Consider the following 221,488-nt stretch of genomic DNA (forward strand, 5'->3'; position numbering starts at 1 on the left):
AGGAGACATGGTCTTATGAAGGTATTGGTGCCTGTGAAGCGCGTTATTGATTATAACGTGAAGGTCCGTGTTAAGGCGGATGGGAGCGGTGTTGATCTTGCGAATGTGAAGATGTCGATGAACCCGTTTGACGAGATTGCCGTGGAAGAGGCGATCCGTCTGAAGGAGGCGGGGACGGCCACGGAAGTTGTGGCGGTGTCGATCGGCGTCAAGCAGTCCCAGGAGACCCTGCGCACGGCGCTGGCCATGGGTGCGGATCGGGCGATCCTGATCAATGCGGCCGAGGATGTGCACACCGATATCGAGCCTCTGGCCGTGGCCAAGCTGCTCGCGGCGGTGGTCAAGGACGAAGAGCCGGGGCTCGTGCTCTGCGGCAAGCAGGCGATCGACAATGACATGAACGCCACGGGCCAGATGCTCAGCGCGCTTCTGGGCTGGTCCCAGGCGACCTTTGCCTCCGAGCTCAGCGTCGAGGGCGACAGCGCCAGCGTGACCCGCGAGGTCGATGGCGGCTTGCAGACGATCAAGGTCTCGCTGCCGGCGATTGTCAGCGTGGATCTGCGCCTCAACGAGCCGCGCTACGCCTCGCTGCCCAATATCATGAAGGCCAAGAAGAAGCCTCTGGATGAGAAGACGCCGGCCGATTACGGCGTCGATGTGGCCCCGCGCCTGAGCGTGGTCAAGACCTCCGAGCCGGCCGAGCGCGCCGCCGGGATCAAGGTCGGCTCGGTGGATGAGCTGGTGTCGAAACTCAAGGAAGCAGGAGCTGTCTGATGGCTGTTTTGTGTCTGGCAGAAGTAACCGATGGGGCGCTGGCGATGGATGCCACCGCCAAGGCCGTCAGCGCGAGCGCGGCTCTGGGTGAGGTGACGCTGCTCTGCGTGGGCGCGTCGGCCAAGGCGGCGGCGGCCGAGGCGGCGACGATCTCGGGCGTGGCCAAGGTGCTGGTGGCCGAGGATGCGCTTTACGGGCATCGCCTGGCCGAGCCGGTGGCGGCGCTGATCGCGTCCCTGGCCGAGGGCTATTCCCATGTGGTGGCGCCGGCGACGACCGATGCCAAGAACATCATGCCCCGGGTGGCCGCCCTTCTGGATGTGATGGTGCTGTCGGATGTGGTGGCCGTGGTGGATGCGGACACGTTCGACCGGCCGATCTATGCGGGCAACGCGATCCAGACCGTGAGATCGGCGGATGCGACCAAGGTGATCACCTTCCGGACCTCGACCTTCGATGCGGCCGAGACCGGCGGCAGCGCGCCGGTCGAAGAGATCGCGGCGGGCGACAATCCAGGCCTGAGCGCCTGGGTCGAGGACAAGGTCGCCGAGAGCGACCGGCCCGAGCTGACCTCCGCGGGCGTGGTGGTCTCTGGCGGGCGCGGCGTGGGCTCCGAAGAGGACTTCGCCATGATCGAGAAGCTCGCCGACACGCTGGGGGCCGCCGTGGGCGCCTCGCGCGCCGCGGTCGATAGCGGCTACGCGCCGAATGACTGGCAGGTCGGGCAGACCGGCAAGGTGGTGGCGCCGGATCTCTACGTGGCCGTGGGCATCTCGGGCGCGATCCAGCACCTGGCCGGGATGAAGGACAGCAAGGTGATCGTGGCGATCAACAAGGACGAGGAGGCCCCGATCTTTCAGGTCGCCGATTACGGCCTGGTCGCCGACCTCTTCGCCGCCGTCCCCGAACTCACCGAAAAACTCGGCTGAGGACGACGACGACCCGGAACAGCGGCCCAAACCCCGCCCCAAGACAGACCCGGACACAACCCGGACAAACCCGGGCCCAAACCAAACACAAAGGCCGGAGATAATCCTCCGGCCTTGAACGTTGGAGGGAATACTGCAGGCAGTGGGCTCAGGCCCGCAACCCATCCCCCGCCTCGACAAAGGCGCGACCGGGGCCAAATCCAAGCTCCTGTAACGGATCCAGCAAGGCCATCGCCGCCTCGCGCAACAAGGTCCCGCGGGGCACATGGGACGCGATGGGACCCTCGGTTTCGGGGATCTGCATCCCGAGCAAGCCTTGCGCGGTGATCGATGGGGTTTCCCGCACCTCCACCACCCGGTCCACCAGCCCGGAAATGGCCTGCACCGAGGCCCGGTCCACGAGGAGCGGGTCCTGATCCAGCCCGGGCTCGCCGCCGGGCAGCGGCGCGGGCACCACCCAAAGCAGCACCGACGGCCCCTTCAGCGCCTCCAGCAGCCGTGCCATATGCTCCACCCAGGCAGAGCGCAGCTCTTCGACCACCGTGTCATAGCGACTGGGAGCCTCGCGTTTCATCAGCGCCAGAAGATGGCGCGTGAAATGCACCTCGCACAGGTCAAGCTCTGGAAAGACCTGCCGGAAGAGCCGCGTCGGCGTCACCATCCGGTCATTGCGCCGTGGATGGACCCGGTAGAACTGATTGCTCAGGTTCTGAGCCCCGACGACTTCAATCACCGTGGCCGTACCGCCATTGGCCAGAGACACCATCCCCTCGGCCCCCATGGCGTCCACGCCGGCATTCATCAGACCAAGGTTTACACACCCAAGCCCAATCGCCGCCTCGACCCGGTCCGGGATCGCATGCGTGACATATCTGCCGTAGAACGCCGTTCCACCCAGGAACGTGATATACGGTTCGCAAAGGGACCGTTTCGGTCCACGGAATGCCATTTCCAACCCCGGATAATGACATGCCGAATAATTCAGCGCTGGCGCGCCGTGACGCACATACGTCATTTCGCCACCTCAATTTCGACTCACCCAGAGCCACATTGCGCCCAAAGCTTTAGCGAAGCCCTAACCCTCTAATTCGACGACATTTTTATCTTTCCCTTTCCCTTGAGAGGAGGGGATGCGCCGCGTATGCTGCGGCGGCACAAGTCAGTGAGGGCAGAGATGGACATCAAATCCGTGGGCGTGATCGGCGCCGGGCAAATGGGCAACGGGATCGCCCATGTTTTCGCGGTCGCGGGGTTTGACGTTCTGGTGACCGACATCTCGCAGGAGGCGCTGGACAAGGGCACCGGCCTGATCCGGCGCAATCTCGAGCGTCAGGTGAGCCGGGACAAGATCACCGCCGAGACACTGGACGCGGCCATGGCGCGGATCAAGACGACCCTCAAACTGCCTGAGCTGGGCCAAACCGATCTGGTGATCGAGGCCGCGACCGAGCGCGAGACCGTGAAATCCGCGATCTTCGAGGATCTTCAGCCGCATCTGAAGCCCGAGACGATCCTGACCTCGAACACGTCCTCGATCTCGATCACGCGGCTGGCAAGCCGGACGGACCGGCCCGAGCGCTTCATGGGGTTTCACTTCATGAACCCGGTGCCCGTGATGCAGCTGGTCGAGCTCATCCGTGGGATTGCCACGGATGAGGCGACCTACAAGACCCTGCTCGGCGTGGTCGAGCAGCTTGGCAAAACCGCCGCCAGTGCCGAGGATTTCCCCGCCTTCATCGTGAACCGGATCCTGATGCCGATGATCAACGAGGCGGTCTACACGCTCTATGAAGGGGTCGGCTCGGTGAAGTCGATCGACGAGTCCATGAAGCTCGGGGCGAACCACCCGATGGGTCCGCTGGAGCTGGCGGATTTCATCGGTCTCGATACCTGTCTCGCGATCATGAACGTGCTCCATGATGGGCTGGCGGATACCAAATATCGCCCCTGCCCCCTTCTGACGAAATATGTCGAGGCCGGCTGGCTGGGGCGCAAGACCCAGCGCGGGTTTTATGACTATCGCGGCGAGACGCCAGTGCCCACACGCTAGTCCGGACACCCTTAGATACAAACTTAGAGACAAAAAACCCCGGCCCAATGGACCGGGGTTTTTCTTTGTCTGCGAGGCGGGCTCAGCCGATGGCGACGGCTTTCACGTCCTCGTCGATATAGGGCACGTATTGCTCGAAATTCTCCGCAAACATGTCCACCAGCTTCTGGGCCTGCGCGTCATAGGCCGCGCTGTCTTCCCAGGTGCTGCGCGGATCGAGCAGGGCGGCATCCACATCATGGACCGTTACCGGCACGTCGAAGCCGAAATTTGCGTCCTTGCGGAAGGTCGCATCCGCCAGCGAGCCGTCCAGCGCCGCGGTCAGCAGGGCGCGGGTCGCCTTGATCGGCATCCGCGAGCCGGTGCCATAGGCGCCACCGGTCCAGCCGGTATTGACCAGCCAGCAGGTCGCGCCGTGCTTGGCGATCTTCTCCTGCAGGAGCTTGCCATAGACCTCGGGACGACGCGGCATGAAGGGCGCGCCAAAGCAGGTGGAGAAGGTCGGCTGCGGCTCGGTCACGCCCCGCTCGGTGCCCGCCACCTTGGAGGTGAAGCCCGACAGGAAGTGATACATCGCCTGGGCCGGTGTCAGCCGCGAGATCGGCGGCAGGACACCGAAGGCGTCGCAGGTCAGCATGATGATGTTCTTGGGATGCCCGCCCAGCGCCGAGTCCGACGCATTGGAGATGTAGTTCAGCGGATAGGCGCAACGCATGTTCGGCGTCAGGCTGTCATCCTCGAAGTCGAGATCGAGGGTTTCCTCGTCAAAGACCATGTTCTCGATCACGGTGCCGAACATCTCGGTCGTGGCAAAGATCTCGGGCTCGGCCTCTGCGCTCAGATTGATGGTCTTGGCATAGCAGCCGCCTTCGAAGTTGAAGGTACCGCGCTCGGACCAGCCATGCTCGTCATCGCCGATCAGCACACGCTCGGGATCCGCCGACAAGGTCGTCTTGCCGGTGCCGGACAGGCCGAAGAAGACCGCCGTGTCCACCGGGTTGCCCACCGCGTGGTTTGCCGAGCAGTGCATCGGCATGATGTTCTTCTCGGGCAGCAGGTAGTTCAGCAGGGTGAAGACCGATTTCTTGTTCTCACCGGCATATTCGGTGCCGCCGATCAGGATCATCTTCTTGTCGAAGTTCAGCGCGATCACCGTATCCGAGCGGCAGTCATGCTTGGCCGGATCGGCCTTGAAGCTCGGGCAGTTGATGATCGTGAAATCAGCGGTGAACGTATCCAGCTCGGACCGCTCGGGACGGCGCAGCATGTGACGGATGAACAGACCATGCCAAGCCAGCTCGGTCACCACGCGCACATCCAGACGGTGGGCCGGATCGGCCCCGCCGAACAGATCCTGGACGAAGTATTCCTTGCCCTTCATGTGCTCGAGCATGTCCGCGAGAAGCGCGTCAAAGCCCTCCGGCGACATCTCGGCGTTGTTCTCCCACCAGATGGTGTCGACGACTGACGCGGTCTTGACCACGTGCTTGTCCTGGGGTGACCGGCCCGTGTACTTGCCGGTGGTCACAAGGAAGGTGCCACCCTTTCCGAGTGTCCCCTCCTCACGTTTGAGCGCTTCCTGGATCAGCGCAGGCTCGATCAGGTTGTAATGGGCTGCTCCGAGCCCCGTGATACCCTGATCCTCCAACGTGAATGTTGGATTCACCCGTCCATTTGCCATGTGTGAGCTCCTGCTTCGTTACGCACCGCCAGTCGCGGCCGGGACCCGAAAAAAGATGTGAACCACTTGTTCGCATAGCGCCGTCTTGGCGCATGAAGGTCTGTATATCATGGGCCTAGGAGGGGAGAACAGGACCGTTCCGCACAGTTAGCGCCACCAAGTGTAAGTTAGCGCAACCAAATTTCGGAAAAGCTGCAATATTAGCTCTTTATTATCCGAACTGGTGTGTTTTGGCGGCGTCGAAACCCTGCCAAGGCGAGAAAACCGTTGATTCTCGGGAGTCGAGGACTCATCCTCGTCGCAAAAAAGAGGCAGGACGCAGGAAAAGGACCTCGCTTATGTCGCGGATCGCTTTGGTCGATGATGACCGCAATATCCTGACCTCGGTGGCCATCACGCTTGAGGCCGAGGGGTTCCAGGTCGAGACCTATAATGACGGACAGTCGGCGCTGGATGCCTTCAGCCGTCGCATGCCCGAACTGGGTGTGTTTGATATCAAGATGCCCAGGATGGACGGGATGGACCTGCTCCAGCGTGTCCGCATGAAGAGCAAGATGCCCGTGATCTTCCTCACCTCGAAGGATGACGAGATCGACGAGGTGCTCGGACTGCGCATGGGGGCGGATGACTACGTCAAGAAGCCCTTCTCCCAGCGGTTGCTGGTTGAACGGATCCGCGCGCTCCTGCGCCGTCAGGATGCCGTGGCCAGCCATGAAGCCGGTGATCTGGATGAGAGCAAGACAATCGTGCGGGGCAACCTGACCATGGACCCGCTGCGCCATGCGGTCCTGTGGAAGGGCAAGGATGTCGCCCTGACCGTGACCGAATTCCTGCTGCTGCAGGCCCTGGCCCAACGCCCCGGCTTCGTCAAAAGCCGTGATCAGCTGATGGATGTGGCCTATGATGACCAGGTCTATGTGGATGACCGGACCATCGACAGCCATATCAAGCGTCTGCGCAAGAAGATGCGTTCGGTCGACGAAAGCTTCACCGCCATCGAGACGCTCTATGGCATTGGGTACAAGTATAACGAAGAATGACATTCGTATCGGCTCCAGACGGATCTCCTGCGCGCCGACCCGACGGGTCGGAAACCGGAGATTTGGGAGCCGAGACGCAGACCTCCCCTGAACCGGAGCCCGGCAAGCCCCCAAGGGGGCAGGCCCGCTCCCGTCGGGTGCTGGCCATCAACAGCTCGCCACTGGCGCGCAAGATCATCAGCTTCAACCTGCTGGCCCTGCTGATCCTTGTGGCGGGGGTGCTCTATCTCAATCCGTTCCGCGACAGCCTCGTGTTCCAGCGCGAGCAGGGCCTTGTTTTCGAGGCCCATCTGATCGCCGATGTGTTCGAGGCCGTGGCCACCACGGATGAAACCGCCGCGGATCTCGGGGCCATGAATGTGCCGCGGCTGGTGGCATCGCTCGATCTTGCCCCATCGCTTGAGTTGTTCGTGTTCGCTCCGGATGGCGATGTTCTGGCGCGGGGCGAAGGGGCGAAACGGTCGGAATGGGTGGCCCTGACCGAAACGGATGCGCCGCCCCCCACCTTTATCACGGATATGTTCATCACCCTCTGGGAGGGAATCGCCCGCCTTCTGGGGCGCGAGACACTGCCTGTCCTGCTGGCCAGCGAGGATCAGGCGCGCAGTCTTCTGCCCGGTGCTCTGACCGGACGCACCACCATCGAGAACAGCATCGACCCCGCCGGGAACCAGATCTTTGCCGTGGGCACTCCGATCCTGATCGGGGGGGAGGTGGCCGGGGTCGTCGCCCTCACAACCGCCTCGGGCGAGATCGACACGCTGGTGCAGAACGAGCGCGAGCAGTTCCTGCAGATGTTCATGGTTGCGCTGCTGGTGTCGATCGGGCTGAGCCTTGTGCTGGCGGGAACCATCGCCAACCCGCTCTCGGATCTGGCCGCGGCGGCCGAGCTGGGGCGCGACCGAAACGCCCGCAAGATGAGCCCCGGCCGGGTGCGGATCCCCGACCTGACCACGCGCCCGGATGAGATCGGCCGTCTGAGCGGGGCGCTGCGGGGCATGGTCTCGGCGCTCTATGACCGGATCGATGCGAACGAACAATTCGCCGCCGATGTCGCGCATGAAATCAAGAACCCCCTCGCTTCCCTGCGCTCTGCCACGGGCACGCTGCGGGTCGCCAAACGTGAGGACCAGAGACAGAAGTTGCTCAATGTCATTGAACATGATGTGCGACGGCTCGACCGTCTTGTATCGGATATCTCGAACGCGTCGCGCCTCGACAGCGAGCTGGTCAAGGAAGAGGAAGAGACCTTCGACCTGATCAAGATGCTCCGCACCCTGACGGATTTCCATGCCGAGGAGGTCGCGAAACGCGGGATCGATTTCATCACCGACCTGCCGCCGCGCCCCCTGCCGATCCAGGGGCTGGAGCCGCGCCTCGCGCAGGTCTTCGTGAACCTGCTGGGCAATGCTATCTCGTTCTGCGAACAGGGCGATGCGGTCCGGCTCTGGGTTCGACAGCGCGACAACCGGGTGTTGGTTGTGGTTGAGGACACCGGACCCGGCATCCCCGAGGAAGCGCTGAACAAGATTTTCACCCGCTTCTATTCCGAGCGCCCGGAGCGGCAGTTCGGCAATCATTCCGGGCTTGGGCTCGCGATCTCCAAGCAGATCGTCGAAGCCCATGGCGGCGTCATCTGGGCCGAGAATATCCGCCCCACCGATCTCGACATCACTTCCGAGCCTCTTGGCGCGCGGTTCATCGTCGGCCTGCCTCTCTGATCCATGGATGAGGAGGAGATCCTCCATGCCACCAGTGTCGCCCTTGAGGGGCGCGCGCTGGTGATCACCGGGCCCAGCGGGGCGGGGAAGTCCGATCTCGCGCTGCAGATGATCGCACTCGGGGCCGGGCTCGTCTGCGATGACCGCACGCGGATCCGGCGCGAGGGTGACCGGCTCTGGGCCCATCCGGCTCCCAATGCCACGGGCCTGATCGAGGCGCGCGGGCTCGGGCTTTTGCCCGCGCCAGACGCAGCACCTGCGCCGATATCCGCGCTGCTCGATCTGACCATCTCGGAAACGGACCGCCTCCCGCCCGAACGGACACGCCGTCTGCTCGGTCTGCCGGTGGTGCTGCTTCACAAGGTGACGAGCCCCTCTTTCCCCGCCGCGCTGATCCTCTATCTTCGGCAGGGACGGGCCGCCCCCTGAGCTCCCCTGCCCGCCCCTTGAGAGACAGCCATGCAAGATGCCCCTCCCAGTCCCAGCGACCCGCCCCAGAAGATTGTTCTGGTCACCGGCCCTTCCGGCGCGGGGCGGACCACGGCCATTCAGGGGCTGGAGGATCTGGGGTTTGAGGCGATCGACAACCTGCCGCTCTCGCTGGTGCCGCGGCTGCTGGATGGGCCGCCCCTGCGTCGCCCTCTGGCGCTCGGGCTCGATGTGCGGACGCGTGACTTCAGCCTTCCGGGGCTCGCCGACCTGCTGAGCACGCTCGAGGCCGATCCGCGCGCGGATGCGCAGATGCTCTATCTCGACGCCTCGGCCTCGATGCTCGCGCGGCGCTTTTCCGAGACCCGCCGCCGGCATCCCATGGCGCCCGCCGAGAGCCCGTCGGAAGGGATCGAGCGCGAGGCCGACCTGCTGGCGCCAATCCGGGCGCGGGCAGACATCCTGATCGATACCTCCGACATGTCGCCCCATGACCTGCGGGCGGATATGCTCCGCTGGTTCGGCAACCGCGACAGCCTGCGCCTCGCGGTCTCGGTCCGCTCGTTTTCCTACAAACGCGGCACACCGCAGAGCACCGACATGGTCTTTGACGTGCGATTTCTCCAGAATCCCTATTGGCAGGAGGACTTGCGCAAGCTCGACGGTCGCTCTCAGGCGGTGGCCGACTACGTGGCCAGTGACCCGCGCTTCGACGCATTCTTCGACAATGTCCTGTCCCTGACGCGATTGTTGCTGCCTGCCTACCGCGCCGAGGGCAAATCCCATCTCGCTATTGGCTTCGGCTGCACGGGCGGGCAGCATCGCAGCGTCACAGTCACAGAAAAGCTGGCGGCGGCCCTTGTCGAAGACGGTTGGCAGGTATCTATAAGACATCTGGGCTTGGAGCAGCGCCATGCATCACGACGCCATTGACGCGCTTCACCCCGCAGGTCAGCCCCGAGGAGGCCGCTTGATTGGAATCGTGATCGTCGCCCATGGGGGCCTTGCCGCAGAGTATCTGCATGCGGTCGAACACGTGGTCGGCGCGCAGACCGGAATGCGCGCGATCTCCATCGCTGCCGATTGCGACCGCACGGCCAAACAGGCCGAGATCTGCGCCGCCGCGAACGAGGTCGACACGGGCAATGGTGTGGTGGTGGTGACCGACATGTTTGGTGGCTCGCCCTCCAATCTCGCGCTCAGTGCCTGCTCGCCGGGGAACCGCCGGATCATCTATGGCGCGAACCTGCCGATGCTCATCAAATTGGCAAAATCGCGGCGCGCTTCGGTGGACGATGCAGTAAAGCTTTCGCTCGACGCCGGTCGGAAGTATATAAATAGCTTTGACGGAACTGTCTGAAGGGAGGTCAGATGATCCGCCAGGAACTGAAGATCGTGAACGAAAAGGGCCTTCACGCCCGGGCATCTGCCAAATTCGTGGAATGTGTCGAGGCGCATGACGCCAGCGCAGAGGTGGAGAAGGACGGCCTGTCGGCTGCGGGGGATTCGATCATGGGATTGCTGATGCTGGCCGCATCCAAGGGCACGTCCATTCAGGTCGAGACCAAGGGTCCCGCCGCGCAGGAGCTTGCCGCGGCGCTCGAAGCTCTGGTGGCCAACCGGTTCGGCGAGAAGTTTTAGGATCCCGCGGCGCGCCTGCGCGCAACGGTCGGAGATTTCCATGTGTGATGTAACGTGCAGAGGACCGAGATTGTGACCGAAGGCTCTGCGCAACCGGCATCGACGGATCTGCCCGACCGGGATGATCAGCCCTATGACGTCAAGAATCTGTCTTACGCCAAGACCTTCACGAATCCCTGGGCTTCTGCGGTCATCCGCAGCCTGGAATGGTCCACCGGCAAGATCCGCCTGCTTCGCCTGATCCGCAAATTCGAAGCCCAGGGCGTGCCCGAGGGGCAGGGATTCTGGCGGCCGGCGCTGGACATCATGGGCATCGATCTGACCACCCCCGAAGAGCAGATCGCCCGCATCCCCACCGAGGGGCCCGTGATCATCGTGGCCAACCACCCCCACGGGCTGGTGGACGGCATGGTCCTCGCGGATCTGATCGGCCGCGTGCGCACAGATTACAAGATCCTGACCCGGTCTCTGCTGACGGATGTGGAAGAGATCCAGCAATTCATGATCCCGGTGCCCTTTCCCCATGACGAGGACGCGCTGCAGAAGAACCTCGACATGCGCAAGCAGGCCATGGCGCATCTGGCGGGCGGCGGGGTGATCGTGCTCTTCCCGTCGGGTGTCGTGGCCAGTTCGGACACCGCCTTCGGCCCGGCCATCGAGCGGGAATGGAACCCGTTCACCGCCAAGATGATCCTGCGCAGCGGGGCGACCGTGGTCCCGATCCGGTTTCCGGGGCAGAACTCGCGCTGGTACCAGATCGCCAACCAGATCCACCCGGCCCTGCGGCAGGGGTTGTTGCTGCATGAAGTGGTGCACGCCCTGAACAAGCCTCAGGCGCCCATCGTCGGCGAGCCGCTGGATCAGGCCGAGATCGACGCGCAGAAGGGCAATGCCCGCGGCTTCATGGAGTGGCTGCGCAGCCGGACGCTCGCGCTCAAATAAGCGCTACAGGAGCCCGCGCCGGATCAGGTTCAGCCCAGCGATCAGCAAGAGTACCATGGTGGCCTGCCGGAACCGGCTCTGGTCCATACGGTCCTGCAACCAGAAACCGACAAGCATCCCGACCGCCGCCGGCGCGAGCAGGATCGCTGAGAATTGCAGGCTCGGCCCCGTGACCACCCCGGTCTTCAGATGAGTCGCCAGAAACATCACGCTGCCCAGCCCATAGAGCATGCCCTGCGCGCGGACCTGTTCGGCCTTGGGCGTATCGAGCGCCGTCAGATAGGCCACGATGGGCGGCCCCCAGATCCCGCTGAACCCGCCGAAGAACCCGGCCACCACACCGGTGGCCAGCTCGGCCCGGCGGTGATGCCGAGGGGCCACGCGCAAGCGCCACCCGGCCAGTTGGCTCGCCGCATAAAGCGCGACCGGCACCCCGATCATCAGCGACAGCACCCGATCCGACAGGGCCAGAACCAGTTGCCCCGACAGGACAATGAACACCAGAACCAGCGCCAGCAGCCGCCAATGGCGCTGCGCCGCGACCCAAAGGCCGGGCAAGCCACCGCGCAGGGCCTGCCACAGGTTCATCACCAACGTCGGCAGGATCAGCCCCGCCAAGGCCACCGGCACCGGCAGCACGGCCGAAAGCCCCGACATCATGATCAGCGGCATGGCAAAGCCGACCGCCCCCTTGACCACCCCGGCGAACAGGGCAACCCCCACGAGGAAGATCATCACAGCGCCGGGCAGCGACAGAAACAGATCCATGTCAGGCTCCTTCCCCTGCGCCATAGCCCCCCTGCCGCTTCGCCGCAAGGGAGCGCGATTCGCCAGCCCCTGTTGCAGCGCAGCACGCGACGTCGCTCCGATACGCCACATGGAAACCTTACATTTTTCGTGCATTCTCGCCTTGCCCGGGCCCCAATCGGCCCTAGTGAGGGTCATAATGCTTCGCAAATTGCCGCGTTTGCGAATTTTTCTTGCGCTGCGGTTGCGAAGTCCTTATCTCGGACCAAACCGGAATTTGCTGGAGAATGACGATGCCCCATGATGGACAGGATCTTGCCCTGAGCGACGCCCAACACGTGATCCTCCCGGATCTGCTGAGCCTGACAGCCGCAGCCGTGCCCCCAGTCGAGGCGCTGGTCGAGAAGGCCGTTGCGACGCTGAAGGCCGCCCTGTCGGTGGATGGCCGGATCTCGGGCGCATTGGTCGAGGAAAACCAGACCGCCTCCCACGGGCTGGCCTGGCTCGCGACCTACGCCCAATCCCTGCGCCAGATGCAGAAATGGGCCGAAGCCCTGAACACCGAGGGCAAGTTCGGCGAGGTCGAGCAGCTGATCCACCAGATCGCCTTTGGGGAATACCTCTGGCAGCTCTATGGCGGAATCCCGATGTCCCAGGGCGAGATCCTGCGTCTGCAGGACATCGGCCTGAGCCAGGAAGACCAGCGCGGCATGATGATCCCCGCGATCATGACCCTGACCCAGTCGGGCAACACCCAGGCCGCGCGCACGCGTCTGGTTGAGTTGATGCAGGAACGCGCTGCCGAGATCACCGTCGGCGCCTCCGGCCTCGATGACGAGCTCGAGATGATCCGCGAGCAATTCCGCCGCTTCGCCGTGGACCGGGTGGAGCCCAACGCCCATGAATGGCACCTCAAGGACGAGCTGATCCCGATGGAAATCATCGAGGAACTCGCCGAGATGGGTGTCTTCGGCCTGACCATCCCCGAGGAGTATGGCGGGTTCGGCCTGTCCAAGGCCTCCATGTGCGTGGTCTCCGAGGAACTGTCGCGCGGCTATATCGGTGTCGGCTCGCTGGGCACCCGCTCCGAGATCGCAGCTGAGCTGATCCTTTGCGGCGGGACCGAAGAGCAGAAGCAGAAATGGCTGCCGCAGCTGGCCTCTGCCGAGACCCTGCCCACGGCCGTCTTCACCGAGCCGAATACCGGGTCGGATCTGGGCTCGCTCCGGACCCGCGCGGTCAAGGACGAGAACGGCGATTACAAGATCACCGGCAACAAGACCTGGATCACCCACGCGGCACGCACGCAGATCATGACGCTGCTGGCCCGGACCGATCCGAGCAACGACAACCACAAGGGTCTGTCGATGTTCCTCGCCGAGAAAACCCCCGGCACGGATGAAGCCCCTTTCCCCACCGAGGGCATGACCGGCGGCGAGATCGAGGTGCTGGGCTATCGCGGCATGAAGGAATACGAGCTGGCCTTCGACAACTTCCACGTGAAGGGCGAGAACCTGCTCGGCGGCGAAGAGGGCAAGGGCTTCAAACAGCTCATGGAAACCTTCGAGAGCGCCCGCATCCAGACCGCCGCCCGCGCCATCGGTGTGGCGCAATCGGCACTCGACGTGTCCATGCAATACGCGATCGACCGCAAGCAGTTCGGCAAATCGCTGATCAACTTCCCCCGCGTCTCCGGCAAGCTGGCGATGATGGCGGTCGAGTTGATGGTGGCGCGCCAGCTCACCTATTTCTCGGCCTTCGAGAAGGATGAGGGCCGGCGCTGCGATGTCGAGGCGGGCATGGCCAAGCTGCTTGGCGCACGCGTGGCCTGGGCCGCGGCGGATAACGGGCTGCAGATCCACGGTGGCAACGGTTTCGCGCTGGAATACTCGATCAGCCGCATCCTCTGCGACGCGCGGATCCTGAACATCTTCGAAGGCGCGGCCGAGATTCAGGCCCAGGTGATTGCGCGCCGCCTGCTGGGCTAAGCCCCTCGTATAAAGACGGCAAAACACCCCGTGCCCTGCGCGGGGTGTTTTTTTGTCCCTCAGGTCCGGGACAGCGCCGCGCTTGCGCCTCTCGCGTCGGCGCCCCATCTCAGGAGTATGACAAAGCTTCCCCTCGCCGCCGCGGCGCTCATCCCGTTTCTGGCGGCATGCACCGCCTCCGACGAAACCCTGTCGAGCTTCACAAGTCCCGACACGGTCTGGACCCTGTCCGAACTGGACGGCACGCCCTTTGCCGCGCGCATGATCCTGCAATTCCCCGAACCGGGACAGATTGCGGGGCAGGCCCCGTGCAACCGGTTCACCGGCGCGCTGACGGTCCCCTATCCATGGTTCGGCACAGGTCCCCTGGCGGCCACCCGCATGGCTTGCCCGGATCTCGCCGCCGAGGACATGGTGTTCAAGGCGCTGTCCGACATGACCGAAGCCGAGGTCAGCGGCCCGGTCCTGATCCTGCGCAACTCCGAGCTCGGGCGAGAAATGGTGTTTCGCGCCGAGCCCTGAACGGCCTCACCCGGATTTCGCCAAGAGATCCACAAACCGCGCCCGCGCCGGAGGCAAAGGGCGGTTGCCCAATGCCGGGGCGAGCTTCTCCGTCAGGAAATGCCCGGTGGTCCGCAACCCCTCCTGCACGCCGGACAGTCCCGCAGGCCCGCCGAGCATGACATCCGGCAGCGGCAGCAACCGATCCACCCAGGCCCCGGCGGCCTGACGTGACACGGCGCGGCCTGTGCGGGGCGAGACATAGGCCAGATCCTCATTCACCCCGCGCACCGCGCAGGCCGACAGGTCCAGCCCGAAGCCCATCTGCTCCAGGAGCGCCATCTCCCAGTCGAGATAGGCCGGCAGCCAGCCGGTCCCCGCCGCCATCGCGTCCAAAAGGGCGATCGTCTGGGCATAGAAGGCGGGATAGGCCGCCCGCTCCGGCAGCGAGAACCCCGCAAGCGCCAAGGCCGCGCTCATCGCCGACAGGGCCAGCCGGTCGCCCAGCACCGCCGCCGCCCGGCCCTTGACCGGCTCGACCGAGAAGCTGCCCAGATGATCCTCGAGCCGCGCCTTCCAATGCAGATCCAGCTGCGCACCGGGTTGCAACACCGGCGCAAGCTTGCGCGAGATGCCCCCGCGCACCACGCCCAGATGCCGCCCATGCCCCTCGGTGAAGGCCTCGACAATGACCGAGGTCTCCCCATGGGGCCGGACGGACAAGAGCACGCCCGCTTCGCGCCACTCGATCACCCGGGCGCTCCCTCCTTCATTGTTCCTGAAATACTCTCGCCGAAGGCTCCGACGGGCACAAGCCGCACCTAGCCGTCGAGCCCCGGCGCATCCAGCAGGTGTCGTCCCGCGCGGTCTTCCACCGCCACGATCCAGAGATCCGGATCCCGGCTCCGCGCCCGGGCCAGGGCCGCGTCCACCTCGGGCTCGGGCCCCTCGACCAGCACCTCCCAGGAGCGTGTGTCGCGCATCAGGTCATAGCGCCGTTCATAGGCGCAGGCCTGCCCGTCCAGCGTGCAGAGCTTGATGATCACGGCCCCCGCGGTGCCATCGCCGCGCGCCTCTACATAGACCGGGATCCCCTCGATCTGACAACGCATCATATAGGCCTGCACCCAGAGACCCGCCGCCAGACGCGCCATGGCTCAGGCGTTCCCGTCCTTGAAGTCGAGCCCCATCTCGTCGAAGCGCTCTTTCTCTTCGAGCCAGCCGGGCCGGACCTTGACCTGCAAAAAGAGATGCGCAGGCCGTCCGAGAAACTCGATCAGCTCCTCGCGGGCAGCCTTGGAGACGGCCTTGACGGTCTCCCCCTTGTTGCCCAGCACGATCCCCTTATGGCCGTCGCGCGCCACGTAGATCACCTGATCGATCCGCACCGAGCCGTCCTTGCGCTCCTGCCAGCTCTCGGTTTCCACCGTCAGCTGATAGGGCAGCTCCTGATGCAGGCGCAGGGTCAGCTTCTCGCGGGTGATCTCGGCGGCGATCATGCGCATGGGCACATCGGCGATCTGGTCCTCGGGATAGAGCCATGGCCCCTCGGGCAGGGTTTCGGCCAGCCAGCTGCGCAGATCGCCCACGCCATAGCCCTTCTCGGCCGAGATCATGAAGGTGCGGGCAAAGGGATAGGCCGCGTTCATGTCCTCGGTGAGCTTCAGCAGGACCTCGGCCTTCACCCGGTCGATCTTGTTGATCGCCAGTGCCACGGCCTGTCGCGGATTGGTCCGCTCGGCCAGCGCCTCCAGGATCGCCTTGACCCCGTCGGTCATCCCGCGATGGGCCTCGACCAGCAGGACAACCACATCCGCATCCGCCGCCCCGCCCCAGGCCGCCGCGACCATGGCCCGGTCCAATCGCCGGCGCGGACGGAACAACCCCGGCGTATCCACGAAAACCAGTTGCGCGTCGCCCTCGATGGCCACGCCCCGGATCCGCGCGCGCGTGGTCTGCACCTTGTGCGTCACGATCGAGACCTTGGCCCCCACCATCGCGTTGGTCAGGGTCGATTTCCCAGCATTCGGTTCGCCGATCAGCGCCACGAATCCGGCGCGGGTGGTCGTGGATGCGTCAGTCATTCTTGCTCTCTACCTGGCTCAGCAGGGCCTTGGCCGCGGCCTGCTCCGCCTGTCTCTTGTTGCCCGCGCTGGCCTTGGCCTCGGCGCCGGTCTGCAGCCGGGCCACGATCGTGAAGACCGGCGCGTGGTCCGGGCCGCTGCGGCCCAGTTCATCATAGTTCGGCGGCGGCAGCTTGCGGGCCTGGGCCCATTCCTGCAACGCGGTCTTGGGGTCGCGGGCATCGGCCTCGACCGTGCGGATCCGCTTGCCCCACAGCCGCAGCACCAGCGCCCTGGCCGCCTCGAACCCGCCATCGCGATAGACCGCGGCGATCACCGCCTCCATCCCGTCGCCCAGCAGGGCCTCCTTGCGGCGCCCCCCGGTCAGCATCTCGGACCGCCCCAGCCGGAGCACTTCGCCAAGCCCGATTTCACGGGCCACCTCGGCGCAGGTCTCCTTGCGCACCAGCGCATTGAACCGCGGGGCCAGTTGCCCCTCGCGCGCATCCGGATCAGCCTCCAGCAGCGCCTCGGCCATCACAAGCCCCAGCACGCGGTCGCCGAGAAACTCGAGCCTCTGGTTGTCAGACCGCACCGCCGCGCTGCGCGAGGCATGGGTCACCGCCCGGACAAGGATCTCGGGGCGGGCGAACGTGTGTCCGATCCGGTCGCTGAAGGCGACAAGCTCCTTGGACAGCTTCAATCGAGCGCCTTGAAGAAGCGATCCCCGCGCCAGGTCCAGAAATAGAGCATCCGGGAGCCTGCGGAACTGAAGATCACGCGATCCGCGCGGCCGATCAGGTTCTCGAAGGGCACGAAGCCGACGCCGCCAACGGACTGGGCGTAGCGGCTGTCCTGGCTGTTGTCACGGTTGTCACCGACGAAGAAGAAATGACCTTCGGGCACCGTGAACTCGGGCGTGTTGTCGCCAAAGCTGCGGTCGATGTTCAGGATCGAGTGGCTGACACCACCGGGCAGGGTCTCGACGAATTTCTCTTTCTCGCAGATGCCGCCCTCGCCAACGGGCTGGTTCGAGCAACGCGGGTAAGAGCCGATCGGACCCTGGCGATCAAACACCTCCTCGAAGGTGCCATCGCGTTCGGTCGGCACAGCCTCCCCATTCAGGAACAGCGCACCCTCGCGGAACTGGATGCGGTCGCCGGGCAGGCCGATCAGGCGCTTGATGAAGTCCGAACCGTTGACCGGATGGCGGAAGACGACGATATCGCCACGCTCGGGATCAGAGGCCAGGATGCGCCCCGGGATCGGGCAGATCGAGAACGGGCAGGAGACCTGACTGTAGCCATAGGCCATCTTGTTCACGAAAAGGAAATCCCCGACCAGCAGCGTGTCCTTCATCGACCCCGACGGGATCCAGAACGGCTGGAAAAACAGGGTGCGGAAGATCCCCGCAATGAGCAGCGCATAGACCACGGTCTTGACCGTTTCCACAATGCCGCCTTCGGCCTTTTCAGTGCTTGCCATATCACGCCTCTACCCGGGTTTGGCCCGCTTCATGGGCGTGCAAAGGCGGGGAGTCAAGCGGAGGGCGCGCCCGGATCAATCGCAACCGCCGAGATCACCACATAGGCCTGCGCCCAAGGATGATCATCGGTGAGCGAGACATGGATCACGGCCTCATGGCCTTCGGGGGTCAGATCCTTGAGCCGCTCGGCGGCCCAGCCGGTCACATACATGGTCGGCTGCCCGGTGGACAGGTTCTGAACCGCCATGTCGCGCCAGGAGATCCCCATCCGCAGCCCCGTTCCCAGCGCCTTGGAGCAAGCCTCTTTCGCGGCCCAGCGCTTGGCATAAGTGGCAGCGGTCTGCGCCCGGCTATCGGCCTTGCGCTGCTCCTGTTCGGTGAAGACACGGTTGCGGAACCGGTCGCCAAACCGCTCCAGCGTGCGTTCGATCCGTTCGATATTCGCAAGATCCGTCCCGATCCCGATAATCATAGGCCGCCCTTAGTAATTCCGAGTCTGAGAAACATGAATTCTCTGCGGGATAACCGCGCCGATTGCAAGACATCCCGGTGACACGGGGGCGGTCGACCGCCCGCGCGCCTAGCCCCCGCGGGCGGCGGTCATCCTCCGGCGCATCTCGGCCATGGCCTCGGGCAGCCCGCGAAAGATCGCCTCGCCGATGAGGAAGTGCCCGATATTCAGCTCCCGCACCTGGGGCAGCGCGGCGATTGGGCCGACGCAATCATAGGTCAGCCCGTGGCCCGCATGCACTTCGAGCCCGAGATCAGCGGCGAAGGCCGCCATTTCCGTCAGGCGCGCAAGCTCGGCATCGCGGGTCGCGACATCGCCCTCCGCATGGGCGTCGCAATAGGCCCCGGTATGAAGCTCGATCACCGGCGCGCCGATCCGGTGCGCCGCCTCGATCTGCGCCTTCTCTGCCGCGATGAAGATCGACACCCGGCAGCCCGCCTCGGCCAGGGGCGCGATGAAATGGGCCAGCCGGTTTTCCTCGCGCGCCACTTCGAGACCGCCCTCAGTCGTCCGCTCTTCGCGCTTTTCCGGCACGATGCAGACCGCATGGGGCGTGTGGCGCAGGGCGATCTGCTGCATCTCGGCAGTGGCGGCCATCTCGAAGTTGAGCGGCACGGTCAGCGCCTCCATCAACGCCTCGATATCGCGGTCCGCGATATGGCGGCGATCCTCGCGCAGATGGGCGGTAATGCCATCGGCCCCAGCCTCCTGGGCGAGCACGGCCGCGCGCACCGGGTCCGGGGTGGTGCCGCCCCGGGCATTCCGCACGGTGGCCACATGGTCGATATTCACCCCAAGGCGCAGCAGATCCGGGGTCGCGTCAGAAACAGTCATGGTCAGGGCCTCCTGACCGCGAACCTAGGGCGCTCAATGGGCTTCGTCAGCCCTCGACTTCGCTTTGACGCGCAAAGCCTGGATCTTTTTCTTCAGCTGGCCCTTGCGGCGTTTCTGATAGGCCCGCAGGACCGGCAGGCTGAGATAGTACATGACCGAGGCCGCGATGATGCCCGGGATGATCCCGCCCACGAGATAGGGGAAGAACACCTCATCGAAGAAGCGCTGCAGATGCGCCCATTCCGCATCGCGGTCGGTAAAGAGCGCGACGATGTTGTTGCCAAGATCCGCGCCCGCCTCGGTGAACTTGCCCACGAAGGAGGTCTCATCCTCCGGATCGAACTCGGTGCCGAGGATGAAATGCCCGGTCTTGAGCGAGATCACCCCGATGGGGATATAGGTCAACGGATTGCCAAAGAAGGTCGCCAGCAGCGAGGCGAGGATATTGCCGCGCATCGTCTTGGCCAGCAGGGCCGCGATGACGAAATGCACCGTGTAGAAGGGTGTGAAGGTCGTGAACACCCCCGCCGCGATCCCGCGTGCGATCCGTTCGGGTGGATCGGGCAGTCGCTGCAACCGGCGCGCGATGTAGTGGAAGGACCGAGTCCACCCGCCACGAGGCCAAAGGGCCTCTGCCACGGTCTTCCAGACCGGACGTTTATCGCGGCGCTTGAATACCAAGCGGGTCCTCTTTCCATCTGGCCCGCCCGCCCCTGGGGATCAGGGCTTGCGGCTTAAATCTCTGTGCCGGTCGAGCCCGGCGACGTCGCTATCGGCCTGAACAGCCGTCATGACGCGGTGCAAATGCTCCAGGTCACGTACCTCTACCTCTAGAAGTAGGCGGTAAAAGTCAGGTTTCCGGTCAACAAAGTGTAGGTCTGAAATATTTGCCCTCTGTTCGCCAATCAATGTGCAGATTCGTCCCAGAACGCCCTGATCGTTGCCGATCGTAACATCCAGACGGACCGCATGGGCCGCCGCGTGGCGACCGGAATGCCACTGGAGGTCAATCCAGCGCCGCATTTCGTCTTCGAACTCTTCGAGTGCCGGGCAGTCGATGGCATGGATGCGCACCCCGCGCCCGCGATAGGCGATCCCGACGATTCGCTCGCCGGGCACAGGCTGGCAGCAGCGCGACCGCTCAAAGCTCTGGTCCGGGTTCAGGCCGACCACGGCCCGTTCCGCATCGACCTCGTCGCCCGTGGCCCCCTGCAGATCCGGGTAGAGCACCTCGACCACTTCGCGGGCCGTGATATCTGTACTGCCCAGCGCCGAGAGCAGGTCCTGTTGCCCGCCATAGCCGAGCTGATGGGCCGCGGTCTTGAGCGCCTTGTCGGTGACACGCTTGCCCACATGCTCGAACGCCACGCGGGCGAGTTCCTGGCCCAGCTTCACAAAGCGTGCGCGGTCTTCCTCGCGCAGCGAGCGGCGGATCGCTTGCTTGGCGCGCCCAGTGACGACGATGTCGATCCAGGTCGCCTGCGGACGCTGGCCATCGGCGGTGATGATCTCGACCGACTGGCCGTTCTTCAACCGCGTCCAGAGCGGCACGCGGATGCCGTCCACCTTGGCCCCCACGCAACTGTCGCCGATCCGGGTATGGATGCCATAGGCATAGTCCAGCGGGGTGGCGCCCTTGGGCAGCTTGACCACCTCGCCCTTCGGCGTGAAGCAGAAGACCTGGTCGGAATACATCTCGAGCTTCACATGCTCGAGAAACTCACCGTGATCCTCGGATTGCTCGAACCTCTCGCTCAGGGTCGAGATCCATTCGGCCGGATCCACCGCAAAGGGGTTCTCGACCTGGATCCCGTCGCGATAGGACCAGTGGGCCGCGACGCCGGCCTCGGCCACCTCGTGCATCTGGCGGGTGCGGATCTGCACCTCGACACGCTTGCCGTCCCGGCCCGAGACCGTGGTGTGGATCGAGCGGTAGCCGTTGGATTTCGGCTGGCTGATATAATCCTTGAACCGTCCGGGCACCGCGCGCCAACGCTGGTGGATCGCCCCCAGCACGCCATAGCAGTCATCCTCGCTCTGGGTGATGACGCGGAACCCGTAGATATCCGACAAGCGCGAGAAGCCGAGCTTCTTGGTCTCCATCTTGCGCCAGATCGAATAGGGCTTCTTGGCCCGGCCATAGACCTCGGCCTGGATCCCGTGGCGGTCGAGCTCGGTGCGGATATCGCTTGTGATCTTCTGCACCATGTCGCCGGTCTCGTTCTGCAGCTTGATGAAGCGGCGCATGATGGACTGGCGGCCATCGGGGTTGAGCACGCGAAAGGACAGATCCTCAAGCTCGTCGCGCATCCACTGCATGCCCATGCGCCCGGCGAGCGGGGCATAGATGTCCATGGTCTCCTGCGCCTTCTTGACCTGCTTGGCCTGGGGCATGTGCTTGATCGTGCGCATGTTGTGCAGCCGATCGCCCAGCTTCACGAGGATCACGCGCAGATCCTTGGACATCGCCATGAAGAGCTTGCGGAAGTTCTCGGCCTGCTTGTTCTCACGGCTGGTGAGCTGCAGGTTGGTGAGGTTCGTCACCCCGTTGACCAGTTCGGCGATCTCGCGGCCAAAACGGCGCTCGAGCTCAGCGAACGTGGAGCGGGTGTCCTCGATCGTGTCATGCAGCAAGGCGGTGATGATCGTACTGTCATCGAGCCGCTGCTCGGCGAGGATCGCGGCCACGGCGACGGGGTGGGTAAAATACTCCTCCCCCGAATGGCGCATCTGGCCCCGGTGCATCTCGCGCCCATAGGCATACGCGGCCTCAATCAGGGCCGCGTTGGTTTTCGGGTTGTAGGTCTGGATCAGGGCGACGAGGTCGCGCGCTTCGAGCATGGACTCCGGCTGATCCCGAGGCATGGGATCAGGGCTGACCTTGCGCTTCCATCAGCGCGCGCAGGAGCTTCTCCTCGGACATGTCGTCCTCGGCGGGCTTGTCCGGCTGGCCACCCATGAGCATCGCCATGGTGTCCTCTTCGGGCTCGTCCACTTCGATCTGGGTCTGGTTGGACTCGATCAGACGCTCGCGCAGGGCATCGGCCGACTGGGTCTCTTCGGCGATCTCGCGCAGGGACACGACCGGGTTCTTGTCGTTGTCGCGGTCAATGGTCAGCTCTGCTCCGGCGGAAATCTCGCGGGCGCGATGGGCCGCCAGCATCACCAGCTCGAACCGGTTGGGAACCTTGTCAACGCAATCTTCAACCGTCACGCGGGCCATGGATGTCTCCGTTTCACGAAAAGGGGCAGTGGCCAGCATGTAAGGCCTCGGAAAACCCTTGACAAGTAAAATGCACTCAGTCGAGGGGCCGGATCGCGGCAATATCCTCTTTTGGCAGGGCTTCGAGCATCTGATCGGCGGTTTTCCCGGTCACCGGGTGCTGCCAGAGCGGCGCGACATCGCGCAGCGGCACCAGAACGAAGGGCCGATCGGCGATCCGCGGGTGCGGGAGAATCAGGTGATCCGGCGTCCGGGCGATCTGCTCCGAGACCGGCAGCGCCGCCCAGCGCTGATATGTTTCAAGATCCGGGAGGATCGTGATCCCGTAGGTCAGCAGGTCGAGATCCAGCGTCCGCGCGCCCCAGCGCTGCACCCGGGCCCGGCCCAAACGGCGCTCGATCCCGTGCAAGACCTCTAAAAGCGCTTTGGGAGACAGCGCGGTTTCCACGGTCACACAGCTGTTAACATACTCTGGTTCAGACGGATCTGGAAATGCGGGCGTCGCGTAGAACTGGCTGCGCGCCACAATCTGCAGCGATGCCTCCTCCAGAGCGTCGTAAGCTTGACGTAAAGTAAGCTCTGGCGCAAAATCACCGAGTGGTTGATTTGCGCCCAGCGCTATTATGCCTATGGACGAAATTTTGAGCGCCTTTCCAGTTGCGATGGCCGTGAAATGGCTTACTTTCCATGACGCGTTTCATCAATTTAAAATAATTCGCACTCACGGAATTCGATGAAACGCATTACTTGGAAGGACCAGTAATGTTTTATAAAGACGACAGGTTGGCGCTGTTTATTGATGGCTCCAACCTCTACGCCGCAGCCAAAGCGCTGGGGTTTGACATCGATTACAAGTTGCTCAGGCAAGAATTCATGCGGCGCGGAAAACTGCTGCGTGCGTTCTATTACACTGCGCTCTTGGAGAACGATGAGTATTCACCGATCCGCCCGCTTGTGGACTGGCTCCACTATAACGGGTTCAGCATGGTGACCAAGCCGGCCAAGGAATACACCGACAGCCAGGGTCGCCGGAAGGTGAAGGGAAACATGGACATCGAGCTGGCCGTGGACGCAATGGAACTCGCGCCCCATATGGACCATGCCGTTCTGTTCTCAGGCGACGGAGATTTCCGCCCCCTGATCGAAGCCCTGCAGCGCCGTGGCGTGCGGGTCTCGGTGGTTTCGACCATCCGGTCGCATCCGCCGATGATCTCGGACGAGCTGCGCCGTCAGGCCGACAACTTCATTGAGCTCGACGAGCTCAAGGAGATCATCGGGCGCCCGCCGCGTGAGCCGCGCGAGCCCCGCGAGACGGTCACCGAGACCGCAGACTGAGCGCGCCATCACCGCGCAGGATTGGACCCGCTCCGGCGGGTCTTTTTCATTCAAGGGGAGAGGTTTTTGGGGATCTGGGACACCATGACAGGCGTGCTGGCGACGATGTTTGCCGTGGCCTTCGGGGCGGCGACGCCGCTGCCCCTGCAATCCGAGATCGTGTTCACCGCGTTCCAGATCCAGGCCGCCGTGCCGCTCTGGGCGCTGTTGCTCGTGGCCTCGGTCGGCAACACGCTCGGATCGGTTCTGAACTATGCGCTCGGCTGGCAGATCCCGCGCTTTCGCGACAAGCGCTGGTTCCCCGTAACCGCAGAGCAGTTGGACAAGGCACAGAGCTGGTTCACGAAATACGGCAAGTGGAGCCTTCTGCTCAGCTGGGCGCCGCTGGGAGACGCGATCACCGTCGCCGCGGGCGTGATGCGCACGCCGCTCATTGTCTTTGTCCTGCTGGTCGGCTTCGCCAAGACGGCCCGCTATGTCGTGCTCGCCGCAGCCGTCGTGGGCGGAGGCGAGCTGCTGTCCTGACGCGGCCTATTGCGCGGCGGCGTTCACCCGATCATGGGCGGCGCGGATGCGGTCGGGCCAAGTGCTCTTGATATAGCCGAGCACCGCGAGGATCTCGGCATCGCTCAGAACCCCGTCAAACCCGGCCATATTGCTGCGATAGGATCCCCCGACCAGCGCCTCGGTCCCGTATTTCGTGATCCGGAAGAGCAACAGATCCGCATGATGCCAAGTGTGCCCCGTGGCGTCATGGGGCGGCGCAGGCAGCAGGCCATCCTCCCCCGGCGACCGCCAATCCGGCACCTGACCTTCGAGGTTTTCGCCATGGCAGGCGGCGCAATACCCCGCATAGATCTTGGCCCCGCGCGCGACGGCCGCCGGGTCCTGCCAGGGCAATAGCCCGTCCGCCTGCGCGCCATGGGCCAGCGTCACGGCACAGATCAAAGTGAGAGCACGCATTCCGATCCTCCTTGGGGTCAGCCAAACCGCTTCCCCCGCTGGAAGGTCAAGCCCCGCGAGAAACCGCGCCGGGACGCGACGCTCGGGACTGGTCAAACGCGCTCTGGACACCTATTCGTAAAGAAACTCTGACAGATCGAGGACCACGCCATGTCCCAGCCCCCGCTGACCCTCTACCTCGCCGCCCCGCGTGGATTCTGCGCGGGCGTGGATCGGGCGATCAAGATCGTGGAGATGGCGCTCGAGAAATGGGGTGCGCCGGTCTATGTCCGCCACGAGATCGTGCACAACAAATACGTGGTCGACGGGCTGCGCGCCAAGGGCGCGGTCTTTGTCAAGGAGCTGGAAGACTGCCCCGATGACCGCCCGGTGATCTTCTCGGCCCATGGCGTGCCGAAGGCCGTCCCCGCCGAGGCGGCCCGACGCGAGATGGTCTATGTGGACGCGACCTGTCCGCTGGTGAGCAAGGTCCATATCGAGGCCGAACGCCACCATGGCAACGGCCTGCAGATGGTGATGATCGGCCATGAGGGCCATCCCGAGACTGTGGGCACCATGGGTCAGCTCCCGGAGGGCGAGGTCCTGCTGGTCGAGACGGTGGCGGATGTGGCGACGCTCACCCCGCGCGACCCGGATCAGCTGGCCTTCATCACCCAGACAACACTCTCGGTCGACGATACCGCCGATATCGTGGCCGCCCTGCAGGCGCGCTTTCCGGCGATTGTCGGGCCCCACAAGGAAGACATCTGCTACGCCACCACGAACCGGCAGGGCGCGGTCAAGGCCATGGCCCCCAAGGCGGATGCCATGCTGGTGATCGGCGCGCCGAACTCGTCCAACTCCAAGCGGCTGGTCGAAGTGGGTCGGGCGGCGGGATGCGCGTATGCACAACTTGTCCAGCGCGCCGACGACATCGACTGGCGCGCGCTTGAGGGGATCGGCTCCATCGGGATCACGGCGGGGGCCTCGGCCCCGGAAGTGCTGGTCAATGAGGTGATCGACGCCTTCCGCGCACGGTTCGACGTCACCGTCGAGCAGGTCGAGACCGCGCAGGAGAATGTCGAATTCAAGGTCCCGCGCGTCCTGCGCGAAACGGCCTGATCGCGCGCGGGGCGACGCCCGAGCCGGTCCAGCGTGCGCGCGGGCATCGCCCGGCTGCACACCCGTTCCGCCGAGACAATCTCACGCCACAAGCTGCACGGGCTAAGGGGGCGCGGCCCGCCAGGTGGACAGCGCCCATAAACCCGCGAAATAGCCTGTAAATACCAGCGCCTCCGTCGGGAAAGCACGCCCGGGATGTGGGATCCGCGCCGCGCGCGCCCGAACCGCAGGCTCTGTGGACCGGAAGGCGCCAAGACGCTGGCCAAGCGCGTTGGTTTCGCCTTACGCTGGGGCGCTTTCAGGTTTCTGCGAAAGGTCCGCCCGATGATCACCACGTCCTTCCTGCTCACTGCCCTTGTGGTCGTCCTGTCGCCGGGCACCGGGGTGGTCTATACGCTTGCCCTGGGGCTGGGTCGCGGGCGCAGGGCGGCGGCTTGGGCCGCGCTGGGATGTACGTTCGGGATCGTGCCGCACCTCTTGGCGGCGACGCTGGGTCTGGCGGCGGTGCTGCATACCTCGGCCTTGCTGTTCAATGTGGTGAAGTTCGCGGGGGTGGCCTATCTGCTCTGGCTCGCATGGGGCGCGCTGCGCGACGGCGGCGCGTTGCAGGTCCGGGCGGAAACCACCGCCGAGCCCGGCTGGCGCATCGCCCGGCGCGGGGCACTGATCAACATCCTGAACCCCAAGCTGTCGATTTTCTTCCTCGCACTGCTGCCGCCCTTCCTGAGCGGGAACGCAGCGACCGCCACGGCGGAAATGGCCCTGCTCGGGTCGGTTTTCATGGCGATGACCTTCGTGGTCTTTCTCGGCTATGGCGCCTTCGCGGCCAAGGCGCGGGACTGGGTGCTCGGCTCGGCCCGGGTGATGACGTGGCTGAACCGTTCGTTCGCGGCGGTCTTCGCACTGCTGGCCGGGCGGCTTGCGATGGAGCGCGCGTGACGCGCCGCGCCTGTCCCGGCCCGTGAAGCGGCTGGTCACCTCCTTTGCGGCCTGGCTGCTGGGCTCGGGCCTGATCCTGCTGGCGCGGCTGCTGACCGCTCCGCGGGCGATCTGGCAAGGGATCGAGCCTGTCCCGCGCCAACGGGTCTATTTCGCCAACCACACCAGCAACGCAGATCTGATCCTGATCTGGACCGTCCTGCCCCCGCGCCTGCGCAAGCAGACCCGCGCGGTCGCGGGCAGCGATTACTGGCTGAAGTCGAGGCTGCGCGCCTTTGTCGGCCATGAGGTCGTCCGCGCCGTGATGATCGAACGCCGGCCCGAGCATCGGGGGGATGAGGATCCGGTGGCCAAGATCCTCGAGGCGGTGGATCAGGGGGATTCCCTGATCATCTTCCCCGAAGGCAAGCGCAACATGACCGATCAGCCGGTCCTGCCCTTCAAATCAGGCATCTACAACGTTTCCAAGGCGCGGCCCGACCTCGACCTCGTTCCCGTCTGGATCGAGAACCTGAACAGCGTCATGCCCAAGGGCCATGTGATCCCGGTGCCGCTGCTCTGCACGGTCAGCTTCGGCGCGCCGGTCCGGGTGGCGCCGGGTGAAAGCATCGACGCCTTTCTCACCCGCGCCTCGGACGCGATGGTCGCCCTGCGCCCGCAGAATGGAGGGCCGCGCGCATGACAGAGATCCCGCTCGAGCCCCATCCCTTCGCCTGGGAGATCATCGGGGTCGGAACGCTCCTGATCCTCGCGACATTGCTGGGCGAGGCCCTGCGCTGGCGCTACGCGCCCAACGAGGACAACACCACGATCGAGAACCTGAACGCGCGCATCATGGCCTGGTGGGCGATGACCGCGCTGGTCGCGCTGTTCTCGCTGGGCGGGGATGCGGGGATCGTGGTGCTTTTCGCGATCTGCTCCTTCTCGGCCCTGCGGGAGTTCATGACGCTCACCCGGAAACGGGTGGCCGATCACTGGGCGATTGCCGCGTCCTTCTTCGTGATGCTGCCGGTGCAATATGTGCTGGTCGGGATGGGCTGGTACGGGATGTCCTCGATGTTCATCCCGGTCTATGCCTTTCTGCTGCTGCCGATCCTCTCGGCGCTGGAGGGGGACCGGACGAACTTCCTCGAACGCGTGGCGGAAACCCAATGGGCGCTGATGATCTGCGTCTATTGCATGAGCCATGTGCCCGCGCTGCTGACGCTCGAGATCCCCGGCTATGATGGGCGACCGATCCTGCTGATCGCCTGGCTTGTGATCGTGGTGCAGATCGCGGATGTGCTGCAATATGCCGGGACCAAGCTGATTGGACGGCGCAAGATCGCGCCCGCCCTGTCCCGCTCGCGCACATGGGAGGGGACGATGGCCGGTGTCCTGCTGGCGAGCCTGATCGGCGGTGCGCTCTGGTGGATTACGCCCTTCGCCCCGTGGCAGGCCCTTTTGCTCGCGCTCATGGTGGCAGCTGTGGGGATGTTCGGGGCGCTGGTGATGAATGCGATCAAGCGGGATCGCGGGGTCAAGGATTGGGGCCCGATGTTCGCGGGCCATGGCGGGTTCATCGACCGGCTCGATTCCGTGCTCTTTGCGGCGCCTATCTTCTTTCACGTGGTGCGGTTCTTCTTCGACGCAAGCCCCTGAGGCGCAAACTGCCCGGCACGGACAGCGCCCCCTTGCAGCCTCCCGACGGGGGCGGCACAAAGGCCCCATGACACAGATCCCCCGTTCCGCCCTGATCCTCGGTCTCGCCGGTCTGCTCCCGTTCCTGTTCGGCGCGGGCACGCTTCTGTCCGAGGGGCTGGCGCGTTTCGGGATGGACAGCTTCGGCCCCCGCTTCATCGGGCCCTATGTGCAGATCTTCTATGGCACGATCATTCTGGCCTTCATGTCCGGCGTGCTCTGGGGCTTTGCAACCAAGGCCACGGGGACAGTGGCGACGACCGGCTACGGGCTGAGCGTCGTGCCCGCGCTCTGGGCGTTTTTCATGGTCGGTGGGGGGCCGGTCTCGGCCCAGATGAATCTGATCACGGGCTTTGTCGGGCTCTTGGCGCTCGACTATCTGTTCTGGAAACAAGGGCTCGCCCCGGCCTGGTGGTTGCATCTGCGCGTGCTGTTGACCAGCATCGTGGTGGCCTGTCTGGCGGTCGGGGTCCTGCTGTGAGCGATCCGCAAACCCTCGCGGTCTATGGGCGCGAAGCCGAGCGGTATCGCGCCCGATTTGCGGATAAGGGGGCCGATGGCCATCTGCGCGCCTTTCTCGACGGGCTGCCGGACAAGGCGGATGTGCTCGATCTGGGCTGCGGACCCGGGCGGGCCGCCTCCCTGATGCAGAAGGCCGGTCACCGGGTCATCGCCTATGATGCAACGCCGGAATTCGTGGTCCAAGCCAGAGAGCTGGGCGTGGATGCCCGCCTGGCCCGGTTCGACGATCTGACCGCCCAGGCGGCCTTCGATGGGATCTGGGCCAATTTCAGCCTGCTCCACGCCCCGCGCGCCGAAATGCCGGGCCACCTTGCTGCGATCGCCCGGGCGCTGCGCCCCGGCGGCCTGCTCCATCTCGGCCTCAAGCTCGGAGAGGGCGAGGAACGCGACGCGCTCGGCAGGTTCTACACCTATTACACCGAAGAGGCCCTGCGCGCCCTGCTCGCCGAGATGGGCCTGACGGTCACCGATGCCGATTATGGCCGGGGCGAAGGCCTCTCGGGCAGCACCGATCCCTATATCATCCTCACCTCCCGGAGACCCGATCATGGCTGAGCTCTTTGCCTATACCGATGGCGCCTGTTCGGGAAATCCCGGCCCGGGGGGGTGGGGCGCGCTGCTGATTGCGCGCGACGGCGACGCGGTCGTGAAAGAGCGGACCCTGAAGGGCGGCGAGGCCCACACCACCAACAACCGCATGGAACTGCTGGCCGCGATCAACGCGCTCGAGGCTCTGGAACGACCCGCTCAGCTCACGGTCGTGACCGACAGCGCCTATGTGAAAGGCGGGGTGACCGGGTGGATCCACGGCTGGAAACGCAATGGCTGGAAAACCTCCACCAAGAAGCCCGTGAAGAACGAGGATCTCTGGCGTCGCCTCGACGAAGCGCAGGCCCGGCATGACGTGCAATGGGAGTGGGTGAAGGGCCATGCAGGCCACCCGGAAAACGAACGCGCCGACGAGCTGGCCCGGGCCGGCATGGCCCCGTTCAAACCCGGCAAGAGCAAGAGCTAGGCGCGCACCAGAAGAGATTTTGTGCCTCCGGCGGGGATATTTCCGGACTTAAGACATCAGCGCGCGCCCAAGTTTGACCGGCTTCAGACAGGCGGATCGCTCGGCTTCTCGCAGCAGGTTTCTTAAGTCTCCAAATATCCCCGCCGGAGGCTCCTATCCGCGCCACCAGCGCAAACAGATGATCAGGAAAGCTGCTCAGGCAGGCTGAGACCGCGGAGGATATCCGCAGCTTCGGACGCTTTCTTTCCGGCCCGCTGCGCCCGGGTGATCTCGACCGCTCCGCTGCCGCACGCCACGGTGAACCCCTCCAGCACTTGACCGGGTGTGCCTGTGCCACTGACGAGACGGGAGGCCAGAAGCTTCACCCGCTCGCCCGCGATCTCGCACCAGGCCCCGGGAAATGGCGACAATCCGCGGATCTGCCGGTCGATGTCTGTCGCTGGCCGGGTCCAATCGATCCGGGCCTCGGATTTGTCGATCTTGGCGGCATAGGTCACGCCGGTCTCGGGCTGGGTCTCGGCCACAAGGTCCGGGCGCTGTGCCAAGGCCTCCACGATCAGGCGCGCGCCCAGATCCGAGAGCCGATCGTGGAGCGCGCCGGTGGTATCCTCAGGCCCGATCGGTATGGCCTCGCGCAGCAGCACCGGGCCGGTATCGAGCCCCGCCTCCATCTGCATGATGCAGACCCCGGTCTCAGCATCCCCGGCCAGGATCGCCCGGTGGATCGGTGCCGCCCCGCGCCAACGCGGCAGAAGCGAGGCATGGATGTTCCAGCAGCCATGCTCTGGCGCGTCCAGCACCGCCTGCGGCAGGATCAGCCCATAGGCCACGACAACCGCGATCTCGGCGCCAAGGGCGGCGAACTCCGCCTGCGCCTCGGCCCCTTTCAACGAGACCGGGTGACGGACCATCAGGCCCAACGCCTCGGCGCGGGCCTGGACCGGGCTCGGGCGGGGCTTCTTGCCCCGACCTGCGGGGCGGGGCGGCTGGCAATAGACCGCGGCGATCTCATGCCCGGCTGAAACCAGCGCGTCCAGCACCGGGACCGAAAAGGCCGGTGTGCCCATGAAAACCAGTCTCATTTGTCCTGCTTTCGTGCCTTGCGCAGCAGCATGTCGCGCTTGGTCTTGCTCAGCCGGTCGAAATACATCCGCCCGGCCAGATGATCGATCTGGTGCTGCACGCTCGTAGCCCAGAGACCGACGAAATCCTGCTCTTTCACCGCGCCGGTCGCATCGAGGAACCGCACGGTCACGGCCCGCGGACGTTCGATCTTGGCAAAGACCCCGGGCAGGTTCGGCGAGGCCTCTTCATGGCTGCGCAGCTTGGCACTGGCATGGAGGACTTCCGGATTGGCCATTCGCACCGCGCGCCCGCGATCCTCGGACGCGTCGACCACTGCGAGGGCCTGCATCACTCCGATCTGCGGGGCCGCGAGACCGACACCGGGCATCGCCTCCATCGTGTCGATCATATCGTCCCAGATGGCGCGGATCTCGTCGGTGATCTCGGTGACGGGTTCTGCGGCACTGCGCAGACGCTTGTCAGGCCAGGGGATGAAGGGTTGGATCATCGCCGCCTCTCAGAGCGCGCGCAGGCGCGCGTCAGCTGCCCGCACGGGCCCGCTCACGCTTGAGCTTGACCATCTTGCGGGTGATGAGCTGCCGCTTCAGCGGCTTGAGATAGTCGATGAAGAGCTTGCCATCGAGATGGTCAATCTCGTGCTGCACGCAGGTGGCGTAAAGCCCGTCCATCTTGGCGCTGGCCTCGCCCCCGTCCAGCGTGGTCCAGCGGACCTCGACCTCGGCCGGGCGCTCGACATCCGCGTACATCTCGGGGATCGAGAGGCAGCCCTCTTCATAGGTGTTCATCTCTTCGGAGGACCACATGATCTCGGGGTTGATCAGAACCATCGGATCCGGGTCCCCGTCCTTGGGCGCGCAATCCATGGTGATGATCCGGGTCATCGCCGCCACTTGCGGCCCGGCCAGCCCGATCCCCGGGGCGTCATACATGGTCACCAGCATATCCTCGGCGAGCGCGCGGATCTCGTCGGTGACTTCGGCCACCGGATCGACGGTTTTCTTCAGGCGCGGGTCGGGGTGGATCAGGATCGGTCGAATGGTCATGAAGCTGATGTAATCGACCCGTATGGTCAGCGCAACATCGTGTCCCCCGGCCCGGGGACTTGCACCTGCCCCGGATCCCGTTAGCTTCGGCCGGTACTCACGGAGACCTTCATGACCTTTGACACCCAGATCGACCGGCGCGGCACGGATTGCTCCAAATGGGACCTGATGGAGCGCGCCTTTGGCGTGCCTGCCGAAGACGGGCTTGCCATGTGGATCGCGGATATGGATTTCGCCCCGGCCCCCGTTTTGCAGGACGCCATGCGGGGCCTGCTGGAACGCGCCGATTACGGGTATTTCTGCGGGCTCGAAAGCTATGAGGATGCGATCATCGGCTGGATGCGGGACCGCCATGGCTGGACCATGGACCGGGACTGGATGTTCACCACATACGGGCTCGGCAACGGGATCGCGATCACCCTCAACGCGCTGACCGAGCCCGGCGACGAGATCGCGATCTTCTCGCCGGTCTATCACGAGTTTGCCAACAAGATCCGCAAGACCGGGCGCGTGGTCCGCGAGCTGCCGCTGGTGATCGAGGACGGGATCTATCGCATGGATTTCGACGCCTATGACGGGATGCTCTCGGGGCGCGAGAAGATGATCATCGCCTGCTCACCCCACAACCCGGCGGGACGGGTCTGGACCCAGGCCGAGCTGAGCGGCCTCGCGGCCTTCTGTCAGCGGCACGACCTGATGCTGATCTCGGACGAGATCCACGCGGATCTGACCTTTGCGGGACACACGCATATTCCGATGCATGTGGCCGCGCCTGAGATCACGGACCGGCTGGTCATGACGACATCGGCCTCCAAGACCTTCAACATCGCGGGGGGGCGCACGGGCTGCGTGACCATCCCGGACCCGGATCTGCGCGCGCGGTTTTTCAAGTTCTTCAATGCGCTCGACATGCAGCCCAACCTGATGGGCGTGGCCCTGACCCGCGCGGCCTATTCGACCGAGGGGGCGGCCTGGGCCGATGCGCTCTGCGCCTATCTGGAGGAGAACGCGACGCGTTTCATCGACGGTGTCAACGCGATCCCCGGCCTGCGCGCGATGCCGATGCAGGGCACCTATCTCGCATGGGTTGATTTCGCCGATACCGGCATGGCCCGCGCAGAGTTCTCCGACCGGGTCTATGGCAGTGCCAGGATCGCCACCACCCCCGGGCATACGCTGGGCCAGGGCGGCGAGAGCTTCCTGCGGTTCAATATCGGCACCAACCGCGCGCGGATCGACGAGGCGGTGACCCGCCTCGCGGATGCGTTCAAGGACCTGCAATAAGGCCTATTGCTTGGTGATCAGCGCCGCAGGCGCGGTGCGGTCCCGCGCGTAATCCAGCGGGACCTGATTGCGGGTCCGGGTCATGCGCTTGAACTCATAGCGCATCTCCGGCCCGTCCTGCGCCGCCGTCACGATGAGCGCCTGATACAGGTGCTCGGAGCCGCGAAAGATATCCACGAGCCCACGAAGATGCGGCGCGCCATCGGCCTTCAGCGTAAAGGCCTCGGCCCCGAATTTCCGGATCGTGTAGGCTTCGGGGCCCACATGCACCCGCAGTCGCGTCCTGGACTTGCGGGCCGCGCGCTCGCGGGCTTGCTCGAGACCCTCGCGGACCTCCTTGGGCAGGTAACTGGACATGGCGGCAGCCTTTCGTATCCCTCGGGAACCAAGATGCGCCGCCACGCGCGAAGATCAAGATGAGTCCCCCCGGCCCCCTTTGCGCTCAGCCAGCTGTTGCCGATTTGCGCGCATGGGGGCGCAGGACATGGGGCATCTCGGGATCATAAAGCGCGCTGTCCTTGAAATCCCCCACCTCGCCCAAGGCGGGGCCAACGAGAATCAGCGCCGTGCGCGTGATCTTCTCGGCCCGAACCTTGGCGTGGATATCCGAGAGCGTGCCGCGCAGGAACATCTGGTCCGGCCAGCCCACGCGATAGGCCACGACCACCGGGCAATCGGCCCCGTAATAGGGGGTGAGCACCCGCTCAATCTCGCGCAGGTTCCGCACGCCCAGATGGATGGCCAGAGTGGCCCGGGTGCGGGCGAAATTCTCCAGCGTCTCGTGCTCGGGCATGGAGGTCGACTTCATCGACACCCGGGTCAACACGATGGATTGCGCGATTTCCGGGATGGTCAGCTCCTGACCGAGGGCCGCAGCGGCGGCCGCATAGGCCGGTACACCCGGGATGATCTCATAGGGAATGCCATCGGCGCGCAGGCGTCGGATCTGCTCGGCAATTGCACCGTAAAGCGACGGATCCCCGGAATGCACCCGCGCCACATCCTCGCCTCGGCCATGGGCCGCAACGATCTCCGCATGGGTGTCCTCAAGCGTCATGGGGGCTGTGTCCAGCACCCGCGCGCCCTCGGGCGCGCAACCCACCACCTCCGCCGGCACCAGCGACCCGGCATAGAGACAGACCGGGCACGCCCCGATCACGCGCTGCGCCTTGAGGGTCAAAAGCTCCGGATCCCCGGGACCCGCACCAATGAAATACACGGTCATATCAGCCTCTCCTTGAGGTCGGGCGCGGGTCACAGCCCGCGCAGCGCCGGGAATCGCCCGCTTGGCCTTGAGGCGCGGACGCCCGGATACAGACTGGGACTGGCCTGTTTGCGGCAGACCTGCCTACAAACGGCTGCGCAGCAGAGATTCCGCCGCCCGAAGCCGCCGCACCACCCAGTATCACGCGCTTGTCGTCGCCAAGGGCGGACAAAAAATCGAATGCAGGCGCAGCCTGCGCAATTGGATCACCCAACATTCGAGAGATCCCCATCGATCTTGCGCGCATAGCCGCGCGGCGTGTACATGCGCGGCCCGGCGCCCAGCTGAGCCAGCTGCGAGTTCGAGGACCCGACCAGCACAACCGTGAGCATATCGACCTCATCCACTTCCAGCGCATCGAGACGGCGATAGCGGATCTCTTCCTCGGGGCGACCCAGCGAACTGGCCAGCAGAACCGGCGTGTCCGCTGGACGGTGCCGCAGCAGGATCTCGCGCGCCTCTGCCAAGAGCGTCCGCCGCGTTTTCGACACCGGGTTGTAGAACGCGATGACGAAATCACCCTCCGCCGCCGCCTGCAACCGGCGCAGGATATCCGCCCGGGGCGTCAACAAATCTGACAGCGAAATCGCGCAGAAATCATGCCCCAACGGGGCCCCGGCCCGGGCCGCCGCCGCCTGCAGGGCGCTCACGCCCGGCGAGCAGACCACCTCGACCCGCCGCGCCGCATCTGACACGCCCTGCGCCTCAGGTCCCCGGTCCAAAAGCTCGAAGACCAGCGCGCCCATGGCATAGATCCCCGCATCCCCCGAGCAAACCAGCGCCACATTGCGCCCCTCGCCCGCGCGCTCCAGCGCGTAGCGGCACCGATCCTCTTCCCCGCCGAGCGGGAAGTCCGATCGCGTTTTCCCCGCCGCCAAAGGCCCGAGCAGATCGATATAGAGACCATAGCCCACCAGCTCTTCGGCTTCGGCCACAAGCCGGCTCACCTCCGGTGTGCGCCAGGCCGATTGCCCGGGTCCGATCCCCACGACCGAGACCCTCCCCCGCGCCCGGCCGCGCAACTCGGTGATCGGCTCCGGCGCGCGCGCCAGTGCGCAGGTCGTCGTCGCGGTCTTGCGCTTGGCCTCCACCAGCGCGGCATCACCGCCCGCAGCCGCCAACGCGGCCCCTTCGGCCACACCGTGGCACCCGACCTCGGCAAAGACCACCTCCGACGGGTTGGCCAGACGCGACGCCTCGGCCTCAAGCTCCGCTGCCGTGAACACCCGCAAGGGCACGTCCAGCTCAACGGCCAGCGCGTGCATCGCAGGCTCATCCGCCTTGAGGTCCAGCGTGTTCACCGAAGCCACCGCGCCAGGGGCGATCCCGGCTTCGGCGAGCATCTCGAAGACCTGGGCGCGCAACACCTCGGGCGCGGCATTCCGGGCGCATCCCACGCCCAGCGCAAAACGCTGCGGGTGATAGACAAGGCGGGTCGCCCCCCCCTCCAGCGGCGCTTCGGCCACGGCGATCTCCGCGCCATCACCCTCAGGCAGGTCGAACAGCGGCTCGCCGACAAGGCGCGCGCCCCCCCCGGACAAAAGCCCGGCCATCACCGCTTTCGCATCGCCCGGATTGGCCAGACGATAGCCCGCAGGCGGCGCATCCAGCGCCACGCCCAGCGCCACGTCGCCCGCAGTGGTCACGGCAGAAACCCCACCAAGCAGCTCAGACAGATCCGCCGCAATCCGGTTGGCGCCGCGATGCCCGCCCAGAAGCGGCACCACGACCGAGCCATCCTCGGCCACGGCCACCACCGGCGGCTCGGTGGTCTTGTCGGCCAGCAAGGGCGCCACCGCACGGATCAAGATCCCCGCCGCACAGACCCCGACCACCGGCACACCCGCGGCAAAGAGGTCGCGCACATGGGTCAGTGCATTGTCGAAATGCGCATCCGCCTTCACGACGCGCCCGGCACGGCCATGGACCGCCCAGCCGCGCGCCGCCGCGATCCGCTGCGCCATCTCTTCACCCGCGGCTGAAATCGCCACAACAATCGGCGTCACAGCCATGGATCGGCTCCTTTCGTCACCAGAATCATCGAAAAATAGGGGGCGGGGTCCGGTGCTTCGGCCAGTGGCAGCGCTTTCTCGGCGGGCAGGGTCGCGCGCTCCAGATAGACCGCGTTCCGCGCCAGCCCGACCGTCTCGAGCACCTGCCGGATCTTCGCCAGATGTCGCCCGACCTTCATGATCACCGCCGTCTCACACTCCGCCAGACGGGCCGTCAGCTCTGCCTCGGGCAAGGGCCCGGGCAGGACCGTCAAACGCTCGTTTCGCGCCACCAAGGGGCGCGCCGCCAGCGCCGCGCAGGCGGTCATGGAGGTGACCCCCGGCACGACCTCCACCGGGAAGCGATCCGCCAGCCGGGCGTGGAGATACATGAAAGAGCCATAGAAGAACGGATCCCCCTCGCACAGGCACACCACGTCCTGCCCCGCCGAGAGCGCTTCGGCGATCTCGGTCGAGGCGCGATCATAGGCCGCCTGCGCCGGGGCGCGCTCGGGGGTCATGGGGACCTCGATCCGGATTTCTCGCGCGTCCTCCGGGATCGCGCTTGCCGCGATCCCGCGCGCGAAACTTTCGCCCGCGACCAGCGCCGGATAGGCCACGACGCGCGCCCCACGGATCAACCGGTCCGCCTTGAGCGTCATCAGCTCCGGATCCCCGGGGCCGAGGCCAATTCCATAAAGCGTCCCGCTCATCGCTTGACGAGGCTCCACTGGGTCACCGGCATGAAGGGCCGCCAGCCGGTGCGCGGCCCTACGGGCTCGGCCCGATGGACCGACAGCTTGGTCAGCTCACCGCCATGGGCCGCATGCAGCCCGATCAACTCCTGCTCGCTCTCCAGCGTCACGGCGTTTGCCACCAGCCGCCCCAAGGGGCGCAACGCGCCCCAAGCCGCCTCGAACACATCCGGGCTGAGCCCGCCGCCGACGAAAATCGCATCCGGTGCCTCGAGCCCCGCCAGCGCGGCGGGCGCCGTGCCCTCGATCACCTCGAGCTTGGGCACCCCCAGCGCCAGCGCATTCGCCGCCGCCATGGCCCGCCGGTCCGCGCGCGGCTCGATCCCGATGGCGCGGGCGTAGCGTGCGCCGCGCATCCACTCGACCGCGACCGATCCGCAGCCCGTTCCAATGTCCCACAAGAGCGCCCCGCGCATGGGCATGAGCTTGGCCAGCGTCACCGCCCGCACCTCGCGCTTGGTCATCGTCCCGTCATGGACAAAGAGATCATCCGCCAGCCCCGGCACCCGGGGCAGCAGCGCGCAATCCGGTGCCGCGATGCACTCGACCGCCAGCGTGTTGAAGGGCGGCACCTCGTGGTCCCAGCTCTCGGCGACGCCGTCGAACCGCGCCTCCTCCGGCCCGCCCATGGCCGCCAGCACCGTCAGTTTCGACTGCCCGAAGCCCCGTTCGGACAGAAAGCGCGCGATCTGGCCCGGGGTCTCGGCCCCGGTGGTCAGGATCAGAAGCCGCTGATCGGGCTGGATGAAGGCGATCATCTGCTCGACCGGACGGCCATGCACGGTGAGCGTCTCGACATCCGCGAGGCTCCAGCCCATCCGGGCCGAGGCCAGCTGAAAGGCGGATAGCTGCGGGTGATAGGTGATCTCGGCAGCCGGAATGGCCCGTCCGATCCGCGCGCCAACCGAGAACCACAGGGGGTCGCCCGTGGCCAGCACCACGACCCGCCGCCCGGCCAGGGATTTCAGCGTGTCGACCAGCGCGTCGAACGGATGGGGCCAGGCCAGACGTTCCGCTGTGACCGAGGCCGAAAGCTGATGGTGCCGCTCGCCGCCAACGATCACCTCGGCGGCCTCGACCACCGCGCGCGTGGCGGGCAGAAGCCCGGCGAGCCCATCCTCGCCAATGCCCACGATATGAAGCCAGGGGGTCGTGCTCATGAGGCGATCTCCGGAAGTCCTGCGGCCAGTGCATTCACCGCCGCCGAGGCCATGGCCGAGCCGCCGCGACGCCCGCGCAGGGCGACGAAATCGCAACCGCGCGGATCCCGCGCCAACTCGGCCTTTGATTCCGCGGCCCCGACAAAGCCCACGGGGAAGCCCAGAATGACCGCGGGGCGCGGCGCGCCCGCGTCTATCAGCTCCAGCAGGTGGAACAGGGCCGTGGGCGCGTTGCCGATGGCCACCACCGCGCCGTCGAGATGCGGCGCCCAAAGCTCCACCGCCGCGGCAGAGCGCGTGTTGCCGATGTCTTGCGCGCGCGCGGGGACGGTCGGGTCGTTCAGGGTCACGATCACCGGGTTCTCGGCGGGCAGATAGCGCCGGATGATCCCGGCCCCCACCATCTCGCAATCGCAGAGCACGGGCTTTCCAGCCCGGAGCGCGTCATGTCCGGCCGTGAACGCCTCGGGCGAGAAGACCAGCCGGTCCGCCACCTCGACCATGCCGCAGGCGTGGATCAGCCGCGTGGCCAAACGGTCGAGCCCCTGGGGAAAGCGGCCAAGATTGGCTTCGGCCTGCACGGTGGCAAAGCTTTGAGCATAGATCGCGGACGGGTCCTTTTCATAGGGTCGCATGGGCGGGCGCGATGCCTTGGGCGGCGTGGCGATCTCGGCTGCGGCCTCGGTCACCGCGCGGCCCAGCAGCGCCTCGTAGCCGAGCCCTAGGATCGTCGCCTCGTGCCGCATCACATCGTCGGGCTGGGCCTTGGGCGCATCGAGCATCCCCGCAAGCCGCCCGGCCCCGTCCAGCGCCGAGAGGGCACGCGCCAGGCTTTCGACCTGCACCGCGTCGCGCACCTTGCCGGGCAGATGGGGTACCTCCACCAGCGAAGGAAAGACCTCGGCCAGGACCGGCGCGGTCCCGTCCGACCATGCCTCGAACGGCCAGACCCGGGCTCCAAGCCTATGGCGGAGCCCCTCGAGCGCGGCGATCCCGGTCAGGGCCTGACCCCCGACCGAGCCCGCGCCCGACAGTTTCCAGACCTCCTGCGCGGCACTCGCCTGCCCCTCGGCATGGCGCAGCCGCACCGGCAATGTCTCGCCAAACCCGTCGGGCAGCTTGCGCGGCAGGTCGGGAATGTCCCGTTTCAATCCGTTGCCCCAGAACGGCCCCATGCCGGGGAACAGCCCGTTCAGCGCGGCGGCGGCATCGAAGCGGTTGTTGGCGTTGTTCTCACCCTCTACAAGCTCGGCGGCGATGCGCGCCCAGACGGCTCGCCAATCGGCCCCCTCGCCCAGCTTCTCCGCAAAGCCGGCCGGATAACCGAAGGGGAAATCGAACCCCGCCAGCACCCGTCGCCCGGCGGCCTGCTCGGTCCCGATCAGCTCTGCAAGTCGCGCCACCGCCTCGGCCCGTGTCGCCGGGTTCTCGACCAGCGGGTCACGGCCCGGACGCGCCAGCGCGAGCCAGATGCTGTCCTTGCCGGTTTTCGGCGTGCCATTGGCCGACCAATCGGCAACGAGATAAGAACCGAAGATCCGCGTCATCAGCCGGCAGGCTTCGCCGACTTGCGCGCGCTTTCAGGCCCGTGCGGGTGTTTCGCATGGGGGTAGGGCGCGTGGTGGTGATGGTGCCCGTGGTCGTGGGAATGCCCGTGATCGTGTCCATGCGTGTGGCCGTGGCCGTGATCATGGCTGTGGTCATGCCCATGGTGGTGATGGTGATCGTGCTGCGCCTCCAACCGGCAGAGCCCGGTGCAGAACGTGTCGCAGAGCTTGCAATCGGACACGTTCGAGCCGGGCGCCGAGGCCCCCTGCCCCTCCACATGGTGGTGGTGGCTCTCCTGAACCGCGCCGACCTCGGCCTCGAAACCCAGAACCTGCGTCCGGTACTTACAGAGCACGCAGGTGGCGGGCGGCACGGCACCAAAGGCGGGATGGCTCCGCTCCTCGGCGGTGATCACATGGGACGCGCCATCCTCGAGCGACAGGACCTGCGCGCGATACCCGCATTGCCCGCAATTGGGCGGCGGAGTGTCGGACATCTGCTCCTGAACGCGCTCGGCGAAGGTCTGCAGCACGGCCTCGTGGTCGCGCAGATAGAGCGCCTTGACGAACTGGATGTCCGGATGCTCGGCCGCCACCTGATCGGTGAAGCCGTAGATCCGATCGATCAGGATGCCGGTGAAGAGGAAATAGGGCAGGACGAGAATACGCTTGTAGCCGAGCTTGGCCGCGTGTTGCAGGCAGGGCTCCACCAGCGGGAAGGTCACGCCGGAATAGCCGACCTCGCACCAGCCGAAGCCGAGCCCCTCCTGCAGCATCCGGGCGATCTTGGCCACGTTGCCATTGGCATCGGGGTCCGACGCGCCGCGCCCGATCACCACGAGGCAGGTGTCATGCAGCGCGACCTCGCCATGGGTGGCATTCGCCTCGGCCACGGCCTCCATCGCGCGGGCCCCGGCGGCGGCGATCATCTTGGGGTCCACGCCCAGCTCGCGCCCATAAGACACCGAAAGCCCATGCTTGGCCGCATAGGTGTTCAGCACCGTGGGGATGTCGTTTTTGGAATGCATCGCGGCAAAGAGCATGCCCGGCACCGCAAGGATCCGGTCGCATCCCTTGGCACGCAGCTTGTCGAGCCCGTCGCGGATCACCGGGTTGGCAAACTCGAGATAGCCGTATTCCATTTCCCACCCGGCGGGCAGGTAAACCGGCAGCTTTTCGGCCAGCAGGGCGAACTCATCCACGGCTGCCTGACTGCGCGAGCCATGACCGCAGATCATGACGCCGATCTTGCCCTCGGGCGCGTCCGGCGCGCTCATGCGGGGGCCTCGGCCTTGTCATCCTCGGCGGCCTCGTCGCTCTCGGCCTCCTGGGTCTGACCGTCGGATTTCCGCCCCTTCAGCGCGCCATAGATGCCCAGCGCGATCGCCAGACCGATGGCCGCGCCCGCGACCCAATGATCATGCCCGGCCAGCCCCGACAAATGCCCGGGATGCGCCCAGAGCGGGCCGGTGCCCAGCGCCAGGCAGGCAGTGAGAAAACGGAGGCAGAGGCGAGTCATCGGCACGGTCCTTGTCATTCAACATGCCCGTCCAGACCTGGCCCATGCGCAGCGCCGCTGTTGCGAGCAGCGCCCTGACGATCCTTGCCGCGCGCTCCCGGGTTGGGTCAGCGGCCTGCAAGGCAACCATTCTGGCCCATGACGGGCGTCGTCTCTTCGGGTCATAGCTGCCGCCCCGCAGGCGCGCAATTGCTTTCGGCGCCGCAGCACAGGCCAAAGCGCCGCGGAACCTTTGGCCGATCTGTGCGTCCATGTGGGAGAGGCTCTGCGGCCCTGCGTATTTCCGCAGACCGCTCGGCCCGCTAGGTCTTGGAGCACGCAAGGAGAGGAGATCCACGATGGGACAGCTTGTCGACGGCACATGGCACGACGTCTGGTACGACACCAAAAGCACGGGCGGGAAGTTCGTCCGGTCGACTGCCGGGTTCCGCAACTGGATCACCGCCGATGGCAGCGCGGGCCCCTCGGGCAAGGCGGGCTTTCCCGCCGAGAGCGGGCGCTATCACCTCTATGTTTCGCTGGCCTGTCCCTGGGCACACCGCACGCTGATCTTTCGCGCGCTCAAGGGGCTGACCCCGCATATCGACGTCTCGGTCGTGCATCCGGACATGCTGTCCGATGGCTGGACCTTCGAGACCGATCAGGAGGGGGCGACGGGCGACCGGCTCTATGGCCTGCCCTTTGCCCGAGACCTCTATACCAAGGCCGATCCCAAGATTTCGGGCCGGGTGACCGTGCCGATCCTGTGGGACAAGGCGAGCAAGACGATCGTGTCCAACGAAAGCTCCGAGATCATCCGGATGTTCAACACAGCCTTTGACGGGCTGACCGGCGACACTCAGGATTTCTACCCCGAGGCCCTGCGCGCCGAGATCGACGCCGTCAATGACCGGGTCTATTCCGACATCAATAACGGCGTCTACAAATCCGGCTTTGCCACGAGCCAGCCCGCCTATGACGAGGCGGTCACCACGCTGTTCGGCGCGCTGGACTGGGTCGAGGACCGGCTGAGCACCCGCCGCTATCTGACCGGGGATCGGATCACCGAGGCCGATTGGCGGCTCTTCACCACGCTGGTGCGCTTTGATCCGGTCTATCACCTGCATTTCAAATGCAACCGGCGCCGGATTGTCGATTACCCCAACCTCTGGGCCTATACCCGGGAACTCTTCCAATGGCCGGGTGTCGCCGAGACGGTGAATTTCGACCATATCGTGCGCCACTACCACTACAGCCACGAGAGCATCAATCCGCACCGAATCATTCCGATCAATCCCGAGATCGATTGGATGGCACCCCATGGCCGCGAGCGTCTGCTCGCCGCCTAACCCGCGCCTGCGGGCGGACATCAGTAAGGTTCAGTGGGTGGCGTAATGCTCCACCATCGCCGTCAGGTCTTCGGGCGGGGTGTCTTCGGGCATCATCGCCCGAGCATTCGAGACATGGTTGAAGATCGATCCGTCGCTGAAGAACTGCGAGTTGTTCACGAAGATCACCTGCGTCTCGGGACGGCGGTAGCTGGCATAATCGGCAATCGCCAAGGCACTGCCCTCGGTCAGGGTCAGTGACAGAAGCACCACATCCACAGGATGTTCGCTCAGGTGGCGCACGGCATCTTCCTGTGCCGACACACAGTCGACACGTGCTCCGCCGCGCTTGAGATGTGAAGCCCAAATACCGGCGAGACCCGCCTGGCCATGGACGATCAAAACGCGCATTTTACCCCCTTGGCGATTCTGGACGGCCAAGCCGCCGGACTCGCTCTGCCGGCAAGCTAGCCCATAAGCCCGGCAGATCGGTAATACTTTTTGACCCGTTCTTCAAATTTTGACGGGATCGGCAATTTTTCACTCATCATGTCCGCTCAGGATAGAGCGCTGCTCAAGTCTGCACCGGTCCAGGACGCCCGACGGGCAAACGCGCATCGCCGATTGAACCTTGCCGCGAAATGCGGGACATGACGGGAAACGCGCAATCGCCACCGATCGAGGACGTGCCATGACAAGCTGGATCACCATCTGCGACACCTGCAAACGCGCCGATTGGGAGGATCGCGGTGCCGAGACCACCGATGGCGAGGTGCTCGCCGCGCTGATCGAGGCCGCAGCCGCCGGGGCGTCGGATGTGCGCACGCGGCGGCACTCCTGCCTGATGGGCTGCAAATCCGGCTGCAACGTGACGATCCAGGGGGCTGGTAAGCTCGCCTATACGCTGGGGGATTTCGAGGCCGGGGCCGAGGCGGCGGAGGCCATCGTGGCCTATGCCGCCCTCCATGCGGTGTCCGAAACCGGGCAGGTGCCCTACCGGACCTGGCCGCAGGGGGTGAAGGGGCATTTCGTGACCCGCCACCTGCCCCTGCCGACGCAAGAGGCTGAGGACCAGACCCCATGAGCCAGAGCCCGCCCCGCGACCATGGCGGCGGGATCGAGGCCGCGCGGGTCCTCTGGGGCGGCGCGCGGGAGGCCTGGATCGACCTCTCGACCGGGATCAACCCCGTGCCCTATCCGGTGGGCACATTCACGGCGTCAGACTGGACCGCCCTGCCCGATCAGCCTGCCTTTGATGCGCTCTGCGCGGCGGCCCGGGCGTTCTGGCGGGTGCCTGAGGGTGTCGACATCCTGCCCGCGCCCGGGGCCTCGGCTCTGATCGCGAGCCTGCCGGGGCTCAGACCACGGGGCCGCGTCGCGATCCCTGCGCCGACCTATAACGAACACGGGGCCGCCTTTGCCGCCCATGGTTGGGATCTGGTGGCGGGCAGTCTGGATCAACCGGGCCTTGGCGCGCGGGTTCTTGTCCATCCCAACAACCCCGACGGGCGGCAGTGGCGCGGGGATGAGATCCCCGCGGATGACGCGCTGACGGTGATCGATGAAAGCTTCTGCGACGTCGCCCCCGAGGCGAGCCTGATCGCCCGGGCCGTGCGGCCCGGGACCCTGGTGCTCAAGAGCTTTGGCAAGTTCTGGGGGCTGGCCGGTCTGCGGCTGGGCTTCGCCATCGGGCACCCCGAGACCCTGGCCCCGCTGCGCGAGCGGATCGGGCCCTGGGCGGTGTCCGGCCCGGCCCTGCGGATAGGCACAACGGCCCTGCGGGATCTGGACTGGGCCGAGGAAACCCGCGCGCGGCTTGCGCGGGATGCCACGCGGCTGGACGCCATGGCGACCGGTGCGGGCTGGCGCTGTCTCGGGGGCACGCCGCTGTTTCGGCTCTATGACACCGGCTCGGCAGAAGACGCTCAGGGACATTTGGCCAGCCATCACATCCTGACCCGCCGCTTCCCCTATTCCGCCACATGGCTGCGCCTTGGCCTGCCCGGGCGCGCGGAAGACTGGGCCCGGCTGGAGCGCGCCCTGTCATGACCGAGCATGCCGCGATCCTGCTGGTGGCGCTGCTACTCGACGCGGCCTTTGGTGAGCCCGATTGGCTCTGGTCGCGCCTGCCCCATCCGGCGGTTTTGATGGGGCGGCTCATTGGCGGGGCGGATGCACGGCTCAATACCGGCAAGGACGGGCGGTTCCGCGGGGTGCTGGTGATGGTCACGCTGGGCCTGTGCGCTGTGGCGCTCGGGGCGGCGCTGGCCAGTCTCGGCTGGGTGGTCGAGGCCCTGCTCGCCGCGATCCTGCTCGCCCATCGCAGCCTTGTGGAGCATGTGCGCGCCGTGGCCACGGGATTGCAGGCAGGCCTGCCCCAGGGCCGCGCCGCCGTGGCGATGATCGTGGGGCGGGACACCGCGGCGCTCGACGCCCCCGGCGTGGCGCGGGCGGCCATCGAATCCGGGGCCGAGAACTTCTCGGACGGGGTGCTGGCCCCGGCCTTCTGGTTCCTGACCGGCGGGCTGCCGGGGTTGATGCTCTACAAGATCACCAACACCGCCGACAGCATGATCGGCTACCGCACCCCGCGCCATGAGGCCTTTGGCTGGGCCGCGGCGCGGTTTGACGACCTGCTGAACTGGGTGCCCGCGCGGCTCAGCGCGCTGGTCATCCTCGTGGCCGCCGGGCGCCCGCAGGACTGGCCGCTGATCGCCCGGGACGCGCCCCTGCACCGCTCGCCCAATGCGGGCTGGCCCGAGGCGGCGATGGCCGTGGCGCTTGGCACGGCGCTGGCCGGCCCCCGCAGCTATGACGGCGCGATGCGGGAGTTCCCCTTCGTCCATCCCGAGGGCAGCCGCACCCCCGGCCCCGACACCATCGAAGGCGCCTGCCGCGCGCTCTGGCGAGCCTGGGGCCTGACGCTGGCGCTGGTCGCGATCCTCGCCGTCGTCTGACCCACGGTGACCCCATGCCCCCCCCTTTAACCCCTGGGCGCTTGCGGTCGGGGACCAGCCTGCTACCGTCGCCGCGACCAGCCTGAGGGGAGCCCCATGCGCAAAGCCATCCTGCCGATCCTGATCTCGCTCGCACTGACCGGGACCGCCGCCGCCCAATGCGGGGGCAGCTTTTCGAGCTTCGTCGCCGGGCTCAAGGCAGAGGCGCAGGCCAAGGGTCACAGCAAGTCCACCGTCGACGCCTTCTTTCGCACCGCCGCCCAGGACAACCGCACCCTGCGCGCGGACCGGGCCCAGGGCGTGTTCAAGATGCCCTTCACCGAATTTGCCCGCCGGGTGATCAGCCAGAACCGCATGGATAATGGCCGCCGCAATGCCCAGCGCCATGACGCGGTGTTCGATCAGGCCGAGGCGCGGTTCGGCGTGCCCCGCGGGGTGCTTCTGGCCCTCTGGGCGCTGGAGACCGATTACGGCGCGGTGCAGGGCGATTTCAACACGCTGAACTCGCTGGTGACACTGGCCCATGACTGCCGCCGTCCCGAGCTGTTTCGCCCGCAGGTCTTCGCCGCGCTGGAGCTTTACGAGGCGGGCGATTTCGACCCGGCGCGCACCACCGGCGCATGGGCGGGCGAGATCGGCATGGTTCAGATGCTGCCCGAGGACATCCTCACCAAGGGGATCGACGGCGATGGCGACGGGCATGTCTATCTCAAGACTTCGGCACCCGATGCATTGCTGAGCGGGGCGAACATGCTGAGCGGCCTCGGCTGGCGCAAGGGCGAGCCCTGGCTGCAGGAGGTCTCGGTGCCCAGCGATCTCAACTGGGCGGAAACGGGCCTGACGCACCGCAAGTCCGGGCGCGACTGGGCCCGTATGGGCGTCACCCCGCGCTGGGGCGAGATCCAGAGCGGGCTCAAGGCTGCGTTGATCCTGCCCCAGGGGCGCAAGGGCCCGGCCTTCCTCGCCTATCCGAATTTCGATGTGTTCTTCGAATGGAACCAGAGCTTCGTCTATGTGACCACGGCGGCCTATTTTGCCACGCGCCTCTCCGGCGCGCCGGTCTTTGACGCCGGAAGCCCCGAGCCCGGCCTCAATGATGCGCAGATGAAGCAGCTCCAGACCCGGCTGCAGGCCAAAGGCTATGACGTGGGCAAGATCGACGGCATTCTCGGGGCCCGCACCCGCGCCGCCGTGCAGGCCGAGCAGGCGCGTCTGGACCTGCCGGCAGATGCCTGGCCCACACAGGCGCTTCTGTCCAAGCTCTAGGGCCGGATCGGAAAGCGCAGCCCGTCCGTGGTCAGCAGAATGAACCGCTCGCCATTCTCGACATAGCGGTCGCAACGCGAGAAGCCGTTGACGAAGTCGATACAGACCAGCCCGTCCTCGGCGATCTCGAACTGGCCATAGGCCGTTCCGCCCTGATCATAGGTGTAGGAATACCGCCCGTCGGTCTCGAACCGCGAAATCCCGTTATCGTAGAACTGGATCTGCTGCCCCACGAGCCGCTCGGTCAGGGCGGCCTGCGCGAGGGACTTGTCGCCGTCGCGCATGGCCCAGTCCTGCGCCGCGGCGGGCAGGGCGAGAAGTATCAATCCGAGGGTCAGGTATCGCATGGGATCTCCGGGTTGTGTGCCGCAATGGTAGCCCGGTCTCCGCGATTTCCCCCGTCACATTTCAGTCAGGCGTCGACATGGTCGCAGCAGCAGGCAGCCTCCCGCAAACGGTCCGGTCCATCCCGGTCGCGTGTTGTCCCCTGCCCGACGCGCCGGTAGCGTTCCGCCATGGACATTTTTGGCAAAGCCCTTCTGGTGTATCACCACGGGCAAACCGACATCCCGCTCAAGGTGCTGCGGGATGACGGATGGACGGATGAGCACAGCCCCGGCCTCTATTTTCAGGACGAGCCCTTCGAATTCGAGGTCCCCGCCCTGCGGCGCATCTCCGGGCCGACCCTGGATGTGGGCTGCGGCGCGGGGCGCCACCTGAAATGGCTGGCCGCAGAGGGGCATGAGGCCGTCGGGCTGGACAGCTCGGAGGGGGCTGTGGCGGTGTGCCGGGCGCAGGGGCTGACCGGGGTCAACGCGGTCGATGTGCTGTCCGACCCCCTGCCAGAGCTTCCATTCAGACCCGCGCAGATCACGCTTTTTGGCAATAATGTCGGAATCGGAGGGACCTTCGATGGCAGCGTCACCCTGCTGCGCATCCTGCACGGCATCTGCGGCGCGGGCGGACAGCTCCTGCTGACAGGGCTTAACGTGAAAGGGACCGAAAACCCTACGCACATCGCTTATCAAGAGCGCAACCTCGCCGCAGGCCGACGGCGCGGTGAGCTGAAACTCCGCCTCTCCCATGAGGGCGAGACCGGGCCCGAGTTTGGCTGGTTCCACCCCGAACCCCACGAGATCGAGGAACTCGGCGCTCTGTCAGGATGGGGGGTCGAACATCTCGAGCATCAGGGCGGGTTTTTCTGGGCCAGCCTGCGGGCGCGTTAAGGACCTCCTCCAGCCACACCCCGGCTGACAGATCCCGACTTGGACACAAGCGCTTACGTCACATCGATTGCAACCGCACGGGCGTGATACCCAAAGACCATCTTTGGGTGCCTATTTGTTTTGATTGGAGTGCAGGATGCGATGGCGCGCAGCGCGATCCTTCATCGCCTTTCTCACCGTGATCGGATGCACGGTCCCCCCAGTCGACCCCACATTCATCAGCTCCGTCCCCGCGGACCCGCAAAGCTTTGCGGTCGCACAAAAGGCGGTCAGGGCGTGTTCTGATCCCCTCAACAAAGAGCGCGTCCTCAAAAACTTTCAACGCGCCGGGTTCACCGTCTCCCAATACCCGGTTGCCTCGAGATTCGGAGGAACAGCAACGCGCATTGATGTTTCAGCACCGGATCCCGCCGTGTCCGTGCTCTACCAATCGGGGAGGTGTTATGTCGGCCTCGAGGGGATGACCCCCAGCCAGTCTGCGCAATTGGCAGAGATCTGGGTGAACGCCCATAACGCCCGCCCGAATTCCGAATTTGGAGACGGCCTGTCCGACCATGTCTCAGGAGCGTGGCGGCATTTCTTTACGGAACCGGCGCGCGTGCCCAGCAAGGCCGCCTATTATCACCGGATCTACATCGCGGCCTACAAGACATGGCCGCATGGAGCCTATGACCCGCAAAGCAGCTTTGCCTACGACATCTCCGGTGTGTTCCCGGACAAACCCGGCGCGGCTGTGGAACTGAACCATGCGTTCGAGTGCAAACCCTATCACGTGACAGGTCCAAACAGCGGTGCCTATCTTCCGTGCTCCGAACCGGACTACCGGCCAAACTGACCGGCAGAGTTCAAGCCCGGGCTGACGCCGACGCGCATCTGCTATGCGACCAGTGTCTCCGCCTTGCGCAGATCCACCGAGACCAGCTGGCTGACCCCTTGTTCCCCCATAGTCACCCCGAACAGCCGGTCCATCCGCGCCATGGTCACCGCGTGGTGGGTGATGATCAGGAACCGGGTCTCCGTGCGACGGGTCATCTCGTCGAGCAGGTCGCAGAAACGGGTCACGTTCGCATCGTCAAGCGGCGCATCCACCTCGTCGAGCACGCAGATCGGGGCCGGGTTCGCGAGGAACACCGCAAAGATCAGCGCCAGCGCGGTGAGCGTCTGCTCGCCCCCTGACAGCAGGCTCAGGGTGCTCAGGCGCTTGCCTGGAGGCTGGCACATGATCTCGAGCCCGGCTTCGAGCGGGTCATCGGATTCAACCAGCACCAGCTTGGCCTCGCCGCCGCCAAAGAGATGGGTGAAGAGCATCGAGAAGTTCTCGTTCACCTGTTCGAACGCCGTCAGCAGCCGCTCGCGGCCCTCCTTGTTCAGGCTTGAGATACCGGTGCGCAGCTTGCCGATTGCGCCCTCCAGATCGCCTTTCTCGGTGGTCAGGGTCTGGTATTCCTCGTCCACGGCCTTGGCGTCTTCCTCGGCACGCAGGTTCACGGCCCCCATGGCATCACGCTGGCGCTTGAGGCGGTTGACCTCGGCCTCGATGGCCTCGGCGGCAGGCATACCGTCCGCATCGACCTTCAGCGTGTCGAGCAGCTGCTGGGGCGTAACCTCCAGCGCTTCCTGGATCCGCTCGGCGGCAAGCGCCACGGTCTCGGCAGCCGCCTCGGCGCGCGCCTCGGAGGCCGCCCGGGCCTCCCGTGCCTCGGACGCGGCGCGCTCGGCATCCCGCTCGGCCTGCTCGGCCTTGCGCGCGGCCCCCTCGGCGGTGCTGAGAGCGTCGGCGGCGGCGGCCTTGCGGGCCTCGGCGCGCGAGATCTCATGGGCCAGCGCATCACGCTTGGACGCAATCTCGCCGGGTGCGGCGGTCGCGGTCTTGAGCTCGGCGCGGTTCTGCGCAAGCCGCCCTTCGAGCTCGGTCTTATGGGCCTCCGCCGTCTCGAGCCGGTGCCGCCAGCCGCTGATCTGCTGGGTGATTTCCTGACTGCGCCGGGTGCGGGCCTCGCCCTCGCGGCGCAGCTCGTCATGGGCGGAGCGTTTGGCGAGCATGGTCATGCGCGCCGCATCCACCGTGACACGGATCGCCTCAACCTGGGCGCGCGCGGCCTCCAGGTCGCCGAGCCCGGCCTGGGCGGTCTGGGCCTCGGCCAGGGCCTTCCGCGCCTCCAGCACCTCGTCGCGGTAGCGCGCGACCGAGCCCGAGAGCGTTTCGAGCTTGCCCGCCATGATGTTCTTGTCCGCCTCGGCCCGGCTCAGGGCGCGGCTCGCATCCCCCAATGCCCGCTCGGCGCTTTTGCGCGCGTCCCGGGCGAGCCGGTCAGCTTCGGCAGCGGCGCGCAACTCGGCCTGCAACGCCTCGTGACTGGCCCGCGCGGTGGATGCCTGCGCCTCGGCCTTCTCGAGATCCGCCTTGAGCGCCGATAGCCGGTTGATCTGCTGCAGCCGGGCGGCGGCGGCCGAGGGCGCATCCTCGGCCCGGGCGGCCAACCCGTCCCAGCGCCAGAGATCGCCTTCGCGCGACACAAGCCGCTGGCCGGGCCGCAAGGCGGCCTGCAACCGCGCACCATCGGCCCGGTCCACCAGCCCGACCTGCGCCATCCGACGCGCCAGAACACCCGGCACGGTCACATGGGACCCAAGCGGAGTGGCCCCTTCGGGCAGGGATGCGGCGCTGTCATAGCCCGGCAGCAAATGCCAGCCCGAGCGGTCCCCATCGACCTGAGGCGCTTTCAGATCATCGGCCAGCGCGGCCCCGAGTGCGGCTTCGAAGCCCGGCGCGGCGGTCACCGCATCCAGCACCTGCCCACCCTCGGCCCGGTCGCGCGCCACAAGCTTTTCCAGCGCGCCGACCTCGGCCCGGAGGGCCGTCGCCTCGCCCTCGGCCTCGGAGCGGGCCGCGCGGGCATCCGCCTCCTGCCCCTGAACGTCGCTGCGCTTGGCCTCGGCCTCGGTGAGGGCGGCCTCGGCGGCCTCTGTCTCGGCCTGTGCGGCGGTCTGGGCCGTTCCGGCCTCGGCAAATCGCGCCTCGGCCTGGGTCAGACCGCTCTGCGCCTCGGACAGGGCGGTATCGGCCTTGGCCGCCTGTTCCTGCGCACGGGCCTCGGTCCGCGTTGCCTCCTGCAAGAGGCGCTGGGTCGATTGGTGCCGGGCCGCGAGCCGCGCCACATCCTCGGTCATCTCCGATTGGGTCGTCTCGCGGTCGGTCAGAACCTCGCCCGCCGCGCGCGCGGCCTCTGCCGCCTCGGCAAGCTTCTCGTCATGGCCCTCAGCGGCCTTGGCGATCTGGCCCTGCTCCCATTCGAGCTTGGCGATGGTCTCGCCCGCATCCTTGTTCAGCCCCTCTTCACGGGCGATGTCGGCCTCAAGAGTGGTGATCCGCCCGGTCAGGGTCTCGATCGCGTCGCGCGCCCGGGTTTCCTGATCGGCCAGCGTGTCGCGCTGCACATGGAGCCGCTGGACCACAGCGCCCGCGATCGCCTCTTCCTCGCGCAGGGGGGGCAAGGCCTCGTCCGCCTTCACCCGGGCCTGCGCCGCCTGCCGGGCGGCGGTTTCGGCCGCCCCCGCCTCTGTGGTGCGGGTGGTCAGTGCCTGCACCGCGACCAACCGGGCCTCATCAGCCTCACGCCAGCGCCGATAGAGCAGAAGCCCCTCGGCCTGCCGCAGCTGCGTGCCGATTTCACGGTAGCGGGCCGCCTGCTTGGCCTGCCGCGCGAGGGTCGAGAGCTGCGCGGCCAGCGCCTCCAACACGTCATCGACCCGGTCGAGATTGGCCTCGGCCCCCTTGAGTTTGAGCTCGGCCTCGTGACGCCGCTGGTAGAGCCCCGAGATCCCGGCAGCCTCTTCGAGGATCCGCCGCCGCGCCTTGGGCTTGGCATTGATCAGCTCCGAGATCTGGCCCTGCCGCACCAGCGCAGGGGAGTGCGCCCCGGTGGAGGCATCGGCAAAGAGCATCTGCACATCGCGCGCCCGCACATCCTTGCCGTTGGTCTTGTAGGCCGAGCCCACATCCCGGGTGATCCGGCGGATGATCTCCAGCTGGTCCGTGTCGTTGAACCCCGCCGGGGCGCGGCGGTCGGAATTGTCCATGATCAACGCCACTTCGGCGAAGTTGCGGGCCGGGCGGCTGGCCGCCCCGGCAAAGATCACATCCTCCATGCCGCCACCCCGCATGGCGGTCGGCCTGTTCTCCCCCATCACCCAGCGCAACGCCTCGAGCAGGTTCGACTTGCCACATCCGTTCGGTCCGACCACGCCGGTCAGCCCGTCGCCGATGATCAGATCGGTCGGGTCCACGAAGCTCTTGAAGCCATTCAGGCGCAGTCGGTTGAACCGCATCGGGGGTCTCCGGGCATGATTCTTCAACCTCCGAGGGTCACGGCCTGCGGCCCATGAGTCAATCCCGCCACCAAATATCGTCGTGGATAAGTCGAAATCCGCGATATATTGCGGTGACTTCAAGATAACCCGTGTCGCCTGCGGCACCTGCGCCCCAACTCGGATCTTGACGGCCCGCGGGTCCCGCGCGCACAAACGCCGGGCATGGTTCCCCGTGCCCGCGCCAAGCGCCCGGGGGATCAAATGGGAATGTGGAACGGCCCGATCCAACCCGGAGGGCCCAAGCCTCAGCCGCCCCCGCGACTGTATGCGGAGAGGGATGCCGACACGCCACTGGAGCGCCATGCTCTGGGAAGGCCGGCATACCCATCGACCCGTGAGCCAGGAGACCAGCCATGCAGACCGCAACCCCCTCCTGTCGGGTGTGACAGGGTATGGAGATACAACATGCATATCGAACCCGGCGTCGTGAACGGCGCCAAACTTGTCCTGAGCTATGCCACCGCAGCCGGGGCCGTGGCCTATTCCGGCAAACTGATCTGGGACAGCCTCGTGGCGCGCGGCGCGCCTTCGCTGGTGGCCCGCAGCCTGCTGGCGACGCTGGCGGTTTTCGTCTTCTTCGAGCTTCTGCCCCATTTCGCCGTGGGCGTCTCGGAGGTGCATTTCATCCTCGGCACGACGCTTCTGCTGATCCTCGGGACGGCGCCTGCGGCCATCGGACTGGCGCTCGGTCTGCTGCTGCAAGGGGTGCTCTTTGCGCCCATCGACCTGCCACAATACGGGATGAACCTGACGACGCTGCTGGTGCCGCTCTTTGGCATTCACCTGATGGCAAAGCGGATCATCGCGCCGGATACGGCCTATGTGGACCTCAGCTACGCCCAGGCGCTGAAGCTGTCGGCGGCCTATCAGGGCGGCGTGGTCGCCTGGGTGGCGTTCTGGGCGATCTATGGCTCGGGGGTCGGGGCCGAGAACCTGGCCGCCGTGGTCAGCTTTGGCGCGGCCTATATGCTGGTTCTGATCATCGAGCCGGTGGCCGATCTGGCGATCCTCTGGGCCGCCAAGACCCTGAACCGCTCTGGTCGCCAGAGCGCGCTGGTTACACCGCGGCTCTTCCACCCGCAGACGGCCTGACAAACGCCGCTCTGGCCCACGCCGCATGACCCGGGCCATGCCACGCCCGGGTCGCGGCAAAGGGCCAGAGCCCCGCGACCTTATCCCGGCCGGGCGATGCCCCGGTCGCGCATCCCCTGATCGGAGCCACCCATGCCCGCCAAAATTCCTGCCACTGTCGTCACCGGCTTTCTCGGCGCCGGGAAAACCACGCTGATCCGCCATATGCTCGCCAATGCCGAGGGCAAGCGGATCGCCCTGATCATCAACGAGTTCGGCGATCTCGGCGTCGATGGGGATATCCTCAAGGGGTGCGGGGACGAGACCTGCACCGAGGATGACATCATGGAGCTCAGCAATGGCTGCATCTGCTGCACCGTGGCCGATGACTTCATCCCGACCATGGAAGCCCTGCTGGCCCGCGACACGCCGCCCGATCACATCGTGATCGAAACCTCGGGGCTCGCCCTGCCGCAACCGTTGGTCCGGGCGTTCAACTGGCCGGGGATCTCGACCAAGGTGACCGTGGATGGCGTGGTGACGGTGGTCGATGGCAAGGCGGTGACCGAGGGCCGTTTCGCCCATTCCGTCGACGCGGTGGATGCCCAGCGCAAGCTGGACGAGAATCTCGACCATGAGACCCCGCTCTCGGAGCTGTTCGAGGATCAGGTTGCCTGCGCCGACATGCTGGTGGTGAACAAGTCCGACCTGCTGAGCCCGGCAGAGGCCGAGGCCCTGACCGGCCGGCTGAAATCCGAGGCCCGCGCCGGCGTGCAGGTGGTCAGCGCGACGCAAGGCGCGCTGCCGGTGGACGTCCTGCTGGGGCAGGGCATCGGGGCCGAGGCGGATCTGGACGCGCGCGGCGAGGTCCATCACCACCATCATCACGAGGACGATCATCACCACCATGATGACGACCATCCTCACGACCATGACCATCACCACCATCATGATCACGACCATGATGCCTTCACCTCTTTCGTGGTGACCCTACCCGAGATCACCGACCCGGAGGGGTTCGCGGCCCATGTCACCCGGGTGATCGAGGATCACGATATCCTGCGCCTCAAGGGGTTCGCCGCCGTGGCCGGCAAGCCCATGCGCCTGACCCTGCAGGCCGTTGGCCCCCGGATCGACACCTATTTCGACCGCCCGCTCGGCGCGTCGGAGCCGCGCGAGACCCGGCTGGTGGTGATCGGCCAGGCGGGGCTCGACCAGGCCGCCATCGACGCGGCCCTGCGTGCATGACCGTCACTGTCCGACGCGCTGACCCGCTCGGCCCCGAGGCGCACGCGCTTCTCGGGGCCAGCGCGGCAATGATGGCGGACCGGTACCCGGCGGAGGTGAATTACAGCATGACCCCCGAGGATCTGGACGATCCGGCGATCCGCTTCGTGCTGGCCTTCGCGGACGACAAGGCGATCGGCTGCGCGGCGCTGGCCACCCGGGCAGGGTATGGCGAGATCAAGTCGATGTTCGTCGCCCCCGAGGCGCGCGGCCTCGGCGCGGGCGCGGCCCTGCTCCGCACGCTGGAGGGGTTTGCCCGCGAGGATGGGCTGCCCGCTTTGCGGCTCGAGACGGGACCGGACCTGACCTCGGCCTGCGCGCTCTACGAGCGTGAGGGATTCGCGACGCGCGGTCCCTTCGGCGATTATCTCGACGATCCCCTCAGCCGCTTCTACGAAAAACCGCTCGGGGCTTGATCCCGCGCAACTTTCTGCGCGGTTTTTAGTCAGTTTCCCCCGGGTTTGCCCGCCGTCGCGGCGCAAAGCTGGATTTCATCCTCGCCTTTCCCTCCGCAACCGGTCATACTTTGGTCGAGGGGTATGGGTCCGTCTGCGGGCCCGGAGTTATGAACATATGCCACGCGAGATCCGGATTTACCGGTCCACCCCATTTGACCCTCTGGCGCAAACGCTGCTGATCCCGCCGAAATCGCGAACCCGCCCGGACATGTCCGATGTGACGGGGCCGAACGGCTATTTCTACCTCGCCGCACGGGACGAGGTCGGACTGGGCTGTATCGCCCTGCGCAACATGGGCAGTTTCGGTCTGGTCAGCGCCTTTCGCTTCGTCGCCGCCGAGGCCCGCGGCAGCCTGCCGGATATCCTGATCGAGCAGGTCGAGACGCTCGCGCGCAGCCTGCGCCTGCGCGTGATCCGCGCCTGGGTGGATCGGATGCACCCGATCCAGGCCGAAGCCCTGCGCCGCAACCAGTATATCGCCAGTTCCGAAGAGCTGGGGAGCGATGAGTTGGTGCTCTATGAGCGGGAATTGCAGCGCGCGCCCCACCGGATGAGCGACCCGGTCCTGAAGGGTCCGCCGATTTTTCCCAAGCGCTAGCGCCCGCCATTGCCGGGCTGCGGCAGGCTTGATAGACCCGCCGCTGCACTTGGAGAAACGGGGCGCAACATGCATCTTCTGGCCGCGACACCCGGCAGCATCGATGACGGGCAGGAGCCTGTGGATCTGAGCCAGACGCCCGGCGATCTGGTCTTCATCTCCGCCGCCGATACGGAACTGGCCGCCCTGAGCGCGGCCCGCGCCGAGATGGCCGCGCCGCCCAGCCTGCGGTTGGCGAGCATGATGCATCTGCGCCACCCAATGTCCGTGGATCTCCATATCGATGACTGCGCGTCCCGGGCCCGACTGGTGATCGCGCGCGTTCTGGGCGGGCTGGGCTATTGGCGCTACGGGGCCGAGCAATACGCCGCCCGGGTCGCGGCGGCGGGCGGCCACGTGATCCTGCTGCCCGGGGATGACAAGCCCGACGACGCCCTGCGAGAGCTGTCGACCCTGCGCGGGGCCGAGTATGACACGCTCTGGTCCTATCTGGTCGAGGGCGGGCCCGAGAATGCCGCGAATTTCCTTGCCTATGCGCAGCATCTGCTGGATCCCGAACGGCCCGAGCCGCCGGCGGCCGCCCCGCTCCTGCGGGCCGGGGTCTATTGGCCCGGTGCCGGGCTCAGCGATCTGGCGACCGTGCAGGCGCAGTGGCGCGCAGACGCGCCGGTTGTACCGCTTATCTTCTACCGCGCACTGGTGCAGGGGGCCGGGCTGCACCCGATCAACCGGCTGGTCCGGGCACTGGCGCGCAAGGGGCTGAACCCGCTCCCGATCTTCGTGGCCTCCCTCAAGGATCCAGTCTCGGTCGCGACCCTTCAGGGGCTTTTTCGGCAAGCGCCGCCGGATGTGATCCTGAACTGTACGAGTTTTGCCGTGGGCACCCCGGACGGGGCAGGCAAGGCCGGCGCCAACCCGCTGACCATGGCAGAGACGCGCGAGGCGCCGGTGTTTCAGGTGGTCCTCGCGGGCAGCAGCGAAGCCGCCTGGGACGAGGGCACCACCGGCCTCTCGGCACGGGACATCGCCATGAACGTGGCCCTGCCCGAGGTGGATGGCCGCGTCCTGACCCGTGCGGTCAGCTTCAAGGGGGAGGCGTTTTACGATGACGCAACAGAATGCGCCATCGCCACCTATCAGGCCCAGGGCGACCGGATCGCATTCGTGGCGGATCTTGCGGCGAATTGGGCCACACTCCGGCGCATGCCGGTGGGCGACCGGCGCACCGCACTGATCCTCGCGAACTACCCCAACAAGGACGGACGGCTCGCCAATGGCGTGGGGCTGGACACGCCCGAGGCCACCGCGCGGATGCTGACCGCGCTGGCCGCCGAAGGCTATGACGTGCGCGACGCGCCCCGGGACAGTGCCGCCCTGATGGCGGCAATCCGCAAAGGCCCGACCAACTGGCTGACCGACCGGGCCGAGCGAGAGGGCGGCGTGCATCTGCCGCTGGAGACCTATCTCGCCCATTACCGCGCCCTGCCCTTCGTCGTGCGGGACCAGATCGAGAGCCGCTGGGGCGCCCCGGAAGACGATCCCTTCTTCATTGTTCCGCAAATACTCAATTCCGACGCGGCCCCAAGCGGTGCCTTCGCCCTGTCGATCCTGAGCTATGGACATGTGGTGGTGGGGATCCAGCCCGCGCGGGGCTATAACATCGACCCGACCGAGACCTATCACGCGCCGGACCTCGTGCCGCCGCATAACTATCTCGCCTTCTATTTCTGGCTACGGCATGTCCACGGAGCACATGCGCTGGTGCATATGGGCAAGCATGGCAATCTCGAATGGTTGCCCGGGAAATCCATCGCCCTGTCCGAAACCTGCTTTCCCGAGGTAGTGTTCGGCCCCCTGCCCCATATTTATCCCTTCATCGTCAACGATCCCGGGGAAGGGACCCAGGCCAAGCGTCGCGCGCAGGCGGTGATCATCGATCATCTCACCCCGCCCCTGACCCGGGCCGAAACCTATGGGCCGCTGCGCGATCTCGAAGCGCTGGTGGATGAGTTCTACGAGGCCGCCGGCGTGGATCCGCGGCGGATCACCGAGTTGCGGCACGAGATCCTGTCCCTGACCTCGGTCACCGGGCTCGACAAGGACGCGGGGTTCACCGGCGACGAGGAAGGCGATCTGGCCAAGCTCGACGCCTATCTTTGCGAGTTGAAAGAGGCGCAGATCCGCGACGGGTTGCATGTCTTCGGCACCGCGCCCGAGGGCGATCTTGCGCGCGATCTTGCGATCGCGCTGACCCGCCTGCCCCGGGGCGACGGCCAGGAGGGCGACGCCTCGCTCCTGCGGGCGTTTGCTGCGGATCTGGCGCTTGGCTTCGACCCGCTTGATTGCGAGATGGCGGCCCCCTGGGCGGGGCCGCGTCCCGATCTTCTGGCAGGTCTTCTTTCTGATCCATGGCGCAGTCATGGCGACACGGTAGAACGGCTGGAGGCGCTGGCCGTGGCGTGTGTCGAGGGCGGCATGGCTGCACCCGGTCCGGCGAGCCGCGCGGTTCTCGAGGCGATTGCAGACCATGTCCTGCCGACCATTGCGGAATGCGGGCCGGCGGAGAAATCGGGCCTCCTCACAGCCCTGTCAGGGCGGTTCGTCGCCCCGGCGCCCTCCGGCGCGCCCACACGGGGGCGTATGGATGTCCTGCCCACGGGACGGAATTTCTTCAGTGTCGACAGTCGCGCGATCCCCACGCCCACTGCGTGGAAGCTGGGCTGGGCTTCGGCCAACCTGCTGATCGAGAAGCATTTGCAGGATCACGGGGATTGGCCCCGGTCCCTGCTGCTGACGGCTTGGGGCACGGCGAATATGCGCACGGGCGGGGATGACATCGCCCAGTGCCTCGCCCTGATGGGGGTGAAGCCGCAATGGGACAGTGCCAATCGCCGGGTCACCGGGTTCGAGGTGCTGCCCCTGTCCGTGCTGGGGCGTCCGCGTGTGGATGTGACCCTGCGCGTCTCGGGGTTTTTCCGCGATGCCTTTCCGCAGCAGATCGCACTGGTGGATTCTGCAGCCCGGGCGGTCATGGCCATGGACGAGCCCGAGACCGAGAACCCCGCCGCCGCCCGCGCCCGGGCCGAGGGCCATCAGGCGCGTGTGTTCGGCTCGAAACCCGGAGCCTATGGCGCGGGCCTGCAGGCGATGATCGATGAGCGGCTCTGGGCCGACAAGGCGGATCTGGCGGAGGCCTATATCGCCTGGTCGAGCTATGCCTATGGCGCCTCCGACGAAGGCACCCCGGATCGCGCGGGCTTCACCGCGCGGCTGAGCCAGGCCGAGGCGATCGTTCAGAACCAGGACAACCGCGAGCATGATCTGCTGGACAGCGACGATTACTACCAGTTCGAGGGGGGCGCTGCGGCGGCGGTCGCCACCTTGCAGGGCACGGAACGGCCGATCTATCACAACGACCATTCCCGTCCCGAACGCCCGGTGATCCGCACCCTGGAGGAAGAGATCGGGCGCGTGGTCCGCTCCCGCGTGGTGAACCCGAAATGGATCGCCGGGGTCAAGCGCCATGGCTACAAGGGCGCCTTCGAGATCGCAGCGACGGTGGATTACCTCTTTGCCTTTGCGGCCACGACGGGGGCGGTGGCGAGCCACCATTTCGATCTGGTCCATGCGGCGATGCTGGAGGATGAGGACACCCGCGCCTTCATCGCCGAGGCCAACCCGGATGCATTGCGCGAGATTGCCGAGCGGTTGAACGAGGCCATCGACCGGGGGCTCTGGCAGCCGCGCTCGAACCGCGCCAAGGCGCTGCTAAAGGACCTCGCCGCTCCGACCGCATAGTCGCAGCAGGCCAGCCTTAGATGAGTATTTGAAGAACAATGAGGGGGCTGGACGCTGCCCTCAGGGAGTGGCGCGTGTCGGCGTCAGAACTCCACGCCGATCTGCGCCTTGATGCCGGAGCGGAAGGGGTGTTTGACAAGCTCCATCTCGGTGACGAGATCCGCGGCCTCGATCAGCTCGTCCTTGGCATTGCGACCGGTCAGGACCACATGAGTCATCTCGGGTTTCTCGCTCTGCAGGAAGCCGACGACCTCGTTGATATCGAGATAGTCGTAGCGCAGGGCGATGTTGATCTCGTCCAGCAGCACCATCCGGTTGTCCGGATCGCGGATCAGCTCTTTGGCCTTGGCCCAGGCGGCCTGGGCCATCTCGATATCGCGATCCTTGTCCTGGGTTTCCCAGGTGAAGCCCTCGCCCATGGTGTGAAAGGCGCAGCGGTCGGAGAAATGTGACAGGATCAGGTCGCGCTCGCCCGTGCTCATGCCGCCCTTGATGAACTGCACCACGGCGCAGGGCATTTCATGGGCGATGCAGCGAAAGATCATCCCGAAGGCGGCGGAGGATTTGCCCTTTCCCTTGCCCGTATGGACGATGATCAGGCCCTTCTCGTCGGTCTTGGTCGCCATGATCTTGTCTCGCGCGGCCTTCTTCTTGGCCATCTTGGCGTTGTGGCGCGCCGTGTCATTTGCCTCAGTCATCGCATCCTCCGTCAGAAAAAGAGCCCCACCAGCAGCGGGGCGAGAACCGCCGTCAACACTGCGTTTACGCCCATGCCGATCCCGGCGAAAGCCCCGGCGGTCTCATTGACCTGAAACGCCCGCGCGGTGCCGATACCATGGGCGGCCACGCCGGTGGCAAAGCCGCGCGCGCGCCAGTCCCGGATCCGCAGAAGGTTCAGCAGCGGCGTGGCAAAGACCGCGCCGATGATCCCGGTCAGGATCACCAGCACCGCCGTCAGCGTGGGCAGACCCCCGATCGCCTCGGAGATGCCCAGCGCCACGGGGGCCGTGGCCGATTTCGGCGCCAGCGACATCAGAACCTCGCCCCGGATGCCCAGCGCGTAGCCAAGCCCGACCGCCGTCGCCATGGCCGTGAGCGAGCCCGCCAAGAGGGCCGCGATCATTGGCAGGGCCGCCGCCCGCACTTTGGCGAGGTTGGAATAGAGCGGCACGGCGAGGGCCACCGTGGCCGGGCCGAGCATGAAATGCACGAATTGCGCGCCTTCGAAATAGGTCCTGTAGGGCGTGTCCGACAGCCACAGCACCGCCGCCAGCAGCGCCACCGCCACCAGCACCGGGTTCACCAGCGGCGCGCGACCCGAGGCGCGGAACAGGGCGTCGCCGATCACATAGGCCGCCAGCGTGGCCGTCAGCCACAAGAGCGGCTCGGACGAGAGATAGACCCAAATCGCGCCGAGATCAGTCATCGCCCGCCCCTCCGACCAGACGGGCAACCCCGGTGAACACCAGCGCCCCCACCGCGATGGAGACCAGCGTCGACACCATCAGCACGATCAACAGCGGCCCGCCATCATGGCCCAGCACATCCAGATGGGCGACAACCCCGACCCCCGCTGGCACGAAGAGCAGCGACAGATGCGACAGGAGCCCGCTCGCCGTGGGGCGCACCGCCTCGGCCACCTTCGGCACCATCAGGAAGAAGGCCAGCAGCAGCACAAGGCCCAGAACCGGCCCCGGCACCAAGAGGCCGAGGGTCCGGGCCAGGACCTCGCCGATCAGCTGGAACACCAGCAGCACCAGAAGATGCAGGATCATGGGTCGGGTCCTTCGGTCAGGGCAGGTGGGCTCAGACTAAGGCCCCGCCCCCCGGACGCAATCGCGAAACGCGCCCCGGGGCTCAGCAGCGCGAATAGACATGGCCCCAGAAATTCCGGTTCGGCAACGGGTCCGGCGCGTTCCTCTGGCGCAGATAGAGCCCGCCCGCGGCATAGGCCTCGGCCTCCCCTTGCGCCGGGCAAAGATAGGTCTCGGTGGTGCCGGTCTGGAACTGCACATGGTGGATCAGCTCATGCAGGACCATCTCGCGGAAGGCCGGGTTGGAATAGGGATCGTCATCCTGATCCGCGCCCTCGACCAGATGCGCGGCCAGCACATAGACCCGGCCATGGGGCCCGTCCTGTTGAGAATAGAGGGCCTGCACCCGCGTATCGATCCCCTGGGACGGGATCAGGTGCGGCACGTCCGTATAGTATTCTGCGGTCAGCTCGGCCGGGGTCATCTCGACCAGCTCAGGCAGGGGAAGACCGGCGGTCTCATAGGCGGTATTGGCGGAAATCCACAGCATCAGCGCAGTCATAAGCTCAGTCATCGGGGCCTCGCAGGGGGCGGCGCACAGGGCCGCAGCAAACTGGATGGGGCGTCACCGGGTCGTGACGCGGTTCGATCCTCCCGCGACACAAAAATACGACCAAAGTCGTAGGGGACGAGGCGCCGCCCAGCGATTGGCCGCGAAACCCCGGCCCGGTTCGGCAAAAATGTCGCAATGAATCCGCAAGCCGCCCAAAGCCGGGGCACCTGACTTCCGGATTGGCCCGGCAACAGGGCAATTCCCGCATGGCACCCGGCCCGGTTGTGACGGTTTTCTGCGGGTAACCTCAGGCTGAAATCTCGCCTCGAGCCGCACATAACCATCTGTAAATATGAAACAAATCAGATCGAGGCACTTGCGAAGGCGCCGCGCACATCGCCCGTGCGCTCCCGAGCAGTTTCCCCTCTTTGCCTCGGCGCGCCGGGCCGCTACCTGTGGCTCAAAGGGAAAGGACAGCCGATGACAACGCCGAAACTTCTGGGGATCTCCGGATCGCTCCGTGCCGACAGCTTCAACAGCAAACTGGTGCGCGAGGCCGCCCAACGCTTCGGGCCTGCGGAGTTCTCCGAAGGGAACCTGCGTCTGCCGCTCTATGATGGCGATCTCGAGGCCAAGGGCATTCCGGCAGAGGTCCAGACCCTCGCCGATCAGATCGCGGCGGCGGATGCGGTGATCATCTCGTCACCGGAATACAACCAGAGCCTGACCGGGGTGTTGAAAAACGCGCTCGACTGGGTGAGCCGCGTCGAGGGCAAGCCGTGGCAGGACAAACCCGTGGCCATCGTGGCCGCTGCCGCCGGGCGCTCCGGTGGCGCGCGCGGGGTCTATGCCCTGCGGCTGGCGATGATGCCGTTTCAGGCGCATGTGCTGCCCGGGCCCGAGGTTCTGGTCGCCGGGGCCTTCCGTGAGTTCGACGAGGAAGGCCGACTGAAAGGTGAAAGCTATCAGGAGATCCTCGACACCCTGATGGCCAAGCTGCGCGCCGCGGCTACAGCAGCCTGATCAGCAGGGTCGTCGCGGCCAGCCCCGCGAGACCCAGCGCCCAGGGGCGGATGGCGTGACGCGCCACCCGCGCCGAGAGCGGGCGCGCCAGCCAGAGCGCGAGCGGCACCGCCGGCAGCAGCAGCGCGGCAAAGCCCAGCGCGCGCAGGCTGAGCAACCCCTGCCAGCCCAGCGCCGCGACGCTGACCACCATGCCGAAGGCGAAGAACGCGTTCTGCATCGCAGCCGAGCGCGCCTGGGTTTCATGCTGATAGAGCAGCGCCATGGGCGGCGCCCCCACCGCCGTCAGCGTCCCCATGATCCCCGCCAGAGTACCCGCGCCGAACAGCGTCGGCGCGATGATCGGCACGCGGACGCCGATCAGGGACAGCGCGATCCCCAGATACACCACCAGAGCGACCAGCGCGGCCAGTGCCTCGGGATCCGCGAGGCGCGCCGCGATCAGCGCCGCCAGCACCGCGCCCAGCGTGCGCCCGGCAAAGCCGGGCAGCAACTCTGACCGGCGCAGCTGCGTGCGATCGACGGACACGGCGCCCGCGCCCACGGCGATCCCAAGAAACAGGAGCGCGGCGGGAAGGACCTCGGGCGCGACCATGGCGATGAGCGGGGCCGCAAGCATCCCGAACCCCTGCCCCGCGAGCCGCTGCAAAAGCGTGCCGCAGAACACCGCGGCAAAGGTAAAGCCCAGCACCTCAGGCCCATAGCCCAGCAGGGTCATGGCGCGGGCGCGCGGGGCAGGCTCGCCTCGGGGCGAAACGCGTCGGGGATGCGGTCGCGGCCTTCCAGCACCAGATCCGCGACCATCTCGGCCAGTTCCGGGGCCATGCCGAAGCCGATCTTGAACCCGCCATTGAGGATCACGTGGTCGGGACGCAGGGGATGCGCGCCAAGCATGGGCGCGCGCGACTTGGCCCGGGGGCGCAGCCCGGCCCAGCGCGCCAACACCGGCGCCTCGGCCAGTGCCGGGACGGCGGCCCGGGCCCGGGCAATCACATCCTCCAGCAGGGCATCGGTGCGCGCAGGCGCGTCGAACTCCCGCTCCGAGGTGGACCCTACGGCTGTGGTCCCGTCCGTATGGGGCACGACATGGAGCCCCTCGACAAAGAGCTGCGGCAGATCCCGCGCGTCATGGCCGAGCACGGCCGCCTGCCCCTTGACCGCATTGCCGACCACCGCGCCCAGCGCCGTACTCAGCTCGGCCAGCCCTGCGGCGCCGGTCGCCTCGATGATCTTGCCGCGCGGGGCGTGATCGCCGATCAGGATCTCCGCCCCCATCTGGCGCAGAGCCTCGGCCATGGCCGCGCAAGCCTTGGCCGGGTGGAGCCGCGCCGTAAGCGTGTCGTGGATGATCTGACCCGTGGGGCTGTCTGGCGCCCAGCCCGGGAAGTCCGAAACCGGCCGGATCCGCCACGCAGCGCGCCCCTGCCAGAGGGTTTCGGCCTGCACCGCGCGCGCCTCGGCCAGCGCAAGGGCCCGGTCATCGGCCAGCGGCTGCACCCGGCCCAGCCGCGCATAGCCCGGATCCATCCCCGTGGCGGCGGCAATCTCGGTCCACCAAGCCTCGGCCCGCATCAGGCTGTCGAATTGCACCTGCTTCTTGGCATTCCAGTTTTCGGGCGTGTGCGGGGCCAGCGCGCCCACGACCCCGCCCGAGGATCCCGCGCCGATCCGCGCGGCCTCGATCACGCGCACCCGCGCCCCGCGCCGGGCACAGGCATAGGCCGCCGAAAGCCCAAAGATCCCGGCCCCGAGAACGGTCACATCCGCAATTGCCAAACTCGCCCTCCTTGCCCATTGTCGCGCCGGGCCGCGATCCGGCCCCGAGATGTAAGGCAGGACGGGATGCAAAGCCAGCAGGCAGACGTGGCGTGGACGGATGGCGTGCCGGTCTCGGTGCGTTTCGACGACCCCTATTATTCCAAGGCGGACGGGCTGGCCGAGACCCGCCATGTCTTCGTGGCGGGCAATGCGTTGCCCGCGCGGTTCTACCCGGGCTTTGCCGTGGCCGAATTGGGCTTCGGCACCGGGCTGACGCTGGCGGTGATGCGCATGGCGTGGGGCGCGCTCGAAGAGCCCGGGCCCCTGCGGTTCACCAGCTTCGAGGCCTTTCCCATGCCGGTGCCCGAGATGCGCGCGGCGCTGAGCGCCTTTCCCGGGGTGACCGAGGTGCTGGAGGATGTCCTCGCCACGCTGGAGGGCGGGGCGACCACCTTCGAAGCTGCGGACCTGAGGTTCGAACTGGTCCTCGGGGATGCCCGCGAGACCCTGCCCGAATGGGAAGGACGGGCCGATGCCTGGTGTCTCGACGGGTTCTCGCCCGCCAAGAACCCCGAGCTTTGGGATCCGGACCTGATGGCTCAGGTCGCGCGCCACACCGCACCGGGCGGCAGCTTTGCCACCTATACGGCGGCGGGCCATGTCCGCCGCGCGCTGGCCGCGGCAGGGTTCGAGGTCGCCCGCATCCCAGGCTTTGGCCGCAAGCGGCATATGAGCGTGGGACGCCTGCCATGACCGGCACAAATACGCGGCTGGGCATCTGGCTGATGGTCGCCACGACGATTGTCTTTGCCCTGCAGGACGGGATCTCGCGCCACTTGGCGGGCGAGTACAACGTGCTGATGGTGGTGATGATCCGTTACTGGTTCTTTGCCGCCTTCGTCATCACCATCGCCGCGCGTCAGGCGGGCGGGGTCCGCGCGGCGGCGGCCACCGAACAACCCGTGCTGCAGGGGTTCCGCGCGGTGCTGCTGGTGACCGAGATCTGCATCATGGTGGCGGGATTTGTCCTGCTCGGGCTGGTCGAAAGCCACGCGGTCTTCACCTGCTACCCGCTGCTCATCGCGGCCCTCTCGGGTCCGGTGCTGGGCGAGCGGGTAGGCTGGCGGCGCTGGGTCGCAATCGGCGTGGGCTTTGTCGGCGTACTGATCATCCTGCAGCCAGGCTTCGGGGTGTTTCAGGTCGAGGCCCTCGTCCCCCTGCTGGCGGCGTTTCTTTTCGCGCTCTATGGCTTGCTGACGCGTTATGCCGCGCGCAAGGACAGTGCCGAGACGAGCTTTTTCTGGACCGGCACCGTCGGCGCGCTGGCGATCACGGGCGTGGGCATCTGGGGCTGGGAGCCGATGATCCCCAGCGATTGGGCCTGGATGATCGCGCTCTGCATCACCGGGGCGGGCGGGCATTTCCTGCTGATCAAGTGCTACGAAGTGGCCGAGGCGAGCTCGGTCCAGCCCTTCGCCTATCTGCAGCTGGTCTGGGGCGCGATGTTGGGCGTGAGCGTCTTCGGCGAAGAGATCCGGCTGAACGTGGCCCTCGGCGCGGCCCTCGTGGTCGGGGCCGGGATCTTCACCCTCTGGCGGGCGCAGGTCGCGGCCGCGCGCGAAGCCCGCGCCCGGCAGACCGGCGACTAGCGCGCGGTCAACCGGTCGATGACGCGGAAGGGCTGTGCCTCGCCGGCCAGCCGCATGCCGTAGATGATCCGGCTTTCCGTGACGCGCATGATGTAATTGCGGGTCTCCCGGAAGGGCACATGCTCGATCCAGTCGACCATGGCGTCCTCACCCAGCCCCTTGGGCGTGCCGAACCGGTCCGTCCAGCTGCGCGAGCGCCCCGGCCCGGCATTGTAGCCGATGGAGATCAGCGTGAGGTTCGGTCCGAACTCGTCGATCAGCTGCAAGAGATAGCTCGAGCCAAAGCGCACATTCTGCGCCGGGTCGCTCAGCAGGCGTGAGACCGAAAAGGGCTCGCCCAGCTTCTGCGCCATAGACTGTCCGGTGCTCGGCATGAGCTGCATGAGCCCGCGCGCGCCCACGGGGCTGACCACGACCGGGTCGAACTCGCTCTCGCGGCGGGCAATGGCCAGGGCCAGCGCCCGGTTCACCGGCAGCGCGCCCGGCACCAGCGATGTCACCGGGTGATAGGCCCGGTGCAGCACGCCTCCGCTACGGGCCGCGTATTTCGCGATCATCAGCGCGATATGCGGCTCGTCCCAGCCCAGGGCCACATCCGCCAGCGCGCCCTGCTCTTCCAGTGTCAGGCGTTCGCTCAGATGCACGAGGAACCGCTCGGCCAGCCCGCGCTCGCCCGCGCGCTGCAGCGCCCGCGCGGCCAGATAGACCGAGGTGCGGGCATAGGGCGTCGCGGACCAGTCCGGGTAGTTCTCGCGCCCGGCCAACGCCGGATCAGGGGCGATCCCCGCCCGCTCGGCAGCCAGTTGGCCGTAAAAGGCGGTCTGGTGCTGCGCCCCGAACCCATAGGCCGAACGCGCGGCCTCGCGCTGGCCCATGGCCTCCAGCGCGCGACCTTCCCAATACCCCGCCCGGCCGAGCGAAATCGGCGAAGCCACCGAGGCGCGGAAGGCCCGAAAATGGCGCAGGGCGGTTTCGGGATCGTTCAGCTTGCGCAGGGCGATAAAGCCCGACAGCCATTCCAGATCCGAGTAGTGCCGCCCCTCGCTCAGATGGTGGTTCGCCGCAAGCCGGTACGCCTCGCGATCGCGATCATCGCGCATCAGGTCCCGGGCCAGCGAGCGGCGGCGATTGCCCCACTCCTCGGGCCGACCCAGCGCGTCTGCCGAGCTCGACCGCTCCATCATCAGGGTCCGGGCGGACTCGGTGCGCCCCTTGCGCACCCGCCACAGGAACCGCTCATAGGCGAGCCCCGGATCCCCGCTGAGCGCGGCGGGCACCGCCGCGATCAACCCGTCGACGCCGTTCTGATCCAGCCGCAGGGCGATCCGCGCCTCGGCCAGCCTGCGCCAATCGGCAGGTACGAGATCGAGCATGGCGCTGGCATCCCGGGTCCGTCCGGCCCAGAGGAGCCGGTCGAGCCGTGCCACATGGGCCGAGGCAATGTCAGCGCGATGCGAGCGCCGAAAGATCGCCTGCTCCTCGGCATCGAGGTTGAGATCGCGCCAAGCGGTGGCAAGGGTCTCGGCGGCGGCGGTGCTCTGTCCGGCGGCGCGCTGCGCAGCGGCCAGACGGCGCGCGCCCGTGCCCGTGCGCGGGGCCTGGGCGGCGAAATAGGCGCGGACATCCGCTGGGTTCGCGTTTTCGGGGATCTTCGGCTCCCCCCGCGCCCGCAAGAGCGGCAGGCCCGGCCAATCCGCGTTCCGGTCGAGGAAATCGCGATACTGAGACCAGCTGCCCTGCCGCGCGCGCAACAGGGTCCAGACCACCACGTCCCGGGCCGCCGGATCGGTGATCCGCCCCGCCTCGCGTGCGACCCGGTCCCAATCGCTGCCCCGGGCGGCCTGCAACGCGCCCGCAAGATCCGCCTTCGCCGCCGCGGGCATCATTGCGGGCGCCATCACCAGCGCCGCTGCCAGCGCCATCTGCCCCAAAGCTCTGCCGATCCTGTTCATCTCGCGCCTCGCCTGCTCTTGTTTATTGGTGTTAGGGGTCATCTAGGGTGTTGTGACCGCCCATCATAGGGGAAAGCGCCGGGTATTTCGCCCGAGCCCCTTGCCTTGCCCCCGGCCGGAGCGGTATGCGCCCGTGACACTATCGGATCGATCATCGTTAAGGAGGGTATCCATGTTCAAAGGGTCTATGCCAGCGCTGGTCACGCCGATGAAAGACGGGGCCGTGGATTTCGCGACACTGGAGGCGTTTGTCGAGTGGCAGATCTCCGAGGGCAGCCACGGTCTGGTGCCCGTGGGCACGACCGGCGAAAGCCCGACGCTCAGCCATGACGAACACGAGGCCGTGGTCGCCAAGGTGATCGAGGTTGCTGCCGGGCGCGTGCCGGTGATCGCGGGTGCTGGGTCGAACAACACGGTCGAGGCGGTACGCTTTGTCCGCCACGCCGCCGAGGCCGGGGCGCAAGGCGCGCTCGTGGTGACGCCCTATTACAACAAGCCGACCCAGGCCGGGATGATCGCCCATTACACGGCACTGGCCGAGGCGGCGGACATTCCGATTGTGATCTACAACATCCCGGGCCGGTCCATCGTAGACATGACGCCCGCCACCATGGCGGTACTGGCGGAGTTGCCGACGATCGTGGGTGTGAAGGACGCGACCGGCGATCTCGCCCGGGTCAGCCAGACCCGCATGGCCTGTGGCCCGGACTTCATCCAGCTTTCGGGCGAGGATGCCACAGCTCTGGGGTTCAATGCCCATGGCGGCGTCGGCTGCATCTCGGTCACGGCCAATGTGGCGCCCAAGCTCTGCGCCCGGTTCCAGGAGGCGACGCTTGCGGGCGATTTCGCCACCGCCCTGACGCTGCAGGACAAGCTCATGCCGCTCCATGAGGCGATCTTCATGGAACCGGGGCTCGTGGGCGCGAAATACGCCCTGTCCCTGCTCGGCAAATGCTCCGAGGAGGTGCGTCTGCCGCTCCTCGGGCTGACCGAGGACACCCAGAAAGCGGTCAAGGCCGCGATGGCCCATGCCGGGCTCTTCGACTGATCTGATCCTGCGTCCGCGGCTGGCGGCGGATCTGGACGCGCTCTGCGACGTCTGGGAGGCCGCCACCCGCAGCACCCATCCCTTTCTCGGCGACGACCTGATCGCGGCGGAACGCGCGCGTCTGGAAGGAGACTACTTCCCCGCCACCCAGACGCTCGTGGCGCTCCGCGATGGCGCGGTCGTGGGCTTTGCCTCCCTGACCCGCGGTCGCGAGCTGGCCGGGCTCTTTGTCGCGCCGCAGGCCCAGCGCAGCGGGATCGGTCGCGCCCTTCTGACCGAGCTCTGCGCCGGGCAGGACGTGACGCTCGAGGTCTACACGCTCAACATGCATGGCCGCGCCGCCTATCATCGGCTGGGCTTTGTCGAAACCGGGCGGCGCATGGATCCCGAAACCGGGCTGGAGCGGGTGCAGATGCGGCTGGTTGAATCCCCCGCCGCGCCTGTTATGTGAGCAGTATGGCCAAACCGAAGACCCCCGAAGAGAAGAACTACAAAGTCGTCGCCGAGAACCGGCGCGCACGGCGGGAATACGCGATCGAGGACGACCTCGAAGTCGGTATTGTGCTCGAAGGGTCCGAGGTGAAATCCCTCCGCGAGGGCGGCTCGAACATCGCCGAGAGCTATGCGGCCGTGGACGAGGCCGAGCTCTGGCTGGTGAACAGCTATATCGCCCCCTATGCCCAGGCCAAGACCTGGAAGCACGAGGAGCGGCGGCGGCGCAAACTGCTGGTCTCGAAGCGCGAGCTGTCGCGGCTCTGGAACGCCACCCAGCGGCAGGGCATGACCCTCGTGCCCATGGTGATGTATTTCAACCATCGCGGGCTGGTGAAGCTGAAGATCGGCATCGCCAAGGGCAAGAAGCTCGCCGACAAGCGCGCCACGGATGCCAAGCGCGACTGGAACCGGCAGAAGCAGCGGTTGCTGAAGCAAGGCCACTAGGCGGGCGGCGCGCCGGCGGACAGGCCGCGCCGTGAGTATTTGCAGAACAATGAACCTGCAGAACGCCCTGCGGATCGAGGCGCGCGCCTCCCCTCATTGTTCCAAAAATACTCAAACTCCCACGGGAGGTCGCAGACCCCGCCCGTTGGCCTCTCTTGCCAGCGCGGGCTCCGCTCGTTACCCAAGGATGAGACCACAGCAGGACAAGGCCGCATCCCGTGTCACAAGACGATCCCAAGACCCTGGTATCCACCGAATGGCTGGAGGCGCATCTGACCAATCCGGATCTGCGCATCCTGGATGCGTCCTGGTATCTCCCCGATGCGCAGCGCGATCCCAAGGCCGAGTATGACGCCGGACATATCCCCGGCGCGCGGTTCCTGGCGATGGATGATGTGAGCGATGCGCGGTCGGACCTGCCCCATACCGCCCCGCCGGTCGAGAAATTCATGTCCCGCATGCGCGCCCTGGGCGTGGGCGATGGCCACCAGGTCGTGGTCTATGACGGCGCGGGGCTGTTTTCCGCCGCGCGGATCTGGTGGTTGTTCCGGCTGATGGGCAAGACCGACATCGCCGTGCTCGATGGCGGGTTCCGCAAATGGCAGGCCGAAGGCCGCGAGATCGAGGACCTGCCCCCGGTGATCCGGGACCGGCACATGACCGTGCAGCGTCAGGCCCATCTGATCAAGGACGTCACCCAGGTGGCCGCCGCCGCGAAGCTCGGCGTGCCGCAGGTGGTGGATGCCCGCTCCCCCAGCCGGTTCCGCGGCGAGGACCCGGAGCCTCGCCCCGGGCTGCGTGCCGGGCATATCCCGGGCTCCAGCAACCTGCACTATGCCAGCCTGCTGGCCGAGGACGGCACCATGAAACCGATCCCCGAACTGCGCGCAGCCTTCGAGGCGGCCGAGGTCGATCTGTCGAAGCCGGTGATCACGACCTGCGGCTCCGGCGTGACGGCGGCGATCCTCAGTCTCGCGCTGGAACGGATCGGTCACCGGGATCACAGCCTCTATGACGGCTCCTGGAGCGAGTGGGGCATGTATGACGGGCTCAAGGTCGCCACGGGCTGACCCCGCCGATGTTCGAGCGCCTGACGCCCACGGACCCGGACGCGATCCTCGCGCTGATGCAGGCGTTTCAAGCAGACCCGCGCCCGGGCAAGGTTGATCTCGGGATCGGCGTGTGGCGCGATGCCGATGGCCGTACCCCGGTCTTCAGCGCCGTCAAACGGGCCGAAAAGCGGATCTGGAAGCGTCAGGAGACAAAGACCTATGTGTCGTTTCGCGGCGATGCGGCCTTTCACGAGGCGGTGTCCAACCTGCTACTGGGGCCCGCGACCGATGGGCAATGGCGGGCGGCCAGCGCGACGACGGGTGGCACCTCGGCGGTGCAGACGGCCCTGACCCTGGCCCGCGCCGCCCATCCGGATCTGCGGGTCTGGATCCCGGCGGAGACATGGCCCAACCACTGGGTTCTGGCCCGGAGCCTCGGGCTGGAGACTCGCAGCTTTGCCTATATCGACCCCGACACGCAGGAGATCGACCGCGCGGGCCTTCTTCGCGATCTGGACCGCGCGCAGGCGGGGGATGTGGTCCTGCTCCATGCCTGTTGTCACAACCCGACAGGCGCCGATCCCGATGCGGAGCTGCAGGCGGCGATCGTCGCCAGCCTCGCCCGGACCGGGGCCGTGCCGGTCATCGACTGCGCCTATCTGGGCTTCGGGGCCACCCCGGAAGAGGACAGCGCGTTTCTGCGCCGCCTCAGCACCTTGCCCGAGGTCCTGATCGCGTTTTCCGGCTCCAAGAGCTTTGGGCTCTACCGCGAGCGTGTCGGGCTCTGCCTCGCATTGGCGGATGGGCCGCAGGCCCGGGATGTGGTCGAGAACCATCTCACCCGGATCAACCGCGTAACCTATTCCTTCCCGCCGGATCACGGCGCGCGCACGGTGACTGAGATCCTCGGGGATCAGACCCTGCGTACGGAGTGGCAGGATGAGCTCGGGTCGATCCGCGACGCGATCACCACGCACCGGGCTCGGCTGTCCGAGGCCCTGCGGATGCGCCTGAACACGGATCGGTTCGACCGGTTGACCCGGCAGAAGGGCATGTTCGCGATGCTGCCTTTGGGCGAAGCGCGCGTGGCAGAGCTGCGCAACGCGCATGGGATCTACATCGTGGGCGCGGGCCGGATCAACATGGCCGGTGTGACCGAAGAGACCTGCGCCACCGTGGCGGACGCGCTGGCAACTGTCCTGCGCTGAGCCGCGCCCCGCCCGCACCACCATCATCCCCAAAAGAAAACCGGGCCCTTCGGTTTCCCGAACGACCCGGCTCTGCACTGTATACAAAGAGACACACTAAACGACCCGAGGGCCAAACGCACATCACCAAATACGCGGTGATACTCTGATAAAAAGCCCGGGCGAAAAGACGCCCGGGGAGTGTTCAGGCTGAGTGGAAGGAGTCTCAGCCCTTGGAGAACTCCGGATAGGCTTCCATGCCCATTTCGGACATATCCAAGCCGTTGATCTCGTCTTCTTCGCTGACGCGGATGCCCATCACTGCCTTGAGGATGAACCACACCACGAGGCTGGCGACGAAGGTAAAGATACCGTAGGCCGCGATACCGATCAGCTGGGTCATCAGGCTTGCGCCCTCCTGATAGAAGACCACCGCGATGGTGCCCCAGATACCGGCAAAGAGGTGCACCGGGATGGCGCCGACCACGTCGTCGATCTTGAACTTGTCCAGAAGCGGCACGGTGAAGACCACGATCACGCCACCGACGGCACCAATCCAGAGCGCGCCGAACAGCGACGGGTCAAGCGGGCTTGCCGTGATGGACACGAGGCCAGCCAGAGCGCCGTTCAGCACCATGGTGAGGTCCGGCTTCTTGTAGAGAACCTGGGTCAGGATCAGCGCGGTCACCGCACCGGCCGCAGCGGCCATGTTGGTGTTGGCAAAGATGCGCGACACGTCAGAGACATCGCCCACGGTGCCCATGGCCAGCTGCGAGCCGCCGTTGAAACCGAACCAGCCGAGCCACAGGATGAACGTCCCCAGCGTGGCGAGGGCGAGGTTGGAACCGGGCATCGGGTTGACCTTGCCGTCCTTGTACTTGCCAAGGCGCGGGCCGAGGACAATCGCACCGGCCAGAGCGGCCCAGCCACCCACGGAGTGCACAACGGTCGAACCGGCGAAGTCAGAGAAGCCCATCTCGGACAACCAGCCGCCGCCCCACTGCCAGGAGCCGGAGATCGGGTACATGACACCGGTCAGAACCACGACGAAGATCAGGAAGGGCCAGAGCTTGATGCGTTCGGCCAGAGCACCGGACACGATGGACGCGGTCGCAGCGACAAACACCAGCTGGAAGAAGAAGTCCGAACCGATGGACGCATAGTCAAGCGCGGCATCCGCAGCGGCAACACCCACGGGATCCAGCACGGTCGGGACAAAGAAGCTGCCCACATAGCCGTTGAAATCGCCCGGATACATCAGGTTGAAGCCGATCAGCCAGTACATGATGGCCGCAATGGAATAGAGCGCGATGTTCTTGGTCATCTGCATGGTGACGTTCTTGGAACGCACCAGGCCGCCTTCGAGCATCGCAAAGCCCGCGGCCATGAAGAACACCAGGAAACCCGCCATGCAGAACAGCAGCGTGGTCATGATGTACGGGCCGATTTCGTCAAATGTCGGCGCGGCGGCTTCCTGAGCAAGTCCCAGGCTCGGCAGCGCGATCGCAGCGGCCGCCAGGGGAAGGAGCTTGGTTATTTTCATTATACGGTTACCCTCTGAAAAGAGACGCAGGCTTTACAGCGCGTCGTCGTTGGTTTCGCCCGTGCGGACGCGGACCGCCTGCTGCACGTCGAGAACAAAGATCTTGCCGTCGCCGATCTTGTCGGTCTTGGCGGTGGACTGGATGGCTTCGACCACCTGGTCGGCCATGGCATCGCCCACGACGATTTCAAGTTTGACCTTCGGCACGAAGTTCACGGCATATTCGGCGCCGCGGTAAATTTCGGTGTGACCGGACTGAGAGCCGAAGCCCTTGATCTCGGTGACCATCATGCCGCGCACGCCGATGGATGTGAGCGCTTCGCGCACCTCCTCCAGCTTGAACGGTTTGATTGCTGCGATGATGAGTTTCACGTCTTACCCTTCCTTAAGGCAGGTTCCCTGCGAGAGTTCACGGGCGCACAACAGAACGTCACGTGGGGCGGCTTCAATCCGACAGCGGCAATTCTCGACAACCTGAGGTTGTTGTCGCACATTTTTTGCACGATTCTGCGCGATAGCACATTTTTTGGGCAGTTGAAGAACGGAGAATTCGATTCCGACCCGTGCAAAATCGAGTCACGAAGGGTTACATTGCAACAGGGCGGAGACCCGGGCCCTTGCAGGGCGATGCAGAGCAGTACAGGCACCGCGTATGAGTTCAGATAACCGAAAACGGCCGGTGCTGCGCGCCGACCCGCGGCCTGCCGGACGCCCGGCCAAGGCCGCCAAAGCCAAGCCCAAACCAAAGCCCAAGGCGCCTCCGCGCAAGGCACCGGCCAAGAAGGCCGCGCCGCGCAAATCCGTGGCCCGCAAACCGGCCCCGTCGCGGAAACGGCGGCGCAGCGGTGGCGGCCCGCCGCCACGCGGCTTCTTTGCCCGCATCGGCTGGAGCATCAAACGGCTGATCGGCTGGATCTTCGGCGTGATCTTCGCGATCACCTGGCGCGGGATCGCGGTCCTGCTGCTGATCCTCGCAGGGGCCACGGCCTATCACTACTCGACGCTGCCTCCCGCGCTCGACCTGACGGATGCGCGGGTGCGGGGCTCGGTGACGCTTCTGGACCGGGAAGGCGACGTCTATGCCTGGCGCGGGGATCAGTTCGGCGGGATCATCACCGCCGATACGGTCTCGCCCCATCTCAAGAACGCGATCATCGCCACCGAGGACCGCCGGTTTTACCGCCATTTCGGGATCAGCCCGCGCGGCATCGCCAGCGCCGTGCGCATCAACCTGCGCGAGGGGCGCGGCCCGCTCTCGGGACATGGTGGCTCGACCATCACGCAGCAGGTGGCGAAACTTCTCTGCCTCGGGACCGACTTCTCCCCCGAAAGCGGGCAGACCGAAGCGGAATATGAGGCCGAGTGCCGCTCCGGCGGGATCTGGCGCAAGGTCAAGGAGATCCCGTACTCCATGGCCTTGGAGACGGCCTATACCAAGGACGAGATCCTGACCATCTACCTCAACCGCGCCTATCTGGGCGCGGGGGCCCGTGGGTTCGAGGCTGCGAGTCAGCGGTATTTCGGCAAGTCCGCCGCCGAGGTGACCCCGCCCGAGGCCGCGATGCTCGCCGGGCTGCTGGTCGCGCCCACACGATTTGCCCCGACCAATGATCTGGCCCGCAGCCAACGCCGTGCGGCCACCATCATCGGGTTGATGCAGGAGCAGGGCTATCTCAGCGATACCGAGGCCGCCGTGGCCCAGGCCAACCCGGCCACCCTGTCGGCCGCGGCCGAGCGTCTGGCAGGCGGGTATTTCGCCGATTGGGTGATGGATTCGGGGCCGAGCTTCCTGACATCGGAGACGACCGAGGACGTGATCATCCGCACGACCTTCGATCAGCGGATCCAGAACGCCGCCGAAGAGGCGCTGCAGTATGTCTTCGACACCAAGGTCTCGAAGGGCTCCAAGGCGCAGGCTGCCATCGTGGTGATGTCCGCCGATGGCGCAGTGCGGGCCATGGTGGGCGGGCGCAAGCTGCAGGTCTCGGGCGCGTTCAACCGCGCGACGCAAGCCCTGCGCCAGACCGGTTCGGCCTTCAAACCCTTCGTCTATGCCGCCGCGCTCGATCTGGGCTACCGGCCCAATGACCTGATCCTCGATGCGCCGCTGACGATCAACATCCCCGGCTCCGGCCCCTGGAGCCCGCGGAACTACACGGGCAATTTCTATGGCGAGGTGACCCTGACCGAGGCCCTGATGAACTCGCTCAACACGCCCGCGGTCCGGCTGTCCGAAGAGGTCGGGCGCGAGAATGTACGCAAGGTCGCCACGGATTTCGGCATCGCCCGGAAGATGGCAGATGGTCCAGCGCTGGCGCTTGGGGCTTCCGAGAGCACGCTCTTGGAGATGACGGCGGCCTATGCCGGGATCCTCAATGGCGGCAGCAGCGTGGCCCCCTACGGGCTGACCGAGTTGCGGCTTCTGGGGGATACGACCCCGCTGATGGGGCAGGCTGGCGGGATCGGCGAGCGCGTGGTGAGCCAACGCGCGGCGCAGGAGCTCACCTATATGATGTACCGCGTCATTGCCGACGGAACAGGCGGGCGCGCCAAGCTTCCGGAGAACCGGCAGGCGGCGGGCAAGACCGGCACGACGCAGGCCGCGCGGGATGCCTGGTTCGTGGGCTTCACCGCCGATTACGTGGCCGGGATCTGGATGGGCTATGACGACAACACGCCCCTGACTGGTGTGACCGGGGGCGGTCTGCCGGCGGAGATCTGGCGCGAGACCATGACCCGGGTCCATGAGGGGCGTCCGCAAAAGCCGCTGCCCATGACCCTGCCGCCGGCGCGCGCGCCGGAAGCACCGCAGGTGGTGCAATCCCGGCCCGATACGCGCGAGGATCCTATCCGCAACGCGGCGGAGCGGGTCATTCGCGATGTTCTGGGACAGATCCTCGGGCGGAACTAGGCCCTCGGCAGGAACGACGGGGATCGGTGGCGCCGCCCTGTGCCAGGGCGGCGCGGACGCGCCCCGTTACTGGGTGTTGCGCAGGTCGCGGATCATCGCGTCCAGATCGCCGCCATTGCGATCCAGAAGCGCGCCGATCTCGGCGCGTTCGGTGATCGCGAGGTTCACGCCTTCGATGATGATGTTGAAGAACCGGTCCCGCCCGGAGCGGTCCGACACAAGGAAGATCACCTCGAAGGGCGATTCGCCGCGCAGATAGGCCGTGCCCTTCACCTCGAAGAAACTGCGCACCGGGCGTGCGCTCTCGACATCGATCCGACCGCCCACGAATTCCTGAAACCGGCGCCCGTATTTGCGCGCGATATAGGGCGCGAATGCCTCGGTATAGGCGCGCCGCTGCGCATTGCTCGCGCTGCGCCATTCCACCCCGAGCACGGATTGCGCGATGATGTTCACATCCGCGTAGCGCTGAAAGATCTTCTCGAACTCGCGGTAGAGCGCCGGACCGGTCTTGCCGGAATTGATCGCCTTGTCGATCTCCTCCACGACCCGGCCCACGAGATCGGAGGCCTGCTGCGTATTCAGCGCCTGGGCCGGGCGGGCCCCGGCCAGGCCAAGCAGTGGCACCGCCGCCAGGGCGGAGACCGCGAATTGGCGCAAGAAGGTACGGCGAAGCAGGTTACTGGGCATAGGGGTCCTCGTAGGGGTCGAAGTACAAATCATCCGCGGCACCCGCCGCGCCGGCATCGCCGTCAGCAGACAGCTCGTAGGGATCGAGATAGTCCGGGCCCTCGGCGCTCCCAAGCATGAAGCGGCGGTTCTGCAGGTAAAAAATGCGTGTGGCGCTGTAGCTGTCGATGCTGTTGTAGAGCACATCGTCCACCACATTGGAGAATTCGGCCCGGTCCTTGAGCTGCTCGGTGGTGTAGAGCCCGGCGCGCACGGCCAGCGGGCGCGTGAACGACACGGCCTCGCCGATCGGGTCGGTCACGATGTCCACGGCCCGCCCGACAAGCCGGCGCGACGTATGCGGGCCCAGCAGCGGCACCTCCAGATAGGCCCCCTCGCCCACGCCCCAGACATAGAGTGTCTCGCCGAAATCGGTGTCGATTTCTTCAAGCCCCATGGCGTCGGCCACATCCAGCACGCCCAGCAGCCCGAAGGTCGTGTTCACGAGGAACCGGAAGGAGTTATGGGCCGCATTCTCGACCCGGCCCTGCAGCAGGTTGTTCATGATGCGCGAGGGCTGCTCGAGATTGTGGGTCGCGTTGCTGATCGCGTCGACCACCGGCTCGGGCACCACGGTGACATAGGCCCGGGACACATCGCGCAGGACGGCCTTGTCCAGCGTCTTGTTGAAGGTATGAACCCCGCGATTGGCGGGCTCCAGCGGGTCGATGATGTCACTGGCGTTCTGCGGCTTGGCGCAGGCCCCCAGGGCGGCAATCAGAACAAGACAGGACACAGGCCGCAAAATGCGGCGAAGAGATTGGGACATAGAACTCGGCTTCCGGGATCAGCAGCGACAATTGGCTTGCAGTATATACGCCTATACGCCCTTAGATAGGAAAGGCTTCGTGATTAGAGAAGCCACGTTAAACAAGTAAGCGTAAGAATCGGCAGAGCTCCGCCTTTCCGGGCGGTGGATCCGAAGAAGAACAGGGACACGTCATGGCAGCACGCAGACCGCCAAATGCCGGCAAGGGCAAGGAAGAACTGGGCGCAATCCGGCGCGCGAACATGCCGCTCTTCGGGTCGGTGTTCGTGTTCTCGATCTTTGTGAACCTGCTGATGCTGACCGGGCCGCTTTATATGCTGCAGGTCTATGACCGCGTGCTGGGCAGCCAGTCCGAAGAGACATTGCTGGCGCTTTCGGCGCTGGTCGCCTTCCTCTTCCTGATGATGGGCGTGCTCGACTGGGCGCGGGGCCGGGTGCTGGCCCGGGCCGGGGCGCGGATGCAGGACACGCTGGACCAGCGGGTCTTCTCAGCCTCCCTCCGCAAGTCCCTGCGCGAGGGGCAGACCACCGCCGCGACCGGCCTGCGCGACCTCGAAGCGATGCAGCGACTTTTGTCCTCGCCTGCCCTGCTGGCCGTGTTCGACATTCCCTGGACGCCGCTCTTCGTGGCGGCGATCTTCATCTTCCACCCGTGGCTTGGCTATCTCGCCATGGTGGGCGGGACCTTCCTGATCATTGTGACCGTGCTGAACCAATGGCTCACCAGCCGCCCGGTCAGCAAGGCGAACGAAGCCTCGGCCCGGGCCGAGATGATGTCACAACAACTCGCTGGGGGGGCCGAAACGGTCGAGGCGCTGGGGATGCGTGGCTCGGCCTTTGCCCGCTGGAATCAGGTGCGCAGCGCCTCGCTGACCGAGACGCTGACCTCTTCGGACCGGACGGGCGGCTTCTCGACCCTGACCAAGACCTTCCGACTGTTCCTGCAATCGGCGATGCTGGGCCTCGGCGCCTATCTCGTTCTGCAGGGGGAGCTGACGGCCGGCGCCATGATCGCAGGCTCGATCCTGATGGGCCGTGCCCTCGCCCCGATCGAGATGGCCATCGGCCAATGGCCGCTGGTGCAGCGCGCCATGAAAGGGCGGCGCGACCTGATCGAGCTGCTGGATACGATCCCCCCGGATCCCGAACGGACCCCCCTGCCCAAGCCCAAGGCGCGCCTCGCCGTCGAGCAGTTGATCGTCGTCCCCCCGGGGGAGGCACAGGCCGCCCTGCGCAGCATCTCGTTCACCGTGGCCCCGGGCGAGGCCTGCGGCGTGATCGGGCAGAGCGGCGCGGGCAAGTCGACGCTGGCGCGGGCCCTGACGGGGATCTGGCCAGCGGCGGGCGGCAAGATCCGGCTCGACGGCGCGTCCCTCGACCAGTTCGGACCGGATGTGCTGGGCACCCATATCGGCTATCTGCCGCAGCAGGTGGTGCTGTTTGACGGCACGATTGCCGAGAACATTGCCCGCCTCGCGACGCAACCCGATGCCCAGGCCGTGGTGGATGCCGCGAAGCGGGCCGACGCCCATGAGATGATCCTGAAGCTGCCCAAGGGCTATGACACCCAGATCCTCGGCAGCCAGACCAAGCTGTCCGGCGGCCAGATGCAGCGGATCGGGCTGGCGCGCGCGCTCTATGGCGACCCGGTGCTTCTGGTGCTGGATGAGCCGAACTCGAACCTCGACAATAGCGGGTCGCAGGCCCTGAATGCCGCCGTCGCGCGGATGAAGAAGGACGGCAAGGCCGTGCTGATCATGGCGCACCGCCCCGCCGCGATCGAGCAGTGCGATACGCTGCTCGTGCTCGAAGGCGGCTCGCGCAAGGCCTTCGGGCCCCGCGACGAAGTCCTGAAATCCATGGTTTCGAACCACAAGGAAATCCTCAAGAAAGCTGCCGGAGGCGTGTCATGAGCCCCTCATCCCGCAAATTCCCCGCCCGTCGCCAATTGCTGATCGGCGGTTTGACCCTCGCGATTCTGGTCGGAGGGTTCGGCACCTGGTCCGTCATGGCCAATATCGCCGGGGCCATCATCGCGCCCGGCCAGATCGAGGTCGATCAGAACCGGCAGGTCGTGCAGCATCCCGATGGCGGCGTGGTCCAGAACATCGCCGTGGACGAGGGGGATACGGTGGAAAGCGGTGCGCTGCTGATTCAGCTCGACCCGACGCTTCTTCTGACGGATCTCGCGATTGTCGAGGGGCAGCTTTTTGAGCTGATGGCCCGTCGCGCGCTCCTCGTGGCGGAACGGGACGGGGTGGATGAGGTGGTCTTCGACGATGCGCTGCTGCTTGCGGCGGCGACGAGCGCCGAGATTGCCGATGTCATGGCCGGGCAGCGCCGCCTTTTCGAGGCGCGCAACACCTCGATCCAGACCGAAACCGAACAGCTCGCCCGCCGCCGCTCCCAGATCGACAACCAGATCGAGGGCATCACCGCGCAGCAGGTGGCCCTCGGCAAGCAGCTCGACCTGATCGAACAGGAACTCGCGGATCAGCAGAGCCTGCTGGATCGCGGTCTGGCGCAGGCGTCGCGCGTCTTGTCCCTGCAACGGGAACAGGCCCGCCTGCTCGGCTCGGTCGGGGAACTGACCGCATCCAAGGCGGAATTCGGCGGTCGGCAGACCGAGATCGACATCGAGATCCTCAAACTGACCACCTCGCGCCGGGAAGAGGCGATCGCCCGCCTGCGCGACACCCAGGCCCAGGAGCTGGAATTGCAGCAGCAGCGCCACGCCCTGCGCGAGCGGCTGAGCCGGCTTGATATCCGCGCGCCTGTAGGCGGCATCGTCTATGACCTGACGATCTTTGCCGAACGCTCGGTGATCCGGGCGGCGGAGCCGGTGCTGTATCTCGTGCCGCAGGACCGGCCCCTGATCATCACCAGCCGGGTGAACCCGATCAATGTGGACGAAGTCTTTGTCGGGCAGGAGGTCAACCTGCGCTTCTCGGCCTTCGACCAGCGCCGCACGCCCGAGCTCAAGGGGGAGGTCGTGAGCGTCTCGCCCGACGCCTTTATCGACGAAACCACCGGCGCGTCCTTCTACCGGGTCGAGACCGCTCCGCAGGAGGGTGAGATCGAGAAACTCTCCGGGCTCGACCTGATCCCGGGCATGCCGGTCGAGGCCTTCATCCGGACCGCCGATCGCACCCCGATCGAGTATTTCGTGAAACCGCTCAGCGACTATTTCAATCGCGCCTTCCGTGAGGGATAAACGACCCGAAATCACGGGAGACTGAGCATGGCCACCACTTTCGAAGACCGCCTCGCCGCCTTGGGCGTCACCTTGCCCGAGGCCGCCGCGCCCGCGGCCAATTACGTGCCCTTCGTCCAGGTCGGCGATCTGGTCCATGTGTCCGGGCAACTGCCCATGGCCGATGGAGAGATGATCAAGGGCAAGCTCGGCGCGGATCTGGAGGCCGAGGCAGGCGCCGAGGCGGCCAAGCGGTGCGCGATCAACCTGCTGGCGCAGGTGCGCGCGGCCTGTGATGGCGATCTTGAGCGGTTCGTGCGTGTGGTCAAGCTCGTGGGCTTCGTGAACTCGACCCTCGACTTCGAGGACCAGCCCAAGGTGATCAACGGCGCGTCGGACTTCATGGTCGAGGCCCTCGGCGATGCCGGGCGCCATGCGCGCTCCGCCGTCAGCGCGGCCGCCCTGCCCTTCGGCGTCGCGGTCGAGATCGAAGGGATTTTTCAGATCCGCCCATGACCGCCCTGCCCCAAGCTTTCCTGGATCGGCCCCTCGCGCATCGTGGTCTCCATGACGAGCGCGCGGGGATCATCGAGAACAGTCCGAGCGCCATGGCCGCCGCCGTCGCCCATGGTTATGGCATCGAGTTGGACGTTCAGGTCACCCGGGACGGCGAGGCCCTGGTGTTTCATGACGCGCGGCTGGAGCGGTTGACCGGGCAGGACGGCCTCGTCCGCGACCACACGCTGGCCGAGATGACCCGGTTTCCCCTGCTGGGCGGGGACGAACCCTCTGCCTCGCTACGCGATGTGCTGGCAATGGTGGACGGGCGCGTTCCGGTCCTGATCGAACTCAAGAGCCAGCCGAGCGAGGACGCGCCCGAGGACGGCACCCTCGCCCGCGCCGTCGCCCGCGCCCTGTCGGGGTATGACGGGTTGGCGGCCACGATGTGCTTCAACCCGCAGGCCGTCGCCCCCCTGCGGCAGGCCGCCCCGGATCGCGCCCTTGGACTGGTGACCGAGGATTTCTCGACCCTGCCCTATCTGAGCGCGGCGCAGCAGGATCACCTGAACAACATGACGGATTTCGACGCGGTCGGAGCCAGTTTCATCAGCCATGATTGCAAATCCCTCCACATGGCCCCGGTTCAGAGCATGAAGGCGCGCGGTGTTCCCGTTCTGACATGGACCATCAAGAGCCCCGAAGATGCCCAAGCCGCCCTGAAGACCGCCGACAACATCACCTTCGAGGGATACCTGCCCTGAGCGCACCGCATCGGACCTGCGCAGGGTTGACCCCCCTCGCCCCGGGGCCATCTTTGACAGCAGAGCCCGATGGTGAAAGCTTCGATGATCCCAGATCCCGCCCCCGAGACGCCCGCGCCCCCCGATCCTGACGAGACCCGCGTCGAGATCAGCGTGATCCACACGCTGGCCGAGATCGCGCCGGAGGTCTGGGATGCCTGCGCCTGCCCCGAGGCCGCCGATGGCGGCCGCCCGGCGGATCCGTTCACGACGCACAGGTTCCTGTTCGCGCTGGAACGGTCCGGCTCGGTCGGCGCCGGCAGTGGCTGGGGCCCGCGCTACCTCGTGGCGCGCGCGGCCGAGACGGTGATCGCGGTCGCGCCGCTCTATGCGAAGTCCCACAGCCAGGGCGAATACATCTTCGACCACAATTGGGCCCATGCCTATGAACGCGCGGGCGGGCGATACTACCCGAAACTGCAGGTCGCGGTCCCCTTCACCCCGGCCACCGGGCGGCGGCTGCTCGTGCGCCCGGGCTACGAGACCATCGGGCAATCCGCCCTCGTTCAGGGCGCGGTGCAGGTCGCGGTGGAGGCAGAGGTCAGCTCGCTCCACATCACCTTCTGCACCGAGCAGGAGGCCCGCGCGGGCGAGGCGATGGGTCTGATGGCACGCACGAGCCAGCAGTTCCACTGGGAGAACCGCGATTACGGGCAATTCGACGACTTCCTCGCCTCGCTCTCGTCACGCAAACGCAAGAATATCCGCAAGGAACGCCAAACTGCCCAGGCCTTTGGCGGCGAGATCGTGCAGCTTACCGGCGACGACATTCAGCCCGCCCATTGGGATGCGTTCTGGGTGTTCTATCAGGATACGGGCGCGCGCAAATGGGGCACGCCCTATCTCACACGGCGCTTCTTCGACATCGCGCAAGAGACCCTGCGCGACGACATGATGATGGTCCTCGCCCTGCGCGACGGTGTGCCCATCGCGGGTGCGCTGAACTTCATCGGTCGCGACGTGCTCTATGGGCGCTATTGGGGCTGTATCGAGGATTACCCCTGCCTGCATTTCGAGGCCTGCTATTATCAGGCCATCGATTTCGCCATTGCCCAGGGGCTCGCGACGGTCGAGGCCGGGGCCCAGGGGGCGCATAAGCTTGCGCGCGGCTACCTGCCGACCCAGACCCATTCCCTGCACTGGGTGCGCGATCCGGGCTTTGCCGATGCGATCCGCACCTATCTGGTCGCCGAGAAGGACGCGGTGGACGAAGAGATCGAAGTGATGACGGGCTATGGCCCGTTCAAGAAAACCCTGTCGGAGGACTGATGGCTGAGAAACTGACCCCTGAGACCCGCGATGCGGAGCTGGCCCCTCTTCTGGCGACGGGATGGGCGCTGGTCGATGGGCGCGACGCCATCGAGAAGTCCTTCGAATTTGCGGATTTCACCGCCGCATTCGCCTTCATGAGCCATGTGGCGCTCTGGGCCGAGAAATGGGATCACCATCCGGAATGGTTCAACGTCTATCGCAAGGTGGACGTGACGCTGAGCACCCATGATGTGGGCGGTCTGTCCGATCTCGATATCAAGCTCGCGACCAAGATCGACGCGCTGGCCTAGGCCGCGAGCGGCGCGGCCTGCGCCGCGCGATCCGCGCCGATGACCAGACGCCCGGCCACCACCGCCTCATGGGCGCGCAGAACCCGGCGCGCGCAGGGACCGTAGCCCGCGATGAAGGCGGCAAGATCCGGAAAGGTTTCGAACGCGCTCTCGGTGCGGGCGGGACCGAAGGCGCGCATCCCCTCCTCGCCGGGATGAAAACTTTCGCTCGGAACACCCTCGGCAAAGACGATCTCGTGTCGGGCAAAGAGAAGGTGGACATAGGTCACCTGCATCCGCGGCGCGGGCGCGACGCTCACTCCGTTGACCAGATGGCAGGCCGCGGCCAGCACCTCCTCCTCTGCGAGCAGCAGATCCAGCCGCCCATCCTGCAGCAGCATCCGGTGCTGCGGCGACACGAAAAGCGGGCGCGTGCCGCCAAGGGCTTCGGGCGCGAAGCGGATCGGCGCGGCCGCGCCGTCGCCGGGCAGGGTGAGCTGCCCGACCCAGAGCAAGCGCTGCGCCCCATGGTCCCGTGTCAGCACCAGATCGCCCGCGCGCAGCTCCTCGACCGGGACCTCACCCTCGGGCGTGGCGATCAGGGTCCCCGCGACGAAACAAGGCGCCGTGATCGAACTGACCGGGACATCGGTGCTGCTGTTGACCCATTTGCTGCCCGTGGCCTCGCCATCCTCGAGCTGCGTGCCATCGGTGGCCATGAAGATCTGGCTGCCATCGGAGAGGTAGAAGGTCACGCCTTCGACCACTTGCTCCCCATCGCCGAAATCCACGCCCACTGCATCGCCAAGGTAGGATGCAGTGACCTTGGACCCGTTGATCGTGTCACCGGGGCCGATATCGCCATCGCCGTCCTGATCCACCAGCTTGAGATCCATGACCTTCAGGTCCGTTCCCTCGGGCAGGTAATAGGCGTCATTCGGATAGCCCACACTGGAATAGCTGTGGTCCGAGGCGTCATCCTGCGTCGCGAGAGATTTGGATTTCTTGGGCAAACCGGCATCCCGATGGTGCCTGCCGCGCAGGCGTGTTCAGGATCTGTTCTAGACCTGTGCCCGTGTGATTCTGGTTAACAGAGCCCTGTGGGCCGCCGCGGTCAGCCCGCCTCGCGCAGGACAGCCCCGGCAAGATAGAGGGACCCGCAGATCACGACGCGGGCCTGCGGGGTCTGCGCCGAGATCTCGGCCAGCGCCTCGGCAACGCCCGCAGCTTCGGTCGCCACGAGCCCGACACCGCGCGCGGCCTCAGCAGTTTCCGCCGCCGTCAGGGTCGCCTGCTCGCCCGGGATCGACAGCGCATGCAGGCCCTGGGCCTGGGCCGCCAGCGGGCGGAGGAACCCGCTCACATCCTTGGTGCGCAGCATCCCGCAGACCAGATAGGTCGGGCGCGCCGGCAGGCTGAACAGGGTGTCGGCCAGGGCCGTTCCCGCCGCCGGGTTGTGCCCGCCATCGAGCCACAGATCGAGCGTGGGATACGCCTCGGCCAGCGGCCCGCTGCGCAGACGCTGCATCCGGGCGGGCCATTCGGCCTGGGTCATCGCGGCCTCGGCCTGCCCCGCGCCCAGCGCGCGCAGACCCGCCAGGGCCGCCCCCGCATTCTCGATCTGGTGCGGGCCGGGCAGTGCCGGACGCGGCAGGTCCAGAAGGCCGGTCTCGTCCTGATAGACCAGCCGGTCATGCTCGATCCCCACATGCCAGTGCTGGCCATGGATCAGGAGCGGCGCGCCCGCCCTGGCCGCCTTGGCCTCGATCACCTCCAGCGCCTCATCCGATTGCGGCCCGACCACGCAGGGCACGCCACGCTTCAGGATCCCGGCCTTTTCGCCCGCGATCTCGGCCACGGTCTCGCCCAGAAACTGCTGATGATCGAGGGAGATCGGCGTGATCACGCAGAGCGCGGGCCGGTCCGCCACATTCGTCGCATCAAGCCGTCCGCCCAGCCCGACCTCCAGCAGGGTGTAATCCGCCGGAGTCCGGGCGAAGGCCAACAGGGCCGCCACCGTGGTGATCTCGAAATAGGTGATCGACGCGCCGCCATTGGCGCGCTCGCATTCCTCGAGCAGCTCCGCGAGATAGGGCTCGGAGATCAGCGTTCCGGCCACCCGGATCCGCTCATGAAACCGCGCCAGATGGGGCGAGGTATAGGCGTGACAGGTGAGCCCGGCCCCTTCGAGCCCGGCGCGGATCATCGCGAGGGTCGAGCCCTTGCCATTTGTTCCGGCGATATGGATCACCGGCGGCAGGGCGCGCTCGGGGTGATCGAGCGTCGCCAGCAGGCGCCAGACCCGGTCGAGGGTCAGATCGATGATCTTGGGATGCAGCGACATCAGCCTTTCGAGGATGATGTCCGAATTTGCCCCGCTCACGCGCCGGAGGGGCGTCCTTCCCCGGGCTGTGCAAGCGGCGGAGAGGATTCGGTCGGGGCGGGCTCTGCCGCGCCCTCTTCGGCGGCGGGGCTGGGCGCCGGGGCGGGCAGGTCGCCCGCGATGGCCGGATCCAGCCCGAGCAGCATCCGGGTGATCCGGATCAGCTCTTCGCGCATCTTCATGCGGTGGGTCACCCGGTCGAGCATCCCGTGATCGAGCAGGTACTCGGCCCGCTGGAACCCTTCGGGCAGCTTCTCGCGGATGGTCTGTTCGATCACGCGCGGCCCGGCAAAGCAGATCAGCGCATTGGGCTCGGCAATCTGCACATCGCCCAGCATCGCGTAAGAGGCCGTCACCCCGCCCGTGGTCGGGTGGGTCAGCACGACGATATAGGGCAGCCCGGCTTCCTTGAGCATCTCGACCGCGACGGTCGTGCGCGGCATCTGCATCAGGCTGAGAATGCCCTCCTGCATGCGCGCGCCCCCGGCGGCAGAGAACAGGATCAGCGGGCGCTTCAGCTCGACCGCGCGCTCGGCGGCGGCCACGATCGCATTGCCCACATACATCCCCATGGACCCGCCCATGAAGCTGAAATCCTGTGCCGCGGCGATGATCGGCGTGCGCCCGATCTCGCCCTCGGCGACCAGCATCGCTTCTTTCTCGCCGGTGGTTTTCACCGCGGCCTTCATGCGGTCTGGGTATTTCTTCTGGTCGCGGAACTGCAGGGGATCGGCGATCGGGGCGGGGACCTCCACCTCCGAGAAGACACCGCCATCAAACAGGCCCTCGAAGCGGGCCCGGGGCGTGATGCCCATATGATGGTCGCAGCTCACGCAGACGAATTGGTTATCCGACAGCTCCCGGTGGAACAGCATGGTTCCGCATTCGGGGCATTTCGTCCACAGGTTCTCGGGCACTTCGCGGCGCGAGAACAGGGAGTTGATGGTCGGGCGGACGTAGTTGGAGATCCAGTTCATCGGTCGCTCTGGTCAGAGGAGGGGCGTGGCCATATGCGCCTGAGATAGTCGGCGCCGCCGGGAAATGCAATCAGCGCGCGACAGCCCAGCGCACCGCAAGGTAGAGCAGAACCGTCATCGCCATATCCTGCCACAGGAGCGGCGCGATCTCGGCGGCATCCGAAATCGCCAGCTCGGTCGTATAGAGGGACAGGCCCGGGATCGTGCCCTGCACCGAGATCCCGAGGATCGCAAAGCAGTTATTGGCAAAGTGCATCCCCCAGGCCGCGCCGATATGACCCGTCCGCCGGGTCAGGTCCGCCGCCAGGAGGCCAAAGAGCCCGGCAGCCAGCGCCACCATCCAGGCGACCTCTCCGGTGGCGGTCGGGTCGTAATGGGCCAGCCCGAACAGAATGCTGGGCAGGAGCATCCAGACCAGAGGGTTGGCAAAGCGCGTGGCGAGCTCCTGTTGCAGGTAGCCGCGAAAGAGCATCTCTTCGGCCCCGGTCTGCACCGCGATCAGGCAGAGCGCGAGGGGCAGGAAAGACGCCCAGATCGCGAAAGGCAGGTTGGGCAGGATCTCGATCCGCGGCAGAAACAGCACCATGGACAGGACCAGCCCGGCAGCGGTGATCAGCGCCGCGCGTTGAAAGCCGCGCCGCCCCAGCCCCGGTGGGCCAAGCGTCGTGGCCAGCCCGCGCCCATGGACCAGCCGAAGCGCCGCCCAGAGCCCGAGGATCACCCCGCCAAACGTCGCCAGCAGCAAGAGCGTCGCGGTCGGCCCGGCGGCCTGTTCGACCCGCTGCATCCAATGCACCAGCGCCGCCTCGCCCCCGATCAGCGCGATCAGGCCAAACAGCCCCGCGAGACACCCGATATAGACCACGACCAGAAGGGCCAGACCGGCAAAGAACCGCCACAGCGCGGGACGTGCCCGCGCGGGGGCGGCAAATCGGTCGAATTCAGGGGTCCAGAAGGACATGGGGCATGGCTCCGGCTGTGCGCGCGGACCCTATGGCCCGCGCGGACGCCGAGGACAACCGTCCTCAGTTGCAATTCGCGCCGCAGGCGGGCGGCATCAGTGGCGGCGCGAAGGGCGCGTTCGGCCCCAGATGGCAGGCGCTGCCACAGCCCGGACCGGTGTTGTTCACCCAACCCGGGCGCGCCGGAGCCCCCGAAAGCGGCGTATAGCGGGAATGGAGCACCGGCGGATTGGTCCCCGGCACGCTCAGGGGTAGAACGCCCGGATCCACCTCGGTCGTGAAGTTCGCCGCGTTCGGGCCCGACAGGGTGCTGCACTTCGCCCCGGGCTTCCCACCGCGCAGCAGACGGCACCAGGTGGGGTCATCGGGCGAGATGTTGAACACGTTATTGCCCCGATGGCAGCTGGTGCAGTTCTGCGACAGCTCGGTCGCGTCCTGCATCTCGCGGATCTTGATGACCGCGTTGTTGCCAAAGGGAATGATGTCACCGGTGCCCTTTTCGAGGTTGTCCCAGAAACAGGCCTTGCCGGTCTCGGCACTCTGACAGATCACGCCCGCCACGTTCGATGGGCCCCCGGATCCGCGCGGCAGGGCGATACAGCTGCCGCGCACCGAGGGCGAGGCATAGGTATAGACCGCCGCGGTTTGACCCTGCACGATCAGAGTGCTCGCAAGATTGCCCTGGAACGTCCATTTCGACGAATTGGTCGAGAAATCCGGCGGTACGGGCACATCGTCGGCCCCGCAACTGCGCATGTAATCGGTCTGGCTCAGAGAGGCGATCACCCACTCGGCGAGCTGGAATTTCACCTCCAGGATCTCGGGGCGCAGCACCGCTTCGATCTGTTGCTCGGGAAAGAGCAGCCGCGACAGGAACTCCGCCCGCCAGATCAGCGCCGAGCGGCGCTCATCCTCCAGCATCTGCGCCTCGGCCCGGATGGTGAGGTACTGGGCATAGAGCCGGTTCGTGTCGTCGAGATCGCGGATCCCGCGCAACTCATCGAGCATCTTGGTCATTCTGAGCAACCGATCCATGTCCGGCAGCTCACGGGGCTTACCCGCGCGCCGCTCCAGCAAGGCGACCTCCTGGATCTCGGACAGAAGCTTGGCCGCCTCCCCGCGCGAGATCTCGACCGGGCGACCTTCGATATCGAAGGCCTGTCCGTGGCCGGCGATGGCCATGCGTTTCTCAAAACCATAGCGCGCGCCCTCGGTCAGTTCGGGCGGCAGGACGATGCGCCCATCGGGCAAAGGCTTGGCCTCCTTGTCCAACTCGGGATGGGCGCGCAGGAATTGCTCAATCTGGGTGGCGCTCAGGCGTAGATCCCGCAGGATCTCGGGCCGGACGATCAGCTCGGCCTGGGGTCGAACGATCAGCGTGGACTCCGGCAGGATACTGAGGCCGGGGTTCGTGTCCTGCGCCTCTGCCGGAAGTGGCAGCGCAAGGGTCAGCAGGGCAGTCATCAATTGGGAAATACGGGTCATGAAAATCTCCGAGGCTGAAATAGCCCCCGGAGGCTGCCAAGCCCTCCGTCAGCGGCCCGTTAGGTGCCCGCCATCTTGTACCCGCGCCCGCGAGCGCGTATCAGGCGGGGCAATTGCCAGGAGAGACACGTCATGCTCAAGCGTCCGTTCGACAAGTCCAAATTGCCCAGCCGTCATGTCACCGAAGGCCCGGCCCGCGCGCCGCACCGGTCCTATTACTATGCGATGGGCATGACCGAGGAAGAGATCCACCAGCCTCTGGTCGGGGTCGCCACCTGCTGGAACGAGGCCGCGCCCTGCAACATCGCGCTCAGCCGTCAGGCCCAGGCGGTCAAGATGGGCGTCAAGCAGGCCTCTGGCACACCGCGCGAATTCACGACGATCACCGTGACCGACGGCATCGCCATGGGCCATGAAGGCATGCGTTCGTCGCTGGCATCGCGCGAGGCGATCGCCGACACGGTCGAGCTGACCATGCGCGGTCATTGCTATGACGCGGTTGTCGGTCTGGCGGGCTGCGACAAGTCCCTGCCGGGGATGATGATGGCCATGGTGCGCCTGAATGTGCCCTCGGTCTTCATCTATGGCGGCTCGATCCTGCCGGGCCGGTTGAACGGCGAGGATGTCACGGTTCAGGACGTGTTCGAGGCCGTGGGCAAGCACCAGGCCGGGAACTACTCGGATGCCGAGCTCGAAGTGCTGGAGCGTGTGGCCTGCCCGTCCGCCGGGGCGTGCGGCGGTCAGTTCACCGCCAACACCATGGCCTGTGTCTCCGAGGCGATTGGCCTTGCGCTGCCGAACTCCGCCGGGGCCCCTGCCCCCTATGAGAGCCGTGATGCCTATGGCGAAGCCTCGGGCCGCGCGGTCATGGACCTGATCGAGAAGAACATCCGCGCACGGGACATCGTGACCCGCAAGTCGCTGGAAAACGCGGCACGGATCGTGGCCTGCACCGGCGGGTCGACCAATGCCGGTTTGCACCTGCCCGCGATTGCCCATGAGGCCGGGATCTCCTTCACGCTGCAGGATGTCTGCGACATCTTCCGTGACACGCCCTATTTCGTCGACCTGAAGCCGGGCGGCAAATACGTGGCCAAGGACATGTACGAGGCGGGCGGCGTGCCGGTCGTGATGCGCGAACTGCGCCGCGCCGGTCTGATCCACGAAGATTGCATGACCGCGACGGGCTATTCCATGGGCGAAGAGCTCGACAAGGTCGCGCTCGAGGCCGATGGCCGGGTGATCTACCCGGTGGACAAGCCGCTTTCGACCACGGGCGGTGTTGTCGGACTGGAGGGTAACCTCGCCCCGGAAGGTGCCATCGTGAAGATCGCGGGCATGACCGAGGACCAGCTGAGCTTCACCGGCCCGGCCCGCGTGTTCGAATGCGAGGAAGATGCCTTCGAAGCGGTGCAGAACCGCGCCTATGAAGAAGGCGATGTCTTCGTCATCCGCAACGAGGGCCCCGCAGGCGGCCCGGGCATGCGCGAGATGCTGGCAACCACCGCCGCGCTGTCGGGTCAGGGCATGGGCAAGAAGGTGGCGCTGATCACCGATGGCCGCTTCTCGGGGGCGACACGCGGCTTCTGCGTCGGGCATGTGGGTCCGGAATCGGCCCATGGTGGCCCGATTGCGATGCTCCAGGATGGCGACATGATCACCATCGACGCGCTCAAGGGTGAGCTGTCCGTCGCGCTCAGCGAGGACGAGCTGGCCGAGCGCAAGGCGAATTGGGCCGGGCCGCGCGAAACGATCTATGCCACCGGTGCCCTGTGGAAATACGCCCAGCTCGTGGGCGGCGCGCGTCTCGGGGCGGTGACCCATCCCGGCGGCGGCGAAGAAAAGCACGTTTACGCCGATCTCTGAGCGGTTCGCTCTGCGCCGGGTCCGCAATGCGGGCCTGGCCGGGCTCGCCAGCCTGATGCTGGCGGGCTGCGCCGAATTGGGCGCGATCGGCCTGTCGATCGGTGCCATCGGCCAACCCACTGTCGCCGTGTCCCGCGGGGAGGTCACGATTGCCGGACCCGACGGGTTCTGCGTCTATCCCTTCGCCACGCGGGATCGCGGCCCGCAGGCCTTTGTCCTGCTGGGAAACTGCGCGGCGATCACCCGCTCGGAAGAGGCCCCGCAACCCCCGATCCACGCGGTCCTGACCGCCACCGTCCGCGAGACCGACGCGATCGAGGTCGCAAGCCAGGCCGCAGTTCTGGCGGAATTCCTGCGCTCGGAGACAGGGCGCGCGATGCTCAGCCGCGCGAAGGAGGCCGAGACGGTCACGATCCTCGACAGTTTCGAGCGCGGCGATGTCCTCTATGTCCATACCCGCGACACCAGCCCGAGCTATGCGCCCGGCATGAGTGCCGAGCACTGGCGGGCCTTTCTCGATGTGGACGGGCGGGTGGTTGCCCTGGCCGTGCTGGGGTTCGAGGCGGATCCGCTCTCGGCGCGTGAGGGTCTGGCGGCGGCGCGCGACTTCGTCACCGCGATCCAGCGCAGCAATCCCGCCACGGTGGCCGAGGCGCAATAGGGCGCACCCGCTTCGCGCTTGCCGCGCGGGCGTTCAGCGGTAGGGTAATGGCGTGCGCCCCGGAGGGGGACGCGCCAGTCCATGGGCCGATGGAAAGGGACCACGCCGCATGCTGCGCCGATTGAGCGATCTGATCACCGGACAGAAGGACCCGCTCGCCGGGGACGCGCCCTCGGGCGAGACCGCCGAAGAGCTGCGCGCGCGCCGGGACGCCGCGCGCCTGTCGCGCGGGATGGCGGATCGCGACGCCCGAGACGCAGACGCCGCGCTGCGCGCCCTTGCGGGCACGCCCGCAACCGGCCCGGCCGGCGCGCTCGACGCGTACAGGCCCCTCTGCTGGACCCGTGCGACCCTGCCCGCCGCCCATGTCGGGCCGGAGACCGGGACCGAGGTCAGCCCGGACCTTACGCTGTTTCACGACTGCCCGCTGGCCGAGATCACCCTGCGTCAGACCCTCGCGCCCGTCGCTGCCCCGGCCCGCTTTGCCCTGTCGCTGGACACGTTGCGGTTCCAGGGGTCCTTTTTGTCGCTGGTCCTGACCCTGCCCGAGGCGCAGACGAGCGCGATCGGCCTGCGCGATGTGCTTAGGCTGACGCTTGCTGTCGAGATGAGCGCGCAGACGCGGCTCTATGGCCGCCTGAACCTGCAGCAAGGCCCGAACACCGCGCAGATGCTGGCAGAAGTCCCGCCCGGCGAAGACGGGGCCACCGAGATCGCCTTCGATCTGGCCTATGGCGATCTGCGCGACCTGCCGGTGGAGCGGGTCTGGATCGACCTGATGGTCGAAGACCCGGCCATGCGACGCGTCACACTCCACGACCTGATCCTGTCGCGCCATCCCCGAGCGGAGCTGTGATGCCCATGTCCCCTGCCGACACCACACCTTTTCAGCTGGACATGACCGCCTTCGCGGAGGGCATCTGGCAAGGCCGTCTCAGCGCCCCCACACCCGCAGCCGCCCCGGAGCTTGCGGTGTTTCGCGACGGCACCCGGGTTGCCGAGCCCGAGATCACCGCCCTGCCCGGCCAGCCGGGTCTGTGGGAGGTCCGCTGGACCCTGCCCGTTGCGGCCTTGCGCGACGGGACCTCGGTCTTTCTGATCACCGACACCGCCACCGACACGGTGCTGGCCCGTCTGCCGATCCTCGCGGGGGGCGATCTGGCCGATGACCTGCGCGGCGAGGTTGCACTGCTGCGGGCCGAGCTCGACCAGCTGCGCGCCGCCTTTCAGGCCGAGGCGCGGGCGCGGACCACCCGGCCGCCCAAGGACTGACGCAGCGTTGCGGATGACATCCCGTCCGCCCCCCGGCAGTCTGCGCGCCAACCGTCACACCACCGGAGAGCCATCATGACAGCCTATCCGCACCTCCTGCGCCCGCTGGAGCTCGGGCATACGACCCTGCGCAACCGGGTGCTCATGGGGTCGATGCATACCGGGCTCGAAGAGACGCGCGACTGGAACCGGGTGGCCGAGTTCTATGCGGCGCGCGCCCGGGGCGGCGTGGGCCTGATGGTGACCGGGGGCATGGCACCCAACAAGGAGGGCGGCGTGTTTCCCGGCGCGGCAGGGCTGTTCACGCCCGAGGACATCGCCAACCACCGGATCGTGACGGACCGGGTCCACGCGGCCGAGGGCAAGATCGCGATGCAGATCCTCCATGCCGGGCGCTATGCCTATTCGCCCGATTGCGTCGGCCCCTCGGCGGTGAAATCCCCGATCTCCCCCTTTCCGCCCAAGGAACTGGATGAAGAGGGCATCGAAAAGCAGATCGCCGATATCGCCACCGCCGCCGCCCGAGCCCGCGAAGCCGGGTATGACGGGGTCGAGGTCATGGGCTCGGAAGGCTACTTCCTGAACCAGTTCCTCGTGACCCATACCAACCGGCGCGAGGATCGCTGGGGCGGCAGCTACGAGAACCGGATGCGCCTGCCGGTCGAGGTTGTGCGCCGGGTGCGCGAAGCCGTCGGCCCGGATTTCATCGTGATCTACCGGCTGAGCATGATCGATCTGATCCCCAATGGCTCCAGCTGGGAAGAGGTCGTGCAGCTCGCCCATGCCATCGAGGACGCGGGCGCATCGATCCTGAACACCGGGATCGGATGGCACGAGGCACGGATCCCGACCATCGCCACCTCGGTGCCGCGCAAAGCCTTTGCCTGGGTCACCCAGAAGCTGATGGGCGAGGTCACGATCCCCGTGATCACGTCGAACCGGATCAACACGCCCGAGGTCGCCGAAGAGGTGCTGGCCGAAGGCTGCGCGGACATGGTCTCGATGGCGCGGCCCTTCCTCGCGGATGCGGACTTCGTCGCCAAGGCCGCCGCCGGGCGGTCCGAGACCATCGCGCCCTGCATCGCCTGCAACCAGGCCTGCCTCGACCATACCTTCTCGGGCAAGCTGAGCTCTTGCCTTGTGAACCCGCGCGCCTGCCATGAGACCGAGCTGACCTATGCGCCCGCCGAGACGCCGCGCAAGATCGCGATTGTCGGCGCCGGGCCTGCGGGCCTGTCCACGGCGCTCGTCGCCGCCGAGCGGGGCCATGCGGTCACGCTCTTTGACCGGGCGGACCGGATCGGCGGACAGCTCAACATGGCGCGCATGGTCCCCGGCAAGGAGGAGTTCCACGGCCTCGTGGACTGGTACGAGACCATGGTCGCCGAGCGGCAGGTCGAGCTGCGCCTTGGGACAGAGGTCACCCCCGACACCGTCGCGGGCTATGACGCGGTGGTGGTGGCCACGGGCGTGCTGCCGCGCGACCCGGCAATCCCAGGTCAGGACGCCGAGAATGTGCTGTCCTATATAGATGTGCTGCGCGGCGGGGCCGAGGTTGGTCCGCGCGTAGCGATTGTCGGCGCGGGCGGGATCGGTTTCGATGTGGCCGAATACCTTGCCCATCAGGGCGAGAGCCCGACCGAAGACCCCGAGCTGTGGCAGCGCGAATGGGGTGTGGCGGACCCGGCCGAGATCCGGGGCGGTCTCGCGCCCGAGGGTCCGCAACCCGAAGCCAGCGCCCGCCAGATCACCCTGTTGCAGCGCAAGTCCGAGAAGCTCGGCAAGCGGCTGGGCAAGACCACGGGCTGGATCCACCGCGCCAGTCTTCAGATGAAGGGCGTCCAGATGATCGGCGGCGTGAATTACGAAGCGGTGACCGAGGACGGATTGCAGATCTCCAGGGGCGAGGCGCGCAACGACCCGGAGACGCTGGCGGTCGATACGGTGGTGCTCTGCGCCGGGCAGGTGCCCGACCGGAGCCTCGCCGATGCGCTGAGCGATGCCAGTATGCCCGTCCATGTGATCGGTGGGGCGGATGTGGCCACCGAGCTCGACGCGAAACGCGCCATCGATCAGGGCGCGCGGCTGGCCGCCACGCTCTGACCGCGCGGCCCGGGGCGACCCGCCGCCGGGCCTGCATCCGACCCGGGCTGCAAATTCGTCGTGCTCCGGTCACTTTTTCGGGATCCAAAGGGTGGCACTGGCCACAGGGCTCTAACGGTCGGGGCGCCGCTAAATCCTTCGGAAAACAAGGCAAAATAGCGGCATCGCCACGTTCTGGCCGGGTTGCAGCGGATTCCGCCAACAATAGCTGGGCAAAATCCCTATAATGACGGGATGACGGCCCAATAACGCCTGAATTGTCTCCGATACCTGATCAGTGAATGTAGCTGCCAGGATCAATCCGATGGACCGACTGACCGAAATGGAAGCATTTGCCACAGTGGTGGACCAAGGCGGATTCACCGATGCGGCCAAAAAGATGGGGATCTCGAAATCTGCGGTCTCCAAACACGTCTCGTCGCTCGAGGCGCGTCTCGGCGCACGCCTGCTCAACAGGACAACGCGCCGGGTGAGCCCGACCGAAATCGGGCTGGCCTATTACGACCGGGCGCGGCGGGTGCTCAATGATGCGGGCGAGGCCGATGCCCTCGTCAATGCCATGCAGTCCCAGCCTAGCGGATTGCTGCGGATCTCGGTGGCCACGGATTTCGGGGTCAATCACCTCTCTCCGGTGCTGGCCAAGTTCCTGCATGAATTTCCGGACATCCAGATCAACATGGTGCTGAACAACCGCTATGTGGAGCTGATCTCCGAGGGTTTCGATCTGGCCGTGCGGGTCGGCGAGCTGGAGGACAGCACGCTCCGGGCGCGCAAGCTGACCGAGACGTCGAAACGTCTGGTGGCAGCACCCGGCTATCTCGAAAGCTTCGGGACCCCGGAGAAGATCGACGATCTGAGCGACCACAAACTGCTGCACTATTCGAACCAGGCCTCGGGGAATTTGTGGAAGATCACGGCCCCGTCCGGCGAGAGACGGCAGATCCGAACAGCGGGCTGGCTGACGGTCAATGACGGGCAATCGCTGCTCAATGCAGCTGCGTCCGGGCTTGGCATCGCCTATCTGCCCACCTTCCTCTATCGCAAGGCGTTGGAGGCCGGTGAGGTGGTCGAAGTCCTGCCGGATCTGCCGTACGAGGATCTGGGCATCTATGCGGTCTATCCGCCGGGCCGGTTCACCCAGCCCAAGGTGCGCGCCTTCATCGACTTCCTCGTGGCGGAATACGCGCCGGACGGGCAGCCCAGCACGCTCTGACCGCTCAGGGCTGCACCAGAACGGCCTCGACCCGCCGGTTCGCCTCGCGCCCGGTTTCGGTGTCATTGCTGGCGCGGGGGGCGAGATAGCCCACCCCATCCGCCTGCACCCGATCTCCCGGCAGGTCGTATTCCGATAGCAGGCGCGCGCGCACCGCCTCGGCCCGGCGCTTGGACAGCGCCATGTTGCCCGCGGTCGAGCCCTGAGCATCGGAATGCCCGACCAGCACAACGCGGCGATCCGGATTGTCCCGCAAGAACCCGGCCAGCGCGCTGAGCGAGGCGAAGGGACCGGCAGAGAGGGTCGCACTGCCGACCTCGAAGCGCAGATCCTCGAGCACGATCCCGCCCTCACGCAGAAACGCCGCGCTGAACCCGGACGGGTCGGGGGTCGGCGCGAGCAGGGCATCGGGCGGCGTCTCGGCGGGGCCCGCGGCCACGGGGACGGCGATGCCAGCGGGCGTCACGGTGGTAAGCTGCACATAGCTCGCATCCCGGGTCGTGCTGAGAATGAGCCCGAGGACCGTGCCGGTCCCGGGATCCTCGGCGCCGATATAGCCGAACCGCCCGAGATCCACGATCATGGTCGGCGGATCCACATCTGGCATGGCGAGGCGGAAATTGTAGCCGCCGCAATCCCATGTCTCGCAGGTCAGAAAGGCCGTGTAGCCTGCCTCTCTCAGCTGCGGAGCAAGGCTCGCGATCAGGCTCGCAACGGAATGGGCCGGCTCCAGCCGCCAGACCCGGTGGCGGGCATCGCCTTCGACGATCCGGGTTGGCACCTCGCCTGCCGCCGCCCGGTCCGCAGGCAGGCGTGCGCGGATGGCCCGGTCGGTTGCATCATGGATCAGGCGCGCGCCCTCGGGCAGCGAGATGTCTTGCGCGCAAAGAGCGCTGGCCAGACAGGCCGGGACGATCCCGGCCAGCCATTTCACCGATGCGCCCCGTGATACTCGGCATTCGGGCGCATATCGACACCGGAGGCGAGCCGGTTCGTCATGTTGAAAAAGCCCGTGACGCTGGCGATGTCCCAAATATCGCGATCGCTGAACCCGTGGCCCCGCAGGATGTCGCGATCCGCTTCGGTGACCTTCGCGCTCGCCTCGGTCAGGGCGACCGCGTAGTCGAGCATGGCCATGGTTCGCGCATCAATATCCGCCACCCGGTAGTTCATCACCATCTGCTCACCCAGCTCCGGGTTGCCAGACAGCTCGCGCACGGTCGCGCCATGGGCCACCTGGCAGTAGTAGCACCGGTTCACCGAGGACACGACCACGGCAATCATCTCGCGCTCGAGCTTGGTCAGACCGCTCTCGGCGAGCATCAGGTCGTTATAGAGCGCCGCAAAGGTGTTCAGCTTGTCGATGTCAAAGGCGTAGGCCTTCAGCACATTGGGCACGAGCCCGAGCTTTTCCTCGCAGATCGCGAAATACTTGGCCGTTTCCGGCGGGAGCGGGTCCACCGCGGGCAGATCAAGCGCGGTTACAAGCTCTGGTGTATCGGTCACGGCGCGGGCTCCATCCAGTTGGGGTCTTGGCGATAATGGTACTGTTCCACAGGGACCATGCCGAGGGAAGCGTAGACCCCTTGGGCTGCGGCGTTCTCGCGCGTGGTCAGGATGGCAAAGGTATGGGCCCCGTGGCGACGCGCCCAGTCGGCAGCCCCGAGGGTCATGTTGCGCGCCGTGCCTAGACGGCGCAGAGGCGCGCTGACCTCGACCGCATGCATCATGGCGATGCCCTGATGCAGCGCGACAAAGGCGCAGCCCGCCGCGCGGTCGCGGACCCGGCCCAGAATGGCGGTCTTGGGGTCGCTGGACCCGGCCATGATCGCCCGGCGCGCGGGACCGATCCCGCCCGCGTCCCAGATCTCGCACATGATCTGCAGCGGTGGCCAGATCGCGAAGGCGCTGACCGGAGGCGGGCCATCCTGCGCCACGGTGTCGATCGGGGCGGTCATCACCACGACCGGGTCGTTGATCGTGTAGCCCATCGCGGCAAGCCGTGCGTCAAAGCCGGTCTGCGCCCCCCGCACCATGAAGAGCGGACGCTGGCCTAGCGCGGTCATGGCGGATGCGGCGGCGTCGATCTCATCCGTGCTCGGGTCCGGCCCTTCGGCCTCGCTCAGGGTGGCCGCCGAGACCCGTTGCCCCCCGCCCTGCCCCTCGCGCAGCAGGAAGGGCCCGCTGCGATGGGTCTGCGGCGCGGCCCAGGTCGCATCAATGGCCGCCCAGAGCGCGCTCATGCGGCCTCGGGGAAGGCCTGCCGCAGGGCGGTGACAGCTTCGCTCAGCAGACCGGGCTCGGTCCCGCGCACCACCACATTGGCGCCGAACACACCGTCGCGGATGAACGGGTAGGAGCCAAAGGACAGGTCCGGATAGCGCGCCGCCAGATCCCCCAGAGGGCCCGCGATCTCGCTTTCGGGGCGGATCACCTGCAGGCTTTCGGACAGGATCGGCGCACCACCATTGATCGTGGCCAGCACCGAGGCGACCATGGCCCGGAACACTGAAGGCACCCCTGCCATCACATGGACATTCTCGATGGTGAAGCCCGGCGCGGTGCTGACCGGGTTCTCGATCAGGCTGGCCCCGTCCGGAATACGCGCCATGCGCAGGCGCGCATCGTTGAGCTCTTTGCCCGTGGCCGCGTAATGGGCCGCCAGCAGCGCGCGCGCATCCTCGCGCACATCGATCGGACGCTCGAAGGCCGCCGCCACCGCGTCGGCGGTGATGTCGTCATGGGTCGGCCCGATCCCACCGGAGGTGAAGACATGGGTGTAACGCCCGCTCAGCTCGCGCACGGTGGCGATGATTGTCTCGGCGTCATCCGAGATCACCCGCGCCTCGACCAGCGGCACGCCCTTGGCCGTCAGCTCCCCGGCGAGGTGGTGCATGTTCTTGTCCTGGGTGCGGCCGGACAGGATTTCGTCCCCGATCACGATCATGGCGGCTGTGGGTGTGCTCATCGCGTGGTTCTTTCCTTGTGCTGCGCCTCGGTATAGGTCGAGCATCATGCGCTTTCAAACCCCTCTCGTCCCCGCGCGCCTGATCCGGCGCTATAACCGCTTTCTCAGCGATGCCACGCTCGAGGAAACCGGCGAAGAGGTCCGCGCCCATTGCCCCAATCCCGGCGCGATGCTGGGATTGAAGGAGCCGGGCCGGCGGATCTGGCTCGAGCCCAACGACGACCCCAAGACGAAGCTCAACTACGGCTGGCGTCTGGTCGAGCTGGAGGATGGGCACATGGCCGGGATCGACACCTCGGTGCCCAACAAGGTGGTGGGCGAGGCTTTGGTCGCGGGCGCGATTGCCGAGCTTGCCGCCTACAAGACGATCCGGCCCGAGGTGAAATACGGGACCAACTCCCGCGTGGATTTCCTGGCCACCCAGGACGGGCTGCCCGACGCCTATGTGGAAGTGAAGAATGTCCACCTGCGCCGCGATGGCGATTGGGCCGAGTTTCCCGACAGCGTGACCACCCGGGGTGCGAAGCATTTGGTCGAGCTCAGCCGCATGGTCGAGGCCGGGCACCGGGCCGTCATGCTCTATCTCGTGCAGCGCACGGATTGCACCCGGTTGCGCATGGCGCCGGATCTCGATCCGGGCTATGCGGCCGCCTTCGACGCAGCCCGGGAGGCGGGGGTTGAGATGCTCTGCTACGGCACCGAGATCGAGATCGGCGGAGTGACGCTCGGTCACGCGCTTCCCGTTGATCCTGCGCGGCAAACCGCCTAAGCGGGGCTAGCAGCACGGCGGAAAAACCCTTATCTGTCATGCATGATGGAGACCAGCGTGAACGAACAACCTCGGGCAACCCTGACCAAGGATGGTATTCGCCTCTATGAACGCGGCGACTTCGCCGGCATGCGCAAGGCCGGGGAGCTGGCGGCGACGATCCTCGACGAGATCGCGCCCCATGTGGTTCCGGGCGTCACCACGGGCGAGTTGGACCGGATCATCACCGACAAGGTCGATGCGGCGGGGGCGACCTCGGCGACCATCGGCTACAAGGGCTACAAGCACGGCTCCTGCATTTCGATCAACCATGTGGTCTGCCACGGCATCCCCAGCGAGAAGAAGCTCAAGGATGGCGACATCCTCAATATCGACGTGACGGTCATCGTGGATGGCTGGTTCGGCGACACTTCGCGGATGTATGTGGCGGGCAAGCTGGCCCGCCGGGCCGAGCGCCTGATCCAGGTGACCCATGATGCCCTCTTCAAGGGGATCGAGGCGGTCCGCCCGGGCAACACCTTTGGCGATATCGGCAACGCGATCCAGACTTACGTGGAAAGCCACCGCATGTCCGTGGTGCGCGATTTCTGCGGGCATGGGCTGGGCCGCGTGTTCCACGCGCCGCCGAATGTGCTGCATTACGGGCGCAAGGGGACCGGGCCGGTCCTCGAAGAGGGTATGTTCTTCACCATCGAGCCCATGGTCAATCTGGGCCGCCCGGAGACCAAGGTCCTGGCCGATGACTGGACCGCCGTAACCCGCGACAAGAGCCTGAGCGCGCAATACGAGCACTCGATCGGCGTGACCGCCGATGGCTGCGAGATCTTCACCCTCTCGCCCGGCGGCCTGTTCCACCCGACCTACACGCTCTGATCCCCCTGCGCAGACAAGAGAGGCCTTTTCTGGTAGCCTGAGGCACCCTAGGAGACCCCAATGTCATTTCAAAGCGCTGAATTTCCAAGACTAAATAATCAGATTTACCTCGCCGAAGGCGGCACCGAGACGGAATTGATGTACCGGCACGGTCATGAGTTGCGCGAGTTCGCGGTGTTTGAGCTGATGAACAAGCCCGCCGCCGTGGCCGATATGCATGACATGTACCGCCGCTATCTCGACGTGGTGGCTCGGCATCAATGCGGGGCGCTGCTGGCCGGGTTTGACTATCGCGCGAGCCCGGATTGGGCCGAGAAGCTCGGCTATTCCGCCGAAGGCCTGCGCGAGATGCAGCAGAAATGCATCGATTTCCTGCGCGAGGTCTCGGCGCCCTATGCGGGACAGATCCCCCATATCGCCATCGCCGGCTGCCTCGGGCCACGCGGCGATGCCTATGCCCTGAACCGCGATATCACCGCAGAGGAGGCTGAGGAGTATCACGCGACGCAGATCGAAAACCTCAAGGAGTGTGGCGTCGATCTCGTCTGGGCGGCGACCATCAACAACATCCCCGAGGCAGTCGGGATCAGCCGCGCGGCGGCCCGGATCGGCGTGCCGCTCAACCTCTCCTTCACGTTGGACAGCCACCATAAGCTGAAATCGGGTCCGTCGCTGAAAGAGGCGATCGAGGCAACGGATGCCGCGACCGGTGCGGCGCGGCCCGACAGCTATGGCATCAACTGCTCCCACCCGCTGGAGTTTGAGCCCGCTCTGGAGCCCGGGGATTGGACGGATCGTATCCGCTCCCTGCGCCCGAACGCGGTGAGCATGGACAAGGTCTCCCTCTGCAAGCTCGGCCATATCGAGGAGGGCGACCCCGAGGATCTGGGCCGCCGCATGGGCGATCTCGCAGGGCGTTATCCCAAGGTCGACATCTGGGGCGGGTGCTGCGGAACCTGGGACCGGCATTTCGATCGGATTGCCCAATATGTGAGCGCTGCCCGCAGCGGATTGGTCCCCGCCTGAGTGCGGGTGTGTTCGCCCGCCGGACGCGCAGAAAATAATTCCTGTGTTTTAATCCAATGCAGAAAATCGACTTGTTTCAGATATTTGACCATTTGGTTGCGATCATTTGCCCTGCATTGTTTTTGCGAATGATTTGCAACTAGGGCGTTTTAACCCTAGATACTGTCGGCGGCGCGCCGTATCACGCGCCTTCGACACCTGCTCGCAGGACCGTATTCAGATTGTAAAGGAGGCCCCAGCGATGACCTTCCTCTCCAAGACCGCCGCTCTGGCCATGCTTGCCCTCTCCGCCACCGCTCTGCCGAGCATCGCGCAGGAGGTCACGCTCCGGTTTCAGCATTTCGTCTCGCCGCTCAGCGCGAACCCGACCCATTTCATGGAGCCCTGGGCCCGCAAGATCGAGGCCGACAGCAATGGCCGCATCAAGGTCGAGCTCTACCCGTTCATGCAGCTCGGCGGCAAAGCCCCGAACCAGTATGACCTGATCCGCGACGGCGCCGTGGATGGCGGCTGGGTGATCCCCGGCTACCAGCCCGGCCGCTTCCCCGAGGCCGAGGCCATGGAGCTGCCCTTCATGACCACGAAATCCGGCGAAGACGCCTCCAAGGCGGCCTGGGTCTATACCCAGAAGCACCTGATGGATGATTTCGCCGATGTGAAGGTGATCGCGGCCCACATGCACGGGCGTGGGCTGGTCCACAAGAAAGGCCCCGCAATCGCCGAACTGGGCGATTTCAAGGGTCTCAAGCTGCGCGGGCCGTCGCGCCCGGCGACACTGCTGCTCAAGGAAGTTGGCGCCACTCCTGTGGGCATGGCCGTGCCCGCCTTCCCCGAAGCCCTGTCGCGCGGCGTCGTTGATGGCGGTGTGATCACATGGGAGATGTCGCCGTCGCTCAAGCTCGACGAGCTGACCGACAGCCACACGGATGTGGCGGGCGACAAGAGCCTCTATAACCTTTTCTTCATCTGGGCGATGAACAAGGCCAAGTATGACAGCCTGCCCGATGATCTGAAGGCCGTGATCGACGCGAATTCCGGCTTTGCCGCTTCGGCCTGGGCCGGGCGCGCCCATGATACCGGGGATACCACCGGCAAGCAGGCCATGACCGATGCGGGCAACGAGATCGCGACCATGTCGCCCGAGCTGACCGGCGAGATTGCCCTGCTTGGGGATGAGGTCACGCAGGCGTGGATTGCCGAGATGACCGAGAAGGGTCTCGACGGGGCGGGTCTGGTGGCCGATGCGCGGGCTGCCGTGCAGGTCACGCGGAGCGACAGCGCACCGCTGAACTGAGCCACGCCTCAGGAAACATGCAGGGCCGGCCCATTGGGTCGGCCCTTTTGCGTTCGGCCCTTTTGCGTTCGGCAGGCCTAGCCGGCCTCTGCCTCCAGCAGGGTCACATGGGTGTCGCCATAGCGGCGATGGTCCAGCAAGGTGAAGCCTTCGGGCGGGGTCTGGGGCGCGTTTTCCTCCCAGACGATCAAGGCGCCCGGCGCGATCCAGCCCGGCACCGAGAGCGCCCGCGCCCCCAGCCCCTTGCCATAGGGCGGATCGAGAAAGACCAGATCGAAGGGCGCGCCGGGATGAGACGGGCGCTTGACCGCATCGCGCCCGATCAGCGTGGTCTGATCCGCCACGCGCAGGGTTGCGATATTCTCGCGCAGAAGGCTCTGGGCCACGCGACCATTCTCGACAAAGGTCACCTCCGCCGCCCCGCGCGACAGGGCCTCGAGCCCCAGCGCCCCGGTCCCGGCAAAAAGGTCGAGCACGCGGGCCCCGGTGATCGGGTCGCCATAGGCTCCGGAGGTCAGGGATGAGAAGAGCGCCTCGCGCACCCGGTCCGGGGTCGGGCGCAGATGCGCCGCCAGATCGCCCTTGCCAAGCTTGGCCAACCGCCGTCCGCCAAACGCCCCCGCGATGATGCGCATCGGCGCGTCAGCCTCGCAGCAACGCTTTGAGGTCGGTCTCGGGATCCGCGATGACGTCGAGCGCGGGGCTCCGGCCGCCCTCGATCAGGCGCTTGCCGACCATATAGGCCCGCGGCGCGTTCATCGCGTCCACGGCCAGCAGACGCTCGCCTGCGAAATACCAGTGAGACCGCGCGCCCTCATCCTCGCGGGCCACAACGCGGTCATAGCCCGTGTTCAGCCCGGCGATTTGCAGTTTCACGTCATACTGGTCCGACCAGAACCACGGTTTCGGATGATAGGGTGTCTCGGCACCGAGCATGTTCGCCGCCACGGCCTCGGCCTGATCAATGGCATTTTGCACCGACTCGAGCCGGATCTGTGCCCCGCCATAGGGCAAAGAGGCGCAATCCCCGGCGGCCCAGACCGACGGGTCCGAGGTTCGGCCCATCTCATCGGTCCAGATGCCGTTCTCGACGGTCAGCCCCGCCGCCTCGGCCAGCGCGGCGCCGGGCGAGATACCGACACCGACCACCACGAAATCCACATCGATCTCGGTTCCGTCGGTCAGGCGCGCGCCCTTGACCTTGCCCTCGCCCAGTAGCCGGTCGAGGCCGACCCCCTCGCGCAGATCGACCCCGTGCCCCTTGTGCAGGTCCCGGAAGAAATCCGAGGTTTCCGGGGCCGCGACCCGCTGCAGAATCCGGTCCGCCATCTCGACCAGCGTGACGCTGAGTCCCTTCTTGGCGGTGACCGCCGCCGCCTCGAGGCCGATATACCCGCCACCGACGATCAGCACCTTCTTGCCCTCAACCAGCAGCGGCGCCATGGCATCCGCATCCAGCAGGTCGCGCACGGTGAAGACGCCCTCCAGATCCCCGCCGATTGCCGCGGGCAGGCGCCGGGGCGTCGAACCGGTGGTCAGCGCGAGCTGGTCATAGGCCAACACCTCATCCCCGATCTGCACCTGTTTGGCGGCCAGATCGATCCCCGTCACCTCGGTCCCCGTTCGGAGGGTGATGCCGTTTTCGGCGTAATACGCTTCGGGCCGCAGGTAGAGCCGCTCCTGCGCCATGTCGCCCAGCAGGTACGCCTTGGACAAAGGCGGGCGCTGATAGGGCGGCACAGCCTCGGCCCCGAGCAGGGTCACATCGCCCTCAAAGCCGGAGCTACGCAGTTTCGCGGCCAGCGCGCTGCCCGCCTGGCCAGCGCCGATAATGACTATGTGGGACATGGGCGGGGCTCCGTATTCGCTCTGGTGTCTGGCTGTGCAAAAGCTATATGCGGTCTAGTGCGAAACGCAACGCGAAGGGAATACGCAATGCAAACAGGGGACAAACTGCCCGAGGCCACGCTGGTGAAACTGGGCGCCGAAGGACCCGAAGAGGTCACGGTCTCGAGCCTGACCGCCGGGCGCAAAGTGGTGATCTTCGCGGTGCCCGGGGCCTATACGCCCACCTGCCACTCGGCCCATGTGCCGAGCTTCATGCGCACCAAGGACGACTTCGCCGCCAAGGGCGTGGACGAGATCATCTGTGTGTCGGTGAACGACCCGTTCGTGATGCAGGCCTGGGGTGAGGCCACCGGGGCCGCGGGCGCAGGCATCACCATGCTGGGCGATCCGGCCAGCGCCTTTACCAAGGCCGTTGGCATGGATTTCGACGCGCCGCCCGCCGGGCTGCACGCGCGGTCCAAGCGCTATGCCATGGTGGTCGAGGATGGCACGGTGACCGTGCTCCATGCCGAGGAAAATCCCGGCGTCTGCGAGACCTCCGGCGGCGAGGCCCTGCTCGAGGCTCTCTGATCCGGTTGGCGCTTTCGGGCGCCGCCCAGGGGCGCGGGGCTAGTCCTCCGTGCCCCAAGTCGCATCCTGCATCTCCCGCAGACGGGAGGCGGTGCGTTCAAACTCAAAGGTGCCCTCGCCCTCGATATAGAGGGTTTCGGGCTGCGACTCGGCCGAACAGATCAGCTGCACCTTGGCCTCGTAGAGCGCGTCGATCAGGGTGACGAAGCGCTTGGCCTCGTTGAAATTCGTACGCCCCAACGCCGGGATGTCATCGAGAAGCAGCACGCGCACCGCCTCGGCCAGCGCGAGGTAGTCGGCGGCCCCCAAGGGTTGACCGCAAAGCTCCCAAAACCGCATCCGCGCCACCGCGTTGTGATAGCGCGGGATCTCCAGCGCGCGCCCCTTCACCGTCAGGGTCAGCGGGTGGTTCTCGCCCCCGGTCAGGTCCGCCCAGATCGCGTCGAGCTTGGCGCGCGCCTCCGCCCCCTTGGGCGTGAAATAGCGCTGCGCCCCGGTCAGGCGGTTCTGGCGATAGTCGGTCTCGGAGACGAGCTCATGCACAACGAGCCGTTCCTTGATCAGCGCGATGAACGGCAGAAAGAGATCGCGGTTCAGCCCGTTCTTGTAGAGATCATCCGGCACCCGGTTCGACGTCGCCACGATCACCACGTTGCGCGCAAACAGAAGGTCAAAAAGCCGCCCCACCAACATCGCGTCAGTGATGTCGGTGATCTGCATCTCGTCAAAACACAGCAGGCGCAGATCCTTGGCCACATCGGCGGCCACGGGCGCGAGCGCATCCTCGACCCCGGTCTTGCGCGCCTCGTGCAGGGCGGCATGGATCTCTTGCATGAAGGCGTGGAAATGCACCCGCCGCTTGTCGGCAATCGGCGCGGTCTCGTAGAACAGGTCCATCAGCATGGACTTGCCACGCCCCACCCCGCCCCAGAGATAGGCGCCCCGCTTGCCCTCGGGCGCTTGCGGCTTGGCAAAGCGCTTGAGCAGGCCCCGTTTGGGCGCAGGCGCATACAGCGTGTCCATCAGCCCGTCGAGCACGTGAAGGACACTCACCTGCGCGGCATCCGCCGTGATCTCGCCCGCAGCAACAAGCGCATGATAACGCTCGGTTAATTCCGACATATCCGGGTCCTTTCGCCCGCTACGGTTAAGCGATTTTGATGGTGAGGGCCAGAAATATTCGTTTGACCGTCCCGACCCATCGCCGCAGGCTCGCGCCCATGACACAGCGCCCCTCTCTGATCACACCGGTCCTGCTGGCCGGCTGTGCGATCATCCTGATCAGCTTCGCCATCCGCTCGGCCTTTGGCGTGTTCCAGATCCCGATCCAGGAGGAGTTCGGCTGGCTCCGGTCGGATTTCTCGCTGGCCATCGCGATCCAGAACCTCGCCTGGGGGCTGGGCGCGCCGATCTTTGGCGCGATTGCAGAGCGGTTCAGCGACCGCAAGGCGATCCTTCTGGGCGTAGCCTTTTACGCGATCGGGCTGTTGCTAAGTGCCGGGGCGACGACCCCGATGCAACACAACCTGCTCGAGGTGCTGGTGGGCTTCGGGATCGCGGGCACGGGGATGGGGGTGATCCTTGCCATTGTCGGGCGCGCCGCCTCGGACGAGAACCGCTCCATGGCGCTGGCCATCGCCACCGCCGCGGGCTCAGGGGGGCAGATCTTTGGCCCGCCCCTGACCGAGATGCTCTTGCAGATGCTGGGCCTGCAGACGGTCTTCGTGATCCTGGCCTTGGCCATCCTGTCGACCTTGCTGGTTCTGCCAGCCCTCAAAAGCCCGCCCCCTTCGGCCCTGTCTCAGCGCGCGGAGCCCATGGGGGTCGTGCTGAGCCGCACCCTGAAAGACCCGAGCTTTGTCCTGATCTTTCTGGGCTTTTTCTCCTGCGGGTATCAGCTGGGCTTCATCACCGCGCATTTCCCGGCCTTCGTGACCGAGCTCTGCGGCCCCATCGCGCCCGGCGGCATGCTGAGCGGGCTTGGGATCACGACGACCTCGGCGCTGGGGGCAGTGGCGATCTCCTTGATCGGGATCGCGAATATCGCCGGGGTGCTGGCCGCGGGCTGGGCCGGAAAGCGCTATGTGAAAAAGAACCTGCTGGCGGGGATCTACCTTGGCCGGACGCTGGTGGCGGTAGCGTTCATCATGGTGCCGATCACGCCCGAGACGGTGATCCTGTTCTCGCTGGCCATGGGGTCCCTGTGGTTGGCGACAATCCCGCTGACCTCGGGACTGATTGGGCATCTCTACGGGCTGAAATACATGGGCACGCTTTATGGCGTGGTCTTCCTCAGCCACCAGATCGGCAGCTTCATGGGCGTCTGGCTCGGCGGGCGGCTCTACGACGTCTATGGCGACTACACCCTCGTCTGGTGGATCGGGGTCGGCGTGGGTCTCTTCTCGGCCCTCGTTCACCTGCCCATCCGGGAGCGCGCAGCGCCCGTCCCAGCCTGAGGCGAGAGAGGGCTGGTCCAGGACCAGCCCCCATATCGTGTCAGGATTTGCGGCGTCTGGCCAAGCCCAGCCCAGCCAGCCCGGAAAGCAGCAGGACCGCCCCCGCCGGCAGCGGGATCGGCGCGACAGGCGCTTTCAGTTCGAAATTATCGATGCCAGCAGTTTCCACCAGACCGTTGATGAACTCTGTCTCCAGAGTCATGCTCGTAACATCGGCCAGGATAGCCTCCCAGGTGGCCTGACTGACCCCAAAGGTGGTGGCCGTGAAGGCCGCGCTCACGCTGGTCCAGGTGTCCGCAATCGGGCCCACATAGAGATCGGCAGAGGCGGTGCCGCCAGCGCCAGAAATCGAGAGAATGCCAAAGCCGTCGAGCTCAGGGCCGTTTCCGCCCAGATCGATGGCGTCAAACCCGACCATCCCACCGTCGAACGCGGACAGGTCGCCATTATAGGCCGCAGGTAGCGTTACAAACATCAAGGTGCCCGTGACATCTGTCTGAGACAGGTAGCCATCGGGGTTGCCACCCGTCGCCACATAGCTCACCGAGCCACCATCCCCGGTCCATCCTTCGAGGTCCGCGTCAAAGGTCGACGAAATCGTCATGGCCTGCGCTGCGCCTGCGGCGACAATCGCGGCAGCTGAAAGCGTCAGCAGTCTCGGAATCATAGTTAATATCTCCACTAATTATTCGTTAAACGCGCCAAAAGCTTGACGCATGCGCCACAATCTTTGTTGCGCCGCTCCATGTCAAGGATTCACCAATACCAGTTTTCGTTGCGGAAACAGTGTTTTCGGTTGCAGGTTCTGCTTGGGTTATCGTTTGCTCTTGGCCGCCCGCAGGGCGCGTTCGAGCGCGTCGAGAAATCGCGACCGATCCGCCTTGGAGAAAGCGCGCCCGCCCCCTTGCCGGAACGGATCCGCCGCGCGCAGATCGGCCATCAGGTCCCGCGTGGCCAGCACATTGCCGATATTGGCCTGGGTCAACCGCTCGCCATTATGCTTGAGGACCTCGGCCCCGGCCTCCACACATTTCGCGGCCAAAGGAATATCGCCGGTCACGACCACATCGCCCGGCCCCGCGCGCTCAGCGATCCACATATCCGCTGCATCCGGTCCGTCGGGGACGAACACCATCTCGACCAGCGGGTTCTGGGACGGGCGCAGCCCGCCATTTGAAACCACATACATCTGCACCCCGTGCCGGGTCGCCACCCGCTCGGCCTCGGCCTTCACCGGGCAGGCATCCGCATCGATATAGAGGCTCATATCCAGCCCTGCCCGAGCGCGGCGATGATCGCCGACAGGGTCAGAATGCTCAGCGCGGTCGAGATCAGGATCGTGGCCGACACCCGGGCCGGGGCGACACCGTAATGCTGGGCGAGGATATAGACATTGCCCGCCGTCGGCAGGGCCGCCGCAGCGATCATGACACCGGCGGCGTAGCTGTCTTCCACCGGGAAGATCACCAGTGCGGCGAGGGCGACCGCCGCGGGATGGATCACAAGCTTGCAGAAGGACAGCCATCCGGCCACCTGGATCCGTTCCGCGGATTTCGTGGCGAGCGACGCGCCAATGGCAAAAAGCGCCCCGGGCGTGGCCGCCGAGCCGATGATGTCGAGAAACGCGTTCATCGGCCCCGGGATCGGGATCGCCAGCCCGGACCAAAGCAGCCCCAGCGAGATCGACACGATCATTGGGTTCTTGACCAGACCCAGCCCCACGGATTGCAGCACCCCGAAGGAGACCCGCCCATCCCGGGACCCGGTGATCAGAATCACGATCAGGCTACCAAAGACGATCAGATCCACGGTCAGAACCAGCAGGACGGGGCCCACCGCCGCCTCACCCAGCAAGAGCACAAGCATGGGGATCCCGAGAAAGCCCACATTGCCGATCACCGCACATTGCGCTTCGACCGCAGCCTCCTCGATCCCGAGCTTGCGGACCAGCGCCACCGCCGTGGCCAGCAGGTAGATCACCCCGGTCGCCCAGAGATATGCCCCCACGATCTGCCAATCGAGGATCTCGGACAGGCTGAGATTGGCCGCAAATCGGAACAGCATGGCCGACAGCGCGAAGTAGAAGACGAATTTCGTCAGATAGGCCGTGGCCTCGGGCGAGAAGAAATTCGTGCGCCCGGCCCCATACCCCAAGGCGATAATCGCAAAGAACGGGAGGGTTTGCAGAAAAATCGCCAGCATGGCGGCACCTTACATCAGCCCCGGGCAGCGCCAAGCCCGAAGCGCCCCCAAAAGAAAGAATGACGCGGCCTAGCCCGAGCCGATCAGAACCCCTGCGGCCAGAACCAGCCCCCCGCCCAGCACCACCTGCAGGGCCGCGCGCAGGAAGGGCGTCTCCATGTATTTCTGCTGAATCCAGGCAATGGCCCAGAGCTCGATGAAGACGACGATGATCGCGATGGTCGTCGCGGTCCAGAAATCCGGGATCAGATAGGGCAATGCATGGCCCAACCCGCCCAGGGTGGTCATCACCCCCGAGGCCAGCCCCCGTTTCCACGGCGCGCCCCGGCCCGACAGCTCTCCGTCATCGGAGGCGGCCTCGGTGAAGCCCATGGAGATCCCGGCGCCGACACTGGCCGCCAGCCCCACGAGAAAGGTCTGCCATGTATCGCCCGTGGCAAAGGCGGCGGCAAAGATCGGCGCGAGGGTCGAAACCGATCCATCCATCAACCCGGCCAGCCCTGGCTGCACCCATGTCAGGATGAATTTGCGCTTGGCGACGGCCTCTTCCTCGCCGCGCGCGTCCTCGGAGACCTGATCGGTCAGGGTTTCGGCGAGACGTTCATGCCCGGCCTCGGCCGCCGCAAGCCACCCCAGAAGCTTGCGGGTCTGCGCATCGGACGAGTGCTGCGCCGCCTTGTGGTAAAAGCTGCTGGCATCCCGCTCCATCATCGCGGCCTCGGCCCGGATCCGCTCGATGCTCAGATTCTCCATCAACCAGATCGGCCGCCGCGCATAGAACCCCGCCACATGCTCGCGCCGGATCAGCGGGATGGTCTCGCCAAACCGCGCCTGAAAGAGCTCGATCAGACGGGTGCGATGGGTCTCCTCCTCCTTCGCCATCTCTTCAAAGATCCGGGCGCTTTCGGGGAAGTCACTGTGCAGATGCATCGCATAGGTACGATAAATGCGCCCGTCATCCTCTTCCGAGGCAATGGCGAGCGCGAGCACTTCCATTTCGCTGAGATCGGAAAAACGCCGACGGGACAGGGTAACCATGGGGGATGGCCTCACTTTAGAATGATTCTAAATTAGAGCCCTGCGACACGGATTTCAACCATGGACTTGAGACCGGTGCGCCCGGCGCTCTATGCTCGGGTCAGGATCGGAGATTGCATGAACGTCCCCTCGCAGGTCAGACGTGGCCGGAAATATGAAGATGTGCTGCAAGGCGCGCGCCGCGTGTTTCTGCGTGACGGGTTCGAGGGCGCAAGCGTGGATGACATCGCCCGCGAGGCCGGGGTCTCCAAGGCGACGCTCTATAGCTATTTCGATGACAAGCGGCTGCTCTTTCTCGAAGTGACCCGGGTCGAGATCGGCGCGATCACCGACCGGGCGATGACCGATATCGATCGCTCCGCCCAGCCGGCGCAAGTCCTCACCCAGGCAGGCGAGACCATCATCGGCTTCAGCCTGTCGGTGATGGGGCTGGGGATTTTCCGGCTCTGCATTGCCGAAGGCGAGCGCTTTCCCGAGCTGGCCCAGGCGTTCTACGACACCGGCCCCATGGCGACCCAGGCCGCGCTGTGCGACTACTTTGCCGAAGCCTGCGCGCGCGGCGAGCTGGAGATCGACGATCTCACACTGGCCGCGGACCAGTTTGTCGAACTGTGCCGGGCGGATCTGCAGATGCGTCTTTTGATGCGGGTGCCCCCCGCACCGACCCCGGCAGAGGTCAAACGGGTCCTGTCCGGCGCGGTCGAGATGTTCCTCGCCCGTTATGGCACCGCGCTGTCCTAGTCGAGCCGCCGCACCACCAGTTGATTGCCGACCTTCTTGGTCTCGAACCGCTTGAGCTCTGCGATCAGGCTGCTCAGCTTGCGGTGGCCATAGCTCCGCGTGTCGAAATCCGGGTTCACCGCCGAGATATACTGGCCCAACTGGCCGAGCGGATACCAATCGTCATCCTGAGTGATCTCGTCCATCGCGTTCAGGATCAGCGGCACCGCATCCGCCGCTTTCTCGCGATTGGCCGAGCGCGCGGTCGAGGTTTCTTCACCCCGGTCCTGCACAATGTTCTCGATGAAGATGAAGCGGTTGCAAACATTGCGCAGGCTCTCGGGCGCTTTCTTCTCGCCGATCCCGATCACCTCCTTGCCGTCCTCGCGCAACCGGTTGGCAAGACTGGTGAAATCGCTGTCCGAGCTGACCAGCACAAAACCATCGAACCGCCCGCCATGGAGGATATCCATTGCATCGATCACCAGACCGATATCCGAAGCGTTCTTGCCGGTTGTGTTGGCCGTGTCCTGATGCGCCACCAGCCCAAGGCTCAGCACCTTGTCCGACCAGTTGCGCAAGCGCCCGCTGGACCAGTCGCCATAGACCCGGCGCAAGGCGGGCTCGCCGATGGACGCGATCTCTTTCAGGATGGCCTCGGCGAACTTCGCCGGGACATTGTCGGCATCGATCAGAACGGCCAATAGCGGGCGTTCACGGTGGATTGAGGTCACAGGGGCTCTCCGGCGTTACAGGCGTTTCATCATGACATAGGCGTCCACGAGCCCCTCGGCAGGGTGGCGGAACGCCTCGGGCAGGGTGCCGACGATCTCGAACCCATGGGCCTGCCAAAGACCCACCGCCCGCGTATTGGTCGCAACGACGCAATTGTACTGCATCGCCCGGAACCCCGCATGTCGCGCGGCCTCCAGGGAATGGGCGAGCATGGCCCGCGCCACCCCGCGCCCCTGGGCCGCGGGCGCGGTCACATAGCCGCAATTGCAGATATGGTCCGCGGGCCCGCCAAAATTCGCCACGAGGTAATAGGTGCCCAAGAGCTCCCCCGCCCGCTCGGCCACAAAGGTCTGCCGCTCCGGCGCCATCCAATAGGCGCGCGCATCCGCCTCGGAGATCTCCGGGTCAATCGCATAGGTCGCCCCCGCCCGAAAGACCGGACGCAACATCTCCCAGATCGCGGGCCAATCGGCGGTCTCCGCCGGGCGGAGCGTGACCTCAGAGGTCATGGCACACAGGATGACCCATCCCCCGGCACACCGCGCCCAGGCTGCGAGCCGAAGCGCAGGCCCCGGTCAGGTCGGCACCGAGTGCAGATGATGCGCCGCAGGCAAGGATAGCCTTCGCCAGATCTCCCATGACGTGATCCCTCCCATCCGTTGGGGGCAGGATGGTCGAAATCCACGGCGGCGGCAATGACCCCGCGCCCGTATGGACCCCGGCGCGATGTGATCAGCGTGGAACGGTTCGCCGAAGCCCCGCTCTGCGCGTCGATCAGCGTCCGCGAGAGCAGCGCCAGCGCCCCGATCCGCGCCTGCAACCTCGCCAGCCCGATGTTTTCGCCTCGAGCTCCGGGCTGGCACGCCGCGTCTTCGGCCGCGTGCAGAGCGCGATGAACCCCGTGGGTCGGACCGGCGTCTTCGCCAACACCCCCCTGTCTCTCGCGACGATTACAACCCTCACCGCGCTGAACGCGATCGTGCTGTTCGGCGGCGACGTGATCCTGCTGCAAACACGGCGCGAGGGCGCGGACCTCCTCTGACACCCCCGGGCCACATCTTACGCATGCAACTGCTCAAGGCTTGGCTTCACTCCCGCGGGCAACGCAAGCAAGGGCCCTCTGCCGCAACCGACCAAAACCGTCAGCGGCTTCAATGGCGCTGCCGCAGACCTGTCGCGCTCTTTGCCATCGCGCGGCGCTGTCCCAAACTTGGCCTGCCTGATCGCCAAAAGGTCGTCTGCACCTCCGCGATCACATCGCCGGTCGTCTCGCGCAAGCCAAGGCCGCGTTGACACACGCCTTTCTCGCCAAAACAAAACCGCTGCAAGTCCTGCGCCATTCCTGCGCCACAGGCCGTCGGCCTGTCCTTGCTTTACGGCTTCGCGCATAAGACACCGCCCGGATCACCGCCCTGAGCCTGATCTCTCGCGCCCCGCTGACCTGATCTTAAGTCGTCAAATATCCCGGGGAGCGCGAGGGGCTGGCCCCTCGCTCCGCGCTCAGGGCCTGCGCGGATCCGGTGCTGCGGCGCGCCCCGGATCCCCCATCCCCGGGGTCAGCAGATGCCGCAGCAGGGCCACGGGATGGGCCCGCAGGCTGAGCCGAGTGGCGACGAAGTCCTCCACCACCTCCTCACCGAGGCTCATCTGCGGCAGCTGCACCGCCGGTTCCGCCCCGGCCTCGCCCTCCAGATCCCCGGCAAAGAGCGGCAGGGGCTTCGGCCCCTGCACCGCCCTTGCCTGCCAGAGCGCCTCGCGCCGGCTCAACCCCAGATCCGCAAAGGCATCCGCCTCCGCGAGGCGCGTCAGCGCGGGGCTGCCAAGGCCCGCGCGCCGCCACAGATCCGCCACCGCGCCATAGCCATTGCCCCGCGCCCCCACGAGCCAATCCGCATCCTCCTGCTTGAGCCCCTTCACCTGCCGGAACCCCAGCCGCAGGGCCAGACCGCCCTGCCCGTCCGGTTCCATCACGCAATCCCAGTAACTTGCATTGACGCAGACCGGGCGCACCGCGACCCCATGCTCCCGGGCATCGCGCACGATCTGCGCGGGGGCATAGAAGCCCATGGGCTGCGAATTCAGCAACGCGCAGGCAAAGATCCCCGGATGGTGGCACTTGATCCAGGAGGAGGCATAGACCAGCAGGGCGAAGCTCGCCGCGTGGCTCTCGGGAAAGCCATAGCTGCCAAACCCTTCGATCTGCGAGAAACACCGCTCCGCGAAGTCGCGCTCATAGCCATTGGCGGCCATGCCCCTGAGGAACCGATCCCGGAACTCCGAGACATTGCCATGTTTCTTGAAGGTGGCCAGCGACCGGCGCAGCCGATCCGCCTCGGACGGGTCAAACCCGGCACCGATAATGGCGATCTGCATGGCCTGTTCCTGAAAGAGCGGCACGCCGAGGGTCTTGGATAGAACCTCGCCCAGGGCATCCGAGGGGAACTGCACCTGCTCTTCGCCATTGCGGCGGCGGATGAAGGGGTGGACCATATCGCCCTGGATCGGACCGGGGCGCACGATGGCCACCTGGATCACCAGATCGTAGAAGCTGCGCGGCTTCATCCGGGGCAGGAAGTTCATCTGCGCCCGGCTCTCGACCTGGAACACGCCAATGCTGTCGGCGCGGCAGAGCATGTCATAGACCTTTGGGTCTTCGGGCGGCAGGGTGGCGAGGTCGTAATCCAGCCCGTGATGCTGCTGCATGAGCTCGAACCCCTTGCGCACGCAGGAGAGCATGCCGAGGGCCAGGATATCGATCTTGAGGATCCCGAGACTGTCGAGATCATCCTTGTCCCAGCACAGGACCGTGCGGTCCTCCATGGTGGCGTTTTCCACCGGGACAAGCTCGTCGAGCCGACCTTCGGTGATCACGAAGCCCCCCACATGCTGGCTCAGATGGCGGGGAAAGCCCTGGATCTGATAGATCAGGTCGATGGTTTGACGCAGGCGGCGATCCGCGGGGTCGAGGCCGATCTCGCGCAGGCGCGCCTCCTCGATGCCGCGCACCGAGCCGAAGCCCCAGATCTGGCTCGACAGGGCCGAAAGCGTATCGCCGCTCAGCCCCATGGCGCGGCCCACCTCGCGCACGGCCCGTTTGCCGCGGTAGTGGATTACCGTCGCGCACAGGCCCGCCCGGTGGCGGCCATAGCGGGCATAGATGTGCTGGATCACCTCCTCGCGGCGCTCATGCTCGAAATCCACGTCGATATCCGGAGGCTCGTCCCGGGCCTCGGAGACGAAGCGCTCGAAGACCATGGTGCCGATCTCGGGGCTGACCGAGGTGATGCCGAGACAGTAGCAGACCACGGAATTGGCCGCCGAGCCGCGCCCCTGACAGAGGATGTCACGGGTGCGGGCAAAGGCCACGATATCGTTGACGGTCAGGAAGTAGGGCGCATAGCCGAGCTTGCCGATCAGGCGCAGCTCATGGGCCAGCATGTTCTGCACCTTGGTCGGGGCACCGGCGGGGTAGCGCCAGTGCAGCCCCTCATGGGCGAGGCGCGACAGGCGCTCTTGGGCGGTCTCGCCGCCCTGCACCTCGGAGGGATAGACATAGCGCAACTGGCTCAGGCAGAAGCCGCAGCGCGCGGCGATCTCGGCGCTGCGATGGACCGCTGCCTCATGGCCGCGAAACAGGCGCAGCATCTCGGCCTCGGAGCGCAGGCGTTGTTCCGCATGGGCCTGGGCGGCGCGGCCCAGCGCCTCGACCCGGCGCCCGGTGCGGATCGCGGTCATCACATCCGCGAGGCGGCGGCGGGTCGCGCTGTGAAAAAGCGGCGCGCCACTGGCCACAGTGGGGATGCCGAGATCCGCGGCGATCCCGGCCCAGGCGGCGAAGCGCGCCGGGTCCTGCCCGTCATAGGACGGCCCCATGAGCAGGCTGACTGCCCCGGGGAAGCGGCGCGTCAACTGGCCCGCCTGTGTCATCCATCCGCCCGCGCCGCGCTGCGCCGTCTGGACCTGTGGCGGCCCGTGGAGGAGCAGTTGCACCCCCGCGAGCCCGTCCAGCACATCCGCGAGGCCGAGATCGCACTCCCCCTTGGCGGCACGCAACTGGCCGGTGGTCAGCAGCCGCGTCAGCCGTCCCCAGGCCTGCCGGTCCTCGGGCAGGACCGTGATCTCAAGCCCCTCGCGCAGGTGCAGCCGCACCGCTGGCAAGAAGCGCGGCACGTTGCGGATCGCGGCCGAGCGCGGAGGCGGGCACTGCCGGGCGGGGTCGGGATGAACCGGACCGATCGGGCCGTCCTCGGCCTCGGTCGCCATGCGCAACCGGACCTGACGCGCGATCTCCTTGATTTCGGTATGGGCGCGCACGATCCCCGCCACGGAGTTCACATCCGCGATCGCCAAGGCGGGCAGACCCAGAAGGCTCGCCTTCTGGGCATATTCCTCAGGATGCGAGGCGCCTGTCAGAAAGGTGAAATTCGACAAAGCGCTCAGTTCAACGAACATGGGCGACTCAGTTTCCCGCTATTTGTTCACTTTATGTTCTGCGCCAAAACATGGAACGCCACGGCCCGTCCGTCAAGCCGCCGGGATCTGTCGGAATCTATTCGAGGATCTCGCAGTCCCGGTCCAGCATGCAGCGCTCGAGCCGCGCGAGTGAGGCCATGTCCGGATCCGGGAAGGCTGCCGTGCCGCAGGGATCGACCGACACCACGAGCCCGGCTGCGGTTTGGGTACCAAAGGCCAGATGGATGCCCGGCACCATGTTCCCGCACCACGACGCCATGCAGTGGCTGACAACCGTGATCGGCCCTTCGATCCGGGCACCGGTCAGAAGATCTTCGCCCCGGAACTGGCCAACGACCTGTTTGTCCTCGGGGATCCGGGTCATCATGCCATCCGGGCGGTCCAGCGCCCCCGGCGTGAAATCGAACGTGCCCAGCAGCACGACCTGATCCGGGCGCTCCGCCCGGTCGAGATAGCTGCGTACCGCATCCGCCCGCAGACAGCTCAGGGCATGGGCCGGCTGCGTCACCAGCAGCCCCAAGAGAAGCGCGCGGATCAGAGCCATGTGTCGAAGGCCTTGAACACCTTTTCATAGACATCGCGCTTGAACGGCACGATTGAGGCCAGAACCTTGGGCGGTTCCAGCCAGCGCCACTCGGAAAACTCCGGATGGGCCGTCTCGATATTGATATCCGCATCCGTGCCCTGAAACCGCATCAGAACCCAGCGCTGGGTCTGCCCCTTGTAGCGGCCTTTCCAGATGCGTGGCACGATCTCGACCGGCAGGTCATAGGAGATCCAGTCCGGCGCCTCGGCCACGACCTCGACCAGATCGGGCATGACCCCGGTCTCTTCGCCCAACTCGCGCAGGGCGGCGGTCCGGGCATCCTCGCCAGCCTCGATCCCGCCCTGGGGCATCTGCCAGGCGGGCAGCTCGCTGTCGAAGCGTTGACCGGTAAAGACCCGGCCCGCCCCGTCCCACAGCACCACCCCGACGCATTCTCGATAGGGCAGTGCTGAGATCTCTTCCGGTGTCATGGCGCGCCTTTGGTCAGTCCGTCGGCCCGAGAGCGTTCAGGCCCTTGAGGATGTCGATGGCATAGGCGAGCTGGTAATCCTCGTCCCGCAGTTTCGCGGCATCCTCGGCCTTCTGCTGCTCCTTGAGCAGAAGCTGACGCTCGTCCTCGGAGATCGAGTCGTTGTCCAGCGAGCCGCGCAGATCCGCCTCGGAGCGGCTGGGCCGGTTGTCGACCTCCTCCTCGGCATCGGGACGACGGGAGGGCTGGGCGACCACGATGTCCGGCGACACGCCAAGCGACTGGATCGAGCGGCCCGACGGCGTGTAGTAGCGCGCCGTGGTCAGGCGCATGGCGCCGTCGCCGCGCAGGGGCACGACGGACTGGACCGAGCCCTTGCCGAAGCTCTTGGTGCCCACGACGATGGCGCGGCGGTGATCCTGCAGCGCGCCCGCAACGATCTCGGACGCCGAGGCAGACCCGCCATTGATCAGCACGACAATCGGCTTGCCCTCGGTCAGATCGCCCTCGGTGGCGTTGAACCGCTCGCCATCCTGCGGATCGCGCCCCCGGGTCGAGACAATCTCGCCCTTGTCGAGGAAGGCGTCCGAAACCTTGATCGCCTGGGTCAGGAGCCCGCCGGGGTTGTTCCGCAGGTCGATGACAAAGCCATTCACGGCCTCCATCCCGCCCAGCTCGGCGACTTCCTCGGCAAGCTTCTCTTCGAGATTGGGATAGGTCTGGTCGTTGAAGGTCGTCAGACGCATCACCACCGTGTCGCCCACGGTGCGGCTGCGCACAGCCGTCAGCTTGATCGTGTCGCGGGTGATCGTCACGTCGAAAGGCTCGTCAAAGCCCTCGCGCACCACGGTGATCACGATCTCGGACCCAACGGGCCCGCGCATCATGCCCACCGCATCGTCAAGGGTCAGGCCCAGCACGCTCTCGCCATCCACATGGGTGATGAAATCCCCCGCCTCGATCCCGGCCTCGGCTGCCGGAGTGTCATCGATGGGCGAGACAACCTTCACGAAGCCGTCTTCCTGGGTCACTTCGATCCCGAGCCCGCCGAACTCGCCGCGGGTCTGGACCTGCATATCGCCGAAATCCTTGGGTGGCAGATAGCTGGAATGGGGGTCCAGCGAGGTCAGCATGCCGTTGATCGCCGCCTCGATCAGTTCGCCCTCTTCGACCTGCTCCACATACTGCGCGCGGATCCGCTCGAAAATGTCGCCGAACAGGTCGAGCTGCTCATAGACAGAGGTCTTGCGCGCATTCTCCTGCGCCAGCAGCGGTCCGGCGATCTGGGTTGTCAGCAGTGCGCCGGCCACGGTGCCGCCAAGCGCGGCCATAACGAAGTTCTTCATCTGCGTTTCAATCCTTGTCTGTCACGAACCACGTTCCCGGGTCGACCGGTTCGCCGCCGTTTCTGAGTTCCAAGTAAAGCGTCTCTTGCCGGGTTTGACCACTGGCAAAACCGATCTCGGTCTGCGGTCTGCCGCCCATGAGGCCAAGCGGAGCACCCGAGGACAAGACCTCTCCTGCATCAACATAAAGATCATCGACCCCCGCCAAAACAAGCAAATAGCCGGTTTGGGGTTCAAGGACGATCACGTTTCCGTAGTCGAGCAGGGTTCCCACATAGCGCACGGTGGCCGCGGCGGGGGTCGTCACAAGGGCGCGCGCCGGAGCGGCGAGCACCAGACCGGGCCGTTCGATGCCCGCAAGATCCGGCTCGCCCGCGGCCCGCAGGACCCGTCCCGCCACGGGCAGGGGCAGCGCCCCCTGCCGGGCTTCGAAATCCGCGCGTGGGGCCGCGGGCCCGTCCAGGGCACCGAGTTGCGCGGCAAATTCCTGCAAGGTCGCGCTGGAGGCCGACAACACGCCCAGCAACACCGGGTCCGGTGCGTTCTCCTGCGGCAGGCGGACCCGCTGGGCCACCACATCGGCCAGCGCCACCCGGGCCGCCTGAATATCCAGCAGCGCCTGTTCGAGCTGGGCCGCGGCCACGGTGCGGGTGCGGCGGATCCGGTTGAGCTCCTCAAGCGTGGCGCGCAGCTCGGCCGCCTCGGCGGCCACGGCGGGCGTGACCTCGGAGACGAGCATACCCGCACGGGCAAGGCTGAGCGGACCATCGGGATGGAGCAGCATCGCCTGTTCCGGTGTCTGACCAATGGTCTGCAACACGCTCAGCAGGGCCCCGAGCCGGGCCTGTTCCGCCGCGAGTCGATCGGTGATCGCCTGCTCGCGGATCACCGCCTGCCGCGTGCTTTCGCGCACGGCCTCCAGCCCGGCCTCGAAGCCGCGCACCGCCTCGGTCAGGACCGCGATCCGGTCCGAGGCCCCGGCCTCGGCCGTCAGCGCCGCGCGCGCCTCGGCCAGCAGGGCGGCGGCTTCATTGGCCTGCGCCACGGGGTCCGGGTTGGTCTGGGCCCCGGCAGACCCGCTCGCCAAGAGCGCCAGCGCGATCAGACAGGTGCGAACCGCCTTCACCGCAGCAGGCTCTTGCCGGTCATCTCGGGCGGTTGCGGCACCTGCATCAGCTCCAGCAGCGTGGGGGCGAGATCCGCAAGTCGCCCCTCGGCAAGCTGCGCGCCCTCCGGCCCGCCCACGAGGATCACCGGCACCGGGTTCAGGGTATGCGCCGTGTGCGGCCCGCCCGTCACGGGATCGATCATCGTCTCGCAATTGCCGTGATCCGCCGTGACGATCATCGCGCCCCCCGCGGCCTTCAGAGCGGCCAAAGCCCGGCCCAGCCCGGTATCCACCGCCGCACAAGCCGCCTTCGCGGCCTCCAGATCGCCCGTATGCCCGACCATATCCGGATTGGCATAATTCACCACGATCAGATCATAGCCCGCCTCAATCGCGGCCACGAAGCGGTCTGAGACCTCCTCCGAGCTCATTTCCGGCTGCAGGTCATAGGTCGCCACCTTGGGCGAGGCCGGCATGTAGCGATCTTCGCCCTCCTCCGGCACCTCCTGCCCGCCATTCAGAAAGAAGGTCACATGGGGGTATTTCTCGGTCTCGGCCAGACGGAACTGACGCAGCCCCTGCTTGGCGACCCAGGCGCCGAGCGTGTTCACGATCTCGCGCTTGGGAAACACGATGCCGAGCCAGCGGTCATGATCGTCGGAATAGGACACCATACCGAGGGCCGCCGCGAAATCCGGCCGCCCTGAGATGTCGAAATCGGTGAAATCCGGCTGCACGAAGCCGCGCAGGATCTCACGGGCGCGGTCGGCGCGGAAGTTCAGGCAAAAGAGGCCATCGCCCTCCGCCATCCCGCCATACCCGGCCAGAACCGTGGGGGCGATGAACTCATCCGTCTCGCCGCGCCCATAGGCGGCGCTGACCGCCTCGGTCGCGCTGTCGGCAGCCTCCCCCTCCGCCCGGGCCATGGCTCCATAGGCGCGCGAGACCCGCTCCCACCGATTATCCCGATCCATGGCATAGTAGCGCCCGATCACCGTGCCGACCTGCGCCCCCTCGGGCAGTTCGGCCTCCAGCGCGGGCACGAAGGTATCGGCGGATTTCGGGGCCACGTCGCGACCATCGGTAATCGCGTGGAGCACCACGGGCACGCCCGCCGCCGCCACCGCCCGCGCCGCGGCGACGATATGGGCGCTATGGCCATGGACACCGCCATCAGAGGCCACGCCCATAAGATGCGCGGTACCGCCCGAGGCCTGCATCTTGGCAATGAAGTCCTGCAGGGCCGGCGTCTCGGCGAAACTGCCATCCTCGATCGCCAAGTCGATCTGGCCCAGATCCATGGCCACCACGCGCCCGGCGCCGATATTCGTGTGCCCGACCTCGGAATTGCCCATCTGGCCCGTGGGCAGGCCCACATCCGGGCCAAAGGTGGTCAGCGTCGCGTTGGGACACTCCGCCATCAACCGATCCATCACCGGCGTGTCGGCCAGCAGAGGCGCATTGGCAGGCCCGTCCGGGTCGAGCCCCCACCCGTCGAGAATACACAACACAACTGGTTTCGGCGCGCTCATGGGACCATCCTTTGCTTCGTCACCCGCCTTCTACCGAAGCCACAGCCGGATCGGAACCTCGACAGAGCGCCTGCCTGCCTCATTGTTCCAAAAATACTCAAAATCCGACGGTCGCCGCGCGCGCTACGCCCGATGATAGGGCGTTCCGGCCAGAATGGCCGCCGCACGATAAAGCTGCTCGGCCAGCATCACGCGGACCAACATATGGGGCCAGACCATCTTGCCGAAGGACAAACGGGCATCTGCCTCGGCGCGCAGGGCCTTGGTCAGCCCGTCCGCCCCACCGATCACCAACGCCAGATGGCCCCGCCCCGCATCGCGCCACTCTGCGATCTGCCCGGCAAATTCCGGCGAGGACATCACCTTGCCCCGCTCGTCCAGCACGCAAAGCACCGCGCCCGCAGGCACCGCCTTGCGCAAGAGCACCGCCTCGGCCTCGGACCCGCCACCCTTGCGGTCCTCGACCTCGACAACGGAAACCGGGCCGAGGCCCAAGCCCCGCCCGGTGCGGTCAAAACGTTGCAGGTAATCGTCGATCAGGTCGCGTTCCGGTCCCGCCCGCAGGCGGCCGACCACGCAAAGCGTGACTTTCATGGGCGCATAGCACCCCGGCTCAGGCTTGCGCCGCCGGGGTCATCCACATTTTTTCGAGCTGATAGAAGTCGCGGACTTCCGGACGGAAGACATGGACCACCACATCGCCCGTATCGATCAGCACCCAGTCGCCCTGGCCCTTGCCCTCGACCTTGCAGCTCTGTCCGAGCTCGGCCTTGATGCGCTCGACCAGCTTGTCCGAGATCGCCGCAACCTGCCGCGAGGACCGGCCCGAGCAGATCACCATATGATCGGCCATGCTCGACTTGCCCTGCAGGTCGATGGACACGATGTCTTCGGCTTTGTCTTGATCAAGAGAGGAAAGGACAAGCGAGAGAATATCGTCGCTCATGTCCGTGGACGGCATCGCAGCCAGTCCAGGCGTCGAGGTTTCAGTCACAGCGGAGACCCCAACCGCATTGGGAATGTGAGACAGATTTCTGTCCTCCTACATCAACACGCCGATCCCACCCCGGCGCAGGGTTGCCCAAAGCATAGCATTGAAGCGGTGTTTGCTCAACTCTGCGGGCGTTATGACGCGCGCCGCAGGGGAAAGCGGATCAGTTCAGGACCAGCGCGACTTCGTTCCGGCGGGTCCAGGGCAGGGTAAACGGCCCGTCATAGAAGTAAAAGCGCGGCGCGCCAGAGGCTTCGAGCCCGTGGGCGGCGGCAAAGGCCCGCAGCTCCAGCTCCTTCTGGGTCAGGAGCGTATCGCTCCAGCGGCCCGAGAATTGCACGACCAGCTGGTCCTCGGCCGGGGTCTCCACCAGACGGATCGCAGCCGATTCCGGCGTGGGCAGGTTGTCCAGCGTATAGCCCTGAGGCATGCCGAAGCGCACCACCCAGAGGTTGGGGCCGTCATCATCATCGCTGGCCTGCTGGCTGACCGGGGTGGTCATGGCCACCTTGGCCTCATCCACATTGCCGCCAAAGATGTAATCGGCCAGCACGCGGAACCCGCGCGAGACCGCCTGTTCGCGGTCACCGCGCACCATCACCTCGGCAACGACCTGAGGGGCGTAATCCCGACGCTCGAAATCGCCCTTCTTGACCGTGACTTCATAGGCTGGGGTCTCGTAACCACGATACAATTGCGCCTCCGCACCAACGGACACGGCGGCAACGGTCAGACCGAGCATCAGTGCGATATGGGTCAAGCGGATCATGGCGCCGCGTCCTTTGTTTAGCCAACTTTGTGGGAGTTACGGAGGAAGATTGGGTCTGGATCAGTTTTTTCCAGATCTTCCGGGTGCGACACATGTGCAGCCCCGGCCCGGACAGGCCAGCCTGCTGTCTTGCGGGTCCGGGCCTTGGGTTGTATCTGCTGCCCATGGATAGGGTTTTCAACATATCGGACCGGACGCGGATGCCGTGGCGATTCCACGCCGCCCTGCGGGCCGAGCCTGCCGACAGCTGACTGCCGCGCGCCGCGCATCGCCCCCTGACATGATCCAACCCGCACCTCGGGAGAGACAAAAATGACTGCCCGCACACTCTATGACAAAATCTGGGACGCCCATCTGGCCCATGAGGCCGAGGATGGCACCAGCCTTCTCTATATCGACCGTCACCTCGTGCACGAAGTGACCAGCCCCCAGGCCTTTGAGGGTCTGCGCATGGCCGGGCGCGGTGTTCGTGCGCCGGACAAGACCATCGCTGTGCCGGATCACAACGTGCCAACCACCGCCGGTCGCGAGAATCCCGATCAGATGACCGAGGACAGCCGCATCCAGGTCGAGGCGCTCGACAAGAACGCCAAGGAGTTCGGCATCCACTACTACCCGGTCTCCGACATCCGTCAGGGAATCGTGCATATCGTCGGCCCGGAACAGGGCTGGACCCTGCCCGGCATGACCGTGGTCTGCGGCGACAGCCACACCGCGACCCATGGCGCGTTCGGCGCGCTGGCCCACGGGATCGGCACGTCCGAGGTCGAGCATGTGCTCGCCACCCAGACCCTGATCCAGAAGAAGTCCAAGAACATGAAGGTGGAGATCACGGGCAAGCTGCGCCCCGGTGTCACCGCCAAGGACATCACCCTCTCGGTGATCGGCGCGACCGGCACCGCCGGCGGGACCGGCTACGTGATCGAGTATTGTGGCGAGGCGATCCGCGATCTCAGCATGGAAGGCCGGATGACGGTCTGCAACATGGCCATCGAGGGCGGCGCCCGCGCAGGCCTGATCGCGCCCGACCAGAAGACATATGACTACGTCCAAGGCCGCCCCCACGCCCCCAAGGGCGCGCAGTGGGAAGCCGCTCTGGACTGGTGGAAGACCCTATTCTCGGATGAGGACGCCCATTGGGACAAGGTCATCACGATCAAGGGCGAGGATATCGCGCCCGTCGTGACCTGGGGCACCTCCCCCGAGGATGTGCTGCCGATCAGCGCGCTGGTCCCCGCGCCCGAGGATTTCTCCGGCGGCAAGGTCGACGCGGCCAAGCGCTCGCTCGACTATATGGGCCTGACCCCGGGCACGCCGCTCAGCGAGATCGAGATCGACACGGTCTTCATCGGCTCCTGCACCAATGGCCGGATCGAGGATCTGCGCGCCGCGGCCGAGATCCTCAAGGGCAAGAAGATCGCCGTGAAACGCGCCATGGTCGTGCCGGGCTCCGGCCTTGTGCGCGCGCAGGCCGAGGAAGAAGGTCTGGCGGATATCTTCAAGGAGGCCGGGTTCGAATGGCGTCTGGCGGGCTGTTCCATGTGCCTGGCCATGAACCCCGATCAGCTCACCCCGGGGGAGCGTTGCGCCGCGACCTCGAACCGGAACTTCGAGGGCCGGCAGGGCCGCGGAGGCCGCACCCATCTGCTGAGCCCGGCCATGGCCGCCGCGGCCGCCGTGACAGGGCGGCTTACGGATGTGCGCGAACTGATGTAGCCTGCCCATAACGCGGACAGCCCTGAGGAGAGACGACGCATGAAAGACTGGATGAAATGGGTTCTCTTGGGCCTGCTCTCCCTGATTTGCGGCATTATCGTTCTGGGCAATACCGTTCTGGCCTCGGTGGCGGTCACAGCCGTCACCGGCGCCCTGTTCCTCTTTGCCGGTGCCGCGCAGATCGCGGGCGGTCTGCAGGCCGAGAGCATGGGCAGCAAACTGTTTTCCATCGGGATGGGGGCGCTGGCCGCGTTTCTCGGCATCTCCTTCCTGTTCCACCCCCTCGAAGGCGCGATCTCGCTGGCACTGCTGATCACGATCCTGCTGGCCGTCAGCGGCGGCGCGCGGATCGTGTTTGCCTGGACCATGAAGCAGACCCAGTTCTTCTGGCCCATGCTGATCTCCGGCGCGCTCTCGATCCTTCTGGCTGGCTATATCCTCGCGAATTTCGCGACCGCCTCGGCGCAGCTTCTTGGGGTCCTACTCGGGGTCGAGCTGCTCTTTAACGGGTTGGGCTTCACCGTGCTCGGCTTCTTCCTGCGGGCCCATCCGGAGCTCGCCAAGACGCCCAAGGAATAACGGCGGATCGGGCGCAAACCGCGCCCTCTCTGACCAGTTTCTCCCCAAACATCGCAGATTCTGGCCTTCGATCGTGGGCAAGAGCGCAGGTCGTCGCCGCCCATCAAACGCTCGCTGCGGCCCATCTGGATCAATGGCTCAATACGGAGCCTTCCCTCCTTACCTCCGGCGTCGCGGTTTGAGGGCAGTCTACGGATCAAGGTCCGTGTGGGCGCATTCGTCAGCGCCACTGGCTGCGGATCACTGCACCCGGTGATACCGGCCCGTTCATACGGACGCGGATCAGCGCACCCGCACACGGCATCGCTCTTTTTTGTCGCGAAGCCTTTGGATTGCACCGGCCTGCAAAATAAGGCATCACACCGGCGATCCGTCCCCAGCGCCTGGCGCGGCTGCGCGGACATCGACCGATGACATCAGACCGCCCGCGTCAGGGCGCGAGGAGAGACCAGATGGACAAGTTCGACACGCTCACGGGAATCGCGGCCCCCCTGCCCCTGATCAATGTCGATACGGACATGATCATCCCCAAGCAGTTCCTGAAGACGATCAAGCGCTCGGGTCTGGGTGTGAACCTGTTCGACGAGATGCGCTACGATGATGACGGCGCGGAGATCCCCGATTTCGTGCTGAACAAGGCGCAGTATCGCGATGCGCAGATCCTCGTCTCCGGGGACAATTTCGGCTGCGGCTCTTCGCGCGAGCATGCGCCTTGGGCCCTGCTGGATTTCGGCATCCGCTGTGTGATCGCACCGAGTTTTGCGGATATCTTCTACAACAACTGCTTCAAGAACGGCATCCTGCCCATCGCCCTGCCTCAGGAAGAGGTCGACAAGCTGATGGACGATGCCGAGCGGGGCGCCAATGCGGTCCTCACCGTGGATCTGCAGAACCAGACCATCACCGGCCCCGATGGCGGTTCGATCTCCTTCGAGGTGGATGCGTTCAAAAAGCACTGCCTGCTGAACGGGCTCGACGACATCGGACTGAGCCTTGAGAAAGCCGCTTCGATCGACGCGTTCGAGGCACAGGCCTCCGCGGCCCGCCCCTGGGTCTGAGCGATCCACAGGCCCTTGCCGGCGCGCGGATCAGCGCGCCGGGGATATTGGTTAATCCGGTCTTAACCCCTTCCCTGTTTCCTGCCCGCTGAACAGGGTCGCATTGGGCGACCCGCCATTTGGTGGGCCGATGGGGTTTCTGACATCTCGCGATGGTCGCGGCGGCGACCGGGCAGCAAGGCTCTGCGCCCTTGTATTTGGGGCGCTGCTGGCCTTTGCGCCCACCGCACAGGCCGAGACCATCCGCATCGCCTATTTCCACACGGAGCTTTCCGCCAAGGGGCCGGGGCTGCTCCTGCGCGACCTTTTGAAGGAAAAGCGCCCCAAGAAACTCGACGCGGTGCTGAGCATCCTCAGCCGGAGCGCGGCGGATATCGTGGTGCTCGGGGGGATCGACTATGACGCGGGGGGCCAAACCCTGCGCGCGCTGCAGGCGGCGCTGACGAAATCCGGACTGCCGCTGCCCCATGCCTTCGCGGGCGCACCGAACACGGGCGTGCCCACGGGCTATGACCTGGATGGCGACGGACGGCGGGAAGAGCCCGAGGATGCGCAGGCTTTCGGAGAGTTCCGTGGCGCGGGCGGGCTCGCGGTTCTGTCGCGCTATCCGATTCTGCGGGACGAGGTTCTGGAATTCAGCGGCCTTCTCTGGTCCGCCTTTCCCGCCGCCGATCTGCCGGTCCTGCCGGAGCCTGCGGCGCTGGAAGTTCTGCGCCTGTCCTCAACGGGGCATTGGGATGTGCCGATCCTGCTGCCCAATGGGTCACATCTGCATCTCCTGCCCCTGCACGCCACGCCGCCGGTCTTTGATGGGCCCGAGGATCGCAATGGCCGCCGCAACGCAGATCAGCAGCGATTTTGGGCCGATTACCTGAATGGCTGGACCCCCGCACCCCAACGCGCACTGGGACCGCAGGCCGTGGTGATCGGGACCCTGAACGCGGACCCGCAGGACGGGGAGGCGCGCCCGGGGGCCGTGGCGCGCCTGCGCAGCCATCCCAAACTGCAGGACCCGGCCCCGACCGCAACCGGCGCGGCAGAGGCCAGCGCCCGGCAGGGCGGCGTGAACATGTCCCAGCGCGGGGACCCGGCGCTGGACACGGTCGACTGGCCCGATGACCGGCCGAATGATCCGGGCAACCTGCGGGTGGATTACATCCTGCCGAGCCGGACGCTCTCGGTCGCGGGCAGCGGGTTGCACTGGCCGGAGGCTGCGGAGGCAGAGCTGCTTGAGGAGGCCGAGACCGCCTCGCGCCACCGCCTGATCTGGGTGGATCTGGCCTTCTGAGCCCGGCGCGCCGGGGTGACGAGACCGGCCATCCCATCCCGTCACCTTGACCCTCCGCCCCGGACGGGCTACCGCAGCCGGCGAAACGCAGCCGGAGACACCTAGAGATGAGCACACCTTCCCTTCTGATCCTCGCCGGAGACGGCATTGGCCCCGAGGTCATGGCCGAAGTGCGCAAGATCATCGACTGGTTCGGTGCCAAGCGCGACATGGCTTTCGACGTATCCGAGGATCTCGTGGGCGGCGCGGCTTATGACGTCCATGGCGTCCCGCTCGCCGATGAGACAATGGCGAAGGCGCAGGAGGTGGACGCGGTTCTGCTCGGCGCTGTGGGTGGTCCGAAATACGACGTTCTGGATTTCTCGGTAAAGCCCGAGCGCGGGCTGTTGCGCCTGCGCAAGGAGATGGATCTCTTTGCCAACCTGCGCCCGGCCCAGTGCTTTGACGCGCTGGCGGATTTCTCGTCCCTGAAAAAGGACATCGTGGCCGGGCTCGACATCATGATCGTGCGCGAGCTGACTTCCGGGGTCTATTTCGGCGAGCCGCGCGGGGTCTTCAAGGAAGGCAATGAGCGCGTGGGCGTGAACACCCAGCGCTATACCGAGAGCGAGATCGCCCGGGTGGCGCGCTCTGCCTTCGAGCTGGCCAAACGGCGCAACAACAAGGTCTGCTCCATGGAGAAGGCCAATGTGATGGAAAGCGGGATCCTGTGGCGCGATGTGGTCACCGAGGTCCATGCCGCCGAGTACCCCGAGGTGGAGCTGAGCCACATGTATGCCGATGCCGGTGCCATGCAGCTGGTGCGGGCGCCCAAGCAGTTCGACGTGATCGTGACCGACAACCTGTTCGGGGATCTTCTGTCCGATGCGGCGGCGATGCTGACCGGATCGCTGGGCATGCTGCCCTCGGCCTCGCTGGGCCTGCCGATGGACAACGGGCGTCCCAAGGCGCTCTACGAGCCGGTTCATGGCTCTGCGCCGGACATCGCGGGGGAGGGCAAGGCCAATCCCTGTGCCTGCATCCTGAGCTTTGCCATGGCGCTGCGCTATTCCTTCGATCAGGGCGATGAGGCCACCCGGCTCGAGCAGGCGGTCGAAAAAGTGCTTGCCGATGGGATCCGCTCGGCGGACCTGATGCAGGCGGGTGATGCCACCCCGGCCAGCACCAGCGAGATGGGCGACGCGGTGATCGCCGCCCTCGACGCGAGCCTCTGAGGACCGAGACGGCGCGTGGCGCGGATCTGAGATCCGCGACGCCGCCTGCGGCGACGGTGGGACAGGGCGGCACAGCTGTGCCTGACCCCGTCAGCCTGTGCCTCGCGGATCCGCTCCGCACCCCGATCCGGCCTGGCAAGGCGCGTGCACCGCACGCGCCACCGTCCCGCCAAGCCCCGCATGGGGCGCATAGCCGGGCTGCAGCCACGGGAACTGCGGCCATTTGGACCTTGGCGACTCACCGGGTTCAGACGCAAAGCGAAGGTGGTTGATGGCGCTAACGCGCCTCTCACATCCTTCGAGTCGTCCCATGACACTATCCCCAAATCTCCGAGGCGCCCTGCTCGGCCTGTGCGCCTTTGCCTTCTTCGCCGTCCATGACGTGGTCGTCAAAAGCCTCGGCAGCAGTTACGCGCCCTTCCAGATCATGTTCTTCGGCGTGCTGTTCAGCTTTCCGCTGACCACGGTCATGATGATGCGCGACACCAATGTCGGCACGCTGAAACCACGCCATCCCTGGTGGATCGCCACCCGGACTGTCGCCGCCGTGATCACGGGGATCACGGCCTTTTACGCCTTCAGCGTCCTGCCTCTGGCGCAGACCTATGCGATCCTCTTTGCCTCACCGCTTCTGATTACGGTGCTGTCGATCCCGATCCTCGGCGAGACCGTGCGCCTGCGCCGCTGGCTGGCGGTCATTGCGGGCCTGATCGGCGTGGTGATCGTCCTGCGCCCCGGTGGCACGGAGATCACCCTCGGCCATATGGCGGCGCTCACAGCGGCGGTAGGGGGGGCCACGGCCTCGGTCATCGTGCGCAAGATCGGGCGCGAGGAGCGCTCGGTTGTCCTGCTGCTCTACCCGATGGTGGCAAATTTCGTGCTGATGGCAGCCTTCATGCCCTTCACCTATCGGCCCATGCCGCTGGGCGACATGGCGGCGGTCGGGGTCATGGCGCTTTTGGGCTTTGTCGCGAATCTCTGCCTGATCAGCGCTTACCGCGCGGGCGAGGCGGCAATCATCGCGCCCATGCAGTATTCCCAGATCCTCTGGGCTTCGGCCTTTGGCTATGTCCTGTTCGGGGAAAGCATCGATGCGGCCACGGCCATCGGGGCCGGGATCATCATCGCGTCGGGGATTTATATCGTGGCGCGGGAAAGCCGGCAGAGCGTCTCGGACAACAAGCCCGTGCTGCGGACCCGCACCCCGCCCGAAACCGCGACCCTGCCGCGGGTCAGCCCGCTGCTGCCGGAGAGCGCGAAACCCGAGATTGGCGCGCCAGAGGACAGCGCGCGCGGCTAGCCGCGCTTCTCAAGGCCCTTCCATCGACGGTGGGGCCAGAGCCACTGATCCGGATCGGCCTCGATCCGGGCCGTGGCCCGGTTGTTGAACTCGGTCATCATCTCCTCGGGAGAGGCGACAGGGATCGGCGCCTCGAAAACAACATCGATCGCCTCCTCCTCATCGCGCCGGATCCCGAAACAGGGCACAAGCGGCGCCTTGTAGCGGATCGCGAGTTCGGCCGGGGTCAGCGCGGTTTTGGCGTCCGCCCCGAGAAAGGGCAGCACCTCGCCTCCGGAATGGTACTGGTCCGCCATGATCGCAAAGGCACCGCCCCCCTTGAGATGGCGCAGCAGCATCCGGAACCCGTCATTGCCCTTGGGCACCAACGGCGTGCCCGAGGCCGCCGCTCCCGCCGCAAGATAGGGCTCATAATAAGGGTTGTTGTTCGGACGATAGAGCGCCCCTACCTCGACCCCGAGCGCATCGCGCAGATGGATCCGCGCCGCATCCCACTGTCCGAAATGCGCACTGACCAGCAGGATCGGCTTGCCCTCCGCATGGGCCGCCTCGATCGCCTCGAGCCCCGGACCGGAGACGCGTAAGGCCAGATGACGGGACTGGTGCTCTTCGCCAAAGAGGATCTCGGTCAGGGTCCGGCCAAGCTGTCGCCCGATCTCGGAACACAAGGTGAGCGCCTCGGTCTCGGACAGGTCGGGCCGGATCCGCGCGAGGTTCGACATGACCCGCGCCCGGGCCGGCGGGAACCGACGCAGCGCGATGCTCGCCAGTGCGCCGCCCAGCGCCACCCTGCGCCGGAACGGCACCAGCCGGGCGAGCTTGAGGAACAGGTAGATCGGCGCAAAGCTGATCAGGTAGGACAGGCGGCTGGCAAAGGTCATCTTGCGACCGTGTGTAACGAGGTCCTCGGCCCTGGGCCAGCCTCTCGCGCCGGTCTCGCGCGACAGACGTTTTTTCGCGCGACGCGGCGGATGGCCGCTTGCATCCATGGGATGAAAGGGGTACGTCCCCGCCATTCGGTCGGGCTGTAGCGCAGCCTGGTAGCGCACCTGCTTCGGGAGCAGGGGGTCGGAGGTTCGAATCCTCTCAGCCCGACCAAATAACCTCAAGCCAGATCAGCCTAGCCGCGTTCGATCGCGATGGCCGTGCCTTCGCCGCCGCCGATGCAGATCGCGGCAACACCGCGCTTGAGGTCGTGCTGCTCCATCGCGTTGAGGAGCGTGACGAGGATCCGCGCGCCGGACGCCCCGATCGGGTGTCCGAGGGCACAGGCGCCGCCGCGGATGTTCATCTTGTCCCGCGGCACGCCCATCTCATGCATGAAGGCCATGGGGACCACGGCGAAGGCCTCGTTCACCTCCCACAGATCCACGTCGCCTACCTGCCAGCCCAGCCGGTCGAGCAGTTTGCGCGCCGCGGGCACCGGGGCCGTGGGAAAGAGCGCGGGCTGCTGGGCGTGGCTTGCATGCCCGAGGATCCGCGCGCGCGTCTTGAGGCCCTGCGCCGCGACGACATCGCCGCGCGCCAGAACCAGCGCCGCCGCGCCGTCCGAGATCGACGAGGAATTTGCCGCCGTGACCGTCCCGCCCTTGCGGAAGGCTGGTTTGAGCTGGGGGATCTTGTCCGGGCGTGCCGAACCGGGCTGCTCATCGGCCTCGATCACGGTCTCGCCCTTGCGCGTGGTCACGGTGACTGGAACGATCTCGGACGCAAAGGATCCCGCCGCCTCCGCCTTCAGCGCATTCTCGAGCGAGCTCAAGGCGTAGTTGTCCTGTGCCTCGCGGGTGAACTGAAAGGCCTCGGCGCAATCCTCGGCAAAGGTGCCCATGAGGCGCCCCTTGTCATAGGCGTCCTCGAGACCGTCGAGGAACATGTGATCCAGCACAGCGCCATGGCCGATCCGCGCACCGCCACGCATCTTTTCCAGCAGGTAGGGCGCGTTGGTCATGCTCTCCATGCCGCCGGCAACGACCACATCCGCCGCACCGAGCGCGAGCTGATCCGTGGCCAGCATGGCCGCCTTCATGCCAGAGCCGCACATCTTGTTCAGCGTTGTGGCCGGGACCGCGTCGCCGAGACCCGCCTGATAACCCGCCTGCCGCGCCGGGGCCTGCCCCTGACCCGCCGGCAGTACGCAGCCCATCAGAAGCTCGCTGACATGCTCCGCGCCGCATCCCGCATCCCGCAGCGCGCCGGCAATGGCCGCGCCACCCAACTCCGCCGCCGAGACCGGTGCGAACGCGCCCTGGAAGCCGCCCATGGCCGTCCGGGCCGCGCCGCAAATAAAGACATCTTGCATTAAAAAACCTCCCAGGAGCTCGGAAACCCGCCCATTTGCTTACACTCTGGTAACCCATCGGCCCTACGCTCGACCGAAGCAAGACCAGAATGAGGGCCCCCTTATGCAAATTACAACACATGCGCATGACGATGTTGTCGTCGCGGAAGTGCATGAAGAGCGCATCGACGCCTCCTCTGCGGTACAGTTCAAGGACGTGATGCAGGAGATCGGTCGCGGCGATGGCAGCCGCGTCATTCTCGACCTGACGCAGGTCCAGTTCCTTGACAGTTCCGGCCTCGGCGCCGTGGTCGCCGTAATGAAAGCCTTCGCGCCGAACAAGACGCTCGAACTCGCAGGCCTCAGCCCGGTGGTTGAAAAGGTGTTCCGCCTGACCCGCATGGACAAGGTGTTCAAGATATACAACAGCCCCGAACAGGCGTTGGAAGCGGCGTAATCGATCGATGGCGTCTCGAAGTGTTTCCAATGCGCTTCGCTCCGGCGAAGACGTTTCGTCTACATCAATCATGAGGCAACGCGTGATCAAGTGTGACGCGGAATACACGATCCCGAGCAGGTATGATGCGGTGCGGGAGGCCCTCGCATCCCTTCTGACCAAACTCCGGGAGGCAGGCGTCGGAGCCGAAGACACCGGCACGATCGAACTGGTCCTCGCCGAGGCGCTGAACAATGTGGTCGAGCATGCCTATAAGGAAAACCCGGATTGCAGCTTCGTTCTGACAAGTTCGCTCGTCGAGACCGGGTTGTCCGTGCGCATGACCGACAGTGGCGTGGCCATGCCGGGGCTGGCTTTGCCCAGTGGCGACCTGCCCGAGATTGACACCGGGCTGCAGGACCTGCCCGAGGGTGGCTTCGGTTGGGCCTTGATCCATACGCTGACCGAGGATCTGACCTATCAGCGGATCAACGATCAGAATGTCACGAGCTTCGTGATCCCCATGACCTGGGAAGACTGACAGGGCCTGACGGCCCTTGCCGTCAGCCCGCGCCGCATTACAGTGCCCCTCCTGAGCGAGGAGGCCGACCAATGCGAGACTTTCACCAGCCGGGCCGTTCGGCTGTTTTTACCCAATCCGGGATGTGCGCGACCTCCCACCCGCTGGCCGCGAAAGTGGCCCTGGACATGCTCCAGCAAGGCGGCAATGCCATGGATGCGGCCATTGCCGGGGCGATCCTCCTTGGGATTTGCGAACCCCAGATGACCGGGATCGGCGGCGATTGCTTCGCTCTGGTCAAACCGGCTGGGACGGAAGACATCTTCGGGATCAACGGATCCGGCCGCGCCCCCGCAGCACTGAATGCTGAGACGTTGCGCGCCGAGGGTCACAGCGCCATGCCCCGGGCCGAGGCGGCGTCCATCTCCATCCCCGGGGCCATCGATGCCTTCTGCACGATGAATGCGCGCTGGGGGCAGCTCGATCTCGCAACCCTCCTCGCCCCGACCATCCATTACGCCGAAGCCGGCATCCCCGTCGCCCCCCGCGTGGCGTTTGACTGGCTGCGCGATGGGCCGCGTCTACAGGGTGCGGCCAGGACCCACTACCTCCACAACGACGCCGCCCCGGCGGTAGGCACTCTCTTCAGGGCGCCCGGGCAGGCCGAGGTTCTGCGCCATGTCGCCCGCGAAGGGCGCGACGGGTTCTATGCCGGGCCAGTGGCCGAGGACATGGTCAACAGCCTGCGCGCTGCGGGCGGCGTGCATACGCTCGAGGATTTCTCGGCCACCGCCTGCTCGGAGCTCACCCCGATCCGCGGAACCTACAAGGGCACCGAACTGGTCGAGCTGCCGCCCAACAGTCACGGCGCGACGGCAATCCTGATGGCGAATATGCTGTCCTGTTTCGACCTGCAGGCACTCGATCCCTTCGGGACCGCGCGGGCCCATATCGAGGCCGAGGTCGCCAAGCTCGCCTATGACACGCGCAACCGGATCATCGCCGACGCAGATCACACCACGCGGCTCGCGCATATGACATCTATGGACACGGCCACGGCCCTCGCCGGGCTGATCGACCCCAAGCGCGCGATGGCCGATCCAGCGCCGCTGTCCGACCATGTCCATCGCGAGACGATCTACATCACCGTGGTGGACGCCAACCGCATGGCCGTCTCGCTGATCTATTCGATCTTCGATGGCTTCGGGTCGGGCATCGCCTCGGACCGTTACGGCATCCTTTTTCAGAACCGGGCGGCGGGCTTCACCCTCGAGGCCGGGCATCCGAACGAGGCTGGCGGCGGCAAACGCCCGATGCACACGATCATCCCCGGAATGCTGCGCCAGAACGACAAGCTCGTCATGCCCTTCGGCGTCATGGGTGGCCCCTACCAGCCCAACGGCCATGCGCGCGTGCTCACCAACATGGTCGATTACGGCCTCGACCCGCAGGCAGCCCTCGACGCGCCGCGCAGCTTCTATGACCCGCGCTACGGGCTGCAGGTTGAGCGCGGCTATGCCGACAACGTCCATGCGGAGCTGGCCGAGATGGGCCACACGGTCGTCATCCCCGACGCACCGATCGGCGGGGCCCAGGCGATCTGGATCGATCCGGAAACCGGGATCCTGCAAGGCGCGTCAGACCCGCGCAAGGATGGCTGCGCATTGGGCTACTGAGCCCGGCGCGCGGCCGACCGCGGCGCGGTCAGTTCATCTGGAAATGGAGGGGATATTGACGCCCGTCGAAATCCCCGAAGAGATCCGGCACATCCGGGTGGTCCACCGGGCCGCTGGCCCCGTCGACGACAAGGTTCTGCTCGGACACATAGGCCACGTAATAGCTCTGCTCGTTTTCGGCGAGCAAATGATAGAACGGCTGGTCCTTGCGCGGACGGCTTTCCTCCGGGATCGCGTCATACCATTCCTCGGTATTCGCGAATTCCGGATCGATATCGAAGACAACCCCGCGAAACGGGTGTTTGCGGTGGCGGACGACCTGTCCCAGATTGTATTTGGCGTGCGCTTTCAACATAACTCTGCACCTTGTCTTCGGCGACAAAATAAGGCGCAGGGGGGCAGATGTCCATTGAACAAACAGTCGCTGGGATGAGCACATCGTGACTTTGGTCCTTACAGTCCTCAATGTTGTCGCTCCGGTGTTTTTGTTGGCGAGTCTGGGCTTTGCCTGGGTCAAACTGGGCTGGGAGTATCCGCTGGCCTTCGTCACGCGCCTGTCCATGACGCTGGCGGTGCCCTGCCTGATCTTCACGGCCCTGATGCAGACCGAGATCGACCCGACCGCGCTCAGCACCCTGTCGCTGGCCACGCTCGCGGTCTATGTCGCCATCGCCGGTCTGCTCGCCCTCATCCTGTGGGGGCTGGGCCTGCGCATGCGCGATTACCTCTCGCCGCTCACCTTCGGCAACACGGGCAATCTCGGGCTTCCGCTGGCACTCTTCGCCTTCGGCGAAATCGGGCTCAGCTACGGCGTCGTGGTCTTCGCGGCCATGGCCGTCCTGTCCTTCACCTTCGGCACCTGGGTCGTGGCGGGCGGAGGCTCGCCACTGACCGTGATCCGCGAGCCGATGGTGGCGGCCACGCTTCTCGGCGCACTGTTTCTCTGGCAGGGATGGGAGACGCCGCTCTTTCTGACCAATGCGCTGGAGCTGATCGGCCAGATGGCGATCCCGATCATGCTGATCACGCTCGGTGTCGCGGTGGCAGGGCTGCGCCCGGGCAAGATCGGACGCGCCGCCCTGCTCTCGCTGCTCAAGCTCGCAGTCTGTGTCGGGCTGGCCTGGGGCATCGGCCAGGCCTTTGCCCTCGATCCCATCGCCTTTGGCGTTCTGGTGCTGCAGGTCTGCACCCCAGTGGCGGTCACCAGCTACCTCATGGCGCAGAAATACGGCGCCGATGCCGAGGCGGTCGCGGGCCTCGTGGTGGTCTCGACCCTCCTATCTGTTGTCGCTTTGCCGCTCATCCTCTCCTTTGTGATCTAAGAGCGCGCTTTAATCATTTTCCACGCCACGATTTTTCGCTACCCTGCCCGCAAAACAAAAAACACTGAGAGAGCAGGATGAGCAGTAAACTTCGCCTCTCGATTGTGGTCCTGGCCCTCGCAGCTTGCGGGTCCGGCTCCAATCCGCCGTCACGGCTGGATGATGCCTGTGCGATTGTCGCGCAGCGTCCTGCCTATTTGCGCGCCATGAAGAAGACAGAGCGCAAATGGGACGTCCCCGTGCCCGTGCAGATGGCCACGATCTATCAAGAGAGCAAATTCGACAGCGATGCCCGGACCCCGCACCGCTATGCCCTGGGGATCATTCCCATGGGGCGGGTGAGTTCGGCCTATGGCTATTCCCAGGCGCTGGACGGCACCTGGGATGACTACCGCAAGGAAGAAGGCGGTCGCTGGGCCAAGCGGGACAATATCCGCGACGCGACGGATTTCATGGGCTGGTACATGGACAAGACCGAGAAGCGGAACGGCATCCCCAAGACCGATGCGCGCCGCCAGTATCTTGCCTATCACGAAGGCCATACGGGATACGCACGGGGCAGCTACAATTCCAAGGACTGGCTTGTCCGAGTGGCCCGCAGCGTCGAAGCCCGCGCCGCCATGTATGACGCGCAGCTCCGATCCTGCCGCAAGCGCTAGGCCAAGCCTAGCGCGCCGGTCCCTTCGCCGCCGAGAGGCCTGACGCCGCCAGAACCGCCCGCGCCTGTTGCGGGTGCGGGTTGAGTTGCGTTGCGGGGGTCGGGCTCGGACCCGGCATGTCGCGCCGGGGGCCTTCCCCATGGCAGAGCGCCTTGATCTGCGCCAGCAGGGCCGGCGTGGCCGTCATCGCATCCGCCGTATGGGCCTGCACCGTCTCCATCAGGGCGTCGGGCTCGGCAATCGCGTCGAACAGCCCCCAGGACAGCGCCGTCTCGGCCGGCACCTTGGCCCCGCCCAGCAGGATCATCTTGGCCCGGCTCAATCCGCATAGCGCCGCAAGGCGCCGCGGATCCGACGGCTGCGGCAGGAACCCGTTTTTCAGCACCGGGTAGAACACCTTGGCATGGGGCACGGCGATCCGCAGGTCGCAGGCCAGCATCATGCCCAGCGCCCCGCCCGCGCAGGTCCCGTTCAGCGCCGCGATGGTCAGGCCCGGATAGCGCGCGATGCGGGTCGAGACGCGCTCCCACACGGCATCGGTGGTCAGGCTGCCATTGCGCGCGGCGTCCAGATCGGCACCGGCGCTGAACACCTTGCCCGCCCCGGTCAGGATCAGCACCGTCGCCCCGGCGGCTTCGGCTTCACTCAGGGCGCGCTCGAGCATCTCGAGCATCTCCGCCGTCAGCGCATTGGCCTTGTCCGGGCGGTCCAGCATGATGGTGCACTGGGCCCCATCCATCGTCGTGGTAATCATGGGGCAATCAATCCTATCTTCTGTCGTAGCTCTTCGTCGCGCAGGGAGAGTTCCTGTCCGAGATATGCATCCGCCTCCGCGCTGCACATCCACAGCAGGGCCCGGGCGGGCCATTCGGCGGGGATATGAACCGACCAGTCGAGCTGGCTCACCGGGTTGATCCCCGACGCCTTGATCACCGTCTGCATGTCCGTGGCCACGGTGCCCGGGCTCAGCCCCATGATCCGAACGCCGCTCGCGGCAGCTTCGTGATGGGCACAGCGGGTAAGCATCGCCGCCCCGGCCTTGGAGGCGCAATAGGCGCTCCAGCCTTCCAGAGGATGGCTGGCCGCGCCGGAGCTGATGGTGATGATCGTGCCCGCGCCCTGTGCCTTCATCGCCGGCAGCGCGGCGCGCATGCCGTAAAAGACACCCTTGAGATTGATATCGATCAGCTTGCCCCAATCCGCAGGGTCCGCCGCATCCAGCGGCGCGATCGGGGTGATCACCCCGGCATTGTTGATCAGCACATCAAGCGTGCCGAACCGGGCCCGCATCGCGGCCACCGCCGCAGGCAGGGCGTCGGGGTCGGAAACATCCCCGGGCAGGGCAAGGGCGTTTTCCCCGATCTCATCGGCGATCCGGGCGCAGGCCTCGGCATTGCGCGCCAAGAGCCCGACATGCGCCCCGGCCGCCGCGAAAACGCGCGCGGCAGATTCGCCGATGCCCGTACTGGCGCCGGTGATCAGAACAGATTTTCCTGAAATTGTTTGCATGGGTCGCGGCAAACCTTTCGTATATTGTGCCACTCCCGTCCCTTCCGCACTTGACCGTATACGGAGAGGCGGAAACAAAGAAAGTAATTTTTTGTGTATCTTACATGGGGGCCCATCATGGTCATCGCAGACACGCCGTCCCAAGTCTCCGCCACCCTCGCCCGCACCGCCGCTCTCGCCATAGCCCTCACGCCCGCAGCCGGTTGGAGCCTGACCGCCGAAGAGGTCTGGTCGAAGTTTCAGGAAACCGTTGCAGAGACAGGCCAGACACTCAGCGCGGCGTCCGAAACCCCGGGCCCCGGCAGCTTGACCCTTGATGGGCTGACCCTGTCCGGCTCCGTGGACGGGGTCGGGTCGAACACGATGTTGATCGAGGTCATGACCCTGACCGAGCAGGCGGACGGATCGGTCAGGATCGACCTTCCGGACAGCATCCTTGTCGAGTTTCAGGATCAGGCAAGCTTCGGGGTGGAGCGGCTCGTGTTCGACGTCTTTTCGACCGATCTCGATATGGTCGCGACGGAGTCCGGCTCGGAGTTCAGCCTCCGCTACACTGCGACCAGCGGCGGCTTGCGGATCCTTGAGCCCACGGACGTCCCCGAGATCCCCGAGATTGAAGTCCTGGCAAAGGGGCTGGCATTTCGCACGACCCTCGGCGACAGCCGGACAGACAGCACCGGCACCGCAGACAGCTTCGCCGTGAGCATGAATGCCACCGATGCTGACACGGGTCAGGAGCTGGAGGTCGTCTACGAGATTTCGGATATCGTCACAGCCTCCTCCGGGCCTCTGACCCATATTGCGCAGGCCATCGAAGGCTTGCCGGACTTCGATCTGGCCATCGATTACGGCGCCTTCTCGCTGGGCGTGGCCAGCAGCGCAACCGTCTCAACAGGCACCTTGGCGCTGACCGGAGGCGTCGGCAGCGGTCGGATGTCGGCCAATGACGGACTGGCCCGGTTTGCCAGCGCGACCTCCGATATCGGCTTCGACATGCGCGGAGAGGGACTGCCCGGCCCCATCAACTGGGCTGCGGAGAACCTGAGCCTCGACGCCACCTTGCCCGCCAACCAGCCCTCGGGCGAGTACCCTTTCGCCCTCGACCTCGATCTCCAGAATTTCACGCTAGGTGAGGCGACCTGGGGACTTTTTGACCCGAATGGCGTGCTGCCCCGCGATCCAGCGCGGCTCGCGGTCGATCTCGACGGAACAGCCGAACTGCGCGAGCAGATCCTGCCCGGTGGTCAGCAAAGCTTCCAGGCGATGGAACCGCGCAGCATGACCATCAATCAATTCGTTCTGGATTTCGCCGGCGCGCAGCTCGACGCCACGGGCGCGCTGGAGTTTCTCGGTATGCAACCGCAGTTTGGCGGCATGCCCGCGCTCCCGAACCTGATCGGGGAGGTCTCGATCACCCTCGCCGGCATGGACGGGTTGTTGCAGGGACTGGCCGATATCGGCCTCTTTGACAATCAGGCCCTGATCGGGGCGCGCATGATGCTCGGTGTGGTCGCCCGTCCGGGGGCGGAGCCCGATACGTTGGAGTCCGAGCTGGAATTCACCGCCGATGGCGGCGTGATCGCCAATGGAATGCGCCTGCGCTGAGATCATTGCCGGGTCCGCGCTTGCACCCATGGCAGGCGCGGCCTAGGTCTGTGGCACCCCAGCGCGAGCGAGATCCATGCCCCAAGACCTGTCCCATCTGACCGAAGCCCTGTTGCTTGCTGCCAAATCGGCCGGTGCGGAGGATGCGGATGCCGTCGCGGTCGAGGGCACCGCCCTGTCGATCGATGTCCGCGCGGGCAAGCTCGAACAGGCGGAACGCTCCGAAGGTGTCGATCTCGGCCTGCGCGTCCTGATCGGCCAGAAACAGGCCATCGTCTCGGCCTCGGATGTCAAACCCGACACCCTGCGCCAGATGGCCGAACGCGCGGTCGCCATGGCCGCCGAGGCTCCGGATGACCCGCATATCGGGCTCGCCCATCCCGATCAGCTCGCGCGGGGTTGGGATGTCGCCGCGCTGGAGCTGCAGGACCCGACCGACGAACCCGCGCCCGACCAGCTCGAGGAGGACGCCCGCCGCGCCGAGGCCGCCGCACGGGATGTCACGGGCATCAGTCAGGTTCAGTCCGCCAGCGCAGGCTATGGCCGGCGCCAGATGCATCTGGCCACCAGCGCCGGGTTTTCTGGCGGGTTCGCACGCACCGATCGGGGCCTGTCGGTCGTGGCGATCACCGGCACCGGCACGGAGATGGAGCGGGACTACGCGGGCGAGAGCCGGATTTTCCAGGTCGATCTGCCCCCGCCCGAAGAGGTTGGCGCGCTGGCCGCCGAGCGCACCCTCGCCCGGGCCGGGGCGCGCAAGCCGCCGACCGGGGCCTTCCCGGTGCTCTATGACGAACGGATTTCCAGCGGGCTGATCGGCCATCTCGTGGCCGCGATCAGCGGCAGTGCGATCGCCCGCGGATCGAGCTGGCTGCTCGATGCGCTGGGAGAGGAGGTCCTGCCCCCCGCGCTCAGCCTAGTGGAGGATCCCCACCGGGCGCGTGTGTCCGGCTCGCGCCCCTTTGATGGCGAGGGCCTGCCCACGCGCCGCCGGGTTATCGTCGAAAACGGCGTGCTGCAGGGCTGGACCCTCGACCTGGCCACCGGGCGCAAGCTGGGCATGCCGAGCACCGGCAGTGCCGCGCGCGGCACCTCCGGCCCGCCCTCGCCCGCCATGACCAACCTGACGCTGACCCCGGGCACGCAGTCGGCCGCCGAGCTCGCCCGCGAGATGGGCACCGGTCTCTGGGTGACGTCGATGATCGGCGCGTCGATCAATCCGACCACCGGGGATTACTCGCGCGGGGCCAGCGGCTATTGGGTCGAGAATGGCGAGATCGCCTATGCGGTCAACGAATGCACCATCGCCGGAAACCTGCGCGACATGCTGCGGACACTGGTGCCGGGCAATGACGCGCGCGGCCATCTCAGCCGGGTGGTGCCCAGCCTCCTCGTCGAAGGGTTGACGGTTGCCGGTGCGTGACCTCGACCTTCTGATCGATGCCGCAAGGGCCGCTGGCGAGATCGCCGAGCGGTTCTGGGGCCAATCCCCCGAGACCTGGGAAAAGCCCGATGGCGCAGGCCCGGTGACCGAGGCCGATCTGGCCGTAGACCGCATGCTCCATGCCGAGCTGCTGGCGGCGCGCCCGGATTATGGCTGGCTGTCCGAGGAGACCGCCGATACGCCGGACCGGCTGGACCGCGCGCGGGTGTTCATCGTCGATCCCATCGATGGCACGCGATCCTACATGGCCGGGCAACGGACCTTTGCCCATGCCCTCTCGGTGGTCGAAAACGGGCGCGTGACTGCCGGGGTGGTCTACCTGCCTTTGCGCGACAAACTCTATGCCGCCGCCGCCGGACAGGGCGCGACGCTGAACGGCGCGCCGCTGGCAATCTCGCCCCGGCGCGAGATCGCGGGGGCGGCGATGCTGGCGGCGAAACCGACCTTCGATCCGCGCCACTGGGGCGGGCAGGCACCGGGGCTGGAACGGCATTTCCGCAGCTCGCTGGCCTATCGGCTGGCGTTGATCGGCGAGGGGCGGTTCGATGCGATGATGACCCTGCGCAAGAGCTGGGAATGGGATATCGCCGCAGGCAGCCTGATCGCCGAAGAGGCCGGAGGGCAGAGCTCGGACCGCACCGGCGCGCCCTTGCGGTTCAACAGCATCGATGCGCAGACAGATGGGGTTGTGACCGCGAACCCGGTGCTCCATGCGGCGCTGATGGACCGTCTGACAGTCTAGGCGCATGGCCTCAGAGGGCGCGCCCCTGCAGGAGCTTGGGGACATCGCCCGTCAGCCCCGCCGCCTCGCGGATGAAGCGCTGGCGCGCGCCGGGCAGGGCATTGACCAGCCCCATCCCCAGATCCCGCCCGAGGCGCAGCAGGGGATTGTCGTTCGAAAAGAGCCGGTTGACCGCATCCGTCGCCACGGCCAGCGTCGCCGTGTCGAGCCGCCGCCAGCGGGCATACCGCTCCAGCACGTCGCGGGCGGCGAAATCCTCGCCCCTGCGCTGCGCGTCAATCAGGGTCTCGGCCAGCGCGCCCACATCCCGGAAGCCAAGGTTCAGCCCCTGCCCTGCGATGGGATGCACCCCATGGGCGGCATCCCCCACCAGCGCCAGCCGTTCCGCCACCAGCGCATTGGCCAGAGTCAGGCCCAGCGGATAGGTAAAGCGATCCCCGGCCAATGCGATCTCGCCCAGAAAATCCCCGAAGCGCGGGCGCAGGGCATCGAGGAACGCGGCGTCGTCCAACGCTGCGATCTGGCGCGCCTGGGCCGTGCGTTCGGACCAGACGATCGAGCTGCGATTGCCCGGCAAAGGCAGGATCGCGAGCGGCCCGGCGGGCATGAAGAACTGGTGCGCGCAGCCCTCATGGGGCAGCGCGTGCTCGATGGCGCAAACCAGCGCGGTCTGGTCATAGCCCCAGCCCGTCCGCGAGATCCCGGCGCGCCGCGCCGTCCCGCTCGACCGTCCGTCGCACCCCACCAGAAGCCGTCCGGTCAGGGTCTCGCCGGTCTCGAGCGTCACCGACGCGCCGGTGGCCGAGCTGTCCTGCGCAATGACCCGTGTCGCGGACAGGTGGGTGATCTCCGGCGCGGCCTCCATCGCCTCCAGCAGGACGCGGCGCAGGAAGCGGTCCTCGACCATGAACCCCATGGGTCCTTCTTCGATCTCGCCATGGTCAAAATGCATCCACCAAGGGGCAGCCCCCTCGCCCGCGCGCCCGTCCGACACCTTGATCTGCAGCATGGGCTGCGCGCGATCCGCCAGCGCGCCCCAGAGGCCCAGCGCCCGGAGCATGCGTTGCGAGGCCAGCGCCAGCGCATAGCTGCGCCCGTCAAAGCCCGGATCCGCCCGGCGGTCCACGGGCAGCGCGTCGATCACCGTGGATCGCAGACCGGCCTGGGCCAGCGCCAGGGCCAGGGTCGGGCCGTTCAGCCCGCCGCCAACAATGAGGATATCGCTCTCGCTCTGTGCCATGCCCATGGATATGCGCCCGACCCGGCGATTGTCCATTGCGCGCGCAGCGGATAGCTTCGCGGCGAAACGTCTCTGTCGGAGGGTGAGGGTGTGCACAAGGATTGGTTGACGCAGAGCGCAGCGGAGCAAGGGCGCGCGATTGGCGAGGGCACGCTGGACCCGGTCGCCCTGACCGAGGCCTATCTCGATGCGATTGCCGCCGCGCCCGAAAGCGCGCGGATCTACGCCCGCACCACGCCCGAGCGCGCCCTGTCCGAGGCCGTGGCGGCCCATGACCGCGCCAAGTCCCAGACCCGGCTCGGGTTGCTCGACGGGGTGCCGATCTCGTGGAAGGACCTGTTCGACACGGCCGGGGCCGGGACCGAGGCGGGCTCGGCCCTGCTGGCCGGGCGCGTGCCCACCCGCGATGCCGACGTGCTGCGCAATGCTACCGCCGCCGGGCTGGTCTGTCTCGGCAAGACCCATATGTCCGAGCTGGCCTTTTCCGGGCTCGGGCTGAACCCGATCACCGCGACCCCGCCTTGCGTGAACGACCCCGATGCGGTGCCCGGCGGGTCCTCGTCGGGGGCGGCGGCCTCGGTGGCCTTCGGGCTCGCGGCGGCGGGCATGGGCTCGGATACGGGCGGATCCGTGCGCATCCCCTCGGCCTGGAATGACCTCGTGGGACTCAAGACGACCTCGGGGCTCTTGTCGCTCGGGGGTGTCGTGCCGCTGGCGGCCTCTTTCGACACGGTGGGCCCGCTCTGCCGCACGGTGGAGGATGCGGCCCTCTTTCTCGGCGCCCTCGGCGGGACACGGGCCCCGGATCTGCGCGGCGCCCGGATCAAGGGCGCGCGCCTGGCCATCCTGCGCGACGTGGCCTTCGACGGGATCCGGCCCGAGCCGCAGGCGGCCTTCGACGCGGCGGTTGCGAAACTGGCCGATGCCGGGGCCGAGATCACCGAGATCTCAGCCGATGAGGTGCCGACGGCGATGGCCCTGTCCGGCGTGCTCTTTGCGACCGAGGGCTATGGCTACTGGTCCGAGACCATCGAAGCCGCGCCGGAGAAGATGTTTCCCCCGATCCTCGAGCGGTTCCGCGGCGGCAAGGAAATTGATGCCCCGACCTATGTGGCGGGCTGGAACCAGCTGCGCGCGCTGCGCACCGTTTGGGCGGCGCGAACGCGCCAATTCGACGGGGTACTTGTGCCCACGGCCCCGATCCTGCCCCCCGATGCCGGGCGGCTGATGACCGATGACGCCTATTACGTGCAGGAGAACCTGATGGCCCTGCGCAACACGCGGATCGGCAATCTGATGGGGGTTTGCGCGCTGAGCCTGCCAACGGGCGTGCCCTCTTGCGGGATCTCGATCATGGGCCAGCCCTTTGCCGAGGCGGCCTTGTTGCGGCTCGGTCAGGCTGCAGAGGCCGCCCTGGCCTGAGACCCCGCCGCGCCGCGTCCGGGCAAAGCCGCAACAGGCCGCAACCAAGCCGCCTTTTTCGTGGACCGCGCCGGGCGCGCAGGCTAATCTGCTCGGAATAAGGGGCAAAAGACCCCGAACACTGAGGCAGTTATGGATTTTCCCGAGCGGTTTTCGACGCTTCCGGAATATGCGTTCCCGCGTTTGCGGGCGCTTTTGGATTCCCACGCGCCGGGCGGCGCGCCCCTCGCCATGTCGATTGGCGAGCCGCAGCACGCGTTCCCGGCCTTCGTGTCCGAGGCGCTGGCCGAGGCGATGCCGCTCTTCAACAAATACCCACCCAATGACGGATCGCCGGACCTTCTGGCGGCGATTGGTGACTGGATCGCGGGGCGCTACGGTGTCACGGTGGACCCCGCCACGCAAATCCTCGCCCTGAACGGCACGCGCGAGGGGCTCTTTGCGGCCTGCCTTGCGCTCTGCCCGGATCGCAAGGCCGGCGCCACGCCCCGGGTCGCCATGCCCAACCCGTTCTATCAGGTCTATGCCGTGGGCGCGAAGGCCGCCGGGGCCGAGCCGCTTTTCGTGAATGCCACCCGCGACACCGGGTTCCTGCCGGATTTCACGACCCTGTCGGAGGCCGAGCTCGACCAGACCGCCATCGCCTATGTCTGTTCCCCTTCGAACCCGCAGGGGGCCGTGGCGGATGCCGCGTATTGGCGCGCGCTGCTGACGCTGGCGGAGAAGCACGATTTCTATGTCTTCGCCGATGAGTGCTATTCCGAGGTCTATCGCGACACGCCGCCCCCCGGCGCGCTGCAGATCGCGACCGAGATGGGTGTGGACCCGGACCGGGTGGTAATCTTTCACTCCCTGTCCAAGCGGTCGAACCTGCCGGGCCTGCGCTCGGGCTTTGCCGCCGGGGGTCCCCGGGCCATGGCCGAGCTGAAGAAGCTGCGCGCCTATGCCGGTGCGCCCCTGCCCGGCCCGCTGCAGGCGGTCGCCGCCAAGGTCTGGCGCGACGAGGCCCATGTGGTCGAGAACCGCGCGCTCTATGCCGCCAAGTTCGACCGGGCCGATGCGGTGTTCGCCGACCTGCCCGCCTATGTGAGCCCCTCTGCCGGGTTCTTTCTGTGGCTGCCCGTCCCCGATGGCGAGGCAGCGGCCCTGAAGCTCTGGACCGAGACCGGATTGCGGGTGTTGCCCGGAGCCTATCTCAGCCGCGACACCGATCGCGGCAATCCCGGCAAGGGTTTTATCCGGGTCGCGCTGGTCGCGCCCGCCGAGGATGTGGATCGGGGCCTGATCCACATTCGCGATTGTCTGTATTCCTGAGGAGAGCGCGTCGATGGCTTACCAACCCCTCCGTCAACGAGACCCATTGCTCGACACCAACACCCAGGCCGCGCTGGAACGACGCGGGCGCGAGCTTCTGGGCGTGGCCTTTGTGGCCATGGCCCTCGCGCTGGCCCTGTCGCTCGCGAGCTATGTCCCGGACGATCCCGGCTGGATGAGCACGAGCCAGGCCCCCGCCGAGAACTGGATGGGCCGCCCCGGCGCGACCATCGCCGCACCGCTCAACATCATCATCGGACAGGGTTCCTGGGCCTTGGTGGTCATCCTCGCGCTCTGGGGCGGGCGGTTCATGCTCCATCGCGGGGCGGACCGCTTCGTCGGGCGGATGATCTTCGCGCCCATCGCCGTGGCCGCCGTGGCGGTCTATGCCGCGACACTGGTGCCGGGGCCGGACTGGACCCATTCCTTTGGCTTGGGCGGGCTCTTTGGCGATACGGTGCTGGGCGCGGTGCTGGGCGTGTCGCCCATCGCCCCCGGTCTGGCGCTGAAGCTGACCTCGCTGACCCTTGCGGTGCTATCGCTCGGGCTGGTCGCCTATGTCGCCGGGTTTGTCCGTGACGAGCTGCGCCGCATGGCCGTGTTCTTCCTGATCGGGCTGGTGACGGTCTATGAGGCCGTGCTGCGCCTGCTGGGCCGGGCGGGCTCCGGCGCAGTGGCGGCAGGATCGGCCGGTTGGCAGGCCCACAAGACCCGCGCGGCGGATCGTGCCGCGGATCGCGACGCGCAGAAGGCCGCCGCGATTGCCGCCGTGCGCAACGATCCGGTGATCTCGGGCCACACGCCCGCCCGCGTGCTGCGCGCCGAGCCTGCGCTGAGCCGCGAAGACGAGATGCTGGTTGAGGAGGACGCGTTCGAAGAGGCCGCGGAATATGCCCCCGAGATGCCCGAACCGCTGGCCAAGCCGAGCCTTCTGGCCCGGGTGAAGGCCCGCGCGCTGGCCCTGCCCACGCCGGAACTGGTCGACCCGGAACCGCTGGACGCGGATGTCCCGCCGAGCGAGCCGGACCGTGTCTCAGCCGCGATCACCGATGCTATCACCCGTCGGCGCAATCGCGTCTCCGGACGCAGTCTGATGCTGCCCAAGGCCCCGCCCGTCACACCCGAGGCGAGCCCGGCCGCTATCCTGCCTGCCGAGCCGCCCCTGACCAGCCGGAGCGCCGCGCCGGTCGAAACCGCGGACGCGCATTGGGACATGCCCGAGGATCTCGACACTTCGCCCATGGCCGACGACATGGACCCCGCCCCGCACGAGATCGACGAGGACTGGCCCGACGCGCTCTCCGACGCGCCCGAGCCGGAGGATGATCTGGCCACCTCCGATATCGTGCAGCCCCGCGCGGCCCCGGTTCTCGACCGGACCGCGCCGATCTTTCAGCGCCCGCGCACGCCGGAGCCGAAATCCGTGGTTCAGCACCCGCCGCGCAAGGCGCCGCAACCCTCGCGTGCCGCCCAGGCCGAGGCTCAGCCCGCCCTGCAATTCGAACCCAAGGAAGTGGCGGAGTATGAAAGCCCGCCCCTGTCGCTGCTGACCAGCCCGCGGAGCATCGAGCGGCTGCACCTGAGTGACGAGGCGCTCGAAGAGAACGCCCGGATGCTCGAGTCGGTGCTCGATGATTACGGGGTGAAGGGCGAGATCGTCAGCGTCCGCCCCGGCCCCGTGGTCACCATGTACGAGTTGGAGCCTGCGCCGGGCCTCAAGGCCAGCCGGGTGATCGGGCTGTCGGACGACATCGCGCGGTCGATGTCGGCGCTGTCGGCGCGGGTGTCGACCGTGCCGGGGCGCTCGGTGATCGGGATCGAACTGCCCAATGCCCAGCGCGAAAAGGTCGTCCTGCGCGAGATCCTCAGCGCCCGCGATTTCGGCGACAGCAACCTGCGCCTGCCACTCGCGCTTGGCAAGGATATCGGCGGTGAGCCGGTGGTGGCGAACCTCGCCAAGATGCCCCACCTTCTGATCGCGGGGACGACGGGCTCGGGCAAATCCGTGGCCATCAACACGATGATCCTGAGCCTGCTCTACAAGCTCAGCCCCGAGGAATGCCGGTTGATCATGATCGACCCCAAGATGCTGGAACTCAGCGTCTATGACGGCATTCCGCATCTGCTCAGCCCGGTTGTGACCGACCCCAAGAAGGCGGTGGTCGCCCTGAAATGGGTCGTGGCCGAGATGGAAGAGCGCTATCGCAAGATGTCCAAGATGGGTGTGCGCAATATCGAAGGCTATAACGGCCGGGTGAAGGATGCGCTCGACAAGGGCGAGATGTTCACCCGCACGGTCCAGACCGGGTTTGACGACGAAACCGGCGAACCGGTCTTCGAGACCGAAGAGAACATGCCCGAGGCCCTGCCCTATATCGTCGTGATCGTCGATGAGATGGCCGACCTGATGATGGTCGCCGGCAAGGAGATCGAGGCCTGCATCCAGCGTCTGGCGCAGATGGCGCGCGCCTCGGGGATCCACCTGATCATGGCCACGCAGCGCCCCTCGGTCGATGTGATCACCGGCACGATCAAGGCCAACTTCCCGACCCGGATCTCGTTCCAGGTCACCTCGAAGATCGACAGCCGCACGATCCTTGGCGAGATGGGCGCCGAACAGCTGCTGGGCATGGGCGACATGCTCTACATGGCGGGCGGGTCGAAGATCACCCGTGTGCATGGGCCCTTCGTGTCGGACGAAGAGGTGGAAGAGGTTGTCACCCATCTGAAATCCTTCGGGCCGCCGGAATACATGAGCGGCGTGGTCGAGGGCGTGGATGACGAGAAGGCCGATGACATCGATCTGGTGCTGGGTCTCGGCGGGAACACCGATGGCGAAGACGCGCTCTATGATCAGGCGGTGGCGATCGTGATCAAGGATCGCAAATGCTCGACCTCTTACATCCAACGCAAACTCGCGATCGGCTACAACAAGGCCGCGCGCCTTGTGGAGCAGATGGAGGATGAAGGCCTCGTCTCCCCCGCGAACCATGTGGGCAAGCGCGAAATTCTGGTGCCGGAACAGGGCTGATCTGACCCTTGTCCCGGCGCGCATAAGGGCCGGGACCGATGCTGTGTCCCTATGCCTGTTCCGCCGATCTTTTCGTTCAGGGGCTGCCGGATGAGCATGGGGACAGCGCCTAAGGCTCCGGCGGGTTCCAGCTAGCGCTGAAGGCGGAAACCGCGCCCACGATTGTCGAGCTCAACGACAATGACCCCGTGTCCGACGAGGTGGATTCGTCACAAACGATCGCCAGCTGACCATCGGCGGCGATACAGTCCCCGCCCCGGTAGCCCGCACAGAGCGATTGATTCCCGCCGATCGACTGCAGAGCCGTCTACGCTTTCGCCATTTCAAGAATGGCAAACCCCTGTCTGAAACGCCAAGGCCCTGAACGTCGGGGCTCTGGATCGCGTGGCCCTGTTCCGCATGGCGCGGGACACATGTGCCCCGCGCGGTCGCGCCCGGGATCGGCTGGGTCTCGCCCGCATGACCCGGTGGCTATGGCATAGCGGCCCGCCCGCCCCTAGATACCATCCCATGAAACGCCGCGATTTTACCGCCCTCGCCCTTGCCGGCCTTCTGGCCCCGTCCTTCTCTACCCCGGCCCTCGCCCAGAGCGGCGGGCTGATCCCGCTGAGCGAGATCTCTGCCTATCTGCGCGGGCTCGATCTGGCGCAGGCCCCGTTTACTCAGCGCAATGCCGATGGCTCGACCTCCACGGGTACGCTCTTTCTGCGTCGCCCCGGACGCGCCCGGTTCGAGTATGACCCGCCCGCCGAGGCGCTTGTGATGGTCGGGGGCGGCACGGTCGCGATCTTCGACGACAAGGGCGACCCGACGCCCGAGAGCTATCCGTTGCGCCGCACGCCCCTGTCGGTAATCCTGTCGCGCAATGTGGATCTGGCCGGGTCCGATGCGATCTTTGCCCACCGGCTCGACGGGGAGCTGACCACGGTCTTCGCCCATGATCCGAAAAACCCGCAATATGGCCAGATCGCCCTGCAATTCGCCCCCGGTCCCACCCGGCTCAGCCGCTGGGTGATCACCGGCGAGGCAGGCGAGCGGACCGTGATCGAGCTTGGCACGCTGACCCGGCCCGGGCAGCTGTCCAACAACCTGTTCAACATCAAGGGTGAGATGGATCGCCGACGCCGGGACTAACGCGCGGCTGATCTGGACCTTGGCGGCAGGCGGCGGTACACCGACCGCGACCGCGCCTCTGCGCGCCCTTTTGCACGAAAGCCGTCCGCCCATGTCCGCCCCAGACACGCCCACCACCGACACGCCCGCCCGCTTCGACCCTGCCCAGATCGAGCCGAAATGGCGCGCGGCCTGGGATGCGGCCGGAACCTTTCAGGCCACGCCGGATACGGACAAGCCGAAATACTACGTGCTTGAGATGTTCCCCTACCCCTCGGGCCGGATCCATATGGGGCATGTGCGCAACTACACCATGGGCGACATGGTGGCGCGCTACAAGATGAGCACGGGCCATAACGTGCTGCACCCCATGGGCTGGGACGCCTTCGGGATGCCCGCCGAGAACGCCGCCATGGACAGTGGCGGCCATCCGGCGGAGTGGACCTATCAGAACATCGCCGTGATGCGCGACCAGATGAAACCCCTCGGCCTGAGCATCGACTGGAGCCGGGAATTCGCCACCTGCGATCCGGAATACTACGCCCAGCAGCAGGCCCTATTCATCGACATGCTGGAGGCCGCTCTGGTCTATCGCAAGAACGCCACGGTGAACTGGGACCCGGTGGACATGACCGTGCTCGCCAATGAGCAGGTGATCGACGGCAAGGGCTGGCGCTCGGGCGCGCCGGTGGAGCGGCGCGATCTGACCCAGTGGTTCTTCAACATCTCCGGCATGGCCGAGGAACTGCTGGAGGCGCTGGACGGTCTGACCGACTGGCCCGAAAAAGTCCGCACCATGCAGGCCAACTGGATCGGCAAGTCGCGCGGGCTGCAGTTTGCCTTCGACCTGACAGCCCCGGCGGGCGGGCAGGACAAGATCGAGGTCTATACCACCCGGCCCGACACGCTGAGGGGGGCGTCCTTTGTGGGGATCTCGGTGGATCACCCGCTGGCCAAGGCGCTGGAGGCCGAGAATGCCGAGCTGGCCGCCTTCAACGCGGAATGCCGACAGCTGGGCACCTCCGAAGCGGATCTGGAACAGGCCGAGAAGCGCGGGTTCGACACCGGGCTGAAGGTGCGGCATCCGCTCAATCCCGACTGGGAGCTGCCGGTCTGGGTCGCGAATTTCATCCTGATGGATTACGGAACCGGCGCGATCTTTGCCTGCCCGGCCCATGACCAGCGCGATCTGGACTTCGCGCGGAAATACGACCTGCCGGTGATCGACACCTTCCTCGCCCTGGACGACGGTGCGCCGGTCACGGACACGGCCTTTGTGCCGCCCAAGACCGAGAAGGTGCGCTGGCTGGACCATTTCGCGGGGCTGGGCGAGGCCACGGGGCAAGAGGCAATCGACGCCACCATCGACTGGGTGGAGGCGCAGGGCTGGGGCACGGGCGTGACCAAGTTCCGCCTGCGTGACTGGGGCATTTCGCGGCAGCGCTACTGGGGTTGTCCGATCCCGGTGGTACATTGCGAGAGCTGCGGCGTGGTGCCCGAGGCCAAGGCAAACCTGCCCGTGGAGCTGCCCAAAGATGTCAGTTTCGACATCCCCGGAAACCCGCTGGACCGGCATCCGACCTGGCGCGATGTGGCCTGCCCGAAATGCGGCGCCCCGGCCAAGCGCGAGACCGACACGATGGACACCTTCGTGGACAGCTCGTGGTATTACGCGCGTTTCACCGCGCCCCGGGCCGAGACGCCGACGGATCTGGCCGAGGCTGAGTACTGGATGAATGTGGACCAGTATATCGGCGGGGTGGAGCATGCGATCCTGCATCTGCTTTACTCGCGGTTCTTTGCCCGGGCGATGCAGATCACCGGGCATCTGCCCGAGAAGGCCAGCGAGCCGTTCAATGCGCTCTTCACCCAAGGCATGGTGACCCACGAGATCTACATGACCCGCGACGATGCGGGGCGGCCGGTCTATCACCTGCCCGAGGATGTGGATGTGGAGGCGCGGGTGCTGCGCGCCACGGGCGAGGCGGTCGAGGTGATCCCCTCGGCCAAGATGTCGAAATCCAAGAAGAACGTGGTGGATCCGGTCAATATCATCGAGGCCTATGGGGCGGATACCGCGCGTTGGTTCGTGATGTCCGACAGCCCGCCGGAGCGGGATGTGGAATGGACCGCCTCGGGGGCGGATGCGGCTTTCAAGCATCTGAGCCGGGTCTGGCGGATGGCCAATGAGCTGAGGGGGAGCGACGCCTCGGAGCCCCCTGCGGGAGCCGCCTCGGCGTCGCTGGCTCTGGCCCGGGCCTCTGCCCGCGCCATTGCCGAGGTCACCGCGGGGATCGAGGGCTTTGCCTTCAACAAATCCGTGGCCAAGCTCTATGAGTTCACCAACACGATCCAAAAATCCAAGGCCCCCGACGCCGAGCGACGCGACGCCCTGCGGATCATGGCGCAGCTCATGTCGCCGATGACCCCGCATCTGGCCGAAGAGGTCTGGTCCATGCTGGGTGGCACCGGCCTTGTGGCCGAGGCCCCCTGGCCCGTTGCCGATCCCGCCCTTCTGGTCGAGGACACCGTCACCCTGCCGATCCAGATCAACGGCAAGCGCCGGTCAGAGCTCGTGGTGGCCAAGGATCTGCCCAAGGACGAGGTTGAAAAGCGCGCGCTGGCGGATGATGCTGTGGTCAAGGCGCTCGCCGGGGGGACGCCGAAGAAGCTGATCGTGGTGCCCGGCCGGATCGTGAATGTCGTTATCTGATCGTCGGACCTTCTTGCTGGCCCTGCCCGCCGCCGCCCTTGCGGGCTGCGGCTTCACGCCGGTCTATGCCCCGGGCTCGGAGGCGACCAACCTGCAGGGCACGGTCCGGATGGACGATCCGACCAATGAGGACAGTTTCGACATCGTCCGCCAGATCGAGCAGCGGCTGGGCCGCCCGACGGCACCGATCTATGGGCTGACCATCACCCCGAGCGTCGATGAGGAATCCCTGTCGATCGTGGGCTCGCGCGACATCACCCGGTTCAACCTGATCGGCAGAGCGGATTTCGCCATTCGCAGCCTCGCCGACAACCGCGTGCTGCTGGCGGGGGAAGTGGACAGCTTCACCTCCTATTCCGCCACGGGCACCACCGTCAGCACCCTGACCGCCGAGCGCGATGCCCGCACCCGGCTGATGATCAACCTCGCCAATCTCGTGGTCACCCGTCTCATGGCGTCGCCCGAAAGCCTCGCCCTGTGAAGCTGTCTCCCCGGGATCTGGCGGGCTATGTCGCCCGCCCCGAACCCGACCGGGCCGGCGTGCTGCTCTATGGCGGCGACGCCATGCGGGTGTCCCTGCGCCGGCAGGCCCTGATAAAAGCGCTGGTGGGACCCCAGGGCGACGAGGAGATGCGTCTGACCCGGATCGCGGGCGCGGATCTGCGGCGCGACCCGGCAGCCCTGATGGATGCGATGAAGGCAATCAGCATGTATCCCGGCCCCCGCGCCGTCCATGTGGAGGGCGCAACCGAGCAGGCCGCCCCGGCCATCACTGCCGCCCTTGCGGAGTTTCAGCCCGGGGACGCCACGCTGGTGATCACCGCGGGCAGCCTCGCCGCACGCTCGGGCCTGCGCAAGACCTTCGAGGGGCACAAGAACGCCTATGCCGCTGGGATCTATGACGACCCGCCCGACCGGGCCGAGATCGAGGCGATGCTGCGCAGCGCGGGTCTGGGCGAGATCAGCCGCGAGGGGATGACCGATCTCAATGATCTCGCGCGCGCGGTCGATCCCGGGGATCTGGCGCAGATCATCGAGAAACTGGCCGTTTACAAACATGGCGACCCCAGCCCCGCCACGCCCGAGGATGTCGCCGCCGTCGCGCCCGCCTCCACCGAGGCGGAGCTCGACACCCTGCTGCATGCGGTGGCCGAGGCGGATCTGCAGCGGATCGCGCCGCTGGTGGCGCGGCTCTCGGATCAGGGGGAGGGCGCGGTGCGGCTGTGCATCGGAACGGCCCAGCATTTCCGGCGGCTTTACACGGCGGCGATCGACCCGGGCGGCCCGGCGGCGGGCATCTCGCGCGCACGCCCCCCGGTCTTTGGCCCTGCGCGCAACCGCATGATCCGCCAGGCGCAAAGCTGGGGCGCCATGCGGCTGGAGACCGCGCTCGGCATCATCACGGAAACCGACCTGACCCTGCGCTCCTCCCAGAAGGCGCCACAAATGGCCGTGATGGAACGGGCCCTGATCCGGCTCGCCATGCTCGGCGCACAACGATAGCCCCGCGAGGAGTCCTCCGATGTCCGACTACACCGTTTATGGCAGCCCGCGGAGCCGGGCCTTTCGCGTGATCTGGATGCTGGAAGAGCTGGGCGTGCCCTACACGCTCAACCCCGTTGCCCCGCAATCCCCCGAGATCCGCGCCATCAGCCCGACGGGCAAGCTGCCCGCGATGACCGTGGGCGAGACCGCGATCACCGATAGCAGTGCGATCCTCACCTTCCTGGCCGACGCCCATGGCGCGATGACCGCCCCCGCCGGGTCGGTCGAACGCGCCCGTCAGGATGCGTGGCTCTACCGGATCCTCGATGAACTGGACGCGGTGGTCTGGGCCGCGGCGCGCCATTCCTTCGTGCTGCCCGAGGGGGAGCGGGTGCCCGAGGTCAAACCCTCGCTCAAGCGGGAATTCGCCCGCAATCTCAAGCGGATCGCGGCCGAATGCGGGGAGCGCCCCTTCCTGATGGGGGACGAGATGACCGTGCCGGATTTCGTTCTGACCCATTGCATGGGCTGGTCGCTGATGGCGAAGTTCGACCCGCTGCCCGCACCGCTGGATGCCTATCACACACGGATGCGCGCGCGTTCCGCCTATCAGCGGACCTCGCAGGCCGCCTGATCCAGCCAGCGCAGCGCACCCTGCCCCGCCCGGCGCCCGGTGGCGAAGCACCCGGTCAGCAGGTAGCCCCCGGTCGGCGCCTCCCAGTCCAGCATCTCGCCGCAGGCGAAGACCCCGGGCCGATCCCGCAGCATGAGCTGCGCGTCCAGCGCCTGCGCCTGCAGCCCCCCGGCGACCGAAATCGCTTCGTCCAGCGGACGGGCGCCGTCATGCGCGACCGTGACCGCCTTGAGCTGCGCGGCCAGCGTCTCGGGGGATGTCGGCAGGGGGCGGGCGCATTCCTGCACAAGCGCGATCTTGACCGGGGTCAACCCCGCCCCCTTGCGCAACCGCGCAGAGATACTTGCCTTGCGGGGCACCCGGGCCAGGCGCCGGGCCAGATCCTCCGCCGTGAGATCGGGGCAAAGATCGAGGACCAGCGACGCGCCCGTCCGCAGGGCCGGGGACAGGGCATAGATGCCGCCGCCCTCGATGCCCCGCGCGCTCAGCACCACCTCACCGCGCGAGCGCAGCGCACCGGCCTGCATGGCAATCCCCTTGAGAGGGGTGCCGAAATGCCCGGGCATATGGTCCGACCAGCGGCGCGCGATCCCCACATTGGCCGGGGCGAAGGGGGCACAGGGCGCCCCGATCCAATCCACCCAGGCCCCGTCAGAGCCCAGCCGCCGCCAGCTCGCCCCGCCGAGGGCGAGGATCACGGCCTGCGCCGCCACATGCTGAGGCCCATCCGGGGTCTCGAAGGACACTCCCCCGTCCTTGGCCCAACCTGTCCAGCGCCAGCGGGTGCGCAACGTGACGCCCTGCGCCTGCAACCGCGCGAGCCAGGCGCGGAGCAGGGGTGAGGCCTTCATCGCATTGGGAAAGACCCGCCCGGTGGAGCCCGTGAACACCTCCTGCCCCAAGCCGCGCGCCCAATCCTGCACCGCGTCGGGACCAAAGGCCGCGAGCATGGGCGCGAGCCACGTATGCGCCGGGCCATAGGCCGTCGCAAACGCCTCGGGCGGTTCGACCTTGGTCAGGTTCAGCCCACTCTTGCCCGCCATCAGGAACTTGCGCCCGGGGCTGGGCATCCGGTCCACGACCAGCACCTGCTTTCCCGCCGCAGACAGGACGTCTGCCGCCATGAGCCCGGCCGGCCCGGCACCGATCACCAGCGCATCGGGGCGGCTCATCGGGAGGATCCCGCGGGTGAAAGGGCGTGTGTCATGCCGCCTCCATCCCGCCCGGGCGCAGTGAAATCAACCCCTCCGCGCCGGAAAGCTTGCCAGCGACCGCCGACGCGCCAGATTTGTGGCAGACAAGAGGGGAGCCGTTCCATGCGTGAGGATGACCCGATCTGCCCGCTTTGCGCGCGCCCGATCCCGCCCCAAGCGCCCCAGAGCCTGCATCATCTCGTGCCGAAACTGCGCGGCGGCAAAGGCGGGCCGACGGTCCTTCTGCACCAGATCTGCCATAATGAAATCCACGCGGTGCTGAGCGAGGCCGATCTCGCGCGGAGCTATGCCACGATGGACGCCTTGCGCGCCCATCCGCATCTGGCGCGCTTCATTTCGTGGATCGCCAAGCGACCGCCCGAGTTTCACGGCAAGACCACTGGCGGGCGCCGCGCATGGAAGCGCAGGCGATAGGTCACGCTGACGGGGCTGCATCCACGCGATAGACTGGGCCGATGGAGCATGTCACGTCAGGGAGGAAGCGATGACCGTCCACTATTCCGCAGACAGCCGGGCCCGCGTGGTCGAACTGACCGTCTCGGGCAAAATCACCCATGCCGATTTCGAGGCGATCCTGCCGCAGATCGAAGCCGAGCTGGACCGTGGTCCGTTGAGCCTCGTGGAGGTGATCGATAGTTTCGAGGGGTTCGACCTCGATACGCTATGGGACGGGCTGAAGTTCGACATCGCCCATTGGTCCGAGTTCCGCCGGGTGGCGATCGTCACCGATATGACCTGGTTCAGCCCCTTTGCGCGCATGGCCGATGCCCTCACCCATCTGCAGGTGAAGGAATTCAAGCGGGATCAATTGGATGACGCGCGGGGCTGGGCCCGCGACTGGGCCAGTCTCGATCCGTGATCAGAGTTGGCTGTCCTGCAGCCGCAATTGACGGGCCCGGGTAAGGATCGCATCCTCGACCGCCAGGACAGTGTCCACGGAGGCCGGTCCATTGCGCGTCGCAAGCGCCACCCGCAGGGAACGGGCATCCAGCGCCGGGTCCTGCACATAGACCGTCGCACGATAGGCCCGGCTCGACCCCGGTGCCGTCCCAAAGCCCATGACGATCACCCCTGTGAAGGGATCCACGGCTTCGACGGGCATGAAATCCAGCACATCGAGCGATGCGGCCCAGATATACTTGTTCACCTCAACGGTCGTGTTGGGGTCATCCCGCGCATCGAACAGATCCCAGAGAGATCCGTCACTCCCGGAGACATCGTCGATATTCGTGGGCAAGTCTTCCCGGGGCGCGCTGGGCCCGAGGCTGTCAAAGCCGCTACAGGCCGCCACCACCGTCAGAGACAGTGCCAATGCAGAGGCCCGCAAACCCGGATAAATCATTGCGTCCCCCCGCAGGTGACCGTGAACTTCGGCCTTTGTCTTACCCGAGGCCCCGGCACCTCACAAGGCGTTTCGCCCTGCCCTTCGGCATGGCAAGATCGACCACGCCAAGTTCCGCTCAGAACGGTGCGAAACCGGCCCCTGCCATCACTGTGTCTTTGTTGCACCAATCACTTCGCAGAACGGATTGGCCAATTTGGCATTTCTTGCAATCACACTTCGAACAACGGAAAGAGAAGCATACCCAGCCGGATCCACTGCGCTGGGGTGCACTGTTAACACACGAGGGAAACCCGATGAAAAAGCTTCTCATCGCTTCTACCGCCCTGGTTGCCACGTCCGGCTTTGCTTATGCCGACGTGACCCTGGGTGGCTCCGCACAGTTCGGCGTCATCTATATCGAAGATCGCGCTGATCCCAACGCTGGCGTTGGTACCACCGACTCGGACGCAACCGAAGAGCTGTTCCTGGATTACGAACTCCAGTTCGACTTCTCCGCATCCGGCGAAACCGATGGCGGTCTGGGCTTCGGCATGAGCGCTGAGCTCGAGTCCGACTCCGACGGCGAAGGCAACCAGAACGCTCAGTCGATCGACCCGGAAATCTTCATCACTTCCGGCTTCGGCACCCTGACCGTTGGCGCACTCGACGTCGCACCCGACGCCGCTGGCTTCGGTAACACCCGTGACCCCGGCTACGACGGTGTAGGCGTTGACAACCTGATCGACGCAATCCTCTTCGTGAACGCATCCGACCTGTTCAACTCGGACGAGAGCGGCGCAGCGAACATCATGTACCAGGGCACCTTTGGTGGTCTGTCCCTGACCGCGACCGCGCACTCCCACGAGAAAGACTTCGGCGCAGTTGCCGAGTATGACTTCGGTACCTTCAACGTTGGCCTGTCCTACGTGTCGGTTGACGAAGTGATCATCGGTGCTACCGACGGCGACCTCGTTGCAGACCTTGTCACCGGTGAAGTTTCTGAAGTTGGCGGCACTCCGGGTACTCCCGGCGGTGGTGAAACCTGGGGTGCGACCATCGGTGGCTCCTTCGCAGGCTTCGATCTGGACTTTGTCTACGCAGATCACACCAACGACTTCGACGCAGACGCCAAAGCATATGGCCTGTCCGGCGCATATGACCTCGGCATGTACGAAGTGACCTTCGCTGTGAACCAGGTTGAGCTCGACAACACCGACATGGGTGACATCGACGGCACCGCATACGGTATCGGCGTTTCCTACGACCTCGGCGGCGGCGCATCGCTGCAAGCCGGTGTTGCGTCCCTGTGGAACCCGGCCGAAGACGACAACTTCACGACTGCTTCCTTCGGGATCGCAATGTCCTTCTAATCGACATCTGTCGATTGAAGTTGAGAGCGGGCCTTGTGCCCGCTCTTTTCTTTTGGAAAGACGGGATCTGTGGCACCGAGGAGGGAACATGGGACTGTCAGACATCCAGACGCGCATCGCGGCCGCAGCGGCCAAGGCCGGGCGTGATGCCTCCGAGATCGACTTGATCGCGGTCTCCAAAGTGCAACCCAATGAACGTGTCGAAGCGGTCCTGAACGAAGGCCACCGGGTCTTTGGCGAGAACCGCATCCAGGAAGCCGCAGGCAAATGGCCCGATTTCCGGGCGCAGTTTGACGGCATCACTTTGCACCTGATCGGCCCGCTGCAATCCAACAAGACCCGCCAGGCGGTCGAGCTCTTCGATGTGATCCACACCGTGGACCGTCCCAAGATCGCGCGCCGCATCGCCGATCACGCGCAGGAGTTGGGGCGCTGCCCCGAGATTTTTGTCCAGATCAATACCGGCGATGAGGGTCAGAAAGCCGGCCTGCCCATCGCGGAGACAGACGCCTTTGTTGCCGAATGCCGCGCCCTCGATCTGCCGCTTCAAGGGCTGATGTGCATCCCCCCCGTGGACGAGGAACCAAGCCTGCATTTCGCGCTTTTGGCGAAGCTGGCCGCGCGCAACGGGCTGACCGGCCTCAGCATGGGGATGAGCGGCGATTTCGAGAGCGCCATCGCCCAGGGCGCGACCCATATCCGGGTCGGTTCCGCGATTTTCGGGGCCCGGGTTCCCCCCGCCGCCTGAGCCCTCAGCCCACGATCAACCGCGATTGCAGGGTGATGCGCGGCGCGAGCCAGCGCAGATCATCGCGCGCGAGCCCGATGCAGCCTTCGGTCGGACGCCCCGCTCCGCGCCACTGGTGAATGAAGATCGCCGAACCCGCCCCCTTGCGCGCCTGCGGCCAGTTCCAATCGGTCAGCACCACGAGATCATAGAGCGGATCCGCCCGCCAGAGCCGCTCATGCCCGAACGGGTGAGGGCGCCGGATGATCAGGTTGTAATCGGGATCCTCCACATCATCGGACCAACCATCACGAGGCCGGATCGGCAGCGCCCAGTTGGCCGGTCGCGCCATGCGGTCCGGACGGTAGAGCATCCCGATCAGCCGGTGCACGCCAAGCGGCGTCGCACCATCCCCTTCGGCCTTGGCCGCGCTGAGCCCTCCACGACCGATGGTGCAGGGCAGCACCCGCCCCCCAAAACGCAGCCCCAACGGTGTCAGGACCAGATCCGTCGGCGTCATGAGCCCGCCGGGGGTGGGGCTGGCGGCAGATCCTCGAAGCAGGGCAGCCCCTCTGCCACCACGTGATAGGGTTGCCGGTCCTTCATGAAGATCGCCAGTTTCGAGCCGCCGTAATCCTCGGCCGGGTTGTCCAGCGTGCCCACCTTGACGATCACCAACGGCCGCCCCGGCAGCAGCGTCGTCAGATGCGTGCCGCAGGTCCCGCAGAACTGCCGCGTGCGCGGCGTGTCCAGATCGGACCGGGTGAAGGTCTTGGGCATGCCTTGCGTCACCGCAAAGCCCCCCTCCGGCACGGCCATGAAGAAATTCGGCCCACCGCCCGAGATATACTGACATTCCCGGCAATGGCACTGGGCCTTCATCACCGGCGCCTCGGTCACCTCATAGCGGATCTCGCCGCAATAACACCGTCCCTGCATGGACCGTCCTCCCCCTAGAGCAAATGTCCCGACTTCGCCGCCTTGGTCGCGAGATAGGCCGCATTCTCGGCGGTCTTGCCTACCTGCAGGGGCACGCGTTCGGCGACGCCGATGCCCGACGCCTCCATCATCGCGACCTTGGCCGGATTGTTCGTCATCAGCCGCGTGGCCGAAAAGCCGAGCTGCCGCAGCAGGTCCGCGCCAAGCCGGAAATCCCTCTCGTCATCCTCGAAACCCAGACGGTGGTTCGCCTCCACCGTATCAAACCCCTGATCCTGCAACGCATAGGCGCGCATCTTGTTGGCCAGCCCGATCCCGCGCCCCTCCTGATTGAGATAGAGCAGGATGCCCGCCCCCTCCGCCCCCATCTGGGCCAGCGCCCCGCGCAGCTGCGGACCGCAATCGCATTTCAGCGATCCCATAACGTCGCCGGTGAAACAGGCCGAGTGCAGCCGCGAGAGCACCGGCTGATCCCGGGGCGGGCTGCCGATCTCGACCGCGTAATGCTCTTCGCCGCCATCACTGGGGCGAAACACATGGAGCCGCCCGGCTTCGGACACCTCCAAGGGCACCCGCGCCGCGATCACTTCGGCAAGGTCGCTTTGGGCCGGGGTGTCGGCCTCCAGCGTGGTGAGCTGGGCCGCCGCCGCCATCTCGGCGGCAACCGGGGCCATGACCACGGCCGGCAAAAGCCGCGCCTCCTTGGCGAGGACAAGTGCGGCCCGGGCCAGATCCGACGCGCCATCCCGCGCCATCCGAAACGGGCCCTTCATGGGCACGCGCAGGTCATCTGCTGGGTCCGCCACCGCCTGAACCCAGCGCAGATCCGCATCGCGCGGCAGCTGGATCCGGGCCAGATCCCCGTCATAGGCGATCGCGCGCAGGGTCTCGGCCCGCCGTGCCGTGATCGCCAGAACCGCATCTTCGGAGCGCTCAATCACCGCCGCGAGCCGCGCCGCGGTCAGGGTTTCGGTGGCCAGCGCGAGGGCAAATCGCGCCCCCGCGCGCAGGACAACCGGCACGCCCATCCGCAAATCAGCCCGGGCGCGGGCGCGCATTTCGTGGCGATCGGGGCTCAGGGCCATGGTCCGTCCTTGTAACACTTCGCCTCCTCCTGTAACCGTCCGGGCCCGAAATTGAAACATTCCCCGAGCCTGCGACACGACGGCGTGAGCGATCGCGCGGAAACCTTGCCCGATCCGGTTCCGGCACGCATCTGTGATCCAAGCGAACCGGAGGACCCGATGGCCACTTTGAGAAAAATTCTGCTCGTTGATGATGATGAGGATCTGCGCGAGGCCCTGTCCGAGCAGCTTGTGATGACCGAGGATTTCGACGTCTTCGAAGCGGGCTCAGGCGCGGAAGCGATGGAAAAGACCAAAGCCGGTCTTTACGATCTGGTGATCCTCGATGTGGGTCTGCCCGACACGGATGGGCGCGAGCTCTGCCGTCTGATGCGCAAGCAGGGCGTGAAGTGCCCGGTGCTGATGCTGACCGGCCATGACAGCGATGCGGACACGATCCTCGGGCTGGATGCCGGGGCGAATGACTACATCACCAAGCCGTTCAAGCTGCCGGTGCTGCTGGCCCGGATCCGCGCCCAGCTGCGCCAGCACGAGCAGTCCGAGGATGCCATTTTCACGCTGGGGCCGTACACGTTCAAGCCCGCGATGAAGATGCTCGAGACCGAGGATGACCGGAAGATTCGCCTCACCGAGAAAGAGACGAACATCCTCAAATTCCTGTACCGCGCCACCGAGGGCGTGGTGGCCCGCGACGTTCTGTTGCATGAGGTCTGGGGGTATAACGCGGGTGTGACCACCCACACGCTCGAGACCCATATCTACCGCCTGCGCCAGAAAATCGAGCCAGATCCGTCAAATGCACGGCTTTTGGTGACCGAATCCGGCGGCTACCGACTGGTGGCTTGAGGCAACACTCTGCGTCCCGTGTCCAAAGGTCCTATTCTCTGGAACCTTTTGGAAGCGTAGATGTTGAAGGACCAAGACACCCTATGCTGTGACGGGGTTATGCCACAGCACCTCCCTGTTGGACTGAGCCGGGCCTCGTGCCCGGCTTTTTTTTGTCGCCCAGCACAGGCCGCCATTTTCACGCGCGCCAGATCCGCACCCGGCATCACGCCATGAAGAAGGCACCCGCCGGGACAGCCGAAGGGTGCCTTGTTGACCCCGGCACGCAGGGCGGCGCTGGAGTTCGCACTACTTGGGAGAGCGACGCTTGCGCCTCGGACCAGGGCCACCTCGGCGAAGGCGGCCGCGCGTAGAGCCTATGTGGCCGCAGAAACCGCGCCGACTGCCTGCTTTCAAAACGCCAAAGATCTCCGCAATTCAGAGAATTACGCCCGAGCAGAGGTGCTACGCGTGTCTGAGCAAGAAGAACCGCGCAATCGAGGGTCGCTGATCCGTCAGCGCCACGCTTCGCCAGCACCTGAATCCGCCGACATGCAGACTCTGGATGCTGGCGTCGCCTGTGCGCCCAGCTCTTGGGCGGCGCGGCGCGGTTCGGCGATGGCACATGCCGGGACCCCGCGCCTGCAGGGGGCGGTCTGGGGCTTTCTTCCCGGGCGGCAAATCGCTAGGCAGATGGCACGCTGTCGAAAGGATTTGCCCTGTGACCTTGACCATCGCCACCTGGAACATCAACTCCGTGCGGCTGCGCGCCGAGCTGGTTGCGCGGCTTCTGCGCGACGAGGCGCCGGATGTGCTCTGCCTGCAGGAATGCAAGAGCCCGGTGGACAAGATCCCTGCCGAGGTCTTCGCCGAGCTGGGCTATGGCCATATGGTTGCGCGGGGGCAGAAGGGCTATAACGGCGTCGCGATCCTGTCGCGCCACCCGCTGGAGGATGCGGGGCACCGGGATTTCGTCGGCAAGGGCGATGCCCGCCACGTGGCCGCGCGGCTCGGGAACGGGCTGACCGTGCATAACTTCTATGTCCCCGCCGGGGGCGATGTCCCCGACCGCGAGGTGAACGACAAGTTCGGCCACAAGCTCGATTTTTTGACCGAGATGCGGGACTGGTTCACCGCAGAGCCGCCCCAGCGCGCGGTGCTGGTCGGTGATCTGAACATCGCACCGCTGGAGGACGACGTCTGGTCCCACAAGCAGCTTCTGAAAGTGGTGAGCCACACCCCGATCGAGGTCGACGCCCTCGAAGAGACCCGCGCGGCGGGGGCTTGGGTCGATGTGACCCGCGCCGATATCCCCGAGGGCAAGCTTTATTCCTGGTGGTCTTACCGGGCCAAGGACTGGTCCGCGGCGGATAAGGGGCGGCGGCTCGACCATATCTGGGCGACCCCGGATATCGCGGGCGGGGCCCATGGATCGAAGGTCCTGCGCGATGTGCGCGGCTGGGAAAAGCCCAGCGACCACGCGCCCGTTCTGGCCAGCTTCACCCTCTGAGACCGCGCCAGAGGGCCCGTGCCGGGAACTCTCCCCTTGGCCTCGGCTGCGGGAGGTTCCATATACCATAGCGAACGAGGAAACGAGGACAGCCATGTTGGAATTCGGACAGGCGGATACCGCCCCCGCGGGCGCAGGTGATCTGATCAAGGACACGACCGAGGCGACCTTCATGGCGGATGTGATCGACGCCAGCCAGGACATCCCGGTCATCGTCGATTTCTGGGCGCCCTGGTGCGGCCCGTGCAAGACGCTGGGCCCCGCGCTCGAAGCCGCCGTGACCGCGGCCAAGGGCAAGGTCCGCATGGTCAAGGTCAATGTGGACGAAGCCCAGATGATCGCCGGGCAGCTCAGGATCCAGTCCATTCCCACGGTCTATGCCTTTCACAAGGGTCAGCCCGTCGACGGGTTTCAGGGCGCGATCAGCCCCGCCGAGATCACCGATTTCGTGACCCGCGTCTCGGCGCTGGCCGGGGATGCGGATGGCGGTCTGGCCGAGGCGGTCGAGGCTGCCGAGGCGATGCTGGCCGAAGGGGCCGCGGTGGATGCCGCCCAGACCTTTGCCGCGATCCTCGGCGAGGAGCCCGAGAATGCCGCCGCCTATGGCGGGCTGGTGCGCGCGCATCTGGCCATGGAAGAGCTGGATCAGGCCGAGGGCCTGTTGTCGGCCGCACCCGAGGCCATCGCCAAGGCCCCCGAGCTCGACGTGGCCCGCGCCCAGCTGGAGCTGGCCCGCCAGGCCGCCGAGGCCGGGCCGGTGGCCGAGTTGCGCGCCAAGGTCGAGGCCGATGGCGATGATCACCAGTCGCGGCTGGATCTGGCCCAGGCGCTCCATGCCAATGGCGAGACCGAGGCGGCCGTGGACGAATTGCTCGAACTCTTCCGCCGGGACCGCGAGTGGCAGGACGGGGCGGCCAAGGCGCAGCTCTTCACGATCTTCGATGCGCTCAAGCCCCAGGACCCGATTGCCCTGAATGGCCGCCGCCGCCTGTCGTCGATGATATTTGCCTGAGCGGGGCGCGGGGCTACGTGACAGGTATGAGATTTTCAGCCGCCGACCTTCCCGAGACGATCCCGGTCTTTCCTTTGCCCGGCGCGCTGCTGTTGCCGCGGGCCCGGCTTCCCCTGCATATCTTCGAGCCACGCTATCTGGCGATGCTCGAGGATGCGCTCAAAACCCCGCACCGCCTGATAGGCATGGTCCAGCCCCGCGAGGTGCCGGGGTCCAAGGATCGCCGACTGCATCATATCGGCTGCGCGGGCCGGGTTTCGGCGTTTTCCGAGACCGAGGACGGGCGCTACATGATCACCCTGTCCGGGATCTCGCGCTTTCGCGTGTCGCGCGAAGTGTCCGGGTTCACCCCCTATCTCAAAGCGGATGTGGACTGGGAGGATTTTGGCCGCGATCTCGGCAAGACCGAACAGGATGTGGGGTTCGAGCGCGATCGCTTTCTCGCCCTGCTGCGCCGGTTCTTCGAGGATCAGGAGATGCAGACCGACTGGGACAGCCTGTCGGAAGCCGAGGATGAGTTGCTGATCAACTCGCTTTCGATGCTGTGCCCGTTCAACCCAGAGGACAAGCAGGCCCTGCTCGAGGCGCCATCCCTGTCGACCCGGCGCGAGACCCTCGTCACCCTGATCGAGTTCGCCCTGCGCGGCGGCAATAGCGAGGAGCTTCTGCAATGACCCAGGAGGCCGGTGAATATGACCGCCACATGCTGGAGAGCCTCGTCTGCCCGGTGACACGCGCGCCGCTGGCCTATGACGCGGAGCGGCAGGAGCTTGTCTCGCGCGCGGCCCATCTGGCCTTTCCGATCCGCAACGGCATCCCGATCATGATCGCGGATGAGGCTCGCGCACTCGACTGACCGTCATGGCGAGACCGGGTCAGGCCGCCCCGTGGGGGCGGCGGACGCGCGCCGCTGATCCGCTGCGCCCCTGCCCACCGCCGGACAGGTGCAAAACGCCCGGCACCCCGCGGGACCGCCGCGCCGCTGCGGCGCGGCGTCCGGATCCGGGGCCAGCGCTTGACCCCGCCCGCGCGGACCGTAGGCTGCGGCCAATCTATCCAGACCAGAGAGTGTTTTCATGACACAGCGCCTGCATATCGTCTTCGGGGGGGAGCTTGTCGACCCGTCCGGCACCGAGTTCAAGAATGTCGACGACGTCCATGTGGTCGGCGTCTATCCCGACTACGCCTCTGCCTATGACGCCTGGAAAAACGAGGCCCAGCGCACCGTGGACAATGCCGAGATGCGCTACTTCATTGCCCATGTGCATCGCCTGCTGGACGAAGCGACCGAGGATTCCTCGACCCAGACGCTGAGCTAGGATTCCATGCCCCGGTCCCTCGGTCTCGCTCTCTATCTCGCGGTGAACAGCCGCCTGTCCGGCTGGGCCGAACGCAAGATCGCCGAACGTCTGGCGGCGGGCAAGGAAGACCCCGACCGCTATCGCGAACGCCTCGGCGAGACCGACCGCCCGCGCCCCGATGGTCCGCTGATCTGGATCCATGCGGCCAGCGTCGGCGAGGCGCTCTCGGTGCAGGAGCTGATCCGCCGCCTGCGCGAGGAACGCCCGGAGGCGACGATCCTGCTGACCACGGGCACCCGAACCTCGGCGGATCTGCTGGCCTCGCGCCTGCCGCAGGGCGCGCTGCACCAGTTCGCCCCGGTGGACTCGAAACCCGCCGTGACCGGCTTTCTCGACCATTGGCGCCCGGATCTGGCGATCTGGATCGAGAGCGAGCTCTGGCCGCGCATGATCCACGACACCGCGGCACGGGGCATCCCGATGCTCCTGATGAATGCCCGCATGTCCCCGGACAGCTACAAGCGCTGGCGCTGGATGCGCGGCACCGTGCGTGCCCTGCTGGGCCGGTTCAACCGCATCCTGGCCCAGGACGACCAGACCCTGCGCTTTCTCAGCCGTCTCGGGGCCCCCACGGATCGCACCCGCGCCATCGGCAGCCTCAAGGAGGGGGCGCAGGTCCTCCCCTATTCCGAGACGCTCTACAAGGATTTCCTCGAAGAGGCCGATGGCCGCCCGATCTGGCTCGCCTCCTCGACCCATCCCGGCGAGGAGGTGATGGTCAGCGCCGCGCACCGGGTGCTCGTGCGCAAGACCCACCGCCTGCTCATGGTGCTGGTCCCCCGCCACCCCGAGCGCGGCCCCGAAATCGCCGCGGCCCTGCGCGACGAGGGCTGGGATGTGGCCGTGCGCTCCGAGGGGGAAGGGGTCGATCTCGACACCCAGATCTACCTCGCCGACACGCTGGGCGAGCTGGGCCTTTGGTACCGGATCGCCCCGGTGAGCTTCATCGGCGGGTCGCTGACCGAGGTCGGCGGACACAACCCGTTCGAGCCCGCCGCCCTCGGCTCGGCCATCGTGCATGGCCCCCATGTCTTCAACTTCGTGGACATCTACACCCGGCTCGCCGAAGCCGGAGCCTGCCGCGTGGTGCACAACTCCGACAGCCTCGCCAGCACGCTCGATGACCTTCTGGCGCCGAACAAGGCCGCGAGCATGGCCCATGCCGCATGGGAGGTCTCGTCCCGTGGCGCGCAGGTCACCGATATCGCGGTCTCCGAGGTGCTGACACAGCTCGATGATGCCGAGGAGGCCGGGCGCGCCGCTAGCCGGATGCCCGGCTGATGCGGGCCCCGGGCTTCTGGTTTACCCCGCCCGACGCCCCGGCCCTGCCGGCGCGGCTTCTGGCGCCGCTGGGCGCGCTCTATGCGGCGGGGACCGCGCGGCGCGTGGCCAAGCCAGCAGCCCTGCGCCCGGGCATCCCGGTGATCTGCGTCGGCAATATCAATGCCGGCGGCACCGGCAAGACCCCCACCGTGATCGCACTGCAAATGGCGCTGATGGCCCGGGGCATCGCCGCCCATGTGGTCAGCCGCGGCTATGGCGGCGCGCTGGAGGGCCCCGTGGCCGTGGACCCGCGCACCCACCAGGCCAAAGATGTGGGGGATGAACCCCTGCTCCTGGCGGCCTTCGGGCCGACCTGGGTCGCCAAGGACCGCGCCGCCGGGGCCCGTGCCGCCGAGGCCGCCGGCGCACAGGCGATCCTGCTCGATGACGGGTTTCAGAACCCGGCCATCGCCCGCGACCTTTCGATCGTCGTGGTCGATGCCCATCGCGGCTTTGGCAATGGGCGCGTCCTGCCCGCAGGCCCCCTGCGCGAGCCGGTGGCCAAGGGGCTGGCCCGCGCGGATCTCGTGCTCAGCATCGGGCCAGAGCCCGCCCAGACGCGGTTCCGCGCCGCCTGGGGGTCCGCGCTGGGGCAGTTGCCCCACCTGACCGGGCACCTCGCCCCGCTGCAGACCGGGATGGACTGGGACGGGCTGCGCGCCGTGGCCTTTGCGGGGATCGGGCATCCCGAGAAATTCTTTGCCACCCTGCGCGATCAGGGAGTGATCCTGTGCGGGACCCATGGGCTCGACGATCACCAGCCGCTGGACGCGCGGCTCATCACCCGGCTTCTGGCCGATGCCAAGGCCCAGGGCGCGCAGCTGGTGACCACCGAGAAGGACGCGGTGCGCCTGCCGCCCGAGATGCGGGGCGATGTGCTCACCCTGCCCGTGCGGCTTGCGCTGGACGCGCCCGAGGCGCTCGAGGCGGCGCTGGACCGGCTGTTCCCCTGACACGCAAAGGGCGGCCCCGCAGGACCGCCCTGATCTCGCACCATGGCGCCGGGATTATTCCTCCAGCAGGCCATCCAGCACCGCCGAGAAATCGCGGTAGTTCATGTTGGAATAGCTCTCGCCATTGATGATGAAGGACGGGGTGGAACTGATCCCGTCGGCCTCGGCATTCTGCTGATAGAAGGCCACCAGCGCCTGCGCCTTCTCACCATCCTGCAGGCAGGCATTCACCTGCTCGTCGGACATGCCCGCGACCCGGCCGATGCGGCGCAGGTTGTCGGCGACCACGGCGGGGCTGCCATTGCCGGTCCATTCGCTCTGCTGTTCAAAGAGCACATCGGTGATCCCGAAATACCGCTCCTCGCCGCCGCAGCGCGCCACCATCCCGGCCCAGAGGCCGAAGCGGTCGAAATAGACCTCGCGATAGATGAACTGCACCTTGCCCGTGTCGATGTAGTTTTCCTTGATATCCTTGAAGACATTCTCGTGGAACGTCTTGCAATGGGGGCAGGTGAAAGAGGCGTATTCCACCACCGTGATCGGTGCATCCTCGGCACCGAGCGTCATGTCGATGATGCCGGAGGTGTCGACCTCCTGCGCGGTGGCCGTTGAGACCGGCGAGAAGGACACGCCCTGGGCCGTGCCACCGGATTGCTGCGTGCTGTACCAATAGGTCCCGCCGGCGATCACGGCGAGGGCAAGAGCCGCACTGGGAAGAAGTCGAGCCATGAAAGCCCCTTTCACGTTTTGGTGTCGTTGGACAGGATGTTGCGCCCGAGCCGGGCAAGTGCCGCGCGCAGCTCGGGGCTCTGGATGTCTTCGGCTGCCGCATCCGCCGCCTGGGCGACCTGCGGCGAGGGTTGGCGTGGGCCGCGCGGTGCCGCGGTGTAACCCGCCTGCGGCTCGGCAAAGCCCGTGGGCGCGGTCTGGGTGATCTTGATCCGCGAGATGGCGTTGTAGCCGTAGCAGGCATTGACCTTCTCGCGCAGCCGCTCTTTCTGCATCTCCAGAAGTGGGGCAAAGGCCCCCGTGGTCAGCACCGTGAGGGTCGCGCCGAACCCGCGCCGGGCATAGCCCACATTCACGGGCCGCGCCTTGGCCGCCAGATCCGGACCGGCGATCTCATCCCAATGGGTGAGCAGTTTGGACACGGCGAAGCCCCGGCTCTCGCCCGCAGTGCGGATCCGGCTTTCGAGCAGCTTGCCCGTCTGGCGGAACCCGAAGCTCCGGTTTTTCACGCGCGTGGCCATCGCCCTCTCGCTTTCGTGTGCATACGCCTTAGTCTAATCGCTTGCGCGGCCCATTCCAGACCCCAGAAGGATCCGATGTCCCACGATGCATAAAAACTTCGAGAGCACCGCAGACAGCGCCGACCTGCTCGACTGGTATGACAGGCATGCGCGGGTGATGCCATGGCGCGTATCCCCCGAGGATCGCGCGGCGGGCATTCGGCCCGATCCGTACCGGGTCTGGTTGTCCGAGGTCATGCTGCAACAGACCACCGTGGCCGCCGTGAAGGACTATTTCCGCGCTTTCACCGACCGCTGGCCCACCGTGTCGGATCTGGCGGCGGCGGAGGATGCCGAGGTGATGGGGGCCTGGGCCGGGCTGGGGTATTACGCGCGGGCGCGGAACCTGCTGAAATGCGCGCGGGTCGTGGCCTCCGAGCATGGCGGGGTCTTTCCCGATACGGCCGAAGGGCTGCGCGCCCTGCCGGGGATCGGCCCCTATACCGCCGCGGCGGTCTCGGCCATCGCCTTTGACCGTGCCGAGACCGTGGTCGATGGCAATGTGGAACGGGTCATGGCCCGCCTCCACGGGATCGAGACGCCCCTGCCCCCGGCCAAACCCGAACTGACCGAGGCCGCCGCCGCCCTGACGCCACAAGCGCGGCCCGGCGACTACGCGCAGGCGGTGATGGATCTCGGGGCAACGATCTGCACCCCGCGCAACCCGGCCTGCGGGATCTGCCCCTGGCGTGAGCCCTGCGTGGCGCGGGCTGCGGGCAATGCCTCCGAGCTGCCCCGCAAGCTGCCGAAAAAGCCCAAGCCGACGCGGCTGGGCTATGTCTATATCGCCCGCCGCGAGGATGGCGCATGGCTGCTGGAGACCCGGCCCGACAAGGGTCTGCTGGGCGGGATGCTGGCCTTTCCAAGCTCCGACTGGACCGAAGAGACCCCTGACGAGGCCCCACCCCTGACCGCCGATTGGGCCGATCCCGGGCTGGAAGTCCGCCATACCTTCACCCATTTCCACCTGCGCCTCGCGATCCGCCTCGCGCGGGTCGGGACCGCCCCGCCCAGCCGCGGCGAATTTACGCCGAAGCACGCTTTCCGCCCGGCGGATCTTCCGACCCTGATGCGCAAGGCCTATGATCTCGCAGCACCCCAGTTTGAGTTAACAGAGCCTTAAACGCTCTGGCCTAGGGGTGGATCCAATGACGGAGGCTGCATGATCCCGCCCAAGAAAATGGCGCGCCTGTCCCGGGCCCTGCCCTTCTGGCTCTCGCTGTTGCTGGTGCCCGCGCTGCTGCTGGCGGCGGCCTTTGGCGGATGGGCGCTGCTGCTGCCGCCGCTGACCAGCTGGGGGCTCTTCTCGATCATGGACGCGGTCGCCGGGCTCGAGACCGAGAATGCCGACCCCGAGACACCGATCGAGGATCTGAGCTTCTACCGGGTGATCACACTCGTCTGGCTGCCGGTGCAGACGCTCGTGCTGCTGATGCTGCTGGGCACGGTGCCCGAGGCGGCCCATCTGGCGATCTGGGAAAAGATCGCCGTGTTCTGCGGCTTCGGCGTGGCCTCGGGAACGGTCGGGATCACCTATGCCCATGAGCTGATGCATCAGAAGAACCGGATCGAACGCTGGCTCGCGGACCTGCTCATGGCCTCGGTGCTCTACAGCCATTTCCGGTCTGAGCATCTGCTGGTCCATCACCGCTATGTGGGCACGCCCCGCGATCCGGTCACCGCGCGCTACAACGAAGGGTTCCACCGCTTCTACCCACGGGTTCTGCGCGAATGCCTGCAATCGGCCTGGGCCGCCGAAACCGCCCTGCTGGCGCGGCGCAACCTGCCCGCATGGCACAGCACGAACCCCTTCTGGCGCTACGGGCTGCTGCAGCTCGGCTGGATCCTTCTCGCGGGCTATGTGGGCGGCTGGGCCGGGATCGGCCTGTTCCTCGTGCAGGCGGGCGTCGCGATCTGGCAGCTCGAGCTGGTAAATTACGTCGAACATTACGGCCTGACCCGCAAGCATCTGGGCGAGGGCAGATACGAGCATGTGCAGCCGCACCACTCGTGGAACGCCTCGCAAAAGGCGTCGAACTGGCTGCTGATCAACCTGCAGCGGCACTCGGACCACCATTACAAGCCCGACCGGCGCTTTCCGCTGCTGCAAACCTATGATGCTGCCGAGGCGCCGCAGCTGCCCCATGGCTATCCGGTGATGACCGCGCTGGCGATGATCCCGCCGCTCTGGCGGCAGGTCATGAACCCGCTGGTGCGCGACTGGCGGCAGGCCCACTACCCCGAGATCGAGGATTGGGGCCCCTATAAACGCGCCGAGCTGCCTCTGCCGCGCTGAGCCCTAGCGCACCAGCACCGGGGCCGCGTGAATATGGGAGCCCTCCTCCCAGGCGGTGACGATGAAATCGGCCACATCCGCGCGCGAGATGATCCCATTGCGCCAGTCGGACGGCTCCGTCAGCACCCGGTAGACCCCAGTGCGGCGGTTGTTCGACAGGATCCCCGGACGCACGATGGTCCAGTCGAGGCCAGAGGCCTTGATCATGTCCTCCTGCACCGCCTTGTCGGCATAGGCGCGGCCCAGAATGGCGCTGTGCCCCATGCGCTCCAGCGTGCTCATGGCGGCGTTGCTCTCGCCCGCACCGAAGCCCGTGACCACCAGCAGACGCTTGATCCCCGCCGCCTCCATGGCCGGGATCAGCACGGCGGTCGCATCGGAAAACACCGTCGTGGGCCGTGCCAGCGCGGGAATGGATTTCGGAATGCCGAGGGCCGAGACCACCGCGTCGCACCCCTCCAGCGCCTGCGCCACCGCCGCCGGGTCCAGCGCGTCCCCCGCGACCAGCTCCAGCTCGGGATGGTCGTGCTTGATACCCTCCGGGTGCCGGGCAAAGGCCCGCACGCTGTGCCCCTGTTCCAGAGCGCGCAGGACAACCTCGCGCCCGATCCCCTTGCTGCCACCGATCACCAGTAATTTCGCCATACCGCACCTCCGTTTCTTCTCAGATAGGGTGCTGGGCGCGAAATGAACCCCCGGCGGCGGCCAATTGCGCATGGGCGCGCCCGGCGCGGCAGGACAGCGGGATATCAGACGAAAAAAGACCCTGCCTGAGGGTCAGGCAGGGTCGAGGTGCGTGCCGGGCTGCAGGCCGCAGGCACGGGCGGTAACTTGGTGTTCGTGATCTCTTAGTTGGCGCGCATTTCCTTGCGGATTTGCTGGCGGAGCAAGTCGATGGGCACATCCTTGCCCTCACGCCGGAAGTGCCAATAGGTCCAGCCATTGCAGGAGGGCGCATGTTCCAATGCCGCGCCGACCTGATGGATTGACCCGGTGACCTGATCCGCGACCAGCGTTCCGTCGGCCCGCACCTTGGCGGATTTGCCCCCCGGAGAGGTCAGCACCTCGCCCGGGCGGAGCATGCCGCGCTCGACCAGCTGGCCGAAGGGCACGCGCGGCTCGGCGCGCTTGGATTGGCTGACGGCGAGGCTTTCGCGATCGTAGCGGCGGACATCCTTCAGACGCTTCTCGGCCACCTTGCGATAGGCCTCCTCGCGCTCGATCCCGACGAAATCCCGGCCGAGTTTCTTGGCCACGGCACCGGTCGTCCCGGTCCCGAAGAACGGGTCGAGCACCACATCGCCCGGATTGGTCGTGGCCACGATCACCCGGTGCAGCAGGCTCTCGGGCTTCTGGGTCGGATGGGCCTTGTCGCCCGCCTCGTCCTTCAGACGCTCATGGCCGGTGCAGATCGGCAGCACCCAGTCCGAGCGCATCTGGATGCCCTCGTTGAGCTGCTTGAGCGCCTCGTAATTGAAGGTGTATTTCGCGCCCTCGGATTTGCTGGCCCAGATCAGGGTCTCATGGGCATTGGTCAGCCGCTTGCCGCGGAAATTCGGCATCGGGTTCGACTTGCGCCAGACCACATCGTTCAGGATCCAGTAGCCGGTGTTCTGAAGCGCCGCGCCCACCCGAAAGATGTTGTGATAGGAGCCGATCACCCAGATCGCCCCGTTGGGCTTGAGCAGGCGGCGCGCCGCCGCGAGCCACTCGGCGCTGAACTTGTCATAGGTGGCAAAGCTCGCGAACTGGTCCCAGGCATCATCCACCGCATCGACCTTGGAGTTGTCCGGTCGGTGAAGATCGCCCCGCAACTGCAGGTTATAAGGAGGATCGGCAAAGATCAGGTCCACCGATGCCTCCGGCAGGGCGTTCATCACCTCGATGCAATCACCCGCGAGAATTTCATTCCGGGGAAGCGTCGCCGCCTCCGGTATTTTCGTCTTGATTGTCATATCTGCCTCGTCCGCGCTTTGCGCTGTTGTTGCGTCAAAGATGAGTCAAACGTGATTCGCGGTCAAATTCTTTTTTGAATCAAGAGGTTAGTTATTTTTCTTGATACAAGATATTGTGGACGGGGCGGAAACTGCGTCTATGATGTGGGCTGACCCCAAGATCTAGAAGCGCTGTGCGATGCATTTTTGTCGGGTATCCAGCGTTGGTTTCCCAGCCATAGCCGGGATAGAGGCCCGCGAGCCGGGTCATCTCCGCATCCCGTGCCACTTTGGCAACAATCGAGGCCGCGGCGATCGAGAGCGATTTGGTGTCACCCTTGATGATCGCATGGGCCGCGCAGGGCAGATCGTCGGGACGGTCGCGCCCGTCGATCAGAGCCATATCCGGCGGCGCGGGCAGGTCCGCCAGCGCCCGGAGCATCGCGAGATGGGCGGCGCGGCGGATGTTGATCCGGTCGATCTCGTCCACCTCCGCCACGCCCAACCCGACCTGAGCCACCGCGCGCAGCTGCTCGGCGAGGGCTTCACGTCGCTTGGCGGTCACCTGCTTGGAATCGTTGAGCCCTTCGGGGATGTTGTCAGGGTCCAGCACCACCGCGGCGGCCATGACCGGACCGGCAAGCGGGCCGCGCCCGACCTCATCCACCCCGGCGATCCGGGTGTAGCCTCGGGCGGCGAGATCGGTCTCGAACTGAAAATGGGGGCGGCTCATGGGCGGAGACTGGCCCGGGCGCGCCGGGGCCTCAAGGGCAAAGCGCGCGCCGGGCAGGTCTGGGGCCTGTCTCAGGCGTTGTCGACCTGGCCATGCTTGCGCAGGCAGGGGCGGCTGAAATACTGGCGCCAGCGACCATCCACCCAGCGCTGCCGCAGGCAGCTCTGCGGCACCTCCACCGCGACATTGCGGCGGTCCAGGCAGGCCTGGCTATAGAAATTGACCCAGCCCCGCTCGGTGTTCAGCCGCCGCTTGCACTGAACCCGCAGCCTGGGGAGCGAGACATTGGGCGTCTTGCTGTGGCTGTGGGCCCCGGAGCCGCTATGGCTGTGGTGACCATGACTGCCATGGTGGTGCCAATAGGTCTGGCTGGGGGATTTGGCGCTTTTGCGGGCGGCTTTCTTGCGATCCTTGTCGTCCTGGCGGTCATTATAGATCTTGGCCACCACGCCGAGGGCCGCCGCCCCGAAGAGCAGCTTGCCTAAGGTGTCTGAATCCATGGCGCGGGCCGGAGAGGCCGTCGCGGTCAGGCTGGTCAGGGCGATCATGCCGCTCAGGATGGCGGCGGTCAGGGTTTTGAACATCGGAAACTCCTCTGGTCCGTGGATGCCCCCAGCGTGGATGCGGACCAAAGACACGCTCAATATCAGGGCCCTGCTATCGCGTGCGCGGCCTACGCTATTGAATATCCCCGGCGCTCTGGTCACTCTCGACAATATGAAACCTGCGTCTCGTCTTCTTTTGATCTGCTGTTGGCTTGCCCTGAGCGCCGGGCCGCTTCAGGCCGCGTGCTATGCGGATTACAAGGCCAAGCAGGACGACCCCCTGCGTCTGCATTACGGGGTGATCGCCCTGAGCGACGACGCCTGTGCCCGCCCCGCCACCGCCAAACGCGAGGCCGAGGCGCGGATCGCCGCCGGGGGCTGGTCGCTGTTGAACATCCTGTCGACCTTCTCGGATGAGGGTCTTGCTGAACGGAAGAAGAATGCCGGACCCTACTACCTCCGCTTCTAGGACCCTGCGCACGGGCAACCGTGTGGTGCTCGCCGGGATCGGTGCGATCGTGACCATCCTGCTGATCGCGGCGGTGGTGCTGTTCCGCAGCCTGCCCGATGCCAATGCCTTCAACGCGCGGGTCGAGCGGATCTTTGTCGAGAATGACGCCCTGACCACCGGGGACCAGATCAAGCTGCTGGAGATCATCGCCCAGAGCGGCACGGCGTTTTCCGATGTGCTGGCCTCGTACCGGGTGGTGATCTTCGTGCTGCTGGTGTTTTCCACGGCACTTCTGGTGGCGGCATTGCTGTGTCTGGTGGCGCTGGTCACGGTGAACCGGCGGGTGTCGGAGATCGACAAGAAGGGGATCCAGGTCTCGTCGCTGCTGATCAGCCGGGAAGAGCAAATCGTGGTGCTGAACGACATGGAGTTCAAGCTGACCGAGGCCGCGATGGAGACCCTGTCGGTGCTGGCCGAGGCGCGGATGGACGGAGATATCCTGTCGGGCGCTGCCATCGAAGGGATGATCCAAGGCCGCGATTCAGCCGATTGCGACGAGTCCGCCGGGGCGACGCGGATCAAGCGGCTGCGGGATGCCCTGGGCAACCAGATGGTGAGCGAGCTGTTGATCCGGAACATCTCGCGCAAGGGCTATCTGCTGAGCGTGGACAAAGCCTCTATCAAGATGATCTAGGGCCCTGGGCGGCAGCTTTGGCGCAGCCTTCGCATGCGCCCCCCATGGAGCAAGCGGAGCCATGACAGCCGTCTGGAGGCGCGGATCGTGCCGCCAGCCCGCAGTCTGGGAAAGCCGCCTGACAGGTGAGGCGACCGTAGTTTTGCCAAGCCGGGGGGCTCGGGGCGCTCCCGCCCCCGACCCGCGCCCCCATTCGGGGGCTTGTCCGGCGTTGGGCCCGGCCGCCGCTGCGCGGCGGCGGCTGCACCTGACCTTCTCCGCCCCGGCAAACCTTCCCCGCGGAGAAGATTTTCGTTGCGTTTTCAGATGATTAGCGCACGGCGCCTTCACACTCCGTCAAGATTCACCGCCTGAACGCGCCCCCCCGATGCCCTGACGGGTCCGCGCCACAGGTCTGCTACATGGGGCTCTGCCCCTGATGCTGACAGGGGGCTGGGCCTCTTGCTGGCGCGTCGCCGCCGCATTGCGTGACCCACGGCACGGCGGCCTCGTCCGGCTGAAACGCAAAAAGGCGCGCGGATCACTCCGCGCGCCTGTCTCATTGGGTCAGACCGGGTGCAGGCCCGGGGTCAGCCCGCGCGCGCCTGCCGCTTGCGCTCATGGGGGTCGAGATAGCGCTTGCGCAGGCGGATCGCGTTCGGCGTCACCTCCACCAGCTCGTCATCATCGATATAGGCAATCGCCTCTTCGAGGCTCAGGGTGATCGGGGTCGTCAGGCGCACGGCCTCGTCTGTTCCCGAGGCCCGCACATTGGTGAGCTTCTTGCCCTTGAGCGGGTTCACCTCAAGGTCGTTCTCGCGGCTGTGCTCGCCAATGACCATGCCGGTATAGACCGCTTCCTGCGCGCCGATGAACATCTTGCCCCGATCCTCGAGGTTCCACAGGGCATAGGCGACCGAGGTGCCGTTCTCCATCGAGATCAGCACGCCCGCGCGACGGCCCGGGATCGGGCCCTTGAACGGGGCCCATTCATGGAACACGCGGTTCAGCACGCCGGTGCCGCGCGTATCGGTGAGGAACTCGCCGTGATAGCCGATCAGGCCGCGCGACGGCACATGAGCCACGATGCGGGTCTTGCCTGCGCCTGCCGGTTTCATCTCGACCAGTTCGCCCTTGCGGGATCCGGTGATCTTTTCGATCACGGCGCCGGAATACTCGTCATCCACATCGATGGTGGCTTCCTCGATCGGCTCCATTTTCACGCCGTCGATCTCGCGGAAGAGCACTTGCGGACGCGAGATGCTGAGCTCGAACCCTTCGCGGCGCATGTTCTCGATTAGAACGCCCATCTGCAATTCGCCGCGGCCTGCGACCTCGAAGGCCTCGCCGCCGGGCGTGTCGGAGATCTTGATCGCGACGTTCGATTCGGCCTCTTTCATCAGCCGGTCCCGGATGACGCGGGACTGCACCTTCTTGCCGTCGCGCCCTGCGAGCGGGCTGTCATTGATCCCGAAGGTGACGGTGATCGTGGGCGGATCGATGGGCTGCGCGTCGAGGGGCTCGTCCACGGCCAAGGCACAGATCGTGTCGGCCACGGTCGCCTTGGACATGCCCGCGATGGAGACGATGTCGCCGGCCTGGGCCTCGTCGATGTCCTGCTGGCCGAGACCGCGGAAGGCGCGGATCTTGGTGACGCGGAATTGCTCGATCTTCTGGCCGATGCGGCTGAGGGCCTGCACGGTCGCGCCGACCTTGAGCGTGCCGGATTCCACGCGGCCCGTCAGGATGCGGCCCACGAAGGGGTCGGATCCGAGGGTCGTGGCGAGCATCCGGAAATCCTCATCCTGCCGGGCGATCTGCTTGGGCTTGGGCACATGGTGCACCACCAGGTCGAACAGCGCCGCAAGGTCCTTGCGCGGCCCGTCAAGCTCGGAATCGGCCCAGCCGGAGCGTCCGGAGGCATAAAGATGCGGGAAATCGAGCTGATCATCGGTTGCGTCGAGATTGGCGAAGAGGTCGAAACACTCGTCCAGCGCCCGGTCCGGCTCGGCGTCGGGCTTGTCGACCTTGTTCAGCACCACGATCGGGCGCAGGCCCAGCGCCAGCGCCTTGGAGGTCACGAACTTGGTCTGAGGCATCGGCCCCTCGGCTGCATCCACCAGCAGGACAACCCCGTCGACCATGGACAGGATCCGCTCCACCTCGCCGCCGAAATCCGCGTGGCCCGGCGTGTCGACGATGTTGATCCGCGTGCCCTTCCACTCGACCGAAGTGGCCTTGGCGAGGATGGTGATCCCGCGCTCCCGCTCGAGATCGTTGCTGTCCATGGCGCGCTCGGTCGTCGCCTGATTGTCGCGGAAGGTGCCCGACTGCTTGAGGAGTTCATCCACCAGCGTCGTCTTGCCGTGGTCCACGTGTGCGATGATCGCAATGTTGCGAAGGTCCATGGGAGGTGCCTTTGGAAGAGGGAGTTGCGCGCGGACTAACGGGAACAGCCGCCGAAATCCAGCGCTTTCTCTGCGCCGCGGCGCTGGGGCGCGGGGGCTTGTGCCCGAGCGCCCCGGGGGCGGCTCCGCCGCGCAGGGGGCGGGCGAAGCCTTCAGCGCTGCTGGGCGCAGGCCATGGCGATGTCGAACCGGTCCCCGGATCCGCCCCGGCGTTCATAGAGCGCGCGGGCCTCGGCCATGTCGCCCTTGGCGTCGAAGAAGGCCTGTAGCGCCAGCAAGGCGAAATCTTCGGGATGGGCGTTCAGGCTGTCGGTGAACCAGCTGCTGACCGCGCCGGTCTTGCGATACTCATCGACATAGCCGGGCAGCCATTTGTAGCCCTCGGGCGCATTGGCCGGGCAAGAGGCGGCCAGCGCCGTACTGGAAAGTGCCGCGCAAAGCAGCAGCGCCGCGAGGGCAGTGGTAAGGGGCATGAGCGATCCAATCATCCGGGGGCGGTCCCTCTCTACCAGAAAACCGGTCGCGCAGACCAGCCGCCGGTGCCGCGCGCGCCGCTGGATCACCGCCCCAAGAGCCCGCGCGCCCGTCTAGCGGTACTGAGCTGCGGTGATGAACTCCGAAAACGCCTCGCACCAGATCACCACGGTCGTATAGGCCGTCAGATCCACGCCCGCGGGCACGTCCAGGATGAACCCGTCAAAGCTTTTGACATCCCCCACCTGCAGCGCACTGGCCTTGAGCGGCTCGAACTCGTCCTCATGCTCTACGAACTCGGAGACGAGGTAGAGCTTGTAATCCGGTCCCGGGGCCAGCGCGCCCTGATGCACGATCTGGGTTGGGGTCAGGCTGATCTCGCCCTCGCCCCAGTGGAGCCGGTCGCTCCCCCGCAGCTCCCGGGTCAGCACGGCCGAGAACATCGCGTCCTCGGCGCTCGCCTCCAGCACGGCGGCATCCGGCGAGGGCGGCGCGGTCAGGATCGGCAAAAAGTAGATCCCGGCGGCAAAGCCGACGGCCAATGCGCCGCCATGGGTGATGAGTAGCAGTAGCAGTTTGCCCATAAAGGCCCCCTCAGCGCAGCCGTTTCAGCATGTCGAGCGAGGCATAGCCGTCGGGCTGCAATCCCCGGCTCGCCTGATAGCGGCGCACCGCATCGATGGTATTGGGCCCGATGATCCCGTCGATCTTGCCCGTGTCGAACCCGGCCCGGGTCAGCAGGCGCTGCATCTCCTTTTTCTCCGACAGCGACAAGCCCCGATCGCCGCGCGGCCAGCTCGCCTGTATCGGCGCCCCCCCGGCAATCCGGTCGCTCAGATGCCCCACGGCGATGACGTAGGCATCGGCGGTGTTGTAGCGCTCGATCACGTGGAAATTGTCGAAGATCATGAAGGCCGCCCCCCGCGCGCCTGCTGGCAGCAGGATCGAGGCCTTGCCATGGTTCGGCACCTGCGCGCCGGTCATGTCGCGCACGCCCATGCGAGCCCAGTCGCGGGGGCTGCGCTTAATCTTTTCGCCGGTCTGGCTGAAATCGAACCCCTGCGGCAGGCGCACCTCGACCCCCCAGGGCTGCCCCTTGGTCCAGCCGAACCGCTTGAGATAGGCCGCCGTGGAGGCCAGCGCATCCGTGGGATCATCTCCCCAGATGTCGCGCCGTCCATCCCCGGTGAAGTCCACCGCATAGTCGAGATAGCTCGTGGGGATGAACTGCGTATGCCCCATCGCCCCGGCCCAGGACCCGGTCATGCGCCCGGGCGTAATGTCACCCGCCTGCAGGATCTTGAGCGCCGCGATCAGCTGCGCCTCGAAAAACGCGCCGCGCCGCCCGTCATAGGCCAGCGTGGCCAACGCGCTGACCATGGGCGTGCTCCCGCGCACGGCGCCATAGGCGCTTTCCAGCCCCCAGATCGCCGTGACCACCTCGGCCTCGACGCCGTAGCGGGCCTCGATCTCCGACAGGGTGCGCCGGTGGGTGGCAAAGGCGCTGCGACCGTTGCGCACCCGCGCCTCCGAGACGGCGGTGTCGAGATACTCCCAAAGCTGCTTGGAAAACTCCGCCTGGTTGCGGTCGCGCCGGATGACCTGTGGCATGTATTCGACCCGGGCAAAGGCCCTCTGAAAGGTCGCCGCCGTGATCCCTTGGGACAGGGCCCGGCCCCGGAAGCCGCTGATCCAGTTCTCGAACCTTGCGGGCAGGGCCACGGTCTGCGCGAGGCTGACCGGACGGGCATCGGGAAAGGGCGATTGCGCCATGGGCGCCGCCCCGGTGGAGACAGGTAGAAAGGCCAGTGCCATGGCCGCGACTGCTGCTCGGATCATTGGATCTGCTCATCCCTGTTGTTTTGCCCTTAAGGTACCCCGAAAAGGGGTTTCGGCAAAGAGGGACGGTCGGATCCCGCGCATCGCGCGCGGTCACATCCGCTTGCGCTTGAGCTTCTTCTTGAGTTTCGCGGATTTGGCCTTCTTGGCGGCGATCTTGCGCCGGACCGGGCGGGACTTGCCGCGCCGCCGCCCGCCGGGCAGGGCCTCGTCCTCGACCGCCAGAAGTTCCAGCCCGATGCCGCCGGTCACCGGCACAGCCTCGGCCAGCCGGACGGTCACGCGCTGGCCCATGGCCAGCCGGAACCCGGTCTCGGACCCCACCAGCGCTTGGGCCTCTGCATCGAAATGGAAGAACTCCGCACCGATGGACCGGATCGGGATGAGCCCGTCCGCGCCGGTCTCGTCGAGCCGGGCAAAGGCCCCGAACCGCGCCACGCCCGAGATCCGCGCCGAGAACTCGTTGCCCACCCGGTCCGCCAGATAGGCGGCAAGGTAGCGGTCGATCGTGTCGCGCTCGGCCGCCATGGAGCGGCGCTCGCTCTCGGAGATGATCTTGGCGGTCTCGTCCAGCCGCTCGATCTCGACCGCGTCGAGCCCATCCGTGCCAAAGCCATGGGCGGTGATCAGCGCCCGGTGCACGATCAGATCCGCATAGCGCCGGATCGGCGAGGTGAAATGCGCGTAATCGCTGAGGGCAAGGCCGAAATGCCCGAAATTCTCGGGGCTGTAATAGGCCTGGGTCATGGAGCGCAGGGTCGAGATGTTGATCAGCTCGGCGTCGTCGGTGCTCTCGGCCTGGGCCAGCAGCCGGTTCAGATCCGCCGTGCGCAGCACCCGCCCCTTGGCGAGGCTGAGCCCCGCCGCCTGCACCGTCTCGCGCAGGGCGTCGAGCTTGGTCTCGGCGGGCTCCTCATGGACCCGGTAGAGCAGCGGCGTGCGTTTCTTGGCCAGCGTTTCGGCGGCGGCCACATTGGCCAGCACCATGAATTCCTCGATCAACCGGTGCACATCGAGCCGGTCGCGGAAGGCTATGGAGGCCACCTCGCCATCGGCATTCAGCGCGATACTGCGCTCCGGCAGGTCAAGTTCCAGCGGCTGACGGCGGGCCCGGGCGGATTTCAGCGCCTCGTAGGCCGCAAAGAGCGGGCGCAGCACCGGTTCCAGCAGGGGCTCGGTTTTCGCGTTGGGCGTGCCATCCACCGCCGCCTGCACCTCGGCATAGGCCAGCGAGGCGCGCGAGCGCATGAGCCCGCGATGGAACTCTTGGCTCAGCTTGGTGCCCTCGGCATCGATAACCATGCGCACGGCCATGCAGGCGCGCTCCACATCCTCGTGCAGCGAGCACAGATCCCCCGAGAGCGTATCGGGCAGCATCGGCACCACCCGGTCCGGGAAATAGGTGGAGTTGCCGCGCTTGCGCGCCTCGCGGTCGAGTGCGCCGCCCGGGGCCACGGCCTGGGCCACATCGGCAATCGCCACCCAGAGGACGAAGCCCCCCGGATTGTCCGGATCCGCGTCGGGTGTGGCACAGACCGCATCATCCCGGTCCCGGGCATCGGGCGGGTCGATGGTCACGAGCGGCAGATCCCGGAGGTCGGTTCGGGCGCCAAGCTCGGGCGCGGTCACTGCCGCCGCCTCGGCGAGGGCCGCCTCGGGGAAATCATCGGGGATGCCATGCTGGTGGATCGCGATGAGCGAGACGGATTTCGCCCCCATCGGATCGCCCAGCACATCCGTCACCCGGGCCAGCGGCAGACCCATGCGGCCCTTGGGCCCGGCCTGCTCGGCCTCGACCAGATCGCCATCCTTCGCGCCGAGGATCCCGCCCGGGGCCACGCGCCACTCGCGATCCGCCCCCTTGTCGATGGGCACGATCCGCCCGCCCTCGGCGGTCTTGCGAAACACTCCGAGGATCTTGCGCGGCCCGGTCCCGATGCGACGGATCAGGCGCGCCTCATAGGTGTAATCCTCGGTCTCGACCTTGGTCAGCCGCGCGAGGATCCGGTCGCCCTGGGCCAAAGCCGGGTCGCCCTTGCGCGGAATGATCAGGCAGACCGGCTCGGGCCCCTCGCCCTGCCACTCCATCGGGCGGGCAAAGAGATCGCCATCGCCATCCGCATCCCCGACCTTGAGGACGGAGACCGGCGGCAGGCTCTCGGGGTCGCGGTAGCTGCGCTTGCGTTTTTCCAGATGACCCTCGGCCTCCAGCTCCCGCAGGAGCCGCTTGAGGTCGATCCGCGCCGCGCCCTTGATGCCAAAGGCGCGCGCAATCTCGCGCTTGTTCGCGCGGGCGGGGTTGTCCTCGATCCAGGCGAGGACTTCATCTTTGCTGGGAAAACGCTCCATCCGCCGCGCCTAGCACGGGTTGCCCGCCGGGTCGATAGAGGGCCGCAGATCGACCACGCCGCGCAGCGCCTTCTGCTCGAGCAGGGCCAAAGCGGACAAGCGACACAGCGCCCCTGAAGTCTCCTCCGGGCCATTCAACCCGTCCACGCGCCCCGCTACAAAACCATTGCTGCAGCGACTCCAAAGTCCGCTCTGAGCCTATAAAGACGGATGCTGCAGGCTGCATGAGTGGCGGCTTTGCAAATTTCAACCCCGTCGGGTCATGCGTTCCAATTCTTGTTCAACGACTTGTCGCGGCACTTCATAGAAGTCGAAAGTTTCGTATACAGGAGCAATGATCGCCTGGAGTACCTCCGGTAAGTTGTCATCAATCTGCCCAATAGTAACTGAACTGATACTCTCAGCAGTTTCTGCACGAGATCTGCGATCATGAGACATTGGGAAGCGGTTTCCGCTCATCGCTCTAAGTGCCCGGCCTTCCAATCCCGTCCACCGAACCTTTAAAGAAATACTGTCGATTTTTTCGTAATCCTCCGAAAGGCGACGAGCAAAGAGAAGTGCCTCTCCAACGCGCCAGATTGGCAGCACCAAATCGAAAGCTGTTCCAGGTTCGACTCTGTCAGGAACTCCATCTTCGTCGAAGCCCGAAACAGTATAAAGCAAACCGCTGGGTTCGATTCGCCAAAAATCCGAGTGGGCAGCGTCGTCCTCGAAATATCTATCCGCGCCTGGTCGGCCAATCCAAGCTTCGATTCCGCCATCAGACACATAGGGGGACATATCTTGCCGAGACATAACCAAGAACTTTGGCCATCCGGTCAGCTTGACCCGATGAGCATTGTCAATTCGCTGCCGCAGAGAGGGAATGCTTGGTGCGGTTTCCACGCCTTCAAAAGCGATGCCAATTTCATAGCGCCCAAGTGGCATTCTCGCAGGCGCGGTCGCAGGGAGACTTGCTCCGTTAAGCAACGCATCGTGGCGCTCTCGGGACGAGTCCATGAAACCTGTTAGCTGCTCGCGGAAGTCAGGCGTGGTCTCGATTTCCTCCACTCGACCTTCGACGATTGCTCTTATGGCATTAAGCATAGACGAGCGGCTGCGTTGCACACACCTATCCAGCAGCGTTCGCCATTCTTCCACGGTTCGCGGCTCCTCGCTGCGTGGTCCAGCCTGACGGACATAGACCCGTGCTTGACGCAAGACACCCTCGCAATCTCGAACTGCCATTACAGGAGTTGTGGCCGTTGACGGTACAACAATTACGGGGTGAGATACGCCAGTACGAGCGTTTTCGATGATTTCCATTCTGATGTGGAGTGCGGGGGCCGCAAACCGCTGAACGGCTCCATTGACAAGGTCTTGGGTTATTTCTCGGATCGTTTCAGGCCTTGGTATAGAGTGAAGTGTTTCGCCCACTTCCTCATATCCAATAACCACATACCCCCCATCAGAGTTGGCCAAAGCGATAACGGCCTTGGCCAGCGTTGCCTTTCCATGATTTGAGTTGAGATCGAGCCAAGTCTTATACTCGAAAGTAAGGTCCTCAATGGGATTTAACAGGGCTTCTTCGAGTTCGTCTCGTCGTGACAATTTTCTACATCTCTACAGGCGTTTGTTGCTCGAAAAATCTGAAATCGTTGTTACTTGACCCAGTCGCGGTAGCAGAATCTTTGTAGAAGAAATCTCAAGAGACGTCGATTGCTAAACCAAAAACAGACGTAGAGGTACCTTTAGTAAAGGTCGGCTTCGCTCGCTCAGCGGTCGATCCACGCGGGCCGGCTGAGGGCGGTGAGACTGCCAGATCCTCGTGGGCAACGCTCTGCATCCTAGCGGGATCACTTGGTGTGTTGACGGGTGGCAACGCGGCTCTCGGCGGCAAACGGTGGCGCGCATGGGATCGGCTCAGTTTCGCCCTTTGTGTCGCCGAGGGACCGGACTTCGCCTGCCCCTCGGCACGCCGGGTCAGCCGTTTTCTCGACGGCGGGCCACGGAGGCCATCCCGCCGAACGCCATCGCCAGCAGTGGCAGCGACGCCGGCAGCGGCACTGGCGCGATCGAGGTCCCGGTCTGCGTGGTGAAGCTGGTCGCCAGCGTGTGGTTGTCGGATTCGAAGTTCGGACCGGACAGAACCACTGTGTCGAACGGGGTGTCCGAGAACATGCTCAGGAACACGAAGGGTTCATGGGTGACCTTGCCCTGATAGCGGTCATTCGGGTTGCCGTAGTAGGCGGAGGAATTCGCCGCATTGGTGTCTAGAAACTCCAGCACATCATCGGTGTCGAAGACAAAGACGCTGACCCCGTCGCTGAGCAGCTCAACGCTGTTCCCGACGCTGCCTGCAGACCACCACAGGCCGAAATAGGTCGCCTCGTCATCGAGGGTCAGAGTGGTGCCCGGGCTCGACTGGGAAAACAGGTACTGGGTTTCATCCGCGCCGCCATACTGGTTCACGGGTTTGACGCGACCGGCGCTATAGGTGCCCAGATCGGACTGGTACTGGGTGAACGACCCGGTCCCGAGCGTGTCAAAGGTCTCGACCTTGGCGCCTGTTGCGCCGATCGCGTCGAGATCAACCTCCATGGCGCCGGGATCGCCGATCGTGACGGACACGGTCGCCGCCTGCGCGGCAATGGGGAGAGACAGCAGGAGTGCTGCGGAGCTCAGGGTCAGGATGTTCATAACGTCTTCCTCGCTGGGTAACCTACAAAAACGCGCCGGGCGCCCTTGGGACGATCGACAGGGGATCGTCAGCGGTTCCGGCGTTCACACAGGATCAATATCGCTCGGACCCGGGCCGCGCGACGCAGCATGGGGATAGCGCGTTATCCTTTGGGATAGGATGGATGGCCCATCAGAACGGGGCCGGGCCTGCGCGCTCCGGATCCCGTTCCCCGGGTCCGGGTCAGCGCGGAGGCCGGAGGGCGGCTCCCTGCCGGCCGCGCGTTACATTTGGGTCCAGGATAGGGTGCAAGTTGGAGCGAAGGAGCGTCCGGGACGCACCAACCTAGCCCGCAGGCACCTCGATCCGTGCGAGATCCGCGACCGTGTCCACATCCTGCAACTCGGCCACAAGCGCCACGCGGCAATCGCGCAGCCCGGCGCGCGTATCGGCGCGGGTGTGCTCGGTGGACCAGCGCACCCCGTCAAAGAGCCGCGCCGGAAGGGCGCGCCGTCCGGCCCAGCCGATCAACCAGTACCCCCCATCCGGCGCCGGGCCGAGCACCGCGTCGGCGCGCCCGAGGGCGGCAAAGGCCTCGGCGATGCGTGGCGCGGTGATGCCGGGAATATCCGCGCCGATCACCACCACGGGGCCCGGCCCGAAACTGTGCAGCGCGCGCCCCATCCGGTCGCCCAGATCGCCCCGCCCCTGAGGCCAGCGCGGCAGGTCGGCGGGCCAGACACGGCTCGCGAGCCCCTCGACATCGGGCGAGACCGCAAGCACCAGATCCCAGCGCGGATCGCGCAGGCGGCGCATGAGACGGCCCGCCTGATGGCGGAACCACCAGGCCGCAGTGGTCATGCCCAGATCCCGTCCGAGCCGGGTCTTCACGCGGCCCGGACGGGGCTCCTTGATCATCAGGACAAGGGTCGGGCGCGGGCGGTGCCTCACGGGATGGACCGCCGCATATGGCGGTGGGGCATCCCGCCATCCATGAATTCCCCGCCATATGCCGCGAACCCCAGGGCCTCGTAGAACGGTATGGCATGGAGCTGCGCGCCCAGCTTCGCCTCGGTCACCCCCGGCATGGCGCCCAGCGCGTCCAGCGCGGTCCTCATGAGGACCGCGCCATGGCCCGCCCCGCGATGGGCCGCCAATACACAGACCCGCTCGATCTTGCCAGTCTCGCCCAGGATCCGCAGGCGCATGGTTGCCACGGGCCGCGCCCCGTCCAGCACCAGCCAGTGGCGCGCGGCAGCATCCAGCCCGTCCCATTCCTCGTCCTCGGGGACATTCTGCTCTTCGATGAAGACGGCCCGGCGCAGGGCGCGGCACGCCTCGAGCTCCGCCTCCCCGGCGATCTCCCGCACGGTGATCATGCGAAGTAATCGGCCAGGATCCGGCCATAAATGGCCTTGAGCTGCGGGATCTGGGCCACCGCCACCCGTTCATCGACCTGATGCATGGATTGGCCCACAAGGCCGAACTCCACCACCGGGCAATGATGCTGCACGAAGCGCGCGTCGGAAGTCCCTCCGGAGGTGGAGAGCGCGGGCACCCGCCCGGTCTCGGCCTCCACCGCGCGGGAGACCATGTCCGACAAGCGGCCCGGCGCGGTGATGAAGCTCTCGCCCGAGACGGACACCCGGTCGGTGATCGTGATCCCGGTCTCCGCCGCCACCGCCGCCGCCTCGGCACGGATCATGGAAGTCAGGCTGGCCGAGCTGTGGGCGTCGTTGAACCGGATATTCACCGTCGCCCGGCAACTGGCCGGGATGACGTTATTGGCCGGATTGCCCGTATCGAAGGTCGTCACCGCAAGGGTCGAGGGATCGAAATGCGCCGTCCCCTGATCCAGCTCCAGCGCCGCGAGCCGATCCACAAGCCGCGCCAGCGCGGGCACGGGGTTCTTCGCGCGGTGCGGATAGGCAGAGTGGCCCTGCACGCCTTCGGCCTCGAAATAGAAGGTCATCGAACCACGCCGCCCGATCTTCATCATCTCGCCCATCTCCGTCGGGCAGGTCGGCTCGCCCACGAGGCAGAGATCCATCGCCTCGCCCTCGGCCTCCATCCAGTCGAGCAGCGCCACGGTCCCGTCCCTCGCATCCCCCTCTTCATCGCCGGTGATCGCGAGGATCACGGCACCGTCCGGGGGTGTCCGGGTCACGAAGTCGATGGCGGCGGCGGCAAAGCACGCCACGCCGGATTTCATGTCCACCGCGCCGCGGCCATACATCCAATCCCCGTTCCGTTCGGCCCCGAAAGGGTCAAACCGCCAATCGGCGCGCGCCCCGATGGGCACCACATCCGTGTGACCGTTGAACCCGAAACTGCGGGCATGCCCCTTCTCTCCCCAGCGGGCATAGAGGTTCGCGATCCCGCCGCGGTCCACCCGGGTACAGGCGAAGCCCGCCGCGGTCAGCCGCGCCTCCAGAAGGGTCAGCGCCCCGCCTTCCTCGGGCGTCACCGAGGGGCAGCGGATCAGCTCTGCCGTCAGGGCGACGGCGTCGGTTCCGGCAAGATCGTCCTTCATCTCAGCTCCTCGCGCGGGGGGCTCCCGCGTCCTCGTAAAAGGCGGTGGTCTGGGCGATGACGACCGAGTTCTCATCGAGCGCCCGCTGCATCAGGTCCCGCTCTTCGTCGGGAATGTCATGCCCCTCGGCGAGCCGCTCAGGCAGCGAACCATAGCCCGTCACCTCCAGCGGGTTGAGATCCGCCTGTTTCAGCAGGGCCACGGTTTCGCGCACCGCCTCGGCCTCATCCACGCCCGAGGCATAGCACATCAGCGCCGCCCCGGAGGCATGGTCGGGCAGCCCGTCGCCATCACGGCGCCCCACCTCGACCAGCAGGGTATAGACCTCATGGGGGCGCTTGGGTTTCTTGGGTGTCTGGGCCATGGCGGCGCTCCGGGCTTTGATCGCGGCAGACCTAGCACCGCAGATCCGCGCTGACCAGAGCGGCACAGGGCGCGCCACCGGCCCGGACCTGGCGGGCAGTCCGGCACCCGACGCACTACGGCGCAGGGCACATCATCCGGTCGCCCGCGCCTGTCGCCGGGCGGCGCAGGCCTCGGGTATAGTCCTGCGCGCGCCGACCGGTCTAGGCGGTGCGTTGCTTGTAATAGGTGTCCTTGTGGATGATCAGCCCATCGCGGAACGTCAGGATATCAACGCTCAGATAGGCTTCGGTGGTCCCGTCCTTGTGGCGCGCAGTCCGGCGGTCCTCGCAATAGGCCTTGTCGCCCGCGATCCGGCAGTCCAGCGTTTCCCAATGGACGGCCTCGACCTTTTCGAACAACCCGGCAAAGACCGCCCGGATCTGCTCTGCGCCCTCAATGCGCAGGCCATGGGGTTCGGGCCCGATGGCATGGTCAAACACCGCATCCGGCGCAAAGAAGGGCATCACCGCGTCGATGTCATTGGCGTTGAAGGCATCGCCCACCGCATCCACGATCGAGAGGGTCAAATCAGTCATGAGCACTCCTCACAGGCCAAGCATGGCGCAGGTTTTGGCAAAGAAAAGCTGGATGACCGGCGGAAAGGCCCGGCTGGCGGACCATTCCATCCACTGGTCCGCGCGGGCGCGGGCCTCCGGGTCCGAGGGCGAAAGCGTGCCCGCCCCGTAGCGATCGCTGAGATAGCGGATGATCGCAAGGCTCTCCCACAGGGCGAAATCGCCGTCCCGGATTGCGGGGATCATCCGGTTGGGATTGATCTCGGCATAGGCCGCCGTGTCCAGCTTGCCGAAACGGCCCCCGGCCAGCTGGAGGCGATACGCCAGCCCCAGCTCGCCAGCGGTCCACAGAACCGGGATGACATTGGACGAATAGGGCCGTCCCCAGATCTCAAGCATGGGCCAACTCTCGTTTCTGGGCGATGGATTGGGTGCCGAATTGCGGGACCACATGCTCGAACAGCCGGTCCCAGCTGGCGAGGATCTTGGCATAGGGCACGCCTGTGTACTGCTGCATGAGCATGAGGTGGTCGAGCCCGATGGTCTCCTGCTTTTCGGCGAAACGATCGGCCACGAAGGCGGCATCGCCGACCACGATGATGCCGCGGGCATTGAGAAAATCGAACCAGTCGCCGTCGGCCTCCGCCGGTGTCATGTCTTCGCCGACGTCGAGATAACCCGCCTTGGTCCATTCCCCCGCCGGGCGGGAGCCCCCGAGGAACGCGTAATAGGCATTGATGGCGGGGCGGATCGTGGCCTCGGCCTCTGCCATGCTCTCGCCCACATAAACCGCCGTGCAGACGCCAACGCCCTCGCCCAGTCGGACCGCCCGGCCCTCGCGCTTGGACAGGGCCTCGCGATAGGGCTCCCAGCAGGCGCGCGTCGCCCGCGGGCCTGCCGACATCGAGATCACGCCCCAGCCGCGCTCCCCGGCGAGCGCGAAAGTCGGCGGGGCATTGGACATCAGCCAGACCGGCGGATGCCCCGGCTGGTACGGGCGCGGATGGACATACATCGCTTTGTAGCTGCCATCCGCCGCGTGGTAACGCGGATCGAGCGGCTCGACGAACCGGTTCGTCTTGGTCCAGCCCGGCACGGGAAACTCGTAGAATTCGCCCTTGTGGGTGAAGGCCTCCTGCGTCCAGGCCTTGAGGATCACCTCAAGGCTTTCCTGATAAAGCCGCATCACCTTGGCATTGTCCCGCCGGTCGGCATCGCGGTTGAATTGCAGCGTCGCGCGCGCGTTGATCCCCTTGGCGACCCCGAAATCCATGCGCCCCAGCGTCATGTTGTCGAGCACCCTGTCCGGACAGTGCTATCTGATCCTGTCCCATTTCGCGCCGGGCAAGGGCGCGCCGCCGGAACCGATGGAAGGCTATGTCTTCGACGGAGAACAGCACGCGATCGTGCTGGACGGGGAGGTCGAGCTGCAGCTTGGGGAAGAGCGGATCATCCTGCGCAAGGGGGACAGTTTCTCCTATCCGTCGATGATCGCGCATCGGTTCCGCAACCGCACCGAGGCGCCCGCGACGATGGTCTGGGCCATGTCCCCGGTGCGCATCAGCTGGTAGGCGCACGACCCGGCCTGCTTGCCGGGTCGCCTGGGCTCAACGGCCAGAAAGGGCGCGCGCCCCGGCAGCCGGGGCGTGAAGGCAGGGGTCTGCCCCCCTGCCTGCCGCCATGGTCAGGGCAGCATCACCGCATCGGGCATCGCGGCCGCCAGCGCCGCCGGGGCGAAGTTGTCCAGCATGTCCTCGAGCGAGACGGCCTCCCCCCGGACCACGCCCTGCGCGAGGATCCAGTCGGCCTCGGCCACCAGCAACTCGGCCAGCCCGGTATCGAGGCTCAGCCCGATATCCACATCCTCCCACTGGGCGGCGATATCCTCGGGGGACATCGCACCGCTCATGGAGGCGCTGACCGCCGCAATGGCCGCCTCGGGATCGGCTTTGACATCCGCATCCGCCTTGGCCAGCGCCCCCATGAAGGCCTCCAGCACCTCGGAGCGTTCGGTGATCATCGTGGGCGAGGCCGACAGGATGTAATGCACCTGATAGCCGGGCACGCGCAGCTCGCCGTAATCCTCGCCCAGAGTCGTGCGCGCCGCGCTGTAAAAGCTGGGGAAGGGCACGATGGCATCCACATCGCCCCGGGCGACGGCGGGCACCAGGTCGGGCGGCGCAGCACTGACCAGCTCGGCCTCGATCCCGGCCTCGGTCAGGATCTTGTCGAGATAGAAGTTCACATTGGTCCCGAGGGTGGTCCCGATCTTCTTGCCCGCCAGATCCGCGGGGCTGTCCACCGCGCCGCCGGAGGTGTTGACGATCACCCGCGAGCCGGTGAACCGCGCGAGATCCGCGACGACCCCGAACTCCTGCCCGGTGAGCGCGCCCACCGCCGCCGGGAACTCGGCCATGAAGGTGATGTCCACCTGCCCGCCCAGCATCGCCTCGAACCCTTCGCGGCCCGTGCGGAAGGCCACGAAATTGATGTCGAGTCCGGCCTCTTCGAAATAGCCGTTCTTGATGGCGATATCGACCTGCGGGGTCTGGGGGTTCGGGCTCCAGGCGAAGGTGAGTTGCTCGGCCAGCGCCGCGCCCGGCAGGCCAATCAGGGCCGCGAGGGCCAGGGGTTTCAGAAATGTCATGGCTGTCTCCAGTGAAGGGTTGTTGGATCAGGTGGCAATCAGGTCTTCCTTCGGCCGCAACAGGCCGAGGATCTCTTCGCGGATATCGAGCAGCTCCTGACCCGAGCGGCTGAAGGCGCGCGGGCGGGGCTGGGTCAGGGCGTAGTGGCGGATCATGCGCCCGGGGGCTTGGCTCATGACGCGGACATCGTCGGCCAGAAGCAGGGCCTCATCCACGTCATGGGTGACGAACAGGACCGTGGCGCGATGCTTTTGCCAGACCCCCATCAGGAGGCTGTGCATCGAGATCCGGGTCTGGGCATCCAGCGCGCCGAAGGGCTCGTCCATCAGCAGGACCTTGGGGCCGACCACGAAGGTCCGGGCAATCGCCACCCGCTGCTTCATGCCGCCCGAGAGCTGTTGGGGATACTTGTCCGCATGGGCGCTGAGCCCGACCTCGTCCAGCGCCGCGCGGGCCCGGTCGATCTCTTCGGCCTGGGACAGGCCCAGTTGCTTGAGCCCGAAACGGACATTGCCGAGCGCCGTGAACCACGGGAAGAGGGCGTATTGCTGAAAGATCACGCCGACATCATTGGACGGCCCGGTGATCGGCGCGCCATCGAGGGTCAGCCGCCCTTCGGACGGGGTCACGAAACCTGCAATCGCATTCATCAGGGTGGACTTGCCGCAGCCCGAGGGGCCGATCAGCGCGGTGAAGGTCCCGGGCTCCAGCACCAGCCGGGTGCGGTCCAGCGCCGTCATGTCCCCCTGTTTGGTGCTAAAGCGGATGACCACATCCTCGATGCCGACACGGCCCACATTCGGTTGATCCTGCATCAGCCTTGCTCCCAATGGACGAGTTTCTGGCCGATCCGGTGGACCACGTAATCCACGCTGGCCCCGAGAATGCCGAGGATGATCAGCAGCGAGAACATCCGGTCCGTGCGAATGTATTGGCGCGCCTCCTGCAGCCGGAAGCCGAGGCCCGACGAGGCCCCCGAGAGCTCCGCCGCGATCAGGCTGAGAAAGGCCAGCGCCACGCCCAGCCGGATCCCGGCAAAGATATGCGGGGCAGCGGCGGGGATGATGACGGTGACGAACTCGCGCAGCTTGGAGGCGCCCAGCGACCGGGCCGCGCGCAAATAGGTGTCCGGCACGTATTGCATCCCGTGATGGGTGTTGAACCACACCGTCAGGAACACCGTGTAGGAGACCACGAAATACTTCGAGCCCTCGCCGATGCCGAACCACACGATGGCCACCGGCACCAGCGCGATGGCCGGGATCGGGCGCAGCAGGTTGAGGAACGGGTTGAGCAGGGTCCGCACAAGTGCCACGCGCCCGGTCAGCAGGCCCAACACCACGCCCAGGGACGCGCCGATGCCGAACCCGATGGCGGCCCGCGACAGGGACACTTTCAGGTCATTGGGCAGGGTGCCATTGCTCCACATCTCGACCGTGGCGAACCAGACCGACCAGGGGGAGGGGAAGATCGTCTCGGGAACGATCTGGCTCAGGGAGACCGCCGTCCAGATGGCCAGCACGAAGCCGAACGAGATCAGCGGCGCGCCCCCCTCGGCCAGCACCGCCAGCGGACTGCGCCAGCCCCCCGGCCGGGGCTTTTCCGCGGTGGGATTGGTCACAACCATGGCACTTGCTCCGCCTTGTAGCGATGGGCCCGGAAGCAGGAATTGGTCGCCCCGGCGATGAAGCTGTTGAGCGGGCTGGGATACTCCGCGAATTCCGGGATCACGTATTCCCAGACCAGCGCGCCGTCGCGCGTGACCTCAAAGAGGCGTCCGAAGGCGCTCTCGCAGATCAGGGTATTGCCGTTCCAGAGCCGCTCGGCGCTGCCCATGAAGGGCGAGAAGAACGAGATCGGTGTCGGGTCCGTATAGGTCCAGGTGACCTCCATGGTCTTGGGGTCGAATTCCAGCGCGCGGGAGAACGGATTGGACATGCCCGGGCGCAGGTTGCCGTTGTCGAAAACAAGGACCGTGCCGTCCTCCATCTCGATCGGCGTGTGCTGCTGGGCGGTGATGTCCGGGCCTGCATGCCAGACGATCTCGCCCGTGGTCTTGTTGACCGCGATCACGCCCGAGGTGGTGCGCAGGCTCATCAGGACCAGCCCGTCCCGGGTCTCGGAGACCCCGTTGATCATCGGCCAGTGGCGGCGGTCGAAATTGGGATGGATGGGCAGGTCGGCAGGGTCCAGATGGTCCCAGATGCGCCATTCCCAGACGACCTCGCCCGCCCGGTTCACCTCGCGGACGATGTCGGACTGCACGATCCCGTCCGCGCCATCCTTGGCCGGATCGCCGCCGGTGATGCGCGCAGCCTTCTCGGCCGGAAGCTCGGCGGCCACCGTGTAGAGCAAGTTGCCATTGGCCAGCCATTGGGCGTCGTGGTGGTGGTAGATGTCTTCATGCTGCCAGACGATTTCGCCGTCGGGCGTGACCTCGTAGAAATCGCCCCCGTGCCACAGGTCCCAGGCCGGATAGAGCGCTGCCGAGGTCGCGTGGCTGCCGTTATAGCCGAGATTGCCATTGGCGAGGATCACCGCATCGCGCCCGGGGCGCACCGGCAGGTGCCACTGATGGGCCGTCTGGCCGCTGATATCGATCAGGTCGACGACACCGCCCCCGGTCTGACGTGCAAAGAGAGTGTATCCCCCCGCCGATCCGCGCGGATCATGGGCGGTCAGACCCAGCCGCCTGCGACACAGGGTGATCTGATCGGGTAGGTCAGGCTGTCCATCGGGCATCGCGGCATCTCCAAGGTGACATTAAAACGTTTTAACAATCGGTAGCAGTTGCCCCTGAGTGAGTAAAACGTTTTAAAGCACAGGCAGGCAGACCACGCCCTGCGCTGCCTGCAAACCGCTCACAGCAGGCCGAATTGACCATTTCGAAGGCAGACCGCGTATGACACCCCCTCGGAAATCCCCGGGAAAGCGCCCGACCGTGATCGATGTGGCTCAGGCGGCGGGGGTGTCGCCGGGCACGGTGTCCAACGCGCTCAGTGGCAAGCGCAAGGTGGATGCAGATACCCGCGACCGGATCGAGGCCGCCATCCAGCAGCTCGGATACCGCCCCAACCAGGCCGCGCGCCGGATGCGGACCGGGCAGACCAACACGATCGCGATCTTCTCCTCGATGCCCTTTGCCGTGGCGGCCGGCCCGTCCAAGCTCGGGTTCCTGATGGAAATCGCAGCCTCCGCCGCCGTCGCGGCCATGGCGCGGAACACCGCCCTGATCCTCGTCCCGCCGATTGCCAACCCCGAAGAGACCCTGGACACCATCGCCATGGATGGCGCGCTGGTGGTGGAACCTGCCGCGGATGATCCGGTGCTCAGCCGCCTGATCCGCGCCGGGATCCCCACGGTCTGCATCGGCCGACCGCCAGATGCCGAGATTCCCCATGTGGATCTGGACTACCCGGCGATTGCCGAACTGCTGATCGCGCATCTCTTCGAGGTCGGGGCCACGCGGTTTCCGCTGATCGTCGGGGCCAGTTCCCGGCCCAGCAATCTCGCCTTCAAGGCCGCCTATGGCGCGGCGGCCCGGCGCAGGGGCATGGCCGAGATCATGATCGAGGTCCCCGAGGATCAGGCCGAGGCGGGAGCGGCCGCCGCCCTGAGTACGCTCATCTCCCGGGGCGAGATGTTCGACGGGGTGCTCGTGCCCACGGATGCCATGGCCACCGGGGTGATGCAGGCCCTGCGCGACCATGGCCTGACGGTGCCGGACAAGGTGCGGGTCGTCACCCGCTATGACGGGGTGCGCGCCCAGACCGAATCCCCGCCCCTGACGGCGGTGGACCTGAAACTCGAAGCGGTGGCGACCCTCGCCACCCGGCAACTGGTCGAGACCATGGCAGGCCCGGCACCCGGCGCGGCGATCCCCGGACCGGAACCGCGACTGGTGGTGCGCGCCTCCAGCCGGCAACCACGCGGATAGCCCCCTCCGGACCAGCGGACAGACCTATTGTCTGAATTCAGGCCCGTGGCTAAGCTCTGCCCAATCAAAGGGATTTGAATGGCTAGTTTTCCGAGTCTGGACACACCGTCACTATTCGTTGCGTCGCCCGGAGACATGGTCAAATTGCGCCGCATGGCCTCGTCGATCTTCGAGGACATGAACCGGCAGGGCGGGCGCTCCCTCGGGATCCATATCTACAAATACGAAGACGCCGAGCTGGAGGATACGGATTCCAAGCCCATCCAGGAGCTGATCTGCCGCCCGGATGACAAGCTCTCGGAAGGGCTCGTCGCCTTCTTCGGCGAGAAGATCGGCAAGGATCTGCATTCCAACTCGGACAAGGGGATGCTCAGCGACCTGCCGGACCTGATCAGCGGCATCAAACGAAACGGCAAGCGCTATCGCCTCGTCCACCCATGGATCGACGGCGCCGAGGAGGATGGCGGGTTTCCCCTGACCGGCAGCACGTTCGAGGTGCTCTGCGCGATCGCCGGGCAGGCCCGCCTCGACGCGCAGGGCTCGGAACGCCGCCTGCCCTCCTTCCTGTGCTTCGCCTCCCCCAAGGAGGTGCTGGAATTCGACGATGCAGAGGACGCGCCCTGGGGCAATGACCAGCTCTGGGATGACACATACGCGCAACTCAGGAAACAGAAGAAGAAACTCCGGCAGGCCCAGGATGAGCTGTCCCTGCAACGGCAGATGCTGGCGAATTTCGCGCAGTACCTGAACCTGTCCGGCCATGAGCTGCGCTTCATTCCGCAGCATGACGAGATCGAGGAGGCCTACCGGTATTGGCTGCGCAATAACGGCTTCACCGGCAGCCATGCGGAGGTCGGCACGAATCCCTTCCTGGGTCTGCGCAGCTACGACGTGAAGGACCACGCATCCTATTTCGGCCGCGAGGACGAGGTGGAAGCGGCGGTCAGCCTGATCGAACGGGCCTTCGACACCCCGGATGCGCCGCAATTCTACTGGGTCAAGGGGAGCTCCGGCGTCGGCAAGTCGTCTTTCCTGCGCGCGGGCATCATCGGCGAGCTGGTGACCTCGTTTCGCGTCACCGGGCGCTACAGCCAGGCCGTGTTCCGCCCCAACCAACTGCTGTCCAAAGCCGCCCTGTCACCGGGCAATGACCCGCTCAAGGCGCTGTTTGATCTGGCCATCACCGCAATCCACCAGACCTTTTACAAGGCCCTGCCCGGCCCGGATGTCATGAAGGCTCAGTCCCGCGCCTATGACAGCTGCACACAGGAGGCCCGGGGCGCCTTCGTGGTCGACACCCTCGACCGGCTGGTTGCCGAAAGCCAGTCCGACGAGACCGGACAACCCCATCGCCTGATCCTCGGCATCGACCAGTTCGAGGAAATCGTGGACATGCTCCATGACCGGGACCGCAAGGCACCATGGGCCAGTTTCGTCGACTTCATCGTGCAGGCCCCCGCCGCCAGGCACATCTTCGTCGCCGCCACCCTGCGGGAGCGGCGGCTGCAGAAGATGCAGGAGCATCCCAAGCTCGCGCCCCTGTGGGATCGGACCTCCTGCCACGAATACGATCTGAAAGTGCCCAGCGCCAAGGATCTGCGCGGGATCATGATGCGCCCCTTCGAGATCATCAATCACAGCTATCTGGCGGATGATCTGCTGTCCCACCTGCTGGCCCAAGTGCGCCGGATCGAATCCGACGAGAAGGGCCGCTATGCGGGCCGCGTCATGCCGCTTGTCTCGCTGGTGCTGGAACAGATCCACCTGGAGGTCGGCGAGCCGGGCTGGAAGAAGAAGCACGAGAAGACCGCCACGCCCCAAGGGCCGGACGGCCAGACGGATGCCTCGGCGGACATGCAGCTCGCCGCGGCGCGCCAGGGCTATGACACGAGCCCGGTCAAGATCACGCTGGCGGCTGCGAAACAGCATGCCGACCTGGACGGGGTGATCTCGAAGCTGGCCGAGCTGGCCATGCAGGAGGCGAAACAGAAAAACGCCCTCAAGACCCAGGAGAGCACGCTGGATGACCTGCTGCGCAAGCTGGTGCGCTGGGCGGGCGGGGGCGCCGAGGAGGACACGCAATTCTCCCTCCCCGCCATCCAGATGCCCAGCACAGGGGACGAGGCGCTGCTGGCCCGGGCCCTGCGCAAGTACCGGCTCTTAATGGATGAAGGCGAGGGCAAGGTGCGGCTGGTCCATGAGACCGTGCTCAAGAAATGGCCCGAAGCGGCGGAGTTCATGGAGCGCGAACGCCCGCTCTATCGTCTGGCGCAGGAGATGGAAGTGGACGCGCGCCGCTGGAAGGAAGGGCGCGCCCTCGACACCTATCAGGTGGCCGAGCATGGCAGCGCGGCCTGCGATCTGCTGGGGCGCTGGATCCACCGGTTCAACACCTATTTCACCCCGGAGCCGGAGCCGAAGGACGCCATGCTCCGGGATTTCTGCCTTGCCGTGCTGCACGAGGTCTCGCAACCGCGCGAGATCGTGCAGAAGTCCCGCTTCAAGACCCCGCGCCTGCATCTGGCGGCGCTTTACGGGCGCGCGGACATCCTGCGCAAAATGCTCAGCACGGATCCGGAGGCCGTGGACATCACGCGCGAGGACGGCCGCACGGCCCTTATCGCCCCCTGTTTCAACTGCAACCACGAGGTGCTCGACACGCTGCTCGAATTCGGTGCCAAGGCCGATATCGAGGTGGATGACGGCTACTATCCCATTCATTTCGCCGCTATCGGCGGGGAAGTCGCCTTCACGCAGAAGCTGATCAAGGCCGGGGCCATCCCCCGCGACCAGCCCTGTCACCCGATCCATCTGGCGGCGAGCCATGGGCGCTCTGCGCTGGTCGAATTCTATCTGGACAGCTGCGACACCCCTCCGGATGTGCGCGACAAGTCTGGCTGGACGCCGACCATGTTCGCCGCCTCCCAGGGGCAATGCACCTCCCTCGACCGTCTCATCGGCCGGGCTGATCTGAACACGAGCATCGATCCGGATGCCGAGGAGCCCTTCGGGATGACCGCGCTCCATATCGCGGCGGCGAATGGCGCGCTGGACTTCGTGAAGGCCCTGGTCGAGGCGGGCGTCCCGGTCACCCAGCCCAATGCGGCCGGGGCCACGGCGCTCCATTTTGCGGTGCTGCACGGCCATCCGGTGACCGCCAGCTATCTCACCCACGAGATGGCGCGCGGCGACGCGCCCGGCCCGAATACCAAGATGAACTACGCCTGGGACAGCAAGACGATCGTCAAGATCCGGACCGAGCTCGAGAAGCCGGTGCCCAACATGACCCAGCTCAAGCTGGCGGAGTGGACAGCGCTGCATGTGGCCGTGGAGAAAAACGACACGCGCTGCCTCAAGGCCCTGCTGGAGGCCGGCGCGGATCCGAATACGCAGAACCGCCGCAACAAGACGCCCCTGCACATGGCCATCGAGAAAGAGCACGCGGAGTGCGTCGATCTGCTGGCGCGGGTGACGGATCTCACCCTGCGCGACACCTCCAATGACACGCCGCTTCAGGCGGCGGTCCGGCGCGATGACCTGTCGGCGGCGATGCTGATTGCGGGCAATGACCCGGCGCGGAAATTCGACTATGTCCATCGCTCCCGCGTGACCGACACCCAGAAGCTCACCCTGCTGCATGATGCCGTGGCCGAGGATTTCGACAATCTCACGCGGTTCCTGCTGAACTCGGATCTGCCCGAGGATCTCAGGGATGTCTTCGGCCGCACGCCCCTGCATGTCGCGGCGGCGAACGGGCAGATGAAGCAACTCTCGATCCTTCTGTCCCACGGCGCCTTCGATCACAGCGCAACCGACGGGAAGGGCCTGACCGCGCTGGAGCTGGCCTGTCTCGCCGGGCGGTTCCGGAGCGCCTCGGTCCTGCTCGATGCGTGGGGCGGGGACGCGCTGGTGACCGACTGCCCCGAGGCCCTGCACATGGCCGCACGCGGAGGCCCCACCCCGATTGCGCAGAAGCTGGTCAAGCTGGGCTATCCGGTCGATGGCTATGACCGGCGCGGCCTGACCCCCCTGATGATCGCGGCGCAATACGACCATCACGAGCTGGTCGCGTGGCTGCTGAGCGAGGACAGCGTGATCCCGCAACGCCCCATGCGCGACCGGGACGAGATCACCGCCCATACCCTGGCGACCCTGGCCGGTGCGGAAAGCTCACTGGCGCAGCTGATCGAGAATACCGGCGTGAAATCCCTGCCCCTGGCCAAGCTCGTCTGGCAGGCGGTCGAGCATGGTCAGTTCGACTGTGCCGCGCTTTTGCTGACGGCCTCGGGCGACGGCGACATCACCGATCCTGTGACGCAGATACCGCTCTCGGTCTATTACAGCGGTCAGCGCGCCCGCCAGCAGCAGGTCCTGCCCAAGGTCCCGCTCGCACCGGCGGCGCGGCTTGAAGAGATCCTGTTCCCCCAAGCCCCGCCGGAGGCCGAAACGCCCGCCCCGGCCCCCGCCCCGCCGCCCACGGGTCAGGACAAGGCGTCAGCCCGTGACGATACCGCCGTGAAACCTGCCCCGGCGCCCGTCCCGAGGGTCCGCCCCCCCAAGTCGGGCACGGTCGACACGGTCACCCAATCGCGCAAACACGGTCTGGCCAGCGATGTCTACGCCCATCACGACCGCAAGAAGGCCCTCTGGCAGCCCGTCGCCGGAGAGGAGCTTGCCGCCTTCATCGAGAAGATCAATCCGGTGGACGGGCGCTACAAACTGAACCTCGAGACTGTCGAATGCCATCGCCGCAGCCTGCCCTGGTACGACACGGTCGAGCTGATCCAGTTGCGCGACAAGAGCCTCAGAAAGCCCAAGCTCGCCCTGTGCTATCTGCGGGATGGCGAGAACCTGTTCCGGCTCAACGGGACATCGCCCCCGATCCACGAGGTGAACGCCAAGGCTCCGGTGAAGATCAATGAACAGAACGTGGCGGATTACCTGCGCTACTTCTGCTTCTTCGTGCGCGGCGAGGAAGGCCCGTTCTACGTGCTCGAGGATGCCGCGGACCCGCTGCTCTCGATCCGGGAACCCACCCTGCGCAGCGTCGTCGAGGGGACCGCGCGCCCGCTCAGTTTCGACGGGATGAACCCGCAGGGGGACTATCTGGTCAACGCCGTGATCTATTATTCCAACGCGATCTTCATAGCCCAGTTCGCCGTCCAGCCCGGCGGCATGGTCAGGATGGTCGAGGACGAGCCCATCGCCGCCGACCTGCCCTTCAAGCTTGATTGTCCCCTGTCCTAGACAGCCGGGTCAGCCAGTCCTGCGCGATCGCGGCCACACCGTAATTGCCCGGAGTGTCCGTCGCGAGCCGACGGCGCCAATGGGCGATCATGCTGGGATAGGCGTTGAACTCGTGCTGACCCGCACGCTGGATCCAGCGATCCAGCGGCCAGAAGCGGAACCCGCTGTCCCATTGGTCCAGCACCGCCTCCGAGGGGCGCGCCGAGGTGGAACCCTTGGACAGAACCTCCACAAAACTGTCGCCCTCCTTGCCGCCCAGCCGAGTCAGGGCCTCGGTGCGGCGCTCCTTGAAGATCTCGACGACGCGGTCGATGGCCCCGCGCCCATGGCCCTGCGGCGAGACCCGCTGCACATAGAGAAGCGGCATGGTGCGGTTGATCTCGAGCTGGTCGAGCTCCGGCGCCCAGATCGGATCCCCTGCGGCATTCATCGCCGCGACGTCGAGGTTCTCGACCAACCAACACGCCCGGCAAAGGGTGACGTAATCCTCCGGCACGACGGCGGGCACAATGCGCGGAACCACCTCCATGAACCGGTCGGACGCAAAGCCGCAGGCCCGGCAGGTCTGCAGGTCCCGGGCCTGGGTCGCGGCCTTGATCCCTTCGGGAACGGGGTCCGGCGAGACCCCCTCGAACGGGTTGGGAACGACGAGCCGCGCGTCGGAAAATCCGGGCTTCAAGGCGATTGTCTTCATCGTTGTCCCTTATGTTCGCGCAGGGCCAGTTCAACAAAAAATGCCCGCCCCGCATAGCCCCAAGGCGCGCGGCCTATGACGCGAGCTCCTTCAGAAGCCGATCATGGATGTACCGGTCCAGCGGGTTCGGGCGCAATCTGGCCTGCACATCCGACCCCGGATCCGCGATGGTGCGGGTCTTGCGCAGATAGGCGCGGCTCATCCGGGGCGGCGGGGCTGGTTCGAAATCGGGGTCGAAGAAGGGGTTGGGATCAAACTGCCCCTCGAAAACCGGGTCGGTGAGGTAGTTCGGCAGCCGCGCGACCACCGCCTCGTCCCCGGCAATCTGCAACAGCATCTCGCCCCGTTCCATGTCGAGAAACTGTCGCCCCGAGACGAAGCCGACCAGCTCGGACATGCTCTCGGCCGCGCTGAGATTGTTGGCGCCAAAGGCCTGAAACACCCGGCTGTTATTGACCATGGTCTGCCAGTCCAGCGGGTAGAGCTGCTTGAGCTGGCTGACATCCTGCCAGAAGCTCCAGGTTTGCAACCCGTAGCCGCGCAGCAGGGTGATGGCGGTCCGCAACTCGTCGAGCGTGCCGAGCTGTGCCGCCTCGTCCAGCACGAAGAGCGTGGATTTCGGCGGCTTGGTCCGGCGGCGCAGGATCAACTGAATCAGGGCCCCGATCCACAGCCGCAGCACGCGGCCATGGCTTTGCAGCATGTGAGGCGGCATCACGATATAGAGCGACAGCGGATCGCCCCGCACGATCTTTTCCAGATCGAAGGTCGAGTGTTCCAGCACGAATTGCACCAGAGGGCCGCGGACAAAATCGATCCCCTCCTGGGCGAAGGCGATGATCCCGCCAAGGGTCTCGGACGCCCCGATGGACAGCGCGCCCTCGATCAGGCGGACCTCCGGGTGCCGCGACTGGCGCAACCGCTTGGCGACCACCGCCTGCTGTGTGGTCATCTCGTGGATGATCGCGCGCACCTCCATCAGGGTCTGTTTCTCGCGCGGCAGATCCGTCACCACATGGAGCACCACACCCAGCAGAAGCTGGCGCGCCCGCGAGACCCAGAACTGGTTCTTGGTGCCGTCGATACTGTCCGGCAAAAGCGCCATGACCAGCGCGGTCGCCTCGTCCACGCTCTCGGCGCTGTTGGGGCGGATCAGGTCGAGCGGATTGAACCCGCCCGGCTCTTCGCCGGTGATTCCCATCGGGTCGAGCACGACAACGGTTTCCCCCCGCTCCCGGCGGGCGCGGGCGGTGACGGCGGCATTCTCCCCCTTGGGGTCGACGACGATCACCGGGCCGTTATGGCGCAAAAGCGCGGGGATGATGCAGCCCACCCCCTTGCCCGCCCCGGTCGGCGCGATGGTGATCAGATGGCCCTCGGGATCCATCAGGATCGGGTCGACATAGCCGTCCTGCGGCGTGATATCCGGGTCTCCGAAGTTGAAGCCGACGGGCGCGCGCGCGTGCTCGGCCTCCATGGACCAGCCCACGAGCAGGCCGTCGCCGGGCAGTTGCGGCGGGTATTTCCGCAGCACCACATCGACAGGAAAGGGAAGGGATCGGTTGGGCATGCTCACGCCTCCCTGCGCAGGCGGCGCGCCGCCTTGTCAAAAATGACATCCGGAACGCGGCCCACGTCTTCCGCCACGGGCGTATCGCTTTCCATGTTCACCTGGCCATTGGTCTCGATCTTGAAGGCAGCCTCGAAGAGGGTCCCGCCATAGAGCACCGAAGCCGACCAGAGCCCGGTTTCGGCATCCTTGCGTGGGGGCGCGATCTCGGCCGTCACGTCACCCGCCACCTGCTCGGGCCCGGTGACGATCTCGAACGGGCCCTCGTCTCCGTGCACGAACCGGCAGAAAAACTGCAGATAGGCCATCTCGAGCGCCGGATCGGCGAGGTTGGGATCCTCGCGCGCATTGATCCCGTGGATCACGGCGGAATCCCCGGTGAGCGCCCGCGCCCCGTCCGACCCATAGAGGCAGGAGACCCATTCCGTGGCCTGCCCCAACTGGGTCGTCTCCATATCGCACAGGATATGCTCGGCAAAAAACGGCAGGGCCATGGCCCGCATCCTGCGGACCCTGCGTTTGCGGGAGAGCACGCCGAAATCGTAGATCCGCTCGGTCAGAAGACGCGCCGTCTCGTCGGAAATGTCGTGCCAGTCGCCATCAAGGGCGGCGGGGAATGAACTGTCTGTCATGGTGTCTCGGTGGTGTCTTTCCGGGTCTCGGGCCCCTCCCCGGACATATCCCGGGCAATGGCGGCGCGCGCCTGTGTCAGATCCGTATGCGCGACGCTGAGCGCCACGTCATAGGCGTGGCAGATCTCGAGCAGGCGTTCGAAGGCCGCCCGGTGCAGGCTGTGGGCAAAGGCCCCTTCGGCGGTCTCCCGCAGGTGGATCGCAAAGGCCCGGTCCTGAGAGGGGGCGTCGGTATTGGGCCGGGCCCAACTCCGCAGGCTTTCGACACAGGCCACGGCGCGCTTCGCATACGCCTCGGCCTCCGCACGGGCGCGGGCTTCGGCCTCGGGGCCTTCGGCGTCGGTGGGCGGGGCAAAGGATGGCGGCGTGGTGACATCGATCACCATCACCGCGCTGTTCTCGGGCAGGCGCGGGATGTCCAGCAGGGGGACACTGTCCGGCAGGGTGACCTCCCGCGCCGGATAGCCCTGCTCCACCTGTTCCAGCGCGGCGACGATCCCGCGCAGGCTCGCGGCATCCAGACGTTGCGCATTGGCGGCCCGCTCCGGCGCGGTGAGAGCCTCGGGCGCGGCGGGGTGCCGGGCCAAGTCATAGAGCTCCGCATAGGGGCGGAAATCGACATGGAGCTTCATCGCGTTGCGGCGACGCTCCCCCGGCTTGACCGCGGACCAGCCGCGCATGGCCCGCTCGACCATCCAGCGCCGATGCTCCGCCGCGCAGACCGCGCCCAGAGATGTCTCCGGCCCGAGATCCGCGAGCCGTTCAGGCGCAAAGATCCGGTCGATCGCCGCATGGCCAAGGGTGGGCAGGCCGCCCCGGTGCCGGGTCTTCCAGTCAAAGCCCAGCTCCCACAGGCGCAGCGCGGCCTGATAAGCGGCATCCTGATTGGCCAGCTTCGCATCATCCGTCAGATCCGCCCAAGCACCGCGAAAGCGCTGCCGCTCATTGTGCCACGCGGCGGTCAGCCGGGCGCGATCCGGCTCCGGTGGTCCGTCCTCCGGCCCCCAGGGCGGCGGCCCGTATTGGCGCAGCACATCGCTCAGCCCGGATTTGCGCAGGTTGTCCTGCACGGTGGCGTCGTAATGCGCGTGGATGCTCTTGGCGATATCGCCCCATGTGTCGTCGAGAATGCTCAGGGTGGGGATCACATCCTGCATCCCGCCGAAAGGTGCCACCAGATGCCAGGGATCCTCCTGCCCGATCCGGTGGCGGCCCCCGTCGCGCACATTCGACTGCCAGACCCGCGGATAGATCGGCGCGGGCGGGCGCAGACCGCGCCGCATCTCGCTCTCCAGCCGCATGGCCAGCGCCATATTGGTCGCATCATCCGTACAGCACAGGATCCACGCCGTGATCGGCACCCCGTCCTTGAGATCCTCCTGACAAAGATCCTCGGCCAGACATTGCACGAACTGGATATCCGGACAGTCCTCGGGCGGCAGCGTGCCGTCAAAGAGATGGGGCATCACCGCCCGGAACCGGTCGCGGCCACCGCTGCGATCGCGGTCAACGACGGTAACCTTGGGCCGCCCGAGCCGGGCCGAACAGCCATGGATCACCGCCTCGCGGGTCATGGCCATCCCCAGATCCCCGGCCCCCACGACGACCAGATGCAGCTGCGGGCGGGCCTGCCCCGGGGCGGGCTGCGCCCGCACGGCGCGTTCAGCCAGCCAGGTCCGGGCAAAGAAATAGCGCGCGGTCTCTTCCCGGATGGCAAAGCCCTGATAGCCGCGCTCGGCCTTGATCCCCGCATCCGAGGTCAGCTGAAGCTGGCGATGCACCTCGGCATTGGTGAAATGCGCAAAGACGACGTCCTTGGTCCGGGCCTCGGGCTGCCGGGCCTTGAGGATGCCCGAGACGATCTGCGCGGTTTCCATGGTCAGGCTGTCATCCCCGGCAGCGATGATCACCCTGTGCGCCCGGTGCAAAAACAGGCCCTGCAAGGCGTTCTCGTCGCGAATGTCGCGATCCACCAGCACGATCCGGTACCTCGCGGCAAAGGCCTTGGCCGCATCATCGAAGCTGCGCGCGACGATGGTCAGGCGACACCCCTTCGAGACCCGCTCCCGCGCGATCTCCTGATTGACTGCGCCATAGCCGATCAGGACATGGCGGTCGCCGAACAGGTTCAGGGACTGGGTCCACAGCTTGCAATAGGTCCAGATCGACGAGGACAGCAGCCGCACCGCCGCAAAGATCAGCAGGAAGGCCGCCCCGAAGCGCGACAGGTTGATCGCGGTCTGGCCTGAGCCCGCGCCAGCGCTCGGATCGATCGCGCAGGTCATTTCCGAGGTCAGGGCGAAGTGCTGCACCGACTTGTAGAGCGTGTGCCAGAACCCGTCCTCGGGGTCGCAGATCCGGTAGCCGTAATACCCGGTGCCCAAAACCACGAAGAACAGAAGAACGCCGAGATACCGCAACAGCCAGTTCAGGACTTGTCGGACTGTAGGAAAACTGCCTTTGATCGTCTCACATCCTCTGCCGGGTCACGCCGGGCCATCCATGGGCACAAGACCCTGCGCGCCTGTCTCGTCTTGTGTCGTCGCGTCCTGACCACGGACGGGGCCGGGCCTTTCGGGGGAGTGAACACCAAGTTTCGGAGCGCGCCTAGAAAAAACCGTGCCGAACCAGCACCAAGAGGGCCCGAGCGCGCCATGACTGCAGATCAATCAGACCCCGTCCCCGGCTTTGCCCGCGCCTTTGTTGCGACCGAAGGGGTGCTCGGGGTGACAGGTCACCGGCTTGACCGCCTGACCCCGCCCGATCAGGAGCAGTTGGCGATCCTGAGCCGGTCCCTGTTCGCCCGGGTGCATCCTGCCTGCCGGTTGATGTCCTGCCTCGCCGAGGGGGCCGACACCATCACTGCCGAGGCCTGGCCTGCTGATCGTGGGCTGCTCGGGCTGCTCCCTGCGGGAGAGGCCCATTGGCGCGCCAACATCGCCCCGGTCATGGACCCCGCGCGGTTCGACGCGCTCATCGCCCGCGCGCAGGTGGAAACGCTGGGACAGACACCGCCGGTGGATTGGACCGCGCTCGCCATGGCGCTTGTCGCGCGGGTCGACCGGGTCCTCGCGATCTGGGACGGCGCGCCGGGCAAGCCGGGCGGCACCGGATCGGTGGTCGCCGCAGCGCGCGCGGCGGGCAAGCCCGTGCTGCATCTCAGGTTCGACGCGGACGGTTTCACCTGGGTCCCGTGATCGCGCCAAAGCTCCGGCCCCGCCCGCCGCGCGGCGCAAATCGGGCTTGTGCGCGCCCGTCTCAACAGAAAGTCACTGGACAGAGCCCCCATCGCGCCCCATCTGGTGCCGATACGAAGTGGGAGATGGAAAATGATCACGATCCTGGATGGCGGCATGGGTCAGGAACTGATCGCGCGGAGCACGGCAGAGCCGACACCGCTCTGGGCGACCCAGGTGATGCTGGACACGCCCGAGCTGGTGCGCGCGGTCCATGACGATTTTTTCGCCGCCGGGGCCAGCGTGGCCACCGCGAACACCTATAGCATCCACCATGACAGGCTGCGCCCCGCCGGGCTCGATGCGCAGTTCGACAGCCTGCACCGCACCGCCTGCACCCTCGCCGCAGAGGCCCGGGATGCGGCCGGTGGCGGACGCGTGGCCGGGGCGCTCGGCCCGCTGAACGGCTCCTACCAGACCGACCGCCTGCCAGAGAATGCCATCGACCGCTTCGAAGAGATCTGCCGCATTCAGGCCCCGCTCGTGGACCTGTTCCTGATCGAAACCGCCGCATCCATCGCACAGATCCGCGCGACGCTGACCGGCGCTTTCGGCCATGGCAAGCCGGTCTGGCTCGCGGTCTCGGTGGACGATGTGGACGGAACCAAACTGCGCTCGGGCGAGCCGCTGGACGAGGTGATGGACTGGGCCGACGGGGTCGATGCCCTGCTGGTGAACTGCTCCACCCCCGAAGCGGTGAGCACCGCGCTCGATGTGATCCGCGGGGTGGACATCCCCTTCGGCGCCTATGCCAACGGCTTCACCCGGATCACCGAGAGCTTCGTGCAGGTCGGCGCGACGGTCAAGAACCTCTCGGCGCGCACGGACCTCACCCCCGATGCCTATGCCGCCTTCGCCGAGGACTGGGCCGCCAAGGGTGCGACGATCATCGGCGGCTGCTGCGAAGTCGGCCCCGCCCATATCGCGGAACTGGCCCGGCGGCTGACCTGAACCCGCGCCTCAGGCCGGTTTGCCAACCGACCCGCGCGCAAACATCCGCCAGACGGAACGCGCGGCTTGGCCCGCCGCGCGCAAGAGCCCGGACCTGCCTGGCGACCACCGATCTCGGACGCGAGGCACTTGCCGCATCGAAACGCTCCGCGTGGCTGGCCCGCAAATACCGATCGCCGCGCTACTCGGAGGCAGAGGGCGCGACCTCCGCGAAATGGTTCATGAATTCGACAAGACCAATATCGAACGCAGCCTCAAATGCTCGGCTCGGCTCCAGACCAAGACCGATCCCCTTGTAGTAATCCGCGATGGCACCCTCATAGCCTCGATCCGTCAGATGATAGACCGCGAGAGCGCCGGCGTCATAGGCCTCGGACGCCAGACGCCCCTCCAGGGGAAACAAGCGCAACTCCTCCAGAGGCGGCAAGCCAGCCCGGTAGCCATCGGAGAACCAGCCGACGCTCCGACCAATGCGCTTGCGATCCGAGAGACCATAGGTGATCGCCCATTCGACGAACTCTGCACTGCCTTCCCGGAACCAGGCTGGGCCGAGCGGGCTGACCATCCCGTTCGGAAGCTCTGTTCGGAGGCGTTTCCCCGCCAATTGGGTTTCCGCATCATGGAACAGCTCATGGGCGAGCACACGCCAGACATCCGGTCGCCGCACCCGGTCTGCGGGACCGGACCCCGAACCGAGACAGATCAAGACGCCGCTCCAGGTGTGTACCCCATCCCAGTCTCCGGGCCCGCGGCACGAGGTGTCGGACCAGAGTTCTGCCTCCTTGTCGGAAAACCCATGGTCGGCCTTCAGAGCGCTGCGGAAATCCGCGTTGTTTCCGACGATGTGCACATCCACCGTAAGCGGGAGTTCCGGGAATGACATCTCTTCGAGCAGGGCTTCGAACAAGGCCAGCCCGGTCCGGATGTCACGGCGGTTCGCGGCATCCACGTCATCGCCAAACCGGACATCATATCGCTGCGCCCGCGCGGGCCAGACCTGCTTGAGCTCCGGTCGTGCCTCCCCGGCCAACCGGCAAAAGACCACCGCGTTGCGCTGCGTGAGGGATTGGAGGACCGGAAGCGGGGTCTCCGCGCGAAACCGGCGCAGGGCTGCGCGGGTGCGCGGCCCGATCTCACCATCTTCCGGACCGGCATCATGGCCCGCCGCGTTCAACACGGACTGCAGGCATTGGACGCCCGGCTCCGACGCCAAAGCGCCCGTGGCGAGGAAAAGCGCGGTCAGAAGCGATGCAACCAGACCGCGCCCCATGTATCAGTCCCGCAGGAGCTCGTTGATCCCGGTCTTGGAGCGGGTCCGCTCATCGACGCGTTTCACAATGACCGCGCAATAGAGGTTGATGCCGTTCTTCGACGGCATGGAGCCCGCTACCACGACGGAATAGGGCGGGACCTCGCCATACATGACCTCGCCGGTCTCGCGGTCCACGATCTTGGTGGACTGGCCGATGAAGACCCCCATGCCCAGCACCGAGCCCTCGCGGACGATGCAGCCTTCGACCACTTCCGACCGCGCACCGATGAAACAGTTATCCTCGATGATGGTCGGGCCCGCCTGCATGGGCTCCAAAACGCCGCCGATGCCGACGCCGCCGGACAGGTGGACGTTCTTGCCGATCTGCGCGCAGGAGCCGACCGTGGCCCAAGTGTCGACCATGGTGCCCTCATCCACATAGGCACCAAGATTGACGAAAGACGGCATCAGCACCACGCCCGGCGCGATGAAGGCGGATTTGCGCACGATACAGTTCGGCACGGCGCGGAAGCCCGCAGCCTTCCACTGGTTGTCGCCCCAGCCCTTGAACTTGCTGTCGACCTTGTCCCACCAGCCCGCGCCCTGGGGACCGCCCTCCTGCTGTTCCATATCCTTGATGCGGAACCCCAGCAGAACGGCCTTCTTGGCCCACTGGTTCACATGCCAGCTGCCATCTTCCTGTTTCTCGGCGACGCGCAATCCGCCGCTATCGAGGGCGTTGAGCGTGTCCTCGATCGCCTCGCGGGTCTCGCCCGTGGTGTTGGGCGTGATCGTGTCGCGCGCCTCCCAGGCGGCTTCAATCGCGGTTTCGAGCTGTGCGTTGGACATCGGTCCCCTCCGAGCGTGCAAGATCAGGTTGGGTGGCTATAGACCGTCCCGCCCAGCGCTGCAATCAGCGCCGCGCCGAGGCCTGCTCGCCCTGCGCGGGTATGCTGGCGCCATTGCTGGCCGGGCCGTGGGGGTGGCGGGTCAGGAACTCGGACATGCGTTCGGCCACATCCCCGGGCACCCGTTCGACATTCGCCGCCCGCAGGGGCGCGGCCATGGCCCGGGCCGAAAGCGTGAAATCCACCGCCAGCGTGACCAGCATCCAATCCCCGAGCCGACCGACCGCGCCGCGCAGCACGAAATGCTCGAAATGGGCCTGTCCCATCACCTCCCAGGAGCCGCGCTGCCGCTGCTCTTCGGTCAGCACCCGCGCAAGGTCGAGGGGAAAGACCGCCGGGGGCAATTCGGCCTCAATGGCGTCCCGCAGCCCGCCGGGAGAGACCTGCAGCCCGTGACAGAAGCGCGCCATCATCGCCTGCTCGGCAGCGGCGTCGCGCATCCCGAAGCCATCGGGCACCATGCATTGCAGCGCCGGGCGCAAAACCAACGGTTCGCGCGGCACGGGCGCTTTCCAGTCCTGACGATCATGATCCCAGATGTTCAACGGCGCAGGTGGTGGCACGAGGCGTGGCGCCACATGCTCTGCAAACCCCTGATAATCCTGAAATCTTTCGAACGGCGCAGCCTCCAGCGACGCGCGTCCCACAGTAATGCGTAGTCCCACCCTTGTCCCCCGAAGGCAGGCTGAATAGCCGCCATGGCAAAAATCTTAGCCCGATCCCCGGCGATGTCGCAACGTTTTTGCCACGCTTGACCGACAATCCGGCCTGCCCCGGACCGGACCCGAGGACGCAGCCCCGCAGCATCCCCTTGCGTTTTCACAGAAACCCGCCAGTTTGGGGCGATATACTGTGCTCCAGCCCCCTTTCCCCCGTGCCACCCCAGACCCGGCGCGTCCATGTTCACAAGCAGGCAGCCCGATGAAAGACGACCACAAGCACGGCCCGTTCCGCGACGCCCATCAGGACGTGGAAACCGCCGATAGCAGCCCCGACACCCCCCAGACCCGCGCGCCGGCCTATCGGCTGGCCTTCGACGATCCCGATTTCCTGTGCCGCGAAGAGCTGCGCCCGGTCCGGCTGCAACTCGAATTGCTGAAACCGCAGATGGTGCTGGATGAACGCGGCGTCGAAAGCACGATCGTGATGTTCGGCGGCGCACGCATCCCCTCCCCCGCCGAGAAGGACAGCGCGCGCACCAAGACCCTCGCCGATCTCTCGGGCTTCTACGAAGAGGCCCGCAAATTCGCCTATGCCATGACCCAGAAAAGCATGGAGAGCTATGGCCGCGAGGACGTGATCGTCACCGGCGGCGGCCCCGGCGTGATGGAGGCCGGAAACCTCGGCGCCCACGAGGCCGGCGGCGCGTCCATCGGGCTCAGCATCGTGCTCCCGCACGAACAGGCCCCGAATGAATATGTCACCCCGGATCTGTGCTTCAACTTCCACTACTTCGCCGTCCGCAAAATGCACTTCCTGATGCGCGCCAAGGCCATCGCGGTCTTCCCCGGCGGGTTCGGCACCCTGGACGAGCTCTTTGAATCGCTCACCCTGATCCAGACCGGCCGCATGGCGCGGGTGCCCTTCCTGCTCTTCGGCTCGGAATTCTGGCGCGAGATCATCAACTGGGACGCCTTGGCCGAGGCCGGCACGATCTCGGACGAGGATCTCGATCTCTTCCGCATGGTCGACAGCGCCGAGGAGGCGATCGCCCTGATCGACGGCTGGGATGGCGAAACCGGCTGGCGCGACAGCCTCCCCGGACGCTCCCTGCGCGCCGAATGACCCGTAGGGCCCGCGCCGCGCGAACCCACCTGCGCCGCCCCCTGTCTTAAGTCTCCAAATATCCTCGCCGAAGGCTTGCGCCGCAGGCGCAAAAAAGGCCGCGTCCCCTCGGGGCGCGGCCTCCTTTTTCACCGGATGAGCGGGATCACTCCGCCGGAATGGCGCTCTCCTCGATGCCCAGCGGAACCGGGATATGGACCAGCATCTCCTTCGGGCAGACCTGCAGGAAGTGGTCCTTCTCCAGATCCCAATGCTGGAGGATATCGGCGGCCTTCCGGCTGCCGGTCTCTTCCAGATGGCGCTCGATCAGGCCCTTCAGCTGGGCCTCCCAATGCTCCATGGTCACCGGGCAGCGCACCAGGGTCTCCATGTTCATCATGTCGGGCGCCTTGCCCTCCGGATCGTAAAGGTAAGCCATCCCGCCGGTCATGCCCGCGCCGAAATTGGCCCCGATCTCGCCAAGGATCACCGCTACACCGCCGGTCATGTATTCACACCCGTTCGAACCACAGCCCTCGATCACGACCGAAGCGCCCGAGTTCCGCACGGCGAACCGCTCGCCCGCGCGCCCGGCGGCAAAGAGGAAGCCATCCGTCGCGCCATAGAGCACCGTGTTGCCGATGATCGTGTTCTCGCTCGCGTTCAGCGGCGAGCCCAGAACCGGCTTGACCACGACCGTCCCGCCCGAGAGGCCCTTGCCCACATAGTCATTGGCATCGCCCGACACTTCGAGCTTGAGCCCAGGCGCCGCAAACGCGCCCAGCGACTGACCTGCCGAGCCTTCGAGCTTCACCGTCAGGTGATCCGGCTGCAGCGCGTTGCGCATCCCGAAATTGGTGACGATATGGCTCGAGGTCCGCGTGCCGATGGTCCGCAGCGTGTTCTGCACCGCATAGGACAGCTGCATCTTCTCGCCATCCTTCAGGAAGCGCGCGGCATCCGCCACGATCTGCGCATCCAGCGTATCCGGCACGGCATTGCGCGGCTTGTTGCGGTCATAGACAATGTTCTGCGCGCCATCGACCGTGATCAGAAGCGGGTTGAGATCCAGATCATCCAGATGGGCCGAGCCACGGCTGACCTGCTTGAGCAGATCCGCACGCCCGATCACCTCATCGAGGCTGCGCGCCCCGATGCTGGCCAGCACCTCGCGCACCTCCTGAGCGTAGAAGGTGATCAGGTTGACGACCTTGTCCGCATTGCCGGTGAACTTCTCGCGCAGCTCTTCGTTCTGGGTGCAGACCCCCACCGGGCAGGTGTTGGACTGGCACTGACGCACCATGATGCAGCCCATCGCGATCAGCGCGGCGGTCCCGATGCCGTATTCCTCGGCCCCCATCAGGGCGGCGAGAACGATGTCGCGGCCCGTGCGCAGACCGCCATCGGTCCGCAGGGTCACCCGGTCGCGCAGGTTGTTCATGGCGAGCACCTGATGCGCCTCGGTCAGACCCATCTCCCACGGCAGACCGGCATATTTGATCGAGGTCGCGGGCGATGCGCCCGTCCCGCCATTATGGCCCGAGACAAGGATCACATCCGCCTTGGCCTTGGCCACGCCGGCGGCAATCGTGCCCACGCCCGAGGAGGCCACCAGTTTCACGGTCACCTTGCAGCGCGGGTTGATCTGCTTGAGGTCATAGATCAGCTGCGCCAGATCCTCGATCGAATAGATATCGTGGTGCGGCGGGGGCGAGATCAGCGTCACGCCCTTGGTCGAGTGCCGCAGACGCGCGATCAGGTCCGTGACCTTCATTCCCGGCAGCTGGCCGCCCTCGCCGGGCTTGGCGCCCTGGGCAACCTTGATCTCCAGCTCTTCGCAATGGTTCAGGTACTCGGCGGTCACACCGAACCGGCCCGAAGCCACCTGCTTGATCTTGGCGGACGGGTTGTCGCCGTTCGGCTCGGGGACGAAATGCGCCGGATCCTCGCCGCCCTCGCCACTATCCGAGCGCGCGCCAATGCGGTTCATGGCGACGTTCAGGGTCTTGTGCGCCTCGGGGCTCAGCGCGCCCAGCGACATGCCCGGCGTCACGAAGCGCTTGCGGATCGAGGTGACGCTCTCGACCTCTTCGATCGGCACCGGCTTGCCCATGGGCGTGATCGCCAACAGGTCCCGCAGATGGATCGGCGGGTTGGACTGCATCGCCTTGGAGAACTGCTTCCACAGCTCATAGGACGACCGGTTACACGCCGCCTGCAGCAGGTGCATGGTCTGGGCTTCCCAGGCATGGGTCTCGCCCGAGCGGCGCGACTTGTAAAAGCCCCCGATCGGCAGCACGTCCTGACCGCCCCGCCAGCCCTTGGCATGGACCTCTTCGAGCTTGGTCTGGATACCGGTCGTCCCGATCCCCGAGATCCGGCTGGTCATGCCGGGGAAATACTCGGCCACCATGGCCCGGCTGAGGCCCACGGCCTCGAAGTTCAGACCGCCGCGATAGGAGGAGATTACCGAGATCCCCATCTTCGCCATGATCTTCAACAGGCCCTGATCGATGGCATCGCGATACCGCTTCACGGCTTCGGTCAGGGTGCAATCGAGCAACCCGCGCCGGATCCGGTCCGCGAGGCTGTCCTCGGCGAGATAGGCGTTCACCGTGGTCGCCCCGCAGCCGATCAGCACCGCGAAGTAATGCGGATCGACGCATTCCGCCGCACGCACATTGAGCGAGCAGAAGGTCCGCAGACCCTTGCGCGTCAGCCAGCTATGGATGGCGCTGGTCGCGAGGATCATCGGCATCGCCACCCGGTCCTCGGACTGGGCCCGGTCGCTGAGCACGATATGCGCCGCGCCCGAGCGCACCGCATCCTCGGCCTCGTCGCGGATCCGCCCCAGCTCCTGTTTGAGGGTGTCCGCGCTGCCGCCGGCAGGGAAGGTACAGTCGATATAGCAGACCGCATCGCCGAACTGGGCGATCAGGCGCTCGAACTGGGCATTGCCCACGAAGGGGCTTTCGAGCACGAGGATCTCGGTCTGCTCCGAGGTCTCGTCCAGCACGTTCTTGAGGTTGCCGAACCGGGTCTTGAGGCTCATGACCCGGTATTCCCGCAGGCTGTCGATCGGCGGGTTGGTGACCTGGCTGAAGTTCTGGCGGAAGAAATGGCTCAGCGGGCGGTACTTGCCCGACAGCACCGCGGGCGGCGTGTCATCGCCCATGGAGGCCAGCGTTTCCTTGCCGTCCTCGGCCATGGGCACGAGGATCTGCTCGAGCTCCTCGATGGAGTAGCCCGCCGCGATCTGGCGCTTGCGCAGCTCGCCCCCCTCATAGAGCGCGGCCTCGGTCACACCCTCCAGCTCGGTATCCATGTCGGTGATCTTGCCGACCCAGTCACCAAAGGGCTGGGAGGCCGCGAGCTTGTCCTTGATCTCGGTGTCGTGGAACAGCACGCCCTCGGACATGTCCACGGCAATCAACTGCCCCGGGCCCAGCGCGCCCTTCTCGACGACGCCATGCTCGTTCACCGGAACCATCCCTGTCTCGGAGCCCGCGATCAGCAGCCCGTCACCGGTCACCACATAGCGCATCGGGCGCAGACCGTTCCGGTCAAGCCCGGCACAAACCCAGCGACCATCGGTCATCGCCAGGGCGGCGGGACCGTCCCAGGGCTCCATCACCGAGTTGCAGTAGGAATACATGTCGCGCCAGGCCTGCGGCAGCTCCACCGCCTGCTTGGACCAGCTCTCCGGCACCAGCAGGGTCTTGGCCATGGGCGCATTCCGCCCCGACCGCACCAGCACCTCGAACACCGCGTCCAGCGCGGCACTGTCCGACGAGCCGCCCGGGATGATCGGCTTGATGTCCTCGGCCAGATCCCCAAAGGTCCCCGAGGCCATGCGGATCTCGTGGCTCTTCATCCAGTTGGTGTTGCCCTTCAGCGTGTTGATCTCGCCGTTATGGGCCAGCATCCGGAAAGGCTGGGCCAGCCACCATTGCGGGAAGGTGTTGGTCGAATAGCGCTGGTGATAGATCGCAAAGGCCGACACGAAGCGCTCGTCCTGCAGGTCCGGATAGAACTCGGCGACCTGCTCGGCCAGCATCATGCCCTTGTAGATGATCGACCGGCAGGACAGCGAACACATATAGAGCCCGGCCACCTGCGCCGCCCCGGCCGCCTTCTCGATCCGGCGACGAATGACATAGAGCTCGCGCTCGAAGGTCTCTTCATCCACGCCCTTGGAATTCGAGATGATGATCTGCTCGATCTCGGGCCGGGTCGCATTGGCCTTCTCGCCCAGACAGGACACATCCACCGGCACATGGCGCCAGCCATAGATGTGATAACCCATGCGCAACACTTCGGATTCCACGATGGTCCGGCAGGTCTCTTGCGCGCCGTAATCCGTGCGCGGCAAAAACACCTGCCCCACGGCCATCAGCTGATCCATGTCGGGCTCATGCCCGGTGTGGCGCACCTGATCGTAGAAAAACTCGACCGGGATCTGGACATGGATGCCCGCCCCGTCGCCGGTCTTGCCATCCGCATCCACGGCTCCCCGGTGCCAGATCGCCTTCAGCGCGGTGATCCCGGCCTCGACCACGGCCCGGGACTTCTCGCCCTTGACGTTGACCACCAGACCCACACCGCAGGAGGAATGCTCTTCCTCCTCGGAATACAGGCCATGCTCGGCCATCCAGGCGCGCTTCGCTTCTTCGGCGGCGGCCCACTCTGCGTCATACTTCGTCATGGCGTCTCTCCTTCTTGGGCAGCCGCGACCGCGGCCGAGATATCGGCTTTGGTCAGGCGCATGTGGTCTCCGGTCAGGGCAGAGCCCGCCGGTCTGTGATCGTTCCGGACCCGCCGGGTCCGCTGCAGCCCCGCAGGACCGTGAAATAAGTCAAAGGCGGCTTCGGCCCGCACCCTGTGCCGGGCCGCGCCGGGGCCTGTATCGGGGCGCATCGCCATCACAGCTCCTCCCCGCAATCGAACCGCCCCTGATGGGACTGGAAGCCCGGATTACCGGGCACGAGGATCTCGCGCACATCGGTGTCGAATTCGCGCGTGTCGCGGTCGGTGACCATGGTCGAGCGGCCAAGGATCACGAAATTCTCGGTCTCGGGCAGCAGCAGATCCCAGACGCGGGAGAACCCACCAATCGAGGCCTCGGTCTCCATATCCATCCCGGCACTGCCCGTGCGGAAGGTCATCCCGTTCCGCGTGACCGTGTTCTCCGACAGCTCCAGCCGCAGGGACAGCGTGATCGCCACCTCCTCGCCCAGATCGAGGGTCGATTCCGTGCGGGCCGTCTCGCTGCCTGTCTCGCGCAGCAGGTTGAGGTCGAGCGGATCGAGGGTGGTCTGGACCGTGACCGAGCCCGGCCCGGCCAGCGACACGAAATCCCCGAGATCCCCGGTCAGGTCCGAGAACTCGACCCCGACCAGCTCGCCCGCTTCGGAGCTGACAATCGCATAGCCCTGATCGTCGCAGCGATAGAACAGCTCGACCTCGCACATGCCCTTCTGGGCCGTGACGATGGGCGTGCAGCGCTCGGTGATCTCATCGACCAGCGGATGGGACAGCGCGCCCGTGGCCAGCACGCCCGTCCCGAACAGGGCACATAGCGGCAGCAGAGCCGCAGCACGGGTGACGCGTGGCGTTGCGATGGCGCGCATGATGTCCTCTCGGTTTTGGGTCAGTCTCTCTGACCGTTGCGTTTTTTGCTGTTAACCGGATGCCCGACACTTGCCCGACAGATGTCCGACACCTGTCAGACGCTCTGCCGATACGGGTCGGGCACGGGTTTGGTTATTCGGCGGCGACCGATGTGGCCTTGGCGTTGAACGCCTCGAGCATGGCTTCTGCCGCCTCGCGCCCGTCGCGGATCGCCCAGACAACAAGGCTCGCGCCGCGCACGATATCCCCCACCGCATAGACGCCATCCATGGCGGTCTTATGGGTGCGGAAATCGGCCTTCACCGTGCCCCAG

218 protein-coding genes, 1 tRNA gene, 1 pseudogene and 1 riboswitch (1 of these 221 cut by a window edge) are annotated in these 221,488 nt (G+C 66.2%); of the genes and pseudogenes, 108 read left to right on the forward strand and 112 right to left on the reverse strand.

Features of this window, described 5'->3' with window-relative positions; all coding sequences use genetic code 11:
- The first annotated feature begins 15 nt into the window (after positions 1-15).
- A complete protein-coding gene (locus ACP150_RS12420) occupies positions 16-774 on the forward strand; it encodes an electron transfer flavoprotein subunit beta/FixA family protein (protein ID WP_424966971.1) in 759 nt (252 codons plus the stop codon).
- A complete protein-coding gene (locus ACP150_RS12425) occupies positions 774-1,703 on the forward strand; it encodes an electron transfer flavoprotein subunit alpha/FixB family protein (RefSeq protein WP_424966972.1) in 930 nt (309 codons plus the stop codon). Before ACP150_RS12420 ends, ACP150_RS12425 begins: the two co-directional genes overlap by 1 nt.
- A 148-nt stretch (positions 1,704-1,851) precedes the next feature.
- Here ACP150_RS12425 and ACP150_RS12430 read toward each other — a convergent pair whose 3' ends face one another.
- Positions 1,852-2,718 (reverse strand): DUF6473 family protein, encoded by an 867-nt coding sequence (locus ACP150_RS12430; RefSeq protein WP_424966973.1) that lies wholly within the window; start codon positions 2,716-2,718, stop codon positions 1,852-1,854.
- A gap of 159 nt (positions 2,719-2,877) precedes the next feature.
- On the opposite strand from ACP150_RS12430, the gene ACP150_RS12435 reads away from it, so the two are divergent.
- On the forward strand, positions 2,878-3,753 hold the full coding sequence (locus tag ACP150_RS12435) for a 3-hydroxybutyryl-CoA dehydrogenase (RefSeq protein ID WP_424966974.1): 876 nt from the start codon (positions 2,878-2,880) through the stop codon (positions 3,751-3,753).
- A gap of 82 nt (positions 3,754-3,835) precedes the next feature.
- Here the strand turns inward: ACP150_RS12435 and ACP150_RS12440 are convergent, their stop codons facing one another.
- A complete protein-coding gene (locus ACP150_RS12440; RefSeq protein WP_424966975.1) occupies positions 3,836-5,434 on the reverse strand; it encodes a phosphoenolpyruvate carboxykinase in 1,599 nt (532 codons plus the stop codon).
- 338 nt (positions 5,435-5,772) lie between these two features.
- On the opposite strand from ACP150_RS12440, the gene ACP150_RS12445 reads away from it, so the two are divergent.
- The 7 genes from ACP150_RS12445 to ACP150_RS12475 all read left to right on the forward strand — a co-directional run bounded on the left by ACP150_RS12445 (position 5,773) and on the right by ACP150_RS12475 (position 11,207).
- Positions 5,773-6,474 carry a response regulator transcription factor gene (locus tag ACP150_RS12445; RefSeq protein ID WP_424966976.1) on the forward strand — a complete coding sequence of 234 codons (702 nt, stop codon included), beginning with the start codon at positions 5,773-5,775 and terminating at the stop codon, positions 6,472-6,474.
- The gene (locus tag ACP150_RS12450) at positions 6,471-8,195 is read left to right on the forward strand and encodes a sensor N-terminal transmembrane domain-containing protein (protein WP_424966977.1); all 1,725 of its coding nucleotides are present in this window, start codon (positions 6,471-6,473) and stop codon (positions 8,193-8,195) included. Before ACP150_RS12445 ends, ACP150_RS12450 begins: the two co-directional genes overlap by 4 nt.
- Before the next feature lie 3 nt (positions 8,196-8,198).
- Positions 8,199-8,624: an HPr kinase/phosphorylase gene (locus ACP150_RS12455; RefSeq protein WP_424966978.1), complete on the forward strand. Its 426-nt coding sequence runs from the start codon at positions 8,199-8,201 to the stop codon at positions 8,622-8,624.
- Positions 8,625-8,654: 30 nt separating this feature from the next.
- Entirely contained in the window at positions 8,655-9,557 is a 903-nt protein-coding gene (gene rapZ, locus ACP150_RS12460) for an RNase adapter RapZ (RefSeq protein WP_424966979.1), read from the forward strand.
- Positions 9,558-9,594: 37 nt separating this feature from the next.
- A complete protein-coding gene (locus ACP150_RS12465; RefSeq protein WP_424966980.1) occupies positions 9,595-9,984 on the forward strand; it encodes a PTS sugar transporter subunit IIA in 390 nt (129 codons plus the stop codon).
- A gap of 11 nt (positions 9,985-9,995) precedes the next feature.
- A complete protein-coding gene (locus tag ACP150_RS12470; RefSeq protein WP_424966981.1) occupies positions 9,996-10,265 on the forward strand; it encodes an HPr family phosphocarrier protein in 270 nt (89 codons plus the stop codon).
- Positions 10,266-10,337: 72 nt separating this feature from the next.
- Positions 10,338-11,207, forward strand: coding sequence for a lysophospholipid acyltransferase family protein (locus tag ACP150_RS12475; RefSeq protein WP_424966982.1), 870 nt, complete (start codon positions 10,338-10,340; stop codon positions 11,205-11,207).
- 3 nt (positions 11,208-11,210) lie between these two features.
- Here the strand turns inward: ACP150_RS12475 and ACP150_RS12480 are convergent, their stop codons facing one another.
- Positions 11,211-11,975, reverse strand: a complete 765-nt coding sequence (locus ACP150_RS12480; protein ID WP_424966983.1) for a sulfite exporter TauE/SafE family protein — start codon at positions 11,973-11,975, stop codon at positions 11,211-11,213.
- A 272-nt stretch (positions 11,976-12,247) separates the two neighbouring features.
- On the opposite strand from ACP150_RS12480, the gene ACP150_RS12485 reads away from it, so the two are divergent.
- Complete coding sequence (locus ACP150_RS12485) at positions 12,248-13,942, forward strand: acyl-CoA dehydrogenase family protein (protein WP_424966984.1); 1,695 nt, start codon at positions 12,248-12,250, stop codon at positions 13,940-13,942.
- A 117-nt stretch (positions 13,943-14,059) separates the two neighbouring features.
- Entirely contained in the window at positions 14,060-14,464 is a 405-nt protein-coding gene (locus ACP150_RS12490) for an META domain-containing protein (RefSeq protein WP_424966985.1), read from the forward strand.
- A gap of 6 nt (positions 14,465-14,470) precedes the next feature.
- On the opposite strand, the gene recO is transcribed toward ACP150_RS12490, so the two are convergent.
- The 11 genes from recO to folK all read right to left on the reverse strand — a co-directional run bounded on the left by recO (position 14,471) and on the right by folK (position 23,224).
- Positions 14,471-15,196 (reverse strand): DNA repair protein RecO, encoded by a 726-nt coding sequence (gene recO, locus ACP150_RS12495; RefSeq protein WP_424966986.1) that lies wholly within the window; start codon positions 15,194-15,196, stop codon positions 14,471-14,473.
- A 68-nt stretch (positions 15,197-15,264) separates the two neighbouring features.
- Positions 15,265-15,597, reverse strand: a complete 333-nt coding sequence (locus ACP150_RS12500) for a DUF1491 family protein (RefSeq protein ID WP_424966987.1) — start codon at positions 15,595-15,597, stop codon at positions 15,265-15,267.
- A 3-nt stretch (positions 15,598-15,600) separates the two neighbouring features.
- Positions 15,601-16,527, reverse strand: a complete 927-nt coding sequence (gene era / locus ACP150_RS12505) for a GTPase Era (protein WP_424966988.1) — start codon at positions 16,525-16,527, stop codon at positions 15,601-15,603.
- Positions 16,520-17,209 (reverse strand): ribonuclease III, encoded by a 690-nt coding sequence (rnc, locus tag ACP150_RS12510; RefSeq protein WP_424966989.1) that lies wholly within the window; start codon positions 17,207-17,209, stop codon positions 16,520-16,522. Before rnc ends, era begins: the two co-directional genes overlap by 8 nt.
- Positions 17,206-17,991 (reverse strand): signal peptidase I, encoded by a 786-nt coding sequence (gene lepB / locus ACP150_RS12515; protein ID WP_424966990.1) that lies wholly within the window; start codon positions 17,989-17,991, stop codon positions 17,206-17,208. Before lepB ends, rnc begins: the two co-directional genes overlap by 4 nt.
- A gap of 53 nt (positions 17,992-18,044) precedes the next feature.
- Positions 18,045-18,464 carry a holo-ACP synthase gene (gene acpS / locus ACP150_RS12520; RefSeq protein ID WP_424966991.1) on the reverse strand — a complete coding sequence of 140 codons (420 nt, stop codon included), beginning with the start codon at positions 18,462-18,464 and terminating at the stop codon, positions 18,045-18,047.
- 108 nt (positions 18,465-18,572) lie between these two features.
- Positions 18,573-19,337: a pyridoxine 5'-phosphate synthase gene (locus ACP150_RS12525; protein WP_424966992.1), complete on the reverse strand. Its 765-nt coding sequence runs from the start codon at positions 19,335-19,337 to the stop codon at positions 18,573-18,575.
- A gap of 33 nt (positions 19,338-19,370) precedes the next feature.
- On the reverse strand, positions 19,371-20,018 hold the full coding sequence (locus ACP150_RS12530; RefSeq protein ID WP_424966993.1) for a DUF2062 domain-containing protein: 648 nt from the start codon (positions 20,016-20,018) through the stop codon (positions 19,371-19,373).
- 39 nt (positions 20,019-20,057) lie between these two features.
- Positions 20,058-22,178 carry a RelA/SpoT family protein gene (locus tag ACP150_RS12535; protein WP_424966994.1) on the reverse strand — a complete coding sequence of 707 codons (2,121 nt, stop codon included), beginning with the start codon at positions 22,176-22,178 and terminating at the stop codon, positions 20,058-20,060.
- Between the two features lie 28 nt (positions 22,179-22,206).
- Complete coding sequence (rpoZ, locus tag ACP150_RS12540) at positions 22,207-22,560, reverse strand: DNA-directed RNA polymerase subunit omega (protein WP_424966995.1); 354 nt, start codon at positions 22,558-22,560, stop codon at positions 22,207-22,209.
- 76 nt (positions 22,561-22,636) lie between these two features.
- Positions 22,637-23,224 (reverse strand): 2-amino-4-hydroxy-6-hydroxymethyldihydropteridine diphosphokinase, encoded by a 588-nt coding sequence (gene folK, locus ACP150_RS12545; RefSeq protein WP_424967222.1) that lies wholly within the window; start codon positions 23,222-23,224, stop codon positions 22,637-22,639.
- 98 nt (positions 23,225-23,322) lie between these two features.
- Here folK and ACP150_RS12550 point away from each other — a divergent pair, with 98 nt between their 5' ends.
- Entirely contained in the window at positions 23,323-23,895 is a 573-nt protein-coding gene (locus ACP150_RS12550) for an NYN domain-containing protein (RefSeq protein ID WP_424966996.1), read from the forward strand.
- Positions 23,896-23,979: 84 nt separating this feature from the next.
- Complete coding sequence (locus ACP150_RS12555; protein WP_424966997.1) at positions 23,980-24,420, forward strand: YqaA family protein; 441 nt, start codon at positions 23,980-23,982, stop codon at positions 24,418-24,420.
- A 6-nt stretch (positions 24,421-24,426) separates the two neighbouring features.
- On the opposite strand, the gene ACP150_RS12560 is transcribed toward ACP150_RS12555, so the two are convergent.
- Entirely contained in the window at positions 24,427-24,858 is a 432-nt protein-coding gene (locus ACP150_RS12560; RefSeq protein WP_424966998.1) for a c-type cytochrome, read from the reverse strand.
- A 150-nt stretch (positions 24,859-25,008) separates the two neighbouring features.
- On the opposite strand from ACP150_RS12560, the gene ispH reads away from it, so the two are divergent.
- The 7 genes from ispH (at position 25,009) to rnhA (ending at position 30,115) form a co-directional block, all read left to right on the forward strand.
- Positions 25,009-25,959 (forward strand): 4-hydroxy-3-methylbut-2-enyl diphosphate reductase, encoded by a 951-nt coding sequence (ispH, locus tag ACP150_RS12565; RefSeq protein ID WP_424966999.1) that lies wholly within the window; start codon positions 25,009-25,011, stop codon positions 25,957-25,959.
- A gap of 324 nt (positions 25,960-26,283) precedes the next feature.
- Positions 26,284-26,898: a LysE family translocator gene (locus tag ACP150_RS12570; RefSeq protein ID WP_424967000.1), complete on the forward strand. Its 615-nt coding sequence runs from the start codon at positions 26,284-26,286 to the stop codon at positions 26,896-26,898.
- 22 nt (positions 26,899-26,920) lie between these two features.
- Positions 26,921-27,580, forward strand: coding sequence for a lysophospholipid acyltransferase family protein (locus ACP150_RS12575; RefSeq protein ID WP_424967001.1), 660 nt, complete (start codon positions 26,921-26,923; stop codon positions 27,578-27,580).
- On the forward strand, positions 27,577-28,539 hold the full coding sequence (locus tag ACP150_RS12580) for a phosphatidate cytidylyltransferase (protein ID WP_424967002.1): 963 nt from the start codon (positions 27,577-27,579) through the stop codon (positions 28,537-28,539). The genes ACP150_RS12575 and ACP150_RS12580 overlap by 4 nt, the downstream gene beginning before the upstream one ends.
- A 67-nt stretch (positions 28,540-28,606) precedes the next feature.
- Positions 28,607-29,059, forward strand: coding sequence for a DUF3429 domain-containing protein (locus ACP150_RS12585; protein ID WP_424967003.1), 453 nt, complete (start codon positions 28,607-28,609; stop codon positions 29,057-29,059).
- Positions 29,056-29,655: a class I SAM-dependent methyltransferase gene (locus tag ACP150_RS12590; RefSeq protein ID WP_424967004.1), complete on the forward strand. Its 600-nt coding sequence runs from the start codon at positions 29,056-29,058 to the stop codon at positions 29,653-29,655. The genes ACP150_RS12585 and ACP150_RS12590 overlap by 4 nt, the downstream gene beginning before the upstream one ends.
- Positions 29,648-30,115, forward strand: coding sequence for a ribonuclease HI (rnhA, locus tag ACP150_RS12595; protein ID WP_424967005.1), 468 nt, complete (start codon positions 29,648-29,650; stop codon positions 30,113-30,115). The genes ACP150_RS12590 and rnhA overlap by 8 nt, the downstream gene beginning before the upstream one ends.
- A 182-nt stretch (positions 30,116-30,297) precedes the next feature.
- On the opposite strand, the gene fmt is transcribed toward rnhA, so the two are convergent.
- Genes fmt through def (ACP150_RS12610) form a run of 3 tightly spaced genes read right to left on the reverse strand, consistent with a single transcriptional unit; the run spans position 30,298 to position 32,244 of the window.
- Positions 30,298-31,197: a methionyl-tRNA formyltransferase gene (fmt, locus tag ACP150_RS12600; RefSeq protein ID WP_424967006.1), complete on the reverse strand. Its 900-nt coding sequence runs from the start codon at positions 31,195-31,197 to the stop codon at positions 30,298-30,300.
- Positions 31,194-31,688 carry a peptide deformylase gene (def, locus tag ACP150_RS12605; protein ID WP_424967007.1) on the reverse strand — a complete coding sequence of 165 codons (495 nt, stop codon included), beginning with the start codon at positions 31,686-31,688 and terminating at the stop codon, positions 31,194-31,196. Before def (ACP150_RS12605) ends, fmt begins: the two co-directional genes overlap by 4 nt.
- 31 nt (positions 31,689-31,719) lie before the next feature.
- Positions 31,720-32,244 carry a peptide deformylase gene (def, locus tag ACP150_RS12610; RefSeq protein ID WP_424967008.1) on the reverse strand — a complete coding sequence of 175 codons (525 nt, stop codon included), beginning with the start codon at positions 32,242-32,244 and terminating at the stop codon, positions 31,720-31,722.
- 111 nt (positions 32,245-32,355) lie between these two features.
- On the opposite strand from def (ACP150_RS12610), the gene ACP150_RS12615 reads away from it, so the two are divergent.
- Positions 32,356-33,528, forward strand: coding sequence for a MalY/PatB family protein (locus ACP150_RS12615; RefSeq protein WP_424967009.1), 1,173 nt, complete (start codon positions 32,356-32,358; stop codon positions 33,526-33,528).
- Positions 33,529-33,531: 3 nt separating this feature from the next.
- On the opposite strand, the gene ACP150_RS12620 is transcribed toward ACP150_RS12615, so the two are convergent.
- From ACP150_RS12620 to ACP150_RS12655, 8 genes are all read right to left on the reverse strand, one after another.
- Positions 33,532-33,885 (reverse strand): hypothetical protein, encoded by a 354-nt coding sequence (locus ACP150_RS12620; RefSeq protein WP_424967010.1) that lies wholly within the window; start codon positions 33,883-33,885, stop codon positions 33,532-33,534.
- Positions 33,886-33,970: 85 nt separating this feature from the next.
- A complete protein-coding gene (gene cobM / locus ACP150_RS12625; RefSeq protein ID WP_424967011.1) occupies positions 33,971-34,753 on the reverse strand; it encodes a precorrin-4 C(11)-methyltransferase in 783 nt (260 codons plus the stop codon).
- Between the two features lie 245 nt (positions 34,754-34,998).
- Complete coding sequence (gene cobJ / locus ACP150_RS12630; protein ID WP_424967012.1) at positions 34,999-36,804, reverse strand: precorrin-3B C(17)-methyltransferase; 1,806 nt, start codon at positions 36,802-36,804, stop codon at positions 34,999-35,001.
- Positions 36,795-37,496, reverse strand: coding sequence for a precorrin-2 C(20)-methyltransferase (gene cobI, locus ACP150_RS12635; protein WP_424967013.1), 702 nt, complete (start codon positions 37,494-37,496; stop codon positions 36,795-36,797). The genes cobJ and cobI overlap by 10 nt, the downstream gene beginning before the upstream one ends.
- Complete coding sequence (cbiE, locus tag ACP150_RS12640; RefSeq protein WP_424967014.1) at positions 37,493-38,698, reverse strand: precorrin-6y C5,15-methyltransferase (decarboxylating) subunit CbiE; 1,206 nt, start codon at positions 38,696-38,698, stop codon at positions 37,493-37,495. Before cbiE ends, cobI begins: the two co-directional genes overlap by 4 nt.
- Positions 38,695-39,333 carry a precorrin-8X methylmutase gene (locus tag ACP150_RS12645; protein ID WP_424967223.1) on the reverse strand — a complete coding sequence of 213 codons (639 nt, stop codon included), beginning with the start codon at positions 39,331-39,333 and terminating at the stop codon, positions 38,695-38,697. The genes cbiE and ACP150_RS12645 overlap by 4 nt, the downstream gene beginning before the upstream one ends.
- Before the next feature lie 911 nt (positions 39,334-40,244).
- A complete protein-coding gene (locus ACP150_RS12650; protein ID WP_424967015.1) occupies positions 40,245-41,522 on the reverse strand; it encodes a sirohydrochlorin chelatase in 1,278 nt (425 codons plus the stop codon).
- Positions 41,519-41,764, reverse strand: coding sequence for a DUF6732 family protein (locus ACP150_RS12655; protein WP_424967224.1), 246 nt, complete (start codon positions 41,762-41,764; stop codon positions 41,519-41,521). Before ACP150_RS12655 ends, ACP150_RS12650 begins: the two co-directional genes overlap by 4 nt.
- A 338-nt stretch (positions 41,765-42,102) precedes the next feature.
- Between ACP150_RS12655 and ACP150_RS12660 the strand changes: the two genes are divergently transcribed.
- Positions 42,103-43,092 carry a glutathione S-transferase family protein gene (locus tag ACP150_RS12660; protein WP_424967016.1) on the forward strand — a complete coding sequence of 330 codons (990 nt, stop codon included), beginning with the start codon at positions 42,103-42,105 and terminating at the stop codon, positions 43,090-43,092.
- A gap of 30 nt (positions 43,093-43,122) precedes the next feature.
- Here ACP150_RS12660 and ACP150_RS12665 read toward each other — a convergent pair whose 3' ends face one another.
- Positions 43,123-43,374, reverse strand: coding sequence for a hypothetical protein (locus ACP150_RS12665; RefSeq protein WP_424967017.1), 252 nt, complete (start codon positions 43,372-43,374; stop codon positions 43,123-43,125).
- 388 nt (positions 43,375-43,762) lie between these two features.
- Between ACP150_RS12665 and ACP150_RS12670 the strand changes: the two genes are divergently transcribed.
- The 4 genes from ACP150_RS12670 (at position 43,763) to ACP150_RS12685 (ending at position 47,294) form a co-directional block, all read left to right on the forward strand.
- Complete coding sequence (locus ACP150_RS12670; protein ID WP_424967018.1) at positions 43,763-44,155, forward strand: DUF1636 family protein; 393 nt, start codon at positions 43,763-43,765, stop codon at positions 44,153-44,155.
- On the forward strand, positions 44,152-45,120 hold the full coding sequence (locus ACP150_RS12675) for a threonine-phosphate decarboxylase (protein WP_424967019.1): 969 nt from the start codon (positions 44,152-44,154) through the stop codon (positions 45,118-45,120). The genes ACP150_RS12670 and ACP150_RS12675 overlap by 4 nt, the downstream gene beginning before the upstream one ends.
- Positions 45,117-46,028, forward strand: coding sequence for an adenosylcobinamide-phosphate synthase CbiB (gene cbiB, locus ACP150_RS12680; protein WP_424967020.1), 912 nt, complete (start codon positions 45,117-45,119; stop codon positions 46,026-46,028). Before ACP150_RS12675 ends, cbiB begins: the two co-directional genes overlap by 4 nt.
- Before the next feature lie 96 nt (positions 46,029-46,124).
- Positions 46,125-47,294, forward strand: coding sequence for a lytic murein transglycosylase (locus tag ACP150_RS12685; protein WP_424967021.1), 1,170 nt, complete (start codon positions 46,125-46,127; stop codon positions 47,292-47,294).
- On the opposite strand, the gene ACP150_RS12690 is transcribed toward ACP150_RS12685, so the two are convergent.
- Entirely contained in the window at positions 47,291-47,641 is a 351-nt protein-coding gene (locus tag ACP150_RS12690; RefSeq protein WP_424967022.1) for a hypothetical protein, read from the reverse strand. The two genes, ACP150_RS12685 and ACP150_RS12690, sit on opposite strands and share 4 nt — an antisense overlap.
- 168 nt (positions 47,642-47,809) lie before the next feature.
- Here ACP150_RS12690 and ACP150_RS12695 point away from each other — a divergent pair, with 168 nt between their 5' ends.
- Positions 47,810-48,520, forward strand: a complete 711-nt coding sequence (locus ACP150_RS12695) for a class I SAM-dependent methyltransferase (protein ID WP_424967023.1) — start codon at positions 47,810-47,812, stop codon at positions 48,518-48,520.
- A 136-nt stretch (positions 48,521-48,656) separates the two neighbouring features.
- Entirely contained in the window at positions 48,657-49,355 is a 699-nt protein-coding gene (locus ACP150_RS12700) for a hypothetical protein (protein ID WP_424967024.1), read from the forward strand.
- Between the two features lie 41 nt (positions 49,356-49,396).
- Here the strand turns inward: ACP150_RS12700 and smc are convergent, their stop codons facing one another.
- On the reverse strand, positions 49,397-52,849 hold the full coding sequence (gene smc / locus ACP150_RS12705; RefSeq protein WP_424967025.1) for a chromosome segregation protein SMC: 3,453 nt from the start codon (positions 52,847-52,849) through the stop codon (positions 49,397-49,399).
- 188 nt (positions 52,850-53,037) lie between these two features.
- Positions 53,038-53,261, forward strand: a riboswitch (cobalamin riboswitch).
- 35 nt (positions 53,262-53,296) lie between these two features.
- On the opposite strand from smc, the gene ACP150_RS12710 reads away from it, so the two are divergent.
- The 5 genes from ACP150_RS12710 (at position 53,297) to cobN (ending at position 60,103) form a co-directional block, all read left to right on the forward strand.
- Positions 53,297-53,983 carry an energy-coupling factor ABC transporter permease gene (locus ACP150_RS12710; RefSeq protein WP_424967026.1) on the forward strand — a complete coding sequence of 229 codons (687 nt, stop codon included), beginning with the start codon at positions 53,297-53,299 and terminating at the stop codon, positions 53,981-53,983.
- Positions 53,984-54,115: 132 nt separating this feature from the next.
- Positions 54,116-55,210, forward strand: a complete 1,095-nt coding sequence (cobW, locus tag ACP150_RS12715; RefSeq protein WP_424967027.1) for a cobalamin biosynthesis protein CobW — start codon at positions 54,116-54,118, stop codon at positions 55,208-55,210.
- Positions 55,207-55,665 (forward strand): GNAT family N-acetyltransferase, encoded by a 459-nt coding sequence (locus tag ACP150_RS12720; protein ID WP_424967028.1) that lies wholly within the window; start codon positions 55,207-55,209, stop codon positions 55,663-55,665. Before cobW ends, ACP150_RS12720 begins: the two co-directional genes overlap by 4 nt.
- 157 nt (positions 55,666-55,822) lie before the next feature.
- Positions 55,823-56,305, forward strand: a complete 483-nt coding sequence (locus ACP150_RS12725; protein ID WP_424967029.1) for a hypothetical protein — start codon at positions 55,823-55,825, stop codon at positions 56,303-56,305.
- Between the two features lie 69 nt (positions 56,306-56,374).
- Entirely contained in the window at positions 56,375-60,103 is a 3,729-nt protein-coding gene (gene cobN / locus ACP150_RS12730) for a cobaltochelatase subunit CobN (RefSeq protein WP_424967030.1), read from the forward strand.
- A gap of 83 nt (positions 60,104-60,186) precedes the next feature.
- Here cobN and cobO read toward each other — a convergent pair whose 3' ends face one another.
- The 4 genes from cobO to ACP150_RS12750 all read right to left on the reverse strand — a co-directional run bounded on the left by cobO (position 60,187) and on the right by ACP150_RS12750 (position 62,431).
- A complete protein-coding gene (gene cobO, locus ACP150_RS12735) occupies positions 60,187-60,801 on the reverse strand; it encodes a cob(I)yrinic acid a,c-diamide adenosyltransferase (RefSeq protein ID WP_424967031.1) in 615 nt (204 codons plus the stop codon).
- A gap of 11 nt (positions 60,802-60,812) precedes the next feature.
- Entirely contained in the window at positions 60,813-61,529 is a 717-nt protein-coding gene (locus tag ACP150_RS12740; protein WP_424967032.1) for an LrgB family protein, read from the reverse strand.
- The gene (locus ACP150_RS12745; RefSeq protein ID WP_424967033.1) at positions 61,522-61,878 is read right to left on the reverse strand and encodes a CidA/LrgA family protein; all 357 of its coding nucleotides are present in this window, start codon (positions 61,876-61,878) and stop codon (positions 61,522-61,524) included. Before ACP150_RS12745 ends, ACP150_RS12740 begins: the two co-directional genes overlap by 8 nt.
- Before the next feature lie 82 nt (positions 61,879-61,960).
- Positions 61,961-62,431, reverse strand: coding sequence for a hypothetical protein (locus ACP150_RS12750; protein WP_424967034.1), 471 nt, complete (start codon positions 62,429-62,431; stop codon positions 61,961-61,963).
- 459 nt (positions 62,432-62,890) lie between these two features.
- Here ACP150_RS12750 and ACP150_RS12755 point away from each other — a divergent pair, with 459 nt between their 5' ends.
- On the forward strand, positions 62,891-63,433 hold the full coding sequence (locus ACP150_RS12755; RefSeq protein ID WP_424967035.1) for an NADPH-dependent FMN reductase: 543 nt from the start codon (positions 62,891-62,893) through the stop codon (positions 63,431-63,433).
- Here ACP150_RS12755 and ACP150_RS12760 read toward each other — a convergent pair.
- On the reverse strand, positions 63,420-64,151 hold the full coding sequence (locus tag ACP150_RS12760; RefSeq protein WP_424967036.1) for a TSUP family transporter: 732 nt from the start codon (positions 64,149-64,151) through the stop codon (positions 63,420-63,422). The genes ACP150_RS12755 and ACP150_RS12760 overlap by 14 nt on opposite strands.
- On the reverse strand, positions 64,148-65,209 hold the full coding sequence (locus ACP150_RS12765; protein ID WP_424967037.1) for an NAD(P)/FAD-dependent oxidoreductase: 1,062 nt from the start codon (positions 65,207-65,209) through the stop codon (positions 64,148-64,150). Before ACP150_RS12765 ends, ACP150_RS12760 begins: the two co-directional genes overlap by 4 nt.
- Positions 65,210-65,275: 66 nt before the next feature.
- Between ACP150_RS12765 and mnmD the strand changes: the two genes are divergently transcribed.
- Both mnmD and ACP150_RS12775 read left to right on the forward strand, forming a co-directional pair.
- Positions 65,276-65,944, forward strand: a complete 669-nt coding sequence (gene mnmD / locus ACP150_RS12770) for a tRNA (5-methylaminomethyl-2-thiouridine)(34)-methyltransferase MnmD (protein ID WP_424967038.1) — start codon at positions 65,276-65,278, stop codon at positions 65,942-65,944.
- Entirely contained in the window at positions 65,941-66,840 is a 900-nt protein-coding gene (locus tag ACP150_RS12775) for a DMT family transporter (protein WP_424967039.1), read from the forward strand. The genes mnmD and ACP150_RS12775 overlap by 4 nt, the downstream gene beginning before the upstream one ends.
- Here the strand turns inward: ACP150_RS12775 and ACP150_RS12780 are convergent.
- Positions 66,837-68,792, reverse strand: a complete 1,956-nt coding sequence (locus ACP150_RS12780) for a lytic transglycosylase domain-containing protein (protein WP_424967040.1) — start codon at positions 68,790-68,792, stop codon at positions 66,837-66,839. The two genes, ACP150_RS12775 and ACP150_RS12780, sit on opposite strands and share 4 nt — an antisense overlap.
- A 172-nt stretch (positions 68,793-68,964) precedes the next feature.
- On the opposite strand from ACP150_RS12780, the gene dapA reads away from it, so the two are divergent.
- From dapA to ACP150_RS12805, 5 genes are all read left to right on the forward strand, one after another.
- Positions 68,965-69,840, forward strand: a complete 876-nt coding sequence (gene dapA / locus ACP150_RS12785) for a 4-hydroxy-tetrahydrodipicolinate synthase (RefSeq protein WP_424967041.1) — start codon at positions 68,965-68,967, stop codon at positions 69,838-69,840.
- Entirely contained in the window at positions 69,821-70,291 is a 471-nt protein-coding gene (locus tag ACP150_RS12790; protein ID WP_424967042.1) for a GNAT family N-acetyltransferase, read from the forward strand. Before dapA ends, ACP150_RS12790 begins: the two co-directional genes overlap by 20 nt.
- A gap of 5 nt (positions 70,292-70,296) precedes the next feature.
- The gene (gene smpB, locus ACP150_RS12795; RefSeq protein ID WP_424967043.1) at positions 70,297-70,779 is read left to right on the forward strand and encodes an SsrA-binding protein SmpB; all 483 of its coding nucleotides are present in this window, start codon (positions 70,297-70,299) and stop codon (positions 70,777-70,779) included.
- A gap of 218 nt (positions 70,780-70,997) precedes the next feature.
- Entirely contained in the window at positions 70,998-71,849 is an 852-nt protein-coding gene (sseA, locus tag ACP150_RS12800; protein ID WP_424967044.1) for a 3-mercaptopyruvate sulfurtransferase, read from the forward strand.
- Positions 71,850-71,857: 8 nt separating this feature from the next.
- Positions 71,858-73,039, forward strand: coding sequence for an aromatic amino acid transaminase (locus ACP150_RS12805; RefSeq protein WP_424967045.1), 1,182 nt, complete (start codon positions 71,858-71,860; stop codon positions 73,037-73,039).
- Positions 73,040-73,244: 205 nt separating this feature from the next.
- Here ACP150_RS12805 and ACP150_RS12810 read toward each other — a convergent pair whose 3' ends face one another.
- Complete coding sequence (locus ACP150_RS12810; protein WP_424967046.1) at positions 73,245-74,561, reverse strand: ammonium transporter; 1,317 nt, start codon at positions 74,559-74,561, stop codon at positions 73,245-73,247.
- Between the two features lie 33 nt (positions 74,562-74,594).
- Positions 74,595-74,933: a P-II family nitrogen regulator gene (locus tag ACP150_RS12815; protein WP_424967047.1), complete on the reverse strand. Its 339-nt coding sequence runs from the start codon at positions 74,931-74,933 to the stop codon at positions 74,595-74,597.
- A 280-nt stretch (positions 74,934-75,213) separates the two neighbouring features.
- Between ACP150_RS12815 and ACP150_RS12820 the strand changes: the two genes are divergently transcribed.
- On the forward strand, positions 75,214-77,472 hold the full coding sequence (locus tag ACP150_RS12820; RefSeq protein ID WP_424967048.1) for a transglycosylase domain-containing protein: 2,259 nt from the start codon (positions 75,214-75,216) through the stop codon (positions 77,470-77,472).
- A 66-nt stretch (positions 77,473-77,538) separates the two neighbouring features.
- Here the strand turns inward: ACP150_RS12820 and ACP150_RS12825 are convergent, their stop codons facing one another.
- Positions 77,539-78,162 carry an MlaC/ttg2D family ABC transporter substrate-binding protein gene (locus tag ACP150_RS12825; protein ID WP_424967049.1) on the reverse strand — a complete coding sequence of 208 codons (624 nt, stop codon included), beginning with the start codon at positions 78,160-78,162 and terminating at the stop codon, positions 77,539-77,541.
- Entirely contained in the window at positions 78,152-78,937 is a 786-nt protein-coding gene (locus ACP150_RS12830; protein WP_424967050.1) for an MlaA family lipoprotein, read from the reverse strand. The genes ACP150_RS12825 and ACP150_RS12830 overlap by 11 nt, the downstream gene beginning before the upstream one ends.
- 206 nt (positions 78,938-79,143) lie before the next feature.
- On the opposite strand from ACP150_RS12830, the gene ACP150_RS12835 reads away from it, so the two are divergent.
- The 6 genes from ACP150_RS12835 to ACP150_RS12860 all read left to right on the forward strand — a co-directional run bounded on the left by ACP150_RS12835 (position 79,144) and on the right by ACP150_RS12860 (position 85,026).
- A complete protein-coding gene (locus ACP150_RS12835) occupies positions 79,144-80,883 on the forward strand; it encodes a type I secretion system permease/ATPase (RefSeq protein WP_424967051.1) in 1,740 nt (579 codons plus the stop codon).
- A complete protein-coding gene (locus tag ACP150_RS12840; RefSeq protein WP_424967052.1) occupies positions 80,880-82,184 on the forward strand; it encodes an HlyD family type I secretion periplasmic adaptor subunit in 1,305 nt (434 codons plus the stop codon). Before ACP150_RS12835 ends, ACP150_RS12840 begins: the two co-directional genes overlap by 4 nt.
- 27 nt (positions 82,185-82,211) lie before the next feature.
- Positions 82,212-82,679 carry a RidA family protein gene (locus ACP150_RS12845; RefSeq protein WP_424967053.1) on the forward strand — a complete coding sequence of 156 codons (468 nt, stop codon included), beginning with the start codon at positions 82,212-82,214 and terminating at the stop codon, positions 82,677-82,679.
- Positions 82,676-83,425, forward strand: a complete 750-nt coding sequence (locus ACP150_RS12850; protein ID WP_424967054.1) for a glycerophosphodiester phosphodiesterase family protein — start codon at positions 82,676-82,678, stop codon at positions 83,423-83,425. Before ACP150_RS12845 ends, ACP150_RS12850 begins: the two co-directional genes overlap by 4 nt.
- 84 nt (positions 83,426-83,509) lie before the next feature.
- Complete coding sequence (locus ACP150_RS12855; RefSeq protein ID WP_424967055.1) at positions 83,510-84,733, forward strand: GNAT family N-acetyltransferase; 1,224 nt, start codon at positions 83,510-83,512, stop codon at positions 84,731-84,733.
- Complete coding sequence (locus ACP150_RS12860; protein ID WP_424967056.1) at positions 84,733-85,026, forward strand: 4a-hydroxytetrahydrobiopterin dehydratase; 294 nt, start codon at positions 84,733-84,735, stop codon at positions 85,024-85,026. The genes ACP150_RS12855 and ACP150_RS12860 overlap by 1 nt, the downstream gene beginning before the upstream one ends.
- Here ACP150_RS12860 and ACP150_RS12865 read toward each other — a convergent pair.
- The 5 genes from ACP150_RS12865 to ACP150_RS12885 all read right to left on the reverse strand — a co-directional run bounded on the left by ACP150_RS12865 (position 85,023) and on the right by ACP150_RS12885 (position 90,812).
- A complete protein-coding gene (locus ACP150_RS12865; protein ID WP_424967057.1) occupies positions 85,023-86,018 on the reverse strand; it encodes a Hint domain-containing protein in 996 nt (331 codons plus the stop codon). The genes ACP150_RS12860 and ACP150_RS12865 overlap by 4 nt on opposite strands.
- A 101-nt stretch (positions 86,019-86,119) precedes the next feature.
- Positions 86,120-87,388, reverse strand: coding sequence for a bifunctional folylpolyglutamate synthase/dihydrofolate synthase (locus ACP150_RS12870; RefSeq protein WP_424967058.1), 1,269 nt, complete (start codon positions 87,386-87,388; stop codon positions 86,120-86,122).
- Positions 87,385-88,365, reverse strand: a complete 981-nt coding sequence (accD, locus tag ACP150_RS12875; RefSeq protein WP_424967059.1) for an acetyl-CoA carboxylase, carboxyltransferase subunit beta — start codon at positions 88,363-88,365, stop codon at positions 87,385-87,387. The genes ACP150_RS12870 and accD overlap by 4 nt, the downstream gene beginning before the upstream one ends.
- A 70-nt stretch (positions 88,366-88,435) precedes the next feature.
- Positions 88,436-89,326 (reverse strand): type II CAAX prenyl endopeptidase Rce1 family protein, encoded by an 891-nt coding sequence (locus ACP150_RS12880; protein ID WP_424967060.1) that lies wholly within the window; start codon positions 89,324-89,326, stop codon positions 88,436-88,438.
- Positions 89,327-89,390: 64 nt separating this feature from the next.
- Positions 89,391-90,812, reverse strand: coding sequence for a hypothetical protein (locus tag ACP150_RS12885; protein ID WP_424967061.1), 1,422 nt, complete (start codon positions 90,810-90,812; stop codon positions 89,391-89,393).
- Positions 90,813-90,944: 132 nt separating this feature from the next.
- Here ACP150_RS12885 and ilvD point away from each other — a divergent pair, with 132 nt between their 5' ends.
- The 6 genes from ilvD to ACP150_RS12915 all read left to right on the forward strand — a co-directional run bounded on the left by ilvD (position 90,945) and on the right by ACP150_RS12915 (position 97,927).
- Entirely contained in the window at positions 90,945-92,678 is a 1,734-nt protein-coding gene (gene ilvD / locus ACP150_RS12890) for a dihydroxy-acid dehydratase (protein WP_424967062.1), read from the forward strand.
- Positions 92,679-92,733: 55 nt separating this feature from the next.
- Positions 92,734-93,339, forward strand: a complete 606-nt coding sequence (locus ACP150_RS12895; RefSeq protein ID WP_424967063.1) for a hypothetical protein — start codon at positions 92,734-92,736, stop codon at positions 93,337-93,339.
- A gap of 109 nt (positions 93,340-93,448) precedes the next feature.
- Positions 93,449-94,195 (forward strand): DUF6478 family protein, encoded by a 747-nt coding sequence (locus ACP150_RS12900; protein ID WP_424967064.1) that lies wholly within the window; start codon positions 93,449-93,451, stop codon positions 94,193-94,195.
- Positions 94,195-94,611 carry a hypothetical protein gene (locus tag ACP150_RS12905; protein ID WP_424967065.1) on the forward strand — a complete coding sequence of 139 codons (417 nt, stop codon included), beginning with the start codon at positions 94,195-94,197 and terminating at the stop codon, positions 94,609-94,611. Before ACP150_RS12900 ends, ACP150_RS12905 begins: the two co-directional genes overlap by 1 nt.
- Positions 94,612-94,686: 75 nt before the next feature.
- Positions 94,687-96,714: an FAD-dependent oxidoreductase gene (locus ACP150_RS12910; protein WP_424967066.1), complete on the forward strand. Its 2,028-nt coding sequence runs from the start codon at positions 94,687-94,689 to the stop codon at positions 96,712-96,714.
- A 304-nt stretch (positions 96,715-97,018) separates the two neighbouring features.
- Positions 97,019-97,927: a LysR family transcriptional regulator gene (locus ACP150_RS12915; RefSeq protein ID WP_424967067.1), complete on the forward strand. Its 909-nt coding sequence runs from the start codon at positions 97,019-97,021 to the stop codon at positions 97,925-97,927.
- 4 nt (positions 97,928-97,931) lie between these two features.
- Here the strand turns inward: ACP150_RS12915 and ACP150_RS12920 are convergent, their stop codons facing one another.
- Genes ACP150_RS12920 through ACP150_RS12935 form a run of 4 tightly spaced genes read right to left on the reverse strand, consistent with a single transcriptional unit; the run spans position 97,932 to position 100,895 of the window.
- Positions 97,932-98,861, reverse strand: coding sequence for an OmpA family protein (locus ACP150_RS12920; protein WP_424967068.1), 930 nt, complete (start codon positions 98,859-98,861; stop codon positions 97,932-97,934).
- Positions 98,858-99,433, reverse strand: a complete 576-nt coding sequence (locus tag ACP150_RS12925; RefSeq protein ID WP_424967069.1) for a peroxidase-related enzyme — start codon at positions 99,431-99,433, stop codon at positions 98,858-98,860. The genes ACP150_RS12920 and ACP150_RS12925 overlap by 4 nt, the downstream gene beginning before the upstream one ends.
- The gene (locus ACP150_RS12930; protein WP_424967070.1) at positions 99,430-100,170 is read right to left on the reverse strand and encodes a GNAT family N-acetyltransferase; all 741 of its coding nucleotides are present in this window, start codon (positions 100,168-100,170) and stop codon (positions 99,430-99,432) included. The genes ACP150_RS12925 and ACP150_RS12930 overlap by 4 nt, the downstream gene beginning before the upstream one ends.
- Positions 100,167-100,895, reverse strand: coding sequence for a competence/damage-inducible protein A (locus tag ACP150_RS12935; protein WP_424967071.1), 729 nt, complete (start codon positions 100,893-100,895; stop codon positions 100,167-100,169). Before ACP150_RS12935 ends, ACP150_RS12930 begins: the two co-directional genes overlap by 4 nt.
- A 46-nt stretch (positions 100,896-100,941) precedes the next feature.
- Between ACP150_RS12935 and sfsA the strand changes: the two genes are divergently transcribed.
- The 4 genes from sfsA (at position 100,942) to ACP150_RS12955 (ending at position 104,857) form a co-directional block, all read left to right on the forward strand.
- On the forward strand, positions 100,942-101,664 hold the full coding sequence (gene sfsA, locus ACP150_RS12940) for a DNA/RNA nuclease SfsA (RefSeq protein ID WP_424967072.1): 723 nt from the start codon (positions 100,942-100,944) through the stop codon (positions 101,662-101,664).
- A gap of 57 nt (positions 101,665-101,721) precedes the next feature.
- Positions 101,722-102,537 carry a type I methionyl aminopeptidase gene (gene map, locus ACP150_RS12945; protein ID WP_424967073.1) on the forward strand — a complete coding sequence of 272 codons (816 nt, stop codon included), beginning with the start codon at positions 101,722-101,724 and terminating at the stop codon, positions 102,535-102,537.
- Positions 102,538-102,597: 60 nt separating this feature from the next.
- Entirely contained in the window at positions 102,598-103,563 is a 966-nt protein-coding gene (locus tag ACP150_RS12950; RefSeq protein WP_424967074.1) for a homocysteine S-methyltransferase family protein, read from the forward strand.
- Between the two features lie 241 nt (positions 103,564-103,804).
- A complete protein-coding gene (locus ACP150_RS12955) occupies positions 103,805-104,857 on the forward strand; it encodes a TRAP transporter substrate-binding protein (protein WP_424967075.1) in 1,053 nt (350 codons plus the stop codon).
- 77 nt (positions 104,858-104,934) lie between these two features.
- Here the strand turns inward: ACP150_RS12955 and rsmD are convergent, their stop codons facing one another.
- Together rsmD and ACP150_RS12965 are read right to left on the reverse strand one after the other, a co-directional pair.
- Positions 104,935-105,492 carry a 16S rRNA (guanine(966)-N(2))-methyltransferase RsmD gene (gene rsmD, locus ACP150_RS12960; protein ID WP_424967076.1) on the reverse strand — a complete coding sequence of 186 codons (558 nt, stop codon included), beginning with the start codon at positions 105,490-105,492 and terminating at the stop codon, positions 104,935-104,937.
- Between the two features lie 7 nt (positions 105,493-105,499).
- The gene (locus ACP150_RS12965) at positions 105,500-106,705 is read right to left on the reverse strand and encodes an NAD(P)/FAD-dependent oxidoreductase (RefSeq protein WP_424967077.1); all 1,206 of its coding nucleotides are present in this window, start codon (positions 106,703-106,705) and stop codon (positions 105,500-105,502) included.
- Between the two features lie 87 nt (positions 106,706-106,792).
- Here ACP150_RS12965 and ACP150_RS12970 point away from each other — a divergent pair, with 87 nt between their 5' ends.
- Positions 106,793-107,275: a peroxiredoxin gene (locus ACP150_RS12970; RefSeq protein WP_424967078.1), complete on the forward strand. Its 483-nt coding sequence runs from the start codon at positions 106,793-106,795 to the stop codon at positions 107,273-107,275.
- A 39-nt stretch (positions 107,276-107,314) separates the two neighbouring features.
- Here ACP150_RS12970 and zapE read toward each other — a convergent pair whose 3' ends face one another.
- The gene (gene zapE / locus ACP150_RS12975; protein WP_424967079.1) at positions 107,315-108,397 is read right to left on the reverse strand and encodes a cell division protein ZapE; all 1,083 of its coding nucleotides are present in this window, start codon (positions 108,395-108,397) and stop codon (positions 107,315-107,317) included.
- A gap of 98 nt (positions 108,398-108,495) precedes the next feature.
- On the opposite strand from zapE, the gene ACP150_RS12980 reads away from it, so the two are divergent.
- Positions 108,496-109,731 carry an MFS transporter gene (locus tag ACP150_RS12980; protein ID WP_424967080.1) on the forward strand — a complete coding sequence of 412 codons (1,236 nt, stop codon included), beginning with the start codon at positions 108,496-108,498 and terminating at the stop codon, positions 109,729-109,731.
- Positions 109,732-109,771: 40 nt separating this feature from the next.
- Here the strand turns inward: ACP150_RS12980 and ACP150_RS12985 are convergent, their stop codons facing one another.
- The 4 genes from ACP150_RS12985 to mbfA form a co-directional block, all read right to left on the reverse strand.
- The gene (locus ACP150_RS12985) at positions 109,772-110,398 is read right to left on the reverse strand and encodes a VPLPA-CTERM sorting domain-containing protein (protein ID WP_424967081.1); all 627 of its coding nucleotides are present in this window, start codon (positions 110,396-110,398) and stop codon (positions 109,772-109,774) included.
- A 147-nt stretch (positions 110,399-110,545) separates the two neighbouring features.
- Positions 110,546-110,998 carry a YaiI/YqxD family protein gene (locus tag ACP150_RS12990; RefSeq protein WP_424967082.1) on the reverse strand — a complete coding sequence of 151 codons (453 nt, stop codon included), beginning with the start codon at positions 110,996-110,998 and terminating at the stop codon, positions 110,546-110,548.
- Positions 110,995-111,933 (reverse strand): AEC family transporter, encoded by a 939-nt coding sequence (locus ACP150_RS12995; protein ID WP_424967083.1) that lies wholly within the window; start codon positions 111,931-111,933, stop codon positions 110,995-110,997. Before ACP150_RS12995 ends, ACP150_RS12990 begins: the two co-directional genes overlap by 4 nt.
- Positions 111,934-112,002: 69 nt before the next feature.
- Positions 112,003-112,971, reverse strand: a complete 969-nt coding sequence (gene mbfA, locus ACP150_RS13000) for an iron exporter MbfA (RefSeq protein WP_424967084.1) — start codon at positions 112,969-112,971, stop codon at positions 112,003-112,005.
- A gap of 117 nt (positions 112,972-113,088) precedes the next feature.
- On the opposite strand from mbfA, the gene ACP150_RS13005 reads away from it, so the two are divergent.
- On the forward strand, positions 113,089-113,712 hold the full coding sequence (locus ACP150_RS13005) for a TetR/AcrR family transcriptional regulator (protein WP_424967225.1): 624 nt from the start codon (positions 113,089-113,091) through the stop codon (positions 113,710-113,712).
- Here ACP150_RS13005 and ACP150_RS13010 read toward each other — a convergent pair.
- Both ACP150_RS13010 and ACP150_RS13015 read right to left on the reverse strand, forming a co-directional pair.
- Positions 113,709-114,416, reverse strand: coding sequence for an NYN domain-containing protein (locus ACP150_RS13010; RefSeq protein ID WP_424967226.1), 708 nt, complete (start codon positions 114,414-114,416; stop codon positions 113,709-113,711). The genes ACP150_RS13005 and ACP150_RS13010 overlap by 4 nt on opposite strands.
- Positions 114,417-114,440: 24 nt before the next feature.
- Positions 114,441-114,935 carry an N-acetyltransferase family protein gene (locus tag ACP150_RS13015; protein ID WP_424967085.1) on the reverse strand — a complete coding sequence of 165 codons (495 nt, stop codon included), beginning with the start codon at positions 114,933-114,935 and terminating at the stop codon, positions 114,441-114,443.
- Between the two features lie 161 nt (positions 114,936-115,096).
- Between ACP150_RS13015 and ACP150_RS13020 the strand changes: the two genes are divergently transcribed.
- Positions 115,097-115,468 (forward strand): hypothetical protein, encoded by a 372-nt coding sequence (locus ACP150_RS13020; RefSeq protein WP_424967086.1) that lies wholly within the window; start codon positions 115,097-115,099, stop codon positions 115,466-115,468.
- Positions 115,469-115,926: 458 nt separating this feature from the next.
- Here the strand turns inward: ACP150_RS13020 and ACP150_RS13025 are convergent, their stop codons facing one another.
- The 9 genes from ACP150_RS13025 to ACP150_RS13065 all read right to left on the reverse strand — a co-directional run bounded on the left by ACP150_RS13025 (position 115,927) and on the right by ACP150_RS13065 (position 125,661).
- The gene (locus ACP150_RS13025) at positions 115,927-118,878 is read right to left on the reverse strand and encodes an error-prone DNA polymerase (protein WP_424967087.1); all 2,952 of its coding nucleotides are present in this window, start codon (positions 118,876-118,878) and stop codon (positions 115,927-115,929) included.
- A 97-nt stretch (positions 118,879-118,975) separates the two neighbouring features.
- A complete protein-coding gene (locus ACP150_RS13030) occupies positions 118,976-119,443 on the reverse strand; it encodes a hypothetical protein (RefSeq protein WP_424967088.1) in 468 nt (155 codons plus the stop codon).
- The gene (locus tag ACP150_RS13035; RefSeq protein ID WP_424967089.1) at positions 119,434-119,916 is read right to left on the reverse strand and encodes an RNA pyrophosphohydrolase; all 483 of its coding nucleotides are present in this window, start codon (positions 119,914-119,916) and stop codon (positions 119,434-119,436) included. The genes ACP150_RS13030 and ACP150_RS13035 overlap by 10 nt, the downstream gene beginning before the upstream one ends.
- A 13-nt stretch (positions 119,917-119,929) precedes the next feature.
- Positions 119,930-121,261 carry a S41 family peptidase gene (locus tag ACP150_RS13040; RefSeq protein WP_424967090.1) on the reverse strand — a complete coding sequence of 444 codons (1,332 nt, stop codon included), beginning with the start codon at positions 121,259-121,261 and terminating at the stop codon, positions 119,930-119,932.
- A 7-nt stretch (positions 121,262-121,268) separates the two neighbouring features.
- Positions 121,269-122,387, reverse strand: a complete 1,119-nt coding sequence (locus ACP150_RS13045; protein ID WP_424967091.1) for a murein hydrolase activator EnvC family protein — start codon at positions 122,385-122,387, stop codon at positions 121,269-121,271.
- Entirely contained in the window at positions 122,384-123,901 is a 1,518-nt protein-coding gene (gene gpmI / locus ACP150_RS13050) for a 2,3-bisphosphoglycerate-independent phosphoglycerate mutase (RefSeq protein WP_424967092.1), read from the reverse strand. Before gpmI ends, ACP150_RS13045 begins: the two co-directional genes overlap by 4 nt.
- Before the next feature lie 123 nt (positions 123,902-124,024).
- Complete coding sequence (gene rlmH, locus ACP150_RS13055; RefSeq protein WP_424967093.1) at positions 124,025-124,495, reverse strand: 23S rRNA (pseudouridine(1915)-N(3))-methyltransferase RlmH; 471 nt, start codon at positions 124,493-124,495, stop codon at positions 124,025-124,027.
- Positions 124,496-124,514: 19 nt separating this feature from the next.
- Complete coding sequence (gene rsfS, locus ACP150_RS13060) at positions 124,515-124,847, reverse strand: ribosome silencing factor (protein ID WP_424967094.1); 333 nt, start codon at positions 124,845-124,847, stop codon at positions 124,515-124,517.
- 208 nt (positions 124,848-125,055) lie between these two features.
- Complete coding sequence (locus ACP150_RS13065; protein ID WP_424967095.1) at positions 125,056-125,661, reverse strand: SOUL family heme-binding protein; 606 nt, start codon at positions 125,659-125,661, stop codon at positions 125,056-125,058.
- Between the two features lie 312 nt (positions 125,662-125,973).
- Between ACP150_RS13065 and leuC the strand changes: the two genes are divergently transcribed.
- From leuC to ACP150_RS13095, 6 genes are all read left to right on the forward strand, one after another.
- Positions 125,974-127,377 (forward strand): 3-isopropylmalate dehydratase large subunit, encoded by a 1,404-nt coding sequence (leuC, locus tag ACP150_RS13070; protein ID WP_424967096.1) that lies wholly within the window; start codon positions 125,974-125,976, stop codon positions 127,375-127,377.
- A gap of 39 nt (positions 127,378-127,416) precedes the next feature.
- Positions 127,417-127,956 (forward strand): HdeD family acid-resistance protein, encoded by a 540-nt coding sequence (locus tag ACP150_RS13075; RefSeq protein WP_424967097.1) that lies wholly within the window; start codon positions 127,417-127,419, stop codon positions 127,954-127,956.
- Between the two features lie 452 nt (positions 127,957-128,408).
- Positions 128,409-129,014, forward strand: a complete 606-nt coding sequence (gene leuD / locus ACP150_RS13080) for a 3-isopropylmalate dehydratase small subunit (protein ID WP_424967098.1) — start codon at positions 128,409-128,411, stop codon at positions 129,012-129,014.
- 130 nt (positions 129,015-129,144) lie between these two features.
- Entirely contained in the window at positions 129,145-130,302 is a 1,158-nt protein-coding gene (locus tag ACP150_RS13085; RefSeq protein ID WP_424967099.1) for an endonuclease/exonuclease/phosphatase family protein, read from the forward strand.
- A 107-nt stretch (positions 130,303-130,409) separates the two neighbouring features.
- Positions 130,410-131,516, forward strand: coding sequence for a 3-isopropylmalate dehydrogenase (gene leuB / locus ACP150_RS13090; protein WP_424967100.1), 1,107 nt, complete (start codon positions 130,410-130,412; stop codon positions 131,514-131,516).
- A 310-nt stretch (positions 131,517-131,826) separates the two neighbouring features.
- The gene (locus tag ACP150_RS13095; RefSeq protein WP_424967101.1) at positions 131,827-132,816 is read left to right on the forward strand and encodes a DMT family transporter; all 990 of its coding nucleotides are present in this window, start codon (positions 131,827-131,829) and stop codon (positions 132,814-132,816) included.
- Here the strand turns inward: ACP150_RS13095 and ACP150_RS13100 are convergent.
- Positions 132,813-133,697, reverse strand: coding sequence for a lysophospholipid acyltransferase family protein (locus ACP150_RS13100; protein ID WP_424967102.1), 885 nt, complete (start codon positions 133,695-133,697; stop codon positions 132,813-132,815). The two genes, ACP150_RS13095 and ACP150_RS13100, sit on opposite strands and share 4 nt — an antisense overlap.
- 140 nt (positions 133,698-133,837) lie before the next feature.
- On the opposite strand from ACP150_RS13100, the gene ACP150_RS13105 reads away from it, so the two are divergent.
- Positions 133,838-133,914, forward strand: a tRNA-Pro gene (locus ACP150_RS13105).
- Between the two features lie 22 nt (positions 133,915-133,936).
- Here the strand turns inward: ACP150_RS13105 and ACP150_RS13110 are convergent.
- Positions 133,937-135,115, reverse strand: coding sequence for a thiolase family protein (locus ACP150_RS13110; protein WP_424967103.1), 1,179 nt, complete (start codon positions 135,113-135,115; stop codon positions 133,937-133,939).
- Positions 135,116-135,218: 103 nt separating this feature from the next.
- Here ACP150_RS13110 and ACP150_RS13115 point away from each other — a divergent pair, with 103 nt between their 5' ends.
- From ACP150_RS13115 to ACP150_RS13125, 3 genes are all read left to right on the forward strand, one after another.
- Complete coding sequence (locus tag ACP150_RS13115) at positions 135,219-135,551, forward strand: STAS domain-containing protein (protein WP_424967104.1); 333 nt, start codon at positions 135,219-135,221, stop codon at positions 135,549-135,551.
- Between the two features lie 82 nt (positions 135,552-135,633).
- Complete coding sequence (locus ACP150_RS13120; RefSeq protein WP_424967105.1) at positions 135,634-136,071, forward strand: ATP-binding protein; 438 nt, start codon at positions 135,634-135,636, stop codon at positions 136,069-136,071.
- A 71-nt stretch (positions 136,072-136,142) separates the two neighbouring features.
- Positions 136,143-137,726 carry a gamma-glutamyltransferase family protein gene (locus ACP150_RS13125; RefSeq protein WP_424967106.1) on the forward strand — a complete coding sequence of 528 codons (1,584 nt, stop codon included), beginning with the start codon at positions 136,143-136,145 and terminating at the stop codon, positions 137,724-137,726.
- A 28-nt stretch (positions 137,727-137,754) separates the two neighbouring features.
- Here ACP150_RS13125 and hspQ read toward each other — a convergent pair whose 3' ends face one another.
- Positions 137,755-138,081 carry a heat shock protein HspQ gene (gene hspQ / locus ACP150_RS13130; RefSeq protein ID WP_424967107.1) on the reverse strand — a complete coding sequence of 109 codons (327 nt, stop codon included), beginning with the start codon at positions 138,079-138,081 and terminating at the stop codon, positions 137,755-137,757.
- A gap of 85 nt (positions 138,082-138,166) precedes the next feature.
- Here hspQ and ACP150_RS13135 point away from each other — a divergent pair, with 85 nt between their 5' ends.
- Both ACP150_RS13135 and ACP150_RS13140 read left to right on the forward strand, forming a co-directional pair.
- A complete protein-coding gene (locus ACP150_RS13135) occupies positions 138,167-139,048 on the forward strand; it encodes an AEC family transporter (RefSeq protein ID WP_424967108.1) in 882 nt (293 codons plus the stop codon).
- 77 nt (positions 139,049-139,125) lie between these two features.
- On the forward strand, positions 139,126-139,707 hold the full coding sequence (locus tag ACP150_RS13140; RefSeq protein ID WP_424967109.1) for a lytic transglycosylase: 582 nt from the start codon (positions 139,126-139,128) through the stop codon (positions 139,705-139,707).
- Positions 139,708-139,852: 145 nt separating this feature from the next.
- Here the strand turns inward: ACP150_RS13140 and ACP150_RS13145 are convergent.
- Positions 139,853-140,461, reverse strand: a pseudogene (locus ACP150_RS13145) (enoyl-CoA hydratase/isomerase family protein); the annotation flags it as partial.
- A complete protein-coding gene (locus ACP150_RS13150; protein WP_424967110.1) occupies positions 140,458-141,216 on the reverse strand; it encodes an SDR family oxidoreductase in 759 nt (252 codons plus the stop codon). The gene ACP150_RS13150 and the pseudogene ACP150_RS13145, both read right to left, overlap by 4 nt.
- Before the next feature lie 117 nt (positions 141,217-141,333).
- Between ACP150_RS13150 and ACP150_RS13155 the strand changes: the two genes are divergently transcribed.
- The 3 genes from ACP150_RS13155 (at position 141,334) to ACP150_RS13165 (ending at position 145,007) form a co-directional block, all read left to right on the forward strand.
- A complete protein-coding gene (locus ACP150_RS13155; protein ID WP_424967111.1) occupies positions 141,334-142,821 on the forward strand; it encodes a DUF2125 domain-containing protein in 1,488 nt (495 codons plus the stop codon).
- A 76-nt stretch (positions 142,822-142,897) separates the two neighbouring features.
- Positions 142,898-144,244 (forward strand): TldD/PmbA family protein, encoded by a 1,347-nt coding sequence (locus ACP150_RS13160; RefSeq protein WP_424967112.1) that lies wholly within the window; start codon positions 142,898-142,900, stop codon positions 144,242-144,244.
- Positions 144,231-145,007: an inositol monophosphatase family protein gene (locus ACP150_RS13165; protein ID WP_424967113.1), complete on the forward strand. Its 777-nt coding sequence runs from the start codon at positions 144,231-144,233 to the stop codon at positions 145,005-145,007. Before ACP150_RS13160 ends, ACP150_RS13165 begins: the two co-directional genes overlap by 14 nt.
- Before the next feature lie 10 nt (positions 145,008-145,017).
- On the opposite strand, the gene ACP150_RS13170 is transcribed toward ACP150_RS13165, so the two are convergent.
- A complete protein-coding gene (locus ACP150_RS13170; RefSeq protein ID WP_424967114.1) occupies positions 145,018-146,283 on the reverse strand; it encodes an FAD-dependent monooxygenase in 1,266 nt (421 codons plus the stop codon).
- 54 nt (positions 146,284-146,337) lie between these two features.
- On the opposite strand from ACP150_RS13170, the gene ACP150_RS13175 reads away from it, so the two are divergent.
- The 8 genes from ACP150_RS13175 to ACP150_RS13210 all read left to right on the forward strand — a co-directional run bounded on the left by ACP150_RS13175 (position 146,338) and on the right by ACP150_RS13210 (position 157,959).
- On the forward strand, positions 146,338-147,669 hold the full coding sequence (locus ACP150_RS13175; protein ID WP_424967115.1) for an amidase: 1,332 nt from the start codon (positions 146,338-146,340) through the stop codon (positions 147,667-147,669).
- Positions 147,670-147,801: 132 nt separating this feature from the next.
- Entirely contained in the window at positions 147,802-148,983 is a 1,182-nt protein-coding gene (locus ACP150_RS13180; protein WP_424967116.1) for an aminotransferase class I/II-fold pyridoxal phosphate-dependent enzyme, read from the forward strand.
- Positions 148,984-148,996: 13 nt separating this feature from the next.
- The gene (locus ACP150_RS13185; RefSeq protein ID WP_424967117.1) at positions 148,997-152,014 is read left to right on the forward strand and encodes a DNA translocase FtsK; all 3,018 of its coding nucleotides are present in this window, start codon (positions 148,997-148,999) and stop codon (positions 152,012-152,014) included.
- Between the two features lie 510 nt (positions 152,015-152,524).
- Positions 152,525-153,148: a LolA family protein gene (locus ACP150_RS13190; protein ID WP_424967118.1), complete on the forward strand. Its 624-nt coding sequence runs from the start codon at positions 152,525-152,527 to the stop codon at positions 153,146-153,148.
- A gap of 91 nt (positions 153,149-153,239) precedes the next feature.
- Complete coding sequence (leuS, locus tag ACP150_RS13195) at positions 153,240-155,840, forward strand: leucine--tRNA ligase (RefSeq protein ID WP_424967119.1); 2,601 nt, start codon at positions 153,240-153,242, stop codon at positions 155,838-155,840.
- The gene (locus ACP150_RS13200) at positions 155,827-156,321 is read left to right on the forward strand and encodes an LPS assembly lipoprotein LptE (RefSeq protein WP_424967120.1); all 495 of its coding nucleotides are present in this window, start codon (positions 155,827-155,829) and stop codon (positions 156,319-156,321) included. Before leuS ends, ACP150_RS13200 begins: the two co-directional genes overlap by 14 nt.
- On the forward strand, positions 156,318-157,343 hold the full coding sequence (gene holA, locus ACP150_RS13205; protein ID WP_424967121.1) for a DNA polymerase III subunit delta: 1,026 nt from the start codon (positions 156,318-156,320) through the stop codon (positions 157,341-157,343). Before ACP150_RS13200 ends, holA begins: the two co-directional genes overlap by 4 nt.
- A gap of 19 nt (positions 157,344-157,362) precedes the next feature.
- Positions 157,363-157,959 carry a glutathione S-transferase family protein gene (locus tag ACP150_RS13210; RefSeq protein WP_424967122.1) on the forward strand — a complete coding sequence of 199 codons (597 nt, stop codon included), beginning with the start codon at positions 157,363-157,365 and terminating at the stop codon, positions 157,957-157,959.
- Here the strand turns inward: ACP150_RS13210 and ACP150_RS13215 are convergent.
- On the reverse strand, positions 157,935-159,131 hold the full coding sequence (locus ACP150_RS13215) for a TIGR03862 family flavoprotein (protein ID WP_424967123.1): 1,197 nt from the start codon (positions 159,129-159,131) through the stop codon (positions 157,935-157,937). The genes ACP150_RS13210 and ACP150_RS13215 overlap by 25 nt on opposite strands.
- Before the next feature lie 144 nt (positions 159,132-159,275).
- Here ACP150_RS13215 and ACP150_RS13220 point away from each other — a divergent pair, with 144 nt between their 5' ends.
- A complete protein-coding gene (locus ACP150_RS13220; protein ID WP_424967124.1) occupies positions 159,276-159,587 on the forward strand; it encodes an HNH endonuclease in 312 nt (103 codons plus the stop codon).
- A 70-nt stretch (positions 159,588-159,657) separates the two neighbouring features.
- Positions 159,658-160,032, forward strand: coding sequence for an STAS/SEC14 domain-containing protein (locus ACP150_RS13225; protein WP_424967125.1), 375 nt, complete (start codon positions 159,658-159,660; stop codon positions 160,030-160,032).
- Here ACP150_RS13225 and ACP150_RS13230 read toward each other — a convergent pair whose 3' ends face one another.
- Positions 160,033-160,515: a DUF3576 domain-containing protein gene (locus ACP150_RS13230; protein ID WP_424967126.1), complete on the reverse strand. Its 483-nt coding sequence runs from the start codon at positions 160,513-160,515 to the stop codon at positions 160,033-160,035.
- A 296-nt stretch (positions 160,516-160,811) separates the two neighbouring features.
- Here ACP150_RS13230 and ACP150_RS13235 point away from each other — a divergent pair, with 296 nt between their 5' ends.
- Positions 160,812-161,867 (forward strand): porin, encoded by a 1,056-nt coding sequence (locus ACP150_RS13235; RefSeq protein WP_424967127.1) that lies wholly within the window; start codon positions 160,812-160,814, stop codon positions 161,865-161,867.
- 88 nt (positions 161,868-161,955) lie between these two features.
- Positions 161,956-162,615: a YggS family pyridoxal phosphate-dependent enzyme gene (locus tag ACP150_RS13240; RefSeq protein WP_424967128.1), complete on the forward strand. Its 660-nt coding sequence runs from the start codon at positions 161,956-161,958 to the stop codon at positions 162,613-162,615.
- A gap of 4 nt (positions 162,616-162,619) precedes the next feature.
- On the opposite strand, the gene ACP150_RS13245 is transcribed toward ACP150_RS13240, so the two are convergent.
- The 3 genes from ACP150_RS13245 to ribA are packed head-to-tail and all read right to left on the reverse strand — an operon-like array spanning position 162,620 to position 164,618.
- Positions 162,620-163,114 carry a L,D-transpeptidase family protein gene (locus tag ACP150_RS13245; protein ID WP_424967129.1) on the reverse strand — a complete coding sequence of 165 codons (495 nt, stop codon included), beginning with the start codon at positions 163,112-163,114 and terminating at the stop codon, positions 162,620-162,622.
- Positions 163,111-163,533, reverse strand: coding sequence for a GFA family protein (locus tag ACP150_RS13250; RefSeq protein WP_424967130.1), 423 nt, complete (start codon positions 163,531-163,533; stop codon positions 163,111-163,113). The genes ACP150_RS13245 and ACP150_RS13250 overlap by 4 nt, the downstream gene beginning before the upstream one ends.
- A gap of 14 nt (positions 163,534-163,547) precedes the next feature.
- Complete coding sequence (gene ribA, locus ACP150_RS13255; RefSeq protein ID WP_424967131.1) at positions 163,548-164,618, reverse strand: GTP cyclohydrolase II; 1,071 nt, start codon at positions 164,616-164,618, stop codon at positions 163,548-163,550.
- 159 nt (positions 164,619-164,777) lie between these two features.
- Between ribA and ACP150_RS13260 the strand changes: the two genes are divergently transcribed.
- From ACP150_RS13260 to lpxK, 8 genes are all read left to right on the forward strand, one after another.
- Positions 164,778-165,464, forward strand: a complete 687-nt coding sequence (locus ACP150_RS13260) for a response regulator transcription factor (RefSeq protein ID WP_424967132.1) — start codon at positions 164,778-164,780, stop codon at positions 165,462-165,464.
- A gap of 700 nt (positions 165,465-166,164) precedes the next feature.
- Complete coding sequence (locus ACP150_RS13265; RefSeq protein WP_424967133.1) at positions 166,165-166,953, forward strand: exodeoxyribonuclease III; 789 nt, start codon at positions 166,165-166,167, stop codon at positions 166,951-166,953.
- A gap of 94 nt (positions 166,954-167,047) precedes the next feature.
- Positions 167,048-167,965 (forward strand): tetratricopeptide repeat protein, encoded by a 918-nt coding sequence (locus ACP150_RS13270; RefSeq protein WP_424967134.1) that lies wholly within the window; start codon positions 167,048-167,050, stop codon positions 167,963-167,965.
- Positions 167,966-167,991: 26 nt separating this feature from the next.
- The gene (locus tag ACP150_RS13275) at positions 167,992-168,639 is read left to right on the forward strand and encodes an LON peptidase substrate-binding domain-containing protein (RefSeq protein WP_424967135.1); all 648 of its coding nucleotides are present in this window, start codon (positions 167,992-167,994) and stop codon (positions 168,637-168,639) included.
- Entirely contained in the window at positions 168,636-168,821 is a 186-nt protein-coding gene (locus ACP150_RS13280) for a Trm112 family protein (RefSeq protein WP_424967136.1), read from the forward strand. Before ACP150_RS13275 ends, ACP150_RS13280 begins: the two co-directional genes overlap by 4 nt.
- Positions 168,822-169,041: 220 nt before the next feature.
- A complete protein-coding gene (locus ACP150_RS13285; RefSeq protein ID WP_424967137.1) occupies positions 169,042-169,284 on the forward strand; it encodes a DUF4170 domain-containing protein in 243 nt (80 codons plus the stop codon).
- 6 nt (positions 169,285-169,290) lie between these two features.
- Positions 169,291-170,607 carry a 3-deoxy-D-manno-octulosonic acid transferase gene (locus tag ACP150_RS13290; protein WP_424967138.1) on the forward strand — a complete coding sequence of 439 codons (1,317 nt, stop codon included), beginning with the start codon at positions 169,291-169,293 and terminating at the stop codon, positions 170,605-170,607.
- Positions 170,607-171,602, forward strand: coding sequence for a tetraacyldisaccharide 4'-kinase (gene lpxK / locus ACP150_RS13295; RefSeq protein ID WP_424967139.1), 996 nt, complete (start codon positions 170,607-170,609; stop codon positions 171,600-171,602). The genes ACP150_RS13290 and lpxK overlap by 1 nt, the downstream gene beginning before the upstream one ends.
- Before the next feature lie 54 nt (positions 171,603-171,656).
- On the opposite strand, the gene ACP150_RS13300 is transcribed toward lpxK, so the two are convergent.
- Together ACP150_RS13300 and ACP150_RS13305 are read right to left on the reverse strand one after the other, a co-directional pair.
- Entirely contained in the window at positions 171,657-172,331 is a 675-nt protein-coding gene (locus tag ACP150_RS13300) for a DsbA family protein (protein ID WP_424967140.1), read from the reverse strand.
- Positions 172,332-172,342: 11 nt separating this feature from the next.
- The gene (locus tag ACP150_RS13305; RefSeq protein WP_424967141.1) at positions 172,343-172,852 is read right to left on the reverse strand and encodes a DUF721 domain-containing protein; all 510 of its coding nucleotides are present in this window, start codon (positions 172,850-172,852) and stop codon (positions 172,343-172,345) included.
- Positions 172,853-172,937: 85 nt separating this feature from the next.
- Between ACP150_RS13305 and mutY the strand changes: the two genes are divergently transcribed.
- Both mutY and ACP150_RS13315 read left to right on the forward strand, forming a co-directional pair.
- Entirely contained in the window at positions 172,938-174,014 is a 1,077-nt protein-coding gene (gene mutY, locus ACP150_RS13310) for an A/G-specific adenine glycosylase (protein WP_424967142.1), read from the forward strand.
- Between the two features lie 39 nt (positions 174,015-174,053).
- Positions 174,054-175,187, forward strand: coding sequence for an alkane 1-monooxygenase (locus tag ACP150_RS13315; RefSeq protein ID WP_424967143.1), 1,134 nt, complete (start codon positions 174,054-174,056; stop codon positions 175,185-175,187).
- Between the two features lie 3 nt (positions 175,188-175,190).
- Here the strand turns inward: ACP150_RS13315 and ACP150_RS13320 are convergent, their stop codons facing one another.
- The 4 genes from ACP150_RS13320 to ACP150_RS13335 all read right to left on the reverse strand — a co-directional run bounded on the left by ACP150_RS13320 (position 175,191) and on the right by ACP150_RS13335 (position 178,438).
- The gene (locus ACP150_RS13320) at positions 175,191-175,832 is read right to left on the reverse strand and encodes an NAD(P)-dependent oxidoreductase (RefSeq protein WP_424967144.1); all 642 of its coding nucleotides are present in this window, start codon (positions 175,830-175,832) and stop codon (positions 175,191-175,193) included.
- Between the two features lie 203 nt (positions 175,833-176,035).
- Complete coding sequence (locus tag ACP150_RS13325) at positions 176,036-177,142, reverse strand: site-specific DNA-methyltransferase (protein ID WP_424967145.1); 1,107 nt, start codon at positions 177,140-177,142, stop codon at positions 176,036-176,038.
- A gap of 91 nt (positions 177,143-177,233) precedes the next feature.
- A complete protein-coding gene (locus tag ACP150_RS13330) occupies positions 177,234-177,854 on the reverse strand; it encodes a ribonuclease HII (RefSeq protein ID WP_424967146.1) in 621 nt (206 codons plus the stop codon).
- Positions 177,855-177,925: 71 nt separating this feature from the next.
- Positions 177,926-178,438 carry a hypothetical protein gene (locus ACP150_RS13335; protein ID WP_424967147.1) on the reverse strand — a complete coding sequence of 171 codons (513 nt, stop codon included), beginning with the start codon at positions 178,436-178,438 and terminating at the stop codon, positions 177,926-177,928.
- Positions 178,439-178,571: 133 nt separating this feature from the next.
- Here ACP150_RS13335 and ACP150_RS13340 point away from each other — a divergent pair, with 133 nt between their 5' ends.
- Together ACP150_RS13340 and ACP150_RS13345 are read left to right on the forward strand one after the other, a co-directional pair.
- A complete protein-coding gene (locus ACP150_RS13340) occupies positions 178,572-178,868 on the forward strand; it encodes a hypothetical protein (RefSeq protein WP_424967148.1) in 297 nt (98 codons plus the stop codon).
- Positions 178,840-179,544, forward strand: a complete 705-nt coding sequence (locus tag ACP150_RS13345; protein ID WP_424967149.1) for a winged helix-turn-helix domain-containing protein — start codon at positions 178,840-178,842, stop codon at positions 179,542-179,544. Before ACP150_RS13340 ends, ACP150_RS13345 begins: the two co-directional genes overlap by 29 nt.
- 569 nt (positions 179,545-180,113) lie before the next feature.
- On the opposite strand, the gene typA is transcribed toward ACP150_RS13345, so the two are convergent.
- The 14 genes from typA to ACP150_RS13415 form a co-directional block, all read right to left on the reverse strand.
- Positions 180,114-181,931, reverse strand: a complete 1,818-nt coding sequence (typA, locus tag ACP150_RS13350) for a translational GTPase TypA (RefSeq protein WP_424967150.1) — start codon at positions 181,929-181,931, stop codon at positions 180,114-180,116.
- A gap of 152 nt (positions 181,932-182,083) precedes the next feature.
- On the reverse strand, positions 182,084-182,404 hold the full coding sequence (locus ACP150_RS13355; protein WP_424967151.1) for a hypothetical protein: 321 nt from the start codon (positions 182,402-182,404) through the stop codon (positions 182,084-182,086).
- A gap of 114 nt (positions 182,405-182,518) precedes the next feature.
- Complete coding sequence (locus ACP150_RS13360; protein ID WP_424967152.1) at positions 182,519-182,989, reverse strand: DM13 domain-containing protein; 471 nt, start codon at positions 182,987-182,989, stop codon at positions 182,519-182,521.
- Positions 182,990-182,999: 10 nt separating this feature from the next.
- Positions 183,000-184,220, reverse strand: a complete 1,221-nt coding sequence (locus ACP150_RS13365) for a lytic murein transglycosylase (RefSeq protein WP_424967227.1) — start codon at positions 184,218-184,220, stop codon at positions 183,000-183,002.
- A gap of 117 nt (positions 184,221-184,337) precedes the next feature.
- Positions 184,338-186,593, reverse strand: coding sequence for a ribonuclease R (gene rnr, locus ACP150_RS13370; protein ID WP_424967153.1), 2,256 nt, complete (start codon positions 186,591-186,593; stop codon positions 184,338-184,340).
- A gap of 246 nt (positions 186,594-186,839) precedes the next feature.
- Entirely contained in the window at positions 186,840-188,183 is a 1,344-nt protein-coding gene (locus tag ACP150_RS13375; protein WP_424967154.1) for an ATP-binding protein, read from the reverse strand.
- Positions 188,184-188,555: 372 nt separating this feature from the next.
- Positions 188,556-189,272, reverse strand: a complete 717-nt coding sequence (locus tag ACP150_RS13380) for a VPLPA-CTERM sorting domain-containing protein (protein ID WP_424967155.1) — start codon at positions 189,270-189,272, stop codon at positions 188,556-188,558.
- 325 nt (positions 189,273-189,597) lie between these two features.
- Positions 189,598-190,170 (reverse strand): TIGR04282 family arsenosugar biosynthesis glycosyltransferase, encoded by a 573-nt coding sequence (locus tag ACP150_RS13385; RefSeq protein ID WP_424967156.1) that lies wholly within the window; start codon positions 190,168-190,170, stop codon positions 189,598-189,600.
- Positions 190,171-190,199: 29 nt separating this feature from the next.
- Entirely contained in the window at positions 190,200-190,631 is a 432-nt protein-coding gene (locus tag ACP150_RS13390) for a GNAT family N-acetyltransferase (protein ID WP_424967157.1), read from the reverse strand.
- The gene (dapE, locus tag ACP150_RS13395) at positions 190,628-191,785 is read right to left on the reverse strand and encodes a succinyl-diaminopimelate desuccinylase (RefSeq protein ID WP_424967158.1); all 1,158 of its coding nucleotides are present in this window, start codon (positions 191,783-191,785) and stop codon (positions 190,628-190,630) included. The genes ACP150_RS13390 and dapE overlap by 4 nt, the downstream gene beginning before the upstream one ends.
- 1 nt (position 191,786) lies before the next feature.
- A complete protein-coding gene (locus tag ACP150_RS13400; protein WP_424967159.1) occupies positions 191,787-192,149 on the reverse strand; it encodes a hypothetical protein in 363 nt (120 codons plus the stop codon).
- A 202-nt stretch (positions 192,150-192,351) separates the two neighbouring features.
- Entirely contained in the window at positions 192,352-192,726 is a 375-nt protein-coding gene (locus tag ACP150_RS13405) for a nuclear transport factor 2 family protein (RefSeq protein ID WP_424967160.1), read from the reverse strand.
- Between the two features lie 9 nt (positions 192,727-192,735).
- The gene (locus ACP150_RS13410; protein ID WP_424967161.1) at positions 192,736-193,104 is read right to left on the reverse strand and encodes a glutathione S-transferase N-terminal domain-containing protein; all 369 of its coding nucleotides are present in this window, start codon (positions 193,102-193,104) and stop codon (positions 192,736-192,738) included.
- Positions 193,097-193,993 carry an LLM class flavin-dependent oxidoreductase gene (locus ACP150_RS13415; protein WP_424967162.1) on the reverse strand — a complete coding sequence of 299 codons (897 nt, stop codon included), beginning with the start codon at positions 193,991-193,993 and terminating at the stop codon, positions 193,097-193,099. Before ACP150_RS13415 ends, ACP150_RS13410 begins: the two co-directional genes overlap by 8 nt.
- Between ACP150_RS13415 and ACP150_RS13420 the strand changes: the two genes are divergently transcribed.
- Entirely contained in the window at positions 193,992-194,276 is a 285-nt protein-coding gene (locus ACP150_RS13420) for a cupin domain-containing protein (RefSeq protein ID WP_424967163.1), read from the forward strand. The genes ACP150_RS13415 and ACP150_RS13420 overlap by 2 nt on opposite strands.
- A 113-nt stretch (positions 194,277-194,389) precedes the next feature.
- On the opposite strand, the gene ACP150_RS13425 is transcribed toward ACP150_RS13420, so the two are convergent.
- Genes ACP150_RS13425 through ACP150_RS13440 form a run of 4 tightly spaced genes read right to left on the reverse strand, consistent with a single transcriptional unit; the run spans position 194,390 to position 198,095 of the window.
- Entirely contained in the window at positions 194,390-195,352 is a 963-nt protein-coding gene (locus tag ACP150_RS13425; RefSeq protein WP_424967164.1) for an ABC transporter substrate-binding protein, read from the reverse strand.
- A gap of 27 nt (positions 195,353-195,379) precedes the next feature.
- Positions 195,380-196,168 carry an ABC transporter ATP-binding protein gene (locus ACP150_RS13430; RefSeq protein ID WP_424967165.1) on the reverse strand — a complete coding sequence of 263 codons (789 nt, stop codon included), beginning with the start codon at positions 196,166-196,168 and terminating at the stop codon, positions 195,380-195,382.
- Complete coding sequence (locus tag ACP150_RS13435; RefSeq protein ID WP_424967166.1) at positions 196,168-196,980, reverse strand: ABC transporter permease; 813 nt, start codon at positions 196,978-196,980, stop codon at positions 196,168-196,170. The genes ACP150_RS13430 and ACP150_RS13435 overlap by 1 nt, the downstream gene beginning before the upstream one ends.
- Entirely contained in the window at positions 196,971-198,095 is a 1,125-nt protein-coding gene (locus tag ACP150_RS13440; protein WP_424967167.1) for an aryl-sulfate sulfotransferase, read from the reverse strand. Before ACP150_RS13440 ends, ACP150_RS13435 begins: the two co-directional genes overlap by 10 nt.
- A 160-nt stretch (positions 198,096-198,255) precedes the next feature.
- Between ACP150_RS13440 and ACP150_RS13445 the strand changes: the two genes are divergently transcribed.
- Positions 198,256-199,290, forward strand: coding sequence for a LacI family DNA-binding transcriptional regulator (locus tag ACP150_RS13445; protein WP_424967168.1), 1,035 nt, complete (start codon positions 198,256-198,258; stop codon positions 199,288-199,290).
- A gap of 135 nt (positions 199,291-199,425) precedes the next feature.
- A complete protein-coding gene (locus ACP150_RS13450; protein WP_424967169.1) occupies positions 199,426-204,537 on the forward strand; it encodes an ankyrin repeat domain-containing protein in 5,112 nt (1,703 codons plus the stop codon).
- Here ACP150_RS13450 and ACP150_RS13455 read toward each other — a convergent pair.
- The 4 genes from ACP150_RS13455 to ACP150_RS13470 form a co-directional block, all read right to left on the reverse strand.
- Entirely contained in the window at positions 204,512-205,231 is a 720-nt protein-coding gene (locus ACP150_RS13455; protein ID WP_424967170.1) for a hypothetical protein, read from the reverse strand. The genes ACP150_RS13450 and ACP150_RS13455 overlap by 26 nt on opposite strands.
- Before the next feature lie 73 nt (positions 205,232-205,304).
- Positions 205,305-206,801 (reverse strand): type IV secretory system conjugative DNA transfer family protein, encoded by a 1,497-nt coding sequence (locus ACP150_RS13460; RefSeq protein WP_424967171.1) that lies wholly within the window; start codon positions 206,799-206,801, stop codon positions 205,305-205,307.
- Positions 206,802-206,803: 2 nt separating this feature from the next.
- Positions 206,804-207,433 carry a hypothetical protein gene (locus ACP150_RS13465; protein WP_424967172.1) on the reverse strand — a complete coding sequence of 210 codons (630 nt, stop codon included), beginning with the start codon at positions 207,431-207,433 and terminating at the stop codon, positions 206,804-206,806.
- Positions 207,430-209,853, reverse strand: coding sequence for a hypothetical protein (locus ACP150_RS13470; RefSeq protein WP_424967173.1), 2,424 nt, complete (start codon positions 209,851-209,853; stop codon positions 207,430-207,432). Before ACP150_RS13470 ends, ACP150_RS13465 begins: the two co-directional genes overlap by 4 nt.
- Positions 209,854-210,087: 234 nt before the next feature.
- Here ACP150_RS13470 and ACP150_RS13475 point away from each other — a divergent pair, with 234 nt between their 5' ends.
- Together ACP150_RS13475 and ACP150_RS13480 are read left to right on the forward strand one after the other, a co-directional pair.
- Positions 210,088-210,630, forward strand: a complete 543-nt coding sequence (locus ACP150_RS13475) for a hypothetical protein (protein ID WP_424967174.1) — start codon at positions 210,088-210,090, stop codon at positions 210,628-210,630.
- A gap of 132 nt (positions 210,631-210,762) precedes the next feature.
- Positions 210,763-211,620 carry a homocysteine S-methyltransferase family protein gene (locus ACP150_RS13480; RefSeq protein ID WP_424967175.1) on the forward strand — a complete coding sequence of 286 codons (858 nt, stop codon included), beginning with the start codon at positions 210,763-210,765 and terminating at the stop codon, positions 211,618-211,620.
- A 181-nt stretch (positions 211,621-211,801) separates the two neighbouring features.
- Here the strand turns inward: ACP150_RS13480 and ACP150_RS13485 are convergent, their stop codons facing one another.
- The 3 genes from ACP150_RS13485 to ACP150_RS13495 form a co-directional block, all read right to left on the reverse strand.
- Entirely contained in the window at positions 211,802-212,890 is a 1,089-nt protein-coding gene (locus ACP150_RS13485; RefSeq protein ID WP_424967176.1) for a peptidoglycan-binding domain-containing protein, read from the reverse strand.
- Between the two features lie 3 nt (positions 212,891-212,893).
- Positions 212,894-213,721, reverse strand: a complete 828-nt coding sequence (gene dapD / locus ACP150_RS13490; RefSeq protein WP_424967177.1) for a 2,3,4,5-tetrahydropyridine-2,6-dicarboxylate N-succinyltransferase — start codon at positions 213,719-213,721, stop codon at positions 212,894-212,896.
- A gap of 64 nt (positions 213,722-213,785) precedes the next feature.
- On the reverse strand, positions 213,786-214,445 hold the full coding sequence (locus ACP150_RS13495) for a hypothetical protein (RefSeq protein WP_424967178.1): 660 nt from the start codon (positions 214,443-214,445) through the stop codon (positions 213,786-213,788).
- 256 nt (positions 214,446-214,701) lie between these two features.
- Here ACP150_RS13495 and ACP150_RS13500 point away from each other — a divergent pair, with 256 nt between their 5' ends.
- A complete protein-coding gene (locus tag ACP150_RS13500; RefSeq protein ID WP_424967179.1) occupies positions 214,702-215,565 on the forward strand; it encodes an LOG family protein in 864 nt (287 codons plus the stop codon).
- 145 nt (positions 215,566-215,710) lie between these two features.
- Here the strand turns inward: ACP150_RS13500 and gltB are convergent, their stop codons facing one another.
- The 3 genes from gltB to ACP150_RS13515 form a co-directional block, all read right to left on the reverse strand.
- On the reverse strand, positions 215,711-220,249 hold the full coding sequence (gene gltB, locus ACP150_RS13505; RefSeq protein WP_424967180.1) for a glutamate synthase large subunit: 4,539 nt from the start codon (positions 220,247-220,249) through the stop codon (positions 215,711-215,713).
- A 217-nt stretch (positions 220,250-220,466) separates the two neighbouring features.
- Positions 220,467-221,174: a hypothetical protein gene (locus ACP150_RS13510; RefSeq protein WP_424967181.1), complete on the reverse strand. Its 708-nt coding sequence runs from the start codon at positions 221,172-221,174 to the stop codon at positions 220,467-220,469.
- 133 nt (positions 221,175-221,307) lie between these two features.
- Positions 221,308-221,488 carry the 3' end of an NAD(P)-dependent oxidoreductase gene (locus ACP150_RS13515; RefSeq protein ID WP_424967182.1) on the reverse strand. The gene runs 1,259 nt beyond the window's last position, so 181 of the gene's 1,440 nt are visible here — the last part of the coding sequence; its start codon lies off the right edge, out of view — the gene reads right to left on this strand; its stop codon occupies positions 221,308-221,310.

The organism is Dinoroseobacter sp. S375 (assembly GCF_049800775.1).
In the GTDB taxonomy this organism is placed as follows: domain Bacteria; phylum Pseudomonadota; class Alphaproteobacteria; order Rhodobacterales; family Rhodobacteraceae; genus Dinoroseobacter.

What these genes read in the sequence shown, in the direction of transcription:
- ACP150_RS12420 (WP_424966971.1), top strand. Translation starts at nt 16, where the DNA reads ATGAAGGTATTGGTGCCTGTGAAGCGCGTTATTGATTATAACGTGAAG.
- ACP150_RS12425 (WP_424966972.1), top strand. Translation starts at nt 774, where the DNA reads ATGGCTGTTTTGTGTCTGGCAGAAGTAACCGATGGGGCGCTGGCGATG.
- ACP150_RS12430 (WP_424966973.1), bottom strand. Translation starts at nt 2,718, where the DNA reads ATGACGTATGTGCGTCACGGCGCGCCAGCGCTGAATTATTCGGCATGT.
- ACP150_RS12435 (WP_424966974.1), top strand. Translation starts at nt 2,878, where the DNA reads ATGGACATCAAATCCGTGGGCGTGATCGGCGCCGGGCAAATGGGCAAC.
- ACP150_RS12440 (WP_424966975.1), bottom strand. Translation starts at nt 5,434, where the DNA reads ATGGCAAATGGACGGGTGAATCCAACATTCACGTTGGAGGATCAGGGT.
- ACP150_RS12445 (WP_424966976.1), top strand. Translation starts at nt 5,773, where the DNA reads ATGTCGCGGATCGCTTTGGTCGATGATGACCGCAATATCCTGACCTCG.
- ACP150_RS12450 (WP_424966977.1), top strand. Translation starts at nt 6,471, where the DNA reads ATGACATTCGTATCGGCTCCAGACGGATCTCCTGCGCGCCGACCCGAC.
- ACP150_RS12455 (WP_424966978.1), top strand. Translation starts at nt 8,199, where the DNA reads ATGGATGAGGAGGAGATCCTCCATGCCACCAGTGTCGCCCTTGAGGGG.
- rapZ (WP_424966979.1), top strand. Translation starts at nt 8,655, where the DNA reads ATGCAAGATGCCCCTCCCAGTCCCAGCGACCCGCCCCAGAAGATTGTT.
- ACP150_RS12470 (WP_424966981.1), top strand. Translation starts at nt 9,996, where the DNA reads ATGATCCGCCAGGAACTGAAGATCGTGAACGAAAAGGGCCTTCACGCC.
- ACP150_RS12480 (WP_424966983.1), bottom strand. Translation starts at nt 11,975, where the DNA reads ATGGATCTGTTTCTGTCGCTGCCCGGCGCTGTGATGATCTTCCTCGTG.
- ACP150_RS12485 (WP_424966984.1), top strand. Translation starts at nt 12,248, where the DNA reads ATGCCCCATGATGGACAGGATCTTGCCCTGAGCGACGCCCAACACGTG.
- ACP150_RS12490 (WP_424966985.1), top strand. Translation starts at nt 14,060, where the DNA reads ATGACAAAGCTTCCCCTCGCCGCCGCGGCGCTCATCCCGTTTCTGGCG.
- ACP150_RS12500 (WP_424966987.1), bottom strand. Translation starts at nt 15,597, where the DNA reads ATGGCGCGTCTGGCGGCGGGTCTCTGGGTGCAGGCCTATATGATGCGT.
- era (WP_424966988.1), bottom strand. Translation starts at nt 16,527, where the DNA reads ATGACTGACGCATCCACGACCACCCGCGCCGGATTCGTGGCGCTGATC.
- lepB (WP_424966990.1), bottom strand. Translation starts at nt 17,991, where the DNA reads ATGGCAAGCACTGAAAAGGCCGAAGGCGGCATTGTGGAAACGGTCAAG.
- acpS (WP_424966991.1), bottom strand. Translation starts at nt 18,464, where the DNA reads ATGATTATCGGGATCGGGACGGATCTTGCGAATATCGAACGGATCGAA.
- ACP150_RS12525 (WP_424966992.1), bottom strand. Translation starts at nt 19,337, where the DNA reads ATGACTGTTTCTGACGCGACCCCGGATCTGCTGCGCCTTGGGGTGAAT.
- ACP150_RS12535 (WP_424966994.1), bottom strand. Translation starts at nt 22,178, where the DNA reads ATGCTCGAAGCGCGCGACCTCGTCGCCCTGATCCAGACCTACAACCCG.
- rpoZ (WP_424966995.1), bottom strand. Translation starts at nt 22,560, where the DNA reads ATGGCCCGCGTGACGGTTGAAGATTGCGTTGACAAGGTTCCCAACCGG.
- ACP150_RS12550 (WP_424966996.1), top strand. Translation starts at nt 23,323, where the DNA reads ATGTTTTATAAAGACGACAGGTTGGCGCTGTTTATTGATGGCTCCAAC.
- ACP150_RS12555 (WP_424966997.1), top strand. Translation starts at nt 23,980, where the DNA reads ATGACAGGCGTGCTGGCGACGATGTTTGCCGTGGCCTTCGGGGCGGCG.
- ACP150_RS12560 (WP_424966998.1), bottom strand. Translation starts at nt 24,858, where the DNA reads ATGCGTGCTCTCACTTTGATCTGTGCCGTGACGCTGGCCCATGGCGCG.
- ispH (WP_424966999.1), top strand. Translation starts at nt 25,009, where the DNA reads ATGTCCCAGCCCCCGCTGACCCTCTACCTCGCCGCCCCGCGTGGATTC.
- ACP150_RS12570 (WP_424967000.1), top strand. Translation starts at nt 26,284, where the DNA reads ATGATCACCACGTCCTTCCTGCTCACTGCCCTTGTGGTCGTCCTGTCG.
- ACP150_RS12580 (WP_424967002.1), top strand. Translation starts at nt 27,577, where the DNA reads ATGACAGAGATCCCGCTCGAGCCCCATCCCTTCGCCTGGGAGATCATC.
- ACP150_RS12585 (WP_424967003.1), top strand. Translation starts at nt 28,607, where the DNA reads ATGACACAGATCCCCCGTTCCGCCCTGATCCTCGGTCTCGCCGGTCTG.
- rnhA (WP_424967005.1), top strand. Translation starts at nt 29,648, where the DNA reads ATGGCTGAGCTCTTTGCCTATACCGATGGCGCCTGTTCGGGAAATCCC.
- fmt (WP_424967006.1), bottom strand. Translation starts at nt 31,197, where the DNA reads ATGAGACTGGTTTTCATGGGCACACCGGCCTTTTCGGTCCCGGTGCTG.
- def (WP_424967007.1), bottom strand. Translation starts at nt 31,688, where the DNA reads ATGATCCAACCCTTCATCCCCTGGCCTGACAAGCGTCTGCGCAGTGCC.
- def (WP_424967008.1), bottom strand. Translation starts at nt 32,244, where the DNA reads ATGACCATTCGACCGATCCTGATCCACCCCGACCCGCGCCTGAAGAAA.
- ACP150_RS12615 (WP_424967009.1), top strand. Translation starts at nt 32,356, where the DNA reads ATGACCTTTGACACCCAGATCGACCGGCGCGGCACGGATTGCTCCAAA.
- ACP150_RS12620 (WP_424967010.1), bottom strand. Translation starts at nt 33,885, where the DNA reads ATGTCCAGTTACCTGCCCAAGGAGGTCCGCGAGGGTCTCGAGCAAGCC.
- cobM (WP_424967011.1), bottom strand. Translation starts at nt 34,753, where the DNA reads ATGACCGTGTATTTCATTGGTGCGGGTCCCGGGGATCCGGAGCTTTTG.
- cobJ (WP_424967012.1), bottom strand. Translation starts at nt 36,804, where the DNA reads ATGGCTGTGACGCCGATTGTTGTGGCGATTTCAGCCGCGGGTGAAGAG.
- cobI (WP_424967013.1), bottom strand. Translation starts at nt 37,496, where the DNA reads ATGAGCGGGACGCTTTATGGAATTGGCCTCGGCCCCGGGGATCCGGAG.
- cbiE (WP_424967014.1), bottom strand. Translation starts at nt 38,698, where the DNA reads ATGAGCACGACCCCCTGGCTTCATATCGTGGGCATTGGCGAGGATGGG.
- ACP150_RS12645 (WP_424967223.1), bottom strand. Translation starts at nt 39,333, where the DNA reads ATGCGACCCTATGAAAAGGACCCGTCCGCGATCTATGCTCAAAGCTTT.
- ACP150_RS12650 (WP_424967015.1), bottom strand. Translation starts at nt 41,522, where the DNA reads ATGAGCGCGCCGGACGCGCCCGAGGGCAAGATCGGCGTCATGATCTGC.
- ACP150_RS12655 (WP_424967224.1), bottom strand. Translation starts at nt 41,764, where the DNA reads ATGACTCGCCTCTGCCTCCGTTTTCTCACTGCCTGCCTGGCGCTGGGC.
- ACP150_RS12660 (WP_424967016.1), top strand. Translation starts at nt 42,103, where the DNA reads ATGGGACAGCTTGTCGACGGCACATGGCACGACGTCTGGTACGACACC.
- ACP150_RS12670 (WP_424967018.1), top strand. Translation starts at nt 43,763, where the DNA reads ATGACAAGCTGGATCACCATCTGCGACACCTGCAAACGCGCCGATTGG.
- ACP150_RS12675 (WP_424967019.1), top strand. Translation starts at nt 44,152, where the DNA reads ATGAGCCAGAGCCCGCCCCGCGACCATGGCGGCGGGATCGAGGCCGCG.
- cbiB (WP_424967020.1), top strand. Translation starts at nt 45,117, where the DNA reads ATGACCGAGCATGCCGCGATCCTGCTGGTGGCGCTGCTACTCGACGCG.
- ACP150_RS12685 (WP_424967021.1), top strand. Translation starts at nt 46,125, where the DNA reads ATGCGCAAAGCCATCCTGCCGATCCTGATCTCGCTCGCACTGACCGGG.
- ACP150_RS12690 (WP_424967022.1), bottom strand. Translation starts at nt 47,641, where the DNA reads ATGCGATACCTGACCCTCGGATTGATACTTCTCGCCCTGCCCGCCGCG.
- ACP150_RS12695 (WP_424967023.1), top strand. Translation starts at nt 47,810, where the DNA reads ATGGACATTTTTGGCAAAGCCCTTCTGGTGTATCACCACGGGCAAACC.
- ACP150_RS12700 (WP_424967024.1), top strand. Translation starts at nt 48,657, where the DNA reads ATGCGATGGCGCGCAGCGCGATCCTTCATCGCCTTTCTCACCGTGATC.
- smc (WP_424967025.1), bottom strand. Translation starts at nt 52,849, where the DNA reads ATGCGGTTCAACCGACTGCGCCTGAATGGCTTCAAGAGCTTCGTGGAC.
- ACP150_RS12710 (WP_424967026.1), top strand. Translation starts at nt 53,297, where the DNA reads ATGCATATCGAACCCGGCGTCGTGAACGGCGCCAAACTTGTCCTGAGC.
- cobW (WP_424967027.1), top strand. Translation starts at nt 54,116, where the DNA reads ATGCCCGCCAAAATTCCTGCCACTGTCGTCACCGGCTTTCTCGGCGCC.
- ACP150_RS12720 (WP_424967028.1), top strand. Translation starts at nt 55,207, where the DNA reads ATGACCGTCACTGTCCGACGCGCTGACCCGCTCGGCCCCGAGGCGCAC.
- ACP150_RS12725 (WP_424967029.1), top strand. Translation starts at nt 55,823, where the DNA reads ATGCCACGCGAGATCCGGATTTACCGGTCCACCCCATTTGACCCTCTG.
- cobN (WP_424967030.1), top strand. Translation starts at nt 56,375, where the DNA reads ATGCATCTTCTGGCCGCGACACCCGGCAGCATCGATGACGGGCAGGAG.
- cobO (WP_424967031.1), bottom strand. Translation starts at nt 60,801, where the DNA reads ATGACTGAGGCAAATGACACGGCGCGCCACAACGCCAAGATGGCCAAG.
- ACP150_RS12740 (WP_424967032.1), bottom strand. Translation starts at nt 61,529, where the DNA reads ATGACTGATCTCGGCGCGATTTGGGTCTATCTCTCGTCCGAGCCGCTC.
- ACP150_RS12745 (WP_424967033.1), bottom strand. Translation starts at nt 61,878, where the DNA reads ATGATCCTGCATCTTCTGGTGCTGCTGGTGTTCCAGCTGATCGGCGAG.
- ACP150_RS12750 (WP_424967034.1), bottom strand. Translation starts at nt 62,431, where the DNA reads ATGACTGAGCTTATGACTGCGCTGATGCTGTGGATTTCCGCCAATACC.
- ACP150_RS12755 (WP_424967035.1), top strand. Translation starts at nt 62,891, where the DNA reads ATGACAACGCCGAAACTTCTGGGGATCTCCGGATCGCTCCGTGCCGAC.
- ACP150_RS12760 (WP_424967036.1), bottom strand. Translation starts at nt 64,151, where the DNA reads ATGACCCTGCTGGGCTATGGGCCTGAGGTGCTGGGCTTTACCTTTGCC.
- mnmD (WP_424967038.1), top strand. Translation starts at nt 65,276, where the DNA reads ATGCAAAGCCAGCAGGCAGACGTGGCGTGGACGGATGGCGTGCCGGTC.
- ACP150_RS12775 (WP_424967039.1), top strand. Translation starts at nt 65,941, where the DNA reads ATGACCGGCACAAATACGCGGCTGGGCATCTGGCTGATGGTCGCCACG.
- ACP150_RS12780 (WP_424967040.1), bottom strand. Translation starts at nt 68,792, where the DNA reads ATGAACAGGATCGGCAGAGCTTTGGGGCAGATGGCGCTGGCAGCGGCG.
- dapA (WP_424967041.1), top strand. Translation starts at nt 68,965, where the DNA reads ATGTTCAAAGGGTCTATGCCAGCGCTGGTCACGCCGATGAAAGACGGG.
- ACP150_RS12790 (WP_424967042.1), top strand. Translation starts at nt 69,821, where the DNA reads ATGCCGGGCTCTTCGACTGATCTGATCCTGCGTCCGCGGCTGGCGGCG.
- smpB (WP_424967043.1), top strand. Translation starts at nt 70,297, where the DNA reads ATGGCCAAACCGAAGACCCCCGAAGAGAAGAACTACAAAGTCGTCGCC.
- ACP150_RS12805 (WP_424967045.1), top strand. Translation starts at nt 71,858, where the DNA reads ATGTTCGAGCGCCTGACGCCCACGGACCCGGACGCGATCCTCGCGCTG.
- ACP150_RS12810 (WP_424967046.1), bottom strand. Translation starts at nt 74,561, where the DNA reads ATGAAAATAACCAAGCTCCTTCCCCTGGCGGCCGCTGCGATCGCGCTG.
- ACP150_RS12820 (WP_424967048.1), top strand. Translation starts at nt 75,214, where the DNA reads ATGAGTTCAGATAACCGAAAACGGCCGGTGCTGCGCGCCGACCCGCGG.
- ACP150_RS12825 (WP_424967049.1), bottom strand. Translation starts at nt 78,162, where the DNA reads ATGCCCAGTAACCTGCTTCGCCGTACCTTCTTGCGCCAATTCGCGGTC.
- ACP150_RS12835 (WP_424967051.1), top strand. Translation starts at nt 79,144, where the DNA reads ATGGCAGCACGCAGACCGCCAAATGCCGGCAAGGGCAAGGAAGAACTG.
- ACP150_RS12840 (WP_424967052.1), top strand. Translation starts at nt 80,880, where the DNA reads ATGAGCCCCTCATCCCGCAAATTCCCCGCCCGTCGCCAATTGCTGATC.
- ACP150_RS12845 (WP_424967053.1), top strand. Translation starts at nt 82,212, where the DNA reads ATGGCCACCACTTTCGAAGACCGCCTCGCCGCCTTGGGCGTCACCTTG.
- ACP150_RS12850 (WP_424967054.1), top strand. Translation starts at nt 82,676, where the DNA reads ATGACCGCCCTGCCCCAAGCTTTCCTGGATCGGCCCCTCGCGCATCGT.
- ACP150_RS12855 (WP_424967055.1), top strand. Translation starts at nt 83,510, where the DNA reads ATGATCCCAGATCCCGCCCCCGAGACGCCCGCGCCCCCCGATCCTGAC.
- ACP150_RS12860 (WP_424967056.1), top strand. Translation starts at nt 84,733, where the DNA reads ATGGCTGAGAAACTGACCCCTGAGACCCGCGATGCGGAGCTGGCCCCT.
- accD (WP_424967059.1), bottom strand. Translation starts at nt 88,365, where the DNA reads ATGAACTGGATCTCCAACTACGTCCGCCCGACCATCAACTCCCTGTTC.
- ACP150_RS12880 (WP_424967060.1), bottom strand. Translation starts at nt 89,326, where the DNA reads ATGTCCTTCTGGACCCCTGAATTCGACCGATTTGCCGCCCCCGCGCGG.
- ACP150_RS12885 (WP_424967061.1), bottom strand. Translation starts at nt 90,812, where the DNA reads ATGACCCGTATTTCCCAATTGATGACTGCCCTGCTGACCCTTGCGCTG.
- ilvD (WP_424967062.1), top strand. Translation starts at nt 90,945, where the DNA reads ATGCTCAAGCGTCCGTTCGACAAGTCCAAATTGCCCAGCCGTCATGTC.
- ACP150_RS12895 (WP_424967063.1), top strand. Translation starts at nt 92,734, where the DNA reads ATGCTGGCGGGCTGCGCCGAATTGGGCGCGATCGGCCTGTCGATCGGT.
- ACP150_RS12900 (WP_424967064.1), top strand. Translation starts at nt 93,449, where the DNA reads ATGCTGCGCCGATTGAGCGATCTGATCACCGGACAGAAGGACCCGCTC.
- ACP150_RS12905 (WP_424967065.1), top strand. Translation starts at nt 94,195, where the DNA reads ATGCCCATGTCCCCTGCCGACACCACACCTTTTCAGCTGGACATGACC.
- ACP150_RS12910 (WP_424967066.1), top strand. Translation starts at nt 94,687, where the DNA reads ATGACAGCCTATCCGCACCTCCTGCGCCCGCTGGAGCTCGGGCATACG.
- ACP150_RS12915 (WP_424967067.1), top strand. Translation starts at nt 97,019, where the DNA reads ATGGACCGACTGACCGAAATGGAAGCATTTGCCACAGTGGTGGACCAA.
- ACP150_RS12930 (WP_424967070.1), bottom strand. Translation starts at nt 100,170, where the DNA reads ATGAGCGCGCTCTGGGCGGCCATTGATGCGACCTGGGCCGCGCCGCAG.
- ACP150_RS12935 (WP_424967071.1), bottom strand. Translation starts at nt 100,895, where the DNA reads ATGAGCACACCCACAGCCGCCATGATCGTGATCGGGGACGAAATCCTG.
- sfsA (WP_424967072.1), top strand. Translation starts at nt 100,942, where the DNA reads ATGCGCTTTCAAACCCCTCTCGTCCCCGCGCGCCTGATCCGGCGCTAT.
- ACP150_RS12950 (WP_424967074.1), top strand. Translation starts at nt 102,598, where the DNA reads ATGTCATTTCAAAGCGCTGAATTTCCAAGACTAAATAATCAGATTTAC.
- ACP150_RS12955 (WP_424967075.1), top strand. Translation starts at nt 103,805, where the DNA reads ATGACCTTCCTCTCCAAGACCGCCGCTCTGGCCATGCTTGCCCTCTCC.
- rsmD (WP_424967076.1), bottom strand. Translation starts at nt 105,492, where the DNA reads ATGCGCATCATCGCGGGGGCGTTTGGCGGACGGCGGTTGGCCAAGCTT.
- ACP150_RS12965 (WP_424967077.1), bottom strand. Translation starts at nt 106,705, where the DNA reads ATGTCCCACATAGTCATTATCGGCGCTGGCCAGGCGGGCAGCGCGCTG.
- ACP150_RS12970 (WP_424967078.1), top strand. Translation starts at nt 106,793, where the DNA reads ATGCAAACAGGGGACAAACTGCCCGAGGCCACGCTGGTGAAACTGGGC.
- zapE (WP_424967079.1), bottom strand. Translation starts at nt 108,397, where the DNA reads ATGTCGGAATTAACCGAGCGTTATCATGCGCTTGTTGCTGCGGGCGAG.
- ACP150_RS12980 (WP_424967080.1), top strand. Translation starts at nt 108,496, where the DNA reads ATGACACAGCGCCCCTCTCTGATCACACCGGTCCTGCTGGCCGGCTGT.
- ACP150_RS12985 (WP_424967081.1), bottom strand. Translation starts at nt 110,398, where the DNA reads ATGATTCCGAGACTGCTGACGCTTTCAGCTGCCGCGATTGTCGCCGCA.
- ACP150_RS12990 (WP_424967082.1), bottom strand. Translation starts at nt 110,998, where the DNA reads ATGAGCCTCTATATCGATGCGGATGCCTGCCCGGTGAAGGCCGAGGCC.
- ACP150_RS12995 (WP_424967083.1), bottom strand. Translation starts at nt 111,933, where the DNA reads ATGCTGGCGATTTTTCTGCAAACCCTCCCGTTCTTTGCGATTATCGCC.
- mbfA (WP_424967084.1), bottom strand. Translation starts at nt 112,971, where the DNA reads ATGGTTACCCTGTCCCGTCGGCGTTTTTCCGATCTCAGCGAAATGGAA.
- ACP150_RS13005 (WP_424967225.1), top strand. Translation starts at nt 113,089, where the DNA reads ATGAACGTCCCCTCGCAGGTCAGACGTGGCCGGAAATATGAAGATGTG.
- ACP150_RS13015 (WP_424967085.1), bottom strand. Translation starts at nt 114,935, where the DNA reads ATGACCTCTGAGGTCACGCTCCGCCCGGCGGAGACCGCCGATTGGCCC.
- ACP150_RS13020 (WP_424967086.1), top strand. Translation starts at nt 115,097, where the DNA reads ATGGTCGAAATCCACGGCGGCGGCAATGACCCCGCGCCCGTATGGACC.
- ACP150_RS13025 (WP_424967087.1), bottom strand. Translation starts at nt 118,878, where the DNA reads ATGTTCGTTGAACTGAGCGCTTTGTCGAATTTCACCTTTCTGACAGGC.
- ACP150_RS13030 (WP_424967088.1), bottom strand. Translation starts at nt 119,443, where the DNA reads ATGGCTCTGATCCGCGCGCTTCTCTTGGGGCTGCTGGTGACGCAGCCG.
- ACP150_RS13035 (WP_424967089.1), bottom strand. Translation starts at nt 119,916, where the DNA reads ATGACACCGGAAGAGATCTCAGCACTGCCCTATCGAGAATGCGTCGGG.
- ACP150_RS13040 (WP_424967090.1), bottom strand. Translation starts at nt 121,261, where the DNA reads ATGAAGAACTTCGTTATGGCCGCGCTTGGCGGCACCGTGGCCGGCGCA.
- gpmI (WP_424967092.1), bottom strand. Translation starts at nt 123,901, where the DNA reads ATGAGCGCGCCGAAACCAGTTGTGTTGTGTATTCTCGACGGGTGGGGG.
- rlmH (WP_424967093.1), bottom strand. Translation starts at nt 124,495, where the DNA reads ATGAAAGTCACGCTTTGCGTGGTCGGCCGCCTGCGGGCGGGACCGGAA.
- rsfS (WP_424967094.1), bottom strand. Translation starts at nt 124,847, where the DNA reads ATGAGCGACGATATTCTCTCGCTTGTCCTTTCCTCTCTTGATCAAGAC.
- ACP150_RS13065 (WP_424967095.1), bottom strand. Translation starts at nt 125,661, where the DNA reads ATGATCCGCTTGACCCATATCGCACTGATGCTCGGTCTGACCGTTGCC.
- leuC (WP_424967096.1), top strand. Translation starts at nt 125,974, where the DNA reads ATGACTGCCCGCACACTCTATGACAAAATCTGGGACGCCCATCTGGCC.
- ACP150_RS13075 (WP_424967097.1), top strand. Translation starts at nt 127,417, where the DNA reads ATGAAAGACTGGATGAAATGGGTTCTCTTGGGCCTGCTCTCCCTGATT.
- leuD (WP_424967098.1), top strand. Translation starts at nt 128,409, where the DNA reads ATGGACAAGTTCGACACGCTCACGGGAATCGCGGCCCCCCTGCCCCTG.
- ACP150_RS13085 (WP_424967099.1), top strand. Translation starts at nt 129,145, where the DNA reads ATGGGGTTTCTGACATCTCGCGATGGTCGCGGCGGCGACCGGGCAGCA.
- leuB (WP_424967100.1), top strand. Translation starts at nt 130,410, where the DNA reads ATGAGCACACCTTCCCTTCTGATCCTCGCCGGAGACGGCATTGGCCCC.
- ACP150_RS13095 (WP_424967101.1), top strand. Translation starts at nt 131,827, where the DNA reads ATGACACTATCCCCAAATCTCCGAGGCGCCCTGCTCGGCCTGTGCGCC.
- ACP150_RS13100 (WP_424967102.1), bottom strand. Translation starts at nt 133,697, where the DNA reads ATGACCTTTGCCAGCCGCCTGTCCTACCTGATCAGCTTTGCGCCGATC.
- ACP150_RS13110 (WP_424967103.1), bottom strand. Translation starts at nt 135,115, where the DNA reads ATGCAAGATGTCTTTATTTGCGGCGCGGCCCGGACGGCCATGGGCGGC.
- ACP150_RS13115 (WP_424967104.1), top strand. Translation starts at nt 135,219, where the DNA reads ATGCAAATTACAACACATGCGCATGACGATGTTGTCGTCGCGGAAGTG.
- ACP150_RS13125 (WP_424967106.1), top strand. Translation starts at nt 136,143, where the DNA reads ATGCGAGACTTTCACCAGCCGGGCCGTTCGGCTGTTTTTACCCAATCC.
- hspQ (WP_424967107.1), bottom strand. Translation starts at nt 138,081, where the DNA reads ATGTTGAAAGCGCACGCCAAATACAATCTGGGACAGGTCGTCCGCCAC.
- ACP150_RS13140 (WP_424967109.1), top strand. Translation starts at nt 139,126, where the DNA reads ATGAGCAGTAAACTTCGCCTCTCGATTGTGGTCCTGGCCCTCGCAGCT.
- ACP150_RS13150 (WP_424967110.1), bottom strand. Translation starts at nt 141,216, where the DNA reads ATGCAAACAATTTCAGGAAAATCTGTTCTGATCACCGGCGCCAGTACG.
- ACP150_RS13155 (WP_424967111.1), top strand. Translation starts at nt 141,334, where the DNA reads ATGGTCATCGCAGACACGCCGTCCCAAGTCTCCGCCACCCTCGCCCGC.
- ACP150_RS13160 (WP_424967112.1), top strand. Translation starts at nt 142,898, where the DNA reads ATGCCCCAAGACCTGTCCCATCTGACCGAAGCCCTGTTGCTTGCTGCC.
- ACP150_RS13170 (WP_424967114.1), bottom strand. Translation starts at nt 146,283, where the DNA reads ATGGACAATCGCCGGGTCGGGCGCATATCCATGGGCATGGCACAGAGC.
- ACP150_RS13180 (WP_424967116.1), top strand. Translation starts at nt 147,802, where the DNA reads ATGGATTTTCCCGAGCGGTTTTCGACGCTTCCGGAATATGCGTTCCCG.
- ACP150_RS13185 (WP_424967117.1), top strand. Translation starts at nt 148,997, where the DNA reads ATGGCTTACCAACCCCTCCGTCAACGAGACCCATTGCTCGACACCAAC.
- ACP150_RS13190 (WP_424967118.1), top strand. Translation starts at nt 152,525, where the DNA reads ATGAAACGCCGCGATTTTACCGCCCTCGCCCTTGCCGGCCTTCTGGCC.
- leuS (WP_424967119.1), top strand. Translation starts at nt 153,240, where the DNA reads ATGTCCGCCCCAGACACGCCCACCACCGACACGCCCGCCCGCTTCGAC.
- ACP150_RS13200 (WP_424967120.1), top strand. Translation starts at nt 155,827, where the DNA reads ATGTCGTTATCTGATCGTCGGACCTTCTTGCTGGCCCTGCCCGCCGCC.
- ACP150_RS13210 (WP_424967122.1), top strand. Translation starts at nt 157,363, where the DNA reads ATGTCCGACTACACCGTTTATGGCAGCCCGCGGAGCCGGGCCTTTCGC.
- ACP150_RS13215 (WP_424967123.1), bottom strand. Translation starts at nt 159,131, where the DNA reads ATGAGCCGCCCCGATGCGCTGGTGATCGGTGCCGGGCCGGCCGGGCTC.
- ACP150_RS13220 (WP_424967124.1), top strand. Translation starts at nt 159,276, where the DNA reads ATGCGTGAGGATGACCCGATCTGCCCGCTTTGCGCGCGCCCGATCCCG.
- ACP150_RS13225 (WP_424967125.1), top strand. Translation starts at nt 159,658, where the DNA reads ATGACCGTCCACTATTCCGCAGACAGCCGGGCCCGCGTGGTCGAACTG.
- ACP150_RS13230 (WP_424967126.1), bottom strand. Translation starts at nt 160,515, where the DNA reads ATGATTTATCCGGGTTTGCGGGCCTCTGCATTGGCACTGTCTCTGACG.
- ACP150_RS13235 (WP_424967127.1), top strand. Translation starts at nt 160,812, where the DNA reads ATGAAAAAGCTTCTCATCGCTTCTACCGCCCTGGTTGCCACGTCCGGC.
- ACP150_RS13240 (WP_424967128.1), top strand. Translation starts at nt 161,956, where the DNA reads ATGGGACTGTCAGACATCCAGACGCGCATCGCGGCCGCAGCGGCCAAG.
- ACP150_RS13245 (WP_424967129.1), bottom strand. Translation starts at nt 163,114, where the DNA reads ATGACGCCGACGGATCTGGTCCTGACACCGTTGGGGCTGCGTTTTGGG.
- ACP150_RS13250 (WP_424967130.1), bottom strand. Translation starts at nt 163,533, where the DNA reads ATGCAGGGACGGTGTTATTGCGGCGAGATCCGCTATGAGGTGACCGAG.
- ribA (WP_424967131.1), bottom strand. Translation starts at nt 164,618, where the DNA reads ATGGCCCTGAGCCCCGATCGCCACGAAATGCGCGCCCGCGCCCGGGCT.
- ACP150_RS13260 (WP_424967132.1), top strand. Translation starts at nt 164,778, where the DNA reads ATGGCCACTTTGAGAAAAATTCTGCTCGTTGATGATGATGAGGATCTG.
- ACP150_RS13270 (WP_424967134.1), top strand. Translation starts at nt 167,048, where the DNA reads ATGTTGGAATTCGGACAGGCGGATACCGCCCCCGCGGGCGCAGGTGAT.
- ACP150_RS13275 (WP_424967135.1), top strand. Translation starts at nt 167,992, where the DNA reads ATGAGATTTTCAGCCGCCGACCTTCCCGAGACGATCCCGGTCTTTCCT.
- ACP150_RS13280 (WP_424967136.1), top strand. Translation starts at nt 168,636, where the DNA reads ATGACCCAGGAGGCCGGTGAATATGACCGCCACATGCTGGAGAGCCTC.
- ACP150_RS13285 (WP_424967137.1), top strand. Translation starts at nt 169,042, where the DNA reads ATGACACAGCGCCTGCATATCGTCTTCGGGGGGGAGCTTGTCGACCCG.
- ACP150_RS13290 (WP_424967138.1), top strand. Translation starts at nt 169,291, where the DNA reads ATGCCCCGGTCCCTCGGTCTCGCTCTCTATCTCGCGGTGAACAGCCGC.
- lpxK (WP_424967139.1), top strand. Translation starts at nt 170,607, where the DNA reads ATGCGGGCCCCGGGCTTCTGGTTTACCCCGCCCGACGCCCCGGCCCTG.
- ACP150_RS13300 (WP_424967140.1), bottom strand. Translation starts at nt 172,331, where the DNA reads ATGGCTCGACTTCTTCCCAGTGCGGCTCTTGCCCTCGCCGTGATCGCC.
- ACP150_RS13305 (WP_424967141.1), bottom strand. Translation starts at nt 172,852, where the DNA reads ATGGCCACGCGCGTGAAAAACCGGAGCTTCGGGTTCCGCCAGACGGGC.
- mutY (WP_424967142.1), top strand. Translation starts at nt 172,938, where the DNA reads ATGCATAAAAACTTCGAGAGCACCGCAGACAGCGCCGACCTGCTCGAC.
- ACP150_RS13315 (WP_424967143.1), top strand. Translation starts at nt 174,054, where the DNA reads ATGATCCCGCCCAAGAAAATGGCGCGCCTGTCCCGGGCCCTGCCCTTC.
- ACP150_RS13320 (WP_424967144.1), bottom strand. Translation starts at nt 175,832, where the DNA reads ATGGCGAAATTACTGGTGATCGGTGGCAGCAAGGGGATCGGGCGCGAG.
- ACP150_RS13325 (WP_424967145.1), bottom strand. Translation starts at nt 177,142, where the DNA reads ATGACAATCAAGACGAAAATACCGGAGGCGGCGACGCTTCCCCGGAAT.
- ACP150_RS13330 (WP_424967146.1), bottom strand. Translation starts at nt 177,854, where the DNA reads ATGAGCCGCCCCCATTTTCAGTTCGAGACCGATCTCGCCGCCCGAGGC.
- ACP150_RS13335 (WP_424967147.1), bottom strand. Translation starts at nt 178,438, where the DNA reads ATGTTCAAAACCCTGACCGCCGCCATCCTGAGCGGCATGATCGCCCTG.
- ACP150_RS13340 (WP_424967148.1), top strand. Translation starts at nt 178,572, where the DNA reads ATGAAACCTGCGTCTCGTCTTCTTTTGATCTGCTGTTGGCTTGCCCTG.
- ACP150_RS13345 (WP_424967149.1), top strand. Translation starts at nt 178,840, where the DNA reads ATGCCGGACCCTACTACCTCCGCTTCTAGGACCCTGCGCACGGGCAAC.
- typA (WP_424967150.1), bottom strand. Translation starts at nt 181,931, where the DNA reads ATGGACCTTCGCAACATTGCGATCATCGCACACGTGGACCACGGCAAG.
- ACP150_RS13355 (WP_424967151.1), bottom strand. Translation starts at nt 182,404, where the DNA reads ATGCCCCTTACCACTGCCCTCGCGGCGCTGCTGCTTTGCGCGGCACTT.
- ACP150_RS13360 (WP_424967152.1), bottom strand. Translation starts at nt 182,989, where the DNA reads ATGGGCAAACTGCTACTGCTACTCATCACCCATGGCGGCGCATTGGCC.
- ACP150_RS13365 (WP_424967227.1), bottom strand. Translation starts at nt 184,220, where the DNA reads ATGGCACTGGCCTTTCTACCTGTCTCCACCGGGGCGGCGCCCATGGCG.
- rnr (WP_424967153.1), bottom strand. Translation starts at nt 186,593, where the DNA reads ATGGAGCGTTTTCCCAGCAAAGATGAAGTCCTCGCCTGGATCGAGGAC.
- ACP150_RS13380 (WP_424967155.1), bottom strand. Translation starts at nt 189,272, where the DNA reads ATGAACATCCTGACCCTGAGCTCCGCAGCACTCCTGCTGTCTCTCCCC.
- ACP150_RS13385 (WP_424967156.1), bottom strand. Translation starts at nt 190,170, where the DNA reads ATGATCAAGGAGCCCCGTCCGGGCCGCGTGAAGACCCGGCTCGGACGG.
- ACP150_RS13390 (WP_424967157.1), bottom strand. Translation starts at nt 190,631, where the DNA reads ATGATCACCGTGCGGGAGATCGCCGGGGAGGCGGAGCTCGAGGCGTGC.
- dapE (WP_424967158.1), bottom strand. Translation starts at nt 191,785, where the DNA reads ATGAAGGACGATCTTGCCGGAACCGACGCCGTCGCCCTGACGGCAGAG.
- ACP150_RS13400 (WP_424967159.1), bottom strand. Translation starts at nt 192,149, where the DNA reads ATGGCCCAGACACCCAAGAAACCCAAGCGCCCCCATGAGGTCTATACC.
- ACP150_RS13405 (WP_424967160.1), bottom strand. Translation starts at nt 192,726, where the DNA reads ATGACTGATTTGACCCTCTCGATCGTGGATGCGGTGGGCGATGCCTTC.
- ACP150_RS13410 (WP_424967161.1), bottom strand. Translation starts at nt 193,104, where the DNA reads ATGCTTGAGATCTGGGGACGGCCCTATTCGTCCAATGTCATCCCGGTT.
- ACP150_RS13420 (WP_424967163.1), top strand. Translation starts at nt 193,992, where the DNA reads ATGTTGTCGAGCACCCTGTCCGGACAGTGCTATCTGATCCTGTCCCAT.
- ACP150_RS13415 (WP_424967162.1), bottom strand. Translation starts at nt 193,993, where the DNA reads ATGACGCTGGGGCGCATGGATTTCGGGGTCGCCAAGGGGATCAACGCG.
- ACP150_RS13425 (WP_424967164.1), bottom strand. Translation starts at nt 195,352, where the DNA reads ATGACATTTCTGAAACCCCTGGCCCTCGCGGCCCTGATTGGCCTGCCG.
- ACP150_RS13430 (WP_424967165.1), bottom strand. Translation starts at nt 196,168, where the DNA reads ATGCAGGATCAACCGAATGTGGGCCGTGTCGGCATCGAGGATGTGGTC.
- ACP150_RS13435 (WP_424967166.1), bottom strand. Translation starts at nt 196,980, where the DNA reads ATGGTTGTGACCAATCCCACCGCGGAAAAGCCCCGGCCGGGGGGCTGG.
- ACP150_RS13440 (WP_424967167.1), bottom strand. Translation starts at nt 198,095, where the DNA reads ATGCCCGATGGACAGCCTGACCTACCCGATCAGATCACCCTGTGTCGC.
- ACP150_RS13445 (WP_424967168.1), top strand. Translation starts at nt 198,256, where the DNA reads ATGACACCCCCTCGGAAATCCCCGGGAAAGCGCCCGACCGTGATCGAT.
- ACP150_RS13450 (WP_424967169.1), top strand. Translation starts at nt 199,426, where the DNA reads ATGGTCAAATTGCGCCGCATGGCCTCGTCGATCTTCGAGGACATGAAC.
- ACP150_RS13455 (WP_424967170.1), bottom strand. Translation starts at nt 205,231, where the DNA reads ATGAAGACAATCGCCTTGAAGCCCGGATTTTCCGACGCGCGGCTCGTC.
- ACP150_RS13460 (WP_424967171.1), bottom strand. Translation starts at nt 206,801, where the DNA reads ATGCCCAACCGATCCCTTCCCTTTCCTGTCGATGTGGTGCTGCGGAAA.
- ACP150_RS13465 (WP_424967172.1), bottom strand. Translation starts at nt 207,433, where the DNA reads ATGACAGACAGTTCATTCCCCGCCGCCCTTGATGGCGACTGGCACGAC.
- ACP150_RS13475 (WP_424967174.1), top strand. Translation starts at nt 210,088, where the DNA reads ATGACTGCAGATCAATCAGACCCCGTCCCCGGCTTTGCCCGCGCCTTT.
- ACP150_RS13480 (WP_424967175.1), top strand. Translation starts at nt 210,763, where the DNA reads ATGATCACGATCCTGGATGGCGGCATGGGTCAGGAACTGATCGCGCGG.
- ACP150_RS13485 (WP_424967176.1), bottom strand. Translation starts at nt 212,890, where the DNA reads ATGGGGCGCGGTCTGGTTGCATCGCTTCTGACCGCGCTTTTCCTCGCC.
- dapD (WP_424967177.1), bottom strand. Translation starts at nt 213,721, where the DNA reads ATGTCCAACGCACAGCTCGAAACCGCGATTGAAGCCGCCTGGGAGGCG.
- ACP150_RS13500 (WP_424967179.1), top strand. Translation starts at nt 214,702, where the DNA reads ATGAAAGACGACCACAAGCACGGCCCGTTCCGCGACGCCCATCAGGAC.
- gltB (WP_424967180.1), bottom strand. Translation starts at nt 220,249, where the DNA reads ATGACGAAGTATGACGCAGAGTGGGCCGCCGCCGAAGAAGCGAAGCGC.
- ACP150_RS13510 (WP_424967181.1), bottom strand. Translation starts at nt 221,174, where the DNA reads ATGCGCGCCATCGCAACGCCACGCGTCACCCGTGCTGCGGCTCTGCTG.